General features: G+C 63.8%; 230 protein-coding genes, 4 tRNA genes and 2 pseudogenes (1 of these 236 only partly in view). 121 read left to right on the top strand and 115 right to left on the bottom strand.

The genetic code is table 11. The features are described from left to right. The first annotated feature begins 146 nt into the window (after window positions 1–146). Entirely contained in the window at window positions 147–662 is a 516-nt protein-coding gene (locus ASD76_RS08645) for a TetR family transcriptional regulator (protein ID WP_156457601.1), read from the top strand. After that, on the top strand, window positions 662–817 hold the full coding sequence (locus tag ASD76_RS18215) for a hypothetical protein (protein WP_156457602.1): 156 nt from the start codon (window positions 662–664) through the stop codon (window positions 815–817). The genes ASD76_RS08645 and ASD76_RS18215 overlap by 1 nt, the downstream gene beginning before the upstream one ends. Before the next feature lie 6 nt (window positions 818–823). Here ASD76_RS18215 and ASD76_RS08650 read toward each other — a convergent pair whose 3' ends face one another. Further along, complete coding sequence (locus tag ASD76_RS08650; RefSeq protein WP_156457603.1) at window positions 824–1,633, bottom strand: YfdX family protein; 810 nt, start codon at window positions 1,631–1,633, stop codon at window positions 824–826. Between the two features lie 132 nt (window positions 1,634–1,765). Here ASD76_RS08650 and ASD76_RS08655 point away from each other — a divergent pair, with 132 nt between their 5' ends. The 5 genes from ASD76_RS08655 to ASD76_RS08675 all read left to right on the top strand — a co-directional run bounded on the left by ASD76_RS08655 (window position 1,766) and on the right by ASD76_RS08675 (window position 4,935). Then, window positions 1,766–2,395 carry a BON domain-containing protein gene (locus ASD76_RS08655; protein ID WP_055921248.1) on the top strand — a complete coding sequence of 210 codons (630 nt, stop codon included), beginning with the start codon at window positions 1,766–1,768 and terminating at the stop codon, window positions 2,393–2,395. Continuing rightward, complete coding sequence (locus tag ASD76_RS08660; RefSeq protein WP_082553694.1) at window positions 2,379–2,999, top strand: HdeD family acid-resistance protein; 621 nt, start codon at window positions 2,379–2,381, stop codon at window positions 2,997–2,999. Before ASD76_RS08655 ends, ASD76_RS08660 begins: the two co-directional genes overlap by 17 nt. Window positions 3,000–3,061: 62 nt before the next feature. Then, complete coding sequence (locus ASD76_RS18455; RefSeq protein ID WP_055921254.1) at window positions 3,062–3,274, top strand: hypothetical protein; 213 nt, start codon at window positions 3,062–3,064, stop codon at window positions 3,272–3,274. 181 nt (window positions 3,275–3,455) lie between these two features. After that, window positions 3,456–4,019: an Hsp20/alpha crystallin family protein gene (locus ASD76_RS17945; RefSeq protein WP_162249652.1), complete on the top strand. Its 564-nt coding sequence runs from the start codon at window positions 3,456–3,458 to the stop codon at window positions 4,017–4,019. A gap of 298 nt (window positions 4,020–4,317) precedes the next feature. Then, window positions 4,318–4,935 (top strand): hypothetical protein, encoded by a 618-nt coding sequence (locus ASD76_RS08675; RefSeq protein ID WP_156457604.1) that lies wholly within the window; start codon window positions 4,318–4,320, stop codon window positions 4,933–4,935. 309 nt (window positions 4,936–5,244) lie between these two features. On the opposite strand, the gene ASD76_RS08680 is transcribed toward ASD76_RS08675, so the two are convergent. Next, complete coding sequence (locus tag ASD76_RS08680; protein WP_235506589.1) at window positions 5,245–7,230, bottom strand: winged helix-turn-helix domain-containing tetratricopeptide repeat protein; 1,986 nt, start codon at window positions 7,228–7,230, stop codon at window positions 5,245–5,247. A gap of 254 nt (window positions 7,231–7,484) precedes the next feature. On the opposite strand from ASD76_RS08680, the gene ASD76_RS08690 reads away from it, so the two are divergent. After that, window positions 7,485–7,790: a UrcA family protein gene (locus ASD76_RS08690; RefSeq protein ID WP_055921268.1), complete on the top strand. Its 306-nt coding sequence runs from the start codon at window positions 7,485–7,487 to the stop codon at window positions 7,788–7,790. Between the two features lie 216 nt (window positions 7,791–8,006). On the opposite strand, the gene ASD76_RS08695 is transcribed toward ASD76_RS08690, so the two are convergent. The 3 genes from ASD76_RS08695 to ASD76_RS08705 all read right to left on the bottom strand — a co-directional run bounded on the left by ASD76_RS08695 (window position 8,007) and on the right by ASD76_RS08705 (window position 9,894). After that, window positions 8,007–8,378 (bottom strand): hypothetical protein, encoded by a 372-nt coding sequence (locus ASD76_RS08695; RefSeq protein ID WP_156457605.1) that lies wholly within the window; start codon window positions 8,376–8,378, stop codon window positions 8,007–8,009. A gap of 76 nt (window positions 8,379–8,454) precedes the next feature. Continuing rightward, window positions 8,455–8,661: a helix-turn-helix transcriptional regulator gene (locus tag ASD76_RS08700; protein WP_055921274.1), complete on the bottom strand. Its 207-nt coding sequence runs from the start codon at window positions 8,659–8,661 to the stop codon at window positions 8,455–8,457. A gap of 336 nt (window positions 8,662–8,997) precedes the next feature. Beyond that, window positions 8,998–9,894, bottom strand: a complete 897-nt coding sequence (locus ASD76_RS08705) for a LysR family transcriptional regulator (RefSeq protein ID WP_055921278.1) — start codon at window positions 9,892–9,894, stop codon at window positions 8,998–9,000. 88 nt (window positions 9,895–9,982) lie between these two features. Between ASD76_RS08705 and ASD76_RS08710 the strand changes: the two genes are divergently transcribed. Together ASD76_RS08710 and ASD76_RS08715 are read left to right on the top strand one after the other, a co-directional pair. Next, a complete protein-coding gene (locus tag ASD76_RS08710) occupies window positions 9,983–10,954 on the top strand; it encodes an NAD-dependent epimerase/dehydratase family protein (protein WP_055923088.1) in 972 nt (323 codons plus the stop codon). 251 nt (window positions 10,955–11,205) lie between these two features. Beyond that, complete coding sequence (locus ASD76_RS08715) at window positions 11,206–11,985, top strand: PAS domain-containing protein (RefSeq protein WP_082553697.1); 780 nt, start codon at window positions 11,206–11,208, stop codon at window positions 11,983–11,985. 144 nt (window positions 11,986–12,129) lie between these two features. On the opposite strand, the gene ASD76_RS08720 is transcribed toward ASD76_RS08715, so the two are convergent. Beyond that, on the bottom strand, window positions 12,130–13,110 hold the full coding sequence (locus tag ASD76_RS08720) for a GlxA family transcriptional regulator (protein WP_055921285.1): 981 nt from the start codon (window positions 13,108–13,110) through the stop codon (window positions 12,130–12,132). A gap of 243 nt (window positions 13,111–13,353) precedes the next feature. Between ASD76_RS08720 and ASD76_RS08725 the strand changes: the two genes are divergently transcribed. The 5 genes from ASD76_RS08725 to ASD76_RS08745 all read left to right on the top strand — a co-directional run bounded on the left by ASD76_RS08725 (window position 13,354) and on the right by ASD76_RS08745 (window position 17,015). After that, window positions 13,354–14,181 (top strand): alpha/beta fold hydrolase, encoded by an 828-nt coding sequence (locus tag ASD76_RS08725; RefSeq protein ID WP_055921288.1) that lies wholly within the window; start codon window positions 13,354–13,356, stop codon window positions 14,179–14,181. 53 nt (window positions 14,182–14,234) lie between these two features. Next, window positions 14,235–14,693 (top strand): DUF6010 family protein, encoded by a 459-nt coding sequence (locus ASD76_RS08730; protein ID WP_055921291.1) that lies wholly within the window; start codon window positions 14,235–14,237, stop codon window positions 14,691–14,693. A gap of 57 nt (window positions 14,694–14,750) precedes the next feature. Next, a complete protein-coding gene (locus ASD76_RS08735; RefSeq protein ID WP_055921294.1) occupies window positions 14,751–16,085 on the top strand; it encodes an SDR family NAD(P)-dependent oxidoreductase in 1,335 nt (444 codons plus the stop codon). Between the two features lie 257 nt (window positions 16,086–16,342). Next, a complete protein-coding gene (locus ASD76_RS08740; protein ID WP_200943060.1) occupies window positions 16,343–16,807 on the top strand; it encodes a hypothetical protein in 465 nt (154 codons plus the stop codon). Continuing rightward, the gene (locus ASD76_RS08745; protein ID WP_055921295.1) at window positions 16,800–17,015 is read left to right on the top strand and encodes a helix-turn-helix transcriptional regulator; all 216 of its coding nucleotides are present in this window, start codon (window positions 16,800–16,802) and stop codon (window positions 17,013–17,015) included. The genes ASD76_RS08740 and ASD76_RS08745 overlap by 8 nt, the downstream gene beginning before the upstream one ends. 123 nt (window positions 17,016–17,138) lie before the next feature. Here ASD76_RS08745 and ASD76_RS08750 read toward each other — a convergent pair whose 3' ends face one another. Then, window positions 17,139–17,519: a cupin domain-containing protein gene (locus ASD76_RS08750; protein WP_055921296.1), complete on the bottom strand. Its 381-nt coding sequence runs from the start codon at window positions 17,517–17,519 to the stop codon at window positions 17,139–17,141. 414 nt (window positions 17,520–17,933) lie between these two features. Between ASD76_RS08750 and ASD76_RS08755 the strand changes: the two genes are divergently transcribed. After that, entirely contained in the window at window positions 17,934–20,480 is a 2,547-nt protein-coding gene (locus ASD76_RS08755) for an excinuclease ABC subunit UvrA (RefSeq protein WP_055921299.1), read from the top strand. A gap of 77 nt (window positions 20,481–20,557) precedes the next feature. Here the strand turns inward: ASD76_RS08755 and ASD76_RS08760 are convergent, their stop codons facing one another. The 3 genes from ASD76_RS08760 to ASD76_RS08770 all read right to left on the bottom strand — a co-directional run bounded on the left by ASD76_RS08760 (window position 20,558) and on the right by ASD76_RS08770 (window position 22,848). Then, on the bottom strand, window positions 20,558–21,340 hold the full coding sequence (locus ASD76_RS08760) for an HAD-IIA family hydrolase (RefSeq protein WP_055923092.1): 783 nt from the start codon (window positions 21,338–21,340) through the stop codon (window positions 20,558–20,560). Between the two features lie 80 nt (window positions 21,341–21,420). Then, on the bottom strand, window positions 21,421–22,098 hold the full coding sequence (locus ASD76_RS08765) for a TMEM175 family protein (protein WP_055921302.1): 678 nt from the start codon (window positions 22,096–22,098) through the stop codon (window positions 21,421–21,423). Between the two features lie 225 nt (window positions 22,099–22,323). After that, window positions 22,324–22,848 carry a hypothetical protein gene (locus tag ASD76_RS08770; RefSeq protein ID WP_055921305.1) on the bottom strand — a complete coding sequence of 175 codons (525 nt, stop codon included), beginning with the start codon at window positions 22,846–22,848 and terminating at the stop codon, window positions 22,324–22,326. Window positions 22,849–23,006: 158 nt separating this feature from the next. Here ASD76_RS08770 and ASD76_RS08775 point away from each other — a divergent pair, with 158 nt between their 5' ends. The 19 genes from ASD76_RS08775 to ASD76_RS08865 all read left to right on the top strand — a co-directional run bounded on the left by ASD76_RS08775 (window position 23,007) and on the right by ASD76_RS08865 (window position 44,626). After that, on the top strand, window positions 23,007–23,447 hold the full coding sequence (locus ASD76_RS08775; protein WP_055923094.1) for an antitoxin Xre-like helix-turn-helix domain-containing protein: 441 nt from the start codon (window positions 23,007–23,009) through the stop codon (window positions 23,445–23,447). Beyond that, window positions 23,437–24,138, top strand: a complete 702-nt coding sequence (locus ASD76_RS08780) for an RES family NAD+ phosphorylase (protein ID WP_200943061.1) — start codon at window positions 23,437–23,439, stop codon at window positions 24,136–24,138. The genes ASD76_RS08775 and ASD76_RS08780 overlap by 11 nt, the downstream gene beginning before the upstream one ends. Before the next feature lie 88 nt (window positions 24,139–24,226). Next, window positions 24,227–25,165, top strand: coding sequence for a hypothetical protein (locus tag ASD76_RS08785; RefSeq protein ID WP_156457606.1), 939 nt, complete (start codon window positions 24,227–24,229; stop codon window positions 25,163–25,165). Between the two features lie 72 nt (window positions 25,166–25,237). After that, a complete protein-coding gene (locus ASD76_RS08790; RefSeq protein ID WP_055921314.1) occupies window positions 25,238–25,750 on the top strand; it encodes a hypothetical protein in 513 nt (170 codons plus the stop codon). A gap of 56 nt (window positions 25,751–25,806) precedes the next feature. Then, on the top strand, window positions 25,807–26,520 hold the full coding sequence (locus ASD76_RS08795) for a multiubiquitin domain-containing protein (protein WP_055921317.1): 714 nt from the start codon (window positions 25,807–25,809) through the stop codon (window positions 26,518–26,520). Continuing rightward, window positions 26,517–26,843 (top strand): hypothetical protein, encoded by a 327-nt coding sequence (locus tag ASD76_RS08800; protein ID WP_055921320.1) that lies wholly within the window; start codon window positions 26,517–26,519, stop codon window positions 26,841–26,843. Before ASD76_RS08795 ends, ASD76_RS08800 begins: the two co-directional genes overlap by 4 nt. Further along, window positions 26,840–27,346 (top strand): hypothetical protein, encoded by a 507-nt coding sequence (locus tag ASD76_RS08805; protein ID WP_055921323.1) that lies wholly within the window; start codon window positions 26,840–26,842, stop codon window positions 27,344–27,346. Before ASD76_RS08800 ends, ASD76_RS08805 begins: the two co-directional genes overlap by 4 nt. After that, window positions 27,343–28,257: a HesA/MoeB/ThiF family protein gene (locus ASD76_RS08810; protein WP_082553698.1), complete on the top strand. Its 915-nt coding sequence runs from the start codon at window positions 27,343–27,345 to the stop codon at window positions 28,255–28,257. Before ASD76_RS08805 ends, ASD76_RS08810 begins: the two co-directional genes overlap by 4 nt. 348 nt (window positions 28,258–28,605) lie before the next feature. Next, entirely contained in the window at window positions 28,606–29,418 is an 813-nt protein-coding gene (locus ASD76_RS18220; RefSeq protein ID WP_156457607.1) for a hypothetical protein, read from the top strand. Beyond that, complete coding sequence (gene dbpB, locus ASD76_RS08820) at window positions 29,415–30,521, top strand: DGQHR domain-containing protein DpdB (RefSeq protein WP_055921329.1); 1,107 nt, start codon at window positions 29,415–29,417, stop codon at window positions 30,519–30,521. The genes ASD76_RS18220 and dbpB (ASD76_RS08820) overlap by 4 nt, the downstream gene beginning before the upstream one ends. Continuing rightward, entirely contained in the window at window positions 30,518–31,801 is a 1,284-nt protein-coding gene (gene dpdA, locus ASD76_RS08825) for a tRNA-guanine transglycosylase DpdA (protein ID WP_055921332.1), read from the top strand. Before dbpB (ASD76_RS08820) ends, dpdA begins: the two co-directional genes overlap by 4 nt. After that, window positions 31,798–32,853, top strand: a complete 1,056-nt coding sequence (gene dbpB / locus ASD76_RS08830) for a DGQHR domain-containing protein DpdB (RefSeq protein ID WP_055921336.1) — start codon at window positions 31,798–31,800, stop codon at window positions 32,851–32,853. The genes dpdA and dbpB (ASD76_RS08830) overlap by 4 nt, the downstream gene beginning before the upstream one ends. A gap of 4 nt (window positions 32,854–32,857) precedes the next feature. Then, the gene (locus ASD76_RS08835; RefSeq protein ID WP_055921339.1) at window positions 32,858–33,226 is read left to right on the top strand and encodes a 6-pyruvoyl trahydropterin synthase family protein; all 369 of its coding nucleotides are present in this window, start codon (window positions 32,858–32,860) and stop codon (window positions 33,224–33,226) included. Beyond that, complete coding sequence (queC, locus tag ASD76_RS08840; protein ID WP_055921342.1) at window positions 33,223–33,936, top strand: 7-cyano-7-deazaguanine synthase QueC; 714 nt, start codon at window positions 33,223–33,225, stop codon at window positions 33,934–33,936. The genes ASD76_RS08835 and queC overlap by 4 nt, the downstream gene beginning before the upstream one ends. Then, on the top strand, window positions 33,933–34,850 hold the full coding sequence (locus ASD76_RS08845; RefSeq protein ID WP_055921345.1) for a hypothetical protein: 918 nt from the start codon (window positions 33,933–33,935) through the stop codon (window positions 34,848–34,850). Before queC ends, ASD76_RS08845 begins: the two co-directional genes overlap by 4 nt. Beyond that, the gene (locus ASD76_RS08850) at window positions 34,847–35,623 is read left to right on the top strand and encodes an HAD family hydrolase (protein ID WP_055921348.1); all 777 of its coding nucleotides are present in this window, start codon (window positions 34,847–34,849) and stop codon (window positions 35,621–35,623) included. Before ASD76_RS08845 ends, ASD76_RS08850 begins: the two co-directional genes overlap by 4 nt. A gap of 497 nt (window positions 35,624–36,120) precedes the next feature. Continuing rightward, window positions 36,121–38,547 (top strand): UvrD-helicase domain-containing protein, encoded by a 2,427-nt coding sequence (locus tag ASD76_RS08855; RefSeq protein WP_156457608.1) that lies wholly within the window; start codon window positions 36,121–36,123, stop codon window positions 38,545–38,547. Between the two features lie 6 nt (window positions 38,548–38,553). Beyond that, complete coding sequence (locus ASD76_RS08860; RefSeq protein ID WP_055921351.1) at window positions 38,554–39,738, top strand: PD-(D/E)XK nuclease family protein; 1,185 nt, start codon at window positions 38,554–38,556, stop codon at window positions 39,736–39,738. Between the two features lie 67 nt (window positions 39,739–39,805). After that, window positions 39,806–44,626, top strand: coding sequence for a DUF3883 domain-containing protein (locus tag ASD76_RS08865; RefSeq protein ID WP_156457609.1), 4,821 nt, complete (start codon window positions 39,806–39,808; stop codon window positions 44,624–44,626). Window positions 44,627–44,717: 91 nt separating this feature from the next. Here ASD76_RS08865 and ASD76_RS08870 read toward each other — a convergent pair whose 3' ends face one another. The 7 genes from ASD76_RS08870 to ASD76_RS08900 all read right to left on the bottom strand — a co-directional run bounded on the left by ASD76_RS08870 (window position 44,718) and on the right by ASD76_RS08900 (window position 51,515). Beyond that, complete coding sequence (locus tag ASD76_RS08870) at window positions 44,718–45,629, bottom strand: HEPN domain-containing protein (RefSeq protein ID WP_055923101.1); 912 nt, start codon at window positions 45,627–45,629, stop codon at window positions 44,718–44,720. Window positions 45,630–45,746: 117 nt separating this feature from the next. Next, window positions 45,747–46,709, bottom strand: coding sequence for a DUF2493 domain-containing protein (locus ASD76_RS08875; protein ID WP_055921357.1), 963 nt, complete (start codon window positions 46,707–46,709; stop codon window positions 45,747–45,749). Window positions 46,710–46,979: 270 nt separating this feature from the next. Further along, window positions 46,980–47,192 carry a sigma factor-like helix-turn-helix DNA-binding protein gene (locus tag ASD76_RS08880; protein WP_055921360.1) on the bottom strand — a complete coding sequence of 71 codons (213 nt, stop codon included), beginning with the start codon at window positions 47,190–47,192 and terminating at the stop codon, window positions 46,980–46,982. A gap of 423 nt (window positions 47,193–47,615) precedes the next feature. Then, window positions 47,616–49,832, bottom strand: coding sequence for a ParB/RepB/Spo0J family partition protein (locus ASD76_RS08885; protein WP_082553699.1), 2,217 nt, complete (start codon window positions 49,830–49,832; stop codon window positions 47,616–47,618). Between the two features lie 210 nt (window positions 49,833–50,042). Beyond that, window positions 50,043–50,639: a lytic transglycosylase domain-containing protein gene (locus tag ASD76_RS08890; RefSeq protein ID WP_082553781.1), complete on the bottom strand. Its 597-nt coding sequence runs from the start codon at window positions 50,637–50,639 to the stop codon at window positions 50,043–50,045. A 32-nt stretch (window positions 50,640–50,671) separates the two neighbouring features. Next, window positions 50,672–51,145 carry a S26 family signal peptidase gene (locus ASD76_RS08895; RefSeq protein WP_162249653.1) on the bottom strand — a complete coding sequence of 158 codons (474 nt, stop codon included), beginning with the start codon at window positions 51,143–51,145 and terminating at the stop codon, window positions 50,672–50,674. An 82-nt stretch (window positions 51,146–51,227) separates the two neighbouring features. Beyond that, entirely contained in the window at window positions 51,228–51,515 is a 288-nt protein-coding gene (locus tag ASD76_RS08900; protein WP_235506591.1) for a helix-turn-helix domain-containing protein, read from the bottom strand. A 181-nt stretch (window positions 51,516–51,696) separates the two neighbouring features. On the opposite strand from ASD76_RS08900, the gene ASD76_RS08905 reads away from it, so the two are divergent. Then, window positions 51,697–51,909, top strand: coding sequence for a hypothetical protein (locus tag ASD76_RS08905; protein ID WP_055921368.1), 213 nt, complete (start codon window positions 51,697–51,699; stop codon window positions 51,907–51,909). 6 nt (window positions 51,910–51,915) lie between these two features. Here the strand turns inward: ASD76_RS08905 and ASD76_RS08910 are convergent, their stop codons facing one another. Together ASD76_RS08910 and ASD76_RS08915 are read right to left on the bottom strand one after the other, a co-directional pair. Then, the gene (locus ASD76_RS08910) at window positions 51,916–52,710 is read right to left on the bottom strand and encodes a DNA -binding domain-containing protein (protein ID WP_055921371.1); all 795 of its coding nucleotides are present in this window, start codon (window positions 52,708–52,710) and stop codon (window positions 51,916–51,918) included. 114 nt (window positions 52,711–52,824) lie between these two features. Further along, entirely contained in the window at window positions 52,825–53,583 is a 759-nt protein-coding gene (locus tag ASD76_RS08915) for a helix-turn-helix transcriptional regulator (RefSeq protein WP_055921374.1), read from the bottom strand. A 285-nt stretch (window positions 53,584–53,868) separates the two neighbouring features. On the opposite strand from ASD76_RS08915, the gene ASD76_RS08920 reads away from it, so the two are divergent. From ASD76_RS08920 to ASD76_RS08945, 8 genes are all read left to right on the top strand, one after another. After that, the gene (locus ASD76_RS08920) at window positions 53,869–54,612 is read left to right on the top strand and encodes a LuxR family transcriptional regulator (RefSeq protein ID WP_055921378.1); all 744 of its coding nucleotides are present in this window, start codon (window positions 53,869–53,871) and stop codon (window positions 54,610–54,612) included. 78 nt (window positions 54,613–54,690) lie between these two features. Then, entirely contained in the window at window positions 54,691–55,308 is a 618-nt protein-coding gene (locus tag ASD76_RS08925) for an acyl-homoserine-lactone synthase (RefSeq protein ID WP_055921381.1), read from the top strand. Between the two features lie 25 nt (window positions 55,309–55,333). Then, window positions 55,334–56,215, top strand: coding sequence for a phytanoyl-CoA dioxygenase family protein (locus ASD76_RS08930; protein WP_055921383.1), 882 nt, complete (start codon window positions 55,334–55,336; stop codon window positions 56,213–56,215). Between the two features lie 30 nt (window positions 56,216–56,245). Next, window positions 56,246–56,860 carry a GntR family transcriptional regulator gene (locus ASD76_RS08935; RefSeq protein WP_055921386.1) on the top strand — a complete coding sequence of 205 codons (615 nt, stop codon included), beginning with the start codon at window positions 56,246–56,248 and terminating at the stop codon, window positions 56,858–56,860. Window positions 56,861–57,010: 150 nt separating this feature from the next. After that, window positions 57,011–57,139, top strand: coding sequence for a hypothetical protein (locus ASD76_RS18745; RefSeq protein WP_268760318.1), 129 nt, complete (start codon window positions 57,011–57,013; stop codon window positions 57,137–57,139). A gap of 512 nt (window positions 57,140–57,651) precedes the next feature. Beyond that, the gene (locus ASD76_RS18225) at window positions 57,652–57,780 is read left to right on the top strand and encodes a benenodin family lasso peptide (protein ID WP_156457611.1); all 129 of its coding nucleotides are present in this window, start codon (window positions 57,652–57,654) and stop codon (window positions 57,778–57,780) included. Between the two features lie 56 nt (window positions 57,781–57,836). Further along, window positions 57,837–58,505 (top strand): lasso peptide biosynthesis B2 protein, encoded by a 669-nt coding sequence (locus ASD76_RS08940; RefSeq protein WP_055921393.1) that lies wholly within the window; start codon window positions 57,837–57,839, stop codon window positions 58,503–58,505. Then, window positions 58,505–60,208, top strand: a complete 1,704-nt coding sequence (locus ASD76_RS08945) for an asparagine synthase C-terminal domain-containing protein (RefSeq protein ID WP_055921396.1) — start codon at window positions 58,505–58,507, stop codon at window positions 60,206–60,208. Before ASD76_RS08940 ends, ASD76_RS08945 begins: the two co-directional genes overlap by 1 nt. Here ASD76_RS08945 and ASD76_RS08950 read toward each other — a convergent pair. From ASD76_RS08950 to ASD76_RS08975, 6 genes are all read right to left on the bottom strand, one after another. Beyond that, window positions 60,148–62,229, bottom strand: coding sequence for an Atxe2 family lasso peptide isopeptidase (locus ASD76_RS08950; RefSeq protein ID WP_055921399.1), 2,082 nt, complete (start codon window positions 62,227–62,229; stop codon window positions 60,148–60,150). The two genes, ASD76_RS08945 and ASD76_RS08950, sit on opposite strands and share 61 nt — an antisense overlap. After that, entirely contained in the window at window positions 62,226–64,832 is a 2,607-nt protein-coding gene (locus tag ASD76_RS08955) for a TonB-dependent receptor (protein WP_055921402.1), read from the bottom strand. The genes ASD76_RS08950 and ASD76_RS08955 overlap by 4 nt, the downstream gene beginning before the upstream one ends. A gap of 342 nt (window positions 64,833–65,174) precedes the next feature. Next, window positions 65,175–66,161 carry a FecR family protein gene (locus ASD76_RS08960; RefSeq protein ID WP_082553702.1) on the bottom strand — a complete coding sequence of 329 codons (987 nt, stop codon included), beginning with the start codon at window positions 66,159–66,161 and terminating at the stop codon, window positions 65,175–65,177. Further along, window positions 66,161–66,745 carry an RNA polymerase sigma factor gene (locus tag ASD76_RS08965; protein ID WP_055921408.1) on the bottom strand — a complete coding sequence of 195 codons (585 nt, stop codon included), beginning with the start codon at window positions 66,743–66,745 and terminating at the stop codon, window positions 66,161–66,163. Before ASD76_RS08965 ends, ASD76_RS08960 begins: the two co-directional genes overlap by 1 nt. Before the next feature lie 480 nt (window positions 66,746–67,225). Next, complete coding sequence (locus ASD76_RS08970; protein WP_055923103.1) at window positions 67,226–68,563, bottom strand: tyrosine-type recombinase/integrase; 1,338 nt, start codon at window positions 68,561–68,563, stop codon at window positions 67,226–67,228. A gap of 167 nt (window positions 68,564–68,730) precedes the next feature. Then, window positions 68,731–68,820, bottom strand: a tRNA-Ser gene (locus tag ASD76_RS08975). 167 nt (window positions 68,821–68,987) lie between these two features. Here ASD76_RS08975 and hspQ point away from each other — a divergent pair. Next, window positions 68,988–69,368, top strand: coding sequence for a heat shock protein HspQ (gene hspQ / locus ASD76_RS08980; RefSeq protein ID WP_055921410.1), 381 nt, complete (start codon window positions 68,988–68,990; stop codon window positions 69,366–69,368). 15 nt (window positions 69,369–69,383) lie between these two features. Here the strand turns inward: hspQ and ASD76_RS08985 are convergent, their stop codons facing one another. Beyond that, a complete protein-coding gene (locus tag ASD76_RS08985; RefSeq protein ID WP_055921413.1) occupies window positions 69,384–70,286 on the bottom strand; it encodes an ABC transporter permease in 903 nt (300 codons plus the stop codon). A gap of 79 nt (window positions 70,287–70,365) precedes the next feature. On the opposite strand from ASD76_RS08985, the gene ASD76_RS08990 reads away from it, so the two are divergent. Next, complete coding sequence (locus ASD76_RS08990; RefSeq protein WP_055921416.1) at window positions 70,366–71,037, top strand: GcrA family cell cycle regulator; 672 nt, start codon at window positions 70,366–70,368, stop codon at window positions 71,035–71,037. A gap of 66 nt (window positions 71,038–71,103) precedes the next feature. On the opposite strand, the gene ASD76_RS08995 is transcribed toward ASD76_RS08990, so the two are convergent. The 4 genes from ASD76_RS08995 to ASD76_RS09010 form a co-directional block, all read right to left on the bottom strand. Next, on the bottom strand, window positions 71,104–72,636 hold the full coding sequence (locus tag ASD76_RS08995; protein ID WP_055921419.1) for an arylsulfatase: 1,533 nt from the start codon (window positions 72,634–72,636) through the stop codon (window positions 71,104–71,106). Window positions 72,637–72,706: 70 nt separating this feature from the next. Next, the gene (locus ASD76_RS09000; RefSeq protein WP_055921422.1) at window positions 72,707–74,206 is read right to left on the bottom strand and encodes an arylsulfatase; all 1,500 of its coding nucleotides are present in this window, start codon (window positions 74,204–74,206) and stop codon (window positions 72,707–72,709) included. Between the two features lie 17 nt (window positions 74,207–74,223). After that, the gene (locus ASD76_RS09005; RefSeq protein ID WP_235506595.1) at window positions 74,224–75,165 is read right to left on the bottom strand and encodes an HAD family hydrolase; all 942 of its coding nucleotides are present in this window, start codon (window positions 75,163–75,165) and stop codon (window positions 74,224–74,226) included. A 180-nt stretch (window positions 75,166–75,345) separates the two neighbouring features. Next, window positions 75,346–76,605, bottom strand: coding sequence for an MFS transporter (locus ASD76_RS09010; RefSeq protein WP_055921425.1), 1,260 nt, complete (start codon window positions 76,603–76,605; stop codon window positions 75,346–75,348). 448 nt (window positions 76,606–77,053) lie between these two features. Here ASD76_RS09010 and ASD76_RS09015 point away from each other — a divergent pair, with 448 nt between their 5' ends. Continuing rightward, window positions 77,054–77,446 carry a DUF4168 domain-containing protein gene (locus tag ASD76_RS09015; RefSeq protein WP_055921428.1) on the top strand — a complete coding sequence of 131 codons (393 nt, stop codon included), beginning with the start codon at window positions 77,054–77,056 and terminating at the stop codon, window positions 77,444–77,446. Window positions 77,447–77,510: 64 nt separating this feature from the next. On the opposite strand, the gene ASD76_RS09020 is transcribed toward ASD76_RS09015, so the two are convergent. Genes ASD76_RS09020 through ASD76_RS09030 form a run of 3 tightly spaced genes read right to left on the bottom strand, consistent with a single transcriptional unit; the run spans window position 77,511 to window position 79,849 of the window. After that, the gene (locus tag ASD76_RS09020; protein ID WP_055921430.1) at window positions 77,511–78,461 is read right to left on the bottom strand and encodes an SDR family oxidoreductase; all 951 of its coding nucleotides are present in this window, start codon (window positions 78,459–78,461) and stop codon (window positions 77,511–77,513) included. A 12-nt stretch (window positions 78,462–78,473) separates the two neighbouring features. Then, complete coding sequence (locus ASD76_RS09025; protein ID WP_055921433.1) at window positions 78,474–79,343, bottom strand: SDR family NAD(P)-dependent oxidoreductase; 870 nt, start codon at window positions 79,341–79,343, stop codon at window positions 78,474–78,476. A gap of 11 nt (window positions 79,344–79,354) precedes the next feature. Beyond that, the gene (locus tag ASD76_RS09030) at window positions 79,355–79,849 is read right to left on the bottom strand and encodes a GlcG/HbpS family heme-binding protein (RefSeq protein WP_055921435.1); all 495 of its coding nucleotides are present in this window, start codon (window positions 79,847–79,849) and stop codon (window positions 79,355–79,357) included. 119 nt (window positions 79,850–79,968) lie between these two features. Between ASD76_RS09030 and ASD76_RS09035 the strand changes: the two genes are divergently transcribed. Then, window positions 79,969–80,487 carry a DUF1993 family protein gene (locus ASD76_RS09035; protein ID WP_055921438.1) on the top strand — a complete coding sequence of 173 codons (519 nt, stop codon included), beginning with the start codon at window positions 79,969–79,971 and terminating at the stop codon, window positions 80,485–80,487. Between the two features lie 7 nt (window positions 80,488–80,494). On the opposite strand, the gene ASD76_RS09040 is transcribed toward ASD76_RS09035, so the two are convergent. The 14 genes from ASD76_RS09040 to rimP form a co-directional block, all read right to left on the bottom strand. Next, a complete protein-coding gene (locus tag ASD76_RS09040; RefSeq protein ID WP_055921442.1) occupies window positions 80,495–81,556 on the bottom strand; it encodes a class I SAM-dependent methyltransferase in 1,062 nt (353 codons plus the stop codon). Window positions 81,557–81,630: 74 nt separating this feature from the next. Continuing rightward, window positions 81,631–82,299, bottom strand: a complete 669-nt coding sequence (locus ASD76_RS09045; RefSeq protein ID WP_055921445.1) for a spermidine synthase — start codon at window positions 82,297–82,299, stop codon at window positions 81,631–81,633. An 80-nt stretch (window positions 82,300–82,379) separates the two neighbouring features. Then, window positions 82,380–84,698 carry a polyribonucleotide nucleotidyltransferase gene (pnp, locus tag ASD76_RS09050; RefSeq protein ID WP_055921449.1) on the bottom strand — a complete coding sequence of 773 codons (2,319 nt, stop codon included), beginning with the start codon at window positions 84,696–84,698 and terminating at the stop codon, window positions 82,380–82,382. Window positions 84,699–84,872: 174 nt separating this feature from the next. Continuing rightward, window positions 84,873–85,142 (bottom strand): 30S ribosomal protein S15, encoded by a 270-nt coding sequence (gene rpsO / locus ASD76_RS09055; RefSeq protein ID WP_055921452.1) that lies wholly within the window; start codon window positions 85,140–85,142, stop codon window positions 84,873–84,875. Between the two features lie 5 nt (window positions 85,143–85,147). Further along, the gene (truB, locus tag ASD76_RS09060; RefSeq protein WP_055921455.1) at window positions 85,148–86,134 is read right to left on the bottom strand and encodes a tRNA pseudouridine(55) synthase TruB; all 987 of its coding nucleotides are present in this window, start codon (window positions 86,132–86,134) and stop codon (window positions 85,148–85,150) included. After that, window positions 86,131–86,628 (bottom strand): DUF2239 family protein, encoded by a 498-nt coding sequence (locus tag ASD76_RS09065; protein ID WP_055921457.1) that lies wholly within the window; start codon window positions 86,626–86,628, stop codon window positions 86,131–86,133. The genes truB and ASD76_RS09065 overlap by 4 nt, the downstream gene beginning before the upstream one ends. Before the next feature lie 63 nt (window positions 86,629–86,691). Next, on the bottom strand, window positions 86,692–87,378 hold the full coding sequence (locus tag ASD76_RS09070; protein ID WP_055921460.1) for a site-2 protease family protein: 687 nt from the start codon (window positions 87,376–87,378) through the stop codon (window positions 86,692–86,694). A gap of 45 nt (window positions 87,379–87,423) precedes the next feature. Next, entirely contained in the window at window positions 87,424–87,819 is a 396-nt protein-coding gene (gene rbfA, locus ASD76_RS09075; RefSeq protein ID WP_055921463.1) for a 30S ribosome-binding factor RbfA, read from the bottom strand. A 2-nt stretch (window positions 87,820–87,821) separates the two neighbouring features. Further along, window positions 87,822–88,358 (bottom strand): DUF1697 domain-containing protein, encoded by a 537-nt coding sequence (locus ASD76_RS09080; RefSeq protein WP_055921467.1) that lies wholly within the window; start codon window positions 88,356–88,358, stop codon window positions 87,822–87,824. Window positions 88,359–88,362: 4 nt separating this feature from the next. After that, window positions 88,363–89,058 (bottom strand): glutamine amidotransferase, encoded by a 696-nt coding sequence (locus ASD76_RS09085; RefSeq protein ID WP_055921470.1) that lies wholly within the window; start codon window positions 89,056–89,058, stop codon window positions 88,363–88,365. A gap of 111 nt (window positions 89,059–89,169) precedes the next feature. Then, window positions 89,170–91,740 (bottom strand): translation initiation factor IF-2, encoded by a 2,571-nt coding sequence (infB, locus tag ASD76_RS09090; RefSeq protein ID WP_055921482.1) that lies wholly within the window; start codon window positions 91,738–91,740, stop codon window positions 89,170–89,172. A 17-nt stretch (window positions 91,741–91,757) separates the two neighbouring features. Then, window positions 91,758–92,504: a DUF448 domain-containing protein gene (locus ASD76_RS09095; RefSeq protein ID WP_055921485.1), complete on the bottom strand. Its 747-nt coding sequence runs from the start codon at window positions 92,502–92,504 to the stop codon at window positions 91,758–91,760. Beyond that, window positions 92,485–94,143 carry a transcription termination factor NusA gene (gene nusA / locus ASD76_RS09100; protein ID WP_055921488.1) on the bottom strand — a complete coding sequence of 553 codons (1,659 nt, stop codon included), beginning with the start codon at window positions 94,141–94,143 and terminating at the stop codon, window positions 92,485–92,487. The genes ASD76_RS09095 and nusA overlap by 20 nt, the downstream gene beginning before the upstream one ends. Next, on the bottom strand, window positions 94,143–94,703 hold the full coding sequence (rimP, locus tag ASD76_RS09105) for a ribosome maturation protein RimP (protein ID WP_055921491.1): 561 nt from the start codon (window positions 94,701–94,703) through the stop codon (window positions 94,143–94,145). The genes nusA and rimP overlap by 1 nt, the downstream gene beginning before the upstream one ends. Before the next feature lie 353 nt (window positions 94,704–95,056). Between rimP and rnk the strand changes: the two genes are divergently transcribed. Further along, window positions 95,057–95,461 carry a nucleoside diphosphate kinase regulator gene (gene rnk / locus ASD76_RS09110; RefSeq protein WP_055923107.1) on the top strand — a complete coding sequence of 135 codons (405 nt, stop codon included), beginning with the start codon at window positions 95,057–95,059 and terminating at the stop codon, window positions 95,459–95,461. Between the two features lie 4 nt (window positions 95,462–95,465). On the opposite strand, the gene pspF is transcribed toward rnk, so the two are convergent. Next, on the bottom strand, window positions 95,466–96,503 hold the full coding sequence (gene pspF, locus ASD76_RS09115; RefSeq protein ID WP_055921494.1) for a phage shock protein operon transcriptional activator: 1,038 nt from the start codon (window positions 96,501–96,503) through the stop codon (window positions 95,466–95,468). 147 nt (window positions 96,504–96,650) lie between these two features. Here pspF and ASD76_RS18230 point away from each other — a divergent pair, with 147 nt between their 5' ends. From ASD76_RS18230 to ASD76_RS09175, 13 genes are read left to right on the top strand one after another with little or no spacing between them, the layout of a single operon-like run. Beyond that, window positions 96,651–96,815, top strand: coding sequence for a hypothetical protein (locus tag ASD76_RS18230; RefSeq protein WP_156457613.1), 165 nt, complete (start codon window positions 96,651–96,653; stop codon window positions 96,813–96,815). Further along, on the top strand, window positions 96,812–97,681 hold the full coding sequence (pspA, locus tag ASD76_RS09120) for a phage shock protein PspA (RefSeq protein WP_055921497.1): 870 nt from the start codon (window positions 96,812–96,814) through the stop codon (window positions 97,679–97,681). Before ASD76_RS18230 ends, pspA begins: the two co-directional genes overlap by 4 nt. Window positions 97,682–97,684: 3 nt before the next feature. Beyond that, window positions 97,685–97,984, top strand: coding sequence for an envelope stress response membrane protein PspB (gene pspB / locus ASD76_RS09125; protein ID WP_055921500.1), 300 nt, complete (start codon window positions 97,685–97,687; stop codon window positions 97,982–97,984). Then, the gene (pspC, locus tag ASD76_RS09130) at window positions 97,981–98,355 is read left to right on the top strand and encodes an envelope stress response membrane protein PspC (protein WP_082553704.1); all 375 of its coding nucleotides are present in this window, start codon (window positions 97,981–97,983) and stop codon (window positions 98,353–98,355) included. The genes pspB and pspC overlap by 4 nt, the downstream gene beginning before the upstream one ends. 23 nt (window positions 98,356–98,378) lie before the next feature. Next, window positions 98,379–98,690 carry a hypothetical protein gene (locus ASD76_RS09135; RefSeq protein WP_055921503.1) on the top strand — a complete coding sequence of 104 codons (312 nt, stop codon included), beginning with the start codon at window positions 98,379–98,381 and terminating at the stop codon, window positions 98,688–98,690. 11 nt (window positions 98,691–98,701) lie between these two features. Continuing rightward, window positions 98,702–98,980, top strand: coding sequence for a hypothetical protein (locus tag ASD76_RS09140; protein ID WP_321164424.1), 279 nt, complete (start codon window positions 98,702–98,704; stop codon window positions 98,978–98,980). Between the two features lie 30 nt (window positions 98,981–99,010). Continuing rightward, complete coding sequence (locus ASD76_RS09145) at window positions 99,011–99,328, top strand: hypothetical protein (RefSeq protein ID WP_082553705.1); 318 nt, start codon at window positions 99,011–99,013, stop codon at window positions 99,326–99,328. 26 nt (window positions 99,329–99,354) lie between these two features. Further along, window positions 99,355–99,645, top strand: coding sequence for a hypothetical protein (locus ASD76_RS09150; protein WP_055921509.1), 291 nt, complete (start codon window positions 99,355–99,357; stop codon window positions 99,643–99,645). After that, window positions 99,645–99,947: a hypothetical protein gene (locus ASD76_RS09155; RefSeq protein WP_055921512.1), complete on the top strand. Its 303-nt coding sequence runs from the start codon at window positions 99,645–99,647 to the stop codon at window positions 99,945–99,947. Before ASD76_RS09150 ends, ASD76_RS09155 begins: the two co-directional genes overlap by 1 nt. Next, window positions 99,947–100,285, top strand: coding sequence for a hypothetical protein (locus tag ASD76_RS09160; protein ID WP_055921515.1), 339 nt, complete (start codon window positions 99,947–99,949; stop codon window positions 100,283–100,285). Before ASD76_RS09155 ends, ASD76_RS09160 begins: the two co-directional genes overlap by 1 nt. Continuing rightward, the gene (locus ASD76_RS09165; RefSeq protein WP_055921517.1) at window positions 100,282–100,539 is read left to right on the top strand and encodes a hypothetical protein; all 258 of its coding nucleotides are present in this window, start codon (window positions 100,282–100,284) and stop codon (window positions 100,537–100,539) included. Before ASD76_RS09160 ends, ASD76_RS09165 begins: the two co-directional genes overlap by 4 nt. Window positions 100,540–100,565: 26 nt before the next feature. After that, window positions 100,566–100,802, top strand: a complete 237-nt coding sequence (locus ASD76_RS09170) for a hypothetical protein (RefSeq protein ID WP_055921520.1) — start codon at window positions 100,566–100,568, stop codon at window positions 100,800–100,802. A gap of 24 nt (window positions 100,803–100,826) precedes the next feature. Next, on the top strand, window positions 100,827–101,234 hold the full coding sequence (locus tag ASD76_RS09175) for a SufE family protein (RefSeq protein ID WP_055921522.1): 408 nt from the start codon (window positions 100,827–100,829) through the stop codon (window positions 101,232–101,234). Here the strand turns inward: ASD76_RS09175 and ASD76_RS09180 are convergent. Further along, window positions 101,231–101,749: a sterol desaturase family protein gene (locus tag ASD76_RS09180; RefSeq protein WP_055921526.1), complete on the bottom strand. Its 519-nt coding sequence runs from the start codon at window positions 101,747–101,749 to the stop codon at window positions 101,231–101,233. The genes ASD76_RS09175 and ASD76_RS09180 overlap by 4 nt on opposite strands. 78 nt (window positions 101,750–101,827) lie before the next feature. Here ASD76_RS09180 and leuC point away from each other — a divergent pair, with 78 nt between their 5' ends. Next, the gene (gene leuC, locus ASD76_RS09185; protein ID WP_055921529.1) at window positions 101,828–103,258 is read left to right on the top strand and encodes a 3-isopropylmalate dehydratase large subunit; all 1,431 of its coding nucleotides are present in this window, start codon (window positions 101,828–101,830) and stop codon (window positions 103,256–103,258) included. On the opposite strand, the gene ASD76_RS09190 is transcribed toward leuC, so the two are convergent. Continuing rightward, a complete protein-coding gene (locus tag ASD76_RS09190; protein ID WP_055923113.1) occupies window positions 103,255–104,031 on the bottom strand; it encodes a DNA alkylation repair protein in 777 nt (258 codons plus the stop codon). The two genes, leuC and ASD76_RS09190, sit on opposite strands and share 4 nt — an antisense overlap. 46 nt (window positions 104,032–104,077) lie before the next feature. Then, entirely contained in the window at window positions 104,078–106,516 is a 2,439-nt protein-coding gene (locus ASD76_RS09195; protein WP_055921532.1) for a TonB-dependent receptor, read from the bottom strand. Window positions 106,517–106,787: 271 nt separating this feature from the next. On the opposite strand from ASD76_RS09195, the gene ASD76_RS09200 reads away from it, so the two are divergent. The 6 genes from ASD76_RS09200 to grxD are packed head-to-tail and all read left to right on the top strand — an operon-like array spanning window position 106,788 to window position 109,065. Further along, window positions 106,788–107,279: a DNA-deoxyinosine glycosylase gene (locus ASD76_RS09200; protein WP_055923115.1), complete on the top strand. Its 492-nt coding sequence runs from the start codon at window positions 106,788–106,790 to the stop codon at window positions 107,277–107,279. A 39-nt stretch (window positions 107,280–107,318) separates the two neighbouring features. After that, window positions 107,319–107,480: a hypothetical protein gene (locus tag ASD76_RS09205; protein WP_055921535.1), complete on the top strand. Its 162-nt coding sequence runs from the start codon at window positions 107,319–107,321 to the stop codon at window positions 107,478–107,480. After that, window positions 107,480–108,082: a 3-isopropylmalate dehydratase small subunit gene (gene leuD / locus ASD76_RS09210; protein WP_055921538.1), complete on the top strand. Its 603-nt coding sequence runs from the start codon at window positions 107,480–107,482 to the stop codon at window positions 108,080–108,082. Before ASD76_RS09205 ends, leuD begins: the two co-directional genes overlap by 1 nt. Before the next feature lie 50 nt (window positions 108,083–108,132). Then, window positions 108,133–108,456 (top strand): DUF1476 domain-containing protein, encoded by a 324-nt coding sequence (locus ASD76_RS09215; RefSeq protein WP_055921541.1) that lies wholly within the window; start codon window positions 108,133–108,135, stop codon window positions 108,454–108,456. 10 nt (window positions 108,457–108,466) lie between these two features. Continuing rightward, window positions 108,467–108,700, top strand: a complete 234-nt coding sequence (locus ASD76_RS09220; RefSeq protein ID WP_055921544.1) for a BolA/IbaG family iron-sulfur metabolism protein — start codon at window positions 108,467–108,469, stop codon at window positions 108,698–108,700. 35 nt (window positions 108,701–108,735) lie between these two features. Beyond that, entirely contained in the window at window positions 108,736–109,065 is a 330-nt protein-coding gene (gene grxD, locus ASD76_RS09225) for a Grx4 family monothiol glutaredoxin (protein ID WP_055921547.1), read from the top strand. 68 nt (window positions 109,066–109,133) lie between these two features. Here the strand turns inward: grxD and ASD76_RS09230 are convergent, their stop codons facing one another. Together ASD76_RS09230 and ASD76_RS09235 are read right to left on the bottom strand one after the other, a co-directional pair. Beyond that, window positions 109,134–109,580: a hypothetical protein gene (locus tag ASD76_RS09230; protein WP_055921550.1), complete on the bottom strand. Its 447-nt coding sequence runs from the start codon at window positions 109,578–109,580 to the stop codon at window positions 109,134–109,136. 159 nt (window positions 109,581–109,739) lie between these two features. Further along, window positions 109,740–111,215 (bottom strand): ABC-F family ATP-binding cassette domain-containing protein, encoded by a 1,476-nt coding sequence (locus tag ASD76_RS09235; protein ID WP_321164425.1) that lies wholly within the window; start codon window positions 111,213–111,215, stop codon window positions 109,740–109,742. Window positions 111,216–111,761: 546 nt separating this feature from the next. Here ASD76_RS09235 and ASD76_RS09240 point away from each other — a divergent pair. The 5 genes from ASD76_RS09240 to ASD76_RS09260 all read left to right on the top strand — a co-directional run bounded on the left by ASD76_RS09240 (window position 111,762) and on the right by ASD76_RS09260 (window position 116,234). Next, window positions 111,762–112,391 carry a hypothetical protein gene (locus ASD76_RS09240; RefSeq protein ID WP_156457614.1) on the top strand — a complete coding sequence of 210 codons (630 nt, stop codon included), beginning with the start codon at window positions 111,762–111,764 and terminating at the stop codon, window positions 112,389–112,391. Between the two features lie 302 nt (window positions 112,392–112,693). Then, window positions 112,694–113,539: a beta-etherase gene (locus tag ASD76_RS09245; protein ID WP_055921561.1), complete on the top strand. Its 846-nt coding sequence runs from the start codon at window positions 112,694–112,696 to the stop codon at window positions 113,537–113,539. Continuing rightward, a complete protein-coding gene (locus tag ASD76_RS09250; RefSeq protein ID WP_055921564.1) occupies window positions 113,536–114,666 on the top strand; it encodes a mechanosensitive ion channel family protein in 1,131 nt (376 codons plus the stop codon). Before ASD76_RS09245 ends, ASD76_RS09250 begins: the two co-directional genes overlap by 4 nt. Window positions 114,667–114,756: 90 nt before the next feature. Then, the gene (locus ASD76_RS09255; protein WP_055921567.1) at window positions 114,757–115,932 is read left to right on the top strand and encodes an NAD(P)/FAD-dependent oxidoreductase; all 1,176 of its coding nucleotides are present in this window, start codon (window positions 114,757–114,759) and stop codon (window positions 115,930–115,932) included. A gap of 110 nt (window positions 115,933–116,042) precedes the next feature. Continuing rightward, window positions 116,043–116,234: a hypothetical protein gene (locus tag ASD76_RS09260; protein WP_055921570.1), complete on the top strand. Its 192-nt coding sequence runs from the start codon at window positions 116,043–116,045 to the stop codon at window positions 116,232–116,234. Here the strand turns inward: ASD76_RS09260 and ASD76_RS09265 are convergent. The 8 genes from ASD76_RS09265 to ASD76_RS09300 all read right to left on the bottom strand — a co-directional run bounded on the left by ASD76_RS09265 (window position 116,227) and on the right by ASD76_RS09300 (window position 127,578). Continuing rightward, window positions 116,227–117,105, bottom strand: a complete 879-nt coding sequence (locus tag ASD76_RS09265; RefSeq protein WP_235506598.1) for a shikimate dehydrogenase — start codon at window positions 117,103–117,105, stop codon at window positions 116,227–116,229. The genes ASD76_RS09260 and ASD76_RS09265 overlap by 8 nt on opposite strands. Before the next feature lie 72 nt (window positions 117,106–117,177). Next, window positions 117,178–120,165 (bottom strand): TonB-dependent receptor domain-containing protein, encoded by a 2,988-nt coding sequence (locus ASD76_RS09270; RefSeq protein ID WP_055921573.1) that lies wholly within the window; start codon window positions 120,163–120,165, stop codon window positions 117,178–117,180. A gap of 54 nt (window positions 120,166–120,219) precedes the next feature. Then, window positions 120,220–121,521, bottom strand: a complete 1,302-nt coding sequence (locus ASD76_RS09275) for an MFS transporter (RefSeq protein WP_055921576.1) — start codon at window positions 121,519–121,521, stop codon at window positions 120,220–120,222. 210 nt (window positions 121,522–121,731) lie between these two features. Continuing rightward, window positions 121,732–122,301, bottom strand: coding sequence for a hypothetical protein (locus ASD76_RS18620; RefSeq protein ID WP_235506600.1), 570 nt, complete (start codon window positions 122,299–122,301; stop codon window positions 121,732–121,734). A gap of 545 nt (window positions 122,302–122,846) precedes the next feature. Next, window positions 122,847–123,827: an alpha/beta hydrolase gene (locus ASD76_RS09285; protein WP_055921582.1), complete on the bottom strand. Its 981-nt coding sequence runs from the start codon at window positions 123,825–123,827 to the stop codon at window positions 122,847–122,849. 68 nt (window positions 123,828–123,895) lie between these two features. Next, window positions 123,896–124,762: a Nif3-like dinuclear metal center hexameric protein gene (locus tag ASD76_RS09290; protein ID WP_162249654.1), complete on the bottom strand. Its 867-nt coding sequence runs from the start codon at window positions 124,760–124,762 to the stop codon at window positions 123,896–123,898. A gap of 10 nt (window positions 124,763–124,772) precedes the next feature. Then, entirely contained in the window at window positions 124,773–125,660 is an 888-nt protein-coding gene (locus tag ASD76_RS09295) for a Nif3-like dinuclear metal center hexameric protein (RefSeq protein ID WP_162249655.1), read from the bottom strand. Window positions 125,661–125,700: 40 nt separating this feature from the next. Then, a complete protein-coding gene (locus tag ASD76_RS09300) occupies window positions 125,701–127,578 on the bottom strand; it encodes a bifunctional sugar phosphate isomerase/epimerase/4-hydroxyphenylpyruvate dioxygenase family protein (RefSeq protein ID WP_055921591.1) in 1,878 nt (625 codons plus the stop codon). A 286-nt stretch (window positions 127,579–127,864) separates the two neighbouring features. On the opposite strand from ASD76_RS09300, the gene ASD76_RS09305 reads away from it, so the two are divergent. Further along, window positions 127,865–128,569 carry a TetR/AcrR family transcriptional regulator gene (locus tag ASD76_RS09305; protein WP_055921593.1) on the top strand — a complete coding sequence of 235 codons (705 nt, stop codon included), beginning with the start codon at window positions 127,865–127,867 and terminating at the stop codon, window positions 128,567–128,569. Window positions 128,570–128,641: 72 nt separating this feature from the next. Here the strand turns inward: ASD76_RS09305 and ASD76_RS09310 are convergent, their stop codons facing one another. After that, window positions 128,642–128,983 (bottom strand): hypothetical protein, encoded by a 342-nt coding sequence (locus ASD76_RS09310; RefSeq protein ID WP_055921596.1) that lies wholly within the window; start codon window positions 128,981–128,983, stop codon window positions 128,642–128,644. Between the two features lie 298 nt (window positions 128,984–129,281). On the opposite strand from ASD76_RS09310, the gene ASD76_RS09320 reads away from it, so the two are divergent. From ASD76_RS09320 to ASD76_RS09380, 13 genes are all read left to right on the top strand, one after another. Next, window positions 129,282–129,635, top strand: a complete 354-nt coding sequence (locus ASD76_RS09320; protein ID WP_156457616.1) for a hypothetical protein — start codon at window positions 129,282–129,284, stop codon at window positions 129,633–129,635. Next, a complete protein-coding gene (locus ASD76_RS09325) occupies window positions 129,635–130,795 on the top strand; it encodes a tyrosine-type recombinase/integrase (protein ID WP_055921603.1) in 1,161 nt (386 codons plus the stop codon). Before ASD76_RS09320 ends, ASD76_RS09325 begins: the two co-directional genes overlap by 1 nt. After that, complete coding sequence (locus tag ASD76_RS09330; RefSeq protein ID WP_156457617.1) at window positions 130,788–131,225, top strand: hypothetical protein; 438 nt, start codon at window positions 130,788–130,790, stop codon at window positions 131,223–131,225. Before ASD76_RS09325 ends, ASD76_RS09330 begins: the two co-directional genes overlap by 8 nt. Before the next feature lie 84 nt (window positions 131,226–131,309). Then, on the top strand, window positions 131,310–131,501 hold the full coding sequence (locus ASD76_RS09335; RefSeq protein WP_055921607.1) for a helix-turn-helix transcriptional regulator: 192 nt from the start codon (window positions 131,310–131,312) through the stop codon (window positions 131,499–131,501). A gap of 146 nt (window positions 131,502–131,647) precedes the next feature. Further along, entirely contained in the window at window positions 131,648–131,803 is a 156-nt protein-coding gene (locus tag ASD76_RS18240) for a hypothetical protein (RefSeq protein WP_156457618.1), read from the top strand. After that, complete coding sequence (locus ASD76_RS09345) at window positions 131,800–133,689, top strand: AAA family ATPase (RefSeq protein WP_055921612.1); 1,890 nt, start codon at window positions 131,800–131,802, stop codon at window positions 133,687–133,689. Before ASD76_RS18240 ends, ASD76_RS09345 begins: the two co-directional genes overlap by 4 nt. Before the next feature lie 391 nt (window positions 133,690–134,080). Further along, window positions 134,081–134,347 (top strand): hypothetical protein, encoded by a 267-nt coding sequence (locus ASD76_RS09350; RefSeq protein WP_055921615.1) that lies wholly within the window; start codon window positions 134,081–134,083, stop codon window positions 134,345–134,347. A 77-nt stretch (window positions 134,348–134,424) separates the two neighbouring features. Then, a complete protein-coding gene (locus tag ASD76_RS09355; protein ID WP_162249656.1) occupies window positions 134,425–135,465 on the top strand; it encodes a phage major capsid protein in 1,041 nt (346 codons plus the stop codon). Between the two features lie 11 nt (window positions 135,466–135,476). Next, a complete protein-coding gene (locus ASD76_RS09360; RefSeq protein ID WP_156457619.1) occupies window positions 135,477–135,824 on the top strand; it encodes a hypothetical protein in 348 nt (115 codons plus the stop codon). Then, complete coding sequence (locus ASD76_RS09365; protein ID WP_156457620.1) at window positions 135,821–136,018, top strand: hypothetical protein; 198 nt, start codon at window positions 135,821–135,823, stop codon at window positions 136,016–136,018. The genes ASD76_RS09360 and ASD76_RS09365 overlap by 4 nt, the downstream gene beginning before the upstream one ends. Window positions 136,019–136,104: 86 nt before the next feature. Continuing rightward, window positions 136,105–136,308 carry a hypothetical protein gene (locus ASD76_RS09370; protein ID WP_055921628.1) on the top strand — a complete coding sequence of 68 codons (204 nt, stop codon included), beginning with the start codon at window positions 136,105–136,107 and terminating at the stop codon, window positions 136,306–136,308. Continuing rightward, complete coding sequence (locus ASD76_RS09375) at window positions 136,305–136,913, top strand: hypothetical protein (protein ID WP_055921631.1); 609 nt, start codon at window positions 136,305–136,307, stop codon at window positions 136,911–136,913. The genes ASD76_RS09370 and ASD76_RS09375 overlap by 4 nt, the downstream gene beginning before the upstream one ends. A gap of 207 nt (window positions 136,914–137,120) precedes the next feature. Then, the gene (locus ASD76_RS09380; protein WP_162249657.1) at window positions 137,121–137,732 is read left to right on the top strand and encodes an NYN domain-containing protein; all 612 of its coding nucleotides are present in this window, start codon (window positions 137,121–137,123) and stop codon (window positions 137,730–137,732) included. Between the two features lie 33 nt (window positions 137,733–137,765). On the opposite strand, the gene ASD76_RS09385 is transcribed toward ASD76_RS09380, so the two are convergent. Continuing rightward, window positions 137,766–138,092: a hypothetical protein gene (locus ASD76_RS09385; protein ID WP_055921637.1), complete on the bottom strand. Its 327-nt coding sequence runs from the start codon at window positions 138,090–138,092 to the stop codon at window positions 137,766–137,768. A 159-nt stretch (window positions 138,093–138,251) separates the two neighbouring features. Here ASD76_RS09385 and ASD76_RS18245 point away from each other — a divergent pair, with 159 nt between their 5' ends. After that, window positions 138,252–138,638 carry a hypothetical protein gene (locus ASD76_RS18245; protein WP_156457621.1) on the top strand — a complete coding sequence of 129 codons (387 nt, stop codon included), beginning with the start codon at window positions 138,252–138,254 and terminating at the stop codon, window positions 138,636–138,638. A 162-nt stretch (window positions 138,639–138,800) separates the two neighbouring features. After that, entirely contained in the window at window positions 138,801–138,956 is a 156-nt protein-coding gene (locus ASD76_RS18250) for a hypothetical protein (protein ID WP_156457622.1), read from the top strand. A gap of 609 nt (window positions 138,957–139,565) precedes the next feature. On the opposite strand, the gene ASD76_RS09395 is transcribed toward ASD76_RS18250, so the two are convergent. Continuing rightward, on the bottom strand, window positions 139,566–139,931 hold the full coding sequence (locus tag ASD76_RS09395) for a hypothetical protein (protein ID WP_055921642.1): 366 nt from the start codon (window positions 139,929–139,931) through the stop codon (window positions 139,566–139,568). A 72-nt stretch (window positions 139,932–140,003) separates the two neighbouring features. Continuing rightward, window positions 140,004–140,080, bottom strand: a tRNA-Arg gene (locus tag ASD76_RS09400). A gap of 57 nt (window positions 140,081–140,137) precedes the next feature. Between ASD76_RS09400 and ASD76_RS09405 the strand changes: the two genes are divergently transcribed. Continuing rightward, on the top strand, window positions 140,138–140,875 hold the full coding sequence (locus ASD76_RS09405) for a queuosine precursor transporter (RefSeq protein ID WP_055921646.1): 738 nt from the start codon (window positions 140,138–140,140) through the stop codon (window positions 140,873–140,875). Window positions 140,876–140,879: 4 nt separating this feature from the next. Here the strand turns inward: ASD76_RS09405 and ASD76_RS09410 are convergent, their stop codons facing one another. Continuing rightward, entirely contained in the window at window positions 140,880–141,095 is a 216-nt protein-coding gene (locus tag ASD76_RS09410) for a PspC domain-containing protein (RefSeq protein ID WP_055921649.1), read from the bottom strand. A gap of 358 nt (window positions 141,096–141,453) precedes the next feature. On the opposite strand from ASD76_RS09410, the gene recF reads away from it, so the two are divergent. Further along, window positions 141,454–142,542, top strand: a complete 1,089-nt coding sequence (recF, locus tag ASD76_RS09415; protein WP_055921654.1) for a DNA replication/repair protein RecF — start codon at window positions 141,454–141,456, stop codon at window positions 142,540–142,542. On the opposite strand, the gene ASD76_RS09420 is transcribed toward recF, so the two are convergent. Next, window positions 142,539–143,234, bottom strand: coding sequence for an arylesterase (locus ASD76_RS09420; protein WP_055923120.1), 696 nt, complete (start codon window positions 143,232–143,234; stop codon window positions 142,539–142,541). The two genes, recF and ASD76_RS09420, sit on opposite strands and share 4 nt — an antisense overlap. A 48-nt stretch (window positions 143,235–143,282) precedes the next feature. Between ASD76_RS09420 and ASD76_RS09425 the strand changes: the two genes are divergently transcribed. Beyond that, on the top strand, window positions 143,283–143,969 hold the full coding sequence (locus tag ASD76_RS09425) for an ABC transporter ATP-binding protein (protein WP_055921656.1): 687 nt from the start codon (window positions 143,283–143,285) through the stop codon (window positions 143,967–143,969). Between the two features lie 45 nt (window positions 143,970–144,014). Next, window positions 144,015–146,531 carry an ABC transporter permease gene (locus ASD76_RS09430; RefSeq protein WP_055921662.1) on the top strand — a complete coding sequence of 839 codons (2,517 nt, stop codon included), beginning with the start codon at window positions 144,015–144,017 and terminating at the stop codon, window positions 146,529–146,531. On the opposite strand, the gene ASD76_RS09435 is transcribed toward ASD76_RS09430, so the two are convergent. Further along, complete coding sequence (locus tag ASD76_RS09435; RefSeq protein WP_200943062.1) at window positions 146,528–147,034, bottom strand: DUF805 domain-containing protein; 507 nt, start codon at window positions 147,032–147,034, stop codon at window positions 146,528–146,530. The genes ASD76_RS09430 and ASD76_RS09435 overlap by 4 nt on opposite strands. A 122-nt stretch (window positions 147,035–147,156) precedes the next feature. Beyond that, window positions 147,157–149,886: a TonB-dependent receptor gene (locus ASD76_RS09440; protein ID WP_055921669.1), complete on the bottom strand. Its 2,730-nt coding sequence runs from the start codon at window positions 149,884–149,886 to the stop codon at window positions 147,157–147,159. A gap of 233 nt (window positions 149,887–150,119) precedes the next feature. Between ASD76_RS09440 and ASD76_RS09445 the strand changes: the two genes are divergently transcribed. Then, on the top strand, window positions 150,120–151,331 hold the full coding sequence (locus ASD76_RS09445) for a glycosyltransferase family 4 protein (protein ID WP_055921672.1): 1,212 nt from the start codon (window positions 150,120–150,122) through the stop codon (window positions 151,329–151,331). Here the strand turns inward: ASD76_RS09445 and ASD76_RS09450 are convergent. Beyond that, on the bottom strand, window positions 151,267–151,710 hold the full coding sequence (locus ASD76_RS09450; RefSeq protein WP_055921675.1) for a hypothetical protein: 444 nt from the start codon (window positions 151,708–151,710) through the stop codon (window positions 151,267–151,269). The genes ASD76_RS09445 and ASD76_RS09450 overlap by 65 nt on opposite strands. Window positions 151,711–151,782: 72 nt before the next feature. After that, window positions 151,783–152,448, bottom strand: a complete 666-nt coding sequence (locus ASD76_RS09455) for a PadR family transcriptional regulator (protein ID WP_055921677.1) — start codon at window positions 152,446–152,448, stop codon at window positions 151,783–151,785. A 90-nt stretch (window positions 152,449–152,538) separates the two neighbouring features. Here ASD76_RS09455 and ASD76_RS09460 point away from each other — a divergent pair, with 90 nt between their 5' ends. From ASD76_RS09460 to ASD76_RS09480, 5 genes are all read left to right on the top strand, one after another. After that, window positions 152,539–153,852 (top strand): replication-associated recombination protein A, encoded by a 1,314-nt coding sequence (locus tag ASD76_RS09460; protein WP_055921680.1) that lies wholly within the window; start codon window positions 152,539–152,541, stop codon window positions 153,850–153,852. 22 nt (window positions 153,853–153,874) lie between these two features. Further along, the gene (locus ASD76_RS09465) at window positions 153,875–154,759 is read left to right on the top strand and encodes a hypothetical protein (protein ID WP_055921684.1); all 885 of its coding nucleotides are present in this window, start codon (window positions 153,875–153,877) and stop codon (window positions 154,757–154,759) included. Between the two features lie 19 nt (window positions 154,760–154,778). Then, window positions 154,779–154,854 (top strand) — tRNA-Thr (locus ASD76_RS09470). A 510-nt stretch (window positions 154,855–155,364) separates the two neighbouring features. Continuing rightward, window positions 155,365–159,336, top strand: coding sequence for an NACHT domain-containing protein (locus tag ASD76_RS09475; RefSeq protein WP_055921687.1), 3,972 nt, complete (start codon window positions 155,365–155,367; stop codon window positions 159,334–159,336). After that, complete coding sequence (locus tag ASD76_RS09480; protein ID WP_055921691.1) at window positions 159,329–160,201, top strand: ATP-binding protein; 873 nt, start codon at window positions 159,329–159,331, stop codon at window positions 160,199–160,201. Before ASD76_RS09475 ends, ASD76_RS09480 begins: the two co-directional genes overlap by 8 nt. Window positions 160,202–160,573: 372 nt before the next feature. Here the strand turns inward: ASD76_RS09480 and ASD76_RS09485 are convergent, their stop codons facing one another. The 15 genes and pseudogenes from ASD76_RS09485 to ald form a co-directional block, all read right to left on the bottom strand. Next, entirely contained in the window at window positions 160,574–161,224 is a 651-nt protein-coding gene (locus ASD76_RS09485; protein ID WP_055921694.1) for a CoA transferase subunit B, read from the bottom strand. Next, entirely contained in the window at window positions 161,224–161,541 is a 318-nt protein-coding gene (locus tag ASD76_RS18840) for a DUF5076 domain-containing protein (RefSeq protein WP_055921697.1), read from the bottom strand. The genes ASD76_RS09485 and ASD76_RS18840 overlap by 1 nt, the downstream gene beginning before the upstream one ends. Further along, window positions 161,541–162,189 (bottom strand): annotated as a pseudogene (locus ASD76_RS09495) (CoA transferase subunit A). The gene ASD76_RS18840 and the pseudogene ASD76_RS09495 overlap by 1 nt, the downstream one beginning before the upstream one ends. A gap of 67 nt (window positions 162,190–162,256) precedes the next feature. Then, complete coding sequence (locus tag ASD76_RS09500; RefSeq protein ID WP_082553708.1) at window positions 162,257–163,501, bottom strand: serine hydrolase domain-containing protein; 1,245 nt, start codon at window positions 163,499–163,501, stop codon at window positions 162,257–162,259. Window positions 163,502–163,517: 16 nt separating this feature from the next. After that, on the bottom strand, window positions 163,518–164,276 hold the full coding sequence (locus tag ASD76_RS09505) for a hypothetical protein (RefSeq protein WP_055921700.1): 759 nt from the start codon (window positions 164,274–164,276) through the stop codon (window positions 163,518–163,520). Next, the gene (locus ASD76_RS09510; protein ID WP_156457623.1) at window positions 164,276–164,671 is read right to left on the bottom strand and encodes a DUF6152 family protein; all 396 of its coding nucleotides are present in this window, start codon (window positions 164,669–164,671) and stop codon (window positions 164,276–164,278) included. Before ASD76_RS09510 ends, ASD76_RS09505 begins: the two co-directional genes overlap by 1 nt. Before the next feature lie 5 nt (window positions 164,672–164,676). Continuing rightward, window positions 164,677–166,254 (bottom strand): alpha/beta hydrolase domain-containing protein, encoded by a 1,578-nt coding sequence (locus tag ASD76_RS09515; protein WP_156457624.1) that lies wholly within the window; start codon window positions 166,252–166,254, stop codon window positions 164,677–164,679. Window positions 166,255–166,295: 41 nt separating this feature from the next. Continuing rightward, window positions 166,296–167,240: pseudogene (tyrS, locus tag ASD76_RS09520) on the bottom strand (tyrosine--tRNA ligase); the annotation flags it as partial. A gap of 9 nt (window positions 167,241–167,249) precedes the next feature. Further along, window positions 167,250–168,296 (bottom strand): AraC family transcriptional regulator, encoded by a 1,047-nt coding sequence (locus ASD76_RS09525; RefSeq protein ID WP_055921708.1) that lies wholly within the window; start codon window positions 168,294–168,296, stop codon window positions 167,250–167,252. 18 nt (window positions 168,297–168,314) lie between these two features. Next, window positions 168,315–169,802 carry an aldehyde dehydrogenase family protein gene (locus ASD76_RS09530; protein ID WP_055921711.1) on the bottom strand — a complete coding sequence of 496 codons (1,488 nt, stop codon included), beginning with the start codon at window positions 169,800–169,802 and terminating at the stop codon, window positions 168,315–168,317. 231 nt (window positions 169,803–170,033) lie between these two features. Then, window positions 170,034–171,665 carry an amidohydrolase gene (locus ASD76_RS09535; RefSeq protein ID WP_235506602.1) on the bottom strand — a complete coding sequence of 544 codons (1,632 nt, stop codon included), beginning with the start codon at window positions 171,663–171,665 and terminating at the stop codon, window positions 170,034–170,036. A gap of 110 nt (window positions 171,666–171,775) precedes the next feature. Continuing rightward, window positions 171,776–173,482: an amidohydrolase gene (locus ASD76_RS09540; protein ID WP_055921716.1), complete on the bottom strand. Its 1,707-nt coding sequence runs from the start codon at window positions 173,480–173,482 to the stop codon at window positions 171,776–171,778. Window positions 173,483–173,554: 72 nt separating this feature from the next. Beyond that, window positions 173,555–175,987: a TonB-dependent receptor gene (locus tag ASD76_RS09545; protein WP_156457625.1), complete on the bottom strand. Its 2,433-nt coding sequence runs from the start codon at window positions 175,985–175,987 to the stop codon at window positions 173,555–173,557. A 64-nt stretch (window positions 175,988–176,051) separates the two neighbouring features. After that, window positions 176,052–177,443: an aminotransferase class III-fold pyridoxal phosphate-dependent enzyme gene (locus tag ASD76_RS09550; protein ID WP_082553710.1), complete on the bottom strand. Its 1,392-nt coding sequence runs from the start codon at window positions 177,441–177,443 to the stop codon at window positions 176,052–176,054. A 146-nt stretch (window positions 177,444–177,589) separates the two neighbouring features. Continuing rightward, the gene (gene ald, locus ASD76_RS09555) at window positions 177,590–178,696 is read right to left on the bottom strand and encodes an alanine dehydrogenase (RefSeq protein ID WP_055921721.1); all 1,107 of its coding nucleotides are present in this window, start codon (window positions 178,694–178,696) and stop codon (window positions 177,590–177,592) included. A gap of 126 nt (window positions 178,697–178,822) precedes the next feature. Here ald and ASD76_RS09560 point away from each other — a divergent pair, with 126 nt between their 5' ends. Further along, entirely contained in the window at window positions 178,823–179,299 is a 477-nt protein-coding gene (locus ASD76_RS09560; protein ID WP_055921724.1) for an Lrp/AsnC family transcriptional regulator, read from the top strand. Window position 179,300: 1 nt separating this feature from the next. Here ASD76_RS09560 and ASD76_RS09565 read toward each other — a convergent pair whose 3' ends face one another. Beyond that, entirely contained in the window at window positions 179,301–180,737 is a 1,437-nt protein-coding gene (locus ASD76_RS09565; protein WP_055921727.1) for an APC family permease, read from the bottom strand. Between the two features lie 280 nt (window positions 180,738–181,017). Between ASD76_RS09565 and ASD76_RS09570 the strand changes: the two genes are divergently transcribed. The 6 genes from ASD76_RS09570 to maiA are packed head-to-tail and all read left to right on the top strand — an operon-like array spanning window position 181,018 to window position 186,991. Next, window positions 181,018–181,977, top strand: coding sequence for an MBL fold metallo-hydrolase (locus ASD76_RS09570; RefSeq protein ID WP_055921728.1), 960 nt, complete (start codon window positions 181,018–181,020; stop codon window positions 181,975–181,977). After that, entirely contained in the window at window positions 181,956–183,575 is a 1,620-nt protein-coding gene (locus ASD76_RS09575; RefSeq protein ID WP_235506603.1) for an FAD-dependent oxidoreductase, read from the top strand. The genes ASD76_RS09570 and ASD76_RS09575 overlap by 22 nt, the downstream gene beginning before the upstream one ends. Continuing rightward, a complete protein-coding gene (locus tag ASD76_RS09580; RefSeq protein ID WP_055921731.1) occupies window positions 183,572–183,790 on the top strand; it encodes a DUF2783 domain-containing protein in 219 nt (72 codons plus the stop codon). The genes ASD76_RS09575 and ASD76_RS09580 overlap by 4 nt, the downstream gene beginning before the upstream one ends. Further along, complete coding sequence (gene hmgA, locus ASD76_RS09585; protein WP_055921735.1) at window positions 183,787–185,058, top strand: homogentisate 1,2-dioxygenase; 1,272 nt, start codon at window positions 183,787–183,789, stop codon at window positions 185,056–185,058. The genes ASD76_RS09580 and hmgA overlap by 4 nt, the downstream gene beginning before the upstream one ends. Beyond that, window positions 185,055–186,359 carry a fumarylacetoacetase gene (gene fahA, locus ASD76_RS09590; protein WP_055921739.1) on the top strand — a complete coding sequence of 435 codons (1,305 nt, stop codon included), beginning with the start codon at window positions 185,055–185,057 and terminating at the stop codon, window positions 186,357–186,359. The genes hmgA and fahA overlap by 4 nt, the downstream gene beginning before the upstream one ends. Beyond that, the gene (gene maiA, locus ASD76_RS09595) at window positions 186,323–186,991 is read left to right on the top strand and encodes a maleylacetoacetate isomerase (RefSeq protein WP_321164426.1); all 669 of its coding nucleotides are present in this window, start codon (window positions 186,323–186,325) and stop codon (window positions 186,989–186,991) included. The genes fahA and maiA overlap by 37 nt, the downstream gene beginning before the upstream one ends. On the opposite strand, the gene ASD76_RS09600 is transcribed toward maiA, so the two are convergent. From ASD76_RS09600 to ASD76_RS09655, 14 genes are all read right to left on the bottom strand, one after another. Beyond that, window positions 186,988–187,755 carry a helix-turn-helix transcriptional regulator gene (locus ASD76_RS09600; RefSeq protein ID WP_055921741.1) on the bottom strand — a complete coding sequence of 256 codons (768 nt, stop codon included), beginning with the start codon at window positions 187,753–187,755 and terminating at the stop codon, window positions 186,988–186,990. The two genes, maiA and ASD76_RS09600, sit on opposite strands and share 4 nt — an antisense overlap. A 304-nt stretch (window positions 187,756–188,059) precedes the next feature. Continuing rightward, window positions 188,060–188,959 (bottom strand): hypothetical protein, encoded by a 900-nt coding sequence (locus tag ASD76_RS09605; protein WP_055921744.1) that lies wholly within the window; start codon window positions 188,957–188,959, stop codon window positions 188,060–188,062. A 74-nt stretch (window positions 188,960–189,033) separates the two neighbouring features. Then, window positions 189,034–189,738, bottom strand: coding sequence for a hypothetical protein (locus ASD76_RS09610; RefSeq protein WP_055921748.1), 705 nt, complete (start codon window positions 189,736–189,738; stop codon window positions 189,034–189,036). Beyond that, window positions 189,735–189,878, bottom strand: coding sequence for a hypothetical protein (locus ASD76_RS18255; protein ID WP_156457626.1), 144 nt, complete (start codon window positions 189,876–189,878; stop codon window positions 189,735–189,737). Before ASD76_RS18255 ends, ASD76_RS09610 begins: the two co-directional genes overlap by 4 nt. A 205-nt stretch (window positions 189,879–190,083) precedes the next feature. Continuing rightward, the gene (locus ASD76_RS18750) at window positions 190,084–190,209 is read right to left on the bottom strand and encodes a hypothetical protein (RefSeq protein ID WP_268760319.1); all 126 of its coding nucleotides are present in this window, start codon (window positions 190,207–190,209) and stop codon (window positions 190,084–190,086) included. 164 nt (window positions 190,210–190,373) lie between these two features. Beyond that, window positions 190,374–190,676 (bottom strand): hypothetical protein, encoded by a 303-nt coding sequence (locus ASD76_RS09615; RefSeq protein WP_156457627.1) that lies wholly within the window; start codon window positions 190,674–190,676, stop codon window positions 190,374–190,376. 235 nt (window positions 190,677–190,911) lie between these two features. Beyond that, window positions 190,912–191,304, bottom strand: coding sequence for a hypothetical protein (locus ASD76_RS09620; RefSeq protein ID WP_055921754.1), 393 nt, complete (start codon window positions 191,302–191,304; stop codon window positions 190,912–190,914). 22 nt (window positions 191,305–191,326) lie between these two features. Next, window positions 191,327–191,653, bottom strand: a complete 327-nt coding sequence (locus ASD76_RS09625) for a hypothetical protein (protein WP_055921757.1) — start codon at window positions 191,651–191,653, stop codon at window positions 191,327–191,329. 24 nt (window positions 191,654–191,677) lie between these two features. Then, on the bottom strand, window positions 191,678–192,025 hold the full coding sequence (locus ASD76_RS09630) for a single-stranded DNA-binding protein (protein WP_055921760.1): 348 nt from the start codon (window positions 192,023–192,025) through the stop codon (window positions 191,678–191,680). Then, window positions 192,022–193,458 (bottom strand): DnaB-like helicase C-terminal domain-containing protein, encoded by a 1,437-nt coding sequence (locus ASD76_RS09635; RefSeq protein ID WP_055921763.1) that lies wholly within the window; start codon window positions 193,456–193,458, stop codon window positions 192,022–192,024. Before ASD76_RS09635 ends, ASD76_RS09630 begins: the two co-directional genes overlap by 4 nt. Before the next feature lie 186 nt (window positions 193,459–193,644). Next, a complete protein-coding gene (locus tag ASD76_RS09640; protein WP_055921767.1) occupies window positions 193,645–194,283 on the bottom strand; it encodes a hypothetical protein in 639 nt (212 codons plus the stop codon). Window position 194,284: 1 nt separating this feature from the next. Beyond that, a complete protein-coding gene (locus tag ASD76_RS09645; protein ID WP_055921769.1) occupies window positions 194,285–194,473 on the bottom strand; it encodes a hypothetical protein in 189 nt (62 codons plus the stop codon). Window positions 194,474–194,581: 108 nt separating this feature from the next. Then, window positions 194,582–194,788, bottom strand: coding sequence for a helix-turn-helix transcriptional regulator (locus ASD76_RS09650; RefSeq protein ID WP_235506604.1), 207 nt, complete (start codon window positions 194,786–194,788; stop codon window positions 194,582–194,584). A 219-nt stretch (window positions 194,789–195,007) separates the two neighbouring features. After that, a complete protein-coding gene (locus tag ASD76_RS09655) occupies window positions 195,008–196,291 on the bottom strand; it encodes a tyrosine-type recombinase/integrase (RefSeq protein ID WP_321164427.1) in 1,284 nt (427 codons plus the stop codon). Between the two features lie 736 nt (window positions 196,292–197,027). Here ASD76_RS09655 and ASD76_RS09660 point away from each other — a divergent pair. Beyond that, a complete protein-coding gene (locus ASD76_RS09660) occupies window positions 197,028–198,161 on the top strand; it encodes a hypothetical protein (RefSeq protein WP_156457628.1) in 1,134 nt (377 codons plus the stop codon). Next, window positions 198,154–198,564 carry a hypothetical protein gene (locus tag ASD76_RS09665; protein ID WP_055921778.1) on the top strand — a complete coding sequence of 137 codons (411 nt, stop codon included), beginning with the start codon at window positions 198,154–198,156 and terminating at the stop codon, window positions 198,562–198,564. Before ASD76_RS09660 ends, ASD76_RS09665 begins: the two co-directional genes overlap by 8 nt. 482 nt (window positions 198,565–199,046) lie before the next feature. Here the strand turns inward: ASD76_RS09665 and ASD76_RS09670 are convergent, their stop codons facing one another. From ASD76_RS09670 to queF, 4 genes are all read right to left on the bottom strand, one after another. Beyond that, complete coding sequence (locus tag ASD76_RS09670) at window positions 199,047–200,291, bottom strand: hypothetical protein (RefSeq protein WP_055921781.1); 1,245 nt, start codon at window positions 200,289–200,291, stop codon at window positions 199,047–199,049. A gap of 125 nt (window positions 200,292–200,416) precedes the next feature. After that, window positions 200,417–201,583, bottom strand: a complete 1,167-nt coding sequence (gene pobA / locus ASD76_RS09675; protein ID WP_055921784.1) for a 4-hydroxybenzoate 3-monooxygenase — start codon at window positions 201,581–201,583, stop codon at window positions 200,417–200,419. 39 nt (window positions 201,584–201,622) lie between these two features. Then, entirely contained in the window at window positions 201,623–202,924 is a 1,302-nt protein-coding gene (locus tag ASD76_RS09680) for a UDP-glucose dehydrogenase family protein (protein WP_055921787.1), read from the bottom strand. 67 nt (window positions 202,925–202,991) lie between these two features. Beyond that, a complete protein-coding gene (gene queF, locus ASD76_RS09685; protein ID WP_055921791.1) occupies window positions 202,992–203,456 on the bottom strand; it encodes a preQ(1) synthase in 465 nt (154 codons plus the stop codon). A 157-nt stretch (window positions 203,457–203,613) separates the two neighbouring features. Between queF and ASD76_RS09690 the strand changes: the two genes are divergently transcribed. The 12 genes from ASD76_RS09690 (at window position 203,614) to ASD76_RS09745 (ending at window position 215,146) form a co-directional block, all read left to right on the top strand. Further along, complete coding sequence (locus tag ASD76_RS09690; protein ID WP_055921794.1) at window positions 203,614–204,732, top strand: hypothetical protein; 1,119 nt, start codon at window positions 203,614–203,616, stop codon at window positions 204,730–204,732. Window positions 204,733–204,781: 49 nt separating this feature from the next. Continuing rightward, window positions 204,782–205,627, top strand: coding sequence for a sulfurtransferase (locus ASD76_RS09695; RefSeq protein WP_055921797.1), 846 nt, complete (start codon window positions 204,782–204,784; stop codon window positions 205,625–205,627). Beyond that, the gene (gene metC / locus ASD76_RS09700; RefSeq protein WP_055923131.1) at window positions 205,624–206,832 is read left to right on the top strand and encodes a cystathionine beta-lyase; all 1,209 of its coding nucleotides are present in this window, start codon (window positions 205,624–205,626) and stop codon (window positions 206,830–206,832) included. Before ASD76_RS09695 ends, metC begins: the two co-directional genes overlap by 4 nt. Continuing rightward, window positions 206,832–207,878, top strand: a complete 1,047-nt coding sequence (locus tag ASD76_RS09705) for a mechanosensitive ion channel family protein (protein ID WP_055921800.1) — start codon at window positions 206,832–206,834, stop codon at window positions 207,876–207,878. The genes metC and ASD76_RS09705 overlap by 1 nt, the downstream gene beginning before the upstream one ends. Before the next feature lie 251 nt (window positions 207,879–208,129). Next, window positions 208,130–209,494 carry an alginate export family protein gene (locus ASD76_RS09710; protein WP_082553789.1) on the top strand — a complete coding sequence of 455 codons (1,365 nt, stop codon included), beginning with the start codon at window positions 208,130–208,132 and terminating at the stop codon, window positions 209,492–209,494. A gap of 222 nt (window positions 209,495–209,716) precedes the next feature. Beyond that, window positions 209,717–210,475, top strand: a complete 759-nt coding sequence (gene cobA, locus ASD76_RS09715) for a uroporphyrinogen-III C-methyltransferase (protein ID WP_055921803.1) — start codon at window positions 209,717–209,719, stop codon at window positions 210,473–210,475. Continuing rightward, window positions 210,472–210,771 (top strand): DUF2849 domain-containing protein, encoded by a 300-nt coding sequence (locus ASD76_RS09720; RefSeq protein WP_055921806.1) that lies wholly within the window; start codon window positions 210,472–210,474, stop codon window positions 210,769–210,771. The genes cobA and ASD76_RS09720 overlap by 4 nt, the downstream gene beginning before the upstream one ends. Then, window positions 210,771–212,405: a nitrite/sulfite reductase gene (locus tag ASD76_RS09725; RefSeq protein ID WP_055921810.1), complete on the top strand. Its 1,635-nt coding sequence runs from the start codon at window positions 210,771–210,773 to the stop codon at window positions 212,403–212,405. The genes ASD76_RS09720 and ASD76_RS09725 overlap by 1 nt, the downstream gene beginning before the upstream one ends. Continuing rightward, a complete protein-coding gene (locus ASD76_RS09730) occupies window positions 212,398–212,838 on the top strand; it encodes a DUF934 domain-containing protein (RefSeq protein WP_055921812.1) in 441 nt (146 codons plus the stop codon). The genes ASD76_RS09725 and ASD76_RS09730 overlap by 8 nt, the downstream gene beginning before the upstream one ends. Next, entirely contained in the window at window positions 212,831–213,616 is a 786-nt protein-coding gene (locus ASD76_RS09735) for a phosphoadenylyl-sulfate reductase (RefSeq protein ID WP_055921815.1), read from the top strand. The genes ASD76_RS09730 and ASD76_RS09735 overlap by 8 nt, the downstream gene beginning before the upstream one ends. Window positions 213,617–213,738: 122 nt before the next feature. Beyond that, a complete protein-coding gene (locus ASD76_RS09740) occupies window positions 213,739–214,680 on the top strand; it encodes a DUF1254 domain-containing protein (RefSeq protein WP_055921818.1) in 942 nt (313 codons plus the stop codon). 76 nt (window positions 214,681–214,756) lie between these two features. After that, complete coding sequence (locus ASD76_RS09745) at window positions 214,757–215,146, top strand: PilZ domain-containing protein (RefSeq protein ID WP_055921821.1); 390 nt, start codon at window positions 214,757–214,759, stop codon at window positions 215,144–215,146. On the opposite strand, the gene ASD76_RS09750 is transcribed toward ASD76_RS09745, so the two are convergent. The 10 genes from ASD76_RS09750 to ftsZ all read right to left on the bottom strand — a co-directional run. Continuing rightward, window positions 215,143–216,063, bottom strand: a complete 921-nt coding sequence (locus tag ASD76_RS09750) for an NAD-dependent epimerase/dehydratase family protein (RefSeq protein ID WP_055921822.1) — start codon at window positions 216,061–216,063, stop codon at window positions 215,143–215,145. The genes ASD76_RS09745 and ASD76_RS09750 overlap by 4 nt on opposite strands. Further along, a complete protein-coding gene (proB, locus tag ASD76_RS09755) occupies window positions 216,060–217,193 on the bottom strand; it encodes a glutamate 5-kinase (RefSeq protein WP_055921825.1) in 1,134 nt (377 codons plus the stop codon). Before proB ends, ASD76_RS09750 begins: the two co-directional genes overlap by 4 nt. 65 nt (window positions 217,194–217,258) lie before the next feature. Then, a complete protein-coding gene (obgE, locus tag ASD76_RS09760; protein ID WP_055921828.1) occupies window positions 217,259–218,320 on the bottom strand; it encodes a GTPase ObgE in 1,062 nt (353 codons plus the stop codon). A 60-nt stretch (window positions 218,321–218,380) separates the two neighbouring features. Continuing rightward, window positions 218,381–218,456: transfer RNA gene (locus ASD76_RS09765), tRNA-Ala, on the bottom strand. Window positions 218,457–218,572: 116 nt separating this feature from the next. Beyond that, window positions 218,573–219,439, bottom strand: a complete 867-nt coding sequence (locus ASD76_RS09770) for a hypothetical protein (RefSeq protein WP_156457629.1) — start codon at window positions 219,437–219,439, stop codon at window positions 218,573–218,575. Between the two features lie 167 nt (window positions 219,440–219,606). Next, on the bottom strand, window positions 219,607–220,398 hold the full coding sequence (locus tag ASD76_RS09775) for a Bax inhibitor-1 family protein (protein WP_055923138.1): 792 nt from the start codon (window positions 220,396–220,398) through the stop codon (window positions 219,607–219,609). Between the two features lie 94 nt (window positions 220,399–220,492). Then, window positions 220,493–221,302 carry a pyrroline-5-carboxylate reductase family protein gene (locus tag ASD76_RS09780; RefSeq protein WP_156457630.1) on the bottom strand — a complete coding sequence of 270 codons (810 nt, stop codon included), beginning with the start codon at window positions 221,300–221,302 and terminating at the stop codon, window positions 220,493–220,495. Window positions 221,303–221,412: 110 nt separating this feature from the next. Further along, a complete protein-coding gene (locus ASD76_RS09785) occupies window positions 221,413–221,919 on the bottom strand; it encodes a YbjN domain-containing protein (protein ID WP_082553790.1) in 507 nt (168 codons plus the stop codon). Between the two features lie 161 nt (window positions 221,920–222,080). Further along, on the bottom strand, window positions 222,081–223,670 hold the full coding sequence (locus ASD76_RS09790; RefSeq protein WP_156457631.1) for an SPOR domain-containing protein: 1,590 nt from the start codon (window positions 223,668–223,670) through the stop codon (window positions 222,081–222,083). A 51-nt stretch (window positions 223,671–223,721) separates the two neighbouring features. Beyond that, on the bottom strand, window positions 223,722–224,785 hold the 3' portion of the coding sequence (gene ftsZ / locus ASD76_RS09795) for a cell division protein FtsZ (RefSeq protein ID WP_055921839.1). The gene runs 586 nt beyond the window's last position; the window shows 1,064 of its 1,650 coding nt (coding positions 587–1,650); the start codon falls outside the window, past its right edge — the gene reads right to left on this strand; the stop codon is at window positions 223,722–223,724.

Consider the following 224,785-nt stretch of genomic DNA (forward strand, 5'->3'; position numbering starts at 1 on the left):
GCTCGCGCGCGAACCCGTGCTGGCGAACCCTGGCGCGGCCGCACGATCTTACTTGCGCGCCTCCACCACCCGCTTACGATCTTCCATGGCTTTGGCGGCATCGAGCTCGCGCACTGCCTAATATCATTTCAGCTTAATGGCAGGGATTGGCCGATTGCGGACTGGCAGCTCTTCGGTGTCGGTGGGCAAAGCAGACCTTCGCTACTGACCTGCTCGACAACCGCTTTAATACCATTAAATTAATGGGACGATCGAGGACAGTTGTCAATCAGCAACCGCTGCGGCGGGAGACCATCGTTGCCACGGCGCTTCGGCTGCTCGAGGAGGACGGCCTCGACCGGCTCAGCATGGCTCGCATTGCAGGCGCGCTCGGGGTGCAAACGCCGGCGTTCTACTGGCACGTGCGCGACCGCGGGGAGCTTCTCGGCCTGAAGGCCGAGGAACTGCTCCGCCAGACGCTAGACAAGCTAGATCGGGAAGCGGTCGGCTGCGATTTCCTGATCATGTTCGGCCGCGCCGTTGCAAAGGACCAGGCAAGCGACGCCACCTTGCGAAACTCGTCGCGATCAGCAGCCCCACAGAGGCAGGCTACGAGCAAATCAAATCCAGAGTTCTCGATCCGCTCGCCAAGGGCGGCATCGCCAATCCGAGCGAAGCCCTGATGGCGGTGCTCTCGTTCACGCTGGGCTGGTCCCTTTTCACCACCAATCCGCCGATGCGAGCGCATCTCATGCTCGCCATGAACCCTGAGCAGAGCTTCGAAGCCGGTCTACAAGCGATCGCCGCGGGTTTTGGCTGCTCCGGTGACGGCAGGTAGGGCCAATCACGAGGGGAGGACGAATGATGCACCGGCGGAATTTCCTGGGCCAGTATCGCGCGTACCCGCGCAGCCTCCTCCGGCGCCGCTGCGCCTGTTCGGCAGCCGGCCGCGCGCGTTCGAGCAGGAGTTCCGCCCGAATGAGCGGCAGTGGCATAATGGTCTCCTCGACAACCAGTGTAGCCAGCGCGGCCTCGAGCGCCCAACGGCTTCCTGTGGACGGCCGTTCTTCATGAGCGCCGCTGCCTGCCTCAGCGCGTTCGGGTAGGTGGCCAATGGCAGGCTGGTGACGCTGAACACGTGCTCGCTGGCCAGATCTTTGATCAACCTGCGACCTTCCTGCAGTCGCCCGTTGTCGAGCGCCTCCTCTGCAGCGTTGCGCAAGGTATCAACATCCTCCGGTGTGACGAGGACGTCGTAAGTCCTTATGTCCACAGCCACCGGCGCCAGCGCGAGCTCTGGCTCCGCCGCAAGAACGACCTCGAGCTTCCCGGTCGCGCGCGCCAGCGCCTCGGCCGCACCGTCGTAATCCTCTTCGGGGAGTAGCCCCAGCGCCGCGTATGTCTGGTCAAGCGCGTCGGCGGCATCGGCGATGAGGGCCTTTCGCCTGTCAGCGAGCGCTGCGTAAGGTTTGGCCTCGTTTGAGGGGGCGTTCGCCCGCGACGAACTTCCTGCGGCGTTCGACGTGGAGGAGGCGGCAGTCTTGGCGTCCTCCGCCTCACGCTCGCAGGCGGCGAGCAGAAGCCCGAGCGCGAGTGCAAGCGAACAGGCGGTCCAGGGACGGGCGACGCGAGGGCTATATGTGGAACCGGGCATGAACTTTCTCCCGAGCCCGCCCCTCGCCAGCTTTCCTGGAGCACCTCCGCGTTTGCCTGCGCTGACGATCGTCAAGGCGGCGTCCTGCGCCGCGTCTAGCTTGACGGCTCCACTCAGGAATGGAGAGACCACATGGCCAGCGACAATGACATCAAGCGCGACGTTGAAGCCCAGCTCCGCTGGGATCCCGACATCGATGCCACCGACATCTCGGTGTCGGTCAAGGACGGCGTCGTCGCGCTCACCGGCTTCGTCCGCAGCTACAGCCAGAAATACGAAGCCGAGAAGGAGACGAAGTCCGTGCGCGGGGTGCGCGGCGTCGCCAACAACATCGAGGTCAAGCTGCCAAGCCTCAACCAGCGCGCCGATCCGGAAATCGCGCGCGACGCCGTCGATGCGCTCAAGCGCGAACTCCCCTATTCGAGCGAGAACATTAAAGCGGTCGTCCGCGATGGATGGCTGACGCTCGAAGGCGAGGTCGACTGGAAGTTCCAGAGCGAGCGCGCGGAAGAGGCGGTGCGCCGGATCAGGGGCCTGAAGGGCGTGACGAACCTGATCGAGATCAAGCCGCGCGCCGCGCCGAGCGAGGTCAAGGAGCGGATCGAGGAAGCGCTCAAGCGGACTGCCGAGATCGATGCGCAAAAGATCACCGTCGAGGTGTCGGGCAACGAAGTGACGCTGCGCGGCACGGTGCGCTCCTGGCTCGAGCCCGGCACCCCACCACATCTCGACACAGGAGGCTGCAATGAGAACCGTGTTTGATCCTCTTACCGAACGCGACCCGGACATTGCCCAAATTGCCGAGCTGTGGTGGGTGGTCGCCTTGCGCGGGGCCTTTGCCATCGCCCTCGGCATCATGGCCCTGATTTGGCCGATCGCGACCCTGCTCACGCTCGTGCTCGTGTTCGCGGCCTACTGCATCGTGGACGGGCTGTTCTCGATCATCCTCGCCGTGCGTGGCGCTAAGCGTCGTGAATGGTGGTGGTGGTCTGCGCTCTATGCGGTGGTCGCGTTGGCTGCGGCTGCGGTGGCGGTGCTTTATCCTGAGATCACCATGTTCGCCTTCGTGGCGATGTTGATTGTCTGGGCGTTGGTGAACGGCGTATTCTCGATCGCCGCGGCGTTCCGGCTTGGTCTGGCGTATGGTCGGGGGTGGCTCATCGCCAGCGGCGTCGTTTCCCTGATTCTCGCCACGCTGTTGATTGCATGGCCGGCGATCGGGCTGTTCACAGTGACGTGGATGTTCGCGTTCTACGCCCTGACGGCAGGGACGACACTGCTGGGACTGGCGCTTCGACTGCGTTCGCGGCATTCGCTTGCGAGAAGCGGCAGGCTGGGCGAAATGGAGACACCGCGCGCCACATGACGGCGCGCGAGTCTTGAGCGGCGGGGACGGCAATAGCCTACCTGGTCATTACCGAATCCGGTATGGGGCAGCTGGCCCATATCGGCAAGGAACACCCCGGGCTCGAGCCGGGCGAGATCGCTTACGGAGTCCTGGTGGCGCTCGCGCACGGCGACATGCCCGGCGAGGATGACGTACATTCCGGGCACCGCTTCACCGGTCGTCGTAAGGCGTTCCCCCTTGGCAAACCGCACGATACGGCCGAACCTCTTCAGCCGCTCCCGTTCCCCCTCTGAAAGAACGGGCAGGATCTGTTCGCGCCTGTCCTCGATCAACTTCGTTGTTCGGACCGCCATCGCACATCTCCTGCGACTGGGTAAGGCGGGCTCGCGTGATGCGCGGAATGACGATCGTCAAGGCGGACCGGGCGATTGGCGGCGAGAAGGGCGGGACCATCACTCACCAAGGAGATCTAACATGGCCAGCCAACTTCCTATGGCGGTCGGGCAACGCGGGGCCCTGCAGCGAATGTCGATGGATCCATTGTTGATGGTCCAGCGCGACATGGACCGCCTGTTCGGCAATCTCGTCCGCAGCATGGTCGGAAGCGAGGGCAGTAACGGCGAACTCGTCCTGGCGCCACGCATCGACGTCCGCCAGACCGAGGGTGGCCTCGAGATCGACGCCGAATTGCCGGGCGCGGACGAGCAGGACGTGGAGGTGTCCCTCGAGGGGGACGAGCTTACCATTGCCGGAGAGATCAGACGCGAGCACCAGGACGAAAAGAATGGCTACCGCCTCGCCGAGCGTCAGGTTGGACGCTTCCGGCGTGTCATCCAGTTGCCGTTCGAGCCTGATCCCGACAAGGTCGATGCCGAATTTCGAAACGGCCTTCTGATCATCCAGATTGCCTCACCGCCCCAGAAGGACCGAACCAAGCGCATCGCGCTAAAGTCGGGCGAACGGGGGGCGGCCTCGTCTCAGCAGAGCGATGCCTCGGCAAAGCCGGCCGAAGCACAGCGAGAAGCCGAGGATGCCTGACAGCTCGATGGCCGCGTTGAACTACCTCTGGGTAGCCAGAATGCCTGCTAGAGATCTGAGAACGGCCAGCACACTGTTGAGGTCATGAGGCAGCCCGCGCCTCAAAATCTCCGCTGGAGATTTTTCGTGGGGAGGTTGCTGACACGCGGCCTTCGCTAATCGAACATCGGAGTTGAGTCGCATTGCAGCCCTCCCTCACAGCCACGGTTGGCCGACCAAGGGGCTGCGCAAGATCAGCGCCCACCAAGACTGGATGCTCCATCCAGCCGTGGTGTGTGTGGAAAGGAGCGTCGGTCGAATGTTCAATGGCAAGTCTGCCGAGCCGATAGAAGCGGGAGCCGCGCGCGCTAGGGAGGTGGTCGGCACGGTCCGTCGCATTGAAGCCGTCGAGCAAATCGGCTCCGAGCTGCTTGCGGCCGGCTTCGACAGGTCCGACATTGATTTGATGGGCGAACACAAGGAAGTGCTACGCAGCCTTCACGCCACCTACCTGGATCCCGCGGGAATTGCCGAGGTTCCTGAACTTCCACGTCGTGAACTTGTAATGCGCTCCGACGACGCCCTCCTTAGTATTCTGCTATTCGGGATGCTGAGTGCCACGGGAGCGCTGATCGCATTGTTGCTTTCGTTCGGCGGCGAGGCCGGAACCGCAGGAATTCTCCTGCGGTCTGTTATTGGCGCGACCTTCGGTGTCCTGATCGCGTTTGCAGTTCGAAAGCGCGTGTCGCGTTTCAGCGCTCTGCAGAAGGACCTGCAACTTCATTCGATCGCGGTGTTTGTACGCGTAAGAGATGCAAACGAAGAGAACGTGGCCAAGGAGATCCTGATGAGGTGTGGCGCCTCGAACGTGCACGTTCATGAGGTCTTGCTCCGCCGACGGATCCCTAGTCCGTTCTGCGCTGCGCTGAAAACCTAATCAATCGGTTACGGTTCGCTAGACCTCAAATAGGCAGCTTCTTGCACGTGTAGCCGTCTAGATGACATACTCGGCCGGGCGGCTGGCAGCTGACGGTCCACTTGCGGGAACTGCTCATCGGCAGATGAATGACCGACATGGGCGCAGATCAGACTGACAGCTTATGGCCGATAGCGGACTGTCCGGTTTCGGGTGTCGGTCTCGCGAAAGCAGTCGGTCAGCTATGTTGCCTCGCGACCTTCCGCTTGAGGTAGCAATGGGTGGAAAGCGGACATTTGTGCCAACACTCTTCGCCCTAACAGCGGAAACTCAGTTGCAGGCGATTTCGGTGGCGGAGACTGGCCGGCAGAAATCGCCCCAATCGCCGCTTTCGCGCCAAACTTTGACCAGCCCAATGTCAGTGACCAGCCGGGCGAACTCGGGGGATCGCCGAGCGCGAGCCATCAACGGGCTCCACATGGCAAGCGCCCCGTAACCGCCCGGCCGTTCGAATGCGATGCGCAGGAGATTGATTGCCAGCTGCGGATGTCCTGCATGGCTCGCGAAAAGCGCATCGTTCACCAGCTGGGCATGGCCGCTTTCGCCATAGCGGCTTGCGGCCCACCGCCTCAATTGCGCGGCGGACAGCGTCGGCAACTCCCTTTCGGCCATGAAGCTGCGGAATGCTGTAGCCCACCGGGGATCATGCTCCTCGGCGAAGCGGAGCGCTTCCGCTTCCTGCCCCAACGCAAGGCGGCACCAGAATACGATCTGGGTAATGCCCTGAGCAATACTGGCGTTGCTTGCGGTCAGGCGTTGGATCAGTTCCAAAGCCTCGTCGCACCGCCCCAGGCTTGCCAACGGCCAAGCCCTTACGGGATCTCGTTCGGTTATCGGGTCGATCATCTCCGTCGACTTGTACAGCGAGAGGGCCTTGTTGGAGCGACCCAGGAATAGCGCTGAGAAGGCCAGGTTGCCTCGCAGTTCGGGGTCTTTGCCGTCGTCGAGTTCCGCCGCTCGGCGGAAGCTACGTTCCGCAGAGGAATAGTCCCGCACCTGCAGGTAATAGTATTCGCGGGCGAGATGCCCGCTCGGCAGTTGCGGGTTGGCGGCGATCGCCCGAGCAGTGAGATCGTCAATCTTCGCCAGCAATGCGCCTGCCTGCGTCTTATTCGCCGTGTTCACCTGGATCCCAAGAACCGTTGCAAGTTGGGAATAGGCCTTGCCGTAATGCGGATCGAACGCGAGCGCTTGCTCGGCATAATCAACGGGCACACTCTGATCTGCGTCGAACATGTGAGCCCTGCTTTGCAGGTAAGCTGCAAAGGCCTCGGGATTGTTGGTGCCGCCATAGGTAGTCGAGTTTGTGCCAACATCGAGCGAAACGCTGAGCGCGTCGGCGACGCTGGCCGCGATCAGTTCCTGCACCTCGAACAGGTCGACCAGATTGCGGTTGAAGGTCTGCGACCAGACGACCTCGCCGCCCGGGCTGAGGAGGCGTGCGGCGACGCGTACGCGTTCGCCACTGGTGCGAATGGTACCATCCACCACATAGGCGTTCCTGAATTCGTTTCCAGGCACTGTGCCATCAGGTCCGGCGGTAGCAATCCGCAAGGCGGGCACGCGGCGCAGACGAACGATCAGTTCGTCGGTGATCCCGCTGGCCAACGCTACTTCGGTCGAATCTTCCCCGCCACTGGGTGCGAGCTCGCGGACGGCCACGGGAATGCGCTCGCCCGCACCGAGGTGCATAGCGGGATCGAACAGGCTCCACGCACCCACAAGCACTATCATCAGCGCCGCCAGCGCAATCGGGACTCGCCAAGATCGCCGGTTTGCCACTGAGAGCGCAAGTTGGCTCTTTGTCTTGATGGACCCGGCTGACGCTACGGCCGGCGAAAGCTCAGTTTGCGCACTGGCGTCAGTTCCGTACCGACCTTGGGCCCGGCCTTCGGTCTCGTCGCGCTCCATTTCAGCCGGATACGTGTTCCCGGTCCCGTCAATGTCTAGCTGGTAGCCGACCCCGCGGATCGTCCTCAGTCGGTCAGCTTCGGGACCTAGCGCTTTCCGCAAGGCCACGACATGCACATGCAGGGCGTTCTCTTCGACGACCACTCCCGGCCAAACGGCTTCGAGCAGCTCGTCCTTCGTGACGATTCTACCACGTGCCTCGGCAAGTACGGAGACGATGTCGAGCGCCCGTTTGCCGAGCGGCTCGCGGCGCCCGCCGACGAGAAGTTGCCGGCGCGGCTGAAGCGTTCGCGAACCGAGCCGAATCTCGTCCAAGTGCGCCCCCCGCTCCAGGTCTCGGGACACGAATACCACAGTGCTGCCGTCGAGATGAAGGGAAAGCCTTTTGCCAGTAACCCGGCCATTCTGCCGAGTTTTAAGGTTCGCAACAGGATTCACCAAATCTTCAGCGAAGTTTCACCGAACCACCAACGTGCCTGAATCCGGCTCGACCTACACCATCTGGGCCAACGGAGGCCGCCTCACGAGAGAGATGCTCCGGAGGAGATCCGGCGGATCTGCCCGCCATTGCTAATACTCGAGCAGAAGGATTGAACGTCATGCGCAAGGTTATCTTTATCGCTCTGGCCGCTCTCTCGCTGCCCATTTCCCTCACCCCAGTTTCGGCACAGTCGACTTCGGTAACCGTGCCGATCGCCGACCTCGACCTCTCCACTGAAGCCGGCAGGGCAACACTTGAGAGACGCATTCACGCCGCTAAGGCCCGCATCTGCGGCCACGTCGAGGTACGTCAGGTTCGCGAGGGGGCGGACAAGCAGCGGTGTTTGGAGGAAACTGAAGCCTCGGTTCGGGCCGAGATTGCCCGCCTCACCGCCAGCGATCCGACTCTCGCGCTTAACCGCTAGGCGCACCGGTCACTCACTGGGCGGCGGCGAGCGTCCTGCCGCCGCCCATTTCGCGGTGCGGCTCGTCAATCATACCGGCCGCCGGTGGTCGATGACTTCATTCGGATGAGGCTGCAGGGGCTTCAGAATGTCCGCAATGGGTCGCTAACCGACTGTCCGCAATCGGCTTCGAAGGGTGGACAACTGCCGTCGGCTCGCACGGTTTTGAGAGTCGCCTCATACGGCTCCGAAGTCGCCGAAGCGCCGCCACCGCAGCCAGATCGCCGCAACGAGCACGGTCGCGCCGCTGCCGCCCATCACGACGACTAGCGCCGTTGGTCCTTGAGGAGTTGGCACCAGTCCGCCCCCGATGAGAAACAGCCACGATGTCGCGCCGAAGATGGTGACGATAAGACCGGCCGCCCAGGCGTCGATGATCATGCAGCGCTCAACCTCGTCTGTCAGGCGCAGCACGAACCAAATCGTGACGAGCGTCAGCAGGGGGAGAAGAACCGCGCCAGCCACGGCTGCCTCCGGTGTAAAGTGCGGACCTCCGGCCGCAGGGTCGCGCGTGCCCATCATCAGGCCGACCACCAAGGCGGTTGCCACAAGGGCGTATATTCCCTGGTAGAGGCGCCATCGCTTATTCCGAATTTGCTGCGCGTGAAGGCCCGGTCCAACATCTTCAGCTATCCGTGGTTTCACCGTCATCGAAAATCTCCTCGATGGACTGCCCGAACAGCCGGGCAAACTTGAAGGCGAGCGGGAGCGAAGGGTCGTGCTTGCCGGATTCGATGGCGATGATGGCATGACGCGAAACGCCAACCCGGCCGCCAAGCTCCGCTTGGCTCCAGTCCCGCTCCGCTCGCATCACTTTCAATCGGTTTTTCACGACACTCAGCCTGTGCTATGTGGCCCTACCTAAAAGGTAGGTATACCTAACATGATCTAGAGTCAATAAGACTCTACATTTTGTTAGGTTAACCTAACAAACTTGGATGCTGCACGAGGTGACCGCCGAAACACCCATCGGGTCGGACAAACCCTTGCCGCCGGTACGTCCGCAATGGGTCGTTTGCAGACTGGCAGCTTTGGACGCATTGTAGCCATTGGCGGCCCGTCGGAAGTTCAACAGCTTCGCCCAGTCCAATCGGAGCCTTTCCAGAGGTACCGTGCCCTAGCTCTCGGTGAAACCTGCCTCCCAGAACGCATTCGCCACGGTTTCGCCCTAGGGGGTTCCACCAACAATCGACCCTAGCTCTGCGACCAGGGAATCGAATACCTCACGGTAGCGCTCGCTCGTGCGAAGATCTTCGTGCATTGCGATCCAAACCGGTAGATCGACGCCGAAGGTATCCGGAAGAAGCCGGCAAAGATTTGCGTCCCGCGCGGCTACCGCGACCTGGCAAACACCGATCCCAAACCCGGCCCGAATGGCAGCAAGCTGCGCCACGTCGCTATCAACGCGAAGCGCGAACAGGTGGCGTTCGAAGGCAGGAAAGCGGTTCACCAACGCTCGGATTGCGGGCGTCTCGATGTCAAAGCCGATCAAATCGTGTTGGGCCAGTTCCTCCATTGTAACAGGTGTGCGCCGTCGCTCGAGATAGTCGCGGTGGGCGTACAAACCCAAGGTCAGCGAACCCAACCGCTTGGTCACGAGTGCTTGCTGCACCGGCGCAGCCATCCGCACTGCTATGTCGGCGCGCCGTTGTAGCAGGTCGTCGACTGCATTCGAGACCACCAGTTCCAGCACCAACGCCGGATGGCGCTGACGCATGCGCATCAGGATCGGCGGGAGGTGCTCCACACTCACGACCTCGCTTGCGCTGATCCGGACGGTTCCGGCTATCGTGCCGGCTTGGCTGCCTGCGGCGCGGACTAGGGCCGATGAGGTCGATTCCATCAGCTCGGCGAACGGCATCAGGGCAAGCGCACGATCCGTTGGCGACAGTCCGCGCTGTGTGCGCACGAAAAGCTTCGCACCGATGGCCTGTTCCAGCGCGTCGACATGCCTTGCGACGGTCGGCTGCGTCAGTCCAAGAGTGCGCGCAGCTCCCGAAAGCGAGCCCTCGCGCAGCACCGTCAAGACTGTGCGGTACAAATCCCAACTTGGTTCGGAGTTCATCTATTTTCGTATAGCAGAGCCACGAAGATCGGCAATTATGTGCCCGCTGCAAACAAGGCATTTTGCTTCCATCGAAAAGGAGGAAGCGATGGAACGCAAGACTGCATTGGTACTCGGCGCCACTGGCGGCATCGGCGGCGAGGTCGCGCGAAAGTTGATCGCGCGGGGCTGGCGGGTCTTGGCCCTGCACCGAAATCCGGCCGCCGTGCCCCCGATCGGCGGGATAGCCTGGATCAAAGGCGACGCCATGAATCGGGGCGAAATTGTCTCCGCCGCCCAGGGCGTCGCGGTGATCGTGCATGCGGTAAATCCGCCCGGTTATCGCAACTGGCGCGAGTTGGTCCTGCCGATGCTCGACAACAGCATCGCGGCGGCGGGAGCGAGCGGGGCAAGGATCCTGTTACCCGGCACCGTCTACAACTATGGGCCGGATGTCTTCCCACTTATCAGCGAGGGAGCGGCGCAACATCCAGTCACGACCAAGGGCAAGATCAGGGCGGAGATGGAGCTAAGGCTGCAGGCATTCGCGGCATCGGGCGGAGGGACAGCGCTGATTGTTCGCGCTGGCGACTTCTTTGGACCGCGCGCGGCCAATAACTGGTTTAGCCAAGGCCTGTTGAAGCCAGGCGCGCCCCCGCAGTCGATCACTTATCCCGGGCAAACGGGCGTCGGTCATCAGTGGGCGTACATACCCGATGTCGCAGAGACGATGGTACAATTGCTCCAGTTGCCAGGGCTCGAACCTTTCGCGACCTATCACATGGAGGGGCATTGGGATGGAGACGGGGAACAGATGGTTCGAGCAATTCAGCGCGCCCTCGGCGAACCCCACCTTGGGGTGCGCTCGATGCCATGGTTGGCTATGCGGCTCGCCTCGCCCTTTGTCCCGCTACTGCGCGAACTGTGCGAGATGAAGTATCTGTGGGACGAGCCTGTTCGCCTGGTGAACGATCGCCTGTTGCGTACGATCGGCGCCGAACCAAACACACCACTGGACCAAGCTGTCCGCGAAACGCTCATGGGCATCGGCTGCATCTCCTCAGATAACCGAGCGTTTTGAGCGCCCCTTCGCATCTTGTGACGTCGTCGTTGTTGGTCTAGAATTATGCGGGCGAGGAAATGGCTTGAGGACGTCCGCGTTCCGCCGACCTTCTTCCTACAGAGTGCCAACTCTCCCGGATCTTGGCTCAAGCGATAGGGGACTGTCGGCTTCGACCCATTGCGCACATTAGCCATTCCCGAGGAAGAGTCGTATCCTCGCGCCAGCGGATAGCCTCATCACTTAAAACCGTTCGTAGTGGGTGTAGCAATATGGGTGTTCAGATAGTCGCCGGTTATTGGAACCTGGATCTCAAATCGCAGGAACTCCTACTTTGCCCTCAAAGCCGCCAAATGTTGGGATTGAAGGAAGACTCGCCAAAGAAGCTCGGAAAACACGATTGGCTTCCGCGTGTTCATCCCGACGACCTCCCGGTCATCGAGGGCGAGTTCGAAGCCGCGGGACGCCGGAACGAAATCTATGCTGCGCGATTCCGCGCCGTGTGGCCGGATGGATCTATCCGCCATATTCTCGGTGTTGGGCAAGCGGCGGGCACGGACAGAACCCGGTTCGTTGGAGTGAATTTCGACCTTGTGGCAACGGCCAGAAGCGCAGTTCTCGAGTCCTGCCTACCAAGCGGAACAATGCCGGCATTTGCGAAGGCCGAGCCCGTTGGGCAGAGAGCGGCGAACGAGAACGAGAACGAATTACGACAGCGGGCGCTTGCGACTATGACAATGCGTCAGCTCCGCAACGAATTGCTAAATCGCTCGACGTCCGGCGAGTTATCATTCGACATGCTCCTGGCACTTTACATGATCAAGGCCACCTCGGGCATCCTGAACAGGGGTCGTCAAGCTCACGCGGCACGCATGGACTCAGTTCACGAGGAGGTGGGGCAGCGGCTGGCCGCGATATCCTTTGCGCTCGGTGGGATAGAGGCAGGCGCCAAAGTTGCCGATTCCGTGACGGTCATCAGAATGGCCGTGGCCGAGGCGTGGCAGGAACTGAAATTGCATCGTCAAGAGGCTCGGCAGGAAGTCCTTCCATAACGTCCGCTTTCCACCCATTGCCGACGATCCTAGCCCATTGGCCTCGGCCGTTAGCTGACGTTCCGCTTTGCGGTTCCTCGCAGCCGCTGCTGAATGACCGACATGGGTGGAAAGCGGACATTGGCGGAACGACTGCCAACCGATTTATGTTGCCGAGGCAGGCCGGCTGAATTGCTCACGATAAGCTGCAGGCGACACGCCGAGCCGTCGGCTGAAAACCGCTCTCATCCTGTCGGCATCGCTGAAGCCACAGTCATAGGCGATCGACTTTAACGGGAGCTCGCCAGCTTCCAGAAGGTTTCGAGCCCCGTCGATCCGGGCGCGTTCGACGAACTCGCGCGGAGTGACGCCCGCCTCCTCGACGAAGTGCCGGCTGAAGCTGCGCACGCTCATTCCGATCACCGCCGCCAGCTCCTCAACAGACAGCGCGGAGCCGAGATTGTCGAAGACATGCGCGTGGACGCGAGAGACGAGCGAGCCTTCGCGGGGCGGCTCGGCAAGAAACGGGCTGAATTGCGACTGGCCGCCGCGCCGCTGGGTAACGACCACGAGATGCTTGGCGACCGCCAGCGCGACTTGTGGCCCGTGATGCTGAGCGACCAGAGCCAGCGCTAGGTCGATGCCCGCGGTGATCCCGGCCGAGGTCACTAGCCGACCGTCGCGCACGAAGATGCGGTCGGCATCGACCTTCGCGTGGGGAAAGGCGCTGGCGAGCGCGGTCGCGGCTCCCCAGTGCGTGGTGCAGGCGCGATGGTCGAGCAGTCGGGCATGGCCGAGAGCAAAGGCGCCCGCACAGACCGCCCCGTAGAGATCGGCACGCGCGGCAGCCGAGCATAGCCAGGCGAGCACCTCTTCGCTTGGCCGGACGCCGTTGTAGAGGCACTCGCCGCCCGCCACGAGCACAACCGTGAAACTGTCCCGGGCGTCGGCCAGACAGCGGTCAGGTACGATGCGAGTGCCGTTCGAGGTGCGGACGGGATCGAGCGTCTCGGCAACCAGCGCGATCTCATAGCGGTCCGCGGCCCCGATCTGTCGGCTGGCCTCTGCGAACACGTCGACCGGGCCGGCGACGTCGAGCGCCTGCACGCCTTCGTAAACAAGGATGGCGACGGTCCTGACCGGCATCGTCTTAGCCCAAATGCAGCGTTGCGGGCGGCTTTGGCCGGAAAGCGGGTGTCGTTGGCCGGAAACCGCCGGTCCTCCTTGTTGCAGCCAGCCGCGGCAAGCGCAACATACAGCGGCACGGGATGCCAGACGAATGGATCCCGCGAAAATCGAGAACCAGGCCTTCCGGCAGCGTCCGGCAACGATCTCGATTGATCGAACGCCTCGACTTGCCTGCGGGCCAAGCAACAAAGGAAGCGAACCATGAGCAACCACGTCACCACCCGCGACGGCACGCGGATCCACTACAAGGACTGGGGCTCAGGGCAGCCAATCGTGCTTAGCCACGGCTGGCCGCTCAATGCCGACAGCTGGGAATCGCAGGCGCTCCACCTTGCCGCCAACGGCTTTCGCGTAATCGCACACGACCGCCGCGGCCATGGTCGTTCAAGCCAGCCCTGGCACGGCAATGACATGGACACCTATGCCGACGACCTCGCGGAGGTGATTGAGGCGCTAGGCCTTCAGGACATTATCCTCGTCGGCTTCTCGACCGGTGGCGGCGAAGTCGCCCGCTACGTCGGACGCCACGGCACCGGCAGAGTCGCCAAGATCGGCCTGATCTCGGCCGTGCCGCCGGTGATGGTGAAGAAGGAGAGCAATCCGGGTGGCCTGCCGATTGAGGTGTTTGACGGCTTGCGCGCGTCTTCTCTGAAAGATCGCTCGCAGCTCTACAAGGATCTGGCTTCGGGCCCATTCTTCGGCTTCAACCGCCCGGGCGCCACTACCGGCCAAGGCATGATCGACAGCTTCTGGCTGCAGGGCATGACTGCGGGACACAAGAACGCGTACGACTGCATCAAGGCCTTTTCGGAAACTGACTTTAGCGAAGACCTTGGAAAGTTCGACCGCCCGACTCTGATCGTGCACGGCGACGACGACCAGATTGTGCCGATCGGCGCTTCCGCACACGCCGCGGCGAAGCTGGTGCCGCATGCAATGCTCAAAGTCTATCCGGGCGCCCCGCACGGCCTCGCCGATACGCACAAAGATCAACTCAACCTGGATCTGCTCGCGTTTGCGCGCAGCTGACCCCCGGCGGTCTGCGCGCTCCGCGCCAGCCGTTCCGTTACAGGAGACAAGCCATGACCACCTTTCCCGCCCACGCGCATTCGCACGACCACGGCAACTCCGTGTTTTCGAAGCGTCCGATCTTGACCGGCATCGCTGTCGGCGTTGGTTCGCTGCTACCGCACGTCTTCCTTCCGCCCGAGGCTTCGCTCGGGTTCGCGGCGGTGCTTATCGGCCTGATCGCCGGCGTCTATTTCGGCTTTGCCGTGGTCAACGGATCGCCCCGAGACCAGTTCGTCGAGTTCAACGTCACCGGTGTGTTCACCGTCACCGCCCTGCTCGGCCTGCTGTTGTGGCCAATCTTGCTGCCGCTCGCCTATTTCGGCCATGCGCTGTGGGACCTCGCACACCACAACCGTTCGAGGCTTTCGCTGGTCGCGATTCCGCAATGGTACGTGCCTTGGTGCATCGTGATCGACGTCATTGTCGGCGCCGGCTTGCTCTTCATCTGGAACTTGGACGGCTTGATCTGAGCCATTCCCCCTCCGCTCGCGGATCGACTGCGGGCGCATTTTCCCTAGGAGACAGACATGACAAAGCTTTACCCAAACGACGTTCCTTCAATTGAGCCATCCGGCAAAACGAAGGGTAAGAAGCCCCTTCGCATCCGGTACCGCGGCAATTGGGCCCTGGTTACCGGAGCATCATCCGGCCTCGGCCGCGGGATCGCCCGGCGCCTGGCCGAGCGCGGAATGTCTGTGGTGCTGACCGGCCGAAATGCAGCGCGCTTGGACGAAACTGCACGGCAAATCCGTACCATCGTTCCCGGCGCCGAGCTGGAGACCGTGGTCGCCGATCTGTCGACGAAACTCGGTGTCGCGGCGCTGCTCGCGCATATCGGCGAACGGCCGGTCGAAGTGCTCGTAAATAACGCCGGCTTTGGAACTTATGGCGCCTTCGCCGGGGCTGATGCCGTCCGTGAGGACGAGGAGATAGCGGTCGACGTCGCAGCTGTCGTCACCCTGGCTCGCGCCTTCCTTCCCGGCATGATCGTCAGAGGGAGTGGTGGCATCCTCAACGTTGCCTCCACAATCGCTTTCCAGCCCGCGCCCTCTCAGGCGGTTTACGGCGCGAGCAAGGCTTTCGTGCTGTCGTTCAGCCAGGCCCTGTGGGGCGAGGCTCGGGCGGCCGGCGTGGCTGTGACTGCGCTGTGCCCCGGGCCGACCCGTACCGGGTTCGTCGACGCCCTGGGCGCCGACGTCGGACACACGGCGATCTATCGGCGACTGGCCGAGCCTGAACCGGTCATCGACGCCGGGTTACGGGCTCTCGACAAGGGCCGCGCTGTGGTAGTTCCCGGCTTCCGCAACAAGCTGCTCGCAGCCGGCGGTCGGTTCATGCCGCGAGAATGGCTCACGCTGTTCACCGCGAGCATGCTCCGTGCCGATGGAGCGAAACCGAGGCCCTCGATCGTGGTCGACAACAAGGCCACCATTCCCGCTCCTGTAGGCGCGGTGTGGAACCTCTTGACTGATGTCGAGCGTTGGCCATCCTGGTATCAGGCCTGCCGCTGGGTCCGGCCAGAAGCGGGCAAAGGGGAGGGCGTGGGCGCGTCGTTCAGCTGGAAGGCGCACCCGGTCGAGCTCGAGAGCAAGGTCGTGGCCGCCGAACGCCATCGGCGTTTCGCCTTCACCGCGAGCGGCGTTGGTGTACAGGCCGCGCGCGCTTTTACCCTGGAGGTTTCACCTGACGGTTTGGGCACCGTGGTTACCAGCCACGAAACGCAGACGGGGTGGCTGCCGTGGTTGGGCCGGCTGGTCCTCGGACCACGGCTCTACGCCGCAAACCAGCGGTTCTTCGGCGATCTGGCAGCAGCAGCTTCGGCAGCGGTTAGATCGCCAGCAATACAGCCAGCGCTTGCTTGACGCCCGAACGTACCAACCGACCGTCCGGCCCTGACCGATTGTCATGGCCGGACGGCACTAGGTCGAACGTCGAGGATGGGTGGAAAGCGGTTGTCAGAATGCAGACGCGGCAGTCCCTCAAACCTCGCGCGACGAAAGACGAGTGGAATCCAAACCATCTGGGCAAGGCTCCTATTTTTGACATAATGTTAGATTTAATTTACATTGAGTCGGTATTAGGCCACATTCGGTTGAATATAGCTGACAAGGAACCAGCCATGATGACCACAGCGCCGGACGACAAATGCGGCTCCAGCCTGCCCTTACATGAGAAACGCGCGTGGCTGGCCCTGACCTCCAGCGTGGTCGTCTACGGATCCTATTTCACCATCATCGCACAGCTACCACCGAGCGAGCAGGATACCCTCTACATGCTGGTGCTGTTCGCGGTCGCGACCGTCAGTCACGGGCTGATCATGGCGGTGGGCACGGCTTTGCTCACGCTGCGCAATCGAGCCGAGGCAAAGGAGCGCCCGGACGAGCGCGACCGCGCGCTCTCCCGTGGCGCGGCGACGGTCGCCTATTTCGTGCTGATGGCCGAGATGATTGTTGTTGGCGTCGTCATGCCCTTCAATTCAAGCGGTTGGAGGATCACGACGGCGGCGCTGTTGGCGCTGGTCGTTTCCGAGATCGTCCGCCACGCCGTGACCATCGCGAATTACCGTCGCGGCTGGCATGGCTGATCGCCTGATAAATTCGATCAGGACCCTGCGGTTTCTGAATGGCGAGATGACCCAAGCGGAACTCGGGGCGCGTGTTGGCGTGACACGGCAGACAGTCGCCGCCATCGAGCAGGGTAAGTACTCGCCCAGTCTCGAAACCGGCGTGCGTATTGCCCAGGTCTTCGGCAAGCCCGTGGAAGAGGTATTTCGCTGGGAAACGGAGCGCTGACCTAATGCCTCCAAGAGGGCGCTAGATCTGGACAGCGTGATTCAATCGTCCTCGGCGCTGACTATGAGCTTCCGGGGGCCACTCTTGATGTCCGCAATGGGCGGTTAACCGCCATTCAAGTCTTCACGGCACCGGGAAGAAGGGCGGCTCCCCCTCGTCGACCAAGAGCACGATGTAGGTGCGCAACATCTCGGTGGAGCTGTGGTTGCGCAGCTCATGCATGAAGCTGCCGCCCTTCACGTCCGGCGTAGCTATCATGGTCATGCTGGTCTTGAGCTCCAAAGGGTTCCGCCCGTCTTGGAGAACCAGTGCATGCCCAGACACCACGTGGATTACTTCGGTCCCCGGATGGCGGTGCTTCCCAGACGTCGCGCCAGGAGCAAATACCCCGTTAAACGTGACAGCCTCTGTCCCCGGAAACTCTCCCAGAGCCTCGCGAAGTATGTTCTCCTGTGTGAGACCAGGTGAAGGGGAAGGCCGCTGCGCGAGCAAGGCTGTGCCCATTCCGCTGGCGACGATGCCTACCAGGACAAGTGTCCTTCGTAGTCAAAAAGCCGATTGCATGACGCCCATGAGGAGGCTCCGCAGTTCGACCCATTGCGGATGTCTCACAAGAGCCGCGTGACCGCAATGGGTCGAAAGCAGACGGTCCCCAAACGGTTGAGCCACGATTACCGGGAGTTGGCGCTCCGAATGACCGAGATGGGTGGAAAGCCGACATTCGCTAATCGTTGTCCCGGCGATTCTCGCCTTTCAACGCCTTGGCCTTCTCAAGCTCTCGTAAGATAAATCCCAGCAGCAATATTCCCGCTAGGTAAACCAGGAATTTTCCGACGTTCGGACCGGCCGTCAGCGCAGCTTCGACGTCACCACGCAACCAAACGGAGTGCCGGGCGTATCAGGGGCCTAGGAGTTGGCATGCGAGATACCAAGGCCTCCGGCTTCATCCGCCTTCGCGGCGCACGCGAGCACAATCTCAAGAACGTCGATGTGGACATACCGCGCGACGCGCTCGTCGCGTTCACCGGAGTGTCGGGATCGGGCAAGTCGTCGCTCGCTTTCTCCACCCTCTATGCCGAGGCCCAGCGTCGCTATCTGGAATCGGTCTCGCCTTACGCGCGCCGTCTCTTCCATCAGATGGAAGTGCCCGAGGTTGACGAGATAGAGGGCCTGCCGCCGGCGGTCGCGCTTCAGCAGCAGCGTGGATCGCCGACGACGCGATCATCGGTCGGCAGCGTCACCACCCTCTCCAACCTGCTGCGGATGCTCTATTCGCGCGCGGGTACCTATCCGCCGGGACAGCCGCATCTCGAAGCGGAATCCTTCTCCCCCAACACGCCCGAGGGCGCTTGTCCGCGCTGCCACGGCCTTGGTCGGATCCACGAGGTCACCGAAGCCTCGATGGTGCCCGATCCTTCGAAAACGATCCGGGATCGCGCGGTCGCCGCCTGGCCCATGGCATGGGGCGGCCAGAACCTGCGCGACATCCTGATCAGCCTTGGTATCGACGTCGACACACCGTGGCGGGACCTGCCGAAAAAGGTCCGCAACTGGATCCTGTTCACCGAGGAACAACCCCAGGTCCCGGTCTACCCCGGCTGGAGCCACGACGAGATTGAGCGGGCGATCCGCCGCAAGGTCGAGCCGGCTTACATGGGGACCTTCTCGAGCGCGAAGCGTCACGTCACCCACAGCTACGCAACCACGCAGAGCGCGATGATGAAGAAGCGCGCCGCGCGCTTCATGATCGCCCGGCCCTGCCCGGTTTGCGAGGGCAAGAGGCTGCGCCGCGAATCCTTGTCGGTCCGCTTCGAGGGCCTCGACCTCGCGGAGATGAGCCGTCTGCCCATGGCCCGCTTCTCGAAGATCTTCGCGCCTTATGCCCAGGCGAAAGCCGGCAAGCTCAAGGCGCTGCGCAAGACCCACCCTGAAAAGGCCCTGGTGGTCGAGCGCATCGCGGGCGATCTGTGCCGCAGGCTCTCGGTGCTGCTCGACCTTGGCCTGGGCTATTTGACGCTGGAACGCAGCACCCCGACCCTCTCGCCGGGCGAGTTGCAGCGGCTGCGGCTCGCCACCCAGGTCGTCTCCAACCTGTTCGGGGTTGTCTATGTGATGGACGAGCCGTCGGCCGGGCTCCATCCCGCCGACACCGAGGCGCTGCTCCGCGCGCTCGACGGCCTGAAGGCGGTCGGCAATTCGCTGTTCGTCGTCGAGCATGAGATGGACGTTGTCCGTCGCGCCGACTGGATCGTCGACGTGGGGCCGGCCGCCGGCGAACAGGGCGGCGAGATCCTCTACAGCGGACCGATCGAAGGCCTGCGCAAGGTCGCCGCATCGGAAACAAGGCGCCACCTGTTCGACGAGGCCGGCGGCACGCCGAGCCGGCGGCGTGAGCCCGCGGGCTGGTTGCGCCTGGAGGGCGTCTCGCGCAACAATTTGAAGGCTCTCGATTGCGCGATCCCGCTCGGCGTGATGACCACGGTCACCGGAATCTCCGGCTCGGGGAAATCGAGCCTCGTCAGTCAGGCGCTGGTCGAACTGGTCGCCGGGGCGCTCGGCGCCCCGGTCGAGGCCGAAGACGAGACGGATGCCGAAGCCGCGCTCGAGGATCGTCCCGCCGCCCCCACCGAAGGCCGCATCGTCGGCGGGTTAAAGGGGATCAGGCGGCTGATCGAGGTCGATCAGAAGCCGATCGGCCGCACCCCGCGCTCCAACCTCGCCACGTATACGGGGCTGTTCGACCATGTCCGCGCCCTGTTCGCGGCGACCCCCGAAGCCCGAAAGCGCCGCTACGATGCCGGGCGCTTCTCGTTCAACGTCGCCAAGGGCCGCTGCCCGCGCTGCGAGGGGGAAGGCTTCGTCATGGTCGAACTGCTCTTCCTGCCGAGCGTCTACGCGCCCTGCCCCACGTGTCACGGCACGCGCTACAACCCCCAGACGCTCGAGATCCGCTATCGCGGCAAGACCGTCGCCGAGGTGCTCGCGCTAACCGTCGAGGGGGCCTGGGATTTCTTCGCCGACGCGCCCAACGTCTGCCGGTCGCTCAAAGTGCTGCGCGAGGTCGGTCTCAACTATCTTCGCCTGGGTCAGCCTGCGACCGAGTTTTCGGGCGGCGAAGCGCAGCGCGTCAAGCTCGCCACCGAGTTGCAACGCTCCCGGCGGGGCGGCGCGCTCTATGTGCTCGACGAACCGACCACCGGCCTTCACCCGACCGATGTCGAGCGCCTGCTGGGCCAGCTCCAGGCGCTGGTCGACGGCGGCGACAGCGTGGTCCTCGTCGATCACGACATGAAAGTGGCGGCGGCGAGCGACTGGGTGGTCGACATCGGCCCGGGCGCCGGCGACGAGGGCGGACGAATTGTCGTCGCTGGGCCGCCGGCGAAAGTGGCGTCTTCGACGAACGGCTTTACCGCCCCCTACCTCCGGCGCGCCCTGCGCGAAGAGCCGGTCGCCACGGCGGCCTGATCGCGCTTTCGGCTGCCGGGTCGATCGCGCCTGGGGACTGCCTCTTGCGATCGCAGCATCGAGCGTGGCCAGCCGGATCAGATCAGGTCAATGACATCCTGGATGGAGTCGAGGATCCTGCTCGGACGATAGGGAAAGCGATCGACGTCGCCGGCCTTGGTCGAGCCGGTCAGCACCAGGATGGTTTCCAGTCCGGCTTCGATCCCGGCGACGACGTCGGTATCCATCCGGTCGCCCACCATGGCCGTGCTTTCCGACCGCGCTCCGATCCGGTTCATGGCGCTGCGGAACATCATCGGGTTGGGTTTCCCCACGAAATAGGGCTCGGCACCGGTCGCCTTGGTGATGAGCGCCGCGACCGAGCCCGTGGCCGGTAGCGAGCCTTCGGGCGAGGGCGAAGTGACATCAGGGTTGGTGGCGATGAAACGGGCGCCGGCCTCGATCAGCCTGACCGCCTGGGTCACCTTCACAAATGACAGGCTGCGACTTTCACCCACGACGACATAGTCGGGATCGCTGTCAGTCAGGGTGTAGCCCGCTTCGTGCAGGGCGGTGGTCAGTCCGGACTCGCCGATGACGAAGGCTGTTCCTCCCGGACTTTGCGATCGCAGGAAATCGGCGGTTGCGAGTGCCGAGGTCCAGATCGCCTCCTCGGGAACCGTAAGGCCCGATCTCGCCAGTCGAGCCGCCAGATCCCTTGGCGTGAACACCGAGTTGTTCGTCAGGACCAGGAAGGGCCGTCCGCGTTCCCTCAGCCTTCCGATAAATTCAAGGGCTCCAGGCAGAGGCTGGCCTTCGTGGACCAGGACGCCATCCATGTCGGTCAGCCAGCACTCGGGCGGTTTCCGGTCGTTCGCCATAAGCTTGCTTGCCGTGTTGCTGGTCCAGAGTCGATAGGCACGCGGCGCTGCCGGCGTGAGGCCCAGCAAAGGCCGCGCGGCTATTCTTGCAACTTCTCCTCCTCGCTCGGTTCCTCGCCAGGCTTGTAGCGAGGCTTGGGCTGAGGAAGCAGGAAGAAGGCGACGCACAGGAGCGCCACGGCCACGCCGAAGCGCGGCGCAAGGAGTTCGACCGGAATGGCGGCGAGCTGGACCAGGGCCGCGATGCCGTAACGGCGGGTCATCTGGCGCAGGAAGTCGGGTGCAAGACGTTCGTCCATGACCCGCTGGCCGGACAGGCCGTAGAACCACTTGGCCATCCAGGTGCAGGCGAGCAGCGCGAGGCCGACCACCAGCGTCAGCGCGCCGGTCGGCTCGAAGCGCGTACCCAAGTGGAAGAGCCAGGCACGGATCGGATAGGGAATGACCACAATGGCCAGCAGGAACAGGAGGTTGATCGCGCCGAACCAGTGATCGCTCTTTCGGTAGATGCGACCCGAGTAGTGGTGCTGCAGCCAGTAGGCGCCGATCACGACGTAGCAAAGGATCAGCGCCAGATGTTCGCGCCATTGCTCGGCCATGGCCTTGGCCAGGTCACTGTAGCCATGCGGCCCATCGAGAGATCCAGGGACCTTGATCTCAACGATCAGCAAGGTCAGCGCGATCGCGAATACCGCGTCGCTGAACCCCTCGAAGCGGCTGAGGCCGCGCTCGGCCCCGGATGTCTGCGATCGGGCCATAGGGTTCAGCCTGCTTTCGGGAGGTGATGGTCCAACGACTGCCTCGATCGCCGGGTTCCCCGTGTTCGGAGCATTTGCACGCCGCTTGACGGTAGCCGCTGTCAGGGAGGTCACGGCCACTTTTCAATGATCGCAAAATGGACTGGCACCTTCTGGCCGAAAGCGGACCGTCTGCTTTCGGCGCGGGACGAACGTAAAGCCGACTCTCAGCTGCCGCGGTCTTCCTCAGGACTCACGAAAACGATGCCGAAGCTGGCCGAGAGCCGATCGCAGACGACTGCCGTCCTTCTCTAATGCTGCCAGAATCGCAGCGGCCTCTGCCTGCTCCGTGACGAACAAGTCCCTAGACGCTCGGCCTGTCCGAAGCGCGAGCACACGCGCGACGAGGTGCCACTGGCCTCGATGATCGAGCGTCACGTTAAATACACCGTGCGAGATCTGGGTCCGGAAAGCATCGTGTTTCCGGAAGCCGGCCAGTGTCTCCACTGCGGCCTTGCCCTCGTCTGCAAAGGCGCCGCCGGCGCCGATGGCATTCGAAAGGGCATCGTAGCGCTGACCGACCAGGTGTGGGAGCTTTAGTGAGGCCCCGCGCCCATCGACCGCCGCCAGCACAAGCAGGGTTTCGGTAACGGCGGCCTCGCTCCGAGCGAACACGTCGAGACAACGTCCCCGCCATGCAGCGGCAGCGTCCCTGGCCGCCTCGAAAGGTACACGCGGCAATGCCGTCTCGATCGTAGAAATCGCGTTCATCGTGCCTCGCTAGGCGCGACCGCCTTTATTTCGCGTAACCGGAGATACCTAGACCCATGACCCGATCTTCGGACGGACCAGCAATCTAGCCGCGTCATGTGACGCTTGACAACGCACCATTTGATGACCATCTGGATCAGGCGCAGATGGAGGTAACGATGGCAAAGACTGTAAAATTCGGAGGGTCGGCACCGCTGACGCCGATCGACATCCAGACCTTCTCGAAAAGTGAAGATCGCGAGCGCCTGTCGACTGTCGCGCTCAAGGCCTTTCGAGCGATCGCGACGCAGTGGGAACTGTCCAACAGCGAAGCTGCGGCATTGCTTGGCGTGAGCGAGAGTACTTGGGATCGCATAAAGCGCGGGGCCTGGGAGCAGGCCCTGTCGCAGGATCAGCTGACCCGCGCTTCGGCCGCCATCGGGGTCTACAAGGGGCTTCACCTGCTCTTTGCCGACGCCATGGCCGATGAGTGGCCCCGGCTGCCCAACCGTGGGCCGATCTTTCAGCGCCTGAGTCCCGTCGACGCCATGATCGAGGGCGGGATCCCGCTGATGCTCGAGACGCGCCGCTACGTTGACGCGGTGCGGGGTGGCATCTGACATGCTCGACGGACTGACGATCGCTCGCGAAGCGCTGCCGAGGACGATCCGCCTCGTCACGACCGCGCGGCTGCGGGAGTCGGTCCTGCTCGGCCTAGTGGACGCCGAAGACCTCGCGGCGCTCGCCGAAATCGAGGGGGCGACGAGCAACCGGCTCGTCGCCCAGTCGCGCGGCGCCGGCGAGGTCCAGGCCTACGAGCTGGTGTTCGGCGTGCCGCATGCCAGCTTCATCAATGCCGCCTTCGCCTACGCCAAGCCGCGCGAGCCGAGCCGGTTCAGCGGCGCTGAGCGCGGGGCGTGGTACGCCGCGCTCGACCTCGAGACGAGCATCGCCGAGGTCAGTTTCCACCTGACCGAATTTCTCGCCGCCGCGGGCAAGTTCGAGGCCGTGGTCGACTACGCAGAACTGTTTGCCAGCTTCGCAGGCGAATTCCTCGACCTGCGCGCCCACCAAGACCATCCCGCGCTCGATCCGGTCAAGACGGTCGGCTATCCGGCGGGCAATGCCCTGGCCGATGCCGCCCGGGCTCGCGGGCTCAACGGAATCATCTACCCCTCGGTACGGCACCCCGGGGGCATCTGCATCGCGGCGCTCTTCCCCCATGCGGTGCAATCGGTCGCCCAGGGGGACGTCTACCGTATGACCTGGAGCGGCGCACCCGATCCCGCCATCGAAAAGGTCGCGGCCTGATGGCCGGCGTGCCCTTGCCTCAGGCGCCGGTTCGGCTGCGCGGGTGCGGGGACGCCGCCGGTTCGATTCGATGCCCGGGAGCGCGGTGATGGCAACGCTCGCGCAGCCCGCCGAATGCGTGCTCACCCTGCCGGCCGCATGGGTCGATGCGGCAAAATTCGAAAGGGCCCTCTGGCTGTGCGGCGACGCGCTGGGCGGCCCGTGCACCGGCGTGGTGGTGCAGGTGCCCGCCGGGTGCAAGCCGATGGTCGAGGTGATCGTCCGCCTGCTCAGCTTCTGCAACCAGGCCTGCCTGATGACCAAGCGCGTGCGGCTCCAGTTCGCCGACGACGACCAGGCGGCCATGGGCTACCTCGACCGCATGGGCTTCTTCGACCACCTTTCGCCTTCGGTCGAGGTGTCGCCGAGCCGGCCCGCCGTCTCCGGCGCCAGGCTGCACCGCGGCGGCAACAGCGGCCTCGTCGAGATCGCGCGGTTCAGCGGAACCGAGCCCGCCGAGGACAGCCTCGTCGTGCGGCTGGCCGAGACGGCGCGTAACAGCTGCTCGGGCCGTCCCGATGTCGCCGCGCTGCACAACGCGGTGTTTACCATCCTCTGCGAGCTGATCGGCAATGTCGTAGAGCACAGCGGCTCCCCGCTGGATGCCTTCGCCGTCCTGCAGACCTATCCCAGGGGCAACAAGGTGCGGATTGCAGTCTCGGACAGCGGCTTTGGCGTGCTCGAGACTCTGCGTCCGGCCTTGCGCAAGAAGGGCGACCCGATGGCCGTCCTCGGCGACGTGGATCTCCTCGTCGAGATGTTCCGCAAGGGGGTGTCGCGCTACGATGACGACAACCGCGGAACGGGCCTGATGGCCTGCGCCGCGCATGCGATCCGCTTCAAGGCGGACCTCGACGTGCGGCTCCTGCGCGGGCGGGTGCTGCTGAAGCCGGCCGAGACCGAATATCAGCCCAACATGGCCTATCTGCAGGTCGGCCTGCCGCTCATGTGGGGGACGCATATCGCCTTCACGCTCAACCTGGCTTGACGGTGCCGCGCGGTTCTGCTTAAATAGAGTCACTGAACGGGAATCAGGTGGCCTATCAGATTACTGGACTTCATGGATGGCAAGATCGGCTGGGGCCGCCCCAATGGGCGCGCAACGCTGGAAAAGCTCGTGTCGTTCATCGAGGGCCATCCCGCTCAGCCGGTGTTCCGGATTTCGATGGAGGGCGTGGAACAGATTGATGCCTCTTTCGCCTCCGAGGCGATCGTCGAGCTGATCCGCCGCTATCGCGGCCAGAAGGGGATCTGCCTCGTCGACCTCCTCGACCTGGAAGTGCAGTTCAACATCAGCGTGGCGGCCGCGCGTGTGGATGTGCCGATCGCAGTCTGGAGGGACGGTGTGGTGGAGATCATCGGCGGACAGCCCAGCCAGGGCAACCGGGAGGCGCTCGAATACGCGCTGACACGGTCGCAAGCCCGGGCCGCGGAGCTCGCCGAGACGAAGGACTATTCGATTGCCAACGCGAGCACCAAGTTCAAGCAGCTCTGGGAGCAAGGATTCCTGATGCGAAACGAGAGTGCGGCGGACAGCGGCGGCGTCGAATTCGTGTACCGCCGCATTGGGTGATATTTTTTTGAGTGCCGTTCAATGGTTTTGTTGAACGAGATTAAGGAGCGATAGATATGCGTGAACTTGTAGACGAGAACCCGGGGAACGGTCCCGAGGACAGCCGCTCGGCGGCGCCCTTCGTGATCGACGTCGCCGACGAGACCTTCGCCTTCCGCCGGTTGCCGTTCGACGATCCGGAGGTGACCGCGGCGCAGATCGCCGAAGCCTTCGGCGCCCATCCGCTGGACCAGTTCAAGATCCTCCAGCAACTCGCGTCGGGCGAGATCGAGACCAAGCGCCCGACCGAGACCACCGACCTGCGGGAGCCGGGGCGCGAGCGGTTCTTCGTCGTCCGCAGCGACCGCACCTTCGGGTTCACGGTCGATGGACTCTCGCTCGAGTGGCCGCTGCCGACGATCCGCGGCGATCACCTGCGCGAGCTCGCCCGGGCGACCGACGACCACGAGCTGGTACGTGTCACCCCCGATGGCTTCGAGCCGGTCGAGGACGACGAGACCGTCTCGTTCACTCTCGCCGGGACCGAGGAGTTCCGGCTGGAGCAGCGGCCGGACACGGTGACCGTCACCTACCGCGAAGACCCCTTCGAGCTCGAGCGGCGCGTCTGGACGACCGAGGAGCTGATGCAGGTGTTCGGCGTTCCCGCCGGCTACAAGCTCGATCTCATTCGGCCCGACGGCGAGTTCAAGGAGCTGAAGCCTGGCCAGAAGATCAAGGTGCGCGAAGGGATGGCGTTCACCTCGCACGTGCCCGCAGGCCAGTCGTCGTGACCGACGCCCGCCAGCTTGCCCGCCTCCGGGCCCTGTGCCCGGAGGCCGAGCTATGGGACGAAGCCGGTTCGCCGCTAGTGTTCCTCCCGGAGCTGCGCGTCGAGTCCGACGGGGCCGTCCACACGGTCGATCTCCTGCTCTGCCCGCGTGCGCGCGACGGCTACGACACGAGGCTGTTCTTCTCGAAGCAGCTGCCCAAGGCCCGTAACTGGGCGCCGCACGCGCTGATGGCGCGCGGCTGGTTCGCGTTCTCGTGGCAGGGCATCGCCTCGAGCCAGCCCTGGCTCGACATCCTCGGCAGCCACCTGGAGGCGGTGAAGTGAACGTCACCCTTCGCCTGTGCTCGTCGGTGCTCGCGGAGGTGCGCGCCGATCTCGCCCGGCCCCACCCCCATGCCTGGGAGCGCGTCGGATTCCTGAGCGCGGGTGCCAGTGCGGCGCCGGGCGAGCTGCTGCTCACGGTGCGCGGCTACCTGCCCGTCGCCGACGAGGACTACTCGAACGCACCGGATGTCGGCGCCGAGATCGGATCGGAGGCCTTCCGCAAGGCGCTGCAGTGGGCCTACCGGCCGCGCTCCGCCGTCATCCACATTCACACGCACCACGGCTTCGGCCGGCCAGGATTCAGCAGCGTCGACCTGCGCAGCGGCGGGCAGTTCGTGCCGAGTTTCTTCGCCACGACGCCGCGCCTGCCGCACGGAATGATCGTGCTCAGCGATGACGACGCCACCGGCCTCGTCTGGCTCGGCGAGGACCGCGCCCCACTGCCCATCTCGGCCTTCACCCAGGTCGGTCCCATCTATCGACACGATTGGAGAGCACCATGAAGTGGCTGGATCGACAGAGCTTTCTCGGCGACGACAGCACCGAGCGGCTGGACGCCTTCACTGTCGGAATCGTCGGCCTCGGCGGCGGCGGCTCGCATGTCGCGCAGCAGCTGGCCCACATCGGCATCGGCCATTTCGTGCTGGTCGACGATGACGTGATCGACGAGAGCAACCTCAATCGCCTCGTCGGCGGAACGCGCGCAGACGTCGAGCAGAGCGCGCGCAAGGTCGACATCGCCGCCCGGGTCATCCTGGCGGTGAACCCCCACGCCCGGGTCACCCGGATCGCGCAGCGCTGGCAACTGGCGACCGACCCCCTCAAGCTTTGCGACGCCATTTTCGGCGGTGTCGACAGCGTCCGGGCCAAGGACGAGCTGGAAGCCTTCTGCCGCCGCCTGCTCATCCCCTACCTCGACCAGGGCATGGACGTGCACGACCTCGATGGCCAGTTCCTGATCGCCGGCCAGGTCGTCCTGTCGGTGCCGGGCGGACCCTGCCTTCGCTGCCTCGGCGTGGTCACCGAAGAGGCGCTCGACGGCGAAGGCCGCAACTACGGCGCCGCGGGCGGCAAGCCGCAGGTGGTCTGGCCGAACGGCGTGCTCGCCTCCACTGCTGTCGGCCTGTTCCTGCAGATGGTCACGCCGTGGCATCGCACGCCGGAGCAGGGCGCTTGCCTCGAATACGACGGCAACACCCAAACCGTCAGAGCATCCGACAGAATGCAACGCCTGCGCGACCGCGGCTGCCCGCATTGTCCGATCGGCGACGTCGGCGACCCCTCGTTCGACGTCCGCAAGCTGCCCGCGCGGCCGACCGCACCGGAAACGCCCGCTCCTGCTGCCAGCACCCCGCGAGCAGCATGGCCGCTGCGCGTATGGCGAGATCTCCTCGACAAAGTGCTCGGCCGCTAGGCCCACCGCCTCCTCCTTCTTCCTGGGCGTTGCCCGGCATGTGACTCGGCATGAAACTGCACCTCGAAATTCTCCGAAGTGGTGCAAAACTGTCGGCCCTCTGATTGACAGCAGTATCCCGTTTGCGTTAGCTCACATGTCTTAGCGGAACACCGCTCAAGATGAAGCGCATTCGCATTGATGGGCCACAACATCTTGTCTGCAGTTTTTCATCCCGATTCCTCCGGTGACGACGCAGTTTTGCGTTGCGCTGCGAGGCGTGTCCTCGTCGTCACAACATGCGCGTCGGGAAAGCGTATTCGCAGCGACGCCGTCGCAAATACGATCGAGCGCGGAAGCCAGCCGCAAGTGGCCGCTCGATGGACCGCGCGGCTGAAAAGGGAAGCTTCGCTGATTTCGGCTCGCGACCTCTATAAAGGACGCGCCTTCGCAATTGCACGTGGTGCAGCCGAACGGGCAGGGGCGGACTTCGCTGTGCTGTCCGCAGGTCTCGGCTTCGTTCGAGGCGAAAGAGAAGTCCCCGGTTACGATCTTACGGTCAGCCCGAACAAGCCGGGTTCGATTACCGCGCGGATAACCGGGCCATTCCACCCGTCGGCCTGGTGGAAATCCGTCCAGACTGGTCGGTTTGCTTCAGATTTCGTCACGGACGCAGTCCGTCACGACGTGGTGCTGGTTGCTGTGTCCAAATCGTATTTCGACCTCGTGGCGGAGGACCTCACCGCGATTGAGAAGGCCGCGCCAGGAAGGCTTCGACTGTTCGGAAGGACACTAGGACGCCACCTTCCGAATGAGTTGGCGAGAACCCTCATGCCGTATGACGAACGTCTCGACCAGGTCGGCATCGCTGGCACGCTCATCGACTTCGCAGCACGAGCGCTCGATGACTTCGTCACGAAAATTGATCAGATGGTGGACCGTGACGTCCAGTCCCGCCTGGTCTCGGCACGGCTCGCGGCAGTGCCACCAGCGACCAAGCGGCCGCCGCAGCGTCGGATCGACGACCAAACAGTGCGCCGGGCCATTCGCAGCTTCCTCGCCGATGGTGGCCGAGGCGGCGCAAAGGCCCTTGCCTGGCTTCGCCACGAGCGGAAGCTCTCGTGTGAGCAGGGCAGGTTCGCCAAGCTGTTCAGAGAAGAACTCGGGGAGACGGCGCGATGAGCGCAGCAATGCACGTCCATGCGCTCAGTACGCGCCAGGGCGACCATGAGGTCTACGCCTTCTTCATTGACGGAGATCGGATCCTTGAAATCGCGGACATCGCCCGCGTCGGCCGCGAAGACGGCGAGATTGCTGGCTTCCAGCGCCCCGAAATAAAGACACACGTCCGTCAAATCGCGGAATACCTCGACCACGGTGGTGTGCTCTTCCCCAACGCCCTCATCCTCGCGCTTGCGCCGGGCGTTCACTTCGCCGGCAAGCGCGGCACCAAGAACCGGAAGGCGGACGCGGGGGCCGAGGTGGGCGTGCTGTCAATCCCGGTCCGGCCGGGCCGCAAGGCGGGGTGGATCGTAGACGGACAGCAGCGAGCACTCGCGCTGGCGCAGTCCAGCGCCGCCGGAGTGATTGTGCCGGTCGTCGCGTTCGTGACGGGCGATATCTCGGTCCACCGCGAGCAATTCATCCTCGTCAACAAGGCGAAGCCGCTCAACCGCCGGCTCATCGATGAACTCCTGCCTACAGTCGGCACAATGCTGCCCCGCGACCTCGCCGCCCGTCGCGTTCCGAGCACGCTCTGCAGCGTGCTCAACGACACCCCGGGCTCACCCTTCCAGGACCTCATTGTCCGGCCTTCCAACGCGGGTGACGGCGCAGTCGTCACCGACTCACACGTAACCAACCTGATCCGGCGCAGCATGGCCGATCCCCGAGGCGCGCTCGCCGCACACGTTCTGCCCGACGGACGCGCGGACCTCGACGGCATGTACCGGACAATGGTCGACTTTTGGTGGGCGGTACGGGACACATTCCCAGAAGCTTGGGGCTTAGCACCCGATCGCTCGCGGCTAATGCACGGCGCAGGCCTTGCGGCCATGGGCGTGCTCATGGACCAGATCATGAGCCGCGCATACGCGGGTGACGGCCGACTTCACGCTGGCGCGATCTTGGCGAGAATCGCCCCTCATTGCCGCTGGACCGAAGGTAGGTGGCGATCGATCGACCGCGACTGGAACGACCTCCAATGCACGCCTCGCGACGTGCGCGCGCTCTCCAACCTCCTGATCGCGCTCGAACGCGATACCGCAAGGCTCGAGGCGGCATGAAGTTCCTTTACTCGGACGCACTCGACTACGTCGATCCAGAATACGACTTCTTGGAGGACCGGTCGGTTCCCGGGCGCCGAGCGCACAAAGACGACGAGTATCCGCACGAATATCTTCGCAGCGCACCCTACGACGGGCTCTTGATCTCGCGTGGGATCGTCGGCGGCAAGCAAGGGGGTGGCAAGTATTCCGAAGCGCAGGCCCTGCGTCTCGGCCGCGAGGGCGCGCGCGCCTTCCTGCGATATCCGGAGAGCCAGTTCCCTGGCTCGATGGTGCTCGGCGACAACGGTGCCTTCACCTACCGAAACGAGGCCGTGCCGCCTTACACGGTAGAGGACACAATCGACTTCTACGACGACGCGCGCTTCACCCACGGCTGCTCGCTCGACCACCTTATCTTCGACTTCGACGAAGCCGAGGGCGATCCGACTGCGGGCGCGCGCGAGCGCTACGATATGACGCTCTCACTGGCCGAGGAGTTCAAGGCCGCCGCAAGTTGGCTCGGACCGTCTTTCACGCCGCTGGGCGTCGTGCAGGGATGGTCCCCAGGCAGCATGGCAAGCGCGGCCGCGGATCTGGTAAAGATGGGCTACGACTATCTCGCGATTGGCGGCATGGTGCCACTCCAGATCGACCAGATCGACCGTGCTCTTATTGAGATACGGTCCGCCATTCCGTACGGCATACGACTCCATGTGCTCGGCTTCGGCAAGGTCGACGACCTCGACCGCCTCACAGCGCATAATGTGACCAGCTTCGACACAACCTCGCCACTGTTGCGGGCATTCAAGGACGCGAAGCGTAACTACTACTCCATCGGGCCGTCGGGCGAGACCGCCTATAACATGGCGATCCGCATCCCCCAGGCCATCGAAAGCAATCGCACGAAGCGAGGCTCCCGCAAGGGGCTGCTGGACGAGGGCGCCCTGCAACGCCTCGAAGCCGACGCGCTGGAGGAGGTGCGGGCCTACGCCGCTCATCGGGCGCAGCTTGAAGGCACTGTCGAGGCAGTGCTCGCGTATAGCCGTTACGCTCTTCGCGAGGACGGACATGACGACTTTCAGAACGAGCTCCGCCTGTCGAAGTTGCGCGAACCCTATCTCGCGACCCTGCGCGAGCGGCACTGGGAGACATGCCCGTGCCGCGTCTGCCAGGAGATCGGCGTGGAGGTCGTGATCTTTAGATCGTCGAACCGCAACAAGCGCCGCGGGATGCACAATCTCCACGTGTTCCATCAACAACTGAACGCCACAGCCCGGACCGGAAGAGTCGCCGCATGACCGTGATCACTTTTGCCCCCACCCTATCACCACGCCAAGCGGGCGGGCCCCGTGTCGTCTGCTTCACCGCGACCGCCGCCCAGATCCTCGACATCGCGCGGATTGAACGGATCGGCCGGCGGGAAGACGGGCGCCTCAGCGGCTTCCAGCGGCCTCAGATCGCGTCCCACATCCGCGAGATTCGCGACTATTTGGCGACCCCCGAGGCAATGCTGCCCAACTCGATCGTGCTCGCCTTCTCGACCGATCACGCGAACTACGCCGATGGCACGCTGCGGATTGACACGTCTGATGGGCCGCAAGGCTGGGTCGTCGATGGACAACAGCGCCTGTGCGCCGCCTCAGGCCTCGACAACAACGACTTCGAACTCACGGTTTCGGCCTTCCTGTGTGAGGACATGCTGGAGCTCAACCGGCAGTTCATCTTGATTAACAACACGCGCCCGCTGTCGAAGCCCCTGATTTATGAACTGTTGCCCGGCGTCACCGGGCTTCCTCCGCGCCTGTCGGATCGTGCCGGCGCCGCGCTTCTGATCGAGGCGCTTAACTACGACCCGACGTCCTCGCTGCATGGCCTTATCTCCCAGCAGACCAATCCCGACGGGATCATCAAAGACACCCTTATGCAGAAGTTCCTGATGAACTCGCTGCGCGATGGTGCGCTGCGCCTTCTCGACGGCGACGATCTTCTCGGGGAAGGTAAGCGCATTGTCAGTGAATTCTTCGCAGCGCTGCGCTCGACCTTCGCCTCAGACTGGGAGGGGCACACGCCCAAGACGTCACGCCTTCTCCATGGAGCGGGACTGATAGCGATGGGATTTGCGATGGATGAAATTGCAGGAAGATACGGTGAGACCAGCCGGCAGGGCTTCGAGCGCTGGCTGCATCACCTGCGCGGGCACACGCACTGGACCTCGGGCGAATGGGACTTCGGCTCCGAACGACGGTCCTGGAACAGCATCCAGAATACAAACGCCGACTATCGCCTCCTCTCACACCACGTCGTCCGGCTGCTTCGGCGCGCCGGCCGGATCGCTCCGGCGGCGGCATGAAGCCATGTGGGAACTGAGCAAGACCTTCTGGTTCGAGTCCGCCCACACACTCCACCGCCAGGTGGAAACGGAGGGAAGCCTGCGTATCCACGGGCACTCGTATCGCGCGGTGGTGACCGTGCGCGGCAGACCCGAGCCGGCGACGGGTATGCTCATCGACTTATCCGTTTTCCAGGCAGCGCTCAGCGAGGCGTGCACCGGCCTGGATCACCGACTGCTTGACGAGGTTGTCGATCTCGGCCCGCCGACCTTGGAAAACCTCTGCGCTTGGATCTGGCGAACGGTCCAACCGGCATTGCCTGATCTTCACAGGGTCGAGGTGTACCGCGATAGCCAGGGCGATCGCTGCAGTTATGAGGGAAACGCTGAATGAGCCACGCCAACTCCTCGGCGCTGGTCGTGTTCTCGGGCGGCCAGGATTCCGCGACGTGCCTCGCGTGGGCGCTCGACCGGTTCGAGCGCGTGGAGACGATCGGCTTCCGCTACGGCCAGCGTCACGCCATCGAGATGGAAGTACGCGAGCCGATCCGTCGGCGGCTCGCCACCGTGTCTCCCGCCTGGAGCGCCCGTCTCGGCATTGACCGAGTAGTCGATCTCGAGGTGCTCGGGCAGGTAAGCGTGAGCGCGCTCACGCGCGACATGCCGATCGATAGCCGCGACGACGGACTCCCCAGCACGTTTGTGCCCGGCCGCAACCTCGTGTTTCTGACTTTCGCCGCGATCACGGCATTCCAGCGCGGGTTGAAGCATGTCGTAACCGGTGTGTGCGAGACCGACTATTCGGGTTATCCGGACTGCCGGGACGAAACGATCAAAGCGCTCCAGACCGCGCTCAACCTCGGCATGGCGTCGCGGCTCGTGCTCGACACGCCACTCATGTGGATCGACAAGCGCGATACCTGGCAGCTGGCCCAGGACCTCGGAGGTGACGTACTGGTCGACATCATCCGCGCCGAGAGCCACAGCTGCTACCTCGGGGACCGGGAACACGATCATGACTGGGGGTCTGGATGCGGATCATGTCCCGCCTGCGAACTGCGGGCAGCTGGCTGGCAGGCCTATTCGGATGGATCGCTGGCATGAGTGGCGACACGGAAGCTCAACAGCGGCTGCTCTGGCTCCTAGACGCTCCGCTGTTCGTAGACGAGGCTCTCGTCGCGCGACTCTTCGACGCGGTCGTACGACCGGACTACGAGGTGCAAAGCCGTCAGGTTGGGCATGCGAGCGAAGATACACGCAGGCGGCTGTTTGGCGCGGAGTTGACCGGTGGCTACGACCTCGGCCTGTCGTTCCTGACGGGCAAGCTCAAACTTGAGGCTAAGGGAACGGCGGAGCACGAAAACGCCCACAAAGTCACCGACTCCTCGTCGCTGACAGAGGTCCCAGTTGATACTGCCGGACGCCGCCTCGAAGAGATCGCCCTCACCTATCTGAACAATCATCCAGAGCGCATCGTGTTCGTAAACACCGACGGCACTGCGAGGGATTTCACCGGCCGCACGCTGGCGATTGCAGACTTAGAGAAGGCGGCAGTCGCCCCGCCTCGCATGCTTGCCTTCGTTAACGTTGCCGCAGGAACGCCAATCATACCGATGGCGTGCGAACTCGAGAAGGGCGGCACCAGACTTCTGTTTGAGAGGTATATCAACGAGTTGTGGAAGGACGATGCGCAGAAGCCGACATATCCCACCGACAGAGCCGAGTTGGAAGCGAGGCGCGCCTATTGGGCAGCTTTGGCCGAGCGTTTCTCCTCCCGCACCGCGATGGAGTTGATCGAGGCGGCGGGAACGGACGGCAGGCTCGGCTGGATCGATTTTCGGATGCCGATCGGCTCGCAGGGCGATGCCATGCATCTGCATGCGGTCCTCGGCGGCCGCTATTATACTGGTGACTTCGCTTACAACCTGGTGCGCCGCGGAAATCATCACGGCATCCGGCTTGTCGGAACGATGAAGGCGGGCATGGACCTCAACATTCTGGCGGTGTTCGATCGGTGATCCGCCCCGTGATACTTGCAGACGCGGACAACACGCTTTGGGATACCGATGCCGTGTTTGCGGATGCCCAGCTCGGAATGCTCGCGGCGATCGACGAGAGCTTCGCTGATAGGCCGAGGGACGACGCGCTCGCCTACGTCCGCCGATTTGATCAGGCGCTGGCACAGGCGGATCATCGCCATCTCCGCTATCCCCCTTCAATGTTGGCGCGTTCGCTTGCCCTCGCAACTAAGGGCTTCACCCCCGAAACCGCGGCAGCAGCGATAGTGGAGGGACGCGTCTCAGGCGATCTCGCGGACGACGAGGTCGAAAGTTTGATCGAAGCATACATCGCCGCGTTGCACGCTGTTCCAAAGCTCTTGCCAGGCGTCGTTGAAGGACTGACTTCCGCGGCGGATGCCGGGATAGCGGTCTGGATTTTGACCGAGGGTCCAGCCGAACGACAGCGCAACTCGGCGCGGCTGCTCGGCATTGACGCTCTCGTGCAGGGTGTCGGCGAGATTCAGAAGAACGCCTCGCAGTTCGCGCGCCAGCGCCACCGGTTCCTTCCGTCGGACCTCTACGTAATTGGTGATCAGCCGGACCGCGACATCGCGCCGGCACAGGCCGCAGGATGCTTTGGCGTACTCGTCCCGAGCCAGTTTCGGCCAAATTGGGTGGCGGATATTGCTTGGATCCAAGCTGACTATGTGGCCGAAAATTTTGCTGCCGGCATCCAATGGATAATCTCGAACGCAGTCACGCCCGAAAGTAGGCCCGCACCCTCCGCCTAGCCATCAGGGGCTCAAGAGATCGGCATCCTTGGCGGTTCGCGGACGGTTTGAATCTGCGCGGGCATACGGCGCGGGCAGAGGAAGAATAGACTTTCGGCGGCGAGCGGCGGCGGTGGAACGGTCTCAAGATTGTCTCCTCCGACACTCGCTTCGTCATCCACGCGCCGCTCATATGGAAGGACAAGGCGACCACGTAGAGGATTACCGAAGGTCGTTGGCGCCGCCCTAGTGGACCTCATCCGCGGCGAAATCCATACCTGCAAAACGGGCGTGCGCGAGTCCCTGTCTGACTAGGGGCACGGATGTGGCGCGCGCCTGGCGTGTGAACTGAGGCGCGAGGGCTACTGGTCTTTCGTAGAGTTCCTATTCACAGTATTCGGAGGGCGAAGCGCGGGAATTTCGTTGCCTCGGACGCGTTTAACCCAAATCGGACGCGTGGACGGCAGGTCTTTGACAGGTTAGCATCGGCCCCGGGACTAGCGGGGAAGAACGGCAACTTGACGACATCCATCGCGCCGACGGTCGACACGTTCTCGAACGTGGTGGTCGCGGCACTCTCGAGAACCGGCCCGAATGTGCGCCAGCGCGAGGCGGTCGCGGCGGCGCGCGATAAGCCGCTGTTCGTGGTGGCCGGTCCCGGAACAGGCAAGACGACCACGCTCGTCCTGCGGGCGCTTGCGCTAACCTTTGTCGACAGGATCGTGCCAGAGGACATCCTCATCACGACCTTCACGAAGAAGGCCGGACGGGAGATCAGGTCACGACTTATCGAATGGGGAACCGACGTACGGGAGCACTTGCTTGGACTGGCCACAACGGCGGGCGACTCCGAATACGCCGACTTCCTGTCGGTCATCGACGTCAATCGCTACATGGCGGGCACGCTCGACAGCATCTGCGAGGAAGCTGTCCGCGACATGCGGCACCCCAGCGAGGCTCCACCGGTAGTTCTCGACGAATCAGCCGCCCGTGCGCTGCTTGCGCGGCGTGGCGAGATCGGCAACGAGCTGAGCACAGTCGGCGACGAACTCCGGGCGTATCTCGGCAAATACGCCTTTAACGGCGATCCAGTGAGAACGGTCAGCGACGCGACCACGGTGGTGCGCACGATCGTAGATCGGCTCATCCAGGACCGCGTCGACCTCCCCGCTTTCGTGGGGCCGCACCAGGACCAGGCCTCGCGAGAGGCCATCCTGCGCATAAAGCAGCGCTACGAGCAGCATCTCGCAACGACCAACCAGCTGGACTTCGCGCTGCTCGAACAGGCCTTTCTGGGAAAGCTTGAGGCAGGGATTCTGCCGCGCAGTATGATGGAGCTGAAGGCCGTCCTCGTCGACGAGTATCAGGACACTAACCCGCTGCAGGAGGCAATCTACTTCGAACTCGTCCGCCGGACGAACGCGATCCTGACCGTCGTCGGGGACGACGACCAGTCGCTCTACCGCTTTCGCGGCGCCACCATCGAGCTGTTCCGCGACTTCGAGACCCGATGCGTGGCGGCGCTGGGCTGCGAGACGCCGACCCTGGTCTGCCTGGAGGAGAACTACCGTTCCTCCGAGCAGATCGTGTCCTTCTTCAACGACTACATTCAGAACGACGTGGACTTCTCCGGTGCGCGCGTGGTCCTGCCGCCGCCCCATGTTCGACAGGTCGTCGCTACGACCGGTCCGGCGGAGATCGGGGTGCTGGGCATGTTCCGCAGCAACGCCGGGGCCCTTGCCACCGACCTCGCCGACTTTCTCGACCGGCTCTTCCGGCAGGGCGGCCGCATCCCGCGCGCGAACGAGGACACCCTCGCGGAGCCCATCCTTCCCGCGACGGACGGAGGGGACGTCGGCGACGCCGTGTTCCTCTCGCACTCCGTGAACGAACGGACCCGGAGCTTCATGGGCAATGAAGGGCGCGACCGGTTGCCACGGCTGTTGAGGGCCGAGCTCGAGAGCCGCGGGATCGGCGTGTTCAACCCCAGGGGGCGCGCCCTGCGCGACATCGAGATCGTCCAGCGGTTCCTTGGGCTCGCGCTCGAGAGCCTCGATCCAGCTCCGATTGGCGGCGGGGGGCCAATCCAGGAACGCCTAACGATTACCAACGACGCGAAGCGCTTCCTCAACCAGTGGCGCGTCGCGGCGCAGGAATTGCTCTCCCTGAACCCGGCCGACGGCCGCGGCAACCGTCTCATGGACCGCGTGCTGCGCTGGCAGAACTTCGCAGCGGGCGGGCCCGACCAGGAGAACGAGTGGCCACTGCTGGACATCATCTACAGCTTCCTGCCGTGGTTCGCCCCCTTCCAGGACGACCCTGAGGCCCAGGTCTACCTTGAGGCAATCACGCGCACCGTCGCCAACGCCTCGACGTTCTCGGGATACAAGGCTGCGATTCAACGCGAGGATCCGCACCGCGAGCGCTCGATCCAGTTCGCCTACCGCGACTTCTTCAGCCCGATCGCCGAGGACCTCATTGCGGTGGACGAAGAAATCATGCCGAGCGTCCCGCGCGACCGGCTGAACATCATGACGATCCACCAGGCGAAAGGGCTGGAGTTTCCGTTAGTGATCGTCGACGTGTCTTCCGACTTCAAACAGAACAGTCCCGCCCAGCGCTTCAAGCGCTTCCCCGAGGACCCTTCCTCGGTCGCGCTCATGGAAGACGACCTCGCCGCCGTCACACCCGTCGGCCCCGCCCGGATGATGCGCGACGGCATGCAGCGCACTTTCGAGGACCTCATTCGCCTTTATTACGTCGCCTACAGCCGGCCGCAGACCCTCCTGCTCCTGGTAGGCTGCCAGCAAGGTCTGCAATACCGGACCAAGATTCCGAACGTCGCCAAGTTCTGGCGGCGAGACCTCTCATGGCCGTGGATCAGCGACCCAACGATGCACAGGCCCCCAGTCGACGCCGACCAACTGCCATTCATCAGGATATGAGCCGACATGCTGCTGGCCAGAAAGCGCCCCGAGCGCCTTGTCCCGGAATACTCGCTGACGGGCGACCTCCTGTCCTTCCGGCGCTGCGCACGACAGTACCGGTACCAGAACGGCAGCTCGTTGCCGCCCTCGCGGCCGGTTCAGCTCTGGTATGGCGAGTTCATCCACGGCGTGCTGGAGAACGCCTACCGGCTGTGGGAGAGCGGCGGCGGCACCCTTTCCTTCCCGCTCCCATATACTCGGATCACGGTGTCTGACCCGATCGCCGAGCCTCCGCCGGGGGTCTCGCCCCACGACGTCCGCAACCTCGGCTGGCCGGTGGAGCAGGCGCTTCTTCACCAGAACAAGCGCGCTCGCAGCCGGGCAGCCCGCACGGCGGCCTACCGCCGCGTCGAGGCCGCGCTCAACATGCTCGGCCCGCACCTCTTCCCGCTGATCGCCCAGGCCGAGGAGCGAGTTCTCGGCACGCGCTCGGTGCCACAGGCTGAGGCTGAGGGTTTCCGGGCGGAGCGCTATGCCCTTCACGGGGTGATCGACGTCCTCACCGAGATCGAGCTGACGGGCGCCCCAACCGACAACCTCATCCGACGCGCGGTGCAGGAGGTGTGCCCCGAACTCGAGGGCGAGTTCGAGGTCATCGTCGACTACAAGGGAAGCCGGCGCCCGCGGACGGACAGCGCGGAGTGGCAGGACGGTGCATGGCAGGTGCAGACTTACGCCTGGCTGCGACACCAGCAGCGCCGCAGCCGCAAGGTGGCCGCGGGGATCCTCATCTACATCAATGAGCTTGCCCCCGGCGACGCCGACATAGGTCTGATGCGGACCGATATCGGCCACGGCCGCACCGACATCGCGCCGACGCGCGACAGCGATCGCCGCATTCTCGAGAACTGGCGTCCCGGCAGCCGAGCCGACCTCAGCGACGACTTCCGATTCGCCCGGGCTGTACGTGTCATCAAGGTAGACGAGGCCAGCATCGCGGAGGCGACCAGCGCCTTCGACGACACTGTCGCGAACATCGAGCGGCGGGTGAAGCTCGAGGCGGAGGCGGTCAGTATCCTCCAGACCTGGGACGACAACTGCAACGACAGGAAGACCTGCGCGGCCTGCGACTTCCGATACTTTTGCGATGGCTACTTGCGCAACGGCAACCCTAGAGGGGCCGAAGATCTGATCGAGGACGAGATCTGAGCGTCGTGGGTAATAGCGGCAGGCCAGCGACCCTCGACGTCGGGCTCGGCCGTTGAGCACGGTGGTCATGACTGGGACCGCGCCCGCGCCGGTAATGCAGCGCTACGAGGCCGATCTGCTCGGCAACATCCAGCAGGCGCTCGCGGGACTACAAGGCTTCGACATAATGGCGCTGGAGCTCATCCAGAACGCCGACGACGCCGGCGCCGCTGCGATGCGCTTCGACGTTCGCGAGGACGGGCTGCACGTCTGGAACAGCGAACGCTTCTCCAGCTGCGGCCTGACCGAAACTGCTTGCCCCTACCTCGCCACCGGAGACGCAGAAGGGATCGCGCGGCCGTGCAACTTCCACGCGATCTCACGCATGGGAAGCCGGAGCAAGATCAACGTGGGCTCCCAGATCGGCCGTTTCGGCATCGGGTTCGTCTCGGTCTACCAGATCACCGACTCGCCTGTCATCAGGTCACGCGATCTCCAGATGCGTCTCGACCCGCTCAACTCCGTGAGCCCCACCCACCGAATCGATGAGGTCGATGGCACCGAGTTCGAACTGCCATGGGCCTCCAGCCAGTCGGCGACGCGCAACGCGCTCAACGCCTCCCCCACCCCAACGGACGTCCGCGATCGCGTGGCCGGCGAGATACGCGACGTGATGGACCGCGGACTGTTCTTTCTGCGGAGACTCGAGCGCATTGAACTGCTGGTCGACGGGGAACTAGTCCACGCGGTCTCGATCGGGCGCGACGGCGATGTGCTCACGCTTAATAAGGAGCCGGGTAGCAGCGAGGAGAGCTGGCTCGTCCTGAAGACGGACGCTGCCGTGCGTGCGGACGAGCTGAAGCTCAAGACGCGCTTCCCCATGCTGGTGGAACTCGACCGCTCGGCCGCCGTGACGGTTGCGATACCGCTCGACGATCGGCCGTTCGAAGGCCTTCTCTACGCCTTCCTGCCCACTGAGCAGTCATCACGCCTGCCGATGCACATCAATGCGGACTTCTTCCCGCACCCAAACCGCCGTGCGATCGTGCTTACGGGCGAGCAGCACGACCGATACTGGAACGAACTGCTCCTCGAGACGGCGGCCACCGCCATCGCCGACAGCTTCGTGATGCTATGCGGCCAGATCGGCGCGAAGCGACTGTGGGAGATCGGCAGCTCGGCGCTGGCGCTGAGAGGCGAAGGGGCGTTCGCCATCTTCTGGGACCGCTTCGCGGAGGCCGCGCGGGTTTACGACTGCTCGTGGTCCGTTGAGGATGAGTGGTGTAGCATTGCGACCAGCCACCTCCCTCCGGAGATGATGCCGGCCGACCAGCAGGCTGCGCTTGCGGGCATTGGCCTCAACCTCCTCCATCCCGACCTGCGCCCGCACTGGACCGCGCTCTCGACGCTGGGAGCCAAGCCGCTGCGCCTTAGCGCGATGATCGATGCGCTTGTGGAGGCCTACGGCGTCACGGACCCGGCACCATCACCGCCCACGGCGACGCTGTTGAGCGCGATCGACGGTATCGTAGAGGCAGGCATCAAGACGCCAGGCGCCGAGCCGGCACTGGCGCGACTCCGCGGGGTCCGGTTCGCGCCGGGACATGACGGCGGACTCCACAACCTCGCGGATATGCGGACGCCGCCACCCGGCGTCACGACGGAACAAATCAACGCGCTCGTCTCCGAGGTTGTGTTTGCGCACCCCGAACTGGCCGGACGGGCGTCACTGCTGCCACTGATTCCGCGATACGGATTTGCCGAGTTTGCGGGCCACCTTGCGGAGCGGATCGAGACCGCGGCGGATGCAACCGCAGTCATCGGCGCGCCGGCCCATCGAGTGCGGGCCTTCTACGAACTCCTGGTCGCAATCGCCGGCAGTGATCGAGAGGTTGACGGAATTGCGCTCGCCGACACACCCATTTTGCGAACCCGCTCGGGGTTTACCTCTCCGCGCCGGGGCCTGCTGCCTGGGGGTTTCGACGATCCAATCGGACACCTAGCAGTGGTCGACGTGGCGGTGATGCCGCCCGCGATGCTGGGCCTCGCCCAGTCGGCGCTCGGCGTTGAGACTCTGTCGTTCTGCGACTACGTGCGCAAGCACCTAGCGGAAATCCTCGCGGGCGAGCCCACGCAGTCGCAATATCGTAGCCTGATGCGCGAACTCGCGCAGCACTGGCGCGAACTGGCGGCCGGCGGCGCACTCGCCACGCTCGGGCAGATGCGCTTCGTTCGCAACCGGGCCGGTGGCTACTCCCGCGCCCCGGACGTCTACTTCTTCTCGGCAGCGCTCGAGGCGGCGCTCGGTCAGGAAGGCGAGCGGTGGGTGGACGAGAACTGGCTTCCGGGAGACGGCACCCAGGCGCGTCTGCGTGACTTGCTCGAATCCGAATTGGGCCTGCCGCGGCACGCTCTGGCCCGGCATCTAGTAGACCGCATCGAATTGCTCACCCAGGGCACGCCGAACGACGAGACTGCAAAGCGGCTCAACGCGATCTCGCGGCATCTGGTCGAGCGGCTGCCTTCGATGAGCGACGCCGAGCGGTCGGACCTGGAGCGCCTGCGTGATCTCGAATGGCTACCGGCTTCCCTCGATGGCCAGCGGGAGGAGGCATGGTATGCCCCCCATGAGGTTTACCGTCCCTTCCGCGCCACCGGCTTCGCCTCGCAGGCGCGCGTCCCCGACCTCTCAGTGTTTCGCTCTACGCAGGTCCGCGGCCTCACCGACTTCCTCGACTTTCTCGAGATGCCGGACGAGCCGCCGACCTCCATCGTCGTGGCGCATCTCCGCCACTGTATGGCCGACAAGATCCAGCCCTCAGACATTACCTACCAGATGCTTTCCGAAGGCGTGGAGACCAGCGCAGCCTCACTGGAACCCCTCCGCGGATCCGCCTTCATCTACGTCGCGGCCGAGAAGCGCTGGCTCACGGCCGACCAAGTGTTTTGGGAGGCGCCGCCGTTTCGCGGACGCTGGCACGCGGCATCGCAGAACATGCATCTGCGCTCGCCGCTTTACCGCAATCTCGGGGTCTCCGACAGGCCGGAGCCCCGGCACTACGCCGGGATGCTTGTTCAACTCGCCAGCGAGGGGAGTCTTAACCGCGACGACCTGCTGATCCAGGACCGTTGCCTCGCCGTCATCGCTGAGGCAATCGAGTCGGGCGCGCTCACGCCGGAGGAACTCCGGAAGGAGGTCGGACCTCACCCGATCCTTACGAACCTGCTCGGCGAGGGCATCTTCCCTGAGGATGCGATCTGGTCGGACGCGGAATGGCTCGTTGCCCCGTTCGACGGCGCCCTCGACGATCAGCTCGTGTCCACACCGAGCTGCCCGCGAAGCTCGGCGATAAGGCTCTTCAAGGCGTTAGGCGTTCGCCGGCTGTCGACCATCGCCCGGCTGCGCCTCGCGACAGACCCGGACAATCGGAAGTCGCAGGACGTGACGGAGCGCGTAGCTGAACGCGCCGATCTGCTGCTGTGGCTGGCGCCCACCGCGGGCGGGCGCGAAAGGCTGCTCCGCGCACTACTCGACCTCGAGGTGTGCCTCACGGTCACGCTGCATGTTCGAGCCGAGCTACTGACCTCCGACCCGCCAACCCGTTCCGCGGCCGCGCCGGTCGCGGCGTTCTACGATGCGGACCGCAACGTGCTCCACATGCGGGAGGCCCCTGGCTGTCCACTCGATTGGAGCGCCGCGTTCCGCGACCTGTTCGCGCAGCTTGACCTCGTACCGCACGACGCCGACGTGCGCCCCGTCATCATGGCGGCCGTCTATGTCATAGCAGCGGCCTCGGCGGCGGAGGCGGAGCAGGCGCTGCGGACGGCGGACTACAGCCCGCCGCCCTCCAACGAGGGCCGGGACGGCGATCGCGGCGAGGCGTTCGACGATCTCGAGGATCCCGATGAAGATGGCGACGCGGAAGACTTGTCTCAGGAGGGGGACACAAGACCGGATGCGTCGGGCGCCACGGAAGGCGATGGGGATGGGAGTGGGGGCGCTCACGACGACGATGGTGGTGAAGCCGAGTGCAACGGAATCGAGGACGAGAACGACAAGAACCACGAAGCTGACGGCGACACCGATCGGCGCGGCGGGGCCGGCGGGGCTAAGCAGCCAAGCGGCGGTGACTCCGGACAGCACGATAGCGGTTCGACCGGCTCCGGCGCCGGGACAGGTTCAGGCAACAGCTCGGGATCCGGGTCTGGCAACCCCGGCTCCGGCGGAAATGGAGGTGGCGCGGGCACGTCCGGGAGTGCTTCACCGCCGGACGGCCAGACTAGGCGCAGTCGGCTCCTTGCCTACGTGGTGTCCACAGAGGCCGCGACCCAAAATGGCGACGGGAGCAACGACCGGGCGCGCGCGGAGGCAGCGAAGATCGACATCGCGGCCATCGAGGCGGCCCTGAAGTATGAGCGCCACGCGCGCCGCCTGCCTGTCGAACAGCTCCACTCGAATCCCGGCTTCGACATCCGCTCCGCACACGAGGATGGCGCCGGCACTCGCCTCATCGAGGTGAAGGGCCTCGCGTCAGCCTGGAACGAGCGCGGCATCAAGCTCACCGGCGTGCAGTACGAGATGGCGCGCGAGCACCCAGAGCAGTTCTGGATATACGTCGTCGAGAACGCCTGCGACCTCGAGACCCAAAAAGTGCACGCGATTGCGAACCCCTTCTCGAAGGTCGCAGAATACTGGTTCGACCATGGCTGGAGCGGCATGGCCGAGGAGACTGGCGGCCCGAGGCAGCTGAACCTCGTGGCGGGGGTCAAGCTCAGACACCGGGTCTGGGGCGTTGGGACCGTGCTCTCGGTGGAACACCGCGGCGCCGGCGATTTCGTGCTGATCGAGTTCCCGATAGACGGCCGCAAGTTCATCCCGTTCAATTCGATGCTCACCTTCGTCGCGTGAGGAACGGCAGCTTTGGAGATCGGAGCGGGTGGAGTCTGAACGACAACCATGGGCGCAAAGTGGACAGCCCGTTACGTATTCCAGAGCTAGTTTAAGCCGCCTCCGCCAGCGCCGAAATCCTTTCCTCGCACAATTGTCGAACGGTCACCTGCAGGAACTCGACTCGCCCTGACAACCACTCCAGTTGCTCTTCTGTGATCCGGTAGTGCCGTGAGTACCGTGCCTTCACATAAGCCTCGCGCAGCAGTTCGTAGCACCGCCGCTCAAACTTGGTGTCTCGCGGCCAAACGTCTTTGAGCCGCGGCTCGATGTCCTCGGCAAGTTGACGTAACTGATTCAGGTTGTGCGTCTTCGGACTGTAGAGCGTGCGCACCAGGAATAGGCAGTGGTAGAGGCGCTCAGTTGCCTGGTGCAAATTGAACGCGGCTTCTCTCGGGGCGTTGTCACCTCTTAGAAAATCGGCGGCGCGTTTGAACTTTCCCGCGCTCTCAAACCACTCCTCGTAATACTCCCTTGTTTCGCGCAACGCCTCAGCCGGCGTCAGCACCTGCGGCTCCGCCAGCGCAAACCCTGGCTCCTCGAACAGCACCACCCCATCGCGCACGATGTCGATGAAGAAGTACCGCCCGAGCCGCAGCTTGTCGTTCACGTCATCTAGGCTGTGATAAATCAGGCTGACCGGCGTACGTAGCTCTTGCCCCGCCGCCAGATCTGCAAGCAGCCGCTCCTCGGTCTTCGCCCAGAACTCGGGCACGTCGGTCAGAGCTTCGCGATCGACGATCACAAGCAGATCGTAGTCGGAGAAATACCGCCCGACCGGGTCCTCGACCCAGTCCCCGCGCGCGTAGCTCCCGAATAGCACGATCTTGAGCAGCCGCCCTCCGCGTAGCTCGGGCATCGTGCGGCGCGCTATCGCGAACGCAAAGCCCTCGCGGATGGCCTCGACCACATGCGCGAGCTCTCGCCGCTTCGCCTCAGGCAAATGATCGAGATCGTCCCTCATTGCACGAATCCTCGCCTTCACGGCTTCAAAGAACAAGCGAAATCAACGGGCCGAGGCTTGCCGCGAAGGCCGGCGGCACGGCCGGACCGCCACAAGACGGCCCGGCCCGACGTGACCTCACGACTTTGCGGCTTCGCGCGCGGCGCGCTTGGGATGGGTACCAAGCGGTCCGCGGCGATCGATCACCGCGATGCCCTGCGACTTGGCCTGGACGACCAGGCGTTCGAGCACGCCGTTGCCCGCGAACGCCACGAGGTAGCGCGGCGCGAGCCCGAGCATCTGCTCGTTGCGCCGGAACCCCGCCCGTGCGCCAAGCCGCCGCTCGAGCGCGAAAGCGACCTGGGGCACCTTGCGCTGCTCGGCCCATGACGCCGCGAGCCGGTCGAGGCCCTTGGTGTCGCCGCCGTGGACGAGAACGAGGTCGGCAACCCGCTCGCGGACCTTGTCGAGCGTGTCCCACACGGCTGTTGCGAGCGCCTTTGTCTCTGCTTCGCTGGAAAAAGCTTGCCGACCGCCGGCGAACAAGACCGGCGTCCCGGAGGGAAAGGCCGCGCGGCGCTGCGTCTCGGCGCGGGCGCGCAAGTAGTCGCGACCGTCGATCACGGCGGAGGTCAGCGTGTGCCCGTGATTGAGACGCGAGTCCGTCGCAGGCCGCCAGGCCGAACCGGTCTCGTTAATGTAGAGCATCGCTGCCGCCTCGCGGAAGGTCTCGAGCCCGAGCATCGCGAGCTCGGCCGCGTGCGCGCGCTCGACCTGTTTCTCGAGCTCGCTCGCGTGGACTTCCGAGCCATCGGCCGAGGCCAGCAGGCAACGGATCTCGTCGGTCGCGCGGTCGACTTGCGCGCTGCGCTTGCGGGAAGCGCGATGGAACAGGTTGACGAAGCCCCAGGCAATCTCCTCGGCGTCGTCCTCGAGCGCGGTATCGGGAAACAGGGCAAAGAGGTCCGACCAGATCGCGGCAAGCGTCTGGTCGACGGCGTCGAGTTCGGGCAGCTCGACCGAGGCAGGACGCGCCTCCCATTCGAGCGCGAGGTGGCCGAGTTCGAGCTGGGCGAGCTGCGCGGCAAGTGTGGTGTGCATGGCATCGTCTCCTTGGCAGGACGCCGGACCGCCCGGCGCCGGCGCCCTCTCCGACCCGCCGCAAGTCCCCGTGCGCACCCGCGCGACGCGCGGGGAAACCCCCGGGAGGTCGGCTGGCGCGGGCAGCCTCGCGCGAGCGAGGCAACACGGGCCGAACGCCCGGCGGGTTGCGCGCGGGGACAGGTGGGTCAGGGCGCCCTCGCGCGCCGGGCGAGGCGCCTGCCGGAACAGAGCGCACCAACCTTCAATAGCGCCGAGCTCGCCAGCGCCTCAGAGCCGCTCGAGCGCACGATCGAGCTTGCGCAGCGCACGGGCGAGGAGACGCTCGGCGACATGGATGGGCAGGCCGAGCCGCTCGGCGATCGCGGCGTTTGAAAGGCGCTTGCCCGCCGCGAGCTCGAGAACTTCACGCTCGTTGCGTCGCAGCCGCAGGGCAGCGGCCTCAAGCTGCTCGACGCTCGGGAGGGGACGCTCGCGTGTCATCGGCAATCTCCAGACAGGTGTTTGAAATTCGAGCTCGTCGGGGCCAGGACTGGGCAGGCCGAGCCGGCTCGTCAGGGCGCCTTGGGACCTGCGATCCAGGCAGGGGTCGGGGATGGCGGGGACGCCGGGAGGCGAACGGCCGGCCGGCGGACCCCATGTTGCCAATCTCCTGTGAGCTGCTGCCGCCCCATCCGGATGAGGTTGTGACAGCCGGTCAGCGAGGCATCTCAGCGAGGGTCGTCGGAAAGCGCATGATCGCGTCGGATAGTGGGGCGCGCCTGCATATCCCGTTGGACGCACCCTGCGGCCGCTTGTGACCAAGTCCGGCACGCCGCCCCCGGCCGCTGCCGGGAAGGATGAATGGGAGGAGATCCGGGCGACCGCGATCGGACGGCCGCCCGGAGGAGAAAGGGCCCGGAGACGTCAGGCCGCTTCCTCCAGGGGGTCGGGCTGGACAGCGCCCTTGTTCGGTTCGTCCACGGCCTCCGGGCTGGCTCCGCGCTTGCCCGGTTCACCGCCTTCTCCGGGTTCACCGTGCGCTTCTTCCGGATCGACGGGGGTATCCACGGGCCCGGCCTGCGCTTCACCCGCAGCGCCATCGTCGAACGGGGCGACAGCCGCAGCATTCGCGTCCTCCGCGTCCGCCGCCCGGTCCTCCAGCGTCTCCCCGTCCGCCTCCGCCGGGTCCGCCTGCAGGGCTTTGTCCGCCTGTTCGGACGGTTCAACAGCCGCGAACCGCATGGCCTCGGGGACCCAGGCCAGCGCCGCCGCGCGGACCTCGGCTTCGACGACCAGCTCGCCGGCGAACAGGCGCTCGCAGGCCTCGGTCAGCTCGGCCTTCTTGGCCTTCGCATGGCGCGCCGCCAGCTCCTCTCCGCCGACCTCGAGCAGCGCGGCGAGTGCCACGCTCTTGGGCACCCGGTCGAAGTAGTTCGCCCCGGTCGGCCGCCACCAGCGCGCAACCTCGATCCCGAGCAGCTCTCCGAGATGGTCGTGCAGCGCGCAGGCCCGTCCGCCAGGGTGGTTGAGGCTCGCCTCGAGCGTGTCGGCGACGCAGTGGCCGAGCCAGGCGAGCCGAGCGTCGTCAGACATGGCGCGGAACAGGTCGAACCGCTCGGCGCGCGTCTCGCCTTGGGTCCAGCCGCGCTCGAGCGCATCGACGAGCTGCTGGCGCCCGAGCGTCGCCGCCGCGCCCGGCGTGCGGAACCCGACCACCGGGTCGGACGGCGGGCTCGCCATGAGCGAGGACCCGCTCCGGTCATGCCAGTGTCCGCCGGTCTCGCGATCGGCCATCAGGAACACCGCGAGGTTGAGCGCCAGCGCGGGATCGACCGCGAGGTGCAGCGCGAGAATGTCGCGCCGCTGGATGGCGAGCTCGTCAACCAGCTTCTGCGCCAGCCCGGCCGGCTTGCGCTCGCGACCGCCCGCAGCGCGGGCAGCGACAGCATCGGTCATTGCGGCGGGGTCACCGCCCTCGCCCTCCTCGGCGTCCTCGACGATCTCGGCAAAATAGCCGCTGTCGAGCCGAGGCCTGCCCTCGTCGTCGAGCAACAGGAACGTCCCCAGCATGGCCTTGAGCGCGTCGTCCAGCACCGGGGGCTTGTCGGCGATCGCCTGGATCTGCGTGGCCAGCTCGCCGATCCGCGCTTCGGCGGCTTCCTGCGCCTCGGGCTCGGCGTCCTCGTCCTCGATCACGTCCGACAGGCTGTCGATCTCGCCCTGGAGGACATCGATCGCGGCGGTTTCCTCCTCGCTGAGCTCGGGCGCGTCGACCGCGACCCTGCGCAGCCCATCGAGCCGGCCGTAGCCGATCCAGCTCTCCAGCGTCGGTCGGACGAAGGCGAGCCCGGTCTCGGCCGCCGCCTCATCCGCCAGCACCGCCATCTTCTCGGTCGCGAGCCGTTCGAGGAGGGCAACGTCGAGCCAGCGGGCCGCGCCCCCGTCCTCGAACAGGTCCCGCTCGATCCGACCGCCCTCGGCGAGGTAGGCCTCCTCGCCAACGAACCGTGCGCGCCGGTCGCTCGCGGTCGCGGTCGTCTGGGTCATCATGCGCCGTACGCTGTCGGGGTGTTGGCCCCCGTAGCCCGACAGCTGCTCGAAGACCCAGGCCTGGCGCTCGCGATCGGGGGTGGCCGCATAGGCCTTGGCGAGATCGAGGCTGATCTCGCCGGCGCCAAGCGCCTCGAACACTTCCCGAGCGAGCCCGGCGAGACGCAGCCGCCCCTCGACGAACCGCTGGGTCAGCCCGAACCGCCGCGCCACGCCCTCGACGTCCGAACCCTGCTCGATCAGCGCCTGGAACGCGAGGCACTCGTCTGCCGGGTTCATCGCGAGGCGCTGGAAATTCTCGGCCAGGCTGGCTTCCTGCCCGTCCGCGACGTCGACCACGAGGCACGGCACCGGGTAGTCCATCGGCAGCGCGCCGTCTTCGGCCAGAAACTGCAGCGCGCGTCGGCGCCGCTCGCCGGCCTCGACCGCAAAATGCCCGCGCGGCTTCTTCGCCTTGGTGACGACGAGGTTCTGCAGCAAGCCGCGCGTGGCAATGTCGGCTTTGAGTTCAAGGTCTGCCTGGACGTCGACGCGCTGGCGTACATTGCAATCGGACGCCACAAGCTTGTCGAGGGGAATGGTGGTGATCATCGAAGGTCTCCGGATGAGAGCCGGCACGGACATTCCGCACCCGTCGCTCACCCGCCCTCCCGCCCCCTTTCCTCTCTCCCGCCGCGGTCCGGGCCCGCGGGCCGCGCGCTGCGAACGTACCGCGCCCCCCGCGCGCGAGGTCCGCCTTACTCCTTCACGGCATCGCCAGCTCCTCCACTCCGCCGGGGCCGCCTCGCCTTTCCGGTCCCTTCAACGCGTCGCACCCTGCCGCTCGAGCGCGAACAGGCCGCCAGGGAGTAGGTCCGGTGTTCCCTCGCCAGGAACCGCCGCCGGCATGCCCGCCCGAACCGGAACGGCAAACAGCGGGGCCGCCGCGGGCGCAAGGGGACGGGGCCGCAGGGCCGCAGACGTCACCGGCCCGCCGGTGACGGCCGCCAGATAGGCGACGGTCTCGGCCGGCAACGGACTCCCTGTCGCAAGGTGCCGCGCATAGCGCACTGGTCCTGCGTTATAGGCGGCGAACAGCCCCGGATAACCGAACCGGTCGTACATCAGACGCAAGTAGGCCGTGCCGGCGAGGATGTTGTCGCGCGGATCGTGCGGGTCGCGTCCGAGAGCAAACCGCACGCGCATATCGCGCCAGGTGCCGGGCATCAGCTGCATCAGCCCCATCGCGCCCGCGCGGCTGACAATCGGCGCGTCCGCCAAGGTGGTTCGCCCGCCGCTCTCGGCGCGCATGACCCGCCGGATCCACTCGGCCGGCACGCCGAACCGCTTCGAGGCCTCGGCAACGTGCGTCGTCCAGCGATCGACCGGATCGGCCGCGGCCGTCGCCGGGATCGCCATGACCGCGAGCGGCACGGCGAGCAGGAGCGATTTCAGCGCGGCCACAGCCGTGTCGCGCGGCCGAGGACCGCGTCGTCCCGGGTGATCCCGAAATAGCGGCCGTCGAACGCGAGCGGCTCGCCCGGCGAGACGAGCAGCAGATCGCCGCGGCGTAGCCGTTCGCACCCGTGCCACGACCTGGGCATCGGGCGCCCCGCGGGATCCGTCCGCTGCCGGGTCGCCACCGGGCGCCCGTTGACGCGGACCGTATCGCCGCGCGCGCACACGGTATCGCCGGCCGCCGCCGCGACGTGCTTCACCAGCGGCACGTTGCGCGGCAGGTAGTGCCGCTCGGCGCCAAGCGCCCGGGCGGCGAGTGGCGGCCAGGCGAGCGCCATGTCGCCGCGACGCAAACCGCGGGCGGCGGTGATCCGGTAAAGCCCCATGGGACTGCTCGCGCTGGCGTTCCAGACAAGCCAGGGGTCCGGCCGCCCCACGAGCGGCACAAGCAGTGCCGCCAGCGACAAGGCCGAGCAGAGGACCACCGGTCCCTGGCGACCGCGAGGCCCTGGCGCGGCCCACAGGTGCGACGCGACGGGGACGGCCGGCTCAGGCATGGCCGGCGTCCTGCGCTCGGGCTGACGCACAGCCAGCGTCCCGCATGCAGGCTGACGCGCCGCGCGCGCCTTGCGCGGCCGAGCCCTTCGACCAGATGTCGAGATCCTCGATATGATATCTGACGTATCGGCTGTGCCGGCGGAACGTCGGCCCGCTGCCGTCGGCGCGCATCGCCTGCAGTTTTCGGGCGCTGAGCCCGAGATAGAACGCCGCCTGTTCGGTCGACAGAAACGGGCACCCCTTCTTGGCCCGCGCGGCGCGGGCGACATCGTCTTCCATGGGTCTCTTCGCTTTCCTCAAATTCGACGAGCGGTGCCGTCGCGAACCGCTTGAATGCCGCGCGCCGAGCGCCCGGCAGAGGCTCGAATTGGCCTGCCCTCAAAAACGAGCCGCTGTCGGGGCGGCTTGCAGCGGCCCGTGCGAAGTCTAAGAGCGGTCACCCCATGACAGGACAAACACGATGACCACTGTGCTTGACCAGGTGCGCGCCTTCGTCGGCCGGCTCGCCCCCGAGGCAGTGTGTGACGACTGCATTGCCGAGCGCCTCGGCCTCTCGGTGCGCCAGCACGCCAACCACAAGACCCGAGAGCTCGCGGGCAGCGGCGGCTTCCTGCGCGCCAAGGGGCCTTGCAGCCTGTGCGGCGAGACCAAGCTCGTCATCGCCCGGTCCTGATCGCTTTCAGCCGCGCAGCAACGAGAGATAACCGCCCCGGGCCATGGCCCGTGCCCCACCGACGAGGCGCTGCGACTGCAGACGCAGGCTCGGCACCTCGGTTCGCCAGCGCGCCCGCGCCGCCTCGGCGCTGAGCAGGACTTGCGCAATTTCGCGCTGCCGGGCGCCGGCTTCCAGCGCATCGAACGCCCTCAACAGGAGGACCCGCCTGCGGTTGCGGCTGCGCACGGCCGGTTGCCCGAGGCGGCCCGAACGGCACAGCCGCACGAGACCGCTCAGTGTCGCAAGCGGCCCCTCGATCCCGGCAAGGCCGCCGAGCTCGTAGGCAAGACGCACGGGTCCTTCCAGGAGCGAGCCTGCCGCGATGTCGAGACGCAGACTGGTCCGGCCATCGCCGAGCAGGAGATGTTCGCCGCCCTCGCTTCGCACGAGCACAGCCAGGGTCGCGAACCGTCTAATATCGAAGCGGTCTTCGGCTGCGCCCTGCTTCCACGCGGTTACCACCAGAGTGCGAGGGAACACCTCGCTCCGCCAGATCGGCCGCGCCGCGGAGGCCGGCAGGTCGGGATTTTCGAAAGCATGCAGGCCCCAGCGCGCGGCCTCAGGATCGCCGGCGATGACTCTCAGCCCATCGCCGCTCTCGCCGCGGGGTGCCGGGCGACCAGCCGCGCGCGCAGCGTCACGGTAGGCAAGGTCGCGCCGCAGCCATTCCCAGGCGAAACTGTCCGCCCCCGCTCCAAGCAGCGCCGCGTAGCCCGCAGGATCGCGCCAGTCGGGCGGGAAAGGCGGCCCGGGCCGCATCGGCGCGCAGCCGCCGCCCTATCGGCGCGGACCGGTGTCCGAGGAATGCAGACCTTCATGATCCATCGCTCGGGCCTCCGGCAGCGCGCGGAGACGAGAGCAGGCGGGGCGGGACTAACCCATTCCCCCGTTCGGGGGAATGGCCTCGCCGAAACCGATCCAGGCGTCGCGCAGGCCGTGGACCACGAGCTGCGTGCGCGTCGCGACGTCATAGGCGGCGCGGGCGCGCTTCACGTATTGCCGGGCGGTGGCCTCGGCGATGCCGAGAATGCGGCCGATCTCCCAGTCGCTCTTGCCCGCCGCGACGAGGCGCAGGCACTCCTGCTCGCGCCGGCTGAGGCGCGGCCGACCCTGTGCTGCCGGAAGCCCGTGGAGGCGCCGCGCCGCGCCGAAGGCATGGGCGCCCATGAGCTCGGCGCACAGCAGATGGCGCTCGGGCAACGCCCGCCCCCGCCGCACCGCGAACGAGCACGAGCCCGCCGGTTCGCCGGGCACATTGGCGGGTACCGTGAAGCCCGCGCCGATCCCGTGGCGGGCACTGAGCTCGAGGATTTCGCGATGGCGCGTTGTCATCGGGACCAGGCTTCCGAGCTGCTCCCAGCGGAAACCGATGTTGGTTCGCCCGCTCGCAAGATGAACCGGATCATCGGCCGCAAGCCCGCCGGCCATGATCTCCGCGGCCCAACCCAGCGGATAGCTGTCGAGCCGGATGAGCCCCGCCCCGCCGCCCGAAAGACCGGCGTGGTGCAGCAGCGCAAAGTGGTCGAAGCCCAGAGCCCGGGTCGCATCGAGGAGCAGGCCCGAAAGTTCAGGGAGGGATGCGCAGCGGCGGACGCCCGCGTCAAACTCGTCGATGAGCCCCCCCTGCAGCACGCTAGGGGCCCGTTGAGGCAATAAGACGCCGACAATAAGCAAATCCGTGTGGGCGCATGATCCTTCACCGGTCACGAATAAATAATTTGATTATAATCCGCACTTTGGTTGAATATGACCATAGTGTTACACGGCGGCGTTACAGCCTGGGACAGGTTCTTCGTCGTGGGGCATGCCTTTCAAGATTGTCCGAACGGCCGCGTGAGACCCGGCCGACGGACCTCAAGAAAGGCGGGGGGACGGACGAGGCGCACTTGGGATCGCCCCGTCTCCCCGCAGGGGGCCATGTTTGACAGGATAGACGCGTTCGTGCGCGACCTGGCCGAGGTGAAAACCGAAGCCGAGCTTGCCGATCTGCTGCTCGATATCAGCCGCGAGATGGGGTTTTCCTATTTCGCCCTCACGCATCACGTTGATATCCGGTTGGCACCGCGCCCGGCCATTCGCCTCGCCAACTATCCGGACGACTGGATCGGCTACTTCGATGACAACAGGCTGGGCCTGTCCGATCCGGTGCATCGGGCGAGCCAGCTGACCAGCGCCGGCTTCGCCTGGTCGCAGCTCTCCAGCCTGATCAAGCTCACGGCGCGCGATTGCGAGGTCCTCGCGCTCGCCGAGCGGCGCGGGATCGGCGACGGGTTCACGATCCCGGCCCATGTTCCGGGCGAGGCGAACGGCTCGTGCTCGTTTGCGACGGCCGCGGGCGATGCGCTCAGCGAGCGTCACCTGCCGCTCGCGCAGCTCGTTGGCGTTTTCGCGTTCGAAGCGGCCCGGCGGGTCTGGCAGATGCGCTATTCGGGGCTCGCCCATCGGCCGACGCTGACCGATCGTCAGCGAGACTGCGTGGTCTGGGCGGCCCAGGGCAAGTCGGACTGGGAAATCGCGCGCATCCTCGGGCTCAGCCCCGAAACCGTGACTCAATATCTCAAGCGCGCGCGCGAACGTTATGGCGTGAGCAAGCGAACGATGCTCGCGGTCCACGCGCTGTTCGACGGCACGATCACCTTCACCGACGTGCTCAAGCGCTAGGGCAACCCCCCAGTTCTGGGACTCGCGGGCTCCTCCCCCGACCGGCGATAGAGGCCGGATCAACGGGAGAAGATCGAGATGCTCCAGATAGCCGAACGCCTGCCCCATCCCCTTGCCGACGAGACGCTGCGCGGCATGTTCGAGGCGCGCAAGCGGGTCTTTGTCGACTTGCTCAAGTGGGACGTGCCGGTGCTCGAGGGCCGGTTCGAGCTCGACCAGTTCGATGATGAGCACGCGGTCTACCTCGTGGTGCGGGGCGAGAGCGGGGAGCACCTTGCCTCCGCGCGCCTGCTCGAGACCACGCGGCCGCACATTCTCGATACGCTCTTTCCTGACCTGTGCGCCGTCGCCGTACCCCGCGGAGCCGACGTTCGAGAGATCACCCGCTTCTGCCTCGACCGGCGGCTTTCGGCCGAGCGCCGGCTCGCGGTGCGCAATGTCCTCGTGAGCGCGCTCGTCGACCACGCGCTGGCGCGCGGCATCCTGGTCTACACCGGGGTCGCCGAGTTCGGCTGGCTGCAGCAGATCCTCGCCTTTGGCTGGCGGTGCCGACCGCTCGGCCTTCCCGCCCTTCACGATGGCCAGACGCTCGGCGCGCTCAGGATCGAGATTTCCGCGCAGACCCCGGCGCTCCTCGCGCGCAACGGCATCTACACCCAGGCCAGCGAAGCCGACACCGTCCGCGAAGCGGCCTGAACCCTGCAAAGAGGAGACTGCCCCCGTGACCCTTCACTTAACCGAGCGGACCGCGCGCGAGCGCGCCGACCAGCTTCTCGCACAGGGCTACTGCGTGATCCCAGACCTTGCGACCGCCCCCGTGCGCGCGCTCGATGCCGACCTTGCGGAAGATTTCGCGCTCACCCCGTTTTGCGAAGGCGGGTTCTACGGCAGCCGGACCAAGAGGTTCGGACGCTTGCTCGCGCGTTCAGACCATTCCCGCACGCTCGTGACGCATCCGCTGATCACTCGCGTCGTGGAACACGTCCTTTCGCCGTGGTGCGACACGGTCCAGCTCAATCTGACGCAAGCGATCGCGCTCCATCCAGGCGCCCTGCCCCAGTTGCCGCATCGCGACCAGGACATGTGGCGAGGCGCGCTTGGCGAGATCGAGTACCTCGTAAACGTGATGTGGCCCTTCACGCCCTATACCGCCGATAACGGGGCGACGGTGCTGTGGCCGGGCAGTCATGGCCGCGAGGCCCTCGATCGCCAAGCGCCCGCCATGCCCGGGACACCGGTCGAGCTGGAGCCTGGATCGGCGCTCATGTTCCTCGGGTCCACGCTCCACGGAGCCGGTGGAAACCGCACGCACGAGGTCCGCCGCGGCTGCATCGTGAGCTACTGCCTCGGCTGGCTCAAGCCGTATGAGAACCAGTGGCTCGCCTATCCGCCCGAGGTCGCGCGCGACTTCCCGCCCGAGCTCGCCGCGCTCGTCGGCTACCGCCAGCACCGCCCCAATCTTGGCAACTACGAGGGCCAGTGCCCCTCGGTCCTGCTCAGGGACAAGCCGCCGCAGCGCCTCGGCGCCATCGACGCCTTGCGTCCCGACCAGGCCGACCTCGTCGCGGACTATGTCGCCGGCCAGCAGCAGCGTGACACTTGACCGACGCCTCCATCGCGTGCCCCGCCGGCCATGAGCGCGGGGGTGACGTTCGAGCGTGTCTACCACGCGCTCAAGGAGGAGCTCGGAAGCGGGCGCTATGCGGCGGGCCAGCACCTCGAGCCCGCCGCGCTCTCACGCGACCTTAATGCCAGCATCACGCCCGTGCGCGATGCTCTGCATCGCCTCGCCGGCGAAGGCCTCGTGGAAACGCCCCGCGGCGAGGGCTTCAGAATGCCGCTCATGACCGAGGTCGGCCTGCGGCATCTCTACCGCTGGAACGCGGGTTTGCTCGACCTCGCCGCCCGCGGGCGAAGCGGCCCCGAACCGACCGGACGGGGAGAGGACAGCGAGCCCGCAGGCGCCGCAGGCGCGATCGAAACGACCGAGCACCTCTTCCTCAAGGTCGCCGCGCGTTCGGGCAACCCCGAGCACGGAGCGACGATTGCCACGCTCAACGACCGCCTGCGAGCGGTCAGGCAGGTCGAGCTCGCCCTCATGGCCGATCCCCTGGCCGAGCTCGAGCCGATCGCGGCTCTGCTCGCCTCCGATACCCTGCCAGGGTTGCGCCGAACGCTCGCGGCCTATCATCGTCGCCGCGAGCGCCTGGTCGGCGAGTTGGTCGCCGCGCTCGTTGCCCCTCGCTAGGCACCCCGGGTCCTCGTCCGCCCTCAGCCTGGCGTCGCCCCCGGGTAGCGACGTACATTCGCCCTGTACGCCCCGTATAAGCTTCGTGCCCTCCTCTACCGGTCCTAGCCTCTCGTGCGCTGCATTCCCGCAGCGACAAGGAGATGTGACATGAAACATGAGCGCAAGGAGACCGGCCTCGTCGAGCTCGGGACGGCCAGCCTCGAGACCCGCGGCCTGCCGATCGCCCCGGAGCCGGAGTCCATGGGCTTCAAGGTCAAGTCGCTGCTCGTCGACTGAGCCCCGGACGCAAACCCCGGACGCGCGGGGACCGGCACGGCCCCGCGCGTCCGAACCGGGATGCGCTTGTCGCTCGCGCGGGGTCACGCCGGGACCCATAGCGTCACCTCGCCGCCCCTTTCCTGCTACTCTCCCCCCAGTCCCCTGCTACTCTCCCCCAGTCACCTGCCCCTCTGATCCCCAGTCGCCTGCCCCTCTGATCCCCAGTCGCCTGCCCTTCTCACCCTTTGTCACCTGCCCTTCTCACCCTTTGTCACCTGCCGCTGTCCGAGGGTCGGCCCGCGACGCTCTTCCCGGACACGCCCGAGCAACCCGGCGCTGTCGCCCGCCCCGTCCATCAGCTGCCCTGCAGCGACGCGCGCCGAGGCGGTCTTCGCGGGGCCCGCAGACCAAAAAAGGCCCGTTTGAGCGCTGCGCAAACAATCGGACTATTCGCCCTGTATAAGCTTCGTACCCTCGCCCCGCCTTCCTAGTCTGCCGGTGCTGCACCCCGCAGCATCAGGAGAAACGATATGGAACGCGAACACACCGACAGCGGGCTGGTCGAGCTCGGCACCGCCAGCACCGAGACGCGCGGACAGCAGATCCTCGCCACTCCGGAGTCGAACGGCTACCTGAGGGTCGGCCCGCTCGTCGACTGAGCGACGGCGCGCGGGGACCTGCGGGTTCCCGCGCCTGCCGCGATCCTGCGCCCAGCATGACCTACCTCCACCTCAAGCGCCATGTCAGCTACGGCCTCATAGCCGGGCAAGCGGTGTTTCTGGATCTCAAGGGCGATCGCTATCTTGCGCTCGACCCGGTGCTCCAGGCCGATTTCGATGCCTTGCGAACGGCGCCCGAGCCTTTTCCCCTACCCGCCGACGAGCCCGCCCGCGAGCGCCTGCTCGCGACCGGGCTGTTCCAGCAACACTCGCTCAAGGGCCGCGTCGCCCCGGTCGAAATCGAGGTCCCAGCGGCAAGCCTGCTCGACGAGACCCCGATCCGGGCGGACTGGCGCACGGTCCCAAGGGTGTGGTCATGCCTGCGGCGCGCCCGCGGGCGCCTTGCGAGAGTGCCGCTGATGGCTATTGTCGAAGACATTCGCGAGAGCCGCTTTGCCGCAAGCGGGCCCGCCGACGCAGCGCAGGTGGAAGATGCGGCACGCCGGTTCCACGCGGTGCGCGCGCTCATCCCGGTGGCGCGCAGCTGCCTGCTCGATTCGCTCGCGCTGCTCGACTGGTTGGGGGACGGAGCCACGCCCGCCACGCTCGTGTTCGGGACGCGGCTCGATCCCTTCGGCGCGCATTGCTGGCTGCAGACCGATCGCGTGGTGCTGACTGACGCCGCAGACACCGCGCGCACTTTCGTCCCGGTCCTTGCCGTCTGATGCAGCTGCGCTACCTTGCGGCGGCCGGACGCGGCGAAGCCCTCGAGCGGTTCTCGGCAACGCTCGCAGCCTGCGGACTAGCGCTCGAGCCCGCCCTCCGCGGTCCGGAGCTCGCAATCTGGACAGTTCCGGGAACGCCCAGCCTCTGCGCGCCGGACGGCTCGGCCCTTGCTATCGGCGTCCTGTTCGATCGCGCCAGCGGCCAGCGGCTCGAACGGCTCAGGGCCCCCGTGCCAAGCGAGACGCAATTCGTCGAACGTTACTGGGGCGCCTACGTGCTGCTTGCGAGCCGCGGAGACGGGCACCATGCGGTGCTGCGCGACCCGTCAGGCGGGGTGACGGCTTATCATCGCCGCTGCGAGCCCCTCGATATCTACGCTTCGGACGCCGAGCTGCTGGCCGCGGCCGGCCCGCTCGAACCCGACCCAGCGTTCCTGCAGCACTGGCTGAGCTTTCCCGCCCTGCGCACGGGCCTTACCGGCATTCGCGGCATCTGCGAGATCGTGCCGGGCTCGGCGCATATCCGGATCGGCAACGACGAACGCATGACGCCCTGCTGGACCCCCTGGACCTACGCTGCGCCCGATCGGTCAATCCGCCGGTTTGAGGACGCGGCCGACATGTTGCGCGAGACCGTCCTCCACGCCGTCCCGCGCCTGCTCGGCAACAGCACCACAACCGTCCTCCAGCTGTCAGGCGGTCTCGACTCCTCGATTGTCGCTGCGGCACTGGCCCACGCAGGCCGGCCCTTTCGAGCGGTCACTTTCGCTACGGTGACCCCTGATGGCGACGAACGCCGATACGCCCGCGACGTCGCGCAGCACTGCGGGATCGAGCTTGCCGAGCTGCTCGAAGAGCGCGCCTTGCCCGACTTCGCCGAGGTCCCACCGCTTGCGCTGCGCCCGCTGCCCAACGCGCTGTTGCGGATAGTCCATCGGGGCATGGCCAACCATCTGGCGCTCACCGGCGGCGAGCTTGCGCTCGACGGCGCTGGCGGCGACAACGTGTTTGCCGCGCTCGCAACGAGCTCACCCGCACTCGACGCGCTCTGCCGTGAGGGCCCTCGCGCCGGGCTAGCTGCCTTGGAGGATCTTGCCCGGCTGCACGGGACCACCGTCTGGGCCGCGGCGCGCGCGGCCGCCCGCCGCTCTCGTCGAACCCGTGTGGCCTGGGAGCGTGAGGACGCGTTCCTCGCGAAGGCGGCTGCCCTTCCGACCTGCGCAGACCATCCCTGGCTGCGCGACATCGCCGCGGCCGATCGCGGCACGCTCGAACACGTCCAGTCGATCGCCGGGATTTTTCACTTCCTCACAGATCCCACGCCAGGCGCTAGCGCTTCGCTGCATCCGCTTCTTGCCCAGCCCATCCTCGAAGCCTGCCTGCGGGTGCCCGCGTGGTTGTGGATCCGCGAAGGCCGGGACCGCGCCGTCGCGCGCGAAGCGTTTCGCGGGCTGCTGCCGGACTCGATCCTCGCTCGCCGCTCGAAGGGAAGCCTCGTGAGCCTGTTCACGACCGGCTACATGGCGCGCCGCGCAGAACTCGAAAGCCTGCTGCTCGAAGGCAAGCTCGCTGCGACCGGGTTGCTCGACCGCGACGCGATCCGGACCTACCTGCGTCGCGACGGCCAGCCCGAGGATGCGCGCTACATTCGGCTGATCGACCTCGCATCCGCCGAGACCTGGCTGCGCTCGTTCGACCGCTGATCCGCGTCGCGCTTCAGCCGCATGGCCTGCCATCGGTGGTACTGATCGGCCTTGACGGGATCGGGGTCGGCGATGCCCTGCAGCCAGAAGCGGAACCAGTCGAGATTGCGCCGGTAAACCGCAAGCCGGTGGCGCGGCTGGAACTTGACGTGGTTCTCGTCCGGAAAGGCGTAGAGCTCGACCGGCGTCGAGGTCAGGGCCAGCCGCGCGTAGATTTCGGCCTGCGCGCGCGCCTCGTTCTCGGGCATCTGCATGAGCAGCGGCGCCTTGATCGTGTCGACATTCAGCGCCGGCGAGACAACGCGCCAGCGCTCGGGCGCCTCGTCTGGGCTGGCGAGGCCAAAGAAGCCGCGCAGCACGCCCGTAAAATCCCGCCCCGGCAAGGCATTGCTCCAGTAGGCCGACGGCGTGAACTGCGGCGAGGCCACTGCGGCGGCGGCGAGCAGCGGCGTATTCATGGCCACCCACATCGTCACCTCGCTGCCGTGGCTGAACCCGCCCATACCGATCCGCGAAGGATCGGCCCATCCGCGCTTTGTCAGATCATCGACGAGCGCCTCGACGCTCGCGAGGCCCGCCCGATAGCTTGCGACCATGTCGACACTCTCGTCGCTCACCATGTTGAGGCAAGCCACAACGAACCCGGCATCGGCCAGCGGGGCCAGCGGGTACTCGTCGCCGACACCCCCGCGCAGATAGCCCGGGCAAGCGTAGTAGGTGACGAACAGCGGCGCGGGCACGGCCAAAGCGCCCGGCGGCAGCAGCACCGTTCCGCTGGCCTCACGCCCGTCGGGGAGTGTCCAGGAAAGCTGTTCGACGCGCGGCATCGTGCGACCCCGCAAGGTCGCGTTGGGATCGAACAGCACGGTCCGCGCGCCGGTCGACAAATCGATAGCCTCAAGGCGCGAAGGCGCCACTGCGCTCGCGGTCACGCAGACCGCGGACCGGGGAGTCAGCGCGCAGGGCCGCGCCGGCTCGCGCGACCCGGCGATCAGGCCCTCGCCGCGCACGAGGGTTCCCACCGTACCGCGCGCCGGATTCCACAGGTGAAGCGACTGGCGATAAAGGTCGTCCTGTGTGGTAAAAACGAGCTCGTCTGTTCCGGGCCGCCACGCCAGGGAGACCACGCGCCGCGCAGAGCAGGCCGCCGCCTTGCAGGTGGTCATCTCCCCGCCCTGCTGGACCTCGATGGTCGACCGACCCGCCTGACGCCGCACCCGCACCGTAGGCCGACCGGGCTCTTGAAGGACAAGGGCCGCCCCAAGCGCCTCTGGCGTGAGTGGCCCCACGACGGCAGGCGTTTCGGGACCAAGTTCGGCCACCGCCAGGGATTGAAGGTCGAGGCGATAGCGCTGCCGTGGCGACCGCCACAACAGCCCCGCGCGGCTGTACCACTGCCCGGTCAGCCGCTGGCTCGCAAGGCGCCCGTCGACCCAGCCCCCGCGATATAGGTTCTGGTTGAGGTCGACGCTTCCATCGACAAGGATGCCTTCGTCGTATTCGCTCCACTCGGCACGTTCGACTTCCGCGCGCGAAGGTCCGAGGCTGTAGGTCAGCGAAGACCCGTCCTCGCCTGGGACCAGACGTTCAACGTCCGCGTCGGTGACCCCGACCGGCCAGCTGCCCGATCCGTCAACGGCCGTGCGCCAGACGCCGATCGCGCCGTCGACCAGCGCGCGGAAGAAGACAAAGCGCTCGTCAGGCGACCACACCGGTGCCTCGACCGCGAGCGGTTCCCCACCACCTTCGATCGGGGCGCCCCCGTCGGCGATGCGCCGTGTCGCCCCGCTCTCGAGATCGCCGACATACCATTCCAGGATATAAGTGTTGCGATCGAGCGAGGGGCGCTCGACCCGGAACGCCACCATTCGACCGCTCGGCGAAGCCGAGAGACCGGTTACATCGCTCACCTCGACGAGCTCCGGGACGCTCGGCCCGGCGCTCGCCGGCGGGCTGGCGAGCGCCAGAGCGGTAATCAGGACTGCGCCTAGCGCGTCGCGTCTGATCCGCCGCCCGGTCACCAGCTCTTCCGCGCCTGCAGCGACACGAACCGGCCGCGCCCGCTCGCATTGACCGGGTCGTAGCCGATCCCGCTCGTGTGGCCCGGTTCGGGCAGGAGCGGCGGGGGCGCGGCGTCGAACAGGTTCTCGGCGTAGAGCGTCAGGCGCAGGCCCCTCAGCCCGGCAGAGGCGGTCTGCTCAAACTCATAGGACAGGTTGAGGTCCACCGTCGTCCAGGAGCCGACCGCGACGAGGAGCGGACGCCGATCGTCATCGTAACCGGCGGCGTAATTCAGGGCGAGGCTCCCGGCCCACGGCCCTCGACTCCAGCTGATCCCGCCCCGCGCGCGCCAGGACAGCGGCCCGAAGGGGCGGTCGAGCGATTGTGACACGGGACTGGCAGCGGTCAGCCGATTGTCGAACGACAGGACGTGAGTGACGTTCGCATCGAGGACGAGGCGGTTGGTGCCCGCCTCGAACGCGTAGCGAAGGATAGCATCGATACCGTTCGTCGTGGTTTCGGCGGTGTTGCTGACGCGGGTGTCGAGCATGACGTCGACATCGGCCGGCGTGGCGCCGCCATCAGAAAAACCCGGCCCGGTCACATCGAAGGTCTGACGAGCACCCTCGATGATCGCGGTAAGTTCGCGCAGATCGGGACTGTGATCTACGATGGGGTCGAACGCCGGGTCGCCGACGACCGCAATGGATCGTATCGGCAAGGCAATGCGGTCCGTGAACCGGACCGAATAGTAATTCAGCGACAGCGACAGCCCCGGGGCAAAGGCCGGGGCGATCTCGGCGCCGGCCGACCAGGTGCGCGATGTCTCGGGACCGATGTCCGGATCGCTGCCTTGAAGCACGGCGATGATCGACCCGGGCGGGGCCAACGCAGGATCCTGGTAGGCAAGGTAGGCCGGCGCATAGAACACGTCGTAGACGCCGCCGACCTCGGCGAGCAGCGGCGCGCGGAACGACGTGCCGTAGGAGGCGCGCAAGTCGAGGCCCTCGACCGGCGACCACAGCGCGCCAAGCTTGGGGTCGAACGCGGAGCCTGTCCCCGAATAGGCGTCAAACCGGCCGGCCAGAGACAGCTCAAGCCGCTCCATGCCCGGCATGCGGTTCACGCTCGAGACGAGCGGAATCGACAGCTCGCCAAACAAGGATGAGACGTCGCGGCTCACGCGCTTTTCGCTCCTCGCGAAGGCCGAAGACTCAAAACCGTCGCGATAGCTTTCCTGACGGAGCTCGCCGCCAAGCGCCACGCGGACCGCGCCGCCGGGCAGCTCGAACAGCGCGCCGTCGATCTTTAGCGCGCCTCCCACGACCTCGTTACGGACATCGCGCGCATTGGCGAGCTCGATACCGCCGGGCTGGGTCTGCTGCTGGTCGGTGTCGGACAGCGCGTAAGTGCCTTCAAGCCGCGCGCGCCAATCGTTGCCGAAAAGGTAGGTCAGCTCTCCTGTAACCGTCACGGAATCGGCCACGGCGTGGGCGCCGACAGGGAGCGGTGTGGTTGAATCGAAGTAGGTGCGCTCGGTCGTGCGATGGGCGTAGGTGCCGATGGCATTGAAAGTCAGGCTATCCGCCACGGCCTGCTCGAGGCTCGCAAGCACGCTGTGGCGCCGTTCACGCGGGGTGAGAAAGGTATCGGGCCGCAGACCGATGGTGAACTCGCGCTCGCCCGCGCGGATCTCGTTCTCGCCCCGGAACTCGTAGGCGAGCAGGCCGTGGCCCCTGCCCCAGTCGGCGCCTCCCGCCTGCGACAACAGCACCTGCTCGCCGCCCCCGCGCGTCGTGGCACCGGCCTGCATGGTCGTCTCGAGACCGTCGAGCTGATCGCGCAGGATGAAATTGACCACGCCGCCCACGGCATCGGACCCGTAGATGGCCGAGGCACCGTCGGTGAGAACCTCGACACGCTCGATCAGGCTGACGGGGATCAGCGAGATGTCGACGTAAGCGCCGTAGCCGCTCGGTGCCAGTCGCCTGCCATCGAGCAGTACCAGCGTCGCGCGCTGGCCGAGCCCCCGCAGGTTGACCCCTGCTCCGTGGTCGGTGACGTCCTGGTCGGGCAGCGTGACCCCGAAATTCTCCTGGTTCACGCCGCCCTGCGAGTTCTGCGGCAGCTTGCGCATGAGCTGCTCGACAGAGGTCGCCCCGGTCTGGTCGATATCCTCGCGCCCGATGACGATGACAGGTGAGCTCGCCGGCGCGCCGCGCAAATGGCTACCGGTCACGACAATCGTGCCGCCCTCTGCTTGGGTGACCCCGCCGGCGAGCTCCGCGGGGGCCGGTCTTTCGCCTCCTCCCGCGCTGACGACAACCAGGGCGTCGCCGACGCGCCTGACCTCCAGACCACTTCCCATGAGCAGCGCGCGCACGGCGTCTTCTGCGGTGAACGTGCCGGAGACAGCCGGTGCCTGGCGGCTCCTGACGAGATCCCCGGATGCGACAATGCTCTGACCGCTTTGCAGCGAGATCGCGCGCAGAGACGCCGACAGATCCTGCGCAGGTATCTCGAATACAAATTGCTCGTCTTCGCGAGCACAGGCTGGCCCGGCGATTACAATCGCGGCCCCGGCCCCGGCCGTGAGCAGCGACCCCCAAAAGTTGCGTTGCATGTTTCCCCCTTCTCGACGCCGCGTGGGCTTTCCTCAGGGGCCTTGACGTCAGGGGCGCGATCTACCCCCCAAATTTCTTCGAGACCGGTGTCTGGCCTGGTCTCGCGCAGGGCATCGCGCGGTCGGGAATGGATACGACACAGAGCGTATCGACCCTTGGCATCGCCTCCAGGAGGTCGAAGGTGGCCAGCTTTACGTCGCCATTGCTGGTCCAGCACCAGCAAGTTTGGGGGCCTCGCTAGTTCAGACGAACCCTCTTCCGCTATTTCGTGGAACGCGCCAATCTTTGCGTGCCAGGGACGCCGCGACAAATTCGCCTGCGCGCGGCGCACGCTTACCCGCCTATTGGGCTGCCCCTTCCCTCTGCAGCCCGAGGCTTCCGTCCGGTTCCTCAACGAGGTGCAGGCTCAGCGCGGCAGCGACGCTCCGGGCGAAGGCCCTGGCATCGCCGGCCTCGAAAGCCCCGGTCACCCGCAGCCTGGCCAGTTCAGGGTCAGCCAGCCGGACACCAGGGGTCGCATTGCGGTTGATTTGCTCAACGGCCTCGTCAAGCCTCGTGTCGTTGAACTCGATCATCGTTGTCCGGCCCGTTGCAACGGACGTCGGACCGTCCTCGGGCGGCGCTGTTGGCACCATGAGGTGCTGACCAGCTGTCAGTTGAGCCATCCGCCGGCCCGAATCTTGCCGTGAGGTAGCGTAGGAAACGTCGATCCGGCCCTCGATCAGAGACACCAGCGTGCCCTCGGCACCGAGCCGGACCCGAAACTCGGTCCCGCGCGCAACAATGGTGGCCTGTTCGGCTGTGACAATGAAGGGCCGGCCCTCGTGCTTCACCACAAACCGTCCCTCGCCGCGCTCGAGCCGCAAGCGGCGTTCGTTGCTGTCGATGTCCACGTTGAGCCTTGAGCCAGGCGCCAGCTCCACGTCTGACCCATCGGCGAGATGAACCAGCGAGCTCGCGTCCAGGGCCGCGGAAAAGACGGCGAGCTGGGTTGAGGGGTCCGCTCGCGGTGAGACCGGCCGGGCGCTCAGGACCGCGAAGGCCACGATGACCCCGCCTGCGATCGCGGCCGCGGCGACAAAGGCATAGGCCGGGATGCGACGAGGCTCCCTCCACTCAGGTTCGCTCACGCGCGAAGGTCGCATTTCCGCGGCAGTCTCAAACAGCGCCGAAAGACGATCGAAGCTTGCGGCGTGATCCGGGCTAGCGTGGTACCAGGCCGCAAACGCAGCCCAATCGCGTTCATCATGCGGGCCGTTCAACTTCGCCAGCCAGCCGGATGCCTGCCGCCGCACCCTCTCGCGACGGCTAATGAAAGGCCAGACCATCAGGCGCGATCCCGAGCGATCAGTCGATCGATGGCGCAAATTGCCTTGCTCATCTGCTTCTCGACCCCCTTGACCGACAGCCCCGTGCGCAGCGCAATCTCGGCATAGCTAAGACCCTCGATCCGGTGAGCCAAGAAAATCTCCCGCGTCTTCGGGCGCAACTTCATGACGGCGGCCTCGACCCGTGCGAGCATATCGCGCGTTTCGAGCAGGCGCTCCTGATCGACGCCGACAAGCGTAACCTCGTCAGCCGCCACATGGCTATCTGAATTGCGTCGCCAGGCTTGTTTCGCCCGGTCCCGCAGCAAGTTTGCGGCCATACGGCTGAGGTAGGCCTGCGGCCGGTCGATGAGCTGCAAGCCGCCAGTCCCCAGGCGCGCCACGCGATAAAAGACCTCCTGCACGAGATCGCGCGCTTCTTCTCGGTTTGAGGTCCTGCGGGTGAGCGAACGCAGCAGCCGCGGCGACTGCTCCCGATAGAGCGCTTCGAGTGCCGGAGAGGGCACGATCTCGTCGTCACGCCGGAAATCGACCGCGAACTCGTCGGGCTCGTCGAGGGCGTGGGGACCGTGATCCACGCTCATGCCGCGATCAGCCGCCGTCGGCGAAGCCGCCGCGGATCAGGGTTCACATCAGTGGGCCGACCTCTCATGGGCGCCTCTCCAGGTGACAGAGACGCTCCGGCAAAGCCGGGTGTTGAGAACATGCTTGGACATGCGCCGCCGCCTTTAACCGCGTAGCGGTCTGGACATGCGCGACGGCCACCCGGCCGAGATCCGTGCCGGCATCATCAAGCGAGGTTCTCACGCCTCGGCGCCGTCCATCGGCGCACTGTCAGGATAGAGTCCGAACGGAGGAGCGCAAGCTCCTCTTTCACCCACTCACCTGAAGTTGCACCGAAATGGCGGCTTTGGCCTTACATCAATTAATGCTTGAGGCAGCACTTACGGTCACACGCCCGACTGACGTCTTTCAGAACTTCACTTTGCACAATGGGACGCCCCCAGCTAACAGAACTTGCGGCCTTCCGCGAGTTCAGCGGAGGGGGACGGTTTCACTGCGGCTCATGGCCTTGTCCGTAAAGGAAACCGGAAATCTTTGGAGACCGGGCATGGCACCTGCCTACGAGGGTTTGGACCGGTCGCTCTTGCGGTTCGGTCGTTCAAGACGACAGGCGACGGCAGGCCTTGCGTCAGCATATCCGCCCATGCTTCCGCGAGCTCTCGCCGCCGCGGCATGTACGCGGCGCGGTTATAGGCGCTCTCGACCTTTTCCCTGGGCACGTGCGCGAGCATAAGATCGATGACCTTGCGATCATGGTCCTTCCCGCGGCGTTCGGCCCATTCGTTCATGATCGTCGAGAAGGCCGCGCGGAAGCCATGAGGCACGTGGTGGCCGTGGTAGCCAGCGCGATTGAGCAGATAACCGATGGCGTTCTCGCTCATTGGTTTGTGCAAATGGCGCGTGCTGGGGAAAAGCAGGTCGCAATCGCCCGTCAGCGGCCATAACGCGCGAAGCACCGCGACGCTCTGTCGGGCCAGGGGGACAAGGTGGTCGCCGTTGACCTCTTCCTTACGATCGAGGTCGCCCTTCATTCGCGTTGCGGGAATCCGCCAGAGCGGCTTGCGGCCGTTGAGATCTTCGAACTCGTCCCAGCGCGCCCCGCGCAGCTCGCTGGGGCGGACCACGGTCAAGGCGAGCAAGCGCAGGGCGAGCCGCGTTATAGGCCGGGCATAGTCCTCCTCGGCATCCGCAATCAGGGCTCGCAACCGTGGGAGGTCGGTGATGGCAGGTTGGCGCCCTTTGCGCAGGGGCCTTAGCGCCCCGCCCAATTTCTCGGCCGGGTCGACCGAGGCGATCCCCTCGGCAATGGCGTACACGAACACCGCCGAGACCCGCTGACGCACGCGTTTTGCCGTTTCGATGGCGCCACGATCTTCGATCGCGCGAAGGAACTCCATGAGCTTGGGCGGCTTCAATTCGGAGATGGGCAGACTGCCGATGGCAGGAAAGACATCGCGCTCGAAGCTCCGCAGAATGTCTGCGGCGTGATGGGCCGCCCATTGCGACTTCGCGATCTCGTGCCACGCACGGGCAACGCGCTCGAAAGTGTTGTGGCCCGCCTCGATATTCGCCTGGACCCGCATCTTCTTGACGATCGCGGGGTCCCGACCCTCCTGAAGCTGAGCGCGTGCTTCGTCGCGCTTGGCCCGCGCAGCGACAAGCGAGACCAGGGGGTAGATGCCAAGATGCATCGTCTTTTGCTTGCCGTCGTAGGCATAGCTCCACTTCCAGAGCTTCGAACCGCCTGGCTTGACCAGTAGGTAGAGCCGGTGGCTGTCAGTCAGTTTATAGGGCTTTTCGCGCGGCTTTGCCGCGCGCGCCTTTGCATCGGTTAGCATGTCCACCTCCAGGACCACGTTTTTCCCGGCCCGGGACCACGTTTCGGGCCCACGCTCACATTGGAGGCGTGCGCACGGCTGCGGCCGGGCCGAACCGCTAAGCGTCGGTTTTTAGGGGAAAATCGTCAATCCTGGTGGACTTCTGCGGACCCCTGCGGAGGGGTATCTGGCGGAGAGGGTGGGATTCGAACCCACGTTACGGTTACCCGTAAACCGCATTTCGAGTGCGGCGCATTCGACCACTCTGCCACCTCTCCGAGAAGGGCTCAGGCACCCGATACGGGTACCCGGACGGTCAGGAGCGCGGCGGTTAGCGGAACGTCTCTGGCTTGCCAAGCCCCAGACTTCGCTGAAGTCGATTGGACTGGGGATTCCGGCCTCCGGAACCTTGCTGCCTCCCAGAGGTCTCCTATATCTTATGACAATGGACCGAGCTCAATTCTATTCGCCCAGGGCAGGCCGGCTGATCGAGGCATCGCAGCGGGTCGAAGCGCGTTTTGCGATCGGTGACGTCGTGCGGCACAAGCTGTTCGATTTCCGCGGCGTCGTTTTCGACATCGATCCGGTCTTTGCCCACACCGAAGAATGGTATGAGGCGATCCCCCAGGACATGCGTCCCCGCCGGGATCAGCCGTTTTACCACCTCCTGGCCGAAAGTGAGGACTCGTCCTACGTCGCCTACGTCAGCCAGCAGAACCTGCTGGAAGACAGTGCGGGCGGCCCGATCGACCACCCGAATGTCCCGGAACTGTTCGAGACCTTCCTGGCCGGTCGCTATCGCCTGCGACGCAGCCTCACCCACTGATACCTTGGCGGAAGGTCAGCTTTTGATCTTCCACCCGCTCTTGAGCAGCCGGTAGGTCAGGAAGCCCAGAACCAGGTTGAGGATCCCGACGCCGATCGCGGCGCCGACCACCGCGTGGTTGGTGTTGCCGATATCGCTCTCTCCGATGAAGCCGAAGCGGAAGCCGGAGATCATGTAGAAGAACGGATTCGCCCGGCTCAAGGCCTGGAACGCGGGTGAGAGGTTCTCGATCACGTAGAACGTGCCCGACAGGAGCGAGAGCGGCGCGACCACGAAGTTGGTGACGGCCGCGGCGTGATCGAACTTCTCCGCCCAGAGGCTCGTCAACAAGCCCATCAACGCGAGCATGGTCGAGCCCATCAGGCCGAACCAGACGATCGCCCAGGGGTGTGCGGCCATCAGGTCAACACCGGGCCACAGCGCCATCGCCAGCACCACTGCGCCACCGACCATTATCGCGCGAGTGATCGCGGCCGCGACAATACCGATCATCAGTTCGGCATTCGTGAGCGGCGGCATCAGCAGGTCGACGATCGTGCCCTGGAGCTTGCCGGCCAGCAGCGAGAAGCTGGAATTGGCAAAGGCATTCTGCATCATGCCCATCATGACCAGGCCGGGCGCGACGAAGGTAGCGAACGATACGCCAAGGATGATGCGGTCGCCCCGCCCCATCGCAACGGTGAAGATCACCAGAAAAAGCAGCGTTGTTATCGCCGGGGCCCAGACGGTTTGCGTCTGGACCTTGAGAAACCGCCGCACCTCCTTCATATAGAGGCTCCACAGCCCGATCCGGTTAAGACCCGTCATCAGTGGCTGCCCCTTGGGCGGAAACGTACGCCCAGCACTCGCGATGGGGTCGACAGATTCAGGTTGCTTGCCGGAACTATTCGGCGCAGCGGCTGGAGCTTGATCGGCCATGGTCCGCGCCTATCGGCCCGGCCCGGTGCTGGCAAGGTTTGTGCGGTCCCGCCCGCCCGGATTTGTAGATGGATTGCTGATGAGCTGGACCGACGAACGTATCGCGACGCTGACCAAGATGTGGGAAGGCGGCGCCACTGCGAGCCAGATTGCTGACGAACTTGGCGGAGTGTCGCGCAATGCCGTGATCGGCAAGGCGCACCGCCTTGGCCTCAAGTCGCGCCCCTCGCCCGTAAAGGCCAACGAGCCCAAGCCCGCGGCCAAGCCGAAGGAAGAGCCCAAGGCCGCCGCGCCCACTCCCAAGCCCAAGCCCAAGGCGCCCGCGCCTGAGCCAGAGTTCGATGCGGAGGATGACGCTCCTGCCGCCGCTGCTCCGGTCCCTAGCCAGCCGTTGCCTAACCGCGATCCCGATCGGCCGCGCGTGGTCTCGGTCGGTCCGGGTGGCTTCCTGCGTCAGGGTCCTGGCGACCAGCAGGCTCCGATTCCCCCGGCCCCGCCGCGGCGACTGGTGCCCGCGAGGCCGAGCCCGGAGATTGCCGACAAGACGAGCCTGCTCGATCTCAACGACCGTGTCTGCCGCTGGCCGATGGGGCATCCGGGTGAACCGGACTTCCATTTCTGCGGCGATAAGGTGAACCCTGGGTTCCCTTATTGCGTCCAGCATTGTGGGCGGGCCTATCAGGCTCAGCTGCCTCGCGGTGCGCGCCGGCCCCCTCCGCCGTTGCCGTTCGGCGGCCCGCGGGTTCGCTGAACCAACTCAAGGCATAAGAAAAGCGCCCGCGATCGATGATCGCGGGCGCTTTTCTTTAACCGGGCGTCAGCTCGCGCCGGCTCCTGCGTCGGCCATCTTCGCCACCGCATCGTCGATGGTAAAGCTGTTCGGCCGCTGGATTGGCGGGAACTCCTTGAAGGTTTCCGCGAACTTCGCCGCCCCGACTTGCGCCGCGAAGATGAAGTAGTCGTTGTGCAGGAACCAGTCGTAGTACGTGTTCGAGGTGATATCCGCGAACTCGTACGGATCGGTGCGCAAGTTGAAGATCTTGGGTAGGCGCAACCGCGTGAACGGCTCGGCCCAGACCTGCATCGTGCCCTTGCAGCGCTGCTCCATGAACACGATCTTCCAGTTATCGTACCGCATGGCCAGGATGTCGCCATCGTCGCTGATATAGAAGAAGAAGTTGCGCGGGCTCTCCTTCTCCTTGCCGGTAATGTAGCTGACCAAGCTCATGCCATCGATGTGGTTCTTGTAGGTCCGGCCGATGGCCTTGTAGCCCTTCTTGAGCTTCTCGACCACGTCAGGGGCGCCCGCCATCTCCATGAAGGTGGGTAGCCAGTCGTGGTGCTGGACGATCTCGTTGGAAATCGATCCTGCCTCCACCTTGCCGGGCCAACGGATCAGCAACGGGATGCGGAAGGCGCCTTCCCAGTTGGTGTTCTTCTCGCTGCGGAATGGCGTCATGCCGCCATCTGGCCAGCTGTTGCGATGCGGGCCGTTGTCGGTCGAGTACATGACGAAGGTGTTGTCAGCGAGGCCAAGCTCATCGAGCAAGTCGAGCATTTCGCCGACGTTCTTGTCATGATCGATCATCGTGTCGTGATACGGCGATTGCCAGCGCCCGGCCTGCCCCAGGCTTTCCTTCTTAGTGTGCGTGAACATGTGCATGTGCGTCGTGTTGAGCCACACGAACCACGGTTGGCCTGCCTTGTTCTGGCGCTTGATGAAGTCCGTCGCGGCGGCAACGAATTCATCGTCACAGGTCTCCATCCGCTTCTTGGTAAGCGGGCCCGTTTCTTCGATCTTCTGATTGCCAACCTTGCCCCAGCGTTCGTGGACGGTCTTGTCTTCCTTGTCCGTCGCCCAGCTATGGATCACGCCGCGCGGACCCAACTTCGCCTTGAAGCGAGGGTCCTTCGGGTAGTTGTCCATCTCTGGCTCTTCTTCGGCGTTGAGATGGTAGAGATTGCCGAAGAACTCATCGAAGCCATGGTTGGTCGGCAGCATGTGGTTGAGATCGCCGAGGTGGTTCTTGCCGAACTGGCCCGTGGCGTACCCTTGTTCCTTGAGCAGCGCGGCGATGGTGACGATCTTCTCGTTCATGCCGATCGGCGAGGCCGGTGCCCCGACTTTCGACAGGCCAGTACGCAGCACGCTCTGCCCAGTGATGAACGAGGAGCGGCCCGCTGTGCAGCTCTGCTCACCGTAACTGTCGGTGAACTTCATGCCCTCTTTGGCGATGCGGTCGATGTTGGGCGTCTGGTAGCCCATCACACCATGGCTGTAACAACTGAGGTTCGATATTCCGATGTCGTCACCCCAGATGACGAGGATGTTCGGTTGCTTCTTGGCCATGACAGGTTTCTCCTTGATGGCGGGCCCCGTCCCGGCTTCGGGCGCATGGACGGGGCTCTGGTAGCGATGCTTAGTTCTGGTTGGGGCTCGCGGTGGCGATCTTCTCCATCGCATCGCTCACCGTGAAGCTCGCCGCCTTGGCCCGTGGCGGGAACTCCTTGAAGCTGGCGAGCAACTGCCCAACGATTGCCTGCGCCGGCACGAACAGGAACATCCTGTGGGCGGAATAATCGCCGTAGTAGATGCTCTCCGGACCGCGCTCGAACGGGTCTGATCGAATGTTGTAGAGCATCGGCGCACGCAGCGCGGTGAAGTTGCCCTGCCAAACGCCAAGCGGGGTCTTCGGGTTGCTTTCGGAGTGCTGCTCCTGGAACGCGACCTTCCATTGCCGCACGCGCAGTGCCATCAGATCGCCATCGTCGCTCCAATAGGCAAAGCCTTGGCGCGGCCATTCCTTCGCCTTGCCCTTGAAGGCTGAAGTCAGGTCATGTCCGTCGAGGTGCACCCTGAACTTCTTGTCGCCGATCTTCCCACCCTTCTTCACGCGTTCGACGACATCGTCGTCGCCTGCGGCAGCGGCGAACGTCGGCAGAAAGTCCTCGTGAGCGCAGATCTCGTTGATGATCGTGCCGGGCTCAATCACTCCGGGCCAGCGGATCACGCAGGGGACGCGGAAGGCGCCTTCCCAGTTGGTCGCCTTTTCGCCTTTGAACGGCGTAGTCCCGCCGTCGGGCCAGGTGAAGACTTCGGCGCCATTGTCGGTCGTATAGACGACGATGGTGTTCTCGGTGACGCCGAGCTCATCGACCAGGTCGAGAAGCTCGCCGACATGTCCGTCATGTTCGACCATGCCATCGGGATAGAGGCCGAGCCCGGTCTTGCCCTTCGATGCCTCCTTCAGGTGCGTGAAGACATGCATCCGGGTCGAATTGAAATAGCAGAACCACGGGCCGCCCGCCTTGTTCTGGCGCTTGATGAAGTCCTTGGCGGCGCCGAGGAACTCCTCGTCGACTGTCTCCATCCGCTTGCTACCCATCGGGCCGGTGTTCTCGATCGTCTGGCCGCCCTTGCCGTCGGCCTTGCACTTGAGCACGCCGCGCGGACCGAACTTCTCGCGGAACTTCGGATCCTTCGGATAGTCCTCGTTCTCCGGCTCTTCCTCGGCATTGAGGTGGTAGAGATTGCCGAAGAATTCGTCGAAGCCGTGCATCGTCGGCAGATGCTCGTCGCGGTCGCCGAGATGGTTCTTGCCGAACTGCCCGGTGGCGTAGCCTTGTGCCTTGAGCACCTGGGCGATGCAGGGATCGTCCGGGCCAAGTCCGAGATCGGCGCCAGGCAGGCCGACTTTGGTCAGTCCCGTCCGGATCGGCGATTGCCCGGTCAGGAACGCCGCGCGCCCCGCGGTGCAGCTTTGCTGCGCATACCAGTCGGTGAAGCGGGCGCCCTCGGCCGCGATCCGGTCGATGTTGGGCGTCCGGTAGCCCATGATCCCGCTGTTGTAGCAACTCGGATTGAACCACCCGATGTCGTCGCCCATGATGAACAGAATATTCGGCTTACCTTTCGGCATCTCTCACACTCCTGGTTTCAGAAGACCTCCGCCCAATCCCGTTTCATGCTGGTCAGCACGATCCCGTACTCGTCCGCCTTGTCGAGCGCCTCGGCGAGAGGGCTCAGGTGGAACTCCCTGTCGTAGGCAAACTCCCGCTCGGCATCGTCGTGGTGGAGCAGCAGCGCCAGCCGCGGCCCTTCGCCACCCAGCGCGTAACGCAGCATCGCCAGGTCTCCGTCGGAGTTGCCGAAGGCCAGGATGGGCCGGCGTCCGATGTGAAGCGCGATGTTGGCAGGCTTGGCCTCGCGATCGTCGAAGCTGTTGAGCTCGCCCAGCTTCTTCACCTGGGTCTTTCCATCGACGATCTCGAAGGCCAGCTTGTCGTTCGATCCGACCACCTGCTCGCGCATGACGCCATAGCGCTGCTCGGACACGGCGCGGACGAACTCGAGCCCGCCGCCAGTTACGATAAAAGTGCGGAAGCCATTCGATCGCAGGAACTTGAGCAATTCCACCTGCGGCCGAAAGACGTTCTCGGAGAGCAGCGTACCAAGCTTGGGATGTTTGGCAGTCGCCAGCCAATCATGGGCAATCTCGCCAAACTCGTCCTCGGTCACGCCCGCGTGGGTCGCGGCGAAGAGTTCCAGCAGACCCTGCTTGCCAAGCGAATGGAGGGTAGCCGCGTCGTGTTCGAGCAGCGCCTTGAACGGCTGCCGCTCGGCGATCGAGGGATCGGCCTCCCGCAGTGCCTTTACCCGGTCGACCAGGAAGAAGACCTGCACCTGCATCGGATATTCGCACCACAGGGTTCCGTCGTTGTCGAAAGTCGCCACTCGATCCGCCGGCGGCACGAAGTCCGCACCCGATTGATCGGTCACCCGCGCAACGAAATCGAGCAACGTCGCCTTCGCGCGACCACCGTTCCAGCTGGGGAGCGGATCAGCTGCCGAGCTATCGGGCAATGTCATCTCGCCCATGGCACGCGACCTTCAGAAGTCTGACCTAAAATGCTTGGGGTAATAGAGATGTCGATTCTCACGCGAACGGGTGGCAAGCCCATCCAAGCCGCGCGGAAGTCGTACCGGAATCAGCAGAAACCCGGAATCGTCCGGTGGGTTATCCCGCTTTCAGACGGTCGGCCCGTCAGGCGCGACGAGCTACCCGCGTGCTGGGGGAACCTGACGATCGACGATGAAAGCCGCGGCCGAGACCAGCACCGCGCCGACAGACAGGACCGCAAAGAACGGCACCACGCTGCCTTGGCCGATATCGAGCAACCGGCCGCCGAACGCCGTCGCGGCAACTGCGCCGACGCGGCCCATGAAGATACCGAAACCGATGCCCGCCGAACGACACGAAGGCGGATAGGCATGTGTCATGATCGCATACATGCTCGCGATCCCGGCGCTGAACAGCGCGGCCGCCACGCCGACCAGAGCCACCACCAACCATCGCGTTTGCGCGTCGGGTGCAGCGGGCATGGTCTCGATCACATAAGCCAGCACAAGCAAAGTCAGAAACAAGCTGATGCTGATCGCGACCACCAGAACGCGTGAGCCCAGCAAGCGCACCAGAAGCCCCGCGGCGATCGACGCGAAGACCGAGGTGATCCCGCCAACCGAGACGGCGTAGGACGCCTGCTCGAAAGTAAAGCCCTGCCCGGTAAGCATCGTGGTCGTCCAACTGAGCATCGCGTAGGCCACCAGCGCTGCTGCGGTGAACGAGATGCCAACGCCCAGGTTCAGCCTGAAGTTGCTGCGGTGGAGAACGCCTATCCGCGTCCCACTCTCTCCAGCGAGGTCGTGCGGCTCTGGCACCAAGTCCACATCCTCGAACAGAACCTTGCGTGCCGCCCGCTGCGCCGCCTCCTGTTTGCCGTGAGCGAGGAGGAATGAGGGGCTGTCACGCAAGACTGCAAGGATCAGCACTACCACCAGGAGCGTGGCGGCGCCGGAGACGACAAACGATCCCCGCCAGCCGTAGTCTGCGACAAGCGCCGGAGCGAGGGCCGCGATCACGAAGCCACCGGCGGGCGTTCCCACCGACAAAGTCGTGACCCCGACCGAGCGCCAGCGATCGGGCAACCACTCGCTCGCCAGGGCGATAGCGTTGGCATAGGCAGAGCCGAAACCAATCCCGCCCACGATGCGCCAGGCCGCCATCTGCCACACGCCGTCCGCTGTGCTGGCCGCAATCGTGGAGAGTGCGAACAACACTGCAGCCACGGCCAGGGAATAGCGCCGTCCGATCCTGTCGCCGAGCCAACCGCCGCCCCACGAGCCGAGGCCAAATCCGACAAGCGCCGCACTCATAGCCCAGCCGAACGTGCCGTTATCGACACCGAAGTCTGCAATCACTTTCGGAGCGACGATGCCCAACAACTGCGCATCGATCCCGTCAGCGACGAGGACCAACATGCAGATAGCGAATGTGACCCACTGAAAAGTACGCAAGGGCGTGCGAGAAATCGCTTCACTGAAAGGTATCGCCACGCCCATCCTCCCGACATTTTGTTTTTTGACGGGATGCCACGTGCCTACGCTTCAGGGAAGCTCGAATACTCCTGATTTGGGCCGGAAATCGGGACTTTCGAAACGCGGACCGTGGCGCGTTTAGCGACGAACTGTGGCCCCCACACGGCGGTTTGAATAATAAAATTCAATAAATGACCATTCAGCGGACATGTGGCACATATTATCGACTAATATTTGAGGTTCTTCGTTTTCTAGCCGAAGTTATCACCAATTGATAAAAATGAATGAGGGACAGGTGCTCAGTGAGAAGCGCCAATCCCCCAATGTCCTCGCACGGTCGTCGTAAGGCCGCTCCAGACACGGAGTAGCATTGCGAGCGAAGGAGAATACCATGAAGTTGATTATGTACTCATTTGTTGCGTTGGCTTTTTCGACAAGTGTGGCTCAAGCACAGGATGCGGCCGACACGGCCGAGCCGCCGGCTCCCGCTGCCCAGGGACCAGCCGCACCAGCAGCTGCCGCCCCTGCACAGGCCGCTGCCGCGGCAGTGTCGGACTCAGAGATTGATAGCTTTGCCCAAGCTACTGTGAAGTTGCAGGCCATTCAGGCCGACACCTCGCTCGCTGACGAGCAAAAACAAACCAAGATGCAGGCGGCTGTAACGGAGTCGGGACTAGACCCGGCGAAGTACAACGCCATCGGGAAAGCCGCTCAGGCGGATCCAACGCTGCGGGACAAGGTACGGACGGCCATGGCCAAGCATGCGGGAAAGACCGAAGGCTGAATAGAGCCTAAGGGTCGCAAGAACCGCGCGGTAGCCTAACCCCAGGTTACCGCGCGGTTTTTTGCTATTGTCCGCCCGCCGGTGAGGCGGAACCCAGGTCGAGGGCAAAATCCCCTTCCTTCCGCTCCGGGACAGGACGATTTCCGGGGGCCATCAGGTCACGAACCATCTCGGCCCGCATGGACTCGAACTTGACGCGGCCAGGCGTGGGTTCATCCAACGGAAACGCGTCTTCGATTTCGCGGTGGCGTTGTTTCACTTCTTCGAGGAACTCGCGGTTGGTGAAGATGTAGAAGCGGTTCTGCTTGATCGCCTCAACCACCACGCGACCCGTGTCATAAGGATCGATCGCGCCGCGCATGGCGTCCCACAGGTCCTTGAGGAACTGCGGAGCGCCTTCTTCCTTGATGTGCTCCGGATCGTCTTCCGGAATGGGCACGAGCGCAGTGCGAGTGGCGCCGGGGAACAGGCAGGACACCCCGATCCCGTCCTTGGCCAGCTGCATCCTCAAGCTCTCGGAGAACCCGCGGACCGCGTACTTGGCCGTCGAATAGGCAGCCAAGCCCGGCAAGGGCACTACGCCGGCCATCGAGCTGGTGTTGACGATATGGCCGCCCTCGCCCTGTTGGCGAATGATCGGGGCGATGATCTTGGTACCGTTGATCACACCGCCGAGATTGACCGAGATCGCTCGATCCCAACTGTCGAAGTCGTCACTCACCGCCGTGCCGCCGCCGTTAACGCCAGCGTTGTTGCAGAGCACGTGGATCTTGCCGAAGGCTTCCAGCGTCTCGTCCACCGCGGCGCGCAGGCTCCCCCGGTCGGCGACGTTGGTCTTAACGAAATGGACGGCGTTATTGCCCGCGAGCTGTTCCTTGGCCTTCGCTATGTGATCATCGCTCCAGTCGGCGAGCGAGACTTTCATCCCCTCTTCCAGAAACGCCCGCGCCATGCCGAGGCCGATGCCGCTAGCCCCGCCCGTGATGAAGGCGACCTTGCCGGTCAGATTTTCCATTGAACCCTCTTCCTATTCGTCGCGGAACTGCCCGAAGTCGGGCGCTTCCTCTTTGACATCGGGCGTCGCCGCCAGAACGGCTTCGGCTCGTGCGCGCATGGCGTCCTTATAATACCCGTGCGTGACTATGTAGGTCTGGTTGGCGAGGATACCCTCCACCACCAGTTCGCCCGCCTGTTCCGGCTCCATCCAGTTATCGCCGACGATGCGGCGCGAGAGCCGCTCTTCGCTGGCCTTGTAGCCGCTCCCCGCGAGCAGCGCCTTGGGCCGGTTCTGCTGGGTCTCGTGAATATTCGACTTCACCGGGCCAGGCAGCAGGATCGAAACGCCGATGCCCTTCTCCGCCAGGGCCGGCTTCACCGCCTCGCAATAGTGGCACACGGCCGCTTTGCTGGCAGCGTAGATCGCCAGCCACTCGGGCATCACGACCTCAGCCGCGAGGCTGGCCGTCGAAACCACGTGGCCACCGCGCCCATGCGCGATCATCTGCGGCAGGAATTCGACGAAACCGTTGATGACGCCACCAACATTGACGCCGAAGCCGAAGTCGTAGTCGGCGTAAGTCGCCTCGAGGACCGGCCCTTCAAGACCGACACCGGCGTTGTTGACGAGAATGTCGATGCCGCCGAACTCGTCCAGCATCCGCTTCGCCGCCTCGCGGTATTGCTCGCGGTTGGTCACGTCGAGCTGCAGCGCGGAGACCACGTTCGAGCGACCGCCTCCGGCGAAGTCCGCTAACGCGTGATCGATGTGATCCTGCCTGAGGTCAGCCAAAACGACCTTGGCACCACGCGCCACCAGCACTTTGGCGATCCCGAGGCCAATGCCACTGGCACCACCGGTGATGAACGCGGTTTTCCCTTCGAAACTGGTAATCGGCATTGTCTCTCCCGTTACTTCGCCGCTTCCTTGAGGCCTGCGGCGGCTATTCCCGCTCGTCCGCAAGCCACGTCTTCTGAGCTTTCCGCACCAGACACGCCAACGCCGCCCAAGGCCACCCCATTCGCGGAAAAAATCGGCAGGCCGCCCTCCCAGGTGGCGAGACCGGGCGGGCCCTTGCCCCAATTTGCGGTCTCCGAGGAGGCAACGTGGATCGTGGCGGCCGACCGCCCTTTCCATTGCGCGAACTCAGCAACAGCGCTGGCAGCGCCGTCCATGTGGGCGAAAGCCAGCAACCTCCCGCTTTCGTCATAGACGGCCACGGCGACAGTCAGGTTGTGCTCCTTCGCCCAGCCCAGGCACCCGTCGCGGATCGTCGCCGCAGAGGAATATTCGAGCATCGGGCGCGGCGCCTGCGCCATTACCGGCGACCAGGCTGAGCAAGCGGCAAGCAGGGCAAGGCAGACCTTGTTCATGGCAGGCACCTCGTCGTCGACTTGGAGGGGCATCGCGCAATGGCACGCAAAAGGAAAGAGGGCGCGCCATCCGCCCGCGGCGGGCTTGGCGTCTGGTGTCGAACAGCATATCCGCTATGGCCGCGCCACCAAACCGATTGGGAGAACTTCAAATGCCGTTTTCGCTTCACTCCGCCCTCGTTCCCAGCTGGCTCCAGATCCTTGGCGCAGGGCGCGGATGGCTCGACAAGGCAGCGGATTGCGGTCTCGACGAATCCTCCGTGGTCGACGCGCGCCTGGTCGAGGACATGTTCCCGTTCAGCTATCAGGTGAAGTCGATGGCCGTGCACAGCCAGGGCGCCATCGAAGCCGTTCGCCAGGGCGTATTCACACCCAACTTCGCCGAAGCCCTGCCCGGCTCGCTGAGCGAACTGCGCGAGCGCCTCGACGGCGCCATCGCTCTGCTCGAAAGCGTGGGCGAGGACGAGCTCGACAGCTTCGTCGGCAAGCCGATGCGGTTCGAGATCGGCGAGAAGCGCCTCGACTTCACCGCCGAAGACTTCCTGCTCAGCTTCAGCCAGCCGAACTTCTACTTCCACGCCAGCACCGCCTACGGCATCCTGCGGGCGAAGGGCGTGAAGGTCGGCAAGCTCGACTACCTCGGCAAGCTGCGCCTGGCCCAGCCGGCCTGAGCGCGGCCTAGCCCGTAACCTCCAGCACCATATTGGTCGGGGTCTCGGCGGCGCGGCGGACATTGGCGAAGCCGGCCTGCTTGCAGACCTCGGCCAATCGCTTCTCGCCCGCTTGCGCCCCGAGACCGAGGGCGACGTCCTGCGAGAGCGAGTTGGGCGTGCAGACCGTGGTAGAGAACGCGTAGAAGATCTGCCCGAGCGGATTGAGGTTCTCGGCCATGCTGTCGCCTGCCATCGGCTCGACCAGCATGAACGTGCCACCTGGTGCCAGCGTCTCCCGGATGTGCTTCGCCGCACCTACGGGATCGCCCATGTCGTGCAGGGCGTCGAAGATGCAGGCGAGGTCGAAGCCCCCACCCGCGAAGTCCTGCGCGGAGGCGACCTGGAACTCGACGTTGGTGACTCCCGCCTCGGCAGCCTTCTTCTTGGCCTCCTCGATCGAGGGGGCGTGGTAGTCGATGCCGTGGATGGTGGAGTTCGGAAACGCCTGCGCGAGCAGCACGGTCGACGAGCCATGGCCGCATCCGATGTCGGCGATCTTGGCGCCGGCCTTGAGCTTCGCCTCGACCCCGCCGAGCGCGGGGATCCAGGTCTCGATCAGGTTGGCCTGATAGCCCGGGCGGAAGAAGCGGTCGGTGCCGCAGAACAGGCACTGGGTGTGATCGCCCCAGGGGCGGCCCTTGCCTGACTTGAAGGTGTCGACCGCCTTCTCATGGCTTTCGTACTGCGAGACGATCGCCTGGATGAAGCCTTGCATGCATGCCGGCTGGCCCTCGCGGGTGAAGATCAGCGCTTGTTCCGGATCGAGCGAGAACGTGCCGTCCTCCGGGTGATGATTGACGTATCCGGCGCCCGAGACCGAGCCGAGCCATTCGTTGAGGTACTTGGGATTGAGCCCGGTCTTCTCGGCCAGTTGCGCCACCGTCAACCGTCCCGCGCCGTCGAGCGCGTCGAACACGCCCGCGTGGTCACCGAGATAGGCCATGTAGAGGCTCATGGCGCCGGCCACGTCACCGATCACTTTGCCGATCAGGTCGTTGAGGCGCGCTTCGTTGATCGCTTCGGTCATGGGTCATCCTCCTGCCAACAGGTGAGAGGCGACCCGACTCGTTGTTCTCCGATTACGAGGCCTAGTTACACCGCTCAGGCCCGCCGTGCGAACCAGATCGTGTGACGCGGGCCCTTGCCATTCGGGCGGGCCCGGATCTCGACTTCCTCGACCGTGAAGCGCGCCGCGCTGAGGCGGCGGGTGAAGGCAGGATCACGAGCGGTAGACCAGATAGCCAGCACGCCACCGGGCCGTAGTGCCTCCCAAGCCGTGTGAAGGCCTGATCGCGAATAGATGCGGTCGTTCTCGGACCGGACGAGCCCATCTGGGCCGTTATCGACGTCGAGCAGGATTGCATCATAGCGGCCCCTCCCCGCGGCGATGGCGTCCGCTACGTCCTGCATCGCCAGCGTGACGCGAGGATCATCGAGGCATCCGGACGCGACCTCAGCCATGGGACCGCGAGCCCACTCGATGATCTCAGGCACAAGCTCTGCAACGGTTACACGCGCGCGCTTCGGCACCAGTGCGAGCGCCGCGCGCAGGGTGAAGCCCATGCCATAACCACCGATCAGCAGGTGCGGCGCTGGAGCCTCTAAGCGAGCAAGAGTCATCTCCGCCAACGCCTCTTCCGAATGGCGCATGCGAGTGCTCATCAGTTCGTTGTGGCCGAGCACGATCATGAAATCGCGCCCATGGGCGAACAGGCGGAGCTCCTCTCCGCCGGGCACTCGGGCCGTTCCGAGCAGTTCGCGTGTAATCATCGGACCTCGCAGCAAATCATTGAAAAAAGGGGCCGCGAAGTTTCCCTCGCGGCCCCCTCTTTACCTTATTTGGTCAAACCTCAATCGTCCTTGAGGAATGCCGGAAGGTGGTTCGGATCGCCGCCTTCGTTGCGGTCGGAGCGCGGGCCACGGTCGTCGCGGTCACGGCGCGGGCCGCGATCGCGATCACCGCCCCGGCCACCGCCGCCACCGTCACGACGCGGGCGGCGATCGCCACCACGGTCGCCACGATCACCACGGTCGCCGCGCGGTTCACGCGGTTCGCGCGGCGGACGGGTGTCCTCCAGCTCTTCACCGGTTTCCTGATCGACCACACGCATCGACAGACGGACCTTGCCGCGCTGGTCGATTTCGAGGACCTTGACCTTCACGGCCTGGCCTTCGGTGACGACATCGGTCGGCTTCTCAACCCGCTCGTTCTTCATTTCGGACACGTGGACGAGACCGTCCTTGCCACCCATGAAGTTCACGAACGCACCGAAGTCGACGATGTTGACGACCTTGCCGTCGTAGACCTTGCCGACTTCGGCCTCTTCCACGATCCCGGCGATCCACTTGCGGGCCGCTTCGATCTGGCTGAGGTCGGAAGAGCTGATCTTGATCACGCCCTCGTCGTCGATGTCGACCTTGGCGCCGGTCTCGGCCACGATCTCGCGGATCACCTTGCCGCCGGTGCCGATGACGTCGCGGATCTTCGACTTGTCGATCTGCATCGTCTCGATCCGCGGCGCGTGGGCCGACAGTTCGGTACGGGCAGAACCGAGAGCCTTGGTCATCTCGCCCAGGATGTGCGCACGACCGGCCTTCGCCTGCTCGAGCGCCTGAGCCATGATCTCCTTGGTGATCCCGGCGATCTTGATGTCCATCTGCAGGCTGGTGATTCCCGCTTCGGTGCCGGCTACCTTGAAGTCCATGTCGCCGAGGTGATCCTCGTCGCCCAGGATGTCGCTAAGGACGGCGAAGTCCTTGCCTTCGAGGATCAGGCCCATCGCGATACCCGAAACCGGGCGAGCGATCGGCACGCCGGCATCCATCATCGCCAAACAGCCACCGCAAACGGTCGCCATCGAGCTCGAGCCGTTGGACTCGGTGATGTCGGACAGAATGCGGATCGTGTACGGGAAGTCTTCCTTCGACGGCAGCATCGGGCGCAGGGCGCGCCAAGCGAGCTTGCCGTGTCCGACTTCACGACGACCCGGAGCGCCGAAGCGGCCCACTTCACCGACCGAGTAGGGCGGGAAGTTGTAGTGAAGCATGAAGCTTTCGTACGACAGGCCGTTGAGGCCGTCGATCATCTGCTCGGAGTCCTTGGTGCCGAGCGTGGTGGTGCAGATCGCCTGCGTTTCACCGCGGGTGAACAGCGCCGAACCGTGCGTACGCGGCAGGAAGCCGACGGTCGCTTCGATCGGGCGAACCTGATCGAGCTTGCGGCCGTCGATGCGCGAGCCGTCCTTGAGGATTGCGGTACGGACGATGTCCGCCTCTACCTTCTTGGTCAGCTTGTTGGCGGTCATGCTCGTCTGGCCGTCGGCCTCGGCATAAGCAGCCTTCACCTTGGCGCGCGCTTCGTTGAGCGCGTTCGAGCGGGCCGACTTGTCGGTCAGCTTGTAGGCGGCGGCGATATCGGTACCGACCAGCTTCTTGATCTCGGCCTTCATTGCCGAGTTGTCGCTGACCTCGAGATCCCACGGATCCTTGGCAGCCTGTTCGGCCAGCTTGATGATCGCGCCGATGACCTTGCGGCTTTCCTCGTGCGCGAACATCACTGCGCCGAGCATTTCTTCCTCGGTCAGTTCCTTGGCTTCGGATTCGACCATCATCACCGCGTCCTGGGTCGCGGCGACAACGAGGTCGAGGCGGCCTTCGGCGACTTCGGCCATCGACGGGTTGAGCTGATACTCGCCGTCCTTGAAGCCGACGCGTGCGCCGCCGATCGGGCCCATGAACGGAACGCCCGAAATCGTCAGAGCGGCCGAAGCGGCGATCATCGCCACGATGTCGGCCTCGGTCTCGCCGTCATACGACAGGACCTGGGCGATGACGTTGATCTCGTTGTAGAACCCTTCGGGGAACAGCGGGCGGATCGGACGGTCGATCAGGCGGCTGGTCAGCGTTTCCTTTTCGGTCGCCCCACGCTCGCGCTTGAAGAAGCCACCCGGGATACGGCCGGCGGCAGAGAACTTTTCCTGGTAGTGGACGGTCAGCGGGAAGAAGTCCTGCCCTTCCTTGACCGACTTCGCGGCGGTGACAGCGCACAGCACCACGGTTTCGCCGTAAGTGGCGAGGACCGCCCCGTCAGCCTGACGGGCAATGCGGCCGGTTTCCAGAGTGAGGGTCTTGCCGCCCCACTCCAGCGATACGGTTTTCGTGTCGAACATGTGTTTTCCTTACGAGTTCCGCGGGCCAGATTGCGCCGCGGGGCCTCAAATGCCGGGTGTTCCGTCCCGGTCCGGTGCGGGGCCTTTTCCTGCCCCAAGGCTTCCTCGCCGAATTGCGAGGCCTGCCCCAAATGCGAAAAGCGGCCCACTGAGGGGCCGCTTCCCATCAAATTCTTACTTACGCAGACCCAGCTTTTGGATCAGACCGTTGTAGCGCTCGACATCTTTCTTCTTGAGATAGGCGAGCAGGCTACGGCGCTTATTGACCATCATCAGAAGGCCGCGGCGCGAATGGTTGTCCTTGTGGTGATCCTTGAAGTGCTCGGTCAGGTTGCGGATGCGCTCGGTGAGGATCGCGACCTGGACTTCGGGAGAACCGGTATCGCCCTTGGACTGGGCGTTGCTGGTGATGATTTCCTGCTTCTTTTCGGCGGTAACCGACATTCATTTTACTCCGCGGTATCCGTTAGGTTAAACCCCCGGACGACTTTCGCCGTACCGCCCGAAAGCTCCATCAGCGCCACCGGAACATTGCCGGATATAGCGAGGACGAGCCCATCGGGATGGGGCATTCCAGAAAGGACCCGGCCCTGACGGGCCGCCTGCGCGCTCTCTGGATCGAGGGTAAGGGCCGGGATACCGTCCAGCCCCGCCTCCAGCGGCAGGAGGTGGTCTTCAAGGCGCGCGCCGTTGCCGATTTCCTCCAGAATGTCCAGCGAAATCGCCTGACTTTCGGTGAAAGGCCCAGCCTTAGTGCGCCGGAGGTAAGTCACATGACCGATCGTGCCGAGCGCATAGGCGATGTCGCGCGCCAGGGAGCGGATATAGGTACCCTTGCTGACGTTTGCCACCAGGGTGACGCTATCGGCGAGAACGAGCGGAGCTGTGGGGTCGAGAAGATCCGGGCGGGCGGCTGTTTCCGCGAAGGTAGACCACAGTTCCTCGCCGGTGTCGGGAGGGATCAGTTCGTGGATCGTTACCTTGCGGCTCTTGAGCTCGACTTCCTCGCCGGCCCGCGCAAGATCGTAGGCCCGCCGACCGTCGACCTTGATCGCGGAATAAGCCGGTGGGACTTGCTCAATCTCACCAGTGAAGTGCTCGCAGACCGCGGCCACGGCAGCCAGGGGCGGCCGATGGTCGCTGCTCGCAATCACTTCGCCTTCGAGGTCGAGCGTGTCGGTTTCCTCGCCAAAGCGGATGGTGAAGGCATATGTCTTGCTGGCATCGAGCATTCGGCCGGCGAGCTTGGTCGCCTCGCCCAGCGCGATCGGCAAGACGCCTTCCGCCAGCGGATCGAGCGTGCCGCCGTGACCGATCTTGACCTTGCCGTAACCCGCCTTGCGCAACACGCGCTTGACCGCCGCCACGGCCTGGGTTGAGCCCAGCCCGCGCGGCTTGTCGAGGATCAGCCAGCCGTGAGGTTGAGGTAAGGTCATTCGGGAAACGCTAGCCTCCGGCCATGATCGCGGATTGCGGGTGGCCAATCGTAGGTGAAGTGATCGTAGCCGACCTGGTTCCCGGCATAGAGCTCGCGCACGGCATCCTCGAACGTGGGTAGATCGCCGGCTATCGCGCTAAGGAAGCGGTAGGCCGCGTCATAACCTTGCTCAGGCCCCTTCGCGCGCTTGCTGGCCTCCTCCACCAGGCGCCGAAGCGCCGCCGAGGCGCCGCCGCGCTGGGCGTTGAGCCAGTCCCAGTGCCGGGGAAGCAAAGTTACCTCTCGGGCTTTCACCCCAAGCGAGGGGCGCCCGCGAGTGCGCGCTGGTTCTTCTTCCCGCAAATCCAGGTCGATCTGTCGGCCGGTGTCGTCATCGAACACCAGCAGGTCCGAGGCCCGTTCAAGCGGTTCAAGCGCGCGCATTTGCGGCACGACCTCTTGCGCTGTTCCGCGAGCCAAGAGCTCGCCTTTGTGAAAAACCGTCACGCTCATTAGAGCCTCCTTATGACGGCCAATATACACCCGGATTAAATTAATCAATATGCCCGGATAAAATTATCCGCCCGCGACCCAGTAAGCCAACGTGAGGAACTGCCGCTGCGCCCATTCGAACGGGGGAACGACAACCCTCTCAACGATCCCGAGGCCAGGGAAGAAGTAGGGAATGACCAGCAGGACCAGGAACAGCAGCATGAACCCGAAGGGCCGTAGCTTGTCGTAAACGACCGCCGCCTTTTCGGGCAGCAGCCCCTCGACGATGTGCGACCCGTCGAACGGCGGTATCGGCAGGAGGTTGAAAAGCGCCAGGAAGATATTGATCCCGATGAAGTAGGACAGCGTGAGAAGGCCGTAACGGAGCAGCCCCTCCGGTTCCACGGTCAAGCCGCGGGCCAGCAAGCCCAGCAGGAGAGCCCCTATGGCAGCGAGGATCAAGTTGCTCGCCGGACCGGCCGCCGCCACGGCCATCATCCCGTATCGCGGGTTCTTCAGACGCCACTTGTTCACCGGCACGGGCTTGGCCCAGCCAAAGGCCGGCAAGCCGCTCAAAGTGAGCAGCCCGGGCAGTATCAGGGTCCCGAATGGATCGACGTGGGGGATCGGATTGAGCGTAAGCCGCTTGCGCTCCTTGGCCGTGGGATCGCCTAGCGCAAGCGCTACCCACCCGTGTGCGACTTCGTGGAATACTATGGCAATGACCAGCGCCGGGATCAGCGCGAGGGCTTGTAGGAGAGTTTCGTTCATCGCGCCTGAGATAGGGACAAGGCCTGCCCGGCGATAGGGGCCGGACTATTCCTCCCCAAGATCGCGCGCGACCTTCGGATCATTCAGCAGCCGCTCGATCCGGTCTGCCTCGTCGAAGCTCTCGTCAGCGAGGAAGCGCAGCTTCGGGGCAAACTTGAGGCCTAGCCGCTGAGCCACTTCGCGCTGGAGGTAGGCGGTGTTCCGGCGCAGCGCCGCGAGCACTTCTTCCTCCTCGCCGCCCAGCAGCGGCTTCACGTAGACTTTGGCGATCCGCAGGTCCGGCGACATGCGCACTTCGGTGACTGACAGCGTGCGCGCAGTCAGCGTATCGTCGTGGACCTGCTGGCGGGAGAGTAGCTCGGAAAGCAGGTGGCGCACGCGCTCGCCCACTTTGAGCAGGCGTACCGAGCGGTCTTCATTGCCTTGGGTTGGGCGGGGCATGGTCAGCTATCCATCTTGTCGAGCATGCGTTGCAACGAGCGCACATTGCGGGCGGTTGCACGCGATTTGATTACCTTGGCCTTCTTCATCGCTGGGTCGAGCTTGGACGGCCCCACCCCTTCGCGGAAGTCGACGTAAAACTCCATAGTGCCTGCGGCCAGGCGTTCCGGACCGTCATAGCCATTAGCGAAAGCTTCGAACGCTTCCCGGTCGAGCGGTTCGGCCAGGAAGATCGTGTGGACGAAGTTCGGCTCGCCATCCTCGGTAAAGGGATTGTCGCTGATGGCCGCCTGCAGTTCGTCCTTGCTCCGGACGGCGGCGAAGGTGTCGATATCGAAGCGATCGCGGATGATGTAGGCGATCTTTTCCGCCAGTCCCGTGGACGGTCGTTCGTCATGCGAGAACAACACGTTACCGCTGGCGACGACAGTCTCGACGTCCTCGAAGTCCTCGCGCTCAAGCGCCTCGCGCAAGTCAGCCATCAGCAGCCGATTGCCGCCGACGTTGATGGAACCGAGCAAGGCCACGTAGCGCGCCATCTCCCTACTCCCACCCCGCGATCCACGAGCGCAAGACGCGCGTGGCTCGGGTCTCCAGCTGTGGGCCGAAACGAGCGGCATCGGCACGGATCGCGCGCGGGTCGCGGCCGCTGGCGATGAGTTCGGCGCAATGGCCGACCAGCCAGCTTTCAATCTCACGGGCATCGGCCTCGAGGTGGCATTGCAGGCCGAGGACGTTGGGCCCGATGGCAAAGGCCTGGTTCGGGCATTGTTCGGTCGATGCCAGCAGGGTGGAGCCTTCAGGGAGATCGAACTGGTCGCCATGCCAGTGCAGTACCGGCCAGTCTTCGATGTGACCCAGGGGCGATGCCAGGCCCACCTCGGTAAGCTCCAGCGGCGAGAAACCGATCTCCTTGTCCGCCATCGGTGCGACCTTTGCGCCAAGAGCGCGAGCGATAAGCTGCGCGCCCAGGCAAATGCCGAGCAACGGCCGAGCGACGGCCAACCGCCGTTCGATCAGCCGCACCTCTGAGGTCAGGAAAGGATAAAGCTCGTCATCATAGGCTCCGATCGGAGCGCCGAGGATGACGAGCAAGTCCGGTTCGACCGCATCGATCGAGTCCAGATCATCGACGGTGGGGTCGCAGTAGAGGACCTCGAAACCGAAGTCCGCAAGCGCCGCGTCCCACACGCCGAGGTGTTCAAATCCTAGATGACGAACGGCGAGGACAGTCTTCATTTCTCCCCTCCCGCTTGCGGGAGGGGCCGGTGGTGGGCCTATTACCGGCTCACCCCCAAGCTCTCCCTTGGCTTTCCCCTATCCCCTCCCGCGAGCGGAAGGGGAACAGGATCACAGCGTCCGTTCGCGTTCCTCGACCTCGAACACTTCAAGGTGGTCACCCGCCTTGATGTCGTTGGTGTCGGCCAGGACCACGCCGCATTCGAGACCGGTGCGGACTTCGTCCACGTCGTCCTTGAAGCGCCGCAGCGAAGCGATCGTCGTCGCGCTGACGATGACGTCGGCACGGGTGAGACGCGCGTAGAGGCCCTTGCGGATGACGCCTTCGAGCACCAGCAGACCTGCCGCCTTGTCGCGCTTGCCGGCAGGGAACACCTGCTTGACCTCGGCACGGCCAAGGACGTTCTCGATCCGCAGCGGTCCGAGCACGCCAGCCATTTCGCGGGCGATCTCTTCGGTCAGCTTATAGATGACGTCGTAGTACTTCATCTCCACCTTGTGACGCGCGATCAACTCGCGCGCCTTGGCGTTCGGACGCACGTTGAAGCCGATGATCGGCGCCTTCGAGGCCGAGGCCAGGGCCACATCGCTTTCGGTAATCGCACCCACGCCCGAGTTGAGCACGCGCACCTTGATCTCGTCGTTCGAGAGGTTGTGCAGCGCGGTCACGATGGCCTCGGCCGAACCCTGCACGTCCGCCTTCACGACGACCGCGAATTCCTTCACGTCGCTCTTGAGGCCGGCGAACATCGCATCGAGGTTGGCCGGTGCCGTGGCGGTGCGCTTGGCAGTCGCTTGCTGCTGGCGATAGGACGCGACTTCACGGGCACGCTGCTCGTTCTCGACCACCGTCAGGTGATCGCCGGCGTTCGGCACGCCGCCGAGGCCGAGGACCTCGACCGGCATCGAAGGGCCGGCTTCCTTCACCTGCTGCCCCTTGTCGTCGACCAGCGCGCGAACGCGGCCGCTCTCGTTGCCGACAACGAACACGTCGCCGCGCTTCAAGGTGCCACGATTGACCAGCACGGTCGCGACCGGGCCACGACCCTTGTCGAGCTGAGCTTCGATCACGGTGGCATCGGCCGCGCGGTTCGGATTGGCCTTGAGTTCGAGCAGTTCTGCCTGGAGCAGGATCTTCTCGATCAGTTCATCGAGACCCGCGCCAGTCTTGGCCGAAACCTCGACGTCCTGCACGTCACCGCTCATCGCCTCGACCACGATTTCGTGTTCGAGCAGGCGTTCGCGGATCTTCTGCGGCTTGGCTTCGGGCTTGTCGATCTTGTTGATCGCCACGATCATCGGCACGCCGGCTGCCTTGGTGTGCCGGATGGCCTCGATCGTCTGCGGCATCAGGCCGTCATCGGCCGCTACCACCAGGATGACGATGTCGGTCACGTTCGCACCGCGCTGGCGCATCTGCGTGAACGCTTCGTGGCCCGGGGTGTCGAGCACAGTGATCTTGTGCTTGTCCTTGGTGGTGATCTGGTAGGCGCCGATGTGCTGGGTGATGCCGCCGGCTTCGCCCTTCACCACGTCGGTACCACGCAGCGCGTCGAGCAAGCTGGTCTTGCCGTGATCGACGTGACCCATGATCGTAACGACCGGCGGACGCGACTCCTGCGTCTCTTCGGAATCGACGTCTTCAGTGGTGTCGATATCGACGTCGCTGTCCGAAACGCGGACGATGTTGTGGCCGAATTCCTCGACCAGCAGTTCCGCCGTGTCCTGGTCGATCGTCTGGTTGACGGTGACCATCATGTCCATGTTGAACAGCGCCTTCACCAGGTCGGCGCCCTTCTCAGCCATGCGGTTGGCGAGCTCTTGGACGGTGATCGCTTCCGGCACGATCACATCGCGAACCTGCTTTTCGCGCGGTTGCGACATGCCACCCATATGCGCGCGACGTTCCTTTTCGCGGGCGCGCTTGAGCGCTGCCAGCGAGCGGGCCCGTGCACCCTCGTCCTCGTTGAGGGCGCGGTTGACCGTCAGCTTGCCGCCGCGACGGCGATCGTCGACGGCAGCATGACCGCGGCCGGCCGGCTGCTGTTGCTGCTTGCGATCGTCGCGCTTCTTTTCCGGCCGCTTGAGCTCGGGACGCGCGACAGGCGTGAACTTGCGCGGAGCCGGGGCACCCGTTGCAGTCGACTCGGCGTCGCTACCTTCAGCGCTTTCCTCGGCCACAACTTCGGCGGGTGCCTCAGCTTCGACTTCAGCCGGAGGTGCGGCGGCAGCAGTGGCTGCAGCGGCAGCCTCTTCGGCGGCGACCCGGCGGTTTTCTTCGGCGCGGCGCTTCTCATCCTCGAGAGCTTGGGCCCGCGCTTCGGTGTCGCGGCGAGTGGCCTCCTCAGTCAGGCGCAGACGCGCTTCTTCGGCTTCACGCTGAAGGCGCGCGACACGTTCCTGTGGCGTTTCACCAGCGGGAGCCTTGGCGACCGGCTTCTTCGGCTGGGGCGCGGGAGCGGGCGGAGGCGGCGGCGGCGCAGCAACCTCGACCTCGGGCTCAGGAGCGGAGGAATGACCTTCTTCACCAGGGCGCTTCAAGGCGCGACGGCGCTTCACTTCGACCGTCACCTTGTTGGTGCGGCCGTGACTGAAGGTCTGCTTGACCTCGCCGGCGTCGACCGAACGCTTCAGCCCCAGCGGCTTCCGGGTAAGCGTCGGTGTGTTTTCGTTATCGCTCATACGCCTTCAATAGTCCTTCAAAATTCGTTCGTCGCCATGCTTGCGGAAGCGGCGTCATCGCCAGCCCTACAAGCATCTTCATCGAGAGAAGCCGCAGGGGCTCCCAGAAAGATCACGAGGCGCTGCAGCGGGATAGCAACCCGCCCGGCCGATGCGGCATCGGCCAACGCCAAATGGACGACATTGTCACGGCCCAATGCCACAGACAGAGCCGCGCGGTCCAGTGGCAGGCGAAGGCCGGAAAGGCCACTGCCTTCCGCTTCACTTCCCACACGCCAGGCCTGGTCGAGCTTGCGGCTGCCGTCGTCGCTGGCATCCGCCGCATGATAAAGCGCCGCCACACGGCCCATTCGGGCCTCGCTGGCAATGCGTTCTGAACCCAAGATAAGCCGTCCGCTGCGCATTTCGAGTCCCAACCGGTCCAGAAATGCACGCGTAAGAGCCTGCTCGGCCAAAACCGGCAGAGTCTCTGAAATCGCAATCTTGCCGTTCTTGAAGGCCCGGGCCAGCGCGCCCTTGAGCTTCCCGTTCGCCAGCGCTTCAGTCAGTTCGGCTTGAGTGACACCCACCCACGCGCCACGGCCAGGGGCCTTGGCGAGAGCATCGGGCAAGACGTCACCATCGGGCGAGATCGCCAGGCGCAGGAGTTCGTCCCGCGAGGCGATCCGCCCGCTGAGTATGCAGCGGCGCTCCGGCCCGTTACTCGGGTCGGTCGCTTCCGCAATGTCGTGGTCGGCTAGCGGCTCATTGCGAGGATTCCGCATCGGCGGCCTCCTCTTGAACGGGTGCTTCGGCTGCCGGAGCAGCTTCGTCTTCACCCTCGAACCAGTGAGCGCGGGCAGCCATGATGATCTCGTTGCCCTGCTCTTCGTTCAGGCCGAACTCACCCAGCACGCCACCCTTGTCTTCGGTGCGCTGCTGACGGCGCAGCGGCGGACCGGTCTCGGCGTTACGGCGGCGCGGAGCTTCGCGCTTCTTGGCGATCAGTTCGTCCGTTGCGAGGTCGGCGAGATCGTCGAGCGTCTTGATGCCCGCCTTGCCGAGCACGACGAGCATCTGCTCGTTGAGGTGCGGCATTTCGGCCAGCGCGTCTTCGACGCCAAGCTCACGACGCTCGGTGCGGTAAGCCTCTTCCTGGCGCTCGATAGCTTCGAGCGCGCGGTTCTGCAGCTCTTCGGCCAGCTCGTTGTCAAAGCCTTCGATCGAGGCCAGCTCGGCCAGTTCGACGTAAGCCACTTCCTCGAGCTCGGCGAAGCCTTCGGCCACGAGCAGCTGCGACAGCGTTTCGTCGACGTCGAGCTCTTCCTCGAACATCTTGGAGCGCTCGGCGAATTCCTTCTGGCGCTTCTCCGAGGCTTCTTCCTCGGTCATGATGTCGATCTGGCTCTCGGTCAGCTGGCTGGCGAGGCGCACGTTCTGGCCGCGGCGGCCAATGGCGAGCGACAGCTGGTCATCGGGAACGACGACTTCGATGCGGCTCTCTTCCTCGTCGAGCACCACACGGCTGACCGTTGCCGGCTGCAGCGCGTTAACGACGAAAGTCGCGGTGTCTTCGCTCCACGGGATGATGTCGATCTTTTCGCCCTGCAGTTCCTGCACGACGGCCTGCACGCGGCTGCCCTTCATGCCGACGCAGGCGCCGACCGGGTCGATCGAGCTATCGCGGCTGATCACGCCGATCTTGGCACGGCTGCCCGGGTCACGGGCGGCGGCCTTGATCTCGATGATGTTGTCGTAGATTTCGGGCACTTCTTGCGCGAACAGCTTCTTCATGAATTCCGGATGCGCGCGGCTGAGGAAGATCTGCGGGCCGCGGTTGTTGCGCTCCACCTTCATGATCAGCGCGCGAACACGTTCGCCGACACGAGCGGCTTCACGCGGGATCTGCTGGTCGCGGCGGATGACGCCTTCGGCCCGGCCGAGGTTGACGATCACGTGGCCGAACTCGACCGACTTGATCACGCCGGTGATGATCTCACCCGAGCGGTCCTTGAACTCTTCGAACTGACGCTCGCGCTCGGCATCGCGGACCTTCTGGAAGATCACCTGCTTGGCGCTCTGCGCGTCGATGCGGCCGAGGTCGACCGGCGGCAGCGGATCGACGATGAAGTCGCCGATCGCAGCACCAGGCTGAAGCTTCTCGGCCTGCTTGAGATCGACCTGCTTGAAGTAGTCTTCAACCAGCTCGACCACCTCGACCACGCGCCACAAGCGCAGGTCGCCGGTGAGCGGATCGAGCTTGGCGCGAATGTCGTTCTCCGCACCGTAACGGGCACGGGCGGCCTTCTGGATCGCCTCTTCCATCGCCTCGACGACGATCGCCTTGTCGATCATCTTCTCGGTCGCGACGGAATGCGCGATTGCTAACAGTTCGGCCTTGTTGGCGGAAATCGGACTGGCCATCAGTCTTCTGCCTTCTCTTCTTCGAGTGTTTCTTCGATTTCGTCCACGCCGCTCGTATCGAGCGGACGGGTAGCGGCGATGAGCTTGTCGGTGAGGACGAGCTTCGCCGAATGAATGTTCGCCAGCGCCACTTCCAGGCGGCCGGCCTTCTTGTCTTCGACGGCGACCGTATCGCCTTCGATGCCAAGCAGTTCGCCGCGCAGCTTGCGGTGGTCGCCCACCGGCTCGTTCAGCGAGAGGTTAACGTCATGCCCTGCCCAGTTGGCAAAGTCCTTCGCCCGCGTCAGCGGACGGTCGATGCCGGGAGAGCTGACTTCGAGGTTGTAGGCCCCGTGAATGAGTTCTTCGCCCAGCTCTTCAAGGTGATCGATCCGGTCAGAGATGCAGCGCGAAAGCGTCATGCACTGTTCGACCACCAGCTGCCCGGTGCCCGGATCTTCGGCCATGACCTGCAGCGTCCGCTCTTCACCCGAACCCGAGAGCTTCACGCGCACGAGATCGAATCCGAGAGCAGCTACTTCGGGTTCGATCACTTCGGTAAGGCGCGTAACGTCGGCCATAGGTCTCCAAATACCGGACCATTGTGACAAAAGGCTTCGGGCCGGCCCCCGAGGGCGCCAGCACCAGACCTTGTCACGACAATGTCAGGATGGCGGCTAGATAAGCGAGCCGTCCCGCAATTGCAACCGGCATTCGCTGCGCCTTCCCACAGGGGCATTCAGGCATTTGACAGCACGACTCCAAGATGACAGCATCGCGTGATGAATAAGGCACACTTTCGATTTCACGGGGGACAGCTTCTCGAGGGCATCTAGCCCCGGGTCCGGTGCGCTCGCGCCCCGTGCCCGGGGCGAACATCAAGCTGCTGCTGCGCCATACGCGCCAATTTCCCCTGTTTCGAAAGTTTCCAGTCATGACTGTCAAGAAGGCCGCAACTCGGCCTCCCATCGTCCTTATCGAAGAGGAGGCCGACGCTCTCGCCGACCTCGCTATCAGCATTCAGGACCGCCATCCCAATGTCGGCCGACTCCTGCTCGAAGAAATCGAACGCGCAGAAACGCTGTCTGCCGCGGAGATTCCCAACGACGTCGTGACCATGGGCTCCACTGTCGCGTTCGTGGATGAAAAGACCGGCGATCGGCGCACCGTAACGCTGGTCTTTCCCAAGGATGCCGACATTGCCGAAGGGCGTCTCTCGATCCTGACCCCCGTCGGCGCCGGGCTGATTGGCTTGCGCACGGGTCAGTCGATCAGCTGGCCCGACCGCAGCGGCGAAGAACGGCTGCTCACCATCGAAAGCGTCACCCGCTCCAACTGACCTGTTACTCGACCTCCCCGTTGCGCTCCGCGAGCCCGTGCTTGCGGATGCAATGGCGCAATTGGTCGTAAGTCAGCCCCAGTGCCTTGGCCGTCTGCCGCTGGTTCCAGCGGTTGCGGCCAAGGTGGTGCTCCAAGATCGCTCGTTCGTGAGCTTCGACCGCAGTCCGCAGGTCCTCAACCGTGTCGTAGTCATGGGCCATCGGACGTGAGCCGTTGTGCGCTGACACAGCTTCCACGCCCTTGCTGCTGTGAACGGCCACCGGCTTCCAGGGGCTTTCGAAGGGATCGAACTGGACGTAGCCGATCGCCTCTTCCCAATTGGCCCAGCGATAGACCGCGCGTTCGACCACGTTGCGCAGCTCCCGCACGTTGCCGGGCCAGGGATGATCGTCGAGCTGGCGGCGAACGTGGTCGGCAAAGCCGGGCCACCGCTCCCAGCCGATCTCCGCCGCCATTCGCCGGCCGAAGTAGTCGGCGAGCACGTCGATATCGCCCTCGCGTACTCGCAAGGGTGGCAGCGTGATGACTTCGAAGCTTAGCCGGTCGAGAAGGTCGGCGCGAAACCGACCCTCGTCGGCCAGCTTGGGCAAGTTCTCGTTAGTGGCGGCCACGATGCGAACGTCGACCCGGAGCGGGCGCGAGGAGCCGATGCGGGTGACCTCGCCATACTCGACCGCCCGCAACAGGCGCTCCTGCGCTCCCATCGACACCGTTGCCAGTTCATCGAGAAACAGGGTGCCTCGGTCGGCTTCCTCAAAACGGCCGGCACGGGCGCGCGTGGCGCCGGTGAATGAACCCGCTTCATGGCCGAACAGCTCTGCCTCGATCAGCGTCTCGGGAAGCGCCGCGCAGTTCATGGTGATCAGCGGCTCTTCCCAGCGGTTCGACAGGCGGTGAAGGCGTTCGGCGATCAGTTCCTTGCCCGTTCCGCGCTCCCCAATAACCAGGACAGGACGACGCATCGGGGCCGCGCGGCTTGCCCGTTCGACCGCGTCGAGAAAGGCCCCTGATTGGCCAATGAACTGGTTTTCTCGCTCCATGAACCAAGAGATAGCAAAAAACGCCACAAGGTGGCAATATGCGCCACATAGCCCGCTAAGATATATCCCAAAATTCGAGCAAGGCGGCGCATTTTCCTGATTTGGCATGCTCCTTGCTGATATACTCGCATAGGTTTGGTCAGGGGATTGAAGACCATGTTTGACCGCGAGTTCTTCAGCAGCAAGCTAGGCATCGCCGCGTTGGCGAGCATCATCGCAATGATCTCGTTCAACGCGTTTGCGCTGGACCAGCAGATCTGCCTGGCCGCCGACGCCAACCCCGTCGACGCGCCATTGGTCGAATTGGCATGAGCCCCAAGGACGACAACCCCCTGCGCCCGATCGGCGAGGCAGCCTCACGCGCTGGCTCACGCATCGACCGCGAAATCGAGCGGCTACGCACCAGCCCCCAGCCGGGTATAGGCAAACCGGCCGCTCAAGACTTTAATGCTGCCGTCAATTCATTCGTTTCCGGAGTACCCTGGATGGGCATTTTTTCCCGCACCCGAGACATCATCGCCGCCAACTTCAACGAGCTGCTCGATCAGGCCGACGATCCGGCCAAGATGATCCGCATGATCATCCTGGAGATGGAGGAAACGCTTGTCGAAGTCCGCGCCAGCGCGGCTCGCACGATTGCGGACCAGAAGGAAATGCACCGCCACACCGTCAAGCTGGAGAAGCTCCAGGCCGACTGGGGTGAGAAAGCCCAGCTGGCCCTGTCGAAGGACCGCGAGGACCTGGCCCGTGCAGCGCTCGTCGAAAAGAAGCGCGCTGCCGACATGGGCGACCAGCTCAAGCAGGAGATCGCCGTACTTGACGACGCCCTGCGGGCTTACGAGCAGGACATCGCCAAGCTGCAGAACCGCCTGCGCGAAGCCCGCAGCCGGCAGACGCAGATCGCGGCCCGCCTGGAAAGCGCGGAGAACCGCGTGAAGCTGCGCAGCCTGATGACCAACGAACGCGTCGACGATGCCCTCACCCGGTTCGACCAGCTCGAACGCCGGGTCGACTACGCCGAAGGCCGCGCCGATGCGCTGAGCATCTCCGACGGCACCGGCAAGCCGAGCCTCTCCGACGAGATCGCGGCGCTCGAAGGGGCCGACAAGATCGACGAGGAACTCGAAGAGATGAAGCGGGCGCTCGGCATGGGCGGCTCTGAAAAGAAGGAGGGCTGATCCATGAGCGAAAGCCTCATCATCGTCCCCGCCATCTTCATCGGCCTTCCCTGGGTGATCATGCACTACATCACGAAGTGGAAGACCGCCGCGACGATCACTACCGACGACGAGCGCTTGCTCGAAGAACTCTACAACCTCGCCAAGCGGCTCGACGAGCGCATGGACACGGTCGAGCGCCTGGTTGCGTCAGACAACCCCGAGTTCAAGCCGGCGCGCCTCCTGCCCGGCCGCGACATCGACAACGAGCCGCTGCGCGAACTCGATCGCCTGCTGGCCGAAAAGAAGGGAGCCAAGAAGTGAACACGCCTCGCATGACGCTGTACCGCGACAAGCAGAACGCCAAGCTGATGGGCGTGTGCTCGGGGTTGGAAGACTACACCGGTATCAACGCGATCTGGTGGCGGCTGGCTTTCATCGTGCTGACCTTTGCGACCGGCTTCGGCATCCCGATCTACTTCGCACTCGGCCTCCTGGCGTCGAAGAAGCCCGCCAATCTCTATGTCGACCAGGACGAGCAGAAGTACTGGCAGCGCGTCCGCCAGTCACCGAAGCGCACTGCGCGGGAAATCCGCTCGCAGTTCCGCGACATCGACCGCCGGCTTGCCGAGGTCGAGTCATACTACGTCACTAGCAATCCGCGCCTCTCGGCTGAGATCGAACGGCTGCGCTAGAGCACTACTGAAGGGGACAGGGGATGGATCCGGCAATCATTGGTGTGTTCATTCCGATCCTGGCGATCGGCATGGGAATACCGCTGGCCTTCTACGGCGTGTGGATTGGCCACAAGCAGAAGATGGCGAAGTTCGAGCTTCAGGCTCGCACCCACAAGGCCGACGACGCCCAGGCGGCGCGGATCGAAGAACTCGAAGACCGCATGCGGGTGTTGGAGCGGATCGTGACCGATCGCGGTTTCGACGTCGCCCACCAGATCGAAGCTCTGCGCGATGTGCGGCCTGACGCTGGCGTCCCACTCGAAATGGGCCGCCAAACGGAACGGCAGCGCTGAGAGGAACGACAGTGGACCTGGCAAACATCATCTTCGCCGTCACGCTTCCCATCGCGCTGATGTCGGTTCCGATCTTCGCGATCTGGACGCAGCATCGCCGCAAGCTGGTGGAGCTGCAGAGCCGGACCGAGGCGAGCACGGCCTATCAGGAGCTGGAAGAACGGACCCGCATCCTGGAGCGGATCGTCACCGACAAGGGCTACGGCGTCGCCAGCCAGATCGAGGCACTGCGCGACCGGCATCCGATGAAGAGCCAACTTGAAGACAACAACACGGTCCGTGCCGACTGAGCACCGAGACCTGGAAGAGGGACTACGCTGATGGAATTTTCGCCTTTGATGATCCCGATCTTCGGCATGATGATCCCGATCGTCGCGATCATACTGAAGCATCGCGAGAAGGTGGAACGGATGCGCATCGATGCCGGCGAGCGGTATGCTGCGCCCGACACTTCCAGACAGGACGGGCGGATGGAAATGCTCGAGGATCGCGTGGCGGTCCTGGAGCGGATCGTGACGGACAAAGGCTTGAATATCGCAGCGCAGATCGAGGCACTTCGCGACCAGCGCGGCATCGATGACGCCCTGGCGGCTCGGAGCGAAACGCGCGCTGCTGCCAGGTCTGCGGACCGCGGCTGAGCCAGGCGAGGCAAGGAGCTTTCGAGATGGAAATCATCATCCCAATCTTCGCCATCGCGATGGTCCTGGGCTTCATTCCGGGCTTCGCCATCTGGCTGGGCCACCGCAAGGACATGATGAAGCTGCAGATCCAGGCGACCGCGGAAAAGGCCGCGCAGTATGCCGCCAGCAACAAGGCCTTGGAAGACCGCGTGGCTGTGCTCGAACGCATCGTCACCGACAAGGGTTACGACGTAGCCCTGCAGATCGAGGCCCTTCGCGACCAGCGCCGGGTCGAGGATCGGTTCGAAAGCCGCGAAGTCGAGAGGAGCAACTGATGGGACCGGGTGAAACCATTGCGGCCGTCGTCCTTGGCGGGATCGTGATCGCCGTGGTCTCGACGCTCGGCGAAGCCTTCAAGCGCTTCATGGCCTACAAGGAGCGCCAGGTCGGCGTGACTGCGGACAGCACCGCCGAGAAGGCCGCGCAGTACGCTGCGCATGTGGAACGGCTCGAAGCCCGCGTCCGCGTGTTGGAGCGCATCGCCACCGACAAGGGTTCGGACCTCGCCCAGAGCATCGAAGACTTGCGCGGTACGCCCGTCGAGGCAGTTCAATTCAAGGCAGAGGAGCGCACCTGATGAATCCGATGGATCTTCTTCAGTACCTTCCCTGGATCGTCGGCGGCGGCCTGATGTTGGGAGCCGCAGGAATTCTTGCGTCGGTCCACAACACCCGCCTGAAGATCAAGCACGGCTACCCGCTGGAAGGCATGTGGGGCCAATCGCTGAAGCCCGCAGTGACTACCGAGGCGATGGAACGGGTAAAGCTGCTCACGCAGGAAAACGCGCAGCTGCGCGCCGAGATCGGCTCGCTCCAGGATCGCCTGATCAATGTCGAACGCATCGTCACCGACAGCGGTTACCGCCTCGGCCATGAGATCGAGAGCCTGCGGTCGGACAAGGGGAATGTGCAATGAACATGTGGACCGCCATCATTGTGATCGTAGCGATCCTCGCTTTCGCCGAGGTCATCAAGACAAGGCACCGCGCCCGGCACGGTATTACGACTGACGCCATGGGCAACGAGAAGCCGGTGCTGCGCGAAGATGCGGAACTCAAGCGCGAAGTTCTCGAACTGCGCGAGCGAGTGAAAGTCCTCGAACGGATCGCCACCGAGGATCGTGAGACCAAACGGCTTTCGGCTGAAATAGACAGCCTCCGCGAGAAATAGGCGCGAGAGGCAGGGGAGAACGCGAGATGAGTCAGGAACTGTTGATCGCCGCCAGTGCCCTCTCGGGTTTGCTGGTCGTGGCCTTCACCTTGCTCAAGGGCTGGCAGGATTGGCTGGAGCTTAAGTCCCGCGAGCTAGAGACGGGGCATGGCAAACGCGAAATCGAAGGCGGCGCCCGCGAAGGGGCCGCACGGATCGAGATCGCCGACCTTAAGGAACGCATCCGTAAGCTGGAAGCCATCGCCAGCGGGGTGGACCTGTAACCAATTTACGCTAGGGGGCGCGTCATGCGCTCCCTAGCCGACATTCTCGAAGAGTACGAATTCCTCGATGCCGATGAACGGTATCGGCTGCTGATCGAACTGGGCCGCGAGCTGGACGAAATGCCCCAGCCGCTCAAGACCGACGCAACCTTGGTGCGGGGCTGCTCCGCCAGCGTCTGGGTCTACCCGACCGAGCAGGACGGCAAGCTCCACTTCCTCGCCGACAGCAACGCAGCAATCACCAAGGGCATCGTGGCGCTGATCATCTCGGCGGTTCAGGACAAACAGGCGGCTGAGGTGGCAGCGATGGATATCACCGCCGCGCTCGCGCCGTTCGACCTGAGAAACCAACTTAGCTCAAACCGTACACAGGGCGTGCCGAACATGATCGCACTAGTGCGGCAACACGCGGCGCGGATTGCTGCGGGCTAGGCCTCAGCCGCGTCCCGTACCACGACAGTGCCCGCCTCGCGCTGACGCTTGAGTTCAGCCTTGAGCTGCACCGGATCACGCGCCCAGACGAAGCCAAAGCTAACGCCGCCCTCCTTGCCGCTCGTCGCATGGTGGAGGTTGTGGGCCTGGACCAGCCTCTTGAGATAGCCGCGCCTCGGCACATATCGGAACCACCGTTGGTGGACGAGCCCGTCGTGCACCAGCGTGTAGATGATCCCGTAGCCCAGGATGCCTAGCCCGATCCACGTCCCGGGCCACCAGGCGCTTTCTCCCAGGATCATCGGGCTGCCGAGTGCGAACATCGAAATGCTCATCGCCGCGCCAACCAGGGCGAAGCGGTCGTTCTTCTCCAGCACCTTGCCATGCGGCTCGTGATGGTCGCGGTGCCAGGCCCAGGCAAAGCCATGCATCACATACTTGTGGCTCGCCCATGCGACCCATTCCATCGCCGCGATGGTGGCCATGACGATAGTGAGAGGGACCAGCCAATTCATGCCCGTCTAAATAGGAACTTTGGCCGGTCAAAGACAGCCCCGGCTTGAATTGCCGGCCGCCGTGCGTAACTGCGGTGCATGGCTTCCAAACCTCGCACCCTCTACGAAAAGATCTGGGACGCGCACGTGATCGAACGGCGCGACGACGGCACCTCGCTGATCTTCATCGACCGCCACCTGGTCCACGAAGTTACCAGCCCGCAGGCGTTCGAAGCGCTGCGGCTGAACGGCCGCAAGGTCCGCCGGCCCGAGCTCACTCTCGCCGTGCCCGATCACAACCTGCCGACCACGGCTCGCATCGATGCGGCAGGCAAGCGCATCCCGATCGCCGACCTCGAGAGCGCCCAGCAGCTCGAAGCGCTGGAACACAACGCACCCGAATTCGGCGTGCGCTACTTCGGCGCCACCGCGCGCGAACAGGGCATCGTCCACGTCGTCGGGCCTGAGCAGGGCTTCTCCCTCCCCGGCACCACGATCGTCTGCGGCGACAGCCACACCGCGGCCCACGGCGGCGTGGGCGCGCTAGCGTTCGGCATCGGCACCAGCGAAGTCGAGCACGTGCTCGCCACGCAGACGCTGCTGCTCAAGCAGTCGAAGACGATGGAAGTGCGCGTCGAGGGCGACCTCGGTCCCGGCATCACCTCGAAGGACCTGATCCTCCACATTATCGGCGTGATCGGCACCGCCGGCGGCACCGGCTACGTGATCGAATACCGCGGCAAGGTGTTCGAGGAGATGAGCGTCGAAGGCCGCCTGACGGTCTGCAACATGAGCATCGAAGGCGGCGCCCGCGCCGGCCTGGTCGCTCCGGACGAGACCACCTTCGCGTACCTCAAGGGGCGCCCGCTCTCGCCGAAGGGCGAGGAGTGGGATCAGGCAGTCGCTTATTGGCGCACGCTGAAGACCGACGAAGGCGCGGTGTTCGACAAGTCGGTGGTTATCAATGCCGCCGAAATCGAGCCGACCGTGACCTGGGGCACCAGCCCCGAGGACACCGTCGCGATAGGGGGCGTGGTTCCCGATCCGTCGAGCTTTGCCGACCCTTCCAAGCAGAAGGCCGCCCAGGCCAGCCTCGATTACATGGGCCTGGAGCCCGGCCAGAAGATGGACGAGGTCGAGGTCCAGAACGTCTTCATCGGCAGCTGCACCAACAGCCGCATCGAGGACCTGCGCGCCGCTGCGGCGGTTCTCAAAGGCCGTCACAAGGCGTCGAACGTCAAATGGGCCATCGTCGTCCCGGGCTCCGGCCTGGTGAAGGAACAGGCCGAAGCCGAAGGGCTGGACAAGGTCTTCACCGAAGCCGGCCTCGAATGGCGCGAGCCGGGCTGTTCGGCCTGTCTCGGCATGAACCCGGACAAGGTCCCGGCCGGCGAGCGCTGCGCATCGACCAGCAACCGCAACTTTGTTGGCCGTCAGGGTCCTGGCGCGAGGACACACCTCGTCAGCCCGGCAATGGCAGCAGCGGCGGCGGTGACGGGCAAGCTCACGGACGTGCGCGAACTGGTCTAGTTCACCACAGGAATGGATCGCATCCCACGGCGGCAAATTCGCACTGTCGCTGGCTCTGGACTCTCCGCGAGCCAGCGTTCGCAAAGGGCCCGAACCCATTCCGGACGATCCTTGCCAGCGTCATTGAGCCAATTACCAACCGAGTCCTGCACATAGATGGACGGATCGGCGCGGAGCGGTTCGAGCACCGCGAGCGCCCGTTCCGGTTGTTGCTTGAGCGCGGCGATATGGCTGCACCACACCCCGCGCGGCCGGAGCGCCTCTGTCGCGAACCGGCGAATACGTTCGGATGGGTCAACGGTCCATTTCGCCAGCAAGGCGATGGAGACGTCCAACTCTGCAGCGAGGTGTGAGCGAACCGCCATCCACGACCATTCGCGCACTCCGAAATGCGGATCGTCAGCGAAGGGGCGGATCGCCAAGAGCCTGTCACCAAGCTCCATGTCGGCGGCCCCGAGCATGGCGCACACCCAACCGCGAACGGTGTCAGACGAATGCCGCGCGAGCCGCTCAATGGCAGACGGACCGTATCGCTTTGTGATTAGCCTGGCCGCCAGCAGCATGCGCCGGGAGATACCCGCCTCTCTCGCCTCGTGCATTTCGGCGCAGGGTCCGGACCCAATGTCAGGCAGAACGCTGCCCATGAGCAGGGCGAAATCCACCGCTAGGCATTCGACAAGTGTCGCGGCCTCGACCTCGCCGGCATTGAGCCGGGCAAGATGGGCCGGGTCGATATCCTTGACCCCGCGCCCACTGGTCTTCGTCCCGTTCACAGGTGCACTCCGCTGGTTCGTTTCAGTTGTCCGCTGTGCCAACTCGCTAGAACTTATAACCCACCGTCACGCCAAACGTCCGCGGCGGGAGCCACGTCGCGCCGAGCAGGCGGCCCGTCGCCAGGGCGAAGGTGCTGCTCGGCCGGAACACGTCGAACAGGTTCTTGACCCACAGCTGAGCGCGAATGTTCCCTTCGTTCGTCTCATAGGCGAGTGAGGCATCGACCGTGGCGTAAGCAGGGCTGCTCTCGATCTCGCGCATGAACTCGCTGAAGTAGGTCCGGCCCTTGTACGAGACATCGACATTCGGCGTGAAAGTCCCGATCGAGGCGTCGATGTCGTATTCGCCGTGCAGGTTCCAAGCCCAGCGCGGGGTGTTGCGCGTGTCGTTGCCCGCGAGCTGGATCTCGCCGCCGCCAGGCGCACCATAGGCGGTCGGGTCGGGATTGGTCATCGGGTCGTAGGGCGTTCCGCCAGCGATGTTCACGGGGTTAAGCGGGTCGAGCGTCAGGTAGTCGACGAAGTGTGCGTCGGTATAGGACACCGCTCCGCTCAGCAGCAGGCCAGGCATCGGGTGCGAGGTCAGGTCGAGTTCGAACCCGGTGGCCTTGGTCCGGGCGGCGTTCTGGAAGATCGTGGTGTAGCCCGTCGGACCGCCCGCGATCGTCTTGTTCAACTGCAGCCCGTCGAGCGTGTAGGTGTAGCCGGCAAGGTTCACTGTCAGCCAGCGGCCGAAGCTGCTCTTGATGCCGACCTCGTGGTTGGCGATGGTCTCCGGATCGACGATCGTCTTACTGCCCGAAGCGTTCTCTCCCGAGCCCGCCTTGAAGCCTTCGGAATAGGTGTAATAGACCAGAATATCGCGCGTCGGGGCCCATTCGAGGCCCAGTTCCGGTGTGAAATCGCGGAAGGTCTTTTCCGCATGGGTGCTTTCGGCCGTATGACGCAGCACCGGACCGAGACCGTTGCGGGTGATGACGATCGAGGGGTTCTCGGACTCGACATGCTCAACGCTCCAGCGGCCGCCGAGCTTCACGGTGAAATCGGCCAGCGTCTCGTTGAACAGGCCAAGGCCGACTTCGTACTGGCCGAAGATCGAGAACGCCTCGGTCTTGAGGTTGGACCAGGTGCACACCCGCTTCGGTGCGATCACTGTACTGCCACCAGTCACGCCATTGGGCGAAAAGCCGCAGAGGGCGTAAGCCTCTGCCAGATCGATCCCCGCCGCCTCCAGCACCCCGATATTCTGCGCCATGCCGTTGCGGTTGGTGAGGCCGACATTGTCCCTCGGCCGCTGGCGTTCGTTGAAATAGAACAGGCCGATCGTGCCGTTGACCCACTCTGAGGTCAGGCCGAGCCGCAGTTCGTTGCTCCACTGCTCGCTGTCGATCCGGCGTTCCTGCACGGTGGTGGGCTGGCCGTTGGTCGGCCAGCTGTTGATCACCGCCGAAAGGTCGAGGTCCTGGAACAGCGAGCTATTGAACGAGCGATAATTGGCGACGTTGGTGAGCGTCAGCGCATCGTTCAGCGGCACGTCGAGCGTACCGGTGAAGGAATAAGTATCGGTCTCGGTGCCTGGGCTCGATTCCGTCGCCAGATCGCGCGGATCGGTCGCATAGCCGCCGACCCCCAACGGTGCGAGGCGGGCAACTCCAGGGAACGAGGCCCGCAGATAGTGGATCGCGCCCGAAGCGTCGCTTTGGCGGAAATACTCGCCTGCCACGAGGAAGGTAGCGTCACGACCGAGATCGAATTCGACCTGGGCGCGGGCCATGCGACGGTTAAGATCGTCCACGTCCTTGCCCGAAACCGGATTCTTGCCGAAGCCATCGCGGTCTTCGGTCTTGACCGCGAAACGAGCGCGGATGCCCTCGGTGATCGGCCCGCTGATTGCCGCTTCAGTGACGAGCGCGTTGTAGTTGCCGTAGGTCACCCGGCCATAGCCTTCGAGCCAGTCGGTCGGCTTGGCGGTGATCAGGTTGATCGAACCGCCGACCGCGTTGCGCCCGTAAAGCGTGCCCTGCGGTCCGCGCAGAACCTCGACCCGCTCGACATCGAACAGCGAGGTAAGTTGCGCCTCGGCACGAGCCACGTAGACCCCGTCGACATGGAAGGCGACGCCGGTGGAGCTGCCGGTGGTCGAGGTATTGGCGCCGACACCGCGAATGAAGATCTTCGCCTGGTTGAAGTCGTTGCCGAAGTTCACCGAGGGAACGATCGTCTGCAGGTCCGCGATGTTGTTGACCTGCGCGCTGGCAATCCGATCTGCACTGAGCGCAGTGAGCGCAGCGCCGACATCCTGCAACGACTGTACGCGCTTCTGCGCCGTGACCATGATCACGTCGCCCTCGCCGCCATCCTCGGCGGCCGCTTCGTCTTGATAGGCAGCGTCCGCCGCATCCTGGGCCGAATCAGCTGCGCTCTGAGCAAACGCGCTCGTCGATGCGAGCAGCAGCGCGGGGGTAAACAAACCGACGCTCTTCATTTTCTAGCTTCCTCGTTTTCCTGAGATCGTGGGCCGTCGAAGCGGGACCGTTGGCGCTTGTTCGGCGAGTGCGAAGCGCGGCCGAATGCTACCTCGCCACATCATGCGCCCGCCCAAAACTGACCGCGGCAACACGCGAGAATTCGTTCCATGCGGTGACGTGAAACTCAATAAGTATAGGTACTTATTGGATTTATCCCGCCCTCAGCGAAACGGCGTGGTTGGCGGGCTTTCCATCGAGCTTCGAACCGGCGATGATCCCGTTCGACCCGTGACCCGCAAGACTTCATTCCCTCCAGTCGTGGCACCCGACACCCGAGTACTGATCCTCGGCAGCCTGCCGGGCGAGCGGTCGTTGGCGGTGGGTCGATACTATGCTCATCCGCAGAACCGCTTCTGGCACCTGATCGGCCACGTCATAGGAATCGACCTTGTGCCGCTCGGCTACGAAGCCCGTCTCGCTGCCCTGCTCAGGGCCAAGGTCGGCTTGTGGGACACCGTGGCCTCCGCCCGGCGCCAAGGCAGCCTCGACGCCTCGATCCGCGAAGCAGAGCCCACAGCCTTGCGTGAGCTGACCGCCTCGCTGCCTGAACTGCGGGCGGTCGGGTTCAATGGCAAGACCTCCGCTGGTATCGGCATGCCACAGCTCGCCGGACGCGGCCTGGCGCTCGTCTCCCTCCCCTCTTCCAGCCCGGCCCACGCCGCCATGCCGCTCGCGGAGAAGGAAAAGCTGTGGAGCGCATTAGGCGAATTTCTCCGTTGAGGGTTGCCACCGCCGACCGCCCGCCCCATTGAAAGGAGCATGACCAAGCGTCTCAACTCGGGCCATGCGGCCATTGCCGGAGCGATCGGATCGGCCGCGGTTGCCGCCGCCCTGCTCTACGTCAACCGCCGCAAGGAGAAGGCCAAGCAGGCTCAGAAAGCTCCCACGATCCCCAGCGGCGAGCCGCCGGAGACCGACTGATGGAAGCCGTCCGCGAGGTTGAAGGCCGGGCAGTGCCGTTCGGCCGCAAGAATATCGACACCGACCTGATCATTCCGGCCCGCTGGCTCAAGACGGTCAGCCGCGAAGGCCTCGGCCGCGGCGCGTTCGAAGCGGTGCGCGAAGATCCTGACAACGTGTTCGACAAGCCCGAGTTCGCCCGCGCGCCGATCATCGTCGCGGGTGACAACTTCGGCTGCGGATCGAGCCGCGAGCATGCCGCCTGGGCCTTGCTCGACATGGGCGTGAAAGCCGTGATCGCGCCGAGCTTCTCGGACATCTTCTCCGGCAACGCGTTCAAGAACGGCATTCTCACCGTCGTCCTGCCGCAAGCGCAAGTCGACCGGCTGCTGGAAGTGGCCGAGACAGATCAGATCACGATCGACCTTGAACACCAAGTGGTGACCACGCCGTTCCAGGACCGCTTCACGTTCGAGATCGACCCGTTCCGCAAGCACTGCCTGGTGAACGGGCTCGACGAAGTCGGTCTGACGCTGGCCCGCGACGCGGCGATCACCGACTACGAGCAGCGCATGCAGGCCGAGAAGCCCTGGCTAGCGCACGGGACTGGGCTTGCGGCCTGACACGGCGCGGCGCTATTTGCCACCGGCAGCATTTTTGAGGGAATCCTGACATGACCGACTTCAACGATCGCGAACGCGCCGAGGAAGCCAAGTTCGCGATGGATGCAACGACGGCCTTTCGCGTGGCCGCTCGGCGCAACCGGCTGCTGGGCCATTGGGCAGCCGAAAAGATGAGCCTGACCTCCGAAGAGACCGAGGCTTACGCCAAGGCCGTGGTCCAGGCTGACTTCGAGGAAGCCGGTGACGAGGACGTGATCCGCAAGGTCCTGGGCGATCTCACTGCCGCAGGCGTCGACGTTGACGAAACCGCTGTGCGCGTGGCGCTCGAGGAAAAGTCGGTCGAGGCCAAGCGCCAGTTGATGAGCGAGTCCTGAGGACACCACGATGGCCATGCCCGCCGCAGAAATCGAAGCGCTGATCAAGGTGGCGCTGCCTGGCGCGGAGGTCGTGATCGAAGACCTCGCGGGCGACGGCGATCATTATCGCGCCCACGTCACCTCGACCGCATTTGCCGGCAAGAACCGCGTCCAGCAGCACAAGATGGTCTACGAGGCGCTCGGCGGGCGCATGGGCGGTGAGCTTCATGCCTTGCAACTGACCACCTCGGTTCCCAACTGACTTCCATACTCACTTCATCAGATCAGGCCTGCCACATGTCCGATACCAACGAGCGTCTCTCCAAGATTGTCGGCGACAACGACGTCGTCCTGTTCATGAAGGGCACGCCCCTGTTCCCGCAGTGCGGGTTCTCCAGCCGAGCGGTGGCGATCCTCGACCATTGCGGCGTCGCTTATGAAAGCGTCGACGTGCTGCAGGACATGGAAGTGCGCCAGGGCATCAAGGCCTTTTCCGATTGGCCGACCATCCCTCAGCTCTACGTCAAAGGCGAATTCGTCGGCGGCAGCGACATCATGATGGAGATGTACCAGGCGGGCGAGCTGCAGCAGCTGCTCGACGAAGCCCAGGTCGCCAAGGCGAACTAGCCAGCTTTGGCGGGCCCCTGCCCGCCAAAGCTGCGTCTCTGACCGGTCACCGCCGTCAGTCTCGCTTTTCAAGAGCATTCCGGGCTTTCGGATATTTCCGTGCATGCTTGTTCGATGGCAGGGTTCCCCCTCATCTGCCGCCATGTCTGCGCGACGTCGCGAAGCTGCTTTTCCCAATCCTGGTTCGTCCCGCCGCGAATCCGCTGCCATTCCTCGGCCGTGATATCCGGGGGCGTATCGTTGGTGAGGCCCATCGTCTGGCGCAGGCATTGACGCATTTTGGCGTAGGCCCGCTGACAATTGGGGGAGAGATCGGAAATGTCCGGCGCCGCCTTTGCCGCTGACTGCTCGCTTTCGGGCGCACTGGTCGCCTCTTGCGGCGTTCCATGACAGGCGGCGCCTACCGTGCCCACCAACATAAGGGCGGCCGAACGGACAGCCACCCGAAAGAAGCCGGACATCTTGCTCTTAGCCACCAGCGATGCGGGCCAAGAAGAGCGCTCGAACATGGTCATCGAATTCGGTCCTATGGCGTGGATAGTCGTCGCTACGTGAAGCGGCGTTGTGGGCTGCCGGTAGCGGCCTATTCCAACACCGTTGCGACGCAGCGAGGCCGCGGACAATACGGGAGTTTACCGAGGATCATGTCGCGAGGGCAGCCTGAACGGCGGTCGCTACACTCTGAATTCCCGGTCAACGCCTATAGCTTTGAGGAATGCCGGGTCGTGGCTGACAACCATCAGCGCCCCGTCGAATTCGCGTAACGCCTGCTCCAGCAGTTCGATCGACGCCAGGTCGAGGTGGTTGGTCGGCTCATCGAGGATGAGGAGCCATGGCGGCCGCTCACCCGCCAGGGTGCAGGCAAGACCCGCGCGGAGGCGCTCGCCGCCTGACAGCGTGCCGACACTCTGTTCGGCATCGCGATTGCGAAAGGCGAAGCGAGCACAGGCAGCATAAGCGTCTTGCACGTTGAGCGACGGATTGAGACGGCGGAAATTGGCCAGGATACTGGTTTCGCGATCGAGCAAGGTGACGTGCTGGTCGAGCATGGCGATCCGCCCGTCGAGCCTGCGCACCGTTCCGCCAGCCGGTTCGATAGCACCCGCCACAACCTTAAGCAGCGTGGTCTTCCCCGCGCCGTTCGGTCCCGCGACTGCAATCCGTTCCGGCCCGCGAAGGTTCAGTGTCCAGGGCCCGAGACGACGTTCACCGAGGTCGATCGCGACCTCGTCCAGCGACACGATTTGCGCACCGGAGGGTAGGTCACTCGGCGGCAGTGAAATGACCAGGGGCGTCAGCACCTCGACCTTAGTGCGGGCGCCTTCCGCTTTGAGTGCGGCCTCGCTGATCGAGTTCTCACCGAGGCGACGTATCCGCCCTCCGCTGTTTTCGGCTCGTGCAGCCCGAGCGCCGAGCAGTATCTTGGGTTCCGAGCCCTTGGCCGCGAAATTTCGCCCCGCTTTGTCTCGACGGTCCTTGGCTTCGCGCTGACGCTGGGCAGTTCGCTCCGCCTCGCGGAGTGCCGCTTCCGAGCGTTCCAGGTCCTGCGCCACCCGTCTTCGCTCCGCCTCGCGTTGCGCTGCGAACGCTGTCCAGCCGCCGCCGACGATGTGGATACCGACCGGCGTCAGTTCGACGATACGGTCCATCAGTTCGAGAAGTTCGCGATCATGGCTGGCGACCAGCGCCCCGCCACTCCAGTTGCGGACCAGGGCGTGGATTGAAGCGCGGCCGGCGGCATCGAGATTGTTGGTGGGTTCGTCGAGTAGCAGCAAGTCCGGCTTTTCGATCAAGAGGCGGGCGATACCCACACGCGTGCGCTCTCCGCCCGAAAACGAACCCATCGGGCGGTCGAGGGCGATTTCCCGTGCTCCGGCGTCGGCCAGCGCGGTTTCTACGCGGGATGCCAGGGTCCAATCCGCCGCGTCGAAATCGTCCGCGTCACCCTCGCCTGCCAACACGCGCTGCAAGATGACCATGCCCGTGCCAACGCCAAGCGCATCGCCGACCGACATTTCAGGCGGCCAGTCCTGCACAAGCATGCCGATCGACCCCGACCGCCGAACCGCGCCGGTCGCGGCATCGGTTTCTCCAGCGACGATACGAAGCAGAGTGGACTTGCCTGAGCCGTTGCGGCCCACCAAGCCCACGCGTTCAGCCCCTACGGATAAGGTCAGGCCCTGAAATAGGACTCTGTGTTCAGGCGTCTGAGCGGAGACTGAATCGAGCGTGAGAAGAGCAGACATGGAAACTCGCGTGATAGGATGATGCAAAACAGGGCGCTTTCCTGGTCTGATCGATCACGACACATGCTCCTTCGTTGACTGCCCGGCGCGAAGTAGGGCCCTCATCGCCTCTCCACAAGCTCGCCTCTCATTTCCCCGCGCGGAAACCCTTTCGCGCAGCCATCGTTTTTCGCCCGGGAGGCAAGCTGAGAAGGTTGCCAAATGCGAAAAACCGTCACTTTTGCCATCGCTGCTACGATGGCCCTCGCCGCGGGTCCTGGCTTTGCGCAGGCTTCGGGGCAGCAAACGACCCAACAGGATCCTTTCGGGGTCATTTTCGGAGCCCTTTTCGGTGACCGATTGGGCAACACCTCTTCGATTGAAGCGCAGTGGGCCGCCGGGCAAACGCCACTAGCAAACCAGCGCAGCCAATTCGAAAGCCGCGTCGATAATCAAGTGCGTGCAGGAGCCGTGAGCCAACAGACCGCGGTCCGATTGAAGTCCGATTACGCAGAACTGGTTCAACTCGAAAACCGCTACGGCGCTGACCGACGCTTTACCTCGACAGAGCGGTCCGATCTCGCCGACCGCTACGGGGCTCTTACCCAGGTCCTCTCAGTGGGAGCCTATGAGGATGGCCAGACCGCCCAAACTGCCGAGATCGCTGACGGCCGGGCCGAGTTCGAGCGCCGCGTCGATGCCGGTGTCTCCGCGCGCCGCCTGAGCCGCACGCAAGGCACCCGTCTCAAGTCCGACTATGCGGCCTTGATCCGTGTGGAAGACGGCTACCTGCGCGATGGCGTAATCAGCGCTAGCGAACGCAGCGACCTGGATGCGCGCCTTGATGCGCTCGACGTCAGGGTAGGCGATACGAGCTACGGAGGCGTGACGCAGACGCCCAGAGCGCGGCTCGATGCCATTGGGCGGGCCCTGCCCTCCAGCGGCCTATCGAGCGCGGCCCAGGCGCAATTGCGGGTCGAGTACGAGGACGTCTCCCATCTGGAAGCCGCCTACGCCCAGCTCAACGCTTCGCCTCAGGACCAGGCCTATCTGGAACAGCGGCTGACGGACCTGGAAACTCGCACGCGGATACGCCGCTAAAGGCGCTGCGCGCTTTTTCCAGTTCATCGCTATGTTTGGAGGGTTCTTCGGGGAGGCGGGGCCGGGAGACCGGTGGGGACCAATGGGCGGCCCCGCCTCGTTCGAAGACTTGGTTGGGTATCCAATACTTTGCACGTGGCATGCCAGTTTCGGCAAACGGCACTTTTCTGCGCGTTTCAATGGTTAACGAGGATTCGCGTTCAGCTCCACCTGTCAAGAAATCCGACAAGAAACGGTGACTGGCGCGTTAGGATTTGCCTGCCTAAACTCCGGCAAAAGGCTCGCCGTTCGGGAGAAGTGCATTGGCGAAAGATAACACGATCACGCTTTACGATCTCCAGCTGGCGAGCGGAGCGACAATCAGCCCGTTCGTGTGGGCGACCAAATATGCCATTGCCCACAAGGGTTTCGAGATGGACATCGTGCCGGGCGGCTTCACCGGAATTCCGGAGCGTACTGGCGGCCAGACCGAGCGCTTGCCGGCGATCGTGGACGACGGCCAGTGGGTGCTAGATAGCTGGCTGATCGCAGAATACCTCGACGAGAAATATCCCCACCGCCCGACCCTGATCGGCGATCCGTCGGTCAAGGTCTGCGGGCAGATGCTCGAACAGTGGCTCTGGCAAACCGCGATCGGCCCCTGGATGACCTGCTACCTCAAGCAGTACCGCGACCGAGCGCTGCCGCAGGACCACGGTTACGTGACGGAATCGCGCGAACGGATGTTCGGGGGGCAGAAGATCGAGGACATCATCATCGGCCGAGAAGACCGTCTTCCGCAGATTCCGCCGAAGCTGGAACTCATGCGCAATACCCTGCGCGAACACCAGTGGTTCGGCGGCGAGAGCCCGAACTACGTGGATTACCGCCTGCTCGCGGTATTCCTCTTCCTTGCCTCGGTTGCCGACATCCCAGCCCTTCCGGCCGACGATCCGCTGCGCGACTGGATCGATCGTGGCTTCGACCTCTACGGCGGGCTCGGGCGGCATCCTGGTATGTCACCGATCTTCGGCTTGCCCCGGCGCGAGAACGATCCCGAACCCTTCGTACGCGACCCCCAGGCCAACGGCCTGACCAAGCGCAACACCGGCCCGCAGTCCACCGCCTCCGAAACGGCGCGGCTTAAGGGTGAGGCAGCAAGCGCGTGAAGATCGACTTGTGGCGCAAGCCCGTCCTTGATTGGGCGGTCAACAACCTGGTCGAAATCGCCATTGCGCTAGCGATCGCTGCGGCGGTCGTTGCCCTGCTTTACGGCATAAAGGCGCTGGTGCTGCGCGCGGTAAAGAAGCTCGGCGCGCAGAACGGCCTGACCGAAGTCTTCGCCAGTGTCGTGCGCAAGACCCGCCTGTGGTTCCTCATCGCCCTCTCGCTGCGGATGGTTCAGGGGTATCTCCACCCACCGGAGGATGTCTCCAAGACCATCGTCTTCCTGTTCACGGTAGCGGTCGCGCTGCAGGTGGCGAGCTGGGCGCGAGCGCTGATCCTCGGGGTCATCACCCAGCGGACAAGCAGCATCGAAGGCGATCCGAACAGCATGGCCAGCGCCATGGGCATCATCCGCCTGCTGGTCTCGGTGGTAGTGTTTGCGATTGCCGTGATCGTCATCCTCGACAACCTCGGCGCGAACGTAACCGGCCTCGTTGCCGGCCTAGGCATCGGTGGCATCGCCATTGGCCTTGCCGCGCAAGGGATCTTTTCCGATCTCTTCGCGGCGCTCTCGATCATCTTCGACAAGCCGTTCTGCGTCGGGGAGACGATCACTTATCAGGGCAAGGAAGGGCCGGTAACCGGCGTAGTCCAGCGCATCGGGCTCAAATCGACGCGCATACGCTCGCTCTCGGGCGATATGCGCATCATCGGAAACACGCAGCTTCTGGCGCAGGAAGTGACCAATTTCTCCGGCCGCGAGATGTTCCGTTTCCAGCTGCCGATCGGCGTGATCCACCAGACCGCCCACGACGACTTGCAGGCGATCCCGTCGCTGCTTGAGGCCGAAGTCGACCGCCTAGGCTATCGCTTCGTTCGCGCCGGTTTGCGCGCCTTCGGTCCAAGCTCGATCGACTACGACTTCATCTTCGAAATCACCACCGACGACGTCATCGAAGCTCATGCCGCGCTGCAGGAAGTCGCGCTGGCGGTGCTGGCGCTGTTCCGAACCCGCGGCATCCGCTTTGCCTATCCCACTCAGACCAGCTTCACAGCTGCGCCTGACGGATCGCTGGTCATGCCCTACCCTGACGTCATGCCGGTTATGCACCACGAACCGGAAAGCTGATTTCGGTCCTCCGGCAATCTTAGGGGCCGGGAATGGCTGGCTCCCGACGGCAGTGAGCGCTAGAGGCGCCACTGCTGGACGGCCCCCGAAATGAACAAGAGCTACGATGTAATCATCCTCGGCGCCGGCGCAGCTGGCTTGATGTGCGCTGGCCAGGCGACCCAGCGAGGCCTTCGCGTGCTCGTGATCGAGCATGCCGAAAAGCCGGGCAAGAAGATCCTGATCTCCGGTGGCGGCCGGTGCAACTTCACCAACCTCCACACGGCGCCTGAGCGCTTCCTCTCGGCCAACCCGCATTTCGCGAAGTCGGCGCTCAGCCGCTACACTCCGCAAGATTTCCTGGCCCTCGTCGAACGCTACGGCATTGCCTGGCATGAGAAGACACTCGGGCAGCTCTTCTGCGATAAATCCGCGCAGCAGATCGTCGATCTGCTGCTCGCCGAATGCGCGGCGGGGGATGTCGAGCTCTCGTGCGGAGAGACCGTTCGGCAGGTCGAACATGTCGACGGGCGTTTCACCGTCACGACCGATCGGCATGTCGCCGAAGCGCCCGCGCTGGTGATCGCCACCGGGGGACCCTCCATTCCTAAAATCGGAGCGACCGCCTACGCCTATGAGCTTGCGCGCCAATTCGGCCTGAAGGTCGTCGAGCCCCGCCCTGCCCTTGTGCCGCTGACGCTTAGTGGTGAGGACGCGCTGTTCCGGGAATTGTCGGGCGTGGCGACCGAAGTCATCGCCCGCTGCGGCCCGGCCGCGTTCCGCGAGGCCGCCCTTTTCACGCATCGCGGCCTCTCGGGCCCTGCCATCCTGCAGATCTCATCCTACTGGCGCCGTGGGAGCCCGGTAGAGATCGATTTCCTGCCGAACGCGGGTACGGGATGGTTGCTTGAGACGAAGCATCAGAACCCGCGCTCCACCTTACGTAGCACCCTGCGAGCCCAGCTACCGGACCGACTGGCTGATGCCTTGAGCGACCGCCTGAAGCTCGAAGGGCCGCTCGCCAATGTGACCGATGCGGCATTGCAGAGCGCTGAAACCCAACTCGGTAGCTGGAACTTTCAACCCAATGGAAGCGAAGGCTTCGCCAAAGCCGAGGTAACGGCAGGGGGCATCAGCACGGCCGAGCTGTCGTCGAAGACGATGGAAGCCAAACGGGTGCCGGGCCTCTACGTCATAGGTGAGGCGGTGGACGTCACCGGCTGGCTCGGTGGCTATAACTTCCAGTGGGCCTGGGCCAGCGCCTGGGCGGCGGCACAAGCCTTTTAAGGGCGGAACGCCGAACCGTTCCGGAGCCGCCGCAAGTCGTTCATTTCCTGCCGCATTGTTGCCACCATGTCTCAATAGCCATCGAGTGGCAGACACAGAAGGGCGAGCCTATGCGATGGAAACGGAGTCTCGAGCACCTTGAGCGTCGGATAGACCGGTACTACCGCCTCGCCGCCGCCGCCAAGCTCCCCGATATACGCCAACGCTATATCGAACTGGCGCGCCGCTATCGCGTACTCTGGGTCGAAGCCCTGACCTTTGGCAATTTGGATCAGCGGGCTTTAAGGCCGAGCCTCACCTGATCGCGAGAAACCGCTCTCGCATGCGAGATCCATCCGCTTTGTGGCCGGTAAAGATCTCAAACGCTCCCGCCGCCTGAAACACCGCCATCCCGCCTCCATCGAGCACAGCACAACCAATCGCACTCGCCTTCTGCAGGAGCATGGTTTCGAGCGGGAAGTACACGATGTCTGAAACCCAGTGGTCGGGTCGCAACAAGTCCACCGGGATAGGCGTTCCGGGATAGCCCGCCATGCCAACAGGGGTGGCATTGATAATCCCGTCGGCCTGAGACACGTCCGCGCGGATGTCGCCAGACACTCGCGCACGCTCTATTCCAAAGGCGTGCCGAAGTGCTTCGCAGAGCTGTTCGGCTCGAGTTTCCTGGGGGTCGTGCAATATGACGGTATTGGCGCCCATTTCGAGCATCGCATAGGCCGTCGCCGCCCCAGCGCCTCCAGCACCCGCCTGGAAGACCACTTTCACGCCCGCTGAAGGCAGGCCGTTGCGGAAGCTCTCCGCAAAACCCGTCACGTCGGTGTTGAAGCCAAGTCGCTTGCCGTTGCGGAATGCGATTGTGTTTACTGCCCCTACCCGCTCGGCACCGGACGAAAGCTCGTCCAGAAGTGGAATGACCGCCTGCTTGTAGGGGTGTGTCACATTGATGCCTGAAAACCCGGAGGCTTGCAGAGTCTCAAGGAAAACCGGGAGGTCCTGCTCAGTCATCCCGAGCGCGGCGAAATCGAACAGCTTGTAAACTAACGGAATGCCCTGCGCGCTGGCCTCGTCTTCATGCATCTGGGGAGAACGGGAGAGCTGGATGTCCCGCCCCAGCAGGCCAACCAAGACTTGCTCTGGCGATCCGAACTCAGGCAGGCGATCGAACTCTTCCAATGATTTTCTCCGGAACGAGAATGCTCGCGGTGAAAAGAGCGCTCAGCCATCTAGGCCGAGCGCTCTCCCCCCTCAAAAGCCGAAGCGCACGCCGACATAGAACGAGCGACCAATGGCGTCGTAGAGCGCCGTATCGGTCCCGTTCTGAGAGCTCGCGACAAACGGCAGTTCTTTGTCGAACAGATTGTTGATGCCCGCCCGCAACTCGAACTCGTCCTCGATTCTGACCGAACCGAACAGGTCGAACAGCTGGTATGACGGCACCCCGACCTGGGCGTTCGCCGGGGTGAGGACGGAACTGACGTCCTTCAGCTTGCTTTGATACCGCCAGCGCAAACCGATCCCGAAGGTGTCAGTGCGATATGCGACCGTTGTGAGGGCCTTCCACACCGGGGTGGCGCGGGGAGGTACGGAACTCGTGCCCGCCCCACCTACGCTCACGCCGGTGTAGTCAACCGGTGGCACACCGGGGAGCTGCTGGATTTCGTAGTTGTTTAGCCATCCGATCGCCGAGTTGAGATCGATGCTCCCGCTCTCGTCCAACAGTCCCAGCGGGATGTTCCACGATAGCTGAGCTTCGATCCCATCGGTCTTGAGCCTGCCAAGGTTCTGGTACGGCGTGGCGACGTTCAGGATCTGCCCACTCAGCGTGTCGCGCGTGATCAGCGTGCAGAAATCGTTCGAGTTCGAATAGGTCGGGTTCGAACCATCCAGATTGAAGCAGCTGGAAAGGACGGTCAGGCCCGGGACGGTGGAGATGACGTCGTTGATGGTGATGTTGAAATAGTCGACCGACAGGGAAATGTCGGAAAACACCCCGCTGCTGATCGGGGAATCCAACACGAACCCGAAATTGAAGGTGTTAGCCCGTTCCGGTGAGAGAGCGGTACTTCCCGATATGACCTGGCCCGTAGCTGTCGTCGGGAACTGGTAGGAGCTTATGGCAGCTGCCGGAACGCCTTGCGCGACGCACAGCGCCGCCACTTGTGCGCCGTTCGCCCCCGTCCGCGCCGTCGACCTGACGTCACAAGGATCACCGAGCGCGCCCGGCGGCGTGCCGATGACCAACTGCGCACCCTGTGGTGGCGAGAACAGTTCGCCGATGTTGGGAGCGCGAACCGCCCTTTGATAGCTGCCGCGGAACAAGAGCGCTTCGACCGGCCGCCACCTGGCATCCAGTTCGTAGCTGGTGACAGACCCGGTGACCGAGTAATCTGAAATGCGGGCCGCGCCCCCTACCGCAAGCTCTTCTGCGAATGGGACATTGGCCAGCAGAGGGATATCGATCTGGGCAGCAAGTTCCTTGACGTTGATCGCGACCGGAGGGACCGGAAGCGTGTTGACCACGCCTTCGATGTTACCGCCCGGATTTGATGGAACGATCAGGTTGAATGCATTCGGCGAGACCAGATCGGAGTCAGGCGAGAACTCGTAAGTGTTCTTGCGGTAGGCGGCCAACAGCGCGACTTGGACCGGGCCTGCGCCCAGATCGAAGATCTCGCCGTTGATCTGCCCTTGGACCTGGGTTTGCGACAGGTCTTCTACGCTGCGCGCATTCTTGGTGATGAAGCTGACGCAGGCGTCGGACAGTGAGCGGGCATTGGCGTCACCAAATGGATTGAAGCCACCGGCGCAAAGCGATGCTCCGCCATCGGGAGCGTTGAGCAGCCGGTAGACTTGAGACTTCAACACCGCGTTGTGCATCGTCTGGTTGTGCTGGGATTCATCGTATGAGGCGAAGACGTCGAACGACCAGCCGTCGGTGATGTCTCCTCGCAAACCAGCGAGATACTGCGCTACCCGATAGTTCTCGTCCCAGTTCTTGTCCGGTACGCCGACATACCGTCCGTTCCAGGTGAACGGAGCTGTCGCCTGGGGCCGCGAGGCCAGGACTGTGCGCAAGTCAGCCGGAATGAAGGGATTGGTGACCGGGATCGTGGTCAACGCGGGAAACTGCGTCAGACTGCCGCCGCTCTCGGTATTCACCGTCAGGTCGACGTACATGAACTGACCGTAGAGGTTCAGGGACGAGGTCAGATCGTAGTCGCCTTTGACGAAGGCGGTCTTGCGTTCGAGTGCGTTATGGAACTGGATCTGTTGGCCCACCGGCATGCGGACGTTGCCGCCGATGACCATGTAACCGTTTCCGTCCGTCGGTCCGCGATAGTTGACCGCGCCAGTCTGCACGAAAAGCGTCTGGTCGTTGTTAAAGCCGAGATTGAGCAACGGATTGCGCGTGCCGGTTATGCCGTACTGCGAGAAAACCGTTTGCAGCACCGCGGCGCTGGGAGCGTTGGTGGCGCTGGGAACGAATGTTCCAGTTCCGATGAACGACGATGGCGTCTTATCGTGGAAGAACTCCCGTCGACTGCCATCAACGGGATCCTGCTTGCTGTAGCTGAAGGCAGTAATCAGGTGGCCGCGATTTTCGGCAAAGTCCGTCCCGAAGGCGAGCGCGCCATTGAACTTGAAGGCATCTCCTCGTTCGCTGATCGACGAAAGGGCGTCGACGCGGAAGCCGTCTAGTTGGGGCAGCGTCTTGAAGTTGACCACGCCCGACATGGCGTCAGAACCGTAAATCGCAGACGCGCCGCCGGTAATCACGTCCACTCCGCCGATGATCACTTCCGGCAGAATGTTGATGTCGACGTTGCCTGCGATATCCGAGACGGGAAGCCTCCTGCCATCTAGCAGCACGAGATTGCGATTGGTCCCAAGGCCGTGGAGGTTGATCGATGCGCGCCCACCGGTACCCTGGCCGCCCGTCGCAGCGTTTCCGCCGACGGTGAAGCTCGGAACCTGATTGAGCGCGTCTTGTAGCGTCGCCGTACCAGCTTCGCGGATGTCCTCTTGCCCTACGGTGATGATCGGGCTGACCGAAGTGTTATTCGGACGTTGAATTAGCGAGCCAGTGACGACGATGACGCCACCGGCATTGTTCGTCTCTTGCTCATCAGCTGCGTCAGCTTCTTGGCCAAATGCCGGCACTGCCGACGTCGCAAACGCAAGCGCGGCAAGCGAGCCTCCTAGGCGCATTGCGCTGAAAACGTTCCTGTTCATCCCATCTCTCCCCGTAGATAACGAACGATTTAGTTCATTCCTCGACCAAAAAAATCACTGCAACTCGATGCGCTTCACGTCTCCGATGACGAAAACGTAGGATGCGGCCCCAACAAGGGCGAGCACGCCGATGAATGCGAGCGCCCCGTAGAAAGACCCGGTCTGCCCAACGATGATCCCGATCACGATGGGCGTAACGATGCCGGCCAGATTGGCGCACAGATTGAAGACACCACCTGTCAGCCCGATCAACTGCTTGGGCGCCACGTCGGAGATGAGCGTCCAACCGAGGTTGACCATGCCCTGCCCGAAGAACGCGACCGACATGATGGCGATGATGATGAGGTTATCGTCCACGTAGTTCGCGGCGATGATCGTCGACGCCAGCAGCAGCCCCGTGACGATCGGCAGCTTGCGCGCGATGTTCGCCGAGGCCGTGCGCCGCAGAAGGACGTCGGACACATAGCCACCAAGCAGCACACCCACTGACGCGGCAATGTAGGGCAGCACGGCGTAGACGCCCGACTTGATCCAATCCATGCCGCGTTCGGTTGCCAGATAGGTAGGAAACCAGGTCAGGAAGAAGACCAGGGTGGAATTCCCGCAGAACTGACCGATCGATGCGCCGAGAATCTGGCGCTGGCTCAAAAGCCGGCGCACATTTGACCAGCTGAAGGGCTCTGATGGTGCAGAGGCCGAAACGGCGAGGCCGCCTCCCGCCTTGATGTGTTCGAGCTCGGCCTGGTTGGCGCGCTTGCTCTGATGGGGCTCCCGGTAAAGCCCGTACATCGCCAGGCCAAAGAGGATGCCGATACCGCCGGCAATGAAGAACAGCGATCGCCACCCGTAAGCGCCAACGATCCAGAACAGGACCGGGCTGAAAAAGGCGAGCCCAGCGTACTGACCCACTGCGAAGACCGAGTTGGCGCGAGCGCGTTCGTCCTGCGGAAACCAGGTACTCAGGATCCTGCTGTTGCAGGGGAAGCAGGGGGCCTCGGCGACGCCCAGCGCCAAACGGAACCCCAGCAGCATCCCAACATTCGAGGCAATGCCGTGGAAGAATGTCGCGACCGACCACAGCAGAAGGGATGCGCCATAAGTGATGCGAGTACCCAGGCGATCGAGGACAATTCCGCCAGGTATTTGAGCAGCGGCATAGGTCCACGAAAACGCCGAGAAGATCAGCCCCATCACTTCCGGGGAGATCTTCAGCTCCTCGGTCATCGAGGGCGCCGCAACGCCCATGACGGCCCGATCCAGATAGTTGAGCAAGGTCGCAAAGCTAATCAGTGCGAGAATGCCAAGACGAGCCTTCGTGGCGCGCTGGGAGCTTTGGATGGTGCCCGAGTAGCTCATGGCTCTACGCAGCTGCCAACGGGGATCGCGCGATGCGACGCACCGCAAGCAGAGCCGAAAGGTTCGGATTTGGCCCGTTCAGGACGTAGACTGTTTGCGCGGCCATCGAAACGCCGGCCCTCTCCCTTTATGTTCGCGCTCCTTGGCACGAATCTCTCGTTGAGCGTGTGATATGGAACGCCGGTTTCGGTCGCAAGTGAAATTAACGAACTAGTTCGTTTTTTCCATAGCTGTGAGCTTTCTGACGGCAACACGGTCTGCTTGGTACGAGCCAAGCCAAAGATCGCCGTCCACGACGAGCGCTGCCGAAACGCCATTGAACGATGGATTTGGGCCGGCCCTGACGAGCACCTCCCAATCCTTCGATGTCGGGTCAAGCAGTGCCGCGACATAGCCCCGATGACACTGCATAGTATCCGCCACGCCATCGATCACTTGCCTTGGGCCGCCGCAAGCCGGCTCGTCGCGAACCATGCCTGCGGCGAGGAGCCGGCCGCCGTACCAGTGTATGTTGTCGGGCATGAATTCGGGGGCTGTGGTCCTCCAAGCCGGGCCTGACGCGTCATTCCGGTTGAAACGGACGATCTCGCGAGACCCGAAGGAAACTACGTAGAAGCCATCGTCCGTCGGGGAGGCCTCGAGACCGTTGTTGCCCTGCAGTTCGGTCCCTTCGATCACATGGAAATGCTCTGCGCCCGGCGGTCTTTCGAGAACGTACCCAGTCTTCTGTCCGAGAACGAAGTCGGTGATTGATGTGCCCGGTCTAGTGAGGACGGTCACCAATACCGTCCCATCGCCGTAGGTTGCGACACTGTTGCCGACGTCGCCCTGCGGCAAGAGCAGGCAACCGCGCCAAGCCAGCTTGGGCGGCCGAGACCGATCGCGGTTATCAACGGCGAACACCTCGATGGACTCGCGCCCGCCGTGGTTGACGACATGTAGCTCGCCCTCTCCGGTGCTGGTCGCGCGAAAGCTCAGTCCGCGGGCGTTGAAGAGCGCGGGGTCAGGTGGAGTGGCACAATCGGGAAACCGTTTCCGATCCGGAGCAATTTGATGCCGCTTGCCGGTGAACCAAGATTGCAGGGTCCGTCGCCTGGTATCGATCAGTTTGAGCCCCGAGCCCGGCGCGAAACCGCTAGCGACTATCCAACGGCTGTCGGGGATCTTGGCGAGATCCTCCGGCTTGGCGGCTCCGCAAACAAACGTAAGCTCACCGTCGGCGGTGCAAGGTCCAACGGACGAAGCGGATTCAACGGCCGGTGCGCAGGCTGTCGCGCCGAGCAGGATAGGCCACGCGAAGCTGCCTCCCCTCAGCCAACTCGCGCTCACGGCTTCGAACGGAGATGCTGGTCAAAGAAGCGATAGGTGTGATCAAGAGCACGCAGCGACGCCTCGCGGGTCTCGGCCTCATTGGCCCCTACCCAGCTATGTCCTACGCCCGGAATGATCTCGACTTCGACCGACGCGCCGACAGAGTTCAGTTTCTGTGCCAGCCTCTCAGACTGCGCTACCGGGACCACACGATCTTCAGTGCCGTGTAGGAGCAGGATCGGCGGATCTTTCGCGTCCGCGTGCATTATCGCACTCGCGGCATCGAACTGCTCACGCGAGCAACGGCCGGGCTCGCAGCCAAGATAGTCGAATTCAGCCCGTTGTCCGCCAGTCTGCGGCATGGCCGGAAAGTCATAGATGCCATACCAGCCAGCCGCGGCTTGCGGACAATCGGACATTTCGGAGTTTGCCTTGTCCGCTCCGCTTGGGGCCGCACCACAGGTCAATGCCTCCAAGATCGCAAGCTGGCCCCCAGCCGATCCGCCGAAGATGCCGGTTCGCGCGGTATCAATTCCGTACTCCTGGGCATTCGCCTTCAGAAACCTGATCGCCGTCCGCACATCGTCCAGAGCCGCCGGAAACGGCGCTTCGCCCGAAAGGCGATATTCGACGGACGCAACCACGTATCCCCGGCTAGCGAGCTCGGCGAGTACCCCTGGAAAGTCGGCAAAGGCGCCCGACTGCCGCGTGTGGCCACCGCGCCATCCACCCCCGTGAACATAGACGATGAGCGGCTTGGCCTCGACGCGGTCAGCCGGGAGATAGACATCCAGGATCAGCGGCCGGAAACGTTCGATCCTGGAAAACTCCACATCGGCCAGCGCCAGAACACCCTTCGGGTACGGAACGACGCGACTGGGCATCGGATCTCCGAGCGCAGGCTCAGGCAGTGTGGGCGGCTCTGCCCTCTGTGCAGAAGCTGCGGCCGAACCGACCAGAAGTGCGGCGACCACAAGACTGTGGAACTTGCTCATTCATCTCTCTCCCTGCGCGAACCGGTTAGTTCATTGCAATGTTCTGCCACAGCCAAGACTGACCCGGTCTAGACTACTTCCCGTAGCCCCTCGTTCGACGGCACATACGCGACAGACACATCGAGGAGGCTATCGAGTTGCTGGGCCAATATCCTGGCGGCTGGCTCCTCCATCGCGATCGACCCCACCACCAACATGGCCTTGCGTTGGCCGAGTGAGATCGCATCCATCACGTAGGCCGTGGTCTCGGTTTCGTGGACTTCGCCGCAAATCAGCAGGTCAACGTCAGATCGCGATATCAAAGGCGCGAGGGCGTTTGGCCGATTGGTTTCGGTCGCGACAGCGATGCCCGACACCGCGAGTGACGGGTCGCCGACCAGACGCACAGTCTGTGTCGGCAAGATCTCTTTGACGCGCCTGACCACGTCGATCACGCGATAGGGCGAGTTTCGATAGATCAGCCCCGCGGCCGTATTGGCAGTTTGTTCCGGTGTTTCGAGGCCAAGCGCGCGCGGAAAGGCAGTCGTCACAGCGAGACCAGCCGGGCCCTCTCGCGGATCCTGTAGCCTGAGAACGGCGAGGCCATGGCGGTCGATAAAATCGAGTTTGGCCGCAAGGGCCGGTTCGGGCTTGGCAACCGGACGATCCTGACTGTCGCCAAGGAATGCACTGCGGGTGATGATGATGTTGGCGCCAAGCTCAACGGCTCGCTCAAGGACCGCGGTGCTCGCCCTGGCAGCCACGACAACGCCCGCAACCGGCACGTCGGCGTCACCCGCACGGTACCCATCAACCAACGCCCCGACAGCCCGATAGGAGCCGCCGGCAATGGCCAGGTCGCGTCGGCCGGGCGGATCAACGCCGCGATGCCGCCGCGCTTCGGGGCCGAGGGCAGCCTGTATTTTCACGAACAGTTCGTGGCCGGTGATAGGCATCATGCGATCCTCAGTCGGGATTGGTGTACGGGTCGGTGGTGGCGAACCACTGGCAGGGCATCCCTGGAAAGACGCCGCCGAGCCACTCTGCGATATTCCTCATCCCGAAGTCCTCCGCCGTATGGCCGGCAAGGAACACGACTACCGGCTTTGAGGAGGCTAAGTCCTGAGCGTAGCCAAGGACTTCTGGTTCGCGCACTTCGCCGAGCAGGACCGCATCAACCCCTTCGACCCCAAATTGGGCGATCTGCACATTTTCACCCGGCATTCCCGCAGTAATGCTGATCTTGGAGATGACCTGATCCGGGTTTCCGAACATGCGTAAGGTGCGCCTGCCGCAGGCCTGCTTGATATGGCGCCCCACCTCGAGAGCGGATGCGCTGGGCAGCGTCACGAGCACGCCTGGCCTTTCAGTGTCGCGATATCGAGTCCAGTCGAGGCGCTCCAGCAAGCCGGTCATGATCGCATCGCCTGGTCGCGAATGGGCGTGGCCGTGCATTCGTTGGATCACCATCCCGTTTTCGTCGAGAAAACGCTTCTTGGCGGTCAGGACGGGGTCCGTTTCCGGGAGCACGCTTTCGGCAAAGTCGTCGTACCGCTCGTAGAAGCTGGCCTCGTGAGGGATGATGTAGTTGAGGCCCGCCGCTTTGGCCTGGCGCAAGACATCAAGAGAGGCGAAAAAACAGGTCGCGATCCCGGTTATCTCGGCGTTCCGGTCACCGTAGATGATCCGATCATCGGTCGGGTTGGGATCCCAAGGCTGTCCGGACGCGAGCCTTATTTGTCGGAACACCTCGCGAGCCGTGGGGCGCGTGGATTGCCCAAGCGCCATGGATGAGGGCAGAGCCAGCGCAGTTGCAAGGCCGGCCACTGCGCTGCGCCGGGTGAGTGAGAGCATTCTGGAATTCCCTGCCTGTTCGTCTGCTTGCCCCATCGCGCTAGAGCGCGTTTTCCTGGTCGGTTTTGAAGCGGGATTGCGTGGTGAGCTTGATCACTTCGTTGGCGGCACCGTACTGGTCGTAGCCGCCGCGCCGCTCGACGATCTCGAAGAAGAAGCGCTTCTCGAAAGCCCGCGAATTGAGTTGGAGGTATTCGCCCTCCCCGTCCTGGTCATACAGGATGTCCCAGCGCGCGAGCTTGCTCACAAATTTTGCCGCGAGCCCGAAACGGGTTTCAATGTCCTCGTAGTAATTGCTCGGAATCTTGAGCCTTTCGAGGCCCAGCTCTTCCAGCCGCTCTGCGGTATGAAAGATGTCGGACGAGCGCAGGCTGACGTATTGAAGTCCGGCCCCCCAGTATCGCCGATGCAGTCGAGAAGTGAGGGTATTGTCGGAGACCGATCCGTTGAGCAGCAATCGCAGCCTGCGATCGGCGCTCTCGATCGGTTGCGAGTGAACGAGGCCAAGGGGATCGAAGATCTCAACCACTGGCTTCTTCTCGACATCGAAGAAGGCGAAACTGTGCAAGAGCCAGGAAAGCAGCTCTTGGTCGCGCATGGCATAGGCCAGGTGATCGATTTCAAGCAGGCCGGTGTCCTGATCTTCAGGGGCCGCGACGGGTTCGAAATCCCGCCGCCACATGTCCGCTTCCTGGCTTTCGTCGACCAGATAGATCAGGCTGCCACTGACGTCGCGAATGGCGCGGACTGGCATCTCCCCGCGCCCGATGCGCCCTTCGAAGCTGTTGATCGACAACGCCTCGGCGCGCGTGACTGCGGCAGTTACATCATTGATACGCAGAGCAATCGCACAGGCCGATGGCCCGTGCACCAGATAGTGAGAGTGCGCGAAGCCTTCCGGGTCGCTGTTCACGACGATGTTCACCTGACCCTGCTGCCATCGCTCGACCGCTTTGGATTTGTGTCGGCCGGCGAGTGCGAAGCCGAGTGAGCGAAGCAGTTCGGCAAATGGTTTGGCCTCGTTGTCGCCTATGGCAAATTCGACGAACACCACGCCGTGGCACTCAACGCGCGGCGGGAGCGCAGCGGGGAGATCCACGCCGGCAGCACGGCTCGCTTCATCGATCGTCAATCGCAGGGAGCGAATGCCATCAAGCGCGACCATCCACGACGGAATTGATCGAAAGTAGTCGTTGAAAATCTCGAGCGAGAGTGGCCCGCGATAGCCGGCTTCGACGAGCGTAGTGACGAAATCCTTGACCGGGATGTCCCCCTGGCCAGGCAGGTTGCGGAAGTGCCGGCTCCACGGCAGATATTCCATGTTGAGCCACGGGGCGTCGGCAATCTGGACAATGAATATCTTCGCCGGATCGATTTCGCGAAGCGACGCCATCGGGATCCGGCGCACTAGCGAGTGGAAGCTGTCGAGGATCAACCCGATCGCCGGGTGATCGACGGCTTTGACGATCTCCCACGCCTGCCGATGGTCCCAGACATGTCGGCCCCAGGCCAATGCCTCGTAACCAACGCGTATTCCATGCGCGGCGGCGCGTTCCCCGAGCTCGCCAAAATCGTCGACGATCCGGCCCCGATCGGACGTCGAGGCCAAAGATACGCTTGAACACACCAGCAGCAGATCGGTCCCGAGCTGCTGCATGATCTCGAACTTCTTTTCGACGCGATCGAAGATGCGAGCCCGCAATTCCTCCGGGAGCCCTTCGAAGTCTCTGAACGGCTGGAACAAAGTGCATCGCATGCCGAGATCGCGGATGATCTGCCCCACTTCGGCAGCCGATCCCGGAAAGGCGAGCAGATCATTCTCGAATATCTCGACGCCCTCGAAACCCGCGCGAGCCACCGCCTGCAGCTTTTCCTCGAGAGTCCCGCTCAGCGAAACGGTAGCGATCGAGGTCAGCACTGGGGTGTGATCCGTTGACCGATGGCTTCCACAAACCGGGCCGGAATACCGCTCACGCAACCCTCTCCGTCAAAGCGTCCGCCCGTTGTCCTCCGGCGTTTCAAGCTCACGATACGCAATCGGAATCGAGTTACAAGAAGAATTGTACGAACTGGTTCGCACATCGCTTGACGTTATCGATTTCGCACCGGATTAGAAGCTGCCCCCTTTCGCGGCGAACGACGGGAGTTTATCGGGGTGTTTGAAAGTTCGGACGATCCTGTCCACGGAAGCGAAGGTTCAATGAATGGCCGCGAGCATCAGCACTCGACGCGTACCGGATGACAGCCCTGTACCGCGCAGGATCGGTCGCCGCCGCGATGTCGACCGGGCAGCCGATGCCGAAGAGACCCGCGAGAACATCCTGAAGGTCGCGACGCGCGAGTTCGCAGAGAAGGGCCTGAGCGGCGCGCGTATCGACGAGATCGCCGAACAGACCAGCACGTCGAAACGGATGATCTACTACTACTTCTCCAGCAAGGAGGGGCTGTATCGCGCCGTCATCAGTCGTGAATATGGGCGTATCCGCGACGCGGAGGCCGAACTGCGCCTTGACGAGATGCCCGCTCTAGAAGCCCTCGCCCAGCTCATCGGGAAGACGTTTGACTGGCACTTCCAGCATCCGGACTTCGTGCGGCTGGTCATGAACGAGAACATCCACTTCGCGGCACACCTGGACGACGTCGAAGGTATCCAGGAGCGGAATGAATCGGTGATCGCTACGCTTAACTCGATCCTTGGCAGGGGTGCTGAGGAAGGCTCGCTCCGCACGGACATCGATCCCGTCGAGCTTCATATGAACATCAGCGCCCTGTGCTTCTACACAGTGTCCAATCGCTATACCTTTCGAAAGGTCTTTGGCCGGGACATGGGAGCGCCGGGACTGGCGAAACGGCGGCGCCAGCAAGTCATCGAGATCATCTCAAACTGGTGCAGAACCCCCCACGCCTAAGCGAGCTCGATGAGCGCGCTAAGTTACTGGAACACGCCTGCCGAACGAGAGCTGAGGCCGCTCTCCGGCAGCTCAGCGCTGCTTCTTCGCCGTGGCCGCGTTGAAATCGGGATCCTTCTTCGCGACCCAGGCGACAAACTTGCTCACATTAGGGTTGGCCAGAAGCGCATCCACATCCATCGCGTGGCGCTGCAGTTCTGAATTGGTAAAGTTGGCGATCAGGGTCTGTTGGCAAATGGGGTGCATGGGCACGACATCACGCCCGCCCCGGCTCTTTGGAACGGGATGATGCCAGACAATGGTCTTGCCCGTAGGCCGGCCACAGAGCCAGCAAGGCACGACCGCTGCTGGGGTCTCCTCCTCATCGAGGGACGGATCCTCGTAGCGACCATGTTTTGAATGTTTGCGGGCCATGTGCCTGTGCTTGAATTGCCTGAACTTGCGCTGCCCACCTAAAGGGATGCGGTCGGCATGGCCATAGCAGCGACGTTACCTGGCCAGCTGAAATATGGCGCGCCCGGCAGGACTCGAACCTGCAACTCCAAGCTTAGAAGGCTCGCCAGGCGATTTCCGAAAGCGTCCGGAGACGTCTCAGTTAGGCGTAAATAGTCAAATCAACGTCCGAAGGTGTTGCGTGATATCCGGGAGGATGTTACCTATTCCGTTACCTACCGCCTATTAGGTAACAGTGAACCCGAGGGAGGCGACTGCTATGGCCGAGGAATATATCCCCGATGAGATCGCAGCCGGTTTAGATCTATTTGCCGCAACATGGCTGCAGCAATGGAGCGAAGCCGGTGGATCGGTTCAGATAGACGCAGCAGGAAGGGCCTCGATTGGTTGGCCCTCGTACAGCCATAGTCCCGAGTGCGTGGAGGTGGGCCACGACCTGCCCGATACCGTTCGCTCCAATCAGCGTACCTTTAGAAGCGGCATGTACGACGGTAAGATGCGAGCGCTGCTCGAATTGATCGACGCAGTTCCCTGTGGCCACGACGCACTGAAACTACACATGCGTCAGCATGGCCTCGCCCACTATTTGGGGCGTCCTGGAACGCCAACGTAATGCTGACCGACACGAAGATCGCAGCCATCAAGGCGCCAGCAAGCGGCCAGGACGAGCATCCTGACCACAAGGTGACGGGGCTGCGACTTCGTGTCGGGTCCAGCGGCAAGAAGGCCTGGATCGTCCGCCGCCGAGTGGGCGAAAAGGTCGTAAACAAGAAGATCGGCAATTACCCGGCGATGGGCCTGGCAGCTGCTCGCAAGGCCGCTGAGAGCCTGATCGGCGCGCTCGAGCGAGACGGCAGCACAGAAGCGATCGACCGCACGTTTGGCGCCGTGGCCGATCTCTGGTTCAAGAACGTCGCAAAGGAAAATAACTCAAGCTGGAAACTCCAGGAGCGACGCCTGGAGATGCACGTACTGCCGGCATGGGGCGACCGAAAGATCGTCTCAATCAAGCGAGCAGACGTGCGCGATCTACTCGACGGGATTGAGGGCGATGTCCTACCCAACCGAGTGCTGACACTGGTGAAGACCATCTTCCGGTACGCCCTGTCGCGGGACTGGATTGAGGCATCGCCGATCGAGGGCATCGCCAAGCCCAAATCCGAGACCCCGCGGGACCGAGTGCTCGACATGCCTGAGATCGTCCGCGTCTGGAACGCCGCGGCGCTGATGGGCTACCCCTTCGGCCTGTACCTCCGAATGCTGATCCTCACTGCTCAGCGCCGCAATGAGGTCGCCGGCATGCGGTGGGCCGATGTCGATCAGGATGCCGGCACATGGACGCTTCGCAGCGAGGCGACCAAGAGCGATCGCGCTCACCTGATTCCGCTTTCGCCCCCTGCCCTGGCGATCCTAAAGGCCGCACCTGAACTCGGTCCACACGTGTTCACGACCGATGGAGAGACGCATTTCCACGGTTTCGCCAAAGCCAAGCAGCGGCTCGACCAGTTCATAGGCGCCTCCGGGGATCCCCTAGCACCCTGGACGCTCCACGACCTGCGGCGATCTGCGGCAACTCACATGGTTCGGCTCGGCGTTACCGAGACGATCGTCGGCAGAGTGTTAAACCACGCGCCCCAGGGGGTGACGGCGCAGGTCTATGCCCTGCACAGCTATGCTCCCGAGAAACGCAGCGCTCTCGATCGATGGGCTGCGGAGGTTGAGCGAGCGGTCGAAGGTAAGCCAGCTGAGAAAGTGGTGAAGCTACGTGGCTGACGAATTCAAATCAGCCGAAGCCATGGCGCAGGAGGAAAACGACCTGCACATGGCAGCAATCGATGCTCTTTGCGGAGTAGTCGGCCGACACGATGAAACCGCCCTCGCCCGCCTTTTGCGGTCTGACTACGCGCTGCACCCGGTCATTCGGCGAACATTCGCTGAAGCTCTGGAAAATGGTCAACTTAGACTCGTGAAGGGCCGCCGCGGTAAACCCGTGGCAGTCGTGGAAGCCTTAGAGAGGAATGCTTACAGGCTAAAGGTTGGCAATTTCATTCTCAATCGTATCACTCCCACTTACCCGCAAAAGGCTGCCGTCGCGGACGCCTGTGACGAGTTCGGGATCAGCGATCGTACGGCGAAGATAGCCCTGAAATACGCGCGAAACTGGCACGTCCAGCTTGAAGCATTCAGGGAAGCCAAATCCTGAATTAGGTACCCTGAGAACTTGCTGCGCATCCAGTAAATCTGTGTAGTTTCCAGAACCGTCCACCCAAACAAAGAGGGACGGTAGATGACTACACTTCTCAGGTTGCCGGCAGTTACCGCCCGCACGGGCCTTAGTCGCAGCAAGCTCTACGAATTGCTGGAGCGCGGCGAATTTCCCCGGCCAGTGAAGCTTGGCGGAGGTCGGCTCAACGTCTGGCCCGATAACGAAATCGCCGCCTGGATCGAGTCTCAGATCGAAGCGCGGGAAGTAGCCTGATGGATACCGATTGCCCCCGCACCGGGAGAGGTGCGAGGGCTGGGAGGTCCCTGAGGGATAGCCACGGCTCTATCAAAAAGCGCCCCGACCTTCAACGAGATCCCTATACGATCGTCGTCACCGCGGGCCTCTGGAGGGGCCGCGACGTGTCGATCGAGCCTCCCACCAACTCAGGCCCCCACATGCGGCATTTCGCTGCCCATGCGGAAGCGATGCTCTATGCCGAGCAGCTTGCCCAAGTAACGGGTTGGCCGCTGGTCGACCGGACGGGCGACCATCCCGAGCCGCCGAGGGCGGCATGAACGCGGCTGACACCTTTTCCCCGCTCATGCGGGACGTCGCGACAGCGCTATTTGGCAAGCCCGACACGACGCTCAGCAACGGTTCGGTCCTGCGATGGGGCAGCCGTGGGAGCTTCAAGGTCGATCTCGAAGGAGGCGTCTGGCACGACAAGGAAAAGAACGAGGGCGGCGGCGTCATTGATTTAATCAAGCGGGAGCGCCGCTGCGAAAAGCCCGGCGCGATCGAATGGCTTGTCGAACAAGGATTCATAGATCCGCCCGCGGCTCGCGAGAGGACCTTCTACGACTACACCGACGAGCGCGGGACTATCCTGTTCCGGGTAGAACGATGCGGGTCAGGCGCCAACCAGCGCTTCCTGCAGCATGGGCCGGACGGGCAAGGTGGTTTCGCCTGTCGCAGCGGTTGCATGAACGGTGTGCGCCGCATCTTGTACCGCTTGGACAAGCTCGCCGTTGCCCCGCCGAAGACGCTCGTATTCTTCACGGAAGGCGAAAAGGACTGCGACAGGCTCCTATCGCTTGGCCTGGTCGCCACAACCAATCCGGGCGGTGCTGCCAAGTTCAACGGTCTCGATGCTTGTATCTCGCAGCACCTCTCCGGCCGGCGTGTCATAGTCCTGCAGGACAACGACGAAGCCGGTGCGAACCATGTCGCCGGGGGCATTCAGGCGATCCGTCCTCACGCCAGGGCTGTGGCCGGCCTCAAGCTTCAAGGGCTCTCGCCCAAGGGCGACGTATCAGATTGGCTGAACGCGGGTGGCAGCGTTGTCGAGCTCGTGAGGCTGGCGGAGGCTGCACTGTCCGAGCCTCAACCGGATGAACCAAAGCCCGCGTTCATGCGCGGAATCAGCGCATCCGACCTCATGGCCAAGCACTTCGAGCCCGTGAACTTCGTGGTTCCCGGCCTACTCGCGGAAGGGGCCACCCTGTTCGCCGGCAAGCCCAAGATCGGCAAGAGCTGGATGGCGTATGACTTCGCCCTGGCCATAGCCAGTGGCCGGCCTGTGTTTGGATCCATTCCCGTTACCCAAGGTGACGTGCTCTATCTGGCCCTGGAGGACAGCGAGCGCCGACTGAAAAGCCGCCTGCTCAAGAAGGGTATTCGCCAAGCGCCCGACCGCCTGACCCTCGCGACCGAATGGCCAGGGCTGGACGAAGGCTGCATCGCGGAACTCGAGGCCTGGGCCGACGCGGTTAAGCGCCCCAGCCTGGTTATCGTCGACGTCCTGAAGATGGTGCGCGGCGTCACGCGTGGGACCGAGAGCCTCTACGATGCCGACTATCGGGCCCTGACCGGTCTCGCGACCTTCGCCCGCAACCGCGGCATTGCGGTGATGATCGTGCACCACGTCCGCAAGATGGAGGCCGACGATCCGCTCGAAAGCATCAGCGGCACAAACGGACTGACCGGTGCGGCGGATTGCGTGATGGTCCTGAAAAGGGAGTCCGGTACCGGACACTGCACGCTCTATGTCCGGGGTCGCGACGTTGAGGAGTCCGAGAAAGCTGTCCGGTTCAAACCGGACAATGGGACATGGGAACTGCTTGGCGACGCGAATGAAGTCGGCCGCACGAACGAGCGGCAGCTTATCCTCGATGCACTACGCAAACACGACAAACCATTGTCTGTGCGTGATATTTCCGACCTGGTTGGCAAGAATTACGACGCCATTCGCAAGACGCTCGTGCGCATGTGGGACGCCGGCGAAGTCCTCAAAGAGGGGCGTGGCCTATATGCCTGTCCTATGTGTCCGGATGTCCGAAACACATCAGAACCGGACAACCGGACAGACCGGACAGGGGGTATGAGTCAGGAAGAAGATGACGGCTGGATCGGTGAGAGCCCTGCCGAGACAGCAGCACGCACCGGGAGGTCAGGAAGATGACGCGGGGGGAGTGGGCAAAGCCTGGCGTGCGCCTCACGGACACCGCCGCCGTCCGCAAAAACTTACGCAACTCCGATTTCCCTCAGGAGCATTGCGGGGGGAGTGACCTATCCTCGGACGGGAGCCTCAGGACACCGACGCCCGCCCGCACAAACTATAAATTCCCTCTTTTTAGGTTTTTGCAGATTGGGCGCCTCGGGGATTTCTATCTGCAAATGCGAAAATTTCAGATCGGCGTCGGTGTCCTGATGTTCGCTCGGCGGGTTTGCACCGCCCCCCGGGGGGTAGTCGCAATCTTCCATCCGCATCCTCGGACACCGATGGGCCCTGCAAAAAGAACGCTAATACAGTTTTTTCGCGCGCGCCCGCGCGCGAGGCAGCGCGCTGAGTGATGACCGCCGCTGCCTGCCTTTGTCCGAACTGCGGAACCGCGCTGGCAGTCACGCTGGCGGCGGTTCCTATCGCGCCTCTGGAACCGCCAACGCTAACAAGCGACGCGATCGAACCTTGCCTGATCGCCGACCGGCTGGGGTTGTCCGAAGGCTACGTGCGCAAGCTCGTCAAACGTGGGTTGGCCCAGGGGCTGGCCGGATTCGAGAAGCGCGGCGGACGACTTTACGCCACGACCGAAGCAGTGAAGCAGCTATGGGGCGGATAGGAGCGTTTGGAGCGTTTGAGCCCGTTTTGCAGGCGCGTTTCGTGGCGACAATGGGAGGCCAGTTCAAGGAGACTGGCATGACCCGGCAAGTATATTCCCGCGATACTCGTTTCGACGCCGTCAAGACGGCCGTGGCTTTCGCCGCGACTGGCGGCGGCACCCCACAAGTTCGCAATTGGGCGGTTGGCCGCTGGGGTGAAGCCGGCGCGCCTCTGACGATCGAGAAAGCCGAAGTTCCGGCCCTCAGTGTTGGCGATATCGATTCATCCTCGACTGATGGCCTGGTCGATCGGGCGCTGTTTACCGCCGTTCGGGAACGCGCGGTGCTCCTCCGGTTGAAGGGTCTCCGCCGCACTGGCTTTCGCATTCGCTCAACCACGATTTCCAACTCGACGGCAGCATGGGTCCGTGAAGGCGGGGCTATCCCCCTGCTTCGCGCGACAGTCGATAACGTCGGTCTGGATCCGGCCAAAATCGCGGCCTTGTCTGTCTGGACGAAGACTGCGCTGGAATCCTCGCCGGGCATCGAAGAACTGGTCTTCAACGATCTGGCCCGCGCGTTCGCCGATGCGCTCGACCTGGCGCTGCTTGACCCGTTGAATGACGGTTCGGGTGTCGCACCGGCCTCTCTTACCAACGGTGCCCCTTTCATTGCCGCCACCAGCGACTTCGGCGTGGACCTGGCGGAACTGCTAGACGCATTCGACGGGAGCCTCGCCGACGCATATTTCGCCACCACACCAGCGATAGCGGTCGCGCTGTCCTCGCTACCCGCTGGCCGTGATCTGGGGGCCCGCGGCGGCGATCTGGCCGGCATCCCGGTCCTGACCTCGAAAGCGGCGCCCGCAGGTCAACTGAGCCTGATCGATCCCACCGGAATCATGGTCGCATATGACGGCGACCTTGAGCTCGGCACTTCCACCGAAGGCACGGTCGAAATGCTCGACAGCAGCCTTACCGGCGACAGCATTGCTGTGGTTCCGGGAACGGCCGCCTCCACTATCCCGCTTTGGCAAACTAACTCCGCCTCGATCCGCGCCATCGGACGATTTGCGTGGGCGACCGCCAAACCAGGCTCAGTTGCCAGCATCGCCGGCCTCTACCCGACCGTATCCTAGGAGCCCGACTGATGACTCCTGAGCATCCATTTGTGACGCACATGCGGGGTACGCTCGGCGGCGAGTCCATGAAGCGTCCTATCTCCAAGACCGCATTTTACGACTTCGTTGGGATGACCTTCGATCAACTCTGCGACGAGATTAGGGCGCTACGAGTGCGCTTGGAGACGCTTGAATCGGCCGACACCTACAAGGGCATTTGGCAACGCGCTCTGCCCTACCGCAAGGGGGCGCAAGTGTCGCACCAGGGCGCCCTTTGGGTCTGCCTCAGTGACAGCAACCCGGGCCTACAGCCCTCGCAAAACCCGACGCATTGGCAACTGGCGGCAAAGCCCCGGACTAAAGGAAAGCTACCATGAACGGAATCCCAATGCTCTTCGGCATGGACGAAGCAATCCGGCTTCATGGCATCGCACAGACAGCCGCAATCCAAACCGGCGCTAAGGGGCACGAATTGGACCAGGTCATTGCGTTGATCTTCGACGTGTTGGTCGCGCAAGCGAACCGCGATGAGAACCGCCCTTCGCTGAAGTTGATCGAGGGCACGAATTGATCGGGGTTCGTCCATCGCCCCACCCCCCGAGGGACGTTCGCCGCAGGAATTGGCACTGCGGGCCTCCCTCAACTTGGAGACTTTGAATGTCAAAGACGCTCAAGACCATCGGCCTCGTGCTCGGCGCCGCCGCGCTGCTCATCGCGCTTCCAGGTGTGGGGGCAGCGCTGGGCTTAGCCACCTATGCCGGGACGGCCGGGCTCTCCGTTGCGACGGTGACGACAATCCTGACAGTCGCATCGGCGATGCCAGGCTCGGCCTTTGCCGCTCTAAGGAGATCTGACGAATGACGCTGCAGAATGGTTTGGTGTGTGGTGATAAGGCCTATCTCTGGTGCGATACGGCATACTTCGACTACTCCACTGGCGAGTTGTTGGGGTTCGCATCCAAGGCGCTGCAGGGTCTCAACTGGCCTTTCGCCGGAGTGCTTTCGAGCATTGGCGGGGATCAGCACGAAATCGCGCGGGACATTGGAGAAGCTTACCCTCAGGACGTGCCTAGTCTGTTGTCTGCCGCAAGCGAGGCGCTGCGCCGTTACGCCGCGAAGGGTTTCATGGCACGCGTTCTACTAGCCACATGGGAGGACCGTCCGAAGCTCTGGCTTGTAGCCACCGATGCCTGCACCCGCGAAGGGCCATTCATGCCCTGCGAGGCTGTGCATTACCTCAGCGCTGGCAACGATCTCCCGGAGTATAAGCGCGCGGTCCGCAAAGGACTAACTCCCAAGCGCATGGCGCGAGTGATCCACGCGCAGCTAAAGCACCCGGTCGAAGCTGCAGGTCCGCCGGGGGCGGCCGGCTATCGAATTCAGTATGGCGGCAACGTCGTCGAAATCGAAATTTCTCGCCACGGTGTCGATAGCCGGGTGCTGCGAGCAGTCCATGGCAAGGCGTAACGGCCGCCGTCGTCCAGTACGAGGTTTCTATCCCACCTGTGGAGAAGTACGCGACGTATGGGACGTCATACGCGACCAGCTAGGGTAACCCCTTATTGATTTAGTAATGTACGGTCGCTACATCGACCTCATCATCCTGGTGGGCAAGATCCTGCCAGACAGGCCGGGGCTTCACCGCTCCGGCCTTTTTCGTTTATGACGTCGTACATGAAACGTGTCATCGTCTATATCGACGGCTTCAACCTGTATCACGCCATCAACGACCTGAGGAAACCACACCTCAAGTGGCTTTGCCTTCGCGCACTGTCGGAATCTCTACTTCGCAAGGACGAAGCGCTTAAGGCAGTGAAGTACTTCTCTGCGTACGCGACCTGGATGCCAGACCGATTTGCCCGCCATAGATCTTATACTGACGCCCTCATTTCCCGCGGTGTCATCCTTCACATGGGGCAGTTCAAGGAAAAACCGCGAAAGTGCCTGTCATGTGGAGCCCGTTGGATGGGGCACGAGGAGAAGGAAACCGACGTACAGATAGCGGTTCATATGGTGGCTGACGCGCTCAGAGACGAAGTAGATCGGTTGATCGTCATCAGTGCCGACACGGACTTGTCGCCGGCCATTAAAATGATCGCTGTGCACGCTCCGAAGTGTGAAGTCTTTGTGGCCACTCCTCCGGGGAGGTTTGGGCAATGCAGGTCACTTGGCCCCAAGCTCGAGCTTACGGCTGGAAGGCTAGGCCGGTGCCTGTTGCCAGAAACGGTGCAAACTGGCCCCAAAAAGTCCGTTACTCGCCCTCTACAGTATGCGCCTCCTAAATAGAGCGATAGAGTAGGTGCATGGCAGCTCGGAAGCCTAGAAAGCTCTGGGAGGTGCTTCGACCACCTTGCATTGGCCGCGATCTGTCTTCTTGAGCAAGCGAACAGTTCGATCAATGGACAAGTCTGTTCGGCTGATCTTGTAGTCTAGCATGTTGTTGGCGAAGATCACTTCGTCTGGCGTAAACGCCGCGGTCAGCGTCTCAGTGAAACCAGTGCTCGGCACAAAGACGGTCGCCTTTCCTGTCGCCTCATCCGCAGTGATCTTGATCGGGACGGCGCCGGGAAAACGGCAGTCAAGATACGTTGGCGCCGCGAAGGCCGGCGACGAAACCAGGGCGGCGGCAAGCAGGAACCATCGCATATGTGGTCTCCAAAGCGGATCGTTCTGAGCATGAACCAGGCCAATCGATGGGACGACTGGCGAGGCTAGTCTACTTTGCCGGCCATATCCCGAGCTGATGGCCGTGAACCGAACTGCAGACCCTTGGCTGCGACGTTAAGCAGCCGCTAGGTCGGCCTCGTGAACGACGTAGCGCTCATCGCCGTCGACCACGCAAATCCTCCAACTAGCGAAGGCAACGAGTCGGTCAAACGGAGGGATTCCCTCGATCTCACCATCGAGAGCGACGAAAGACGTTGCGTGGTTTTCCGCAACCGCAAGCATTGGGCGCCCTCCAATGAGGCAAAAGGCACCTATCGGGATGTCCCGTTGCATTGGGCTGATTATCTTGTCCGGATCAACTGTAACTTCAAATTTGTCGACGGCGAGATATGGCCCCATGTTGATAGCCATCCTGCTGAGAATAAATCCAGATTTTCCCATTTCGCCGAATTGTACGTAACTTTTATTGTCGCTGGTGCCGCATATCAGCAATGGCGGACGGTCATATTGAGTGTGTCGGATTAGCAGCGTTCCGGGGGGAGCGAGATGGGGCTGAGTGACACTGAAGCGTCCAATCGGAACCTGCACTTTTGCCCCCATTGATGATTCGTTCGAAGGCAACGTACACCGGAACGAAATTGGTACAAAGCACTTGCGCCGAATCGGAAACGGCGTGTCTTTGGGCGCATGGACCCCAACGAACTAGCCGATGAAATGCAGCGCCAGTACGACCGCTGCAAGCTGTTTCCCGAGACGAAGGAGGGCGGCTGGATCGCGATGATCGAGCTGCGTAACCTGGCACCCAAGGCGATCGATTTGCTACGGAAGTTGGGAAGGCATTAGGCGCGCCGCGTAGTCGCTCCAAACAGACGCGACGCGCCCGGCCCGATTGTAGCGAGTCTTGCGTCGCTGGCCTTAACCTGGATCGATCGAGGGGGAGGATTGGTGGACGCGCCGAACTTTGGGGGCCACGACGCGTCCAGACCGGCAATGCTGCTATCGCTGACCCGTTCCGCATTTCACCTAGGATAGGGCGGCGACCCGCTGGCGACGCCCCAGAAGCCGAAGTGGATCGTGGCCTGGGGGAAGTCTGGGGATTAGTATTGAGACGATCTAGCCAACTTCCCAGCCAAATCTTAATCAGTGGGTTGGAAGCGCCGCGCTCTAGTCATTCCGCGGCGGATACCGGCACGGCGCACCTTTAGATAAGCGCGCCCTGGTTTCCGCTTCCAATCACTGCAGTAGGCCTATTGCGCCGTTCGTACTGCCGGCGCGCGTGTCCGGTCATCGAGGAAACTCGCATGACCAAGAAGCGAAAACGCGACTATGAGATGTCACCCTGGTGCGCACTCCTTATCGCGATACTGGCGGCTCTGATCCGCCAGATTTAACGAATCCGGCGACGCGCAACCACGCGTCGCCGGGTTTGTCATTGAAGAACGACGCCTGGCGTCAGTAGTTGGTCGCTTCAAATTCCTTGGCTTGATACCGCGCTTTGCTCTCAGCGGCGCGTCGATGTGCCTTGGAAGAGTATGGGCCAATCGCGAACTCGCACTCAGCGTTAACCGTGCAGGCGCCCATCGGTTCGTCCCCCGACGTATGAGAAATCTGCCCATCATCAGGGTAAGTGCAATGCCACCACACACGCCGAACGATAAAATTCTCGGATCCCAAACGATCTTCGTCGGTGGGGTCCAAGCCTTCGCGCATGACCGATATGTAGTCCCCTTCGCGCGGCAATGCCGGCATCAGCATCTTTAGGCCGTAGTCCACTTCGCCGCCTCCAGGCGGGACAAACGACAGATGTACTTCGATCATGGATTCCCCTCCAGTTTGTTACCTATGCGTTACCTAATGACAGCAAAGGTAACATGTAACTTCTTGAAATCATGGCGCGCCCGGCAGGACTCGAACCTGCAACTCCAAGCTTAGAAGGCTCGTGCTCTATCCAGTTGAACTACGGGCGCGTCGCGGCGGGCCTTAGCGTGCTTTGCGGCTCATGCAAAACGCGATAGTCAGCCGCGATGGACGGGATATCGGCAAGGCTCGAAGGCGAAGCGCTCAATCACGCGCGGTTTCGCTATTTTCCTTACATCATGGCGGCTTTCGTCGCGATCCTGCTTCTGTCCAACATGATCGGCGCATCCAAGCCGAGCTTCGTTACCCTTCCCAATGGCACGCAGTGGTCGTTCGGCGCCGGCGTGCTGTTCTTCCCGTTCAGCTACATCCTCGGCGACGTGCTTACCGAGGTCTACGGATACGCCAACGCGCGGCGGGCGATCTGGACGGGATTTGCGGCGTTGCTGTTCATGGCGTTCATGGCGGCGGTGGTCGTGGCGTTGCCGCCCGCGGCCGACTGGCCGGGGCAGGAAGCCTACGAGTTCGTGTTCGGCAACACCTGGCGCATCGTGCTGGCCTCGATCACCGCCTTCTGGGCTGGCGAGTTCGCCAACAGCTTCGTGCTGGCGAAGATGAAGGTCATGACCGGCGGCCGGCACCTGTGGACGCGGACCATTGGTTCAACCATCGTCGGCCAGGGGCTCGACAGCCTGATCTTCTATCCGCTGGCGTTCTATGGACTGGCTGGCTGGCCGCCCGAGCAGCTGTGGCAGGTCGTGCTCTCGCAATGGCTGATCAAGACCGCCTGGGAGGCGCTGCTCACGCCCTTTACCTATGTCGTGGTGGGCTTCTTGAAGCGGCGGGAGGGCGTCGACGTGTTCGATACGGACACCGACTTCTCGCCCTTCGCGAAGGCGCGCTGACGGATCAATCCGCCAGCAGCGCAATCGCGAGATAAGCGACCAGGAAGGTCCCGAAGCCGAACACCGTGCCGACGACGAACACTGCCCGCACGATCAGCGGATCGACGTTCATGTAGTTCGCCAGGCCGGCGCAGACGCCGAATACCTTGCCGTTGGTCCGGTCGAGCCGAAGCTGGCGCGACGGCTCGTAACCGTTGGAGCGACGATCTACCGGGTTCATGCCAGGATACCCGCAACCGAGTGAACATCAGACGCCGAAGTCGCGAGGACATTGGCGAACAGCATCGTGGAAATCGCAAGCGCGCTAAGAGCGGCAAAAGCGTGGCGAGCAAAATTCGACAAACCAGACATCTCAAAAATTCCCCTTCGTCTCAACTCGGCGGGTCATTCCGCCGACGCAGGGGACGTTGCATAGGGCGTGCCAAACTGCGGAAATGGCGGATTTGCGTGGTTCTTGTCGTTATCGGAGAATTACCATGTGCCAACACTCCCGCAACTTGGTGAAAAATCCCAAATAGCGGTGAGGCCGGTTTTGCAGTGGTCTAGTTCTCGCCCTTCGCCTAACGCTCGACCGACCCATGGCGCTCGACCGGATCACCCTCAGCCACTTCCGCAATCACGCCGCTAGCCGCCTGGACGGCAGCGCGAAGATCAACCTGCTGTTCGGAGAGAACGGCGCGGGAAAGACCAACGTGCTCGAAGCCCTGTCATTGCTGGCGCCCGGCCGGGGTTTGCGAAGGGCTGGACTGCCAGAGATGGCGGGGCATGGCGGCACGGGCGGCTTTGCGGTCAGCGCCCAGCTCGATTGCGGTGACGGGAGCGGCGCGGTGCAGCTTGGGACTGGCACGACGCCGGAGCGTCCCGGCAGACGCCTGGTCCTCGTCAACGGCGCCGAAGCGAGCGCGGTGGCGCTCGGCGAATGGCTGGCGGTTGGATGGCTGACCCCCGCGATGGACCGGCTATTCACCGACAGCGCCGGGGCACGGCGGCGCTATATGGACCGCCTTGCGCTAGCACTCGACCCTGCGCATGCCCGTTACGCCTCGCGCTACGAAGCGGCGCTGCGCGAGCGCAATCGCTTGCTGGCGAGTGATGTCGATCCCGATCCGCAATGGCTGACCTCGCTGGAAACGCAATTGGCAGAGAGCGGGGCTGCGCTGGCCCTGGGCCGGGTGCGAATGATCGAACGCTTGTCAGAGGCGCTCGAGGCCCTGCCGGAAGGGCCGTTTGCCCGCCCTGCCCTTACCTATCTCGGAGGCGGCGCGCTCGATGCTGGAGAACTGGCGTCGGAACTTGCCCGCCAACGGCCGCGGGACCGGGCGGCGCAACGGACCCTGACCGGACCGCATCGCGACGAGTTGGAAGTGGCGATGGCCGGAAGCGGCATGCCGGCGGCAAGCTGTTCAACCGGCGAGCAGAAGGCGATGCTGATCGCCATTACGCTGGCCCATGCCGAACTTGCCGCCGCCGGACGTCCGGGCGTCCTCCTGCTGGATGAAGTTGCCGCACATCTCGATCCCTTGCGGCGCGAGGCTTTGTTTGAGCGCCTCAGGACCGGTGGGGCGCAAGCCTGGCTAACCGGTACGGAGTTGGCTCCGTTTGAGGCGATCGAGCGAGAAGCGGCCGTATGGCGCGTCGCTGGCGGTGAAGTGGTGAGGCTGGGCTAGCTCCGCGGAGGCAGAGCCGCGGCCACCTTGCCGGCTGTCGCAGCGACCAGCGCATCGATCCCCTCGGCCGTTGGATGAATCCGATCGGCCTGGATCAGTTGCGGCTTGTCGTAGACGGGTTCGAGGAAGAACGGCACCAGCTCCGTCGAATAGCTACGCGCCAAGGCGGGGTAGATGCCGTCGAATTCTGAGACGAACTGTTCGCCAAGGTTGGGCGGCGCCCGCATGCCCATCAGCAGGACCGGAATCTTGCGCTTCGCCAGCTCCTGCAGAATCGCTTCCAGGTTCTCGCGAGTTTCCGCTGGCGAAATGCCGCGCAGCAAATCGTTACCCCCAAGTTCGACGATGGCGAGCTCGGGTGCCTCGGCCTGGCTATCGAGCACAAAGGCGAGCCGCTGCAGCCCCGCCGCTGTCGTATCTCCCGACACTCCTGCGTCAGCCACGCGTGCGTTGATGCCCTTCGCGCGCAAGGCCGCTTCCAGCTTATCCGGATAGCCTTGGCCCTCTCCCAGTCCGTATCCAGCGAACAGGCTATCGCCAAATGCGAGGATGCGTCGTTCAGGACCGGTGACCGGCGCGGCCTCGATCGATGCCTTGGCTTGAGGCTCTTGCGCGGGAGGTTGCGCGGGCTCGCTGCTGCAACCCGCAAGGGCCAGCGCCGCCACAACCATCGACAAGCCGCCAATACGCATCGTCCAAGCCTCCTTGCCCGCCATCTTTCCCTATGCCATCCAACACTTGTGACAAGACCTCCTGCAATCGAGGCGCGAGATTTGCGGCTTACGCTCGGCGAAGGCGAAGCTGCCGTCGAAATTCTCCGCGGCATCGACCTCATCGTTCCGACTGGCGAGACTCTCGCCCTGCTCGGCCCGTCCGGCTCCGGGAAAAGCTCGCTGATGTCGGTCCTGACTGGCCTCGAACGGGCTGGCGGCGGGACGCTGAGCGTGGCGGGGGCCGATTTCACCTCGCTCAATGAAGATGCGCTGGCCCGCGCCCGTCGCGGCCGGATCGGCATCGTGCTGCAGGCTTTCCACCTCCTGCCGACGATGACCGCGCAGGAAAACGTCGCCACCCCACTGGAACTGGCCGGCGAACCCGACGCTTGGGCACGCGCGGCCGCGGAACTGGAAGCCGTCGGCCTTGGCCATCGCCTTACCCATTACCCGGCCCAGCTTTCAGGCGGCGAGCAGCAACGCGTCGCCATTGCCCGCGCCATCGCGCCTCGCCCGCCGCTGGTGTTCGCGGACGAACCGACCGGCAACCTCGACGTGGCGACCGGAGCGGGGATTATCGAACTCCTGTTCGCTCGCCGCGAAGAGACCGGGGCGACGCTGGTCATCATCACTCACGACGAGCACCTGGCCGAGCGCTGCGATCGGATCGTGTCGCTGTCCGACGGACGGATCGCCAGCGACACCCGTGCCTAAGCGCAATCCCACACCCCAGCCGTGCCGCCACTCTGAGCGCGCGGCATGACGCTTTCCTGGCCTGCTGCCTGGCGCCTTGCACGGCGTGATCTTCATCGCCGTTTTCGCGGCCTGAGGCTGCTGCTGGTGTGCCTGTTCCTTGGCGTTGGCGCGCTAGCGGCCATCGGCACGCTGACGGGCGCGATCAGAGGCGAGTTGGCCGAACGGGGCCGGGAAATTCTCGGCGGCGACCTTGAGGTTGAAGTCTGGCAGCGGCCACTGAACGAAGAGGAAAGCGAGTTCCTCTCTCGCTACGGCACGATCTCGCGAGGTCTGCGCATGCAGGCCATGGCTAGCACCGCAGACGCTGCAACCCCGATCGAGCTGAAGGCGGTCGACGCCAACTGGCCGCTTTACGGCACGCTGACGCTCGATGGCGGCAGCCAGATGGGGGCTCCCCCTCCGGGTCAGGCCTGGCTCGCTGAGGGCGCGGCAGAGCGCCTCGGTGTCGGGCCTGGCGACCGCTTCAAGGTCGGCTCCACCGAACTGACCGTGGCCGGCATCATCAGCGAAGAACCGGACAGGCTGAGTGAGGGCTTCCAGCTCGGCCAGACCGTAATCGTACCGCTCGACGTTCCGGCCGCCGCAGGGCTTACCGCGCCTGGCGCGATGTATCAGTCGAAGACCCGGGTGCGCTTCATTGGCAACGACGTTCCCGAAAGCGTCGAGAAGACCCTGACCGAGCGCTTCCCGGATTCCGGCTTCGACATCCGCACGCGTGACCGCGCCTCGCCGGGGGCCGAGCGGTTCGTCGGCCGCATGGGCGAGTTCCTGACGCTCGTGGGCCTTGCCGCGCTGGTCATCGCGGGCATCGGTATCGGCGGCGGCGTCGCATCGTATCTGGAGGCCCGCCGAGCTAGCATTGCCACCTACAAGATCCTTGGCGCTGGCAGCGGCGACATTGTGCGCATCTATGCCCTGCAGGTCGGCGCAGCAGCTTTGGCGGGTTCCATAGCGGGCCTCGCTGCGGGCGTGCTCGTGACGCCGCTCCTGGCGCAAGCCTTGGGTGATTTGCTGCCCGTGCGTACCGGTCTCGTGATCGATCCGGCCGCGCTGTTGCGTGCGCTGCTTTTCGGGCTGCTTGTGGCCCTCATCTTCGCCGCGCCGCCCCTTATGCGAGCGCGTCATTTCCCCGCGATGGAGCTGATGCGTTCGCGCGTCGCCCCCCTGGCGAAGGCCTGGCGTGGAGCGATCTGGCCGGTTTCTCTGGGGTTGGTCGGGATCGCCGCGTTGGCGCTGTTCGGATCTCCGCAACCGGGGCTGAGCGCCCTGTTCATGGGCGGCGCGGTTGTCCTCTTGGTGGTGCTCTGGGGCCTCGGTTGGGCCATTCGCAAAGCAGCCACGCGCGCGCCGCGCCCGGCCAATCCGCTGCTTCGATCCGCGCTCGCCAATCTTCATCGTCCCGGTTCGCAGACCGGCTCGCTGGTGACGGCACTCGGCTTCGGTCTGTCGGCTTTCGTCGTCTTGGCTGCGGTGCAGACCAGCCTCTCGGCGAACATCACCCGTAGCGTGCCGCAGATCGCGCCGGACTACTTCGTGCTCGACGTCCCGCGGGATCGCGAGGCCGAGTTCGAGGCGACGGTGCGCCGCCATGCCCCCAAGGCAGAGATCAACGTGGTGCCAACGCTGCGTGGGGCCATCCTGGCTTATGGGCCGAAAGCCAATCCTACCATCGTCAGCCAGATGGAAGAGTTGCCCGAAGGCGCCTGGGCGCTGCGTGGCGAGCGCGGGCTGACTTATGCGGAGCGGCTGCCGCAAGGCAATTCGCTCGTCGCCGGGGAATGGTGGCCGGAGAATTATCAGGGCGAGCCGCTGGTATCGGTCGACTTCGACCTGGCGCAGGCTGCTGGCCTCAAGATCGGCGATTATCTCACCATCGGCCTCCTGGGTGTCGAGCGGCAGGCAAGGATCGCCAGCTTCCGGCGGATCGACTGGGAGAGCATGGGCTTCAACTATGTCCTGATCTTCTCACCCAATGCCCTGCAGGATGCTCCGCATAACCTAGCGGCGACAGTCTCGCTGCCGGACGACAGTGAGGCGGGCGGCCTCTTGCGCGACCTGGTCCGCACTTTTCCCTCGAGCTCGGTGATCGAGGTCGGCCCGCTCCTGACCCAGGCACGGGACATCCTTGAGCAAGTCTCGCTGGCGATCCTCGCTGCCGCTGGAGTGGCCGTACTCGCCGGCATCGCGGTCCTGCTCGGTGCGATTGCCGCGGCTCGGGCTGCTCGGCTCTACGACACTGTGGTGCTGCGCGTCCTTGGGGCTAGCACCCGGCAATTGCTTACATTGCAGCTTGCAGAGTTCGGTTTGCTCGCAGCCGTCCTTGCCGTGGTCGCGCTCGGCCTTGGCAGCGGCCTGGCCTGGCTGGTCATCGTCCAGTTGTTCGAGTTCGAGTGGCTGCCCGATTGGCCGCGCGTTCTCGGGGTTCTCGGCGCAGGGATCGCGCTGGTTCTGGCCTTCGCGCTCGGCGCCTCGTTGCCGCTATTGCGGGCGAGGCCGGCCCGAGCGCTCAGGTCACTTTAGGCGAAAGCTTCCGCGTCAGCCTCGCCAAGCGGATCAGGACCGTACTTGTTCTGACCCGGTGTGCCTGGCAGGGCCATCAGCACGATCCAGCCAATCTCAAGGGCCAGGACCACGATGGTGCCGAGAATAGGAATTAGGCTCAGGCAGAGCACTGCCACAACAAAACCAGGCAGATACCATCCCGTCATATTTCGGTCGTGTAGACGGCGCACCGTCAGCGCAATCGATGGGATAAACGCGGCCACGACCCAGACCATCAGGCCGACAATACCGACCCAGCCCAAGGGGCCGAACGAGAATTCTTCAAGTTGACTGTCAACCGCGGTTCCCTCTGCGGTTGCGGCAACCAGGGTAACCCACTCCATCCCGCCACCGGCCAGGATCAGGGTGTACAGCACCGCGCCCACTATCAGGCCGAGCAGCTGGAACATCCAGAATTCCATTCTGCGCGAACGACCGGAAAATTCGGCGTAGCGCCGGAAGGGCAACAACATCCATTTCATGATCGATCTCCCCCTCAGGTCACATTGTTGTGTACCTGAGGGGGAAGGCATCACAGAATTCGTCTCCGTGCAAATAAAAAGGGGGTCAAAAGACCCCCTTTTGAACCAGTCTTTGTAGCGGATCAGAACCGGTAGCGAGCACTCGCACCGTAAGTCCGCGGATCGTTTGCATAACCGGAAATTCCCCGCGGCTGCGCCGGCGTGTCAAAGATTACGCCCACGTCGCGCTTGTTGAGGAGGTTACGCGCCCAGATGGTCAGGCTGAGACCGATGTCCATGTCGTATGACAGCGATGCCGTCAGGTCCTGGACCTCGCGCGTGAACGGCGCTGCCGCCTCTAGCGCGGGGGTGGCGTCAGCGATGGTCCCGTCAGGATTGCGAACCACGAAGCCCGGCAGGCCTTCGATCAGCTGCTCTTCCGACTGCCACAGGAACGAAACGCGCGGGATGATCGTGCCGCTGCCGATCTCGTGCTCGTACTGTGCACCGATCAGCACGGTCCAGGTCGGAATGCCCGCGGGACGAGTGCCCGAGAGATCGCCCACGGCCGACTGTTCGAAGCTGACGTAGAGCGGATCGAGGTAGGTTACGCCAAGGTTCAGCGTCAGAGCATCGGCAATCGTGGCCAGGCCTTCGAACTCGACGCCGAAGGTGCTGAGTTCACCCGCATTGCGCAGGGCAAAGCCCGATCCGGTGAAGATGTTCGATTGGAACCCAGAGATATCCTGGTCGAACACTGCGAGGTTGGCCGAGATGTCACCCCAGTTGGCCTTCGCACCGACTTCCATCACCCGCGAGTTTTCGGGACCGGCGAAGCGGCTCCCGTAGACCAGGTTGTTGAGATCGAGGCCCGCAGCGATGATCGCATCGCGATCGTTCGGCGAAGGACGGCTATCGCGCGAGAGGTTGATCGAGCTCGCCTTGAAGCCGGTTGCATAGGACGCATAGACGTTGATCGTGTCATTGAGATCGTACGCCAGGCGAACGGTGTAGGCGAAGTCGCTGTCGTTCGTCTTGCCGTCCTCGACCGAGTTGGGAACGTTGAGGAACGGCGGCATGAACTGCAGCGCGCGCAGAGGTGCCAGCGGGTTCGCCAGCGGGTTGTTGGCATTGGCGCCGGCATAGGCCGTGGCACCGGCCTGGATGACACCATAGGCGGCGGGGTTCGAACCAGCGAAGGCTCCGATTTCGGCTGCCGTCGCCGGCCTGCCGAGCCCGAGCGCAGTACCCACGCCCTGGGCAAGCGCACCTCCGAAGAGCAGCTGACCACGGAACGGCGCGTATTGCGGCGCGTCGAGGTCGATGCCCGAGAAGGTGTCGGTCGAAACGGCGTTGGTGACGAACTTCTTGCTGTCGTCGGTGTAGTTGCCGCCGAGCGTGAGAACGAGGCCGTCGGTGATCTCGAAGTCGACCTGGCCGAAGAACGAGTACGCCTCACTGTCGAGGGTATAGGCCTCGGTAAAGCCCTGGCCCGACGCAAGGAACTGCCCCGAGTAGTTCTGCCCATCGGCAGCGCCAAAGACCGCCTCAAGCGTAGGCAGGCTGAGCGCACCGCCCGAAAGCTGCTGCACCAGGGTGTTGGCGTAAGGCCGGAACTGGGTCGAGTAGATCAGCTGGTTCTGCTGGTCGATATCCTCGTTGATGTAGAAGGCGCCGAGCAGCACGTTGATGCTGTCGCCGATCTCACCCGTCAGCCGCACTTCTTGCGTAAAGCTGCCGATCCCAAGGTCCTGGAAGTTGGGATAGATCAGGTCTGCGCTGGTGAAGTCGGAATCCTGGTTCGTGACGGCCTTCGTCTCGCGATAGGCGCTGATCCAGGTGACGGTGAAGTCGTCGTTGAGATCGAAGTCGAACTGGGCCGAGATGCCGTAGTTCTCGATATCGTTCGTCGAGTTGTAGTTGTTGTACACGAACCCGTCGAAGGCATCGGCGGGCGCGTTCACCTGCCCGCCCAGGGCACGCACGACTGGGGTTGCCAGGCCGTCCTGCACGTTGACGACGGCGCAGCAATTCTCGTCGATGGAATCGTAGTCGGCAATGATGCGGGCGCGGAAGCCGTTGTCCGGATCGACCAGCAATTGCCCACGGGCGAACCAGCGATCGCGCTCATTGGTCCGATCACCCGTGCCGCCATCCTGGAAGAAGCCGTCGCGCTGGTTAAGCCCGGCAGCAACGCTGACCGCAATCGAGTCCGACACCGGACCAGTTACGTAACCGCGCGCGATGATCTGGTCGAAGTTGCCGTAGGTCAGCTCTCCCACCCCGCCGAATTTGAACTTCGGCTCCTCGGTGGTGATGGAAATGACGCCGGCAGAGGCGTTCTTGCCGAACAGGGTGGACTGCGGGCCGCGCAGGACCTCGATCCGCTGGACGTCGGGCAGGTCGGTGATCTGCGCCGCGGTCCGCGAGCGATAGACGTTGTCGACGAACACGCCGACCGAAGGCTCGATCCCGGCGTTGTTGGCGCCGTTGCCGAAGCCGCGGATGAAGAAGTTGGTGTTGGCAACGCTTTGCCGCTGGCCGACGCTGAGCGATGGAACGACGGTTTGAAGATCGCGCAGATCGCGAATCTGCGCGCGTTCGATCGTCTCGGCAGTGGTTACGGAAACCGCCACGGGGACGTCTTGCAACGTCTGCTCCCGCTTGGTCGCGGTAACGACTATCTGGTTGCCCGTGCTGGCGTCCTGGTCCGCGGGGAAGCTATCGTCCGGCGAGGCTTCGTCTACGGGCTGCTCAGGAGTAGCATCGGCCTGCGCCGCTGCGAATGAAGGAATGCAAAGTGTTACCGCTGCCGAACCAGCAAACAGAAATGCACGCGTGTAAGCTGCCGACCCGGCGCCCCGAAACAACATTAGGTGGTCTCCCATCTCCCTGCGCGGGCGCCGCTGTTTACGGTCACACGGGCAGCTCCCCCTTTAAGGCCACGGTGGTAACCACACAATTACCGGCCACCTAGCTAGTGACAACCGCAACCGCTTATGTTGCCTTCCTGCCACGGTAGTGGACAGTGAGTTTTGCCGTTCCTGCGCCCCCCTCTGGCCAAAGCAGCATTGCCGGAGCGCAACACAAGCCTTAGGGGGCCTCGATGGACACTGCCGATCTGCGCGTCGCCCTGTTCAGCGGAAACTACAATTATGTCCGCGACGGCGCGAACCAGGCTCTGAACCGCCTGGTAGACTTTTTGTTGAGGCAGGGTGCCGCGGTGCGCGTCTACGCGCCGGTCGTGCCCCAGCCCGCTTTCGCCCCCACCGGGGATCTCGTTGGTGTGCCCGCGGTCCCGATCCCATTCCGCAGTGAATATCGCTTTCCGCTCGGGCTTTCAGCGAAGAACACGGCGGATCTCGCAAAGTTCGCTCCCACAGTACTGCACCTCGCGTCGCCCGATCCGACGGCGCACGCAGCGCTCAGATGGGCCGAAGCGCGTCACCTCCCGGTACTGGGCTCGGTCCATACCCGGTTCGAGACCTATCCGCGCTACTACGGCATGGCCTTCGCCGAACCCTGGCTCGAGAGGATCCTCAAGCGCTTCTACAACCGCTGTGACGCCCTGGTCGCGCCGTCGGAGAGCATGGCCGAGGTGCTGCGCGAACAAGGCATGAGCAGCGACATCGAAATCTGGTCACGCGGCGTCGATCGCGACATTTTCGATCCCAGTCGCCGCGATCTCGAATGGCGCCGCTCGCTGGGCATCGAGGACGACGACGTCGTGGTCGGCTTCCTCGGCCGGGTGGTCATGGAAAAAGGTCTCGACGTCTTTGCCGACACCGTGTCCCGCCTGCGCAGCCAGGGCGTGCCTCACAAGGTGCTCGTTATCGGTAAGGGACCGGCACACGATTGGTTTGCCGAGCGGGTACCTGGCGCCATCTTTGCGGGGATGCTTACCGCCGGCGATCTTGGCCGGGCCGTGGCCAGCATGGACATGCTGCTCAACCCCTCGGTCACCGAGACATTCGGCAACGTGACGCTTGAGGCCATGGCCTCAGGCTTGCCGGTTATCGCCGCCAGAGCGACGGGCAGCACCAGCCTCGTCGTCGACGGAGATACCGGGCGACTGGTCGAACCGGGCAATATTACCGCCTTCGCCGAGGTGGTCGAAACTTACATCCGAAACGCAGACCTGCGGCAAAAGCATGGATCGGCGGGCGAAGTTCGTAGCCGCACCTACTCCTGGGACGCGATCAACGGCTCTGTTGCCGACCTCTATGTGCGGCTTGCAGAGCGCAAGGCCCTGGTCAGCGCAGCACCCCGGCAGCGGCCATCCGCCGCGCATAGTACCACTGCGCAACGATCAGGATGATGATTACGACCGGCATGATGACTGCCCCGCCGCCTTCCATCGATGCCGGCCTGTCTGACGTGAACTGATAGGCAAAGCTGCCAACAGCTCCCAACGCCGAGACGATGAACGCCGTTACGGCATGGCGCGAACGCATCAGCAGCAAGATCGAGCCAACGATGGAGCCCCACACTCCAATCGCCCACACGGCCACTGCCCAAGCGGGAAACGCAGCGACCCAGGCTTGCTCCTCAGGCCCGAAGCCCATGCTTTCGAGATAGGCGGTATTGCCTAGCGCCGTCATGGTATAGTCGGTCGCCCCGACAGCGTTCCATAACAGCGAGACGATGCCGACCAGCCACAAGTGCTTCGGCGTCTTTACCGGGCTAACAGTTGCCATAGCAGTCCCTCCCACAGGCGCGACCACTCGAAGAGTGTATCACACGCCTGCGGAAGGGAGAAATCGGCTGCTCTAGAGCCGCTCGATCTTCTGCGCCGCTTCGTCGAGGATCTCGGCAATCCGGTGGGGCAGGTCTTCGTCTTTGCCGCCGCTGTTGGCCATGCGCTGTCCGACAGCGGTGAACAGCCCGAAAGCCGCGCGCTCGATCGAAGGCGAACGATGGCGTTCGGCCTTTTCGCCAAGACCGGTCAGACGCTCCATTGCCTGGGCGGCTGCCTCTGCCTCTTCTTCGAGCACGGCTTCACCGGCCGGCGTTATGGCGAACTTGCGACGCTGGTCGTTGCTCTGCTGTTCGACCACGAGACCCTCGTCAGCCAGCAACGAAAGCGCCGGATAGATCACTCCTGGGCTTGGCGAGTAATGCCCACCCGACAGTTCCTCCATCGCCTTGATCAAGTCGTAGCCGTGGCGCGGCTGCTCTTTGATGAGCGACAGGAGCATCAGCCGCTGTTCGTCACGGCCGAACTTGCGGTCACGTCCATGCCGGCGCGGTCCGCCCGGCCCCCATGGGCCACCCTTGGGGCCAAAGACTCCGCCAGGACCGAAGACACCGCCCGGCCCGAACGGACCTCCAGGTCCGAAGGGTCCGCCCGGCCCGCCCCAGCGCACCTTGCCCCACTTGTCAGCCATGGCTTTCCACTCGCGGCCGTCTCCGAAATCGCAATCTGCGTAGATCATGATTGATCCTCCATTCGATATTCCACGATATATCTTAGACAGCCGAAAATTCAAGTCGCCCCTGCGTCGACCAATGTCTATCTGTAGCCGATGGCCGACTTGTTTGCTGACGATCTACCCACTTCTCCGCCCGCCGATGAGCCGCGTGCCGACGCGCCGCTGGCCGACCGATTGCGCCCGCGTTCGTTGGACGAAGTGATTGGGCAGGAGCACCTGACGGGACCGGAAGGCGCTATCGGCCGGATGGTCGCCGCGGGCCGCCTCTCAAGCATGATCCTGTGGGGGCCACCTGGCACCGGTAAGACCAGTATCGCCCGCCTCCTGGCCGATGCCGTTGGTATGAGGTTCGTGGCCATCAGCGCGGTGTTTTCGGGTGTAGCCGACCTCAAGAAGGCGTTCGCCGAGGCGGAAGTGGCCCAGCTGGCGGGACGGCGGACCTTGCTCTTCGTGGACGAGATCCATCGCTTCAACCGCGCGCAGCAGGACGGCTTCCTGCCCTTCGTCGAACGCGGCACCGTGACCTTGGTCGGCGCGACGACGGAGAACCCCAGCTTCGAGCTCAACGCGGCATTGCTCAGCCGGGCGCAAGTCCTCATCCTCCACCGGCTGGACCCAACTGCACTCGGCAAGCTCCTCGACCGCGCGGAGGTGCTGGAAGGCCCCCTTCCCCTCACGGCAGATGCTCGTGAGGCGCTGGTCGCTTCAGCGGATGGCGATGGCCGCTTCCTGCTCAACCAGGCGGAGACGCTCTATTCGGCGAATATCCCCGAACCGCTGACACCTGCAGAACTCGGCGCGTTTCTACAGCGCCGAGTGGCGGTCTACGACAAGGATCGCGAGGGCCACTACAACCTGATCTCGGCGCTGCACAAATCGATGCGCGGCTCGGACCCCCAGGCAGCGCTGTACTACCTCGCGCGAATGCTGGTGGCGGGTGAGGAGCCGCTCTACCTGCTGCGGCGCATCACCCGCTTCGCCAGCGAGGACATCGGCCTCGCCGATCCCCAGGCGCTGACCCAGTGCATTGCCGCCAAGGACGCCTACGACTTCCTGGGCTCGCCCGAGGGCGAACTCGCGATCGTGCAGGCCTGCCTCTATTGCGCCACCGCGCCCAAATCTAACGCGGCCTACATGGCCCAGAAGGCTGCCTGGAAGAGCGCGCGGGATACCGGCAGCCTGATGCCGCCGCAAAACATCCTCAATGCGCCCACGAAGCTGATGAAGGACATCGGCTATGGCAAGGACTACACTTACGACCACAACGCCGAGAGCGGCTTTTCGGGCGACAACTACTGGCCCGCGGAGATGGAGCCGCAGACCTTCTACGAACCGGTCGAGCGCGGGTTCGAACGGCAAGTGAAGGAGCGGATCGAGTGGTGGGACAAGCGCCGGCAGGAGCGATGAAACCGGTGCGCAAGCGGAACAAGTGAGCCCCCGTTTTCGCCATTTCACCGCGATCGACTGGTCGGGCGCGGCGGGCGAGCGGCAGCGGGGGATCGCCGTGGCCAGTTGCTCGGTCGGCGACAAAGCACCCAAGCTGGTCAGGCCGGGCCACACATGGTCCCGGCTTGAGGTCCTGCAATGGCTTACCGACGACTTGCCCGATGACACTCTCGTCGGTCTCGACCTCGGTATCTCGCTACCCTTCACTGACTGCGGGGCCTTCTTTCCCGGCTGGGAGGAAAGCCCGCGAACAGCGCGCGATCTATGGGCCCTGATCGATCATCTCTGCGGCGGCGATCCACACTTGGGCGCGACGAGCTTCGTCGATGACCCCGTAGCTAGCCGCTATTTCCGCCGCCATGGCGGCCGCGAAGGACCGCACTTCCACCACTCCGCCGCCACCCATCGGCGGGGCCGTTTCCGCCTCACCGAAGAGGCGCAGGAGCGTATGGGCTGCAAGCCCTACAGCAACTTCAATCTTGTCGGCGCCGCGCAAGTGGGCAAGTCGAGCCTGACCGGCATGCGCCTGCTCCACAGGCTCGATCGCAGGTTGCCCGTCTGGCCAATCGACCCGCTCCCGCCAACCGGTTCCGCGGTGGTGGAAATCTACACCGCCATCGCCGCCCTGGCCGCGGGACGCCGAGCCGGCGCCTCGAAGATCCGCGACCGCGCTTCGCTCGACCTCGCCCTAGCCGCTCTCGGCAGCCAACCGTGGCGTCAGCGCGTGCCGCTCGACGACCACAAGGCCGATGCCCTGATTACGGCCGCCTGGATCCGCTCCAACGCCGAGCGGCCGGAATTGTGGTCGCCCGAAACGCTCACTCCGCAAATTGCGCAAACCGAAGGCTGGACCTTCGGCGTCGCTTGAAGCAAAGGCACTTCGAAGTGCCGGCTTAGCTCAGTTGGTAGAGCACCTGATTTGTAATCAGGGGGCCACGGGTTCGAATCCTGTAGCCGGCACCATTATCTTTTATAATTAGATGCTTACTGGACTTTGCAGGTAACAAATTTGTTGTCACTCCGCAAAAGGTAACCAGCTAGGTATCGATTGCCTTCGTATAGGCGGCACTGTTCGGACTCGCAGCGTCCTGCTTAACGATGGTCTGCACGGACTCGGTCCAAGATCGCCGCGAAGCACCGCCCCATTTTCAGGGCGGTCGATCCGCGAACGAATCGACACAGATGCTCACTTCTTAGCGAACAAATGTCCGTTATGCGTCCATGCCGGTCGTTCAACGTGGCTTCCACCTCCCCAATGAGGAATGTCCGCCCTGCTCACTGACTAGAGGCGCGTCGGTCCACTTGGGCGAAACGCGGGAGTCGGTTTGCAATCAAACCGCGACGGAACGAGGCGCCAGGATCACGACTTGAAGCCGATCATCCTAATGCCGAGGTAGAATGGTGTTGTGGACAGATCGGGACGCCAGCCCAACATCCTAGTGCAATTTTGAAGCGTCCGCATAAGTTGAAGGAGTGACCGTCCCCGCCTTCATACCTCGCAACCTCGTCTATAGTGTTGACGGCGCGATTGCCGTGATCGCCCATACAGAGCTGCTCCAACGGCCCGAGAATCTTGTCGTCCTGGGTGAAGCAGGAATGGGAAAGAGTCGCCTCCTGGAGGAGCTTGGCAAAGCCAACGGGAAGTGGGTTACTGCGCGACGGCTCATCGGCGCGAGTGACCCACGTGAGCTGCTGGCGGGCAACTCGCTTGTTCTGATTGATGCGCTAGATGAGGCACCTGCGTTTGCGGAGGGTGGGGTTGTTGATCAAATCCTTGGTCGACTCGAACAAGCTACAGTGGACCGGTTCGTATTGGCTTGTCGTTCGGAGGATTGGCAAGCCGCGACCGCAAAATCCATTATCACCGAAACGTATGGTGATCCTCCGCTAGAACTGCGGCTTAAGCCTTTTGACGAAGCGCAGATCGCCGACTTTCTCACTGAACAATTGGGGCGTGAACGCGCGGTCGAGGTAATTGCCATCTATCATTCGCGCGGCTTTCGCGAGTGGTTGGGCAACCCACAGACTCTTATCATGTTGGCCGACGTCGCGAAAAGTGGGGACCTGCCGAAGACGACTTCCGAACTGTTTGAAGCCTACGTTGAGCTATCCCTCCGGGACATGAATCCCGTGAGGAGGCAGCGCAATCGAGAGATTTCGCGGGAGGCGGCGCTGGACACACTCGGCGCAGCGTTCGCCGCGCTGATCTTGTCCGGCAAGTCAGCTCTGGCAAAGCCAGGTGCCGAGTTCTCCGCAGACGACCTGCGTATAGCTGAACTCGGAACTCTGCCGGGCTTCGCCGACTGGACCACCTTATCCGGCAATCGCCTTACAGTGACATATCGCGGCGACAGCGAGCGGCTAACTTATTCTCATCGTCGAATTGGCGAATGGCTCGGCGCACGGTGGCTTGCGAAGCATGCAGGCAGCGTAAGTGTGTCTGAGCGACTGTTCGCCTCACTTACCGTGGAAGGAATTGTTCCGGCTAGCCTTCGCGGCCTGTTTGCTTGGCTGGCCAGCAATTCCACCCTGGCGCTTAGGGCGATTGCCACCGACCCGATGGCCATCATCGAATATGGCGACGCAGATATTCTGAACGAGATTGAAGCGCGCGCGCTGCTCACCGCTCTTGAGAGACTTTCACAAGACGACCCTTGGTTCGCCAGCTGGGGCGACTTCAGGGCAAAATCACTTATCCGAGATTCGCTTGAGTCAGAGACCTTAAGCGTTGTCCTCGACCCGTCGCGTTCTGGCCGCCTTCGGATCCTGCTTGCACGGCAATTCAAAGGCAAAAAGCTTGATCCAGCGGTGTCCGCCAAATTGCAACAGCTAGCGTTTGACCGGAAGGAATTTTACGCCATTCGCGACCAAGTTGCCGAGGCTTTAGTCGGCAACCTCGCCACGGACCAGCTTCGTAGTTTCGTCGACGGACTTAGGTACCAAGGCACTCATGACGCGACCCGCCTCGCCGCAGGTATGATCCTCGATGCTGGGATTGAGCATTTCGATGACGAGCAGGTCGTGCAGACAATTTTCGCGACCTGCGGCCATTCAGTATGCGCGGTCCCACAAGAGGGCGACGATAACATGGCCGCGCGGGTCTGGAGGTATCGCTACGACATCCCGGATGAGCGTATCGCAAATATTCTCGACGTTCTGGCAGACTATGCCACGGCCTTGTTGCCTGAGCATCGGAGCATCGAGTCCTTCGACATAGTCAATCTCGGCGATGCATTAATTTCTCGCCAGCTCGGCCTCGGGCAGGTCAAACCGAAGCGCCTTCTCCATTGGCTCGATGCGTTTGCCCGGCGGGGCTCTGAAAGCGATGACGACAAGAAAATATCGGCATACTTTGCTGCGAATGATGATGTTCGTCGTCAAATTCAGCAGCTTTGGTTGTTGCGCGCAACGGACGCCACCCTTTTTCTCCTGAACTACAGGCTCGCTCAGCTGAACCCGGCACTTCAGCCCGACGATGCTGACGTTGCAGCACTTCTCGAAGCAGTGCCAACGAACCACGAGCTACGGTTCGAGTTCATGCGCCTCACACGGCACACTGAAACCGAGGGGCAGGCCACTCGACGTGCTGCGCTTCGCTTTTTCCCATCGAGAGACGAGCACGAGCAATATTTTGACAAGCTGATCAACCCGGAGAAGCCTGGGTGGCAGTTGGAGGACGAGGCCCGTCACGCGCGCTGGCTGGTCGAACAAGAGAAGCGCTGGACAGCGTATCGGGAGGGGCTGGCGCAGGACGTTCCGGCCCTTGAGCAAGGTCGCTTCGGAATACTCTCCCAGGTGGCGAACGCATACCTGGGCCGATATTCTGACCTGCGCGACCTAAAGACGGCACAGGACCGGCTGGACGCACTTTGCGGTCCGGAACTGGTACCTACGGTCTTTCGAGGTTTTGAGTCTTATCTCAACACATTGCCGCCGTATCCAAATGCCGCCCTTGTGGCCAAGGACTACGGTCGAAGCCGCGTCTGGAACTCGAGCTACGTGTTGATCGCGGCCCTCGCCGAGCGGGTGAGGCAAACGGGAAGTGTCGGCAGTCTGACAACCGATCAGCTCATCTCGGCGCAGCTGCATATCTCCAATCACGTGGCGTCGGGCGACGAGTGGAAACCGATGGAAGCCGCTGTGTGGGCGGCTCTGATCGCGAATCCTTCTGCCTTCGAGGAATATGCGAAGCTACTCGTTGAGCCTTCACTGGCCCGAAAATCAGAACATGTGAGCGGCCTTTACGAGTTGCTCCATAACGGACGGCAAGCCTTTCCGAAGTTGGTGGAGGAGCTGGCCGACGAGTGGCTGCAACGCTTTCCCTATATGCACGAGCGGCCCGAAGCTGAACTGATCGACGTTTTGCTTCCCGATAATCCGGCGAAAATTGCCCCGTTGGTCAAGCGCCGCCTGCGAATGAAAAGTCTGAACGATGAACGTCGCCGAAATTGGCAGGCCGTTGGACTCATTTCTGATTTCAACGCCTACGCGTCGCAGGTGGCGGAACTCGCGAAGCTCGACGCCGGCCTTTTTTGGGCAATCCGCTCGCGGTTGGGTGGGCGGCGACAATACCAGGACGGCGCCGATCATGTCGCAATCCGCCTTGCAGCTTGGCTTGTCCAACATTTCCGCGAGACATTTCCAGTTCGGGAGCGGCCTGATCGAGTGACAATGGGCGAAACGAACGCCTGGGATGCCACCGAAGCCATTCGTAGGCTCATCGACAGGATAGGCAGCGATACCACTGACGAGCCGGCAGAACTCCTCGCGTCGCTTGCGCAGGTTGAAGACGGTTATCGTGAAAGGATCCTCGCGGTCCTAGCTGAATACCGCCGGACCCGTGCCGAGCAGTCGAGGGCGATCGTCACCGTAGATAACTTGCAGGCCATCCTTTCAGATGGACCGCCACAAAACCTCCCTGACTTGCAGGCCAAGGTCCTCGATCTGCTCGCCCAGGTCCAAGCCCGCATCATGAGCAGCGACACGGACATCTGGGCGGTATTTTATCGCGATGATCGCAAGATGCCTCAGGACGAAGAGTTTTGCCGCGACCGGTTGATCGATGCATTGCGCATCCACGAGCAGTCCATCCAGTTTAATCCAGAAAAACACCTCGGCTCGGATCGCGAAGGCGACATCGCTTGCGAATACGGTCAGTTGCATCTCCCGATTGAGGTTAAGGGGCAGTGGCATGACGATTTGTGGCGCGCAGCCGACGATCAGCTCGCGGCGCAGCAAGCAATTGATCACCGCGCTGAAGGCTACGGCGTACTCCTCGTTCTTTGGTTTGGCGAAGCCGGAAAACGACTGAAGGGACCGCCTCGCCAATTGCGTATCCCGACGCCGGGAAGTCCGGCGGAACTGGAGGCAGCGCTGGCGCAAGCCAGCCGAGCGGCTGGAGACGGGAGACTAAAGGTTAAGGTCCTCGATTTGTCGCGTGGCTGACCGGTTAGGGCGAACCAACAGCCCAGGACCTGACCGGATCGAACCGTGGAATTGGCAGCCGCCTTTCGCTGACCTTCCCGAACCCGGCACGGTCCAAGATGTCGACGAGGCCAGGCCGCAGGTTACTACATTCGATTTTGCGACCCATTGGCGTCGGGGTGGTTATCTTAGGAGCCTCAACGCCGACACCGATCAAGGAAGCAGAGATTTCCTGGACGGACTCATTGCTAACGGACTTCTTGCGCTGCCCGCAAGAACGAAGCGCGGCGTCGAAATCGATCAAGATGCGTTTCTTCGGCTCTTAGCTCGGTACAATGGCCGGCAGTTAGATACGCTGTGCCAAAAAACAGGGTGGGACGACCAAACCTTCCAAGCGGTGATCGATTCCCTCGTGGACCGCGATATGATCTTCAGACTCCCGTTCGAACCGCTCATCAATGGACGCTCCGACCTGTACTACTTACGTGACACCGGGGTCCTGCACCGCCTGTTCAACCCGAAATGGGTCGAAGCAGCTTCACCGGGCCGAGGACATTTCGCCCGAAGTTGGGAGGGACTGGCAATCCAAACTCTGATGCATGGGCCGGGGCGTGGTGCAAGAGCCACGATCTGGCGACACGCTGACGATGAAATCGATCTTGTCCTGCGCTGGCCCGATGGAGTTCCCTGCTGGGCAATCGAAATCGGGATGGGCGAAAACAAGCGCCCATCGAAAGGATTTTGGGCTGGTGTGATTGAGATTGGTGCAACCCACCAGTACGTGCTTCATCAGGGTGTTTGTGACCAGCCAGGCGGTTATGAAAGGCTGACGCTAGAACGGTTTTTCGAAAGGTGGCATGCGTCAGCGAACGCCGCGTCAAGCTGAGTGCCAGCCGGGCATCGGTTTAGGTCGATTCCATCGACACGCTTCATCGGCCATGGCTTTGGACTTTTGGCGTTCTTCCAACTTGGAACGCTCAACTCAGGTGCGCTTCAACCTTGGTGACAGCTTCGCGAACCTCCGATTTTCACACTTGGCATTAGTTGGCGTGTGAAAGCTCGGCCGTTACGCTGCTAGGCGGGTTTCGCTTGCGGCATTCTGAAACGGGATTGTTCGCAAGCGGCTAAGGGCAGCCGTTTTACCTCTATAGGTGAGGCCGTTTTCAACCATCCTGAACAGCGAAGTCGGTCATCGGTTGGCGGATTTCCTTGGAGAAAAGTGGTAGAGAGTGGGGCCTTCAAGGCAGGCGCGCCGCAATTAGGTCAAGCGTTCCGGACCCAAATAATTGGCGGTGGTCTTGAGCGCCACCTCTTCCGCGCTGACGCCCGGGGCGAGCTCGATCAGGCGGAACGGGCTCGCGTGGTCGGAGCGGTGGAACACCGCGAGGTCCGTCACGATCATGTCGACCACACTCTTGCCGGTCAGCGGCAGCGTGCATTCGGGGATGAACTTGGGGCTGCCGTCCTTGGCGTTGTGCTCCATCACCACGATGATCCGCTTGACCCCGGCGACCAGGTCCATTGCCCCGCCCATGCCCTTCACCAGCTTGCCAGGGATCATCCAGTTGGCGATGTCGCCATGTTCGGAGACTTCCATCGCCCCGAGCACGGTGAGGTCGATATGGCCGCCGCGGATCATCGCAAAGCTCGCCGCGCTGTCGAAGTAGGCGGTCTGCGGCAGCTCGCTGATGGTCTGCTTGCCGGCGTTGATCAGGTCGGGGTCGACTTCGTCCGGATACGGGAAGGGCCCGATCCCGAGCATGCCGTTCTCCGACTGGAGCGTGACCTCCATCCCCTTGGGAATGTGGTTCGCGACCAAGGTCGGGATGCCGATGCCGAGGTTGACGTAGAACCCGTCCTGCAATTCCAGCGCTGCGCGGGCGGCCATCTGGTCGCGGGTCCAGGACATCAGTGCGCTTCCTCGAAAACCAGAACCACCCTCGTTGGAGACACGGAACGCCTCCGCTCCACTTCCACACCGGTCCAGATCCGGTTCCATGCTTCCTCTTCGGGGATGCCGTCATGGCAAGAAAACGCTCTGGCGGCCTCCCGAATGGCGTCAACCATCAGCGTTCCGAACATTTCGGGCTCCGCAAGGCGACCAGGTTCAATCAGACAAGTGGCGGTTCCCCGGTCCTCAATCCAAAGCCTGGCTACTTCAACCGAACTATCCTTAGGTCGCGCCGTATCGATGCTGATCGCATGTTTGTGCGCAGAGGCCACCATTATGCTGCCTCCCTCTCGCGTGTGGTCGTGAACTCGATCTTCTTGTCGTAGGGCGCGCCGACGATCATCCGCTGCACGTAGACCCCGGGTAGGTGAATGCCGTCGGGGTCGAGGCTGCCGGTCGGGACGATCTCCTCGACCTCGACCACGCAGACCTTGCCGCAAGTCGCGGCCGGCAGGTTGAAGTTGCGCGCGGTCTTGCGGAACACGAGGTTGCCGGTCTCATCCGCCTTCCATGCCTTGACGATTGCCAGGTCGGCAAAGATGCCGCGTTCGAGGATGTACTCTTCCCCGTCGAACTCCTTCAACTCCTTGCCCTCGGCCACCAGGGTGCCGACGCCGGTCTTGGTATAGAATCCCGGGATGCCCGCGCCCCCGGCCCGCATGCGTTCGGCCAGGGTGCCTTGCGGGCAGAACTCGACCTCGATCTCGCCCGCGAGGTACTGACGCTCGAACTCCTTGTTCTCGCCCACATAGGAGCTGATCATCTTGCTCACCTGGCGGGTGCGCAGCAGCTTGCCGATGCCTTCGTTGTCGATCCCGGCGTTGTTGCTGGCGAAAGTCAGGTTCTTGGCCGGCGGCGATCAGCATTCCGTCGCGTAGCAACCCGTCGAGGGCGGCGGCGGCGTCGGGGTAGAGCTTCTTCATGGGCGGGCTGACCGCGGGTCAGTCCGGACGCCAGCACTCCGGCGCGGCCCTTGCCAGTGGCCAGACGTCATCGGGTATGCGCGACCGCTTTGAAGAATGCGCGTGTTTCGGGCAGCAAAGTTGGGGGTTCGGCCGGCGGATAATGGCTCAGTTTCACAATCACGGTGCTGCTCTGCGGATGGACATAGATAAACTGGCCCGCCAGACCGACAGCTGAAAACGCACCGGGCTCGTCGTCAATCTGCCAGGTGAACAGCCCGTAGCCCGGCATCGGACCTCCGGTTGGCGTCATCCGCGCCATCTTATCCACCCATCCAGCCGGCAGGATTTGCCGTCCGTTGCGCTGACCGCCGTCCAGCATCAGCTGACCCAGCCGCGCAAAATCGCGCAACACCGCGTTAAAGCCCATTCCCGACAGTTCGCGGCCCACGCCCGGGGGCCCGTCGGCCAGCCAGAAGCCATCCGCTTCGGCTCCGAGCGGAGCCCACAGGTATTGCTCGGTGTAGGAGGCGAGCGACAGGCCTGTGGCTCTTTCCAGAACCCAGCCGATCACGAAGGTATCGAGCGTCGAATAGTTGAACCGGCTTCCCGGTGTGTGAGCGCGACTGGTTTCGCGCGCGCCATCGGCGAAACGCATCCGGTTGAGTACGATTGCCTGCTCATGCAGCTTCCCAGCGAAGCTGGGGTTGTCGCCAAAGTCGTAACGCTCCTCGTAGTCCACGCCCGAGCGCATTTGCAGAAGCTGGCGTATCGTCGTCCCGTCATAGCCGCTGCCCGTCAGTTCTGGCAGGTACCGGGTCACTGCATCATCAAGTGAAGCTATCTTTGCCTGTTCCAGCGCCACTCCGACCAGCATTGCAGTGATCGTCTTGGCCATCGAAAATGAGATGAACTGCGTCTGGGCGTCGGACCGGTTGCGGTAGTCCTCGAACACAATCCGTCCATCACGCATCACCAGCAGTGCGTTTGTGAACGTATCTTCCGCGAAGCGCTCGTAGTTGCGCACCTCGCCGCCGAACTCGATGGCGGGCATCGTCATCGCGTCACCACGCGCCAGATCCCACACCGGGCCTTCCCGTTTGACCGGACGCGATTCAAACACCTTGTCGGTTTCGCGAAAGGTGAAGCTGTTGATCTCCGGATTAAGCCACTGCCAGCGCATGGCTACGGTGGCCGGCGAAGGACCACCTTGCGGCGCGGTGTCCTGGGCAGTGGCAGGAACGGAGGAGAGGAATGCGACGAGGAGCGCGGCAGCAAGCGCGTTCCCCGGGTGACGTCGCTTCACCTGGTGCAACTGGTCCGATAGTGTCATCGCTTGTGGTCCCGCTTCACTTCGCAAGTTCATCGCTGCCCTCGATCTGCTGATACTCGATGGCAATGCTCGGATCGCAGTCATAGGGCAGCACGTATTGCCCGGACTGCTTCTTCCACTGGATGATCCGAGCCCCGCGATTGTCGAGTACTTCGGGATCCTCAAACCACTGGCTGACAGCCAGCGTGTGGTCGTCGAGCTTGCGATAGCGCTCGACCATATGGACATGATCGGAGTGGTCGAGCCCGTTGTTGGTGATGGTCGAGGCGAGCAAATGGGTGGTGTCGATCACCAGCTCGTCGCCTTCCCAATGACCGACGGAATGGCCCACCTTGGAGTGAGGCGCATTGGCGGGCGGATGATCGCGTCCGTCCATGAAGATCACCCGAACCTGATCGAAATACTCGTACCTGAAGACGATCATTGCATCGGACTGATAGACTTCGAACGGGAACGGACCCTGCATCGCATAGACGATCGAGGGCGCAGCGCAGACGCGCGCGAGAGTCATCTCATCGGCCGGCTTCCACGCCGCGGCGCGGGCGAGGGTTTCGGGCTTCAGCTTGAGTCCGCCATACTCGTTCTCGGGAAACTCGGGGACGCCGGTATCCGCGAGAACCACGGTGTCCGGCGGCAGCGCCTCGACCAGGGCTCCCGTTTCGGGACGCAACGGGCCGAAATCGAGGTTCCAAAAGCCAGTGAGGTCCGGTGGCCCGGCCGCGGCAGGTGAGGCTCCCAACGCCAGAGTCGCGAAAGCGAGGATGAGCCGGCGCATCAGTCCTCCGTCGTGCTGAAGGCGGCTGTGCCGATTAGCTTGCCGCTAGCATCATACGCACGCTTGAGCCGGAGATAGGGTTTGCCATCGCGAGCTTTCCAGCCCTCGATCGTAATGACATCGCCCGCTTTTAGACTCGTGCGGCTCCACCCTCTGCGCACAAGCACCACCGGAGCATTGGTTTCGGCCCGCCAGTGGACCACTTTGCCATCCGCCCCTTGCACGTCGAATGCGATAGTCCCGTGCGGATTGGTGAAGCGGAAAGCAGTGACCGTACCCTTGAGGGTGATTTCAGCCGCCGGATCGAAGAAGGCAGCAAACGAATGATGGGCCTGCGCCGCGCCGCCAGCGAAGGCCACGAGCGAGACGAACGGCAAAAGCCACCTAGTCAGCATTTACTTCACCCTCCCGGAAGCGCCCAACTATCGACAGATCTCCCGAACTGGCGGGCTGCGTCTTCAAGTGCATTGGCTTTCAGCCGCAATCCGTCTTCGGGCAGCAGCCAGCGCTGCTTCACCAGCCTGTCCACTTCCTGGCCATAGGCGGTGAGAAAATGCTCGGGCGTGCCATACCGCCGGACAAGCTCGTCCGGTGACAGCTCGTTCCGCAGGAAGAAGACGAACGGATATTGACGCTCGTCGCTGCAGTTCGCGAGCGCCGAACCGGTGTAACGACCGTAATGCGCGAGCGGCACTTCGAACTCGGCAGGCCGAATGCCGCCGACAGGATTGCCGGTCACGTCACGCGCAAGCTTGCCATCGTCCCATGCGAGCGGCTTCGCGTGCGGCGGCACCTGGCCCTCAAGGATCCACACTCGCAGATTCTCGACAGCCGCTCGCACGAAGGCCCCGTGCGGGACGTCGCTCTGGGGTAGCGAACAGCGGAAAACCGGATCGTTGGGGATCATTTCCTTCGGGTAACCCCGTCGCGCGAGCTGCGTCAGCGCCGGCTCCTCGCTGAACGGAATGCTCGGATCCACAAGGCTAGCGACGTGGATAACCCCGCCCAGTTCGTAGAGGCGATAGCCTCCCAGAGGACCGTCGCGCTCCGGCGGACTGGCTCCGGCGCCCAGCTCGACCTCGGCCTCGGTAAGGAACTCGATCACCTTCGCATCGGTGACTCTCAGATCCCGTCGAGGATCACCGATGGGCACGAATTCTTCGTCGTTGTGCAGCGGGAGATAACCGGGCCGGTTCCACTGCGAGGATACACCGATGAGGTAGCCGTCAAACACTGGCTTGCCGTCCGGCAAGCGCGCACGGTCATGAAAGCCCTCGTTGATGAAGGTACGCTGGAGGCTGCCTGTATACGACCAGCCGCTCACGATAACGGCGCGCACATCCAGACCCCGGAGCGGACTGTCAGGATCGCCGCTCCGCAGCTTGCGTCCGATGTCGCTCATCACCTCCCAGCGAATGCCTTCTTCCGCGGGCCACTCGAGCGCGGCGTAGCGTTCGGGATCGAACCACCGGGCAACCTTGTGCGCGCCTACCGGCGCGGTCTGGTTGGGATATTTCGGACTGCCCGAGTGACCTGCATCCGCGTCTCCGAGGCCAACCGCGACATAGATGTCGCCGCGGGACATGATGTACAGGTCCATCGCCAGCCACGAGAAGGTCACACCGCCGGACGGATGGATCGGCTCGAAGTGCACGACCCCGCTGAATCTGGCGGGATCCGACGGGCGGCGCACAACGATCCGTGTTGTGTAGGGTAGCCGGGCACTGATCGCCTCAGGTCCCGAAACGCCGTGCCGGTAGGCGGCGGCGGTGCCGCTGATGAAGTACTCCTCCTCCACGTAGCCGTAAGGTTTGAGCGGCGTAGAAAAGCGTGCGCCTGGCAATTCCGCGGTCCCGTACACGGCGCTGTCCGGCCCTATCGGGACCGGCCCCGTGACCGAGGTGACCTGCGCTGCAGCAGCCGTCCCGACCGCGAGACCTGTGACGAAAGCGAGGGTCTGAAATAGCCCGGTTCTCACCGGAGCGTTACCTGTGTCGGGTCTGCATCAGGCAGCGAGTCAGCAGAAACGCCTCGGCAAAGCGCAGTAGCCGCGTCTGCAAGGATTGCTTTCGCGGTGCCCAGTTCGTCGCCGCGCAGGCGCTCGAGCCGTTCGATCTCGGCCATGGGAAGATCGGTGAACAATCGCAGGAAGCGCCCGACGTCATCGTCGTGGGTGTTGCGCCAGAACTGCCAGTAGTCCTGCCGCGAAAGCATGTCCCCGTTGAGCCAGACGGCCCCGCCGACCGTCTTGCCCATCTTCTGCCCGTCGGCGGTCGTCAGCAACGGCGTGGTCAAGCCGAAGAGCTCGATACCGTCGCGGCGCCGCGCCAGCTCGATACCATTGACGATATTGCCCCACTGGTCAGAGCCGCCGAGCTGAAGACGACAGCCGGCCCGACGCGACAGCTCCAGAAAGTCGAAGGCCTGTAGGATCATGTAGTTGAATTCGAGAAACGTCAGCGCCTGCTCGCGATCGAGACGCAGTTTGACGGAATCGAAGCTGATCATGCGGTTGATGGTAAAGTGCGCGCCGACATCGCGAAGCAGCGGAAGGTAGTCCAGCTTGTCCAGCCAGTCGGCATTGTCGACCATCACCGCATCGGTTGGTCCGTCGCCAAACCGGAGAAAGCGCTCGAACACGCCCTTGATCGAGGCCATGTTTGCGTGAATCGTCTGGAGATCGAGCAGTTTGCGGGACTGATCCTTGAAGCTGGGGTCGCCGATCTTCCCCGTTCCGCCGCCGATCAACACAACGGGCTTGTGGCCGGCTTCCTGAAGTCGCCGCAGGAGCATAATCGACACCAGATGCCCGACATGCAATGAGGGGGCGGTCGGATCAAACCCGATATAGCCGGGCACGATCTCCTGACTCGCGAGCTGGTCCAGCCCCTCGGCGTTGGTCACCTGATGGATGTAGCCGCGCTCATCGAGCAGCCGCAGCAGGTCGGACGAGTAGATGGGCATGTCCCTCGCCTACCCTGCCCGGAGTCCGCTGCCGTCGGCATAGCGGATACCGTCTCGGAACTGCCGCGGACTGAGATTGGTCCAACGCCGGAATGCCCGGGTGAAGCTCGCGTTTTCGGCATAACCCAGCGCCGAGGCAACTTCGGCGATGCTCATGCGGCTATTAGCCAGCAGCCTCTTGGCGAGGGCTTCGCGCCGGTCGTCGAGCAGGCCCTGGAACGACTTCTTCTCGAGGTTGAGCCTGCGATAGAGCGTGGACTGCGAGACGCGCATTTCCTGCGCGAGCCGAGCGAAGCTCACCTTCTGCTGGATCGATGTCGGCGTCAGTGCGCCCACCACCCGATCGCCGAAGCTCTGCACTCCGACCTTCGATTCCAGACGGTCACGTAGCTGCGATTCGAGAATGACGGCGAGGGCATCGCTCAGCGCTACCGAGCGGATCGTGAGATCCGATGACTTCACGATCACCGCATTGCGGGTCTGTCGAAAATAGACCGGGCAGGAGAAGGCGTGCTCGTACCTGCGGCGCGGCCCTTCGGGGCCATGTTCGAGGTGGACCTCGACAGGATCGCATCGTCCGCCGGCATAGGCCCGGATCAGGCGGATGATGACGCCCAGCGAGTATTCTGCGTCCTGGCGGCGTGGGGAGATCCGGTCATCCCGGATCTGATAGGAAATGGAGGCGAGCTCGCCGTCCACTTCCACCGCGTTGTCGGTCGCGTCCTGCACCGCCGACACGTAGCGGCAGAGATTGGCGAGCCCCTGGCCGAGCGTATCGGAACTGAGGACCAGAAAGCCCAGAGCTCCCAGCGTTTCGGGCCCGGCGCTGGCCGACAGAGACAGACCAATCAGCGGATCCTTCGAAAACTCCGCGGCCGCCTCGAACAGGGCGACGTAGCTTCGCAAGGGTATGTGGTCGTTCACATCCTCGAGGCGCGAGGGCTTGATGTCCACCGAGGCGAGCAGCTTGCCGAGCGGAAGGCCAAGCTCCCGCAGCCGCTCGACGAGTTCTCTCGCCACCAGCACTGACACCATGGGTTCAACTGCGACTTTCATGACCCCTTTCCAATCAGCTCAGTAGGCCACGCACACAGACTTGATCTCTGTGTAGGGTGCAAGCGCGTCAGGCCCGAAGTCGCGTCCCAGACCCGATTGTTTGTATCCGCCAAATGGAAGGTTTGGATCGACCGGTACGTGCGTGTTCACGTAGACGGTGCCGGCCTCGATGCGCGGAATCAGGTCCATCGTGCGGGAAAGGTCATTCGACCAGATGCTGGCGACAAGGCCGTAGGGAGAGTCGTTTGCCAGTTGGACGGCCGCGTCCGCATTGTCGACCGGTGTAACACTCAGCACGGGCCCGAACACCTCCTCGCGCTGGATCGCCGCATCCGACCCCGCGCCGGTAACCAGCGTCGGCGAAACGTAGAAGCCGCTTGATGGGACCGCTGCTCCGCTGATTGCCGTGGCGCCGGCCGCGCCGGCCTCGCGGATCCGTTCCCTGACCCGGTCGCGGTGCTGGGCCGAGACCAGCGGATTGATCTGCATCGCCGGGTCAAGGCCCGGTCCGATCGTCATGGCCTTGACCGCCTCCCGAAGGGCCTCAAGCAGACCTTCGTACGCCGGACGCTCGACGTAGATGCGCGACAAAGACGCACAGACCTGGCCGCTGTTGAGGAACGCGGCACCGAGCAGGCCCGGGGCGATCCGGGCGGGATCGGCGTCCGCCAGAACGATGGCCGGGTTCTTGCCGCCTAGTTCAAGCGAAAAGCGTGCCATGCGATCGATCGCAGCCCGGCCGATCTGCTTGCCGGTCGCGGTCGAACCGGTGAAGCTTACCTTTGCGACGGCCGGATGACCGACCAGCGCAGTCCCCGTTGTCGCGCCGCGTCCGACGGCGACGTTGAATACGCCGGCGGGGACACCCGCTTCGATCGCCAGTTCCGCGAGCCGCAAGGCGCTCAACGGCGTGAACTCGGACGGCTTGAGCACCACCGTGCAGCCCGCCGCAAGCGCAGGCATCACCTTCCACAGCGCGATCATCATCGGGAAGTTCCACGGTGCGATGGCCGCGACGACGCCTACGGGTTCCGGCCGGGTATAGGCGTGGTAGCGCCCGCCCGGCACGACGGGGATCGATAGGTCGAGTGTAAGGCCGGTAGTCTTGGTCGCGAGCCCGGCGATGTAGCGCATGTATTCAACCGAAGCCCCGACATCGACCGCCCTGGCGATGGCAATCGACTTGCCCTGATTCCAGGTTTCGAGCTGCGCCAGTTCCTCGCCATGCTGTTCGACAAGATTGGCAAACTGCAGGAGAATGCGTTCGCGGTCGGCCGGCCTCAATCCCGTCCAGCGCCGGTCCCGAAAGGCCTGGTCGGCGGACGCCACCACCCTTTCAACATCTGCGGGGCTCGCCTCCGGGAAGCGGGCGATTGCTTCCTCGGTCGCAGGATCAAGGAGAGTCAGAGGGTCTCCCGAACCCCTCGCGAAGACGCCGTCGATAAAAAGGGCCGACGGCGCGCTAGCAAACTGCCTGACCTCGGCTGAAAGACTGATGCCGGGCATGTTTTCTCCCCAATGACGCGCGGCTGACCAACTCGCTGCGTCGTCGCAGAATGGCCCAATCCTGCCGATCAGCTGTTGATATTTGCAGTCATAAAATTGATATTTTCAGTCAAACGCCACGACAGGTTTACCCTTCACGCTGCGTTTGGCGCCGCCCTTCTGCGCCTGCCCGGAGCCAAAGGTCGCAAGGCAGCAGATGCCACGAACTGGAGGACGGGCCGGCCGCGGCGATCAGTCCCGTGGCGCGGTGTAGATTTCCTCGCCGTTGATGAAGGTGCGCAGGACCCTGGTGTCGTGAACCGTGGTGATCGGAACCTCGAAAATGTTCCGGTCAATGACAACCAGGTCGGCGAGCTTGCCCGTTTCAATCGTGCCAGTCGCCGAATCCATGTTCATCTGCCGGGCAGAAGCGCGGGTGAACATATCGATCGCCTCTTCGAGGGTGATGCGCTCCTGTGCCCCGAGGACCTCGCCTGTGCCGCCCGGGACCTGCCGAGTGACGAGCGTCTCGATGGCGATCCACGGATTGACTGAGGGTACCACTGACCAGTCCGATCCCGGAACCGAAAGCGCGCCGGCGTCGAGCGCCTCCCTGACGGGAATCCAACGTTTCATCCGCTCCTCGCCGACGGCCTTGCGGATATCTCCGATGATTGGCGACGGATACCAAATGTATGGTGAGAACTCGAAGGCGGCCTCGATCGAACGCGCCCGTTTGATGTCGTCAGGCTGGACCAGACTGTTGTGTCCGACATTGTGATAATAGCCGGAAAACCCGTTGGCATTGCGCGTCGCCTCGATCGCGTTGAGACCGGCCCGCACGGCGGCGTCGCCCGCCGCATGAAACTTCACCGTCAGTCCCATCGCATCGAAGCGCGTGACCATCACGTTGAGCTCGTCCTGGGGAATCATCAGGATGCCCTTCTCGCGTCCCTGATGGTCATCGCCGTGTGCCGAAGGCTCGTAGTCCTCGAGGAGCGCGGCCGTATGTCCGTCGGTCGGAACACCATCGAGGAACACCTTGACGCAGGTCGGACTGAACCTGTCGCGGGCATAGAACATGCGCTGGGCAATGAGGTCCGTCTCGCGAAAGATCATGCAGCCCCAGACGCGCTGTTTGAGTTCACCCCGATCGGCGAGCGTCGCATAGGCAATCGCACCGGGAGTGCTCAGGCCCGCATCCGTGAAGGACGTGATCCCGTAGGAACCCATCAGATCGAGCGACCACTTGAGTGACTCGAGGTACCGTTCCCGGCTCGGCGGCGGCACATGCCGACGCACGAGGCCCGCTGCGCTTTCGCGCAGAATGCCGGTGGGCTCGCCCCGGGCGTCCCGTTCGATCACGCCGTTTGGAGGGTTCGGCGTATCCCGGGTGATCCCGGCAACCTTGAGTGCTGCGGTGTTGGCCCAGCTGCTGTGTCCGCTGATGTCCTCGAAGACGACCGGATTGTCCGGCGAAACCGCATCAAGCATCGACCGGTGCGGTGGTGTGGATCCGAACGACGCGGCTTCATAGGCCCGTCCGGTTACCCATTCACCTGGTTTTGACTTCGCCACACAGGCAGCCGTGACGGCGAAAACCTGCTGTGGCGTCGCGCCATGCGGGATCGCGCACCGGAACTGATCGATGCCCGCACCAATGGGGTGGACATGCATGTCGTGCAGACCCGGGAGCACGGTGGCGCCGTGGAGATCGATGACACGGGTCGAGGCCCGCTTGTGGGGCGCGACCGTGGCGTTTTCCCCCACCGCCACGATCGCTCCGTTCGAGATCGCCAAAGCACTGGCCCAGCCATTCGGCGTGTAGATCCGACCATTTTCCAGGACGGTATCTGCCGGAGCCGGTTCGACCTCTTCCAGCATGCCATTGAGCTGCGCGGTCGCAGGAGTGGCCGACCCAAGCAGTAAGCCGAGCGCAAGTACAATCGTTCTCATGGCAGCCCCATCTGATGACTTGTCGCTGTCCCGCAGGCTCAATTGCCAGCAGGCGCGGTGTAGACCTCCTCGCCGTTGATGAAGGTGCGCAGCACCCTGGTGTCGTGAACCGTGGTGATCGGAACCTCGAAGATGTTGCGGTCGATCACGACGAGGTCGGCGAGTTTGCCGCGCTCGATTGTGCCGGTGGAGGCATCCATGTTCATCTGGCGGGCAGAAGCACGGGTGAACATGTCGACTGCCTGCTCGAGGGTGATGCGTTCCTCTGCCCCGAGCGCCTCGCCGCCGCCGCCAGGAACTTGCCTCGTGACCAGCGTTTCAATCGCAATCCACGGATTGACCGATGGCACCACCGACCAGTCCGAGCCCGGGACCGACAGTGCGCCGGCGTCGAGCGCATCCTTGACCGGAATCCAGCGCTTCATCCGCTCTTCGCCGACGGCCTTGCGGATGTCGCCGATGATCGGGGACACGTACCAGATGTAAGGCGAAAACTCGAACGCCGCTCCGATCGAGCGGGCGCGTCGGATATCGTCCATCTGCACAAAGCTGTTGTGTCCGACGTTGTGATAGGAGCCCGAAAAGCCGTTGGTGTTGCGCGCAGCTGCAATCGCGTCGAGACCGGCGTGCACGGCGGCGTCGCCGGCAGCATGGAACTTAACCGTGAGACCCATGGCATCGTACTGGGTCACCATCCGGTTGAGCTCATCCTGCGGCACGAGCAGCATGCCTTTTTCGCGGCCCTCGTCAGCGTGGAGGTGCGGTGAAGGCACGTAGTTCTCGACCATTGCAGCCGTATGGCCATCGGTCGGCACGCCATCGAGGACGACCTTCACGCAGGTCGGGCTAAACCGGTCGCGCGCATAGAGCATGCGATCATTGATGAGGCTCGCGTCCCGGAACCACATGCAACCTCGAACGCGCTGCTTGAGCTCGCCTCGATCCGCCAGCGTGGAATAGGCGATCGCCCCCGAGCGCGAGACACCTGCATCATCGAAAGCAGTGATGCCGAACGAGAGCATCAGATCCGTTGACCACTTGTGGGCCAGCAGCTGCTGTTCGGCAGACGGTGGCGGGACTTTCGCGGAGACCAGACCGGCGGCGCTTTCGCGCAGCACGCCGGTGGGCTCGCCGTTCGCGTCACGCTCGATGATGCCGCCCGGAGGATTGGGCGTATCGCGGGTGATCCCGGCGATCCTGAGCGCGGCAGAGTTGGCCCAGCTGCTGTGGCCGCTGATGTCGCTAAAGATCACTGGGTTGTTCGGTGCGACCTTGTCGAGCATCGACCTGTGCGGCGGCGTGTCCCCGAAGGAATCGGCCTGGTACGCGCGCCCCTGCACCCATTCACCAGGCTTGAGCTTCTTCGCGCACGCTGCCGTGATGTCAAAGATCTGCTGCGGGCTGGAACCATGGGGCAGCTGACAGCTGAACTGCTCCATGCCCGCGCCGCCCGGGTGGACATGCATGTCATGGAGGCCCGGCAATACCGTCTTGCCCTGAAGGTCGAGCACCCGGGTGGTTGGCGAGCGGTGCCGCTCAACTGCCGCTGAATCGCCCACCGCGACGATCGCGCCGTGCGAAATGGCCAGCGAGGTTACCCAGCCCGATGGCGTGTAGATCCGTCCATTGGTGATAATGGTGTCCGCCGGCGTGGGCTGAGCGGACTGCTGCACCGGCCCTGGTTGGGAGAGGGCCGGCGTCGAGGTCAGGATTGTGCAGGCAAGGGCGAGAGCAATCTTTTTCATGGTTCTGTCCAGTGTGCGAGGCCGTCAGGGCGAGGCAGGTTGGCGGGACGCGGAGCGTCCCGCCGGAGAAGATCAGTAGCGGCCGATCACGGTGATGCCGAACGTCCGCGGACGCAGGGTCGTGTCGGTGTAGAGCGAGTTCGGTCCCGGCGGTCCCGGAGTGCGCGCCCGCGTGAGCTGCGGGTTGGCGTTGAAGACGTTGTTGACGAACAGCGAGACGTCGAAGGTTTCGAGTTCGATGCCTGTCCGCAGCGAGAGGGTCGTGCTTGACGGCCGTCCAGGGATGGTCGGATCGGTCCCGCCGTTTGCAGGGTTTGTCCCCGGTACGAGTGCGGTCTGACGGCTGAGATGCTGGAAATCGAAGCGGGTGTAACCGCGCTTGTCAGCAATGTCGTAGCCGTACTGACCGTTAAGATAGATCGTCCAGGGGTTGAGCGGAATATCGTCGCCCTCGGTCACGATCGGTCGCACACCCGGCGCACGCGATGGACCGCCATAGACAGTCTCGTTGAACTCCGCCTTGGTGTAGCCAATCGAGGCGCCGAGCGCGAAGTCGTCGGTGACATTGGCCGTCAACGCCACGTCGAAGCCCTTGCTGGTGGCTGACCCAAGGTTCTCGACGAAAGTGAAACCGCACTGGGCCAGTGCGACCGTCTGCTGGATGTTGCTCCAGTCGATGTAGAACGCGCTCGCGTCAACCTGCAGGTGCCGGCCGAACAGCCGGTTCTTCGAGCCGACCTCATAGCTCCACACGCTGTCGGAATCGAAGAAGGCCGGGCGATTGGTCAGGCCCAGCCCTCCAAGCGCAGTGCCCGGAAGGGGATCGGGCCCCGCCGTGACGCCGCAGGGCAGTCCGACCGCGGGATTGTAGCCGCCAACCCGGTAGCCCTTGGCCGCCGAGGCGTAGAGCATGTTGTTGTCGTCGGCCTGGTAGGACACGCCGAGCTTGGGCGTAACGGGCGTTTCCTTCTGTTTGCCGGAGTCGTTCACTTCCGGACCTACAACGGGACCATAGAAGTGCGCATCTGCGGTGAAGCGGGTGTCGGCGACACGAAGGCCCGCCGTCACGGTAAGCTTGTCGGTGACCTTAAAGTCGGCCTGGGCGAAGCCGGCGATCTGTTCGTCGACCGCCTCCATGTCGTCGAGAACGAACGTGTAGCGCCCGTCAACCAGAGGCACCCCGCCGAAGATGATGTCGAAGAGCGTCGGCCCGCCCGGGAAGACCGGATTGCCGAGAAGCACGGGGTCATCAAGATACTCGTTCTCGACGAACTGCGCGGCCCGCTGCTTGTTATGGGAGTAGAACATCCCGACGACCCAGTTGAAGCGGGCGTCGGCATCGGACGACTGCAGTCGCAGCTCCTGGGTGAAGTTCTGCTGCTCGTTGGACTGAAGCGCACGAGCCTCGATGCCGGCTGGATAGAACGGGTTTCCGGCCCAGATCCCCGCTTCGAATGCCGTGTAGTCGTTCACCGCGCTCTGGCTGCGATCGAAGTACGAGGTATTCGAGACGAGGCTGACGGCGCCAAGCTCTAGCTCGATCTTCAGCGCCGGCAGGACGAACCGGTCACGGTTTGTGTTCGGAACGGCGCCTCCAGTTCGGTACTCGCTGCTATCGGGATCCGAGAGCACTTCCCAGAAGGCGTTGCTCTCGTCGTTGGTGACCTTCTGGTAGAAAACCGAGGGCGTGATGGTCAGCGTTTCGGTTGGAGCAAATGCCAGCGAGCTCTGGAGCACGAGCGTGTCCTGCGAATTGGCATTCTTGTCGAGGAGGTTCGTCGGCTCACGCGTGGTCCGGTCAAAGTCCACCCGGTCGATGAAGCCGCCGTCCCGCCGGTAGTAGCCGCTCGCCCTGAACGCGAGTTTGTCGTTGATCAGGGGCACGCTGAACGCCGCGCCGATTTCGTAGCTTTCGTCGCCGCTCTTGGTCGTTGCGAGCTCGGCACGGCCATAGGCCTGCACCTCGTTGAGGTCGGGGCGAGGAGTGATGAAGCGCACGGTCCCGCCTTCGGAGCCCGCGCCGAACAGGGTGCCCTGTGGTCCGCGCAGCACCTCGACCCGCTCGAGATCGAACACCGCAGGAAAGGGAGTGAACGCCGAAAAGCCGATCGAACGGACCTGGATTGGCGTGTCGTCGATATAGATGCCGGTGGTCGCGGAACCCGCGGTCGAGGCAATACCGCGGATCGAGATCGTCGCGGCCGAGGCATTCCGGCCGTCGCCTCTGGTGAGCGTTACACCGGGCGTCTTTGCGGCAATATCGTCCACCCGACGCACACCCTGCTCGTCCAGTTTCTCCTGCGAGAACGCCGCCACGCTCACCGGAACCTTTGACAGGTTCTGGTCCCTCAGCGTTGCCGTTACCACGATGTCGCCGCCCTGTTCGCTGTCACGCTCCTCCGCGGATGACGCGTCCTGGGCGTGACCCGCTACCGGGCTAGCCACAACCGCCAGTGCGGCAGCCGAAATCAACAGTCGCTTCTGACTTTTTCTGGATATGCGCATTTCCCAACCCCTTCGCTAATTAGCTGCCCCCACGGGTTTCAACTTTTTGTTTTTAATGCTTATTTCATGAGATCGTCTCGAAGGCGCCATTGAGCGCTTCGATAATCACGTCCACCTCCGCCTCGGAGATCACGAGCGGCGGAGAGAGGATGAGCTTGGTTCCGACAGGGCGTACAATCGCGCCTCGCGCACGGGCCGCGTCGGCCAGCCTGTAGGCGAGGCCCTCTTCCGGATTGATCGGCTCGCGAGTGGTCTTGTCGGTGACCAAGTCGATCGCGATCATCAATCCCTTGCCGCGAACGTTGCCAACCACGGCAGCGGTCTGCTCGAGCGGTTTCAGCCCTTCGAGAAGCCGCGCACCAGTGCTGGCAGCGCGGCCGGGAAGGTCGTCGCGCTCGACGATATCGAGACACGCCAGGGCGGCGGCGCAGCCAAGCGGGTGGCCGGTATAGGTGTAGCCGTGCATGATCGCGCCGGTGAAGCTCGCGTCGTCATCCCACGCCGAGGCGACCCGCCGGTTGAAGATCGTAGCGCCGAGCGGGATGTAGCCCGAGCTCAGCCCCTTCGCGACGCACATGATGTCGGGTTTGACGCCCCAGCCTCGCGAGCCGAACATCGCACCCGAGCGGCCGAAGCCGGTTACCACCTCGTCAGCGACAAGCAGAATGCCGTAGCGATCGCAAACCTCGCGGATCAGCGGCCAGTAGTTGGCCGGCGGCACGATAACTCCCCCCGCACCCTGGATCGGTTCGGCAAAGAAGGCCGCGACCGTGTCGGGCCCTTGGAACTCGATCTCGCGCGCAAGCGCTTCAGCGCAGATCCGGCCAAGCTCCTCCGGGTCGTCGGTCCACGGGTTGCGGTAGATCCACGGGCACTCGACCTGGAAACAGTTCGAAAGCAGCGGCTCGTAGTTGGCCCGGAACGAGGGAATGCCGTTCATCGAGACCCCGCCCAGGTGAGTGCCGTGGTAGGCATTCTTGAGCGAGAAGAATTTGACCCGCTGCGGCTGTCCCTTGAGACGCCAGTACTGCCGCGACAGCTTCATCGCGGTTTCGACGGCATCGGACCCGCCCTGCGAGAACAGCACGCGGGCCATGTCTTCCTGCGCGGTCATCTCGATCAGCTTGCGCGAAAGAAGGATCGAGGGCGGTGTCGCTGTGCCGTCGAACGGCGAGTAGTAGGCGATCTGCGAAAGCTGCTGCTGTATCGCTTCGATTACCTCGGCCCGGCCGTGCCCGACGTTGACGCACCACAGGCCGGCAACGCCGTCCACGTAGCTCCTGCCATCGATATCCTCGACAACCGCCCCGCGACCTCTGGTGATGATCAGGGGCGGATCCTGCTCCAGCCGTTTCGGATGGACCATGGGGTGCCACTGGTACCGGGCGTTGGCGGCTTTCAGCAGATTGTCATCTGCGCGATCCAGAAGGGCATTCGAGGATTTGTGTTCGGTCATGATACCTCTGTTCATGGCTCCAGGGCCGAACGGAGAATGGCTCAGTGACCGGCAATTGCGTTGACGCTTCCCTTCGTAAAATTGACATTTTCAGTCAGCGCGGCGGACGCCGGGGCACGCATCTGTCGCTCGCCCCGACGCGAGCCTCACGCTGCAGAAGTTGGAGAAAAGGCGCTCCACTCCATGCCCAGACTTGCCGCCACCGGGCGGTTGGTCAGCAGCCCAAGATGGACATTGAGACCTGCGGCAATGTGCGGGTTCTCAAGCGCCCCCAGACCTCTGTCCGCCAGAGCCAGGCCGATCGGCATAGTGGCGTTGTTGAGCGCTGCAGTGGAAGTCCGCGGGACCGCGCCCGGCATGTTGGCAACGCAGTAGTGGACGACGCCTTCCTCGACATAGGTGGGTTCGGCATGGGTCGTAGCTCGCGAGGTTTCAGAGCAGCCGCCCTGATCGATCGCCACATCGACGAAGACTGAACCGGGCTTCATTTTTCTCAGCAGCTGGCGCGTTACGAGCCTCGGCGCGCTCGCACCTGGCACCAGCACCGCGCCGATCAGCGCGTCAGCCCTGGCGGCCTCTTCCTCCAGAGCATCCGCGTTTGAGTATCGGGTTCGAACGCGTCCACCGAACAGGTCGTCGAGCTCGCGCAGGCGCCGGAGTGACGTGTCGAGGATGGTCACCTCGGCGCCAATCCCGACGGCTACCTTCGCCGCCTGAGTGCCCACGACACCGCCGCCCAGCACAACGACACGACCGGGCGGAACCCCGGGTACCCCGCCAAGCAGCAGTCCTTCGCCGCCGCTGTGCCTTTCAAGCGAGGAAGCTGCTGCCTGGATGGAGAGGCGGCCCGCCACTTCGCTCATGGGCGAAAGCAGTGGAAGTCCACCCGCGGCATCGGTGATCGTCTCGTAGGCAATGGCGCTCACGCCGCTTGCCAGCAGCCCGTCGGTCTGCGGCTGATCCGAAGCGAGATGGAGGTAGGTAAAGAGGATCTGCCCCTCGCGCAGCCGCGACCATTCGAGCGGCTGGGGCTCCTTCACCTTGACCACCATTTCGGCGGCAAAGGCGTCCTCCACGGATCCTATCGTCGCTCCGGCCGCACGATAGTCCTTGTCGGAAGCGCCGATGCCGCTTCCCGCAGTGGTCTCCACGACAACCTCGTGGCCGCGCCCGACAAACTCCCGGACGCTGCCCGGGGTCAGCCCGACCCGATACTCATGAACCTTGATTTCCTTCGGTACACCGATGCGCATTTGAATGCTCCTGTCGCGACAAAAGGAATATAGCTGTTCTGTCCGATTTTTGTTTTCATTCTATCGACAGCCCAGGTCAAATTGCACATAGATATTTAGGTATAATGCAGAAACGGCGCATATCCCATGCAATCGCTTGATCGCACAGATCGCAAAATTCTGAAGGTGCTGGCGGAAAACGCCCGCGCTCCCGTGTCGCAGATAGCGCAGCAAGTGAACCTGTCGCAGCCGGCATGCAGTCGACGCCTCCACATGCTGGAGGAAGGCGGGGTGATCACGCGGTACGAGGCCGAGCTCGACCTCCAGCGACTCGGCTTCCGGATCACCGCGCTGGTTGACATTCAGCTTCGATCCCAGAGTGAGGGCGACATGGCCGCGTTCGAGGCGGCAGTCGCCGATCATCCGCAGATCGTCGAATGCATGCTTGTTTCTGGCGAACAGGACTACCGCCTGAAAGTGATCGCCCGCGATCTGGAGGACTATGAGCAAATCCACCGGACGGGGCTGGCCCGCCTGCCTGGAGTGATGCGCATAGCGTCCAGCTTCGCGCTGCGGATCGTATCCCGCCGGCATCCTGTGGATGCCGTCGTCGACGCCGCCTGATCTAGACGATCTTCCCGAGCAGTTCGCCGAGGCGCGCATAGTCGTCCGGCCGCTTCCGCCGCATGCTTGCTGCCGTCATCACCCCCGCCAGACCGATCACCGCGATGATGAACGGGAATGCGAGGATCACCCTCGATTCCGAGCCGCTTAGCAGCTGCAGATTGGAGCACACGAGGACCAGCCAGATGCCCAGACCGAGCGCGCTCAGGAGCGGGGCCACGGCGCGCCGGAACAGTCCGACGCCGCGATCATCCTCCAGGAAGAACCGCCAGGCCGCGATTGCGACCAGCAGCTGCACCACAAGGATGCCGATAGTGGCGAAGGCGCTGAGCCAGGAAAAGACCACGGTGTAGGGATCCATCCCCGCGATACCGAAGGCCATCACCAGTGCCGCCGCGCTCACCGACTGCGCTTTGCCTGCTGCTGCCGGAGCGCCGTGGCGGGGATCGACCTCACCGAGCCACACGGGCAGGAGCCGGTCGCGGGCAAGCGCGAACAGGTAGCGCGTGATCGTGTTGTGAAAGGCCAGAACAGAAGCAAAGAGACTGGTCAGGAGCAGCAGTTCCATCGCCAGCGTTGGCGCGTTGCCAAGCCGGTTCTGCGCTGCGGTGAAGTAGAGATTGGCCGTATCGGCGGCCGCTGCCGCCTGTATCTGGCTCGGCCCGTGCTGGAGTGTCATCGTCCAAGTGGAGAAGGCGTAAAGCAGCGTAATCAGCGCCACGGCAATGAACGTGGCGCGCGGTACCGTACGTTCGGCGTCCCGTGCTTCCTCGCTGAAGATAGTGGTCGCTTCAAATCCGACGTACGAAGCAACCACGAACACCAGCGCCGCGCCCAGACCGGGGCCCAGAAGGACGGAAGGCGAGAACCCGGCAAAGCTGATGCCTTCGGGCAGGTCGGCGCTTAGGAGAATGGCGATATCGAGCACCAGCAGGATCAGCACCTCAAGCGCCATCAGCACACCCAGGAGCACACCACTGAACTCGATGCCCTTGCGGCCGCACAAATGTGCTGCGCCAATGGCGACAAGCGAGATGGCCCACCAGGGAAGGTTGAGGCCAAGATCCTCCAGCCGCTGACCGGCGACGAGGCCGAACAGCGCATAGATCGCAACCTGGATTGCCGAGTAGGCTGCCATCGCCACGAATGCGCCGGCAACGCTGCCAGGCTTGCCAAGGCCGCGGGCAATATAGCCGTAGAACCCGCCCGCCGAGCCGCAATGCCGCGACATGGCGGTGAAGGCCGCTCCGAACAGGGCGTAGACAATTCCCGCAATCAGGAAAGCGCCGGGTACCCCTGCACCGTTGCCAAACGCGAAGGCGGCCGGCGATGCGCCGACGACCGCCGTCAACGGCGCCGCGGCGGCAACGACAAAGAACACGATGTGAGACGTTCCGACGGCGTTCTTTCTGAGCGAGCCAGTCGAATTATCGTTCATGCCCCATATCCCCCAAATGCGGGGGACTGGTCACTGCTGGAAGCAGCCTCCACCCGCGCACCCTGATGTCCCGTAGCTCCCGCGCACGAACCGGCAAGACGGGGAGCTTCCGGACGATTGAAAAAAGTCAGTGAGCGACCCGAAGAGCGCGACTCGCTGTTCGTAACGCACCCGAGTGCGGCCTGTCTGTCCCCAGCTCTGGGGACAGACGAAATCGTCCACAGCACTAGAAACGAGCGCCATCGGGCCGTGTGACCGGCTCCTGGAGTGAGACGTTTCGATGACCAGACCCTTTGCCTCCTCCGCCGACCTGGCGCCCAAGACCGAAACGCTGGAGGTGCTCGCCGATGGCGTGTTTGCGCTCACGGCAGAAGGTGATCCCAACGTCGGGGCTATCGAAGGCGAGGACTTTCTCGTCTGCATCGAGGCGAGGGCCACCCCCGCATCGGCCCGCGACTGGCTGAGGCAGCTTCGCGAGCATACGAACAAGCCCGTGCGCTACCTCGTGCTCACGCACTATCACGCCGTGCGCGTGCTCGGAGCTAGCGCCTTTGCTGCCCAGGACATCATCACCAGCGAAACAACCCGCAAGCTGATCGAGGAGCGCGGCTCGCAGGACTGGGACAGCGAGTACGGGCGGATGCCCCGCCTGTTCAAGGAGCCGAAGGGCATACCCGGCCTGACCTGGCCCACCATCACGTTCGAGGACAGCTACAGCATCGAGCTCGGCGGAAATCGCGGCACGGTGGAACTGCGTTTCTGCGGCAGGGGGCACACGGCCGGCGACATTGTCGTCTGGCACGAGAAGTCCGGCACGCTCTTCACCGGGGACCTGGTGGAGGCTGAGGCCGCGCTCTACACCGGTGACGCGTTCCACTTCGACTGGCAGAGCGACACGCTCGACCGGGTGAAGGAGTTTCGCTCGCAGAACCTCGTCGGTGGCCGTGGGGCAGTCGCGAGAGGCGTCGGGGCCACCGACGCCGCCATCGAGCAGACGCGGGAATTCCTCAACGGAATGATCGAGCATGTCGGCGCGGTCCATCGGCGCGGCGGTACGCTCAAGGAAGCGTTCGAGGCCACCCACGCCGCACTCGCTCCCAAGTTCGGTCGCTGGCCGATCTTCGAGCACTGCCTGCCCTTTAACGTCCAGCGCCTCTGGGACGAGTTCGACGGCATCGACTGGCCGCGGATCTGGACCATGGAACGGGACCGCGAAGTGTGGGCGCAGCTGCAGGGCTAGAGCAGGTCGTGGGAAACGCGGCGGACATTCCGGTCTGGCGGGAAATCGGTGAAACGCCGCACCCCGCCACCGACCGGGATCATGCGACCGTGGCGATCGTCGGCGGCGGCCCTGTGGGCCTCTCGATGGCGCTCGAGCTCGGCCGGCGCGGCCACCGCGTCGTGGTGCTCAATCGCCTCGATTTCATCTCGGCCGGCTCAAAGGCGATCTGTTTCGCCAAACGGACCCTCGACATCTTCGACCGGCTCGGGGTCGGCGATGGAATTGTCGACAAAGGCGTCATCTGGAACGTCGGCAAGGTCTTCCGGGGCGACCGGGACGAGCCCGTCTACCAGTTCGACATGCTGCCGGTGAAACAGCAGAAGCGCCCGGGTTTCATCAATATCCAGCAGTATCACGTCGAGGAGCAGCTCTACGACGCATCCGCCGGGATGGACACCATCGACCTGCGCTTCGGCCACGAGGTGATCTCGCTCGAGACCGGTGAGTCCGGTGTCAGCCTCACCGTGCGGACATCTGGGGACGAATATCGCATCGATGCTGACTGGGTGATCGCCTGCGACGGTAGCCGGTCGCCGGTACGCTCGATGCTGGGTCTCGATTTCGACGGCCGCATTTTCGAGGACAATTTCCTCATTGCCGACGTGAAGATGGAAGGCGAACGCCCGCCCGAACGCTGGTTCTGGTTCGATCCGCCCTTCAATCCCGGTCAATCCGCACTGATGCACAAGCAGCCGGACAATGTGTGGCGTCTCGACTTCCAGCTCGGCTGGGACATCGATCGCGAGGCCGCAGTGACGCCCGAGAATGTCGAGCGCTACGTCCGGGCCATGCTCGGCCCCGAGGTCGAGTTCGAGCGCGAATGGTACAGCCTCTACACGTTCCAGTGTCGCCGGATGGAGCATTTCCTCCACGGCCGGGTGATCTTCGCCGGAGACAGCGCCCATCTGGTCTCGCCCTTCGGCGCCCGGGGTTGCAACGGCGGGATAGCCGACATCGACAACCTCGGCTGGAAGCTGGACCTCGTTCTTCGTGGTGAAGCGCCCGAATGGCTCCTCGAAACCTATGACTACGAAGCTGTCGTGACAGCCGACGAGAATATCCGCCATTCCACGCGCTCGACCGATTTCATGACGCCCAAGTCGGCAGCGAGCCGGGCCTTGCGCGACGCCGTGCTCGAGCTCGCCCGGGACCACCCTTTCGCCCGGCCGTTTGTCAATTCCGGCCGGCTGTCGACCGCGGTCAGCTACCCCTCGAGTCCGCTCAATACGCCCGATGTCGATACGTGGGAGCGTGGCGTTCCACCGGGAAGCCCAGCGCTGGACGCCCCGCTCGATGGCGGCTGGCTGCTCGACCGGCTTGGCGACAGGTTTGTCCTTCTCGCAAACTGCTGGACCGACCCGGTGCCGACGGGTGTCGAGCTACTCGATGTTGCCGATTATTTCTCCGCGCGCCCACTTCTGGCTGACCGTTACGGCCTCACCGAAGGCGCCGCCTATCTTGTCCGGCCCGACCAGTATGTGGCCGCCCGATGGCTCAGCCCGACGCCGGACAGGGTCTCGCAGGCGCTGCGACGGGCGACGGGATTGCAGCCATGAGCCGGCTCATCGTCGAACCCAATCTCGATCAGGTTGATGACGTCTATCAGTGGCTGGTGGACGCTCACGCGGGCCGGAACGAAACCGACTCCATGCGGCTCAATGCACGCCTCGTCCTTCTGCTCGCCAACCACATCGGCGATCCGCAGGTGGTGCGCGAGGCAATCGTGAGTGCCGCCTCGATCCGCGAAGAAGGGACATCGAAATGTACATGACCGGATTTGGCGGTCACTTCTCGACCGAAGCCGTGCCTGGCGCCCTACCGGTGGGACGCAACTCTCCCCAGAAAGTGCCTTACGGACTCTTTGCCGAACAGCTGTCCGGAACGGCCTTCACGGCGCCCCGGGCAGAAAACCGGCGCAGCTGGCTTTATCGCCTGCGGCCGGCGGCGAGCCATTCGCCCTTCATCGCCCTGGCTTCGACCCGGCTGCTGCGGACCGCTCCCTTTGATGCGGCGCCGGCGACGCCCAACCGGCTGCGCTGGGACCCGCTCGCTCTCGCCGGACCCGACTGCGATTTCCTCGACGGGCTCGTCACCTACGCCGGGAATGGCAACATTGCCGAAGGCACTGGCATGGCCGTTCACCTCTACGCCTGCGACCGCTCGATGGCCCGCGCCTTCATGAACGCGGATGGCGAGCTGCTGATCGTGCCGCAGCAGGGCGCGCTCACCCTCATTACCGAACTCGGCATTCTCGAAGTGCCGCCGCTGCACATTGCGCTCGTGCCACGCGGCGTGCGCTTCCGGGTCGAGGTGAACGGGCCATCGAGGGGCTACGTGTGCGAGAATTATGGCGCCTCGTTCCGTCTGCCCGAGCTCGGACCGATCGGTTCGAACGGGCTCGCCAATCCACGCGATTTCGAGACACCCATCGCCTGGTTCGAGGACCGGGACGAACCGACCGAGCTGGTGCAGAAGTTCCAGGGCGGGCTGTGGACTACGACACTCGATCACTCGCCGTTCGATGTCGTCGCCTGGCATGGGAATTTCGCACCCTGCCGCTACGATCTCACCCGCTTCAACACCATCAACACGGTCAGCTTCGACCATCCTGATCCCTCGATCTTCACGGTCCTCACTGCGCCGACCGACACGCCCGGCACAGCCAATGTGGACTTCGTGATCTTCCCGCCGCGCTGGATGGTGGCGGAAGACAGCTTCCGCCCGCCCTGGTTTCACCGCAACGTCATGAGCGAGTTCATGGGCCTCATTCACGGCCAGTACGACGCCAAGGAAGGCGGCTTTGCGCCAGGAGGCGCCTCGCTTCACAACCAGATGAACGGGCATGGTCCGGACCGCGCAAGCTACGAGAAGGCGATCGGCGCGCCGCTTGCCCCCCACCGTATCGAGGACACAATGGCCTTCATGTTTGAAAGTCGGGCGGTCATTCGTCCGACCAAGTGGGCGATGGAGACGCCGGCCATGCAGCTCGATTACGACGAGTGCTGGGCGGGATTCAGCAAGGCGACGCTTCCATCATGATTTTCCCGATCGACGAGACGCACAATCCCGCCCTGACAAGCTGGGTCGAGACGGCACAGGGCCATCCGGATTTTCCGATCCAGAACCTGCCCTATGCCATCTTCGCTCCGCATGTTTCTGATCCACGCCCCGGCGTCGCCATCGGCGATCAGGTTCTCGATCTGCGTGGCGTGGCCGGCCTGGGTCTGATCGATCCCGAGCTGGTCCCGGCCGTGCAGGAGGCTACCCTCAACGCCCTGCTTGCGTTGCCGGTCGAGGTTCGCCGGCGCCTGCGCACGGCCCTTTCGGCGATGCTCTCGAGCGTCCAGCACGAGCGGGCGCTCCGCCCGCTGCTTCATCCCGCAGCCGCGTGCCAGCTCGGTCTGCCAGCCGCGATCGGCGACTACACCGACTTCTACGTGGGCATTCATCACGCCACCAATGTCGGCCGCCTGTTCCGTCCTGACGCTCCGCTGCTGCCGAACTACAAGCATGTGCCGATCGGCTATCACGGGCGTGCCTCGTCGGTGCGCCCCTCGGGCGTACCGCTGGTTCGTCCCAACGGCCAGCGCAAGGCTCCCGACGCCGAGATCCCGGACTTCGGGCCATCGCGGCGTCTCGACCACGAAGTCGAGCTTGGCATCTGGGTCGCCGAGGGCAACCGGCCGGGAGCGCCGGTGCCAATAGCGGCGGCGCCGCGCCATATCGGCGGCTTCTGCCTGCTTAACGACTGGTCTGCCCGCGATCTGCAGGCCTGGGAATATCAGCCGCTCGGCCCTTTCCTCGCCAAGAGCTTCCACACGACGGTGTCTCCATGGATCGTTACACCCGAAGCGCTGGCACCTTTCTGGCGGGCTCAGCCGCCGAGGCCGGAGGGCGATCCCGATCCGCTTCCCTACCTGTGGGACGACGAGGACCAGCGCCAGGGAGCGCTCGGGCTGGAACTGCGAGCCTCGCTCTCGTCGGCCGGCATGCGGAACGCGGAACTGGCCCCCCAGTTGCTGAGCCGCGCCGCGGCCTCCAACATGTACTGGACCACCGCCCAGATCCTCACTCACCATACGTCGAACGGCTGCAACCTGCGGCCTGGCGACCTGCTTGGCACCGGGACGATTTCGGGACCCACGCGCGAGGGGTATGGCAGCCTGCTCGAGATCTCGCGGGGCGGAGCCGAGCCGATAGACCTGCCGACCGGCGAGACGCGTACCTTTCTGGAAGACGGCGACGAGGTGGTCCTTTCCGCGCGCGCCAGCCGCGAGGGGTTTGTCGGGGTCGGCTTTGGCGAGTGCCGCGCCGTCGTGCTGCCGGCACCGGCGCCATGATCACGCTCCACGGCTACTGGCGCTCGACCGCCTCGTGGCGAGTTCGCATCGCACTCGGGCTCAAGGATCTTCCCTACCGACAGGTCACGCATGACCTGCGGACGGGAGAGCAGCGGCTCGGGGCCTTTGCAGACCTGTCACCGCAGGGTCTGGTGCCAGCGATCGAGGCGAACGGGACAATTCTCACGCAAAGCCTTGCGATTATCGAGTGGCTCGAAGAGCAGTGGCCCGAACCGCGTCTCCTGCCCAATGATCCCGCAGGCCGCGCGATCGTCCGGGCAATGTCCCAGATCATTGCGTGCGACATTCATCCGCTCAACAACCTGCGTGTGCTGACCGAGCTGCGCGCGCAGCTCGGTTTCGACGAAGCGAAGGTGAAGGACTGGATTGCGCGGTGGACGCGCGCGGGCCTGGCCGCGCTGGAGGTGCTGGTCGCCAGGCACGGTGGGCTGTTCGCCTACGGCGAAGCTCCTGGCATGGCCGACTGTTGCCTAGTTCCGCAGCTGTTCGCGGCCGAACGGTTTGAAGTGGATGTGTCCGATTTTCCGCATTTGCTCGCCGTGGCCGACCGGGCCCGGCAGCTTGATGCGTTCAGCCGGGCGATCCCCGCCGTCCAGCCGGACGCTGACTAGAGGAATTCGGCAACGAGCGAAGCGGCGCTGCTGATGCCGAGACGCTCATAGGCGCGCCGCCGGTAGGTGATCACCGTTCCGGCCCGGATTCCGAGCGCGAGCGCGATCTCACCCGAGGTCTTCCCGATCATGGTCAGCGCGCAAACCCGGGTCTCGCGCTCGGTCAGGACGGGGAAACGGCTCCGGAGCCGCCTCGCCAGTCGCTCGTCTACGCGTTCGTACCGCGACCTGGTACCGTGTCCGCGGCGACGCAGGAACGGCGCTGCGATCGAGCCGAAAGCCGCCAGCTGCCGGATTGTGTCCTGCCCGACGCCCTGATCGCCGAGATAGACGTTGAGGATCGTCCACTCCTCGCCCGCAGCCGCGTGTGCGACAGAGATCTTTTGGCTGAATGCCGGGTTCTCGAAGCAGGTCTGCCGGTAGGTCGCATCACCGATCCGGTCTGCCCTCAGCACATCGACAAGCGTCGTTTCCTGGCCTTCAAGGATCGGCAGCGAATGCAGGGTCGGATCGAGGCGGTGATATCCGCGGGCATAGCGATCCACCCGGTTGGCCGTACCATGCGGCCGACCGTACCAGCCGAGAGGTAGGGGATCGGAATCCCTCGCGGCGTAATGGAACCCGTTCACCTCGGCGGCCGGCCCCTTCTCCTGCAGGATGCCGAGGAGGATCTCGTCGAACCGGTCGTCGTCGATATGATCGACGAGGCGCGCAATATGCGAGGCTTCCACCCGGGCGTGCGCAGGAATCGGTGTCCAGGCCATCTCACCCCTCCGGGATCACTTCCCAGCTGGAAGCGGCCGAGTAGTCGCGCATCCGGAGCGCGAATTCAACTGATCAAGTCGACGTGTCGTCCTTGGTCGATCGAGCATCAAACCTCGCCTCCTTGTGCTGAGGCGGATCGATCCAGGTTTCCCCCAAACTGGCCTGGTGGTGGCCATGGCTTTTCGGTTCACTGCGGACAACCAACGTGCGTCAATTGAATTTCCGCATTGCGCCCGTGTCAGTCATCTAACTTGGCTTCGTTGGCGCCCGAAAGCTGTCGTTCGCCAAGCTTGCACTGGCCGGTCAGGCGTGCATCCAGCCCGGGTTATCGTAGATCTCGCCATAGCTTCCCGCCTCGATGCAGCGGATGCCGACCGATTCAAGGAAGAAGTGCTTGCCGGCCTGCCGCTCGTCGCGCGGGTCGTCGACATAGATGTACCAGGCATCATGACGCCGTTCGGGGAACATGCGGAAATACTTCGCCCGCTCGATCAGCAGCCAGCGCAGGAAGACCTCGTTCTCCGCCAGCGCGAGGCCGACGAACAGGAGCGGCTTGTTGAAGACGAGGTGCATCCAGGTGCGGGCGCCCTGCCAGTCGCGGCGGTTCTTGGCGCGGAAAAGGCTCTCGTCGCTGCGGCCCTGGATCCAGCCGCCTGCGCGGCGCACCGATTGCATGTAGTGGCTGAGGCCGAGACGGATACTGGTCTTGTACCGGGCCATGCCGTTGATGTGCCAGATGCCGAAGTCGGCGCAGGGATCGTCGATCAGGTGGCGGGCGAAGTGGCAGCCCCAGGGATAAAAAGCGGTAAACTTCGGGTCGGGCGGGAACTGGAACTCGCAGTCGGCCGCGTGGCTGAGGACCTCGTCGAAGTTGGTGGTCAGAACCGGGGTGCGATGACGCCTCGCCCATTCCATGATCCGGCGGTGGTGCGGAAACGGACGCCAGTCGGCCATCGACTGGCAGAACTCGGCCTGCAGCGCGCCGGTGCGGCCATCCGACTTGAGCTCGACGACATCGTAGAATTCGGTGAGCGCGGTGCCCGGCGGCACCTTGGTGACGCCCGGGATGCAGTCGCGCGCGATGCCGATCAGCAGCGCGTCCCAGCTGTTGACCGCGGCGGCATTGGCATGACGGTTAATGCCGTTGCCGATCACGAGCGCCAAGTCCGGCTCGCGCCGTCGCAGCAAGGTCTCCAGCTTCATCCCCGTTCCCTCGTCCTAATATCCATCTCGCCGCCTTCGCGCCGACGACCGGCCCCCCACCGCCTGCAAAGGGATCAATATGTAGCGTCCTCCACCTGCAGGCCGAGATCGAAATCGCTGTCGCGGCCGATGGTGCCGAGGTGCCGGTTGCCGTCGAGATGGGTCAGTCGATAGGCGTGCGCGATGCCGCCTTCGGCGCGCGTGCTGGTAAACCGCTCGGTATGGACAAGGTCGTTGACCGCAAGGATGTTGAGCGCCGGGCGGATGCGATCGTTCGCAACGCCGCAATGCTCGGTGATCTTCTCGTAGCTGATCGGCGCCATGTTCATCGCCCGATTGCGGCGCGCCGCGAACAGGAAATAGAGCTTGAGCGCGTCGAGCTCCGCGCGCGAGCGCAGCCTGAACTCGCTGAAGGCGCGGACGCGGTCGCCGACATACAGGCCGTTTGCGGGCAGCTTCGCCCAGTTGGCGAGGGGATTGTAGTCGACCAGGCGGTAACCGCTGCGCTGGCCGGCGATCTTCTCGATCAGGTCGCGCGTCTCGAGGATCGCCAGACCGCCGGCGACCTTCGCCCGGCTCAGGTCGGCGGCCTGGCAGAGCTGGTCGTAAGTCAGCTTCACCAACCCGTCATCGGGATCCATGTGATGGGCGAGGACGGCCAGCAGCATCAGTGCCGCGGTCTCGTCCGACCCGCCCTGCTGCCACTTGAACGCCTTGAGCCCGCCCGCATCGATCCAGCGGACGGGCAGCTTCACGAACACGGGGCGCTTCGCCTTCACTTCGACTGCCCCTTCACGACACTGTGCACGACGTAGAGGCAACCCGCGGCGAGGGTGATCGCGGCCAACGCGATGAGCCCGATCCACTGTTCGGGCGGGAGGCCGGAGAAATGGGAGAGGAAATCCAGAATGTCCTTCATCGACGATGCTCCTGTCAGTTCGACATGAGCTTTTTTGCTAGATCCTATCGTTCTATATCTAGAAACACTCGCTATCAATCCTGCCGCCTGAAGCGACAATAATGTATTAATTATAATAGCTTGATGGCCAGGATTGCAGTGTTCGGCAGAAACCAATTCAGTTCACGAAGACGCGCTGGTGAACTCCTGGGCATCAAATGGACGATCAGATCCCGAATCGCTCCTTGATCACCACCGCCTCGATCGCCAGGCGATACGGGACATCGCTATCAACGATCGCCGCGAGGGCGTAACCGTAGGGTGGTGTTGGTTTTGCGTCCCCGCACGCCAAAGCAGACTGTCAGCTATCTCTTGGTCCCGATTGGCAAGGAGACCGGCCGATAACGGCCAAAGGCGGCGGTTTGATCAAACTGCCTCCTATGTCTGCATTCAACCCATCTCGGAGATTTCTGGCAATTCGCGATCGTCACTAAAGCGGACGCCGAGGGCCAGCGCTCATTGCAACAGGTGCTCCCATTCCGTTCCGATGGCGGCGTCATGCGCATCCAATTCGGCGAGCGCCTTCTTGCCCAATGAGGCACGCGGTTGCCATTCCGGGCGGCGGGACAGCCATAGCGCCGCAGCGCGCATATCCGGACGATCGGCGCGGGTCGCGGCGCGGTACACCGAATGGATCACCCGAACATCGGCTTCCAGCTCGCCAACTCGAAGTTCGTGTCGGAAATAGCGGCGTAGGGTCGGGGGAGACACATTGAGGAGCAGGCTGATCTGCTCAATCGACTGGCCGAAGCCGGCCATCAGTCTGACCTGCCGCCTGTCTTGCTCTGTTGGTTTGTACTTGGCGCCGCTTCGCATCGGGATCGCTCCGGGATCAGGCCCGGTGCCAGTCTAGCAAAGCGCAGTGAGGCGGGGAAGCCCGCGGCTGGGGCGCCGATTTGGTGAAATTCCGCGCGCATGTGCTGCGACGAAAATCAGCGGTTTAGCCCAAACCTTTTCCGATCTCGCGGGGGTCAAAAAAATCCCTCGGTAACAACTAGGGCGGTGCGGCGGGCCCATCCTGTGAGCGCGGGCCCCGCCCCCCCGGCGCCCGAACTGCCCCGGCGCTCGCGCCTTCTAGGATCCGACGCACACCCGCTGGATCGCACTGAATCGTCGCCTGCTTGGGATCATCGAATGCCCAATTAAACTCAGCTTCCAATTGCTCGACCACTGGCTTCGCGTCAGACAGCAATCCTTCGAGTTGGGCCACACGCCAGCCGGTGGCCAGATGATCCACCGACCAGAGGCGGGCTTCCACTTTGCGCAGTGCCAGAAGCCCGAACACGTGACCTTTGACTGTCACCCAGCCGGCATCGTCGGTTTGCCCAGCAATAGTTTCATGCAACCAGATATCGTATTCGCACTGGCGCCACTTGTTCTCGGCCATGGTCTATCTCCTCGCTGTGCAGTCAGACATGTGCGAACACCTCGGCCACGCCCTGCATCCAGCCGCGTAACCACGACAGTTTTGGGCGCCGGCACCCGAATAGCTCCTCAGCCATCTCGGAGATGTCGCTGCCCCACACGGGCTCGTCGTGCTTTAGAGTGCGGTAAAGGTCCTTTTGCGCGTCGGACCATCCTTCCCAATGAGTGGAATCGATGAGCGCGATGGCTTCAACCTCTCGATAGTGGGCATACCCGGCCCATTCCCTCCCTGCCTCTAGACCCTCGGCGTTCTCCTCCTCCCGCAAATCCTGTCGTTCTTGCCGAAGGCGTTCGATGTGGGGTTCGTCCATGTCACTCTCCTTTGATCGACGCGGTCATCGCGCCCATTGCTGATTTCTTCGGCGTGGCTCGGCTGATCGAGAGCTGGCGGTGCGCGCCGACGTGAGCTGGTCGGCGACAATGCCCCAGCTCGCCCGGCTGGTACCGTAGCGGTCGGTGTATTGGTTCCACTGGAGCCGGCCGAATAGCTGCACCAGATCGCCCTGCTCGTGCTCGACCAGCGCCTTGGCGGTGGTGCCGAACGCGATCACGTCGATCGGCACCGCATCGCCCTCTGGCTTGGGCTTCACCGCGAGCTGCACCGTTGCCATCGGCGAGCCCTTGGCGGTCTCACGCCGCTCGGGGGCCTGCATCAGGCGGCCGATCGCGGCGACGGTAATCACCGGACGGCCTCGAGGCGACCCAGCACCCGGAAGGCGCTGATGCGGTGATCGAAGGTCAATTTCAGGCGCCCGCGGCGTCCCGGCATGCCCATGCGGACCTTGCTCACGATGACCTCGGCCGCGTTCTCTTCCGGATTCGCGCGATGGTAGGTCAGGCCGTAGTCGGCCTTGTTCGCCCAATTCGCCGAGCCCGAGATCGCGTAGAGCCCGGGCGGGCCGCTCTGCCGATCGGGCGGCGGCTTGGTCGGGTGCGCCACCACCCAGAAGCTGACATCGTAGCGCCGAGCGAATTGCTTGATCGCCCGGTTGGCGCGGCCGATGTATTCGGTCTCGGTCTCGTCGGGGCGGCGGCGGTGTTCCAGCTCGTTCCACGGGTCGAGAACGACCATGCGCACGCCGTACTGCAGCACCGCCATCTCGCACAGGCCGAGGAAGTGCTCGAGCGTGAATTCCTCCTCCTCGTCGACCATCTGCGCGACGATCACCAGCCGCTCCTCGAGCAGCGCGTCAACCTCGTCCAGGAATTTGCCGCCCAACTCGTGGATCCCGCAGCCAAGCACCGCGGCACGCAGGTGATCGCGCAGGACCGGCTTCGGCATGGTCTCGAACGAGGCGACGCAGACCGGGAAGTGATGTCGCAGCGCGTGGGCGATGATCGGCGTCATCAGCGTCGACTTGCCGGCGTTGGCGTAGCCGGTCAGCACAGTGAGCGTCCCGGGGACGATCCGCATGAGATCGTCGAGCCCGGCCACCCCGGTCGAGTACGACACCACCTCGCCCCGCTCGGGAAAGTCGGACAGCCGATAGAGCCCCTGCACCGGATAGGGGTTGGCGCAATCGAGGCAACGAGTGACACCGGCCACGCCTTCGACGGCAAGCACGTCCCCGAGATCCTTGCACCCGGCCGGATAGCGCACCAGCCGGCACCGCTCGGCCCCGAGCAGGCGCACGAGGTCCTGCAACAGCAGGTAGCCGGGCCCATCGGCGTCGCAGGCGAGGATGAACTCCTGCACATCGTAGAGCGCGGCCCGGTGGGTCCGAGCCCAATCGTAGCGTTTGGCGGCGTCGGGGTCATCGCTCGCCTCGGCCGGGGCGCCATTGGGGACCGACACGGTCGCCGGGTAGCCCGCCTGAATCGCGGCCAGCGCGTCCCACTCGCCCTCCGTGATCACCACCGACTCTTGCCCGGACAAGACCTCCGGGCGCGTCAGCGCTTCGGCGTTCCACAACACAAGCCGCGCGCCGGGGTCCATCTGATGGTCCTTGCGCTCGGTATTGCGGTGCTTGTGATTCACCACCTTGCCGCCCAGCCGGTACGGCACGCTCAGCCACTGCCCGCCCTTGATCAGATGGGAGGTCAGCCCGAATTGCATCGCCAGTTCTGGATCCAGCCCACGAGCGGCGAGCCATTGCTGATGCTTCTCGTTCAACATGGCGTCGGCCGTCCTTGTGTCCGCAGTGGTGGCAGAATGCAGTCCAGCCCTCGGCGTCGATCTTGACCGACAGACAGCGCGCCTTGGGTTTCTTGCGCTTGGCCGAACAGGCCGGGCAGGTGCTGGCGTGTTCGCCCTGCCCGTAGTCGGTGAGGCGGATGCCGCGATCGGCGAGCTGGTCGGCGATCAGCATAGGATCACCGGCTGGTCATCGCGGTTGCCGGCCTTGAGCACGCCGAGGACGTAGGTCGCCGGATCGACCGCGTGCTCGAGCTGCGCCGCGGTGATCGCCTTGAGCACCGCCGGCCGGCCATAGTCCTTGACCATCCTGCCAATCAGCGCGCGCTTGCTCGGCCCGAAAAAAGCGACCGCTCCATCCCAAAAGGCCTTGTCGAGATCGACCACGTCGGCGCCTTCTTCAGCGTTAGCTGGAGAAGGATATCTCTGTTCTGTATCTGGGGGCGTTGCAGGGAGCGTTGCGGGCCGCGTTGCATGCAACGTTGCCGAGCCGTTGCGCTGAGCGCGATGCTTGCGCGAGCGATCGGTCGAACAGTCTGACTTGTATTGGTGTTTTTCCCAATTGTGGGGCCGCCAGCCGCTCTCCAGCTCGTCGATAAGACCCCGCTTGGTCAGCCGATAGATGCTGGCTAAGTGGGCATCTATCCGCCCACTAAGTACCCCCTTAAGTATGTCGATAGGCGGGATGTGACCATCGTTCTCGCCGGCGATCGCCAGCAACTGGATCCACATCCGGAAGTCCCGATCGGACAGTTGCACGACCTTCGGGTGCCGGATCGCCGAGTGGTAGAAGCGGAGCCACAGCATCTCACGCGGTTTCCAGCATGAGTGCCTGGAGCAGCAGCTCGATCTCGTGATCGGGGATGAAGCCGTACTCGTGCACGGCGAGCAGGAAGTTCTTGCGCTTGCTCGGGTCGCGGCTGGACCGGATCCATTGAACCACCTGATCGCGCTTGGGCGAGTCCGGGAGGGCAAACAGAGGGTGGAGATCTTGCATTTTCGCCTCGCAATTGCGGGGCCCGGGGAAATGCGACATAACCCCCTTGCATCCGCGGGTTATGCCGCTGCGAGCCCCCGGGTCCGAGATTACGGCCCGGGGGTTTGTTTAAGCGGCGGCATCACGTTCGGCGATGCGGCGCTCCATCCAATCGTCGACCTCGTCCTCGATCCAAGCCTTCGCCCGATCACCGATGTTAATCGGCTTCGGAAACGACTTGTCAGCATAGACCGAGGATCGCGATTTGCCGGTTCGATCAAGCACGCCACGTAGGCGTAGCAGGCGGCGGGGGCGCTCGGAGGTTTGCATTGCCATCGCAACTGAGCCCTTCAAAGTAAGTGAGGGGCTATTCAATTACGCCGGTCAATGGGGAAGTAAAAGACAGGAAAAATGGGCCCTGTATCGGACTCCGCGAACGTAGGTGAACTACGCTGGAGCCCTCCAACCCGTAATGGACAAATGTGACGTTACGGGAACGTCACAAATCCGATAGGAAAATTTGGACAGATAGTGCAATTTTCGAGCCCAAGCGTTTCACTTGCCGCGCTTGAGGGGGACAATTTGTCCCATTGTTCTTTGCGTGCCAGAGACAATTCGATCGACATCTGTGCCCCATGCCGCCAGCGCTTCACCTTTCTCGGCGAGGTAGTCGTAGCGCTGGTAGAGACCGACGATGCCCGAACGAGCGCCACTGATGTGGTTAAGGCAAGCCTCGGTCACCTCTAGCCTCACGCCCAGCCGCTGCATTCCGGTCGCTACCGTTCGCCGCACATCATGGAGCACCCAAGGAGCGACAGGCCGACCCACCAACGCCTCGACGTTGGCGGTGATGCGCTTCATGACCTTGGAAAAGCCGCTCGGTCCTTTTTCGGGATCCGATCGGGATGGGAACAACTTCGGGGCGTTGGCAAACTCGGGAACGGTGGCAAGCACCGCGAGCACCTGCTCACTTAGGGGAATGAGGTGTGCGGCGCCGTTCTTCGTGCGAGCAGCGGCGATGGTCCACAATTTCCCCTCGCGATCAAACTCAGCGCGATCGGCATTGAACACCTCGTCTCGCCGGGCACCAGTAAGGATCGCCAGCTTGATCGCGCTTCGCCACGGATGAGGTTCAAGGTCCGCGGACTGCCACAGAGCGCGCAGTTCCACATCGTCCAAGGTTCGATCGCGTGCGTCAGCCTTCGGAGGCTTCCGGGCGTCACGGCAAGGATTGGAAGGAAGGCGGTCTAGCCGCGGCATGGCCCAGCCATAGAAGGCCGACAGTTGTGCGAAGACGTTACGGGCCATGATCGGAGTTGGCCGCGCCCCACCCTGAGCGATCTCGTCAATGAAGCGGGTGACGTCGCCACGCGTCACGGCGTCCGCCATGCGATCCCCGAGCTTTGGCAGAACATAGGTGTCGAACACCCGGACGATCTCCACCTTCGATCGCTTCGTTTCGACTTCCGTGCGCTTGTAGTCCTCCCACAGGGCACGCACTGTCCCCGCGCTCGCGGAAGCTTTCCGTTCCTCGATAACACGGGCGACGGGGTTGGCCCCGTTCTCTATGTCCGAGATAAGTGTCCGAGCCTTGGCTCGAGCTGCTTTGAGACCGAAACGCGGCGGCTGGTAACGGCCGAGTGTGATGTTGACCGGCTTGCCGGCCACCCGCTTGCGCAGGATGAAGGTCTTGGTGCCGCTCGCTCCAACCCTCACACGAAGGCCAGGCACGTCGCCGTCGGCGTATTCAGCCTGTCCTTTTGCGGGGGCTTTCAAGCCCGCAATCTTCGAGTCCGTAAGGCCCGCCATTCGACCACCTTGTCCGTTACCTAAGCACATCCCAACCGGCCCAATTGCGTTACCTAAGGTATCGCCTGGAGCGGCATACTATGGGAAATCGTGGACCTTATTGGACATAGGAATGGCGGAAATCAAGGGTTTCGTGGACCTATTGGACGCGAAAAACGTCGGGGTCTAGAATTTGTAATCAGGGGGCCACGGGTTCGAATCCTGTAGCCGGCACCATTTTCAATGACTTAGCGTCGATTCCTCACATCTGCACGTAGAATCGGGTTTACAGCAAAAAAGCCGATTTTCGCGATTGTTTACCCTGCAGAACGCTAACCCCTTGTTTTGTCGTCAAGAGCACCAGATTCTCTCTCAGACCGTTTCAGTCGCGACGTTTGCCGCCCCTCGCTCAACTTCCAAAGTTCGTAGGGACTTAGTTTAGGCGAATTATCGTCGCCTGAGGATCTCGCGTGGATTGTGATCTTTCGAGGATGAATCTCGATGGATTGGATCTCGATACCTGCGTTCATGGCGGCGGCTATGGAGCGCTTGATCTCCACAGTTGGTGGAAATTTCAGAGGGGTGGGCATGTGAGCCTCCTATTACGATTGAGGGGGAATTCGCGCATTGGACCGCTGCCGAACGGAAGCTCTTCAAAGGTGGCTTTGAACGGGTGCACTCGCCATCAGGTCATGCCCTTTGGAAGTTTGGACACTGACTGAGAGCTTCGTAAACGCTATTGCGTTTGCGGTTCCGCTCGATACTTGAGGGAATGGTGAGGATCCCGATGGAAGACGACGCGCGAGTATTTAGCCTTCACTACTTCGGGAAAAGGTTCAGCAATAACCGCATTCCGGTCGAAGCTTTACCAGATTTGCCTGCATTTCGAGATCTGCTCCTGTCATTTGCCAAAGACGAGTGGCGAGCTCGGCATCCGGATCGACAAAAACTCCCCAGAAACTTCGACAAGGAGCTGGTGCTGTCACTGTTTGCAATTGAGGACGGCAGCGCGATACCCAAGCTCGAATGGAAGCGGAGTGATCCACAAGCGCTCCTGTTCGAGATCGCAGATGAATTCGATGACATCGTTGAGGCAGCATATGCCAACGTGGTTGTGCTGTTTGACGGTGGCGAGACTGAGACCCCACATCTTAACTCCGAGAAACTCCGAGCGTTGAACCGCTTTGGTGCAGCGCTGAAGGAAGGTGAGAAAATTGAGTTGGCCGCCCGGGACGAATCCGGGAAGGTTGTCTGGCTCGACATGCATCGTCGCAAGCAACTGATAATGGGTGGCCGAGAAACCTACCAAACTCGGATTGAAGGCACGGGCGAGCTGGTGGGAAATGACTCCCCGAGCGACCCTAACGGCCAATGCTCTATCCGAGTTCAAACAGAACAGTACGGGACCATATCGATTCCCGTCGACAGGCTACAACTTTACGAGGAGTTTGCGGAGGCGCTGAACTCCGAAGTCCAGTTTGAACTGCTGGTTGAGCTCGACCAAAACGACAAACTAAGATCAGTCGTCGATGTCTTTGACGTAGCCACAATTTCGGATCCAAACGGGACCGTGGTGGCAGATGCTAAGTCACGCCTGGAAGAGTTGCAGAGGCTTGAGGATGGTTGGCACGATGGAGCGGGCCTAGCCCTTGGCCGAGCCGCTCTCGCAAGAGCACTAGATTTCGTCGTGGCGACCCGCACTTCCGGCGTCGACATGCATATCTTCCCTACCGAAGTGGGTGGCGTACTGGTCGACTTCCTCCTGAAAGGTTGGGAATATTCAGTTGAGTTCGACCGCGTCGGCAAGCCGGAAATGTACGGCATAGAAGTTTCCGGATCGGGAGAAATGGAGCCCACCTCCTTTGGAGGGGTGGATGACGTGATTGAGGAGTTCCGTCGTAGGTTGTCCGCTAATGGCTGAGCAATTGACTGATCCAAATGAGGTCCTCTTCCGTCAGATTCATCCCAGCAATTTCAAAGACGGTCGGCCAGCGTCCGACAGGTTTCGGCCGCAACCGAGCGACCACGGCAAAATGTCCGTAGATCGGGCGGCCTTAACCTCGGCCAATGCATCACATGCATTGTACTCATCGTCGGGCAACCTCTCAGCAGCGGTCTTCGGCGTCTCGGTCGAGGAGTTCTTGGAGGAAAGTCTGATCTGTTTGTCAGACCCTTTGATTGCCACAGCAGGCCAACCAGCAAATCCCGCTCACGCCTTAGTCGATTACACGTCGTTCGAGGAACGTAAGTGGAAGAACATCTCTAAGAGGCTTTGCATCAAAGCAATCGAACGGGGGCAATTGCACCCGCCTGACGAAGACTGAAGCACCCGTCCGACGAAACTCGAAGCCACGAAAACAGCCTCAATTTGGTTTACAAGCATAGGGACCGTCGAGGGGGAGTCCGGGGCGGTTAGAGCGGCGGTTTACGAAATTATCCAATAAAAACAGTGTCTGGGTCAGTTTTGTAATCAGGGGGCCACGGGTTCGAATCCTGTAGCCGGCACCAGATTTCAGGATCTTAGGTGTTCCCTGATGGCGAATCGAGACCAGTCGCAAGCCTGGCAGCTCGACAATTCACCCCCCTAAGAGCTCTCGGGCACGCTGATGATGTGGTCATGGCTTTTCCGGCATTCCTGAGCTGTTTTTTGCCACTCATCGTGAGAGCAGACGTAAACATGGCCCTCGAGACAGAGTTCTGATCCCTCTGGCCACTCCTGGCCGGCAAAAATGCATGCCATTGCAGTTGCCCTTCAAGTTGCCGGCATCGTATGCCGCTTGAGCGCACTTCTGTACGCAGCAGCCCTCTACTGACAAAGCCCCGCCGCGCGCTTGGCTATACCCGACAGTCCCTTGCAGCGCGGCAACTCCTGGCTCTGCTGTTGCTCCGGCCGCTCCTCTTCCGCCGCCGACGAAGCATCGAAGTCGCCCATGCCCGGCATGCCGTGCATGACCATGGCGTTGGCGCGGAAGCGAACGCGGGCGATCCAGTCGGGCTGCCAACCGCGGGCCGCGTTGGCCGGCCGCGCAGGGTAGGAGAAGTCCGCCTCAGGCCCGTAGGCATAGAGGTTGGTCATCATGAACTGCCCGCCCTGCTGGCGCACCTCGGCGGGAATCGCACAGCTCGTCTGGCTCGGCGGCATGACCGTCTTGGCGGTAATGAGCTTCTGCACCGTGCTCGGCGAGATCCAGTCCCACATCGGGCCACCGAACTGCTGGGTTGACGACGAGGTCCACCAGACCATGTCGCGCGGCTGGCCGCTCTCGTCGGGGTTCATCGCCATGACCCAGGCGTAGTACCCGGTGGCCGTCGGCACCGAGTTCCAGCTCAAGTTCACCGCTCCGCTGGCCGCGTCGGCCGTTGCGGGACGCAGGGCGGACATGAAGTCGTTGGCGAGATCGAACGATATCTCGGGCGCATAAGTGCTGGCGATACGGTGGTTGCCGAGCAGCGAGGCATTGCCCGGCACCGGCTTGGGATCGCGCTCGTTTGGCCACTCGCCGAAAGTCTTGCTGTTGGCCGAGGTGATCGACCAGTCTTCGGGCAGGTTGAGCGATTGGGCGTAGAGCCCCGGCGGGACCTGTCCCCGTGCCAGCTTCGAGAAATCGATCACCACCGGCTGGCCAGGCCCGGCGTGCTCGCCGCAGCCCCAGAACAGCAGTAGCCGCCCGGTCGGCATCTGACTCGGTGTGTATTCTTGCGTGCCAGCCACCTGGCGCGGCGTCACCAGCGGCAGCGAAGCGCCCATGCGCACGCCCTGCGGAATGAAGTGGTCGGCCTTGGGATCGCCGGTCGGAGCCTGGCTCGAACCCAGCCGCAGCCTGAGCTCATGCGCGACCTGATTTCCGCCGCCACGCATCATCGCCATGGCCGAATTCAGCCCACCGCCGCCATTGGCGCCCATTGCGCCCATGCCCGAGATCGTGCCGGCATCGATGGTATAGCGCGCTGGCGGCCCCGAGCCGCCCTGCGAGATCGCCGGGACCGCTACCGCGATGGCCAGACCCGCCACCGACGCAACACCTGCAAGCCGAAGAAAACGCTTCCTCATGACCAAACCCCCTGCCTACCCCTTGGCTTGCAGGTACTTAGCGCGAGTTGGACCGCGCCACCAGTGCGGCCAGCCCCTACCCCATTTGCCCTGGGAATTGCGACCTTCGGGGGGTGGGGACGATCTTAGACGGGAAGCCCCACGTAGTTCTCGGCAATGCTCGTCTGCGCGGCGCGGCTGCCGGAGATGTAGTCGAGCTCAGCAACCTGCATGGCCCGCTCAAACGGTCCGTCATCCGGGAAGCGGTGCATCAGCCGGGTGAGTGACCAGCTGAACCGTTCGGCCTTCCAAACACGCGACAGCGCTTTGTCCGAATAGCCCGCCACCGCGTCGTTATCGCCCGCCTTGAAGAACGCGGTGAGCGCCGCTGCCGCATAATGCACATCGCTCGCCGCCAGGTTGAGACCTTTGGCCCCGGTCGGCGGCACGATGTGCGCGGAGTCGCCGCACAGCAGCAGGCTGCCATGCCGCATCGGGGCGAACACGAAGCTGCGCAGCGGTGCGATCGACTTCTCCAGCGACGGCCCCCGCACCATGTGCGCAGCAGCCTGCGGTCCGAGGCGGATCGCCAGTTCGTCCCACACGCGCTCGTCGGGCCAGTTCTCGACTTTGTCGGTGATCGGTACGTCGACGTAATATCGGCTGCGCGTTTCGCTACGCATCGAGGCGAGTGCGAAACCACGTTCGTGGTTGGCGTAGATCAGCTCGTGATTGCACGGCGGAACATCGGCCAGGATGCCGAGCCAGCCGAACGGATATTCACGCTCGTACTCTGTGCCCTTGCTGACCACTGCTTGCCGGCTCGGGCCATGGTAGCCGTCGCACCCTGCGATGAAACGCGCGTCGACCCGGTGCTGCTGGCCGTCCTTGGTGAACGTCACGAACGGCGCGTCACCTTCGACATCGTGCAACGCCACGTCCTCGGCTCCGTAGATCACTTCGAGCCCGCGCTCTTCGCGCGCATCCATCAGGTCGCGAGTAAGCTCGGTCTGGCCGTAGACGACGACGTGCTTTCCGGTCAGTTCGGCAATGTCGATGCGGATCAGACGTTCGCCGTCGGCCAGGTTGAAGCCATCGTGGGGCAACCCTTCGGCCTTCAACCGCTGGTCAAGGCCGAGCCGCTCCATCAGCGAGACGGTGATCTGTTCGAGAACACCTGCCCGGATGCGCGACAGGACATAGTCCGGCGTCCGCCGTTCGAGCACGACGCAGTCGACGCCTTCCGACCGCAAGAGATGGCCGAGCAGCAATCCCGCTGGACCGGCGCCGATGATGCAAACCTGTGTTTTCATTGACATAAGCCTGGGAATTAGGGGACTCGATTTACTCCCCTAGCGTCCAACCGCCACATAACGGAAGCCATGACGTTCGATGTCCGCGCGATCGTAGAGATTGCGCAGGTCGACGAGCAAGCTGTTCCGGAGCACCGTCCCGGCCCGTTGGAAGTCGAGCGCGCGGAACGCATCCCATTCGGTCACGATGACCGCCGCGTCGGCGCCCTCCATGGCATCATAGGCGTCATCGCAATACGTGACGTCGTCGAGCACCTTGGCCGCTTGCTCCATCCCTTCGGGATCGAAGGCGCGGACCGTGACTCCGGCATCCTGCAGCGCCCGTACGATCGCCAACGAGGGCGAATCGCGCATGTCGTCGGTGTTGGCCTTGAAGGTCAGTCCGAGCAACGCCACCGTCTTGCCTTGGGGCGGGCCGTCGAGCGCGTGGATCACCTTGCGGCCCATCGAGCGCTTGCGGTTGTCGTTGGAGGTGACGACCGCCTCGACGATACGCAGCGGTGCCTCGTAGTCCTGCGCGGTCTTGAGCAGCGCCAGCGTGTCCTTGGGAAAGCACGAGCCGCCATAGCCCGGCCCGGGCTGGAGAAAGCGCGCGCCGATGCGGGTGTCGAGACCGATGCCCTTGGCCACGTTCTGCACGTCGGCGCCGACCCGCTCGCACAAGTCGGCGATCTCGTTGATGAAGCTGATCTTGGTCGCGAGGAACGCGTTGGCGGCATACTTCGTCAACTCGGCCGCGCGCCGCGTCATCACCAGCAGCCGCGTCTCGTTGCCGAGCAGCGGACGATAGATTTCCCGCAGCACGTTCGCGGCGTGATCGTCGTTGACGCCGATGACCACGCGGTCGGGGCGCTTGAAGTCTTCGATCGCCGCGCCTTCGCGCAGGAATTCCGGATTGGACGCGACAGAGAATGTCAGGTCCGGGCATTGCTCGCGAATGATGCGCTCGACCTCGTCACCGGTGCCGACGGGGACGGTCGACTTGGTGACAACCACCGTGCCGGGATCGAGATGCGGGGCCATCTCGCGCGCCGCGGCATAGACGTAGCTGAGGTCGGCGTGACCGTCGCCGCGCCGCGAGGGCGTACCCACCGCGATGAACACCGCGTCGGCATTCGGCAGGGCTTCGATAAGATCGAGCGAAAACTCGAGCTGTCCGGCCGCCACGTTCTTCGCCACCAGTTCATCGAGGCCAGGCTCGAAAATCGGAATGCGGCCGTTGTGCAGCGCTTCGATCTTGCTGGCGTCCTTGTCGACGCAACAGACCTGATGGCCGAAATCGGCGAGGCAGGCACCGGAGACAAGGCCAACGTAACCGCTTCCGATCATTACTATGCGCATCGTTTACCCCCATGAAGCGGCGTGTTTCGCCAGCTTGGATTAGTCAAACGCCTGGTGCGGTAGCAACTCACCCTCGTCCGCGATATCCCGAAACGCCCTGATCGGGTACCCAGAGCCCTGCGGGCGACGAACCGCTTTGCCAGAAAACGTCGATCGGAATGCCACCGCGCGGATACCAGTAGCCGCCGATGCGCAGCCATTGCGGGGCCATCTCGTCGAACAGGCGCTGACCGATGCCGACCGTCACGTCCTCGTGGAACGCACCGTGATTGCGGAACGAGGACAGGAACAACTTGAGGCTCTTGGATTCGACGATCGTGGCGCCCGGCGCGTAGTCGATGACGAGGTGGGCAAAATCAGGCTGCCCGGTGACGGGACACAGCGAGGTGAACTCCGGAGCGGAGAAACGCACCAGGTAGAGGCTGCCGACACGCGGATTGGGCACATAGTCGAGCACGGCCTCTTCCGGGGAGGCGGGCATGGCGCTCTGCTGGCCAAGATGGCGCGGCGCGTTCGAGGAAGTGTCACTCATCGGTCGCGCTCTTGCCTCTATCGGACGCCGTGCACAAGGCGGCGCTTTGCGTTGAGCGGTTCACGGACTATTCAGCGCCTGCCTTACCATTCGGCTGTCAGAGATGGGTCGGACGTTCAAAATTCCTAAGTCAGAGATAACCTGCCGCATTGCCGGCGTGTGCGCGCTTGCGCTGTTGGCGGCTGCGCCTGCTGCAGCCAGCGTCGCGGATTTCCGCTTGCCGCCTTCTGCTTCGGAGCAGCAATCGACACCGCAGCGCCAGGGGCCGGTCGTCCCCGACGTGCCGGAATCGCGCGGTCCGCTGGCCACTCCTACGCCTGCGCCGACGCAGGTTCGCCCTGCCGAAGTGAGTCCGGCACCACAGGTAACCCCGCCCCCATTTGCCAGGCAGACGGCCGCGCCTCGGCCGCTGAGGCAAGCGCCGCAAGCGGCCGCACCCGCGGGGGCTGCGCCCGTCACCGGGTTCGGCCAGCCGGCAGTGGCGGGCGAGCCTGAAGCAGGTGTTGTCGCTCCAACCCCCAATCCGCAGCCCACCGCTAGAGCCCCGGTTCCTATCCGGGACTTCGGCGACCGTGATCAAGGCGCACCGGTCTGGCCGTGGGTCCTCGGAGGCATCTTGCTGCTCGGAGCGCTCGGACTGGCGGCGCTGGTCTGGTGGAGACGGCGGCCGCTTGCAGGAATTCCGCTGGAAGTGCCGCAACTGGAACGGCCGAAAGTCGATCTGCCGCCCGTTCCCGCGCCGCAACCGCTGCCCGAGTCGCTGGTTCCGATAGCACCGCCGCAGCCGCAGCCCGTCGCCGCATCAACCGAGCCGCTGCAAGTGGCGCTCGAACCGCTGCGCCTCAGCCTCACGCTGATGAACGCGACGCTCGACTATCGGCTGGAGGTTTCCAATCGCGGGACCTCGCCGATCACGGGCCTCAAGATCGGCGCGGACATGATCTCGGCCCACGCCTCCATGAGCCGCGAGGAACAGCTTGCGGGTCCCGGCCAGGGCTCGGCGCCATCGCAGTCCATCGAGAGGCTGGAACCGGGCGAAAGCAAGGTGATCTCGGGCGCTTTTCGGGTGCCGTTCTCGCAGATCGTGCCGATCCGCCAGGGCAAGACCGCCCTGCTCCTGCCGCTCGCCCGCTTCCGGGTGGAGGCCGAAGGCGCACGGCCCGTGGTGCGGACTTTCGTGGTCGGGCAGCCGGGCGAAGGCTCGGCCCTGCAGCCCTTCCGCCTCGACCTCGGTCCGCGGATCTATCCGCATCTGACCCAGCGGGCATTTGCTTAGAACCTAACGCCACATTTACTGAAATAGCCGAACCGGCTAACCACGCGGTATGAAGGACCTTGTCTCCACCGCCTGGTTGGCGGAGCGGCTTGGCGAGCCGGGCCTGGTGGTGATCGATGCATCCGCTCACCTGCCCGACGCCGAGCGGAACGCGGCGGCCGAATTCGAAGCAACCCATATTCCCGGGGCGCGCTTCCTCGACCTTGATACGTTCAAGGATCAGTCGAGCCCGGTCCCGGCGGCCTTGCCGAACGCGCAGCAATTCGCTGAGCGCATGGCCGAGATCGGCGTCAGCGACGGTGACCAGGTCGTGATCTACGACGACAGCGCGGTGAAAACCTCGGCCCGCGCGTGGTTCATCTTCCGCCTGCATGGTTTCAGTCAAGTCGCGATTCTCGACGGCGGCCTCGGCAAATGGCGCAGCGAAACGCGGCCGCTGGAGAGCGGGCGAGTGCAAGCCGGCGCTGGCGGAGTAACCCCGGCGACCGGGTCCGTCGCCGTGCGCAGCAAGGCAGAGATGCTCGCCAACTTGCAGTCCGCGACCGAGCAAGTGCTCGACGCCCGCGGCGCGGGCCGCTTCACCGGGGCCGAGCCGGAGATCAGGCCAGGCATGCCCAGCGGCCATATCCCCGGATCGCAGAACCTGCCCTTCGGCCGCCTGCTCAAGCCCGACGGCACTTTCCGCGACGAGGCCGGCCTGCGCGCTGCCTTCAAGGAAGCGCACATCGACCTCGAACAACCGGTCGTGACCACCTGCGGCAGTGGCGTCACAGCTGCTGTCCTGCTGTTCGCCATGCACCTGCTCGGCAAGGGCGACATCGCGCTCTACGATGGCAGCTGGAGCGAATGGGGCGCCGACCCGAACACGCCCAAGGCGACGGGAACGGCCGCTTGAGCCCGCCAGACGACGATCAGCACAAGCCCGCCACACGCATCGTCGAGGCCGGTAGGCGGCCCGAGTGGACCGGTTCGGTGGTCAATCCGCCAGTCTGGCGCGGCAGCACCCACCTCTACGCTGACAGCGCCGACCTTGCGCGCGGCCGACCGAACGAGGACGGGCATTTCTACTACGGCCGCCGGGGCTCGCCGACGCAATGGGCGCTGGCTGAGGCGCTGACGGAGCTTGAACCGGGCGCTGCAGGGACAGTGCTCTATCCCAGCGGGGTAGCGGCGATCTCTGGCGTGCTGCTGTCGGTGCTCGAGAGCGGCGACACGGTGCTGATGACCGACAACGCCTACGAACCCAGCCGGGTCATGGCGAAGTCACTGCTCGCCCCGTTGGGCATCGAGACGCGCTTCTTCGATCCGCTCGACACCGAGGGGTTCGCCGCTCTCTTCACCGAACGGACCCGGGCCGTGCTGCTCGAAAGCCCTGGCAGCCTGTCGATGGAAGTCGGCGACATCCCCGCGCTGGCGGCGATCGCGCGGGAAAAGGGCGCGATCAGCATTCTCGACAACACCTGGGCCACCGCACTCGGCTTCCCGGCGCTATCCCACGGGTGCGATATCTCGTTGATGTCGCTGACCAAGCATGTCGGCGGACATTCGGACCTTATGATGGGCTGCGCCTCTGCCGGCGAAGCGCTCTACACCAGGCTGCGGATCAAGAGCCAAGCGCTTGGACTGGTCGTCTCCCCTGATGACGCTGCCCTCGCCCTTAGAGGCCTGCGGACACTCGGAGTGCGCCTGGAGCGCGAAACGGCCAGCGCCTTCGCCATCGCCCAATGGCTCACCAGCCGGCCAGAGGTCGCCCAGGTGCTGTGCCCGATGCTGCCGGGTGCTCCCGGCCACGACCGTTGGCAGCGCGACTTCACCGGCGGCTGCGGGCTGTTCAGCTTCGTCCTCGCCGGCAGCGATCCAGCCGGACGCGCCCGCTTTATCGACGCGCTCGAGCTGTTCGGCATCGGCTACAGCTGGGGCGGATACGAGAGCCTGGTGATCCCCTTCGACCCCGCCCGCGCCCGCAGCGCGACTTCCTGGCCGCCGGCCGGCTGGAACCCGGAAGACCGCCTGGGAATTAGACTTTCGATTGGGCTGGAAGACCCGGAGGACCTGATGCGCGATCTCGCACGCGGCCTAGAGGCCTTGGCATCGGCCTGATGGCTTCGGTCTTGCTTCCAGCCGCGTCACCCTCGCCGGAAGCCACAGCGACCGCCGTATCCAAGGCAGCAGGCAATATCGAGGGTGCCGACGCGCTCAAGAACGTCGTCACCGAGAAGAGCGTGACCGCCGGCACAGTCATCGAGTGGCTCGACTCGTTTGGCTTTGCGCTCGGATCGACGCGCATTTCCGTATGGGGCGCGATCGTCGTCCTGGCCGTAATTGTCGGGCTCTACTTGTTCGCTCGCATCGGCAGCAAGGTCGCGCACCGGTTATTCGCTCGACTGACGGGTCTCGATCCAGCCCGCCGACTGCTTGGCGAAAAGCTGCTTTCGATCCTGATCTGGCTCATTGCCATCTTCATCGGGATCGACATGCTCGGCATCGACCTGACCGCCCTGACGGTGTTCTCAGGTGCCTTCGGCCTCGCCATCGGCTTCGGCCTGCAGAAGACCTTCGGCAACCTGCTCGCCGGGATCATCCTGCTGATGGACCGCTCGATAAAGCCGGGCGACGTGATCGCGGTCAACGACGGCATCTCCAACACCGTCGGCCAGGTGAAGAAGATCGGGTTGCGCGCGGTTTCGGTCACCACCCGCGACATGAAGGAATACCTGATCCCGAACGAAAACCTGATGATCAATCAGGTCGAGAACTGGTCCTACAGCTCGCGCAATGTCCGGGTCCGGCTGCAGATGGTGGTCGACCACTCCGCCGACCTCGACCTGGCGGAAACGCTGATGATCGAGGCAGCCAAGGCCTCGCCGCGCGTCCTCAACCTGCCCCCGCCCGCGGCCTGGATCACCCAGCTCACCGAAGACGGCGTGTTCTACGAGATCCGCATCTGGATCAACGATCCGGAGGATGGCCTGGCCAACGTCCGTTCGGACGTCCTCAAGCGCGTCTGGCGTTCGTTCCGCGACAACAACGTGCCCGTTCCCAATCGCACCACGCGTCAGGTCCAGCTTGAACAGACCGAGGCCCTCAAGGAGCTTATCGCGGTGTTGCGAGAGACGAAGCCGGGCGAAACTCCAGATAAGAACTGAGACGTAACGCTAAGGTCCTTCGACGAGCTCAGAACGAACGGACTTTCCACTTACCCCCATGCCGTTCGTGGTGAGCTTGTCGAACCACCTCAGCGCCGCGCCCGCGTCCTTCGACAAGCTCAGGACGAACGGAGGGTAGGGAGATATCTGGCCTTTCCTCCAACGATCCCATCCGCGATAGAGCCACGCATGTAACGGCGACCATTCGAATGGAGCCGAACCGACTGCTCCATCGTTTCGAAGGGTTTTCCATGAGGTTCGCCGTTGGTATCGTCTTGCTGGCCGGTGCTGTGCCGGCTGTTGCGCGCGCCGAAACCCCCACGCTGCAATCGGCTATCGGCAACCCCGACAACTTCAAGCTCTCTGGAAGCATGCGCCTGCGCTACGAGGCGCTCGACGGCCAGCCCCGCGCGGGTCTGCGTGACGAAGACGAACAGCTCGACCTGCGCACGACGGTGTTTGCCGAATACGATACCGGCGTGGTCCGCATCGGCGGCGAGATGTACGATAGCCGCGCCTGGCTGGAGAAGCCCGGCAGCGCGATCAGCGCCAACGAAGTCAACACCTTCGAGCTGGTCCAGGCCTACCTTGCCGCCGATATCGACAATGCCTTGGGCGATGGCAGCAAGGCCACCCTGCAGGCCGGCCGGTTCACTCTCAACCTCGGCTCGCGCCGCCTGGTCGCGGCTGACGACTATCGCAACACCACCAACGGCTACACCGGCCTGCGCGCCGACCTGAAAACCAAGGGCGGCGTGACGGCGACCGCGATCTACGTCCTGCCGCAGATCAGGCTGCCTGACGACCTGCCCTCGGTGCTGGATGCCAAGACCGAGTGGGACCGCGAGAGCTTCGACCTGCAGCTTTGGGGCGGCCTCATCGCCCGACCCAAGACGATAGCCGGTGCCACCGCCGAAGTCGGCTACTTCGGCTTGCATGAGCGCGATTGGCTCGATCACCCGACACGCAACCGCGACCTCGACACCTTCAGCGCCCGGCTGATCCGCGACCCCAAGGTCGGGAAGTTCGATTTCGAGATCGAGGGTATCTACCAGACCGGCACCATTCGCGCCTCAACCGCAGCGAACTCAGCGGTGCTCGACGTGAGCGCATGGTTCATCCATGCCGATGCCGGCTACACTTTCCCCGGCCCGGCCAAGTTCCGCCTTTCGGTGGAGTACGACCGCGCCAGCGGCGACGGAACGGGCGCCAAGTACGGCCGGTTCGACACCCTGTTCGGCATGCGCCGCGCCGACCTCGCTCCCGCGGGCATCTACAACGCCATCGGCCGCGCCAACATCAGCACGCCCGGCCTGCGCGCAGAAGTCGCGCCCGATCCTAGGTGGGATGCCTTCGCTGTCTATCGCCCGATGTGGCTCGCTTCGCGCACCGACAGCTTTTCGACCACGGGCGTGCGGGACATTACCGGCCAGTCGGGCAATTTCGCCGGGCACCAGGTGGAAGGACGCGTGCGCTATTGGCTGATGCCGAGCTTCCTTAAGGCCGAGGTCAACGCGGTGTGGCTCGCCAAGGGCGAATTCCTCAAGACTGCGCCCAACGCCCCGCAGACTGGCGACACGCATTACATCGCCACCGCGCTGACGGCGACTTTCTGACTTCGATCCCCCTCCCGCTTGCGGGAGGGGTTAGGGGTGGGTGTGTGCGGGCATGGCGCAGCGCCCGCCTGACTGGCCCACCCCCGGCCCCTCCCGCAAGCGGGAGGGGAGACTACCGGTGCCCTCCCGCAAGTGGGAGCGCAACGCAGGCTAAAGCTCTCCTAGCCCCTGCCCAATCCAATATGGCTGGCAAGAAACAGGCCTCACCGCCACATCCGCGCCATGAGCAGGATAGGCACAGTCTACCTTGTCGGAGCTGGCCCGGGCGATCCGGACCTCCTGACGCTGCGCGCCGCGCGCCTGTTGGGCGCGGCGAAAATCGTCGTGCATGACGGGCTGATCGAGCCTGCCGTGCTGGCGATGGCACGGCCGGACGCCAAGCTGGTTTCGGTCGCCAAGAGCCGCGCTCGTCACACCCTGCCGCAGGAAGAGATCAACGCTTTGCTGGTTCGCGAGGCGCTCGCCGGTCGCGATGTCGTGCGTCTCAAGGGCGGCGATCCGTTCGTGTTCGGACGCGGGGGTGAAGAAGCCGAAGCCTGCCATGCCGCTGGCGTTCCGGTCGAAGTCGTCCCCGGTGTCACCTCGGCCCTGGGCGCCGCTGCTGCTGCGCAGATCCCGCTGACCCACCGCGAAGGGGCGAGCATCGTCAGCTTCGTCGCCGGCCAGTGCAAAGGCCTGACCGAGCAGAACTGGGCCGGTCTCGCCGGCAAGGGCCGAACCTTGGTGATCTACATGGGCGTGAAGACCGCCCCGCAGATCGCCGAGAAGCTGATGGCCGATGGCCTCTCACCCGAAACGCCGCTGGCGGTCATCGAAAACGCTGCGCGTCCTTCGATGCGTGTCGTCCGCGGTCCGCTGGCTGCCCTGCCCGATCTCGTCGAGCGCGAACGGGTCAAGAGCCCTGCCCTCATCATCATCGGTGATGTCACCGCCCGCACCGACGCGGTCGTCACCCAATTCGCGCTGGAGGCGCATTCGTGAAGATACTTACGGGGAATGATTTGAAGAACGGCCGGGTCATCTGGTGGGATGGCCAGGGATGGTCGTTCCATGTCGAAGACGCGGTCGACGTCGGCGAGCAGGGGGACACGATCCTCAAGCAGGAAGACGCCGCCTGCCGCGTCAACGGCGGCTATGCGCTCGATGCCGAGCTCGACGCCAAGGGCCATCCTCGCCCCGCCCACATCAAGGACCGTGTCCGCGCCTATGGCCCGACCGTGCGCCCTGACCTGACCCTCAAGCCCGCCGACCCCAATGCCGGCACCTGGGTGATCTGATGTACAAATACGACCAATACGACCGCGCGATGGTCCAGGCCCGTGTCGAGGAATTCCGCGACCAGGCTCGCCGCCGCATCGAAGGCAAGCTGACCGACGACCAGTTCAAGCCCCTGCGGCTGAAGAACGGCCTGTACCTGCAGCTCCATGCCTACATGCTGCGCGTCGCCATCCCCTATGGCACGTTCAACGGCGAACAGATGCGCAAGCTGGCGCACATCGCCCGCGTCTATGACCGTGGGTACGGACACTTCACCACGCGACAGAACATCCAGTACAACTGGATCAAGCTGGAAGAAGCGGCCGACCTGCTGGGCGAGCTCGCCGATGTCGAGATGCACGCTATCCAGACCAGCGGCGAGTCCATCCGCAACGTCTCGGCCGACCAGTATGCCGGCGCCGCGGCTGACGAGATCCTCGACCCGCGTCCGTGGGCCGAGATGATCCGGCAGATGACCAACTTCATGCCGGAATTCAGCTACTTGCCCCGCAAGTTCAAGATCGCCGTGATCGCCTCGCCGATCGACCGCGCGGCGCTGCGCTGGCACGACTTCGCGCTGCGCATCGTCAAGAACGACGCCGGCGAGATCGGGTTCGAGGTTTACGCCGGCGGCGGCATGGGCCGCACGCCGTTCATCGCCTACAAGATCCGCGAGTTCCTGCCGACGGGACAGATCATGTCCTACATGGAGGCGGTCCTGCGCACCTGGAACCGCAACGCCCGGCGCGACAACATCCACAAGCAGCGGATGAAAATCCTCGTCCACGAGCTGGGCGAAGAAGAGTTCCGCCGTCAGGTTGAGGAAGAGTTCCAGCACTTCCTGACCCTCAAGAACGATTTCCCGCAGGCCGAGTATGACCGCATCGCGGCCTACTTCGCCCCTCCGGCGTTCGAGACCGGCCTGTCGGAAGAGATCGACCGTTCGGACCCCGACTTCGCGCTGTGGGTCGACCGCCAGACCGTCGCGCACAAGGCGCCGGGCTATGCGATCGTCAACATCAGCCTCAAGCCGATCGGCGAGATCCCGGGCGACATTTCGGCCGACCAGATGGACCTCGTGGCCGATCTCGCCGAGCGCTACAGCTTCGACGACATCCGCGCCACGCACGCGCAGAACCTGGTGCTGCCGCATGTCCGCAAGCAGGACCTGCACGCTGTGTGGACCGCGCTCCACGAAGCGGGCCTGGGCGAAGCCAACCTCGACCTGGTGACCGACATCATCGCCTGCCCGGGGCTCGACTATTGCAGCCTCGCCAACGCGCGTTCGATCCCGGTCGCGCAGAAGATCTCCGAACGGTTCGCCGACCCGGCGCGCCAGCAGGACGTGGGCGAGCTCAAGATCAAGATCTCCGGCTGCATCAACGCCTGCGGCCACCACCACGCCGGCAACATCGGCATCCTCGGCGTCGACCGTAAGGGCACCGAGAGCTACCAGCTCCTGCTCGGCGGCTCGGGTGACGAGGTCACGAGCCAGGCCAAGATCACCGGCCCTGGCTTCGACGAAGCGGGCGTGGTCGACGCGCTCGAACGCGCGGTCGAACGCTATCGCGAGATCCGCGAACCGGGCGAAAAGTTCATCGATACCTACCGCCGCGTCGGCATGGATGGTTTCAAGGAGGCGATCTATGGCTGACGTACTGCGGTTTCGCGATGACCCCGTTCCGGACGAACCGGCGGTGTCGCTCGACGCCTTTCTCGACCAGACCAACGCCGCTTCGGTCCGCATCGAAGCGGGTGATGACGTGCGTCGTCTGGCCCCGGTGCTCGATCGCACCAAGCTGATCGAAGTGGACTTCCCCAAGTTCCGCGACGGCCGTGGCTTCTCCAGCGCCCGCGTGCTGCGCGAGATGGGCTACACCGGCGAGATCAAGGCCACCGGCGACGTGCTGGTCGACCTGTTGTTCTTCATGCGCCGCTGCGGCTTCGACAGCTTCGCCCCCAACGTGCCGTTCGACGAGGCCGACGTGGAAGCGACGCTGAGCCGCTATCCGTATGTCTACCAGAGCGCTGCCGATGCCGCGGTGCCGATCTGGCAGCTGCGCCACCCGGAACTCGCGAATGGCTAGTCGGGCCATCGACACGATCAATACCGGCCCCACCTTCACCCAGGCCGACGCGGACGCGCTCAACGCGCGTTTCGCCGGGGTGGACGTGAGCGTGATGCTGCGCGAGCTGTTCGCCGAGGGCAGCCTCGGACGCGTGGGCGTGGTATCCTCGTTCGGCACGGAAAGCGCGGTGCTCCTGCACCTCGTCGCCCAGGCCGACCCGAGCGTGCCAGTGATCTTCGTCGATACCCTCAAGATGTTCGAGGAAACGCTCGCCTACCGCGACGAGCTGACCGAGCGTTTCGGCCTGGTCAATTCCTCGGTCGTGCAGCCCGATCCCACGGTGCTCGCCGCCAAGGACGAGAACGGGTTGCGTTGGTCGTGGGACCCGGACGGTTGCTGCGAGATCCGCAAGGTCGAGCCGCTGCGCCGAGCCAAGCAAGGCCTCGACGCGTGGATTTCGGGCCGCAAGGCGTTCCAGTCGGTCACCCGCCAGAACCTGCCGCGCTTCGAGATCGAAGACGGCCGCCTCAAGATCAACCCGCTGGGCGACTGGACCAAGGCCGATCTCGATGCCTACTTCGCCGAGCACGACCTCCCGCGCCACCCGCTCGAAGCCCAGGGCTACCTGTCGGTCGGCTGCCAGCCCTGCACCAGCACGGTCAAGCCGGGCGAAGACCCGCGCGCGGGCCGCTGGCGCGGTTGGGACAAGACCGAGTGCGGTATCCACACCCCGGTCGGCCCGACGGAAACGCCTGACGAAGGCGAGCTGCCTCCGGGATACGAACCGGCGTTCTGATCCGCCGCGAACTCGGCAGGTTTCATCGAAAAAAGAACGGCATCGGGATTCCACCCGATTGAGCCGGCGCGCGTCTGGCGGCCACTTGGGCCGCACAGACAGCCAAGCGCCAGGACCGTTAGATGCAGACCGTAACCCGCGACAACTTCGTTCGAGCTGAAACCGACACCTATTTCGCCAATTTCGCGAAAGACGGCGCATTCGGGAAGATGATCCACAACCGTGGCTTCCCTGACATCGACCACCAGAGCGTCGTGCGAATGAACCGCGACACGCTCTATTCCAGCGGCATCTTCGACCTCGATGCCGGACCAGTCACGATGACGCTTCCCGACGCCGGCCAACGCTTCATGTCGCTACTGCTCATCAGCGAGGATCACTACAATCCCGCCACCTACTACGGAGCGGGCGCCTACACGATCTCGCGCGATCAGGTTGGAACCCGCTACGTCGCGCTCTTGGTGCGAACCTTTGTCGATCCCGGAGACCCAGCCGACCTGGTCGCTGTCCACGCCCTGCAAGACGCGATCAGGATCGAGCAGGCATCGACAGGGAGCTTCGAAGTTCCGCAATGGGATCAGGCGTCCCTCGCCCAAATCCGTGACGAGCTCAAGCAGGAGGGTCCGTTCGAGCCAAGCAAGGCGTTCGGGACCCGCGAGACGGTCGATCCTGAAGCTCACCTAGTCGGCACGGCCTGCGGCTGGGGCGGCAATCCGGCCGAGGACGCCGTCTACATCGCCGGGCGGCCACCGAAGGATGACGGTACGACGGTTCACCGGCTCGAGGTCGAAGACGTGCCCGTCGATGGCTTCTGGTCGGTCACAGTCTACAACAAGGACGGCTACTTCGAAGCCAATCCGCAGAACGCCTACTCACTCAACAACGTGACGGCCAAGCAAGATGCGGACGGCTACTTCCACATCCAATTCGGCGGTTGCGATGGGCAAGTTCCAAACTGCCTACCGATCATGCCGGGGTGGAACTACACCGTGCGCCTGTACCGGCCTCGCGCCGAGATACTGCAAGGACGATGGACCTTTCCTGAGGTGCTTCCTGTCGAGTGAAGCCAAGGCCAAGTCTGACCGCGCCGCTAACCCTTTGTGAAGTGCCGCTCTTAACTCGCCGGCGCGATCATGCGGCATGGGTCAAGAACAAGCGAACTCTGCGGCAGACTGGGTCGAACGGCGCGGTTCCGAGCGGGTGCCGGTGTCGGGAGTGGTCCATCTGCAAACGGCGGGTGGCGACTGGCGGGGCATAATCTGCGACCTGTCCGAGACCGGCGCTCGTGTAGAAATCAGCAGCCCTCCCCCGGTTGGCGCCACGGCGCTGTTGAAGTGGGATGGACTGGAGCTGTTCAGCCGCATCGTCTGGATCAAGGACGACTGCTGCGGCGTGATGTTCGACAAGCCGATCTCGGTCACCGTGGTCGAGAACGCTCGTGGGGAAGACACGGCGCGGACAGGCCCGCCGGCCAACCCCGGCAATATCCCTTTCGGGAAGAAGCGGCGCAGAATCGGATCGGCGGGCTAGAGCCAGCCCTGCTCCCGATACCAGCGCGCGGTCGCGGCCAAGCCCTCCTCTGTCGGGATCTCAGCGCGCCATAGGGCCTCTGGTGGGGCCTTGTCGGGTCGGCTAACCCAGTCGGGGTGGACCATGTACCCGACCCGGTCCGGCGTCAGCTTGGCCTTGCCCCCACGTAGGCGGCCATCGGCCCAGGCGGCCGCTCGCAGGGCCTTGGCGGACAGGGAAGGCACCCACACGCTCCGGCCGACAGCGTCGCCGATGGCCTTGGCCAGTTCCTGGTGGGACCAACCGCCTTCGCGCCCGTCGTCAGGTTCGAGAATGCGGTGTTTGACCTCTTCGAGCAGCGGCGCGGTGGGTCGAACGAGGTTCAGCAACAGATGAGCTAGGTCGTCGACGTGGATCATCGAAGCCCGCCCCGCCGGTGGCATCGGCACCACGCCCCAGCGCGCGGCTTTGAACATATCGAGGATTTCGCGGTCGCGGGGGCCATAAATGGCCGGAGGGCGCACGATGGTCCAGTCGAGCCCGCTCGTCTGGACCGCCTCCTCGGCGTGCCGCTTCGACATGCCATAGCTCGAAAGGTTGGGCTCGCGCGCGGCGAGCGATGACACGAAAATGAAGCGCGAAACGCCGGCTGCGCGAGCGGCTGCGATCAGGGCTTCGGTCCCGGCGACGTTGCCGAGGTGGAAGCCCATCGGATCAGGCGTGTTCACCACGCCCGCGATATGCAGCACGGCCTCAGCGCCCTCGACAAGCGTCTTGAGCGCTTCTGCATCGGCGAGGTCACCGCGAACCCACTCGACACCCTGGCGCGGTGGCTGTTCGCGCCGAGCCAAGGCTCGTACGGAAACGGAACGGCTACTCGCCAGATCCAGCAGCGCCTGGCCTACAAAGCCCGTGCCGCCGGTGACTGCCAGGGTCAAAGCAACACCAACTGATCGCGATGGATCACGGCCGAGCGCGGCGCATAGCCCAGCAGCGCCGCGTGCTCCTCGCTGCGGCGGCCTTTGATCTGCTCGATCTCACCGGAGTCATACTCGGCGAGGCCCTGCGCCACCGCCTTGCCATCGGGATCGCGCACGCCAATCGGGTCGCCGCGTTCAAAATGTCCGTCCACTTCGGCGATACCGCTGGCGAGCAAGCTGCCGCCCTTGCGCAGCGCGCCCGCGCATCCGGCGTCGACCACCAGCGTGCCCTTGAGCCGCTGACGTCCGCCGAGCCACGCCTTGCGCGCTCGATCGCGGCGCGTGGGCGTGAACACCGTGCCGATATCGTTGCCGAGCGCCCGGGCAAGCGGACGCTCGTACGTGCCGTTGATGATCGCGAGGGCAATGCCCGCGCGGGTGGCGATCTCGGCTGCCTGAAGCTTGGACGTCATCCCGCCCGATCCCAGGCCCGAGCCCGAGCTGGGACTGGCCATGGCATGGACCGCCTCGGTAACGCCTTCGACGCGCGGCAGGAGCGTGGCCTCGGGGTCCTTGGGGTCGCGGTCATAGAGACCGTCGACATCGGACAGCAGGACCACGGCATCAGCCTGCGCAGCCTGAGCCACGCGCGCCGCGAGCCTGTCGTTGTCGCCGAAACGGATTTCCTGGGTGGCGACGGAATCGTTCTCGTTGATCACCGGCACGGCCCCCGCCCCAAGCAGTCGCCCGAGCGTGGCAGCCGCATTGAGGTAACGGCGCCGGTCCTCAAGGTCCTCGAGCGTCAGCAGCAACTGTGCCGCCGTCAGCCCATGCGTCCCGAGCAGTTCGCTCCACAGGCCCGCGAGGGCGATCTGTCCGACCGCCGCGGCCGCTTGCGCATCGGCCAGCGAGCCCCGTCCGCCCTTGGCCAGCCCCAGCTTTGCCGCACCGAGCGCAATTGCACCCGAACTCACGACGATTACTTTCTGCCCGCTTGCCTGCGCCTCAGCGATCTCTTTCGCTAGCGTGGCGAGCCATTCGCGGTTCGGCGTGCCATCGCGTCCGCACAGCAGCGCCGACCCAACCTTGAGGACAAGGCGGGGAGCGGTGGCGGGATTGGCTAAGTCGGCGAGGCTCTCAATGGGCATAGCGGCGAGTTAGCGGCTGCAACCCCCGTTGAGAAGCCATGCTGCTCGCAACCCGTGGAGAGGGCTTAGCCCAGTGGCGACCAATCGGCCTCGGGCTCGTCATCCTCGGATTGAGCGATGTTGGGATTTTCGGTGGACGTGCGCGCGGGAAGATAATCCAGCGCAGCGTCGAGCAGCCTGTCGAAGCCAGCACCAGTAGCGCCAGAGATGGGGAATACCCGGTCAGCCCCGGCATCGCGCAATTCCGCCGCAAAAGCTTCCACCAACTCGGCATCGGCCAGGTCGATCTTGTTGAGCGCGATCAGCCGCGGCTTGTCCTCGAGCCCCTCGCCATAAGCCTCCAGCTCGCGTTCGACGATCCGCATGCCTTCGGCCGGATCGGTCCCGGCGATGTCGACGAGATGGATCAGCACCCGGCAACGCTCGATATGGCCGAGGAAGCGGTCACCGATGCCGGCCCCGTCCGCGGCCCCTTCGATCAGTCCGGGGATGTCGGCCAGCACAAACTCGCGGTCGCGATGCCGGACGACGCCGAGCTTGGGCACCAGGGTGGTGAACGCATAGTCGCCGACCTTAGCGCGCGCGTTCGAGACCTGGTTGATGAAAGTCGACTTACCGGCGTTCGGCAGGCCAACCAGGCCCACATCGGCCAGCAGCTTCAGCCGCAGCCAGACCCACAACTCCTCAGGCGGGATGCCAGGCTGGTGCTGGCGCGGGGCGCGGTTGGTCGAAGTGGCGTAGCTGGCGTTGCCCCGTCCGCCCATGCCGCCCTCGAGCAGCACGATCCGCTGGCCGACCTCGGTGAAGTCCGCGAGCACTTCCTCGCGCTCCTCGTCGAGCACTTGTGTGCCGACCGGAACCTCGATCACGAGGTCGGGCGCGCTCGCGCCGGTGCGATTCCGGCCCATGCCGTGGCTGCCGCGGGCTGCCTTGAAATGCTGGGTGTAGCGGAAATCGATGAGGGTATTGAGGCCCGGCACCGCGACCATGACCACGTCCCCGCCCCGGCCGCCGTTGCCGCCGTCAGGCCCGCCGTACTCGATGTACTTTTCGCGCCGGAAGCTGACCGCACCCGGCCCGCCTCCACCCGAACGGATATAAATCTTGGCTTGGTCGAGAAAGTGCATCGGATCGTTCTAGCCCATAAGCGGCGGGCTGGCGAACCGCTCGTGAAAATCATGACCCGGTGGTGGAGCCGAGGGGGATCGAACCCCTGACCTCGTCATTGCGAACGACGCGCTCTCCCAGCTGAGCTACGGCCCCGTTCCGGTGTCGCGCGGGGTTGGGGCCCCGCGAAGAGCGCGCGTCCTAGCCAAAAGGCCGCAGGCTTGGAAGAGCAAAATTCTGCCCCTCCAGTTTCTGCGCCGCTCTCGCCCCGGTTACTTGGTCGGAATAGGTTGCACGACCGGCGTACTGACCTGGTCCGGCACCGGGATCACCGGGATCTCCGCGCCGGTCTGAGGGTCGAGCACTGCGCCGGTCTGCTGCGCTTGGGCGTTGAGATTGACCAGGGCGCCTACGCTCTGCCCGCTGGCCCCATGGACCGCCACGTAACCTGGCTGCGACGCGCCATAGCGGGCGCCGTACTGGGCGTCCCACGAGGCGGAATCGGCGCGGTACTTCTCATAGTCGCGGAAGAAGTCCTGGTAGACGATCTCGATGTTCGGAATGTTGGCGGCGGCGAACTGCTTGATGTCCGGCGTCGGCGACAATCCCAGGTACTGCTGCGAGAAGGCTCGCGCGACATCGCAGAACCGCTCCCGGGCGGGTGGCAGGGCGAAGTAGTTGTAGACCTGCGTCATGTAGGTCTCGCGCGCCTTCACCGCTGCATTGCGCGAACCGTACTGCTTGCGGAAACGCTCCTCGATCGCCGTATTCGTAGCGGCGAGCGTGCGGACGTTCTGCTTGAGGAAGGCCGAATAGCCGTCGAGGATCGCCTCGTACCCCGGATCGAGGCAATTGAGCGCGGCGACGTTCCAGGCCGAGCGGAAGTGCCAGAGCGTGCTGTCGTCATCGAGACCGGTGTTGATCGTCGTGCGCTGGCCGTTCGGGGCAACCGGCGGCAGGTCCATCGTATAGGACGCGCCCTGCGGGGGGATCGGACGGTAGGGAACCGTTTCGACGACCCGAGGCGGAGGCGGCGGAGGCGGCGGGGGTGGCGGAGGGGGCGTCGCACAAGCCCCAAGGGCGCCGACGGCCGCAATCACGAGCGTCAGCTTCAGCCAATTAGGGCGGTTCGAAATCATGCAGTGTGCTCCCCTCTCATGGCACGTGAGATGATCGTGCCACGCCACGCCTTACGCGCGGATGAAGCGAGAGCCTATCGCGAGGGTCGAGCAAAGAAAATGCCCGGGGTGCGTTTCCACACCCCGGGCACGATGAAACGAATCTGGGCTGCGATCAGTTGCGCCCGTTAGTTCCTCTGACCCATGAACTGCAGGAGGAACTGGAACATGTTGATGAAATCCAGGTACAGGCTCAACGCGCCCATGATCACAACCTTGCCCACCGGGTAAGCTGCAACCGCGTTCGGGTTCGTCAGCTTCATCTGCTGGATCGCGATGTACTGCTGCTTCAGCCGCTGGGTGTCGTAAGCCGTGAGGCCCGCGAAGATCAGCACGCCGAGGAAGCTGATCGCCCAGGTCAGCGACCCAGACTGAAGCCAGATGTTGAGCAGGCTGGCCACGATCAGACCGACTACGCCCATGATCAGGAAGCTGCCGAGGCCCGACAGATCCTTCTTGGTGGTGTAGCCGAACAGGCTGAGGCCCGCGAAAGCCGCCGCGGTGGCGAAGAACGTCGCCGCGATCGAGCTACCGGTATAGACCAGGAACACCGTCGACATCGACAGGCCCATCAGGACCGCAAAGCCCCAGAACATCAACTGGAGCGTCCCAGTCGAGAACTTGTTGACTCCCGCGCTCATCGCAAAAACGATTGCGAGCGGCGAGAGGATGATAACCCAGGCCAGGATACCCCCGCTGAGGAAGACCTGAGCCGCGGGAGAAGTTTCTCCGCCCCACGAGAACAGCAGCGCGACAATGCCTGTCAGCAGTACACCGCTGGTCATGTAGTTGTAGATCGAGAGCATGTGGCGGCGAAGGCCCTGGTCGACGGCATAAGCCTGACCGGTCCCCACCGCACCCGCAGACCCGGAAGACGAGAAGTTCGTCCGAGTGGGCTGGGGATCATTCCAATTCGCCATTACAAACTCCATTCCGGCGCCGAGCGACGACAAGCCGGTAGAGGCAATATCGCGTTGATAGCCTCACTATTCAAGGAAAACCGGCTTTGGGTCATTAACCTTGCCGTCTTGCCTCGGCCGCCATCTCCGCGCTGCGGTCGCGCGCGGAACGCAATGTTTTCGCTAACAAACCGCGCAAGGCGTCACCTTCGTCAAGCGTATCGAGGCCGGCCTGGGTGACCCCGCCCGGGCTTGCCACCCGGCGTGCGAGCTCCGCCGGATCGTGCTCGGAGGCCGCTGCCAGAGCTGCCGCGCCGTCAACCATGGCCAACGCCAGGCGCCCGGCCTTGTCCTGTGGCAGCCCCAAGTCGGCGGCGGCCACTGCGAGGGCATCGATGAAGCGGTAGACGAACGCCGGCCCCGAGCCTGCAAGCGCGGTGACGAGGTCGAACTCGTGCTCGGCAACCCATTCGGGCGTGCCTAGCGGCTTGAGCAGAGCAAAAGCCTCGGACTTCGAGGCTTCGTCGAGTCCGGCCTCTGCGAGGGCGATCGGGGACTTTCCAAGGGCAGCCGCAAGGTTGGGCATCAGGCGAACGAGGCCGCCAGCGCGGGGGAACTGCTCCTGCAACACTGCCAATTCGACACCCGCAAGGATCGAGAACAACGTCGTACCGGGTCCGGCAAGCGGTTCGACCGCAGGGCCTACCTGCGCCAGGACCTGCGGCTTGATGCCAAGCAGGATCGCGTCGAATTCACCGCTGGCCGGTACCGCATCGAGCTTCCGCACGCCCTCCGGCAAGTCGCGCACCGCCGGGTCGGCCACCGTGAACCGCTCCCGGTCTAGCCCCGCGGCGAGCCAGCCGCGAAGCATGGCTCCGGCCATATTGCCGCAACCGACGAGAAGGATGGAATTGAAATCGGCCACCGGGCGCTCCTACTCCCCTCCCGCTAAAGGATGGGGTCGAGGGAGGTCAGTCCTCCCGCTTCGGCGCTCACATGCCCTCCCCTGGCCCCTCCCGCAAGCGGGAGGAGAGCTCAGGCCTCGCCCGCTGCGTCGACCATCGCGGCTTCGAGTGCGTCCTTGGGCCGCTTGTCGCCCCAGAGCACGAACTGGAAGGCCGGATAGAACCGATCGCATTCCGAAACCGCGCTTTCGACGGCGATCTGCGCCATCGACAGGCTGAGCATGCCGTCTGGTCCGAGCATCAGGCCGTGGCGGTAAAGCAGCACCCCACCGTTCGACCAAATGTCGAAATGACCCAGCCAGAGCTGCTCGTTGACCAGCGCCAGAAGTTCGTAGGCGGGTTTGCGCTTGGCATCGGGAACGCGGATCTCGGGAAGGCAGAGCAATTGCAGGACATTGTCCTCCGCCCGCCAGATGCAGCGCATCTGGTAAGTGGCCCAGCTACCCTGGATTTCCCCACTCAATTCGTCCTCGTTGACGAACTCGCACGGCCAGCCATGAGCTTCGAACAATTGCGCAAGCATCTCGACCGGCGCCGCGTCGTCGGCTTCTTCGATCGGCTCACGCCCGGTGTTCATCATTAACTTTCCCATCCCAGCAAGACGCCCAAGCACATGCAATGCAAGGGGTTCTCTAGGCAATTGAGGTAAATGTCGCCGCTGGGCAAAACTCTATAACCCTGTTGGCAAGATGTGCAAAAAGCCGATTCCACCGAGGGCGGCAGGAAGCCTCGCCAGATTCAGTCGAGCGGCTTGACCTCTTCCCCCTGGGCGCTGGTGAAGCGGAAGGAATCCAAGTTCTTCTTCTTCAAGTCCGCAACGAACTCGTTGGCTTCCTTGGCGTTGGGGAAGGGTCCGACCAGCAGGCGGTTGGTCTGCCCCCAATCGGCGATTTGCGGCTTGGACTTGTCCAGCAAGCCGCCCGCAGCCCGCTTGAGTCGGCGCCAGTCGAACGCCAGCGCATCGGTATCGCGGCCCGTGGCGATCTGAACCCAGTGACGGCTCGGAATGACCGGCTTTGGCGGGGCGACCACCGCAGGCCTTGGCGGAGGATCGCGTCTCGGCACGAACTTGGACATGTCCACGGCTCCGTCCGCGGGGATGACGCGGGTCGCAGGAGTGGTGAAATCGGAGAACGCCTCGACCAGGTCCTGAGTCGGAGGCGGAGGCGGCCCTTCGGGTTCGGGCGCTGGCTGCTGGACGGGCGCCGGAGGCAAGGCCGAGACGACGACCGGCGCCGGTGGAGGCGGCTCGATCGGCTGCGGTTGCGGCTGCGGTACTTGAGCGACTTGAGGGGCCTGTACTGCCGGACGCGGAGGCGTTGGCGCAGGTGTGGGCGCAGGCGGCCGTGCGGCTGGTTGCTGTGCCGGAAGCTCTTCGCGCCTGGGGATGCGGCTGGTGTTGTCGCGCCGGCCGAGCGGTTCGCCCGCGGGCACCAGACGCGAGTCAGCTGAACCCGCTACCGGAGCAGAACCCGGAACCGATGGCTGAACACCAAGCTGCGAGGCGTAAGCCACGACCGCCGGATCGTCGCGGCCGATCTGCGCGGCGGGCGGGAACGTGCCCAAGTTGGCCGCGGCCGCCTGCTGCGCGCGCGTCAGGCGCGGCATGTAGCGCAGATAGGGCGCCAACCGGCTCGAGAGCCGCTCTGGCAACATGGTCTCGGCAATCGTGACGGCTTCTTCCGATTTCCCAAGGATCGCCAGCGAGAAGGCGCGCGTCCGGTACGCGGAAAGATCGCTCTTTTGCAGAAGCGGGAGCAAAGTTGCATCGGCAGCAGCCTGGTCGCCCCCGATCGCCTGGCTCAGGGCTAACCGCTGGATGACCATCGGATCGGGCGCGAAGTTCAGCGAAGCCGAATATTCCTTCTGCGCCCGGGCATTGTCGCCGATCAGGTCGAAAGCCAAGCCCCGATCCGGCGCATGGAGCAGCATGGCCTCGCCAGCCTTCTCCGCCTCGTCAAACAGGCGTATGGCTTCGAGCGGTTGCCCCTGGCGAACCATGACCGCTGCCAGTCCGGCCTTCACCCGCCCATCGCTCGGATTGACGGCCTCGGCCCGGCGGAAGAAGCCGAGCGCGGATTCCGGATCTTCGAGCGCAATCGAGGCCTGTCCTGCGTCAATCAGCGCGTTCATCGAACGCGGATCCTGGGCCAGTTGACGCAGTGCCTCGTTGAGGCGGTAGGTTGCTGGATGCGGCAGCGGCTGGACCACCGGCTGAGCTTGCACCGCCGGCGAAACCGCGACGCACAGCAGCACGCCAGCCGCCGAGGCCATCAGTGCGAATGCACCTGGCCTGCGACGTTGGATATGACCGGCGATGCGGGTCATGCCGGGCCTGCTAGACAGGCGCGGCTGAACCTGGCGAAAATGGCGACCGTCCTACTGGTTGTTCTGACGGCCGAGGAAGCGTGGGATGCGGATCGAACTGCTTCCGCCTTCGTCTTCTTCATCTTCATCTCTGTTGGCGCTGGAGCGCGACAGGTTGGCCATGCGTTCGAACAGGGTGCTTCCGCCTGCAGGTGCCGCACCACCAGCGGGCGAGCCGCCTTCAGCTTCGCCCGAACCCGCGCCGAGCAGGCCGCGGCGACGGCCACCGGTTTGAACCGGCTCGGCTTCGTCAGCGACTTCGCTCGCCTCGAGCAGGAGTTCGTCCTGTTCGGTTTCGGGCGTTTCGTCTCCAGCGTCAGGGGCTTCGAGCGTCAGCTCGAAAGCGTCACCTTCGTCTTCGGCCTGTTCAGCCAGAGCATCGGGATCGCGCTCGATCTTCATGCCGCTGAGCGAACCGTAACCAGCTTCCTGGCCGCGGCCATAGTTGCTGTCGTCGACCGGGTCGGAGAGACCTTCCTCTTCCTCACCCTCGTCATACGCGGCTTCGGCCAGAGGCTCGGCGTACTCGTCTTCGAACGATGCCGGCTGGCTGAAGCCCGGCTCTGCGCCTCCGGAGGTCGCGAACGAATCCTCGGCCAGTTCCTCTTCGGTCGGCAGCGGCAGGACGGGCTTCTTCGGCGCACGTCCAGCGCTGAGGCTGATCGGCTGGCTGCGGGCAGCCACGGCCTGTTCGGCGCTCTGCTCTATGCCGGTGGCGACGACCGAAACGCGGATCTTGCCTTCGAGCGACGGGTTGAACGCCGAGCCCCAGATGATGTTGGCTTCGGGATCGACGAGCTCGCGAATGTGGTTCGCCGCTTCGTCGACTTCGAGGAGCTTCATGTCCTCGCCGCCGATGATCGAAATGATCACGCCCTTGGCGCCCTGCATCGACACACCGTCGAGCAGCGGGTTGGCGATGGCACGTTCAGCGGCTTCGAGAGCGCGATTGTCGCCTTCGCCTTCGCCGGTGCCCATCATCGCCTTGCCCATCTCGCCCATGACCGAGCGAACGTCGGCGAAGTCGAGGTTGATGAGGCCGGGCATGACCATCAGGTCGGTGATCGAACGGACGC

It is taken from the genome of Altererythrobacter sp. Root672, assembly GCF_001427865.1.
Lineage (GTDB): Bacteria > Pseudomonadota > Alphaproteobacteria > Sphingomonadales > Sphingomonadaceae > Croceibacterium_A.

Coding starts and splice junctions, on each gene's coding strand:
- ASD76_RS08900 (WP_235506591.1), bottom strand. CDS start 51,515: ATGGAAGACGATGTCGCCCGCGCCGCGCGGGCCAAGAAGGGGTGCCCG.
- ASD76_RS09220 (WP_055921544.1), top strand. CDS start 108,467: ATGGCCATGCCCGCCGCAGAAATCGAAGCGCTGATCAAGGTGGCGCTG.
- ASD76_RS08720 (WP_055921285.1), bottom strand. CDS start 13,110: ATGCCGGTCAGGACCGTCGCCATCCTTGTTTACGAAGGCGTGCAGGCG.
- ASD76_RS08705 (WP_055921278.1), bottom strand. CDS start 9,894: ATGAACTCCGAACCAAGTTGGGATTTGTACCGCACAGTCTTGACGGTG.
- ASD76_RS09445 (WP_055921672.1), top strand. CDS start 150,120: ATGGACACTGCCGATCTGCGCGTCGCCCTGTTCAGCGGAAACTACAAT.
- pspF (WP_055921494.1), bottom strand. CDS start 96,503: ATGGAGCGAGAAAACCAGTTCATTGGCCAATCAGGGGCCTTTCTCGAC.
- obgE (WP_055921828.1), bottom strand. CDS start 218,320: ATGCACTTTCTCGACCAAGCCAAGATTTATATCCGTTCGGGTGGAGGC.
- ASD76_RS09305 (WP_055921593.1), top strand. CDS start 127,865: ATGGCCGCGAGCATCAGCACTCGACGCGTACCGGATGACAGCCCTGTA.
- ASD76_RS08995 (WP_055921419.1), bottom strand. CDS start 72,636: ATGGCCAAGAAGCAACCGAACATCCTCGTCATCTGGGGTGACGACATC.
- ASD76_RS08960 (WP_082553702.1), bottom strand. CDS start 66,161: ATGGTCTGGCCTTTCATTAGCCGTCGCGAGAGGGTGCGGCGGCAGGCA.
- ASD76_RS18745 (WP_268760318.1), top strand. CDS start 57,011: ATGAAACATGAGCGCAAGGAGACCGGCCTCGTCGAGCTCGGGACGGCC.
- ASD76_RS09015 (WP_055921428.1), top strand. CDS start 77,054: ATGAAGTTGATTATGTACTCATTTGTTGCGTTGGCTTTTTCGACAAGT.
- ASD76_RS09600 (WP_055921741.1), bottom strand. CDS start 187,755: ATGGCCTGGACACCGATTCCTGCGCACGCCCGGGTGGAAGCCTCGCAT.
- ASD76_RS09170 (WP_055921520.1), top strand. CDS start 100,566: ATGAGTCAGGAACTGTTGATCGCCGCCAGTGCCCTCTCGGGTTTGCTG.
- ASD76_RS09705 (WP_055921800.1), top strand. CDS start 206,832: ATGGCTTCGGTCTTGCTTCCAGCCGCGTCACCCTCGCCGGAAGCCACA.
- ASD76_RS09405 (WP_055921646.1), top strand. CDS start 140,138: ATGGACGGGATATCGGCAAGGCTCGAAGGCGAAGCGCTCAATCACGCG.
- ASD76_RS09005 (WP_235506595.1), bottom strand. CDS start 75,165: ATGGGCGAGATGACATTGCCCGATAGCTCGGCAGCTGATCCGCTCCCC.
- ASD76_RS09635 (WP_055921763.1), bottom strand. CDS start 193,458: ATGTTGAACGAGAAGCATCAGCAATGGCTCGCCGCTCGTGGGCTGGAT.
- recF (WP_055921654.1), top strand. CDS start 141,454: ATGGCGCTCGACCGGATCACCCTCAGCCACTTCCGCAATCACGCCGCT.
- ASD76_RS08940 (WP_055921393.1), top strand. CDS start 57,837: ATGACCTACCTCCACCTCAAGCGCCATGTCAGCTACGGCCTCATAGCC.
- ASD76_RS18455 (WP_055921254.1), top strand. CDS start 3,062: ATGGGGCAGCTGGCCCATATCGGCAAGGAACACCCCGGGCTCGAGCCG.
- ASD76_RS09735 (WP_055921815.1), top strand. CDS start 212,831: ATGGCTAGTCGGGCCATCGACACGATCAATACCGGCCCCACCTTCACC.
- hspQ (WP_055921410.1), top strand. CDS start 68,988: ATGGACCGAGCTCAATTCTATTCGCCCAGGGCAGGCCGGCTGATCGAG.
- ASD76_RS17945 (WP_162249652.1), top strand. CDS start 3,456: ATGGCCAGCCAACTTCCTATGGCGGTCGGGCAACGCGGGGCCCTGCAG.
- ASD76_RS09195 (WP_055921532.1), bottom strand. CDS start 106,516: ATGAAGAGCGTCGGTTTGTTTACCCCCGCGCTGCTGCTCGCATCGACG.
- ASD76_RS08740 (WP_200943060.1), top strand. CDS start 16,343: ATGATGACCACAGCGCCGGACGACAAATGCGGCTCCAGCCTGCCCTTA.
- ASD76_RS08730 (WP_055921291.1), top strand. CDS start 14,235: ATGACCACCTTTCCCGCCCACGCGCATTCGCACGACCACGGCAACTCC.
- ASD76_RS08725 (WP_055921288.1), top strand. CDS start 13,354: ATGAGCAACCACGTCACCACCCGCGACGGCACGCGGATCCACTACAAG.
- ASD76_RS09350 (WP_055921615.1), top strand. CDS start 134,081: ATGACCGCCGCTGCCTGCCTTTGTCCGAACTGCGGAACCGCGCTGGCA.
- ASD76_RS08970 (WP_055923103.1), bottom strand. CDS start 68,563: ATGCTAACCGATGCAAAGGCGCGCGCGGCAAAGCCGCGCGAAAAGCCC.
- ASD76_RS09165 (WP_055921517.1), top strand. CDS start 100,282: ATGAACATGTGGACCGCCATCATTGTGATCGTAGCGATCCTCGCTTTC.
- ASD76_RS09620 (WP_055921754.1), bottom strand. CDS start 191,304: ATGGCCGAGAACAAGTGGCGCCAGTGCGAATACGATATCTGGTTGCAT.
- hmgA (WP_055921735.1), top strand. CDS start 183,787: ATGACCGGATTTGGCGGTCACTTCTCGACCGAAGCCGTGCCTGGCGCC.
- ASD76_RS09540 (WP_055921716.1), bottom strand. CDS start 173,482: ATGAAAAAGATTGCTCTCGCCCTTGCCTGCACAATCCTGACCTCGACG.
- ASD76_RS18225 (WP_156457611.1), top strand. CDS start 57,652: ATGGAACGCGAACACACCGACAGCGGGCTGGTCGAGCTCGGCACCGCC.
- ASD76_RS09010 (WP_055921425.1), bottom strand. CDS start 76,605: ATGTTGGTCCTCGTCGCTGACGGGATCGATGCGCAGTTGTTGGGCATC.
- ASD76_RS08745 (WP_055921295.1), top strand. CDS start 16,800: ATGGCTGATCGCCTGATAAATTCGATCAGGACCCTGCGGTTTCTGAAT.
- ASD76_RS09370 (WP_055921628.1), top strand. CDS start 136,105: ATGTCAAAGACGCTCAAGACCATCGGCCTCGTGCTCGGCGCCGCCGCG.
- ASD76_RS09695 (WP_055921797.1), top strand. CDS start 204,782: ATGAAGGACCTTGTCTCCACCGCCTGGTTGGCGGAGCGGCTTGGCGAG.
- dbpB (WP_055921329.1), top strand. CDS start 29,415: ATGAGCGCAGCAATGCACGTCCATGCGCTCAGTACGCGCCAGGGCGAC.
- ASD76_RS09275 (WP_055921576.1), bottom strand. CDS start 121,521: ATGAGCTACTCGGGCACCATCCAAAGCTCCCAGCGCGCCACGAAGGCT.
- ASD76_RS09615 (WP_156457627.1), bottom strand. CDS start 190,676: ATGGCCGGCTTCGGCCAGTCGATTGAGCAGATCAGCCTGCTCCTCAAT.
- ASD76_RS08885 (WP_082553699.1), bottom strand. CDS start 49,832: ATGATCACCACCATTCCCCTCGACAAGCTTGTGGCGTCCGATTGCAAT.
- ASD76_RS09680 (WP_055921787.1), bottom strand. CDS start 202,924: ATGCGCATAGTAATGATCGGAAGCGGTTACGTTGGCCTTGTCTCCGGT.
- ASD76_RS08905 (WP_055921368.1), top strand. CDS start 51,697: ATGACCACTGTGCTTGACCAGGTGCGCGCCTTCGTCGGCCGGCTCGCC.
- leuC (WP_055921529.1), top strand. CDS start 101,828: ATGGCTTCCAAACCTCGCACCCTCTACGAAAAGATCTGGGACGCGCAC.
- ASD76_RS09430 (WP_055921662.1), top strand. CDS start 144,015: ATGACGCTTTCCTGGCCTGCTGCCTGGCGCCTTGCACGGCGTGATCTT.
- ASD76_RS08965 (WP_055921408.1), bottom strand. CDS start 66,745: ATGAGCGTGGATCACGGTCCCCACGCCCTCGACGAGCCCGACGAGTTC.
- ASD76_RS08650 (WP_156457603.1), bottom strand. CDS start 1,633: ATGCCCGGTTCCACATATAGCCCTCGCGTCGCCCGTCCCTGGACCGCC.
- ASD76_RS09155 (WP_055921512.1), top strand. CDS start 99,645: ATGGGACCGGGTGAAACCATTGCGGCCGTCGTCCTTGGCGGGATCGTG.
- ASD76_RS09040 (WP_055921442.1), bottom strand. CDS start 81,556: ATGACCGAAGCGATCAACGAAGCGCGCCTCAACGACCTGATCGGCAAA.
- ASD76_RS08775 (WP_055923094.1), top strand. CDS start 23,007: ATGGCAAAGACTGTAAAATTCGGAGGGTCGGCACCGCTGACGCCGATC.
- ASD76_RS08865 (WP_156457609.1), top strand. CDS start 39,806: ATGACTGGGACCGCGCCCGCGCCGGTAATGCAGCGCTACGAGGCCGAT.
- ASD76_RS09790 (WP_156457631.1), bottom strand. CDS start 223,670: ATGACCCGCATCGCCGGTCATATCCAACGTCGCAGGCCAGGTGCATTC.
- ASD76_RS08655 (WP_055921248.1), top strand. CDS start 1,766: ATGGCCAGCGACAATGACATCAAGCGCGACGTTGAAGCCCAGCTCCGC.
- ASD76_RS09095 (WP_055921485.1), bottom strand. CDS start 92,504: ATGCGGAATCCTCGCAATGAGCCGCTAGCCGACCACGACATTGCGGAA.
- ASD76_RS09650 (WP_235506604.1), bottom strand. CDS start 194,788: ATGGCAATGCAAACCTCCGAGCGCCCCCGCCGCCTGCTACGCCTACGT.
- ASD76_RS09230 (WP_055921550.1), bottom strand. CDS start 109,580: ATGACCATGTTCGAGCGCTCTTCTTGGCCCGCATCGCTGGTGGCTAAG.
- ASD76_RS08765 (WP_055921302.1), bottom strand. CDS start 22,098: ATGGCCCGATCGCAGACATCCGGGGCCGAGCGCGGCCTCAGCCGCTTC.
- ASD76_RS09655 (WP_321164427.1), bottom strand. CDS start 196,291: ATGTGCTTAGGTAACGGACAAGGTGGTCGAATGGCGGGCCTTACGGAC.
- ASD76_RS09725 (WP_055921810.1), top strand. CDS start 210,771: ATGTACAAATACGACCAATACGACCGCGCGATGGTCCAGGCCCGTGTC.
- infB (WP_055921482.1), bottom strand. CDS start 91,740: ATGAGCGATAACGAAAACACACCGACGCTTACCCGGAAGCCGCTGGGG.
- pspA (WP_055921497.1), top strand. CDS start 96,812: ATGAGCCCCAAGGACGACAACCCCCTGCGCCCGATCGGCGAGGCAGCC.
- ASD76_RS09025 (WP_055921433.1), bottom strand. CDS start 79,343: ATGCCGATTACCAGTTTCGAAGGGAAAACCGCGTTCATCACCGGTGGT.
- ASD76_RS09605 (WP_055921744.1), bottom strand. CDS start 188,959: ATGAAGCTGGAGACCTTGCTGCGACGGCGCGAGCCGGACTTGGCGCTC.
- ASD76_RS09290 (WP_162249654.1), bottom strand. CDS start 124,762: ATGCCTATCACCGGCCACGAACTGTTCGTGAAAATACAGGCTGCCCTC.
- ASD76_RS09570 (WP_055921728.1), top strand. CDS start 181,018: ATGACCAGACCCTTTGCCTCCTCCGCCGACCTGGCGCCCAAGACCGAA.
- ASD76_RS09775 (WP_055923138.1), bottom strand. CDS start 220,398: ATGGCGAATTGGAATGATCCCCAGCCCACTCGGACGAACTTCTCGTCT.
- ASD76_RS08755 (WP_055921299.1), top strand. CDS start 17,934: ATGCGAGATACCAAGGCCTCCGGCTTCATCCGCCTTCGCGGCGCACGC.
- ASD76_RS09500 (WP_082553708.1), bottom strand. CDS start 163,501: ATGACACTATCGGACCAGTTGCACCAGGTGAAGCGACGTCACCCGGGG.
- ASD76_RS09640 (WP_055921767.1), bottom strand. CDS start 194,283: ATGCTGTGGCTCCGCTTCTACCACTCGGCGATCCGGCACCCGAAGGTC.
- rimP (WP_055921491.1), bottom strand. CDS start 94,703: ATGGCCGACGTTACGCGCCTTACCGAAGTGATCGAACCCGAAGTAGCT.
- grxD (WP_055921547.1), top strand. CDS start 108,736: ATGTCCGATACCAACGAGCGTCTCTCCAAGATTGTCGGCGACAACGAC.
- ald (WP_055921721.1), bottom strand. CDS start 178,696: ATGCGCATCGGTGTACCGAAGGAAATCAAGGTTCATGAGTATCGGGTC.
- ASD76_RS08910 (WP_055921371.1), bottom strand. CDS start 52,710: ATGCGGCCCGGGCCGCCTTTCCCGCCCGACTGGCGCGATCCTGCGGGC.
- ASD76_RS09000 (WP_055921422.1), bottom strand. CDS start 74,206: ATGCCGAAAGGTAAGCCGAATATTCTGTTCATCATGGGCGACGACATC.
- ASD76_RS09565 (WP_055921727.1), bottom strand. CDS start 180,737: ATGAACGATAATTCGACTGGCTCGCTCAGAAAGAACGCCGTCGGAACG.
- ASD76_RS08770 (WP_055921305.1), bottom strand. CDS start 22,848: ATGAACGCGATTTCTACGATCGAGACGGCATTGCCGCGTGTACCTTTC.
- ASD76_RS09255 (WP_055921567.1), top strand. CDS start 114,757: ATGAACAAGAGCTACGATGTAATCATCCTCGGCGCCGGCGCAGCTGGC.
- ASD76_RS09550 (WP_082553710.1), bottom strand. CDS start 177,443: ATGACCGAACACAAATCCTCGAATGCCCTTCTGGATCGCGCAGATGAC.
- ASD76_RS09320 (WP_156457616.1), top strand. CDS start 129,282: ATGGCCGAGGAATATATCCCCGATGAGATCGCAGCCGGTTTAGATCTA.
- rnk (WP_055923107.1), top strand. CDS start 95,057: ATGACTGTCAAGAAGGCCGCAACTCGGCCTCCCATCGTCCTTATCGAA.
- ASD76_RS09205 (WP_055921535.1), top strand. CDS start 107,319: ATGACCAAGCGTCTCAACTCGGGCCATGCGGCCATTGCCGGAGCGATC.
- ASD76_RS09730 (WP_055921812.1), top strand. CDS start 212,398: ATGGCTGACGTACTGCGGTTTCGCGATGACCCCGTTCCGGACGAACCG.
- ASD76_RS08945 (WP_055921396.1), top strand. CDS start 58,505: ATGCAGCTGCGCTACCTTGCGGCGGCCGGACGCGGCGAAGCCCTCGAG.
- ASD76_RS09510 (WP_156457623.1), bottom strand. CDS start 164,671: ATGCTGACTAGGTGGCTTTTGCCGTTCGTCTCGCTCGTGGCCTTCGCT.
- ASD76_RS09485 (WP_055921694.1), bottom strand. CDS start 161,224: ATGTCCTGGACCCGCGACCAGATGGCCGCCCGCGCAGCGCTGGAATTG.
- ASD76_RS08860 (WP_055921351.1), top strand. CDS start 38,554: ATGCTGCTGGCCAGAAAGCGCCCCGAGCGCCTTGTCCCGGAATACTCG.
- ASD76_RS08880 (WP_055921360.1), bottom strand. CDS start 47,192: ATGACACGCGAGCGTCCCCTCCCGAGCGTCGAGCAGCTTGAGGCCGCT.
- ASD76_RS08675 (WP_156457604.1), top strand. CDS start 4,318: ATGTTCAATGGCAAGTCTGCCGAGCCGATAGAAGCGGGAGCCGCGCGC.
- ASD76_RS09525 (WP_055921708.1), bottom strand. CDS start 168,296: ATGAAAGTCGCAGTTGAACCCATGGTGTCAGTGCTGGTGGCGAGAGAA.
- ASD76_RS09740 (WP_055921818.1), top strand. CDS start 213,739: ATGCAGACCGTAACCCGCGACAACTTCGTTCGAGCTGAAACCGACACC.
- ASD76_RS09180 (WP_055921526.1), bottom strand. CDS start 101,749: ATGAATTGGCTGGTCCCTCTCACTATCGTCATGGCCACCATCGCGGCG.
- ASD76_RS09285 (WP_055921582.1), bottom strand. CDS start 123,827: ATGAGCAAGTTCCACAGTCTTGTGGTCGCCGCACTTCTGGTCGGTTCG.
- leuD (WP_055921538.1), top strand. CDS start 107,480: ATGGAAGCCGTCCGCGAGGTTGAAGGCCGGGCAGTGCCGTTCGGCCGC.
- ASD76_RS08715 (WP_082553697.1), top strand. CDS start 11,206: ATGGGTGTTCAGATAGTCGCCGGTTATTGGAACCTGGATCTCAAATCG.
- pnp (WP_055921449.1), bottom strand. CDS start 84,698: ATGTTCGACACGAAAACCGTATCGCTGGAGTGGGGCGGCAAGACCCTC.
- ASD76_RS08760 (WP_055923092.1), bottom strand. CDS start 21,340: ATGGCGAACGACCGGAAACCGCCCGAGTGCTGGCTGACCGACATGGAT.
- ASD76_RS09545 (WP_156457625.1), bottom strand. CDS start 175,987: ATGCGCATATCCAGAAAAAGTCAGAAGCGACTGTTGATTTCGGCTGCC.
- ASD76_RS09785 (WP_082553790.1), bottom strand. CDS start 221,919: ATGAACACCGGGCGTGAGCCGATCGAAGAAGCCGACGACGCGGCGCCG.
- pspB (WP_055921500.1), top strand. CDS start 97,685: ATGAGCGAAAGCCTCATCATCGTCCCCGCCATCTTCATCGGCCTTCCC.
- fahA (WP_055921739.1), top strand. CDS start 185,055: ATGATTTTCCCGATCGACGAGACGCACAATCCCGCCCTGACAAGCTGG.
- ASD76_RS08735 (WP_055921294.1), top strand. CDS start 14,751: ATGACAAAGCTTTACCCAAACGACGTTCCTTCAATTGAGCCATCCGGC.
- ASD76_RS08690 (WP_055921268.1), top strand. CDS start 7,485: ATGCGCAAGGTTATCTTTATCGCTCTGGCCGCTCTCTCGCTGCCCATT.
- ASD76_RS08920 (WP_055921378.1), top strand. CDS start 53,869: ATGTTTGACAGGATAGACGCGTTCGTGCGCGACCTGGCCGAGGTGAAA.
- ASD76_RS08795 (WP_055921317.1), top strand. CDS start 25,807: ATGCGTGAACTTGTAGACGAGAACCCGGGGAACGGTCCCGAGGACAGC.
- ASD76_RS08875 (WP_055921357.1), bottom strand. CDS start 46,709: ATGCACACCACACTTGCCGCGCAGCTCGCCCAGCTCGAACTCGGCCAC.
- ASD76_RS09135 (WP_055921503.1), top strand. CDS start 98,379: ATGGATCCGGCAATCATTGGTGTGTTCATTCCGATCCTGGCGATCGGC.
- ASD76_RS08710 (WP_055923088.1), top strand. CDS start 9,983: ATGGAACGCAAGACTGCATTGGTACTCGGCGCCACTGGCGGCATCGGC.
- ASD76_RS18250 (WP_156457622.1), top strand. CDS start 138,801: ATGGACCCCAACGAACTAGCCGATGAAATGCAGCGCCAGTACGACCGC.
- proB (WP_055921825.1), bottom strand. CDS start 217,193: ATGCCCATTGAGAGCCTCGCCGACTTAGCCAATCCCGCCACCGCTCCC.
- ASD76_RS09670 (WP_055921781.1), bottom strand. CDS start 200,291: ATGAGGAAGCGTTTTCTTCGGCTTGCAGGTGTTGCGTCGGTGGCGGGT.
- ASD76_RS09080 (WP_055921467.1), bottom strand. CDS start 88,358: ATGGCGCGCTACGTGGCCTTGCTCGGTTCCATCAACGTCGGCGGCAAT.
- ASD76_RS09710 (WP_082553789.1), top strand. CDS start 208,130: ATGAGGTTCGCCGTTGGTATCGTCTTGCTGGCCGGTGCTGTGCCGGCT.
- ASD76_RS08785 (WP_156457606.1), top strand. CDS start 24,227: ATGGCAACGCTCGCGCAGCCCGCCGAATGCGTGCTCACCCTGCCGGCC.
- ASD76_RS09660 (WP_156457628.1), top strand. CDS start 197,028: ATGGAAGACGACGCGCGAGTATTTAGCCTTCACTACTTCGGGAAAAGG.
- pobA (WP_055921784.1), bottom strand. CDS start 201,583: ATGAAAACACAGGTTTGCATCATCGGCGCCGGTCCAGCGGGATTGCTG.
- ASD76_RS08845 (WP_055921345.1), top strand. CDS start 33,933: ATGAGTGGCGACACGGAAGCTCAACAGCGGCTGCTCTGGCTCCTAGAC.
- ASD76_RS09505 (WP_055921700.1), bottom strand. CDS start 164,276: ATGCGCCGGCTCATCCTCGCTTTCGCGACTCTGGCGTTGGGAGCCTCA.
- ASD76_RS09365 (WP_156457620.1), top strand. CDS start 135,821: ATGAACGGAATCCCAATGCTCTTCGGCATGGACGAAGCAATCCGGCTT.
- truB (WP_055921455.1), bottom strand. CDS start 86,134: ATGACCTTACCTCAACCTCACGGCTGGCTGATCCTCGACAAGCCGCGC.
- ASD76_RS09745 (WP_055921821.1), top strand. CDS start 214,757: ATGGGTCAAGAACAAGCGAACTCTGCGGCAGACTGGGTCGAACGGCGC.
- dpdA (WP_055921332.1), top strand. CDS start 30,518: ATGAAGTTCCTTTACTCGGACGCACTCGACTACGTCGATCCAGAATAC.
- ASD76_RS09030 (WP_055921435.1), bottom strand. CDS start 79,849: ATGCCCCTCCAAGTCGACGACGAGGTGCCTGCCATGAACAAGGTCTGC.
- ASD76_RS09160 (WP_055921515.1), top strand. CDS start 99,947: ATGAATCCGATGGATCTTCTTCAGTACCTTCCCTGGATCGTCGGCGGC.
- ASD76_RS09335 (WP_055921607.1), top strand. CDS start 131,310: ATGACTACACTTCTCAGGTTGCCGGCAGTTACCGCCCGCACGGGCCTT.
- ASD76_RS08955 (WP_055921402.1), bottom strand. CDS start 64,832: ATGCAACGCAACTTTTGGGGGTCGCTGCTCACGGCCGGGGCCGGGGCC.
- ASD76_RS09645 (WP_055921769.1), bottom strand. CDS start 194,473: ATGCAAGATCTCCACCCTCTGTTTGCCCTCCCGGACTCGCCCAAGCGC.
- ASD76_RS09455 (WP_055921677.1), bottom strand. CDS start 152,448: ATGATCTACGCAGATTGCGATTTCGGAGACGGCCGCGAGTGGAAAGCC.
- ASD76_RS09145 (WP_082553705.1), top strand. CDS start 99,011: ATGGAATTTTCGCCTTTGATGATCCCGATCTTCGGCATGATGATCCCG.
- ASD76_RS08790 (WP_055921314.1), top strand. CDS start 25,238: ATGGATGGCAAGATCGGCTGGGGCCGCCCCAATGGGCGCGCAACGCTG.
- ASD76_RS09395 (WP_055921642.1), bottom strand. CDS start 139,931: ATGATCGAAGTACATCTGTCGTTTGTCCCGCCTGGAGGCGGCGAAGTG.
- ASD76_RS09435 (WP_200943062.1), bottom strand. CDS start 147,034: ATGAAATGGATGTTGTTGCCCTTCCGGCGCTACGCCGAATTTTCCGGT.
- ASD76_RS09325 (WP_055921603.1), top strand. CDS start 129,635: ATGCTGACCGACACGAAGATCGCAGCCATCAAGGCGCCAGCAAGCGGC.
- queF (WP_055921791.1), bottom strand. CDS start 203,456: ATGAGTGACACTTCCTCGAACGCGCCGCGCCATCTTGGCCAGCAGAGC.
- ASD76_RS09310 (WP_055921596.1), bottom strand. CDS start 128,983: ATGGCCCGCAAACATTCAAAACATGGTCGCTACGAGGATCCGTCCCTC.
- ASD76_RS09535 (WP_235506602.1), bottom strand. CDS start 171,665: ATGCTGGAAGAGGTCGAACCGGCTCCGGCAGATACCGTCCTGGAAAAT.
- cobA (WP_055921803.1), top strand. CDS start 209,717: ATGAGCAGGATAGGCACAGTCTACCTTGTCGGAGCTGGCCCGGGCGAT.
- rbfA (WP_055921463.1), bottom strand. CDS start 87,819: ATGCCCCGCCCAACCCAAGGCAATGAAGACCGCTCGGTACGCCTGCTC.
- ASD76_RS09460 (WP_055921680.1), top strand. CDS start 152,539: ATGGCCGACTTGTTTGCTGACGATCTACCCACTTCTCCGCCCGCCGAT.
- ASD76_RS09270 (WP_055921573.1), bottom strand. CDS start 120,165: ATGAACAGGAACGTTTTCAGCGCAATGCGCCTAGGAGGCTCGCTTGCC.
- ASD76_RS09035 (WP_055921438.1), top strand. CDS start 79,969: ATGCCGTTTTCGCTTCACTCCGCCCTCGTTCCCAGCTGGCTCCAGATC.
- ASD76_RS09440 (WP_055921669.1), bottom strand. CDS start 149,886: ATGTTGTTTCGGGGCGCCGGGTCGGCAGCTTACACGCGTGCATTTCTG.
- ASD76_RS09045 (WP_055921445.1), bottom strand. CDS start 82,299: ATGATTACACGCGAACTGCTCGGAACGGCCCGAGTGCCCGGCGGAGAG.
- ASD76_RS09665 (WP_055921778.1), top strand. CDS start 198,154: ATGGCTGAGCAATTGACTGATCCAAATGAGGTCCTCTTCCGTCAGATT.
- ASD76_RS09020 (WP_055921430.1), bottom strand. CDS start 78,461: ATGGAAAATCTGACCGGCAAGGTCGCCTTCATCACGGGCGGGGCTAGC.
- ASD76_RS09085 (WP_055921470.1), bottom strand. CDS start 89,058: ATGAAGACTGTCCTCGCCGTTCGTCATCTAGGATTTGAACACCTCGGC.
- ASD76_RS08750 (WP_055921296.1), bottom strand. CDS start 17,519: ATGGGCACAGCCTTGCTCGCGCAGCGGCCTTCCCCTTCACCTGGTCTC.
- ASD76_RS09065 (WP_055921457.1), bottom strand. CDS start 86,628: ATGAGCGTGACGGTTTTTCACAAAGGCGAGCTCTTGGCTCGCGGAACA.
- ASD76_RS09410 (WP_055921649.1), bottom strand. CDS start 141,095: ATGAACCCGGTAGATCGTCGCTCCAACGGTTACGAGCCGTCGCGCCAG.
- ASD76_RS18840 (WP_055921697.1), bottom strand. CDS start 161,541: ATGGTGGCCTCTGCGCACAAACATGCGATCAGCATCGATACGGCGCGA.
- ASD76_RS09295 (WP_162249655.1), bottom strand. CDS start 125,660: ATGCTCTCACTCACCCGGCGCAGCGCAGTGGCCGGCCTTGCAACTGCG.
- ASD76_RS09070 (WP_055921460.1), bottom strand. CDS start 87,378: ATGAACGAAACTCTCCTACAAGCCCTCGCGCTGATCCCGGCGCTGGTC.
- ASD76_RS09150 (WP_055921509.1), top strand. CDS start 99,355: ATGGAAATCATCATCCCAATCTTCGCCATCGCGATGGTCCTGGGCTTC.
- ASD76_RS09380 (WP_162249657.1), top strand. CDS start 137,121: ATGAAACGTGTCATCGTCTATATCGACGGCTTCAACCTGTATCACGCC.
- ASD76_RS08660 (WP_082553694.1), top strand. CDS start 2,379: ATGAGAACCGTGTTTGATCCTCTTACCGAACGCGACCCGGACATTGCC.
- ASD76_RS09420 (WP_055923120.1), bottom strand. CDS start 143,234: ATGCGTATTGGCGGCTTGTCGATGGTTGTGGCGGCGCTGGCCCTTGCG.
- ASD76_RS09345 (WP_055921612.1), top strand. CDS start 131,800: ATGAACGCGGCTGACACCTTTTCCCCGCTCATGCGGGACGTCGCGACA.
- ASD76_RS08890 (WP_082553781.1), bottom strand. CDS start 50,639: ATGGCGATCCCGGCGACGGCCGCGGCCGATCCGGTCGATCGCTGGACG.
- ASD76_RS09355 (WP_162249656.1), top strand. CDS start 134,425: ATGACCCGGCAAGTATATTCCCGCGATACTCGTTTCGACGCCGTCAAG.
- ASD76_RS08835 (WP_055921339.1), top strand. CDS start 32,858: ATGTGGGAACTGAGCAAGACCTTCTGGTTCGAGTCCGCCCACACACTC.
- dbpB (WP_055921336.1), top strand. CDS start 31,798: ATGACCGTGATCACTTTTGCCCCCACCCTATCACCACGCCAAGCGGGC.
- ASD76_RS08985 (WP_055921413.1), bottom strand. CDS start 70,286: ATGGCCGATCAAGCTCCAGCCGCTGCGCCGAATAGTTCCGGCAAGCAA.
- nusA (WP_055921488.1), bottom strand. CDS start 94,143: ATGGCCAGTCCGATTTCCGCCAACAAGGCCGAACTGTTAGCAATCGCG.
- ASD76_RS08925 (WP_055921381.1), top strand. CDS start 54,691: ATGCTCCAGATAGCCGAACGCCTGCCCCATCCCCTTGCCGACGAGACG.
- ASD76_RS08990 (WP_055921416.1), top strand. CDS start 70,366: ATGAGCTGGACCGACGAACGTATCGCGACGCTGACCAAGATGTGGGAA.
- ASD76_RS08935 (WP_055921386.1), top strand. CDS start 56,246: ATGAGCGCGGGGGTGACGTTCGAGCGTGTCTACCACGCGCTCAAGGAG.
- ASD76_RS09385 (WP_055921637.1), bottom strand. CDS start 138,092: ATGCGATGGTTCCTGCTTGCCGCCGCCCTGGTTTCGTCGCCGGCCTTC.
- ASD76_RS09375 (WP_055921631.1), top strand. CDS start 136,305: ATGACGCTGCAGAATGGTTTGGTGTGTGGTGATAAGGCCTATCTCTGG.
- ASD76_RS08810 (WP_082553698.1), top strand. CDS start 27,343: ATGAAGTGGCTGGATCGACAGAGCTTTCTCGGCGACGACAGCACCGAG.
- ASD76_RS09770 (WP_156457629.1), bottom strand. CDS start 219,439: ATGATTTCGAACCGCCCTAATTGGCTGAAGCTGACGCTCGTGATTGCG.
- ASD76_RS09560 (WP_055921724.1), top strand. CDS start 178,823: ATGCAATCGCTTGATCGCACAGATCGCAAAATTCTGAAGGTGCTGGCG.
- queC (WP_055921342.1), top strand. CDS start 33,223: ATGAGCCACGCCAACTCCTCGGCGCTGGTCGTGTTCTCGGGCGGCCAG.
- ASD76_RS09625 (WP_055921757.1), bottom strand. CDS start 191,653: ATGGACGAACCCCACATCGAACGCCTTCGGCAAGAACGACAGGATTTG.
- ASD76_RS18215 (WP_156457602.1), top strand. CDS start 662: ATGGCGGTGCTCTCGTTCACGCTGGGCTGGTCCCTTTTCACCACCAAT.
- ASD76_RS18255 (WP_156457626.1), bottom strand. CDS start 189,878: ATGAAGGACATTCTGGATTTCCTCTCCCATTTCTCCGGCCTCCCGCCC.
- ASD76_RS09175 (WP_055921522.1), top strand. CDS start 100,827: ATGCGCTCCCTAGCCGACATTCTCGAAGAGTACGAATTCCTCGATGCC.
- ASD76_RS09360 (WP_156457619.1), top strand. CDS start 135,477: ATGACTCCTGAGCATCCATTTGTGACGCACATGCGGGGTACGCTCGGC.
- ASD76_RS08870 (WP_055923101.1), bottom strand. CDS start 45,629: ATGAGGGACGATCTCGATCATTTGCCTGAGGCGAAGCGGCGAGAGCTC.
- ASD76_RS09580 (WP_055921731.1), top strand. CDS start 183,572: ATGAGCCGGCTCATCGTCGAACCCAATCTCGATCAGGTTGATGACGTC.
- rpsO (WP_055921452.1), bottom strand. CDS start 85,142: ATGTCGGTTACCGCCGAAAAGAAGCAGGAAATCATCACCAGCAACGCC.
- ASD76_RS09215 (WP_055921541.1), top strand. CDS start 108,133: ATGACCGACTTCAACGATCGCGAACGCGCCGAGGAAGCCAAGTTCGCG.
- ASD76_RS09260 (WP_055921570.1), top strand. CDS start 116,043: ATGCGATGGAAACGGAGTCTCGAGCACCTTGAGCGTCGGATAGACCGG.
- ASD76_RS09450 (WP_055921675.1), bottom strand. CDS start 151,710: ATGGCAACTGTTAGCCCGGTAAAGACGCCGAAGCACTTGTGGCTGGTC.
- ASD76_RS09530 (WP_055921711.1), bottom strand. CDS start 169,802: ATGCCCGGCATCAGTCTTTCAGCCGAGGTCAGGCAGTTTGCTAGCGCG.